At 38.9% G+C, this 230,686-nt stretch carries 184 protein-coding genes, 1 tRNA gene and 3 pseudogenes; 74 read left to right on the top strand and 114 right to left on the bottom strand.

Annotated elements, in window-relative coordinates; genetic code table 11:
• Nucleotides 1–133 precede the first annotated feature (133 nt).
• From PVV64_RS00950 to PVV64_RS00915, 8 genes are all read right to left on the bottom strand, one after another.
• A complete protein-coding gene (locus PVV64_RS00950) occupies nucleotides 134–1,141 on the bottom strand; it encodes an HlyD family secretion protein (protein WP_273759216.1) in 1,008 nt (335 codons plus the stop codon).
• Nucleotides 1,138–2,799, bottom strand: coding sequence for an MFS transporter (locus PVV64_RS00945; protein WP_273759276.1), 1,662 nt, complete (start codon nucleotides 2,797–2,799; stop codon nucleotides 1,138–1,140). Before PVV64_RS00945 ends, PVV64_RS00950 begins: the two co-directional genes overlap by 4 nt.
• A gap of 23 nt (nucleotides 2,800–2,822) precedes the next feature.
• Nucleotides 2,823–3,239: a F0F1 ATP synthase subunit epsilon gene (locus PVV64_RS00940; RefSeq protein WP_273759215.1), complete on the bottom strand. Its 417-nt coding sequence runs from the start codon at nucleotides 3,237–3,239 to the stop codon at nucleotides 2,823–2,825.
• 72 nt (nucleotides 3,240–3,311) lie between these two features.
• Nucleotides 3,312–4,922 (bottom strand): F0F1 ATP synthase subunit beta, encoded by a 1,611-nt coding sequence (atpD, locus tag PVV64_RS00935; RefSeq protein WP_273759214.1) that lies wholly within the window; start codon nucleotides 4,920–4,922, stop codon nucleotides 3,312–3,314.
• Nucleotides 4,923–4,941: 19 nt separating this feature from the next.
• The gene (locus tag PVV64_RS00930) at nucleotides 4,942–5,853 is read right to left on the bottom strand and encodes a F0F1 ATP synthase subunit gamma (protein ID WP_273759213.1); all 912 of its coding nucleotides are present in this window, start codon (nucleotides 5,851–5,853) and stop codon (nucleotides 4,942–4,944) included.
• Between the two features lie 20 nt (nucleotides 5,854–5,873).
• A complete protein-coding gene (gene atpA, locus PVV64_RS00925; protein ID WP_273759212.1) occupies nucleotides 5,874–7,409 on the bottom strand; it encodes a F0F1 ATP synthase subunit alpha in 1,536 nt (511 codons plus the stop codon).
• A complete protein-coding gene (gene atpH, locus PVV64_RS00920) occupies nucleotides 7,409–7,993 on the bottom strand; it encodes an ATP synthase F1 subunit delta (protein ID WP_273759211.1) in 585 nt (194 codons plus the stop codon). Before atpH ends, atpA begins: the two co-directional genes overlap by 1 nt.
• Before the next feature lie 756 nt (nucleotides 7,994–8,749).
• On the bottom strand, nucleotides 8,750–10,966 hold the full coding sequence (locus PVV64_RS00915) for a primosomal protein N' (protein WP_273759275.1): 2,217 nt from the start codon (nucleotides 10,964–10,966) through the stop codon (nucleotides 8,750–8,752).
• A gap of 707 nt (nucleotides 10,967–11,673) precedes the next feature.
• Between PVV64_RS00915 and fsa the strand changes: the two genes are divergently transcribed.
• Nucleotides 11,674–12,327, top strand: a complete 654-nt coding sequence (gene fsa / locus PVV64_RS00910) for a fructose-6-phosphate aldolase (RefSeq protein ID WP_273759210.1) — start codon at nucleotides 11,674–11,676, stop codon at nucleotides 12,325–12,327.
• A 517-nt stretch (nucleotides 12,328–12,844) separates the two neighbouring features.
• On the opposite strand, the gene lptE is transcribed toward fsa, so the two are convergent.
• Nucleotides 12,845–13,438 carry an LPS assembly lipoprotein LptE gene (gene lptE / locus PVV64_RS00905; protein WP_273759209.1) on the bottom strand — a complete coding sequence of 198 codons (594 nt, stop codon included), beginning with the start codon at nucleotides 13,436–13,438 and terminating at the stop codon, nucleotides 12,845–12,847.
• Entirely contained in the window at nucleotides 13,425–16,067 is a 2,643-nt protein-coding gene (gene leuS / locus PVV64_RS00900) for a leucine--tRNA ligase (RefSeq protein WP_273759208.1), read from the bottom strand. Before leuS ends, lptE begins: the two co-directional genes overlap by 14 nt.
• 162 nt (nucleotides 16,068–16,229) lie before the next feature.
• On the opposite strand from leuS, the gene PVV64_RS00895 reads away from it, so the two are divergent.
• Nucleotides 16,230–16,919, top strand: a complete 690-nt coding sequence (locus PVV64_RS00895; RefSeq protein ID WP_273759207.1) for a YggS family pyridoxal phosphate-dependent enzyme — start codon at nucleotides 16,230–16,232, stop codon at nucleotides 16,917–16,919.
• Nucleotides 16,920–17,248: 329 nt separating this feature from the next.
• On the opposite strand, the gene PVV64_RS00885 is transcribed toward PVV64_RS00895, so the two are convergent.
• Nucleotides 17,249–17,518, bottom strand: a complete 270-nt coding sequence (locus tag PVV64_RS00885) for a hypothetical protein (RefSeq protein ID WP_273759206.1) — start codon at nucleotides 17,516–17,518, stop codon at nucleotides 17,249–17,251.
• 503 nt (nucleotides 17,519–18,021) lie between these two features.
• Between PVV64_RS00885 and PVV64_RS00880 the strand changes: the two genes are divergently transcribed.
• From PVV64_RS00880 to PVV64_RS00860, 5 genes are all read left to right on the top strand, one after another.
• Nucleotides 18,022–18,336: a hypothetical protein gene (locus PVV64_RS00880; protein WP_273759204.1), complete on the top strand. Its 315-nt coding sequence runs from the start codon at nucleotides 18,022–18,024 to the stop codon at nucleotides 18,334–18,336.
• A gap of 664 nt (nucleotides 18,337–19,000) precedes the next feature.
• Nucleotides 19,001–20,959: an acetate--CoA ligase gene (gene acs, locus PVV64_RS00875; protein WP_273759202.1), complete on the top strand. Its 1,959-nt coding sequence runs from the start codon at nucleotides 19,001–19,003 to the stop codon at nucleotides 20,957–20,959.
• A 631-nt stretch (nucleotides 20,960–21,590) separates the two neighbouring features.
• Nucleotides 21,591–22,250 carry a cell division ATP-binding protein FtsE gene (ftsE, locus tag PVV64_RS00870; RefSeq protein ID WP_273759201.1) on the top strand — a complete coding sequence of 220 codons (660 nt, stop codon included), beginning with the start codon at nucleotides 21,591–21,593 and terminating at the stop codon, nucleotides 22,248–22,250.
• Nucleotides 22,243–23,196, top strand: a complete 954-nt coding sequence (locus tag PVV64_RS00865; protein WP_273759200.1) for an ABC transporter permease — start codon at nucleotides 22,243–22,245, stop codon at nucleotides 23,194–23,196. The genes ftsE and PVV64_RS00865 overlap by 8 nt, the downstream gene beginning before the upstream one ends.
• A 4-nt stretch (nucleotides 23,197–23,200) precedes the next feature.
• Nucleotides 23,201–23,869: a YdcF family protein gene (locus PVV64_RS00860; RefSeq protein ID WP_273759199.1), complete on the top strand. Its 669-nt coding sequence runs from the start codon at nucleotides 23,201–23,203 to the stop codon at nucleotides 23,867–23,869.
• A 986-nt stretch (nucleotides 23,870–24,855) separates the two neighbouring features.
• On the opposite strand, the gene PVV64_RS00855 is transcribed toward PVV64_RS00860, so the two are convergent.
• The 7 genes and pseudogenes from PVV64_RS00855 to PVV64_RS00825 all read right to left on the bottom strand — a co-directional run bounded on the left by PVV64_RS00855 (nucleotide 24,856) and on the right by PVV64_RS00825 (nucleotide 34,191).
• Entirely contained in the window at nucleotides 24,856–26,841 is a 1,986-nt protein-coding gene (locus PVV64_RS00855) for a MacB family efflux pump subunit (protein WP_273759198.1), read from the bottom strand.
• 3 nt (nucleotides 26,842–26,844) lie between these two features.
• On the bottom strand, nucleotides 26,845–28,068 hold the full coding sequence (locus PVV64_RS00850; RefSeq protein ID WP_273759197.1) for an efflux RND transporter periplasmic adaptor subunit: 1,224 nt from the start codon (nucleotides 28,066–28,068) through the stop codon (nucleotides 26,845–26,847).
• Nucleotides 28,065–29,558, bottom strand: a complete 1,494-nt coding sequence (locus PVV64_RS00845) for an efflux transporter outer membrane subunit (protein ID WP_273759196.1) — start codon at nucleotides 29,556–29,558, stop codon at nucleotides 28,065–28,067. The genes PVV64_RS00850 and PVV64_RS00845 overlap by 4 nt, the downstream gene beginning before the upstream one ends.
• A 66-nt stretch (nucleotides 29,559–29,624) precedes the next feature.
• Nucleotides 29,625–30,434, bottom strand: coding sequence for an exodeoxyribonuclease III (locus PVV64_RS00840; protein WP_273759195.1), 810 nt, complete (start codon nucleotides 30,432–30,434; stop codon nucleotides 29,625–29,627).
• Between the two features lie 29 nt (nucleotides 30,435–30,463).
• Nucleotides 30,464–31,087, bottom strand: a complete 624-nt coding sequence (locus PVV64_RS00835; RefSeq protein WP_273759194.1) for an outer-membrane lipoprotein carrier protein LolA — start codon at nucleotides 31,085–31,087, stop codon at nucleotides 30,464–30,466.
• Nucleotides 31,088–31,197: 110 nt separating this feature from the next.
• A pseudogene (locus PVV64_RS00830) lies at nucleotides 31,198–31,410 on the bottom strand (DNA translocase FtsK); the annotation flags it as partial.
• Between the two features lie 345 nt (nucleotides 31,411–31,755).
• Nucleotides 31,756–34,191 carry a DNA translocase FtsK gene (locus PVV64_RS00825; protein ID WP_273759193.1) on the bottom strand — a complete coding sequence of 812 codons (2,436 nt, stop codon included), beginning with the start codon at nucleotides 34,189–34,191 and terminating at the stop codon, nucleotides 31,756–31,758.
• Between the two features lie 473 nt (nucleotides 34,192–34,664).
• Here PVV64_RS00825 and PVV64_RS00820 point away from each other — a divergent pair, with 473 nt between their 5' ends.
• The gene (locus PVV64_RS00820; protein ID WP_273759274.1) at nucleotides 34,665–35,945 is read left to right on the top strand and encodes a ubiquinone biosynthesis hydroxylase; all 1,281 of its coding nucleotides are present in this window, start codon (nucleotides 34,665–34,667) and stop codon (nucleotides 35,943–35,945) included.
• A gap of 1,165 nt (nucleotides 35,946–37,110) precedes the next feature.
• Here the strand turns inward: PVV64_RS00820 and PVV64_RS00815 are convergent.
• Complete coding sequence (locus PVV64_RS00815) at nucleotides 37,111–37,398, bottom strand: H-NS histone family protein (RefSeq protein WP_273759192.1); 288 nt, start codon at nucleotides 37,396–37,398, stop codon at nucleotides 37,111–37,113.
• Between the two features lie 706 nt (nucleotides 37,399–38,104).
• Here PVV64_RS00815 and PVV64_RS00810 point away from each other — a divergent pair.
• The 19 genes from PVV64_RS00810 to virB11 all read left to right on the top strand — a co-directional run bounded on the left by PVV64_RS00810 (nucleotide 38,105) and on the right by virB11 (nucleotide 52,786).
• Entirely contained in the window at nucleotides 38,105–38,725 is a 621-nt protein-coding gene (locus PVV64_RS00810) for a hypothetical protein (RefSeq protein WP_273759191.1), read from the top strand.
• Nucleotides 38,726–38,852: 127 nt separating this feature from the next.
• On the top strand, nucleotides 38,853–39,152 hold the full coding sequence (korA, locus tag PVV64_RS00805) for a KorA family transcriptional regulator (protein ID WP_273759190.1): 300 nt from the start codon (nucleotides 38,853–38,855) through the stop codon (nucleotides 39,150–39,152).
• A complete protein-coding gene (gene trwL / locus PVV64_RS00800; protein WP_273759189.1) occupies nucleotides 39,115–39,432 on the top strand; it encodes a VirB2 family type IV secretion system major pilin TrwL in 318 nt (105 codons plus the stop codon). Before korA ends, trwL (PVV64_RS00800) begins: the two co-directional genes overlap by 38 nt.
• Nucleotides 39,433–39,561: 129 nt before the next feature.
• Nucleotides 39,562–39,876 carry a VirB2 family type IV secretion system major pilin TrwL gene (gene trwL / locus PVV64_RS00795; protein ID WP_273759188.1) on the top strand — a complete coding sequence of 105 codons (315 nt, stop codon included), beginning with the start codon at nucleotides 39,562–39,564 and terminating at the stop codon, nucleotides 39,874–39,876.
• Between the two features lie 103 nt (nucleotides 39,877–39,979).
• Nucleotides 39,980–40,294, top strand: a complete 315-nt coding sequence (gene trwL / locus PVV64_RS00790) for a VirB2 family type IV secretion system major pilin TrwL (RefSeq protein ID WP_273759187.1) — start codon at nucleotides 39,980–39,982, stop codon at nucleotides 40,292–40,294.
• Between the two features lie 94 nt (nucleotides 40,295–40,388).
• Nucleotides 40,389–40,694, top strand: a complete 306-nt coding sequence (trwL, locus tag PVV64_RS00785; RefSeq protein WP_273759186.1) for a VirB2 family type IV secretion system major pilin TrwL — start codon at nucleotides 40,389–40,391, stop codon at nucleotides 40,692–40,694.
• A gap of 114 nt (nucleotides 40,695–40,808) precedes the next feature.
• A complete protein-coding gene (trwL, locus tag PVV64_RS00780) occupies nucleotides 40,809–41,117 on the top strand; it encodes a VirB2 family type IV secretion system major pilin TrwL (protein ID WP_273759185.1) in 309 nt (102 codons plus the stop codon).
• A 122-nt stretch (nucleotides 41,118–41,239) separates the two neighbouring features.
• The gene (gene trwL, locus PVV64_RS00775) at nucleotides 41,240–41,548 is read left to right on the top strand and encodes a VirB2 family type IV secretion system major pilin TrwL (RefSeq protein ID WP_273759184.1); all 309 of its coding nucleotides are present in this window, start codon (nucleotides 41,240–41,242) and stop codon (nucleotides 41,546–41,548) included.
• A 110-nt stretch (nucleotides 41,549–41,658) separates the two neighbouring features.
• A complete protein-coding gene (locus PVV64_RS00770) occupies nucleotides 41,659–41,970 on the top strand; it encodes a conjugal transfer protein (RefSeq protein ID WP_273759183.1) in 312 nt (103 codons plus the stop codon).
• 12 nt (nucleotides 41,971–41,982) lie between these two features.
• Nucleotides 41,983–42,291 carry a type IV secretion system protein VirB3 gene (locus tag PVV64_RS00765; RefSeq protein ID WP_273759182.1) on the top strand — a complete coding sequence of 103 codons (309 nt, stop codon included), beginning with the start codon at nucleotides 41,983–41,985 and terminating at the stop codon, nucleotides 42,289–42,291.
• A gap of 2 nt (nucleotides 42,292–42,293) precedes the next feature.
• The gene (locus tag PVV64_RS00760) at nucleotides 42,294–44,765 is read left to right on the top strand and encodes a VirB4 family type IV secretion/conjugal transfer ATPase (RefSeq protein WP_273759181.1); all 2,472 of its coding nucleotides are present in this window, start codon (nucleotides 42,294–42,296) and stop codon (nucleotides 44,763–44,765) included.
• The gene (locus PVV64_RS00755; RefSeq protein ID WP_273759180.1) at nucleotides 44,762–45,490 is read left to right on the top strand and encodes a type IV secretion system protein; all 729 of its coding nucleotides are present in this window, start codon (nucleotides 44,762–44,764) and stop codon (nucleotides 45,488–45,490) included. The genes PVV64_RS00760 and PVV64_RS00755 overlap by 4 nt, the downstream gene beginning before the upstream one ends.
• Before the next feature lie 173 nt (nucleotides 45,491–45,663).
• Nucleotides 45,664–46,539, top strand: coding sequence for a type IV secretion system protein (locus PVV64_RS00750; protein ID WP_273759179.1), 876 nt, complete (start codon nucleotides 45,664–45,666; stop codon nucleotides 46,537–46,539).
• Nucleotides 46,540–46,973: 434 nt separating this feature from the next.
• Entirely contained in the window at nucleotides 46,974–47,819 is an 846-nt protein-coding gene (locus PVV64_RS00745; RefSeq protein ID WP_273759178.1) for a type IV secretion system protein, read from the top strand.
• A 1,097-nt stretch (nucleotides 47,820–48,916) separates the two neighbouring features.
• Nucleotides 48,917–49,060, top strand: a complete 144-nt coding sequence (locus PVV64_RS00735; protein ID WP_273759177.1) for a lipoprotein — start codon at nucleotides 48,917–48,919, stop codon at nucleotides 49,058–49,060.
• Nucleotides 49,057–49,752 (top strand): virB8 family protein, encoded by a 696-nt coding sequence (locus PVV64_RS00730; protein ID WP_273759176.1) that lies wholly within the window; start codon nucleotides 49,057–49,059, stop codon nucleotides 49,750–49,752. Before PVV64_RS00735 ends, PVV64_RS00730 begins: the two co-directional genes overlap by 4 nt.
• A 13-nt stretch (nucleotides 49,753–49,765) precedes the next feature.
• The gene (virB9, locus tag PVV64_RS00725; protein WP_273759175.1) at nucleotides 49,766–50,572 is read left to right on the top strand and encodes a P-type conjugative transfer protein VirB9; all 807 of its coding nucleotides are present in this window, start codon (nucleotides 49,766–49,768) and stop codon (nucleotides 50,570–50,572) included.
• Nucleotides 50,572–51,750, top strand: coding sequence for a type IV secretion system protein VirB10 (virB10, locus tag PVV64_RS00720; protein WP_273759174.1), 1,179 nt, complete (start codon nucleotides 50,572–50,574; stop codon nucleotides 51,748–51,750). Before virB9 ends, virB10 begins: the two co-directional genes overlap by 1 nt.
• A complete protein-coding gene (virB11, locus tag PVV64_RS00715; protein ID WP_273759173.1) occupies nucleotides 51,722–52,786 on the top strand; it encodes a P-type DNA transfer ATPase VirB11 in 1,065 nt (354 codons plus the stop codon). Before virB10 ends, virB11 begins: the two co-directional genes overlap by 29 nt.
• Nucleotides 52,787–53,610: 824 nt before the next feature.
• On the opposite strand, the gene PVV64_RS10475 is transcribed toward virB11, so the two are convergent.
• From PVV64_RS10475 to rimM, 9 genes are all read right to left on the bottom strand, one after another.
• The gene (locus tag PVV64_RS10475) at nucleotides 53,611–53,739 is read right to left on the bottom strand and encodes a hypothetical protein (protein WP_404978409.1); all 129 of its coding nucleotides are present in this window, start codon (nucleotides 53,737–53,739) and stop codon (nucleotides 53,611–53,613) included.
• 224 nt (nucleotides 53,740–53,963) lie between these two features.
• Nucleotides 53,964–54,743, bottom strand: a complete 780-nt coding sequence (locus PVV64_RS00705) for a succinate dehydrogenase iron-sulfur subunit (protein ID WP_273759172.1) — start codon at nucleotides 54,741–54,743, stop codon at nucleotides 53,964–53,966.
• Between the two features lie 14 nt (nucleotides 54,744–54,757).
• Nucleotides 54,758–56,602 (bottom strand): succinate dehydrogenase flavoprotein subunit, encoded by a 1,845-nt coding sequence (gene sdhA, locus PVV64_RS00700; RefSeq protein WP_273759171.1) that lies wholly within the window; start codon nucleotides 56,600–56,602, stop codon nucleotides 54,758–54,760.
• Nucleotides 56,603–56,607: 5 nt separating this feature from the next.
• The gene (sdhD, locus tag PVV64_RS00695; RefSeq protein WP_273759170.1) at nucleotides 56,608–56,994 is read right to left on the bottom strand and encodes a succinate dehydrogenase, hydrophobic membrane anchor protein; all 387 of its coding nucleotides are present in this window, start codon (nucleotides 56,992–56,994) and stop codon (nucleotides 56,608–56,610) included.
• 18 nt (nucleotides 56,995–57,012) lie between these two features.
• On the bottom strand, nucleotides 57,013–57,414 hold the full coding sequence (gene sdhC / locus PVV64_RS00690; RefSeq protein ID WP_273759169.1) for a succinate dehydrogenase, cytochrome b556 subunit: 402 nt from the start codon (nucleotides 57,412–57,414) through the stop codon (nucleotides 57,013–57,015).
• Between the two features lie 504 nt (nucleotides 57,415–57,918).
• Nucleotides 57,919–58,359 carry a 50S ribosomal protein L19 gene (rplS, locus tag PVV64_RS00685; RefSeq protein WP_273759167.1) on the bottom strand — a complete coding sequence of 147 codons (441 nt, stop codon included), beginning with the start codon at nucleotides 58,357–58,359 and terminating at the stop codon, nucleotides 57,919–57,921.
• 213 nt (nucleotides 58,360–58,572) lie between these two features.
• Nucleotides 58,573–59,271, bottom strand: a complete 699-nt coding sequence (gene trmD / locus PVV64_RS00680) for a tRNA (guanosine(37)-N1)-methyltransferase TrmD (protein ID WP_273759166.1) — start codon at nucleotides 59,269–59,271, stop codon at nucleotides 58,573–58,575.
• Between the two features lie 4 nt (nucleotides 59,272–59,275).
• Nucleotides 59,276–59,533, bottom strand: a complete 258-nt coding sequence (locus tag PVV64_RS00675) for a hypothetical protein (protein ID WP_273759165.1) — start codon at nucleotides 59,531–59,533, stop codon at nucleotides 59,276–59,278.
• Between the two features lie 29 nt (nucleotides 59,534–59,562).
• Nucleotides 59,563–60,093, bottom strand: a complete 531-nt coding sequence (gene rimM, locus PVV64_RS00670; RefSeq protein ID WP_273759164.1) for a ribosome maturation factor RimM — start codon at nucleotides 60,091–60,093, stop codon at nucleotides 59,563–59,565.
• Between the two features lie 142 nt (nucleotides 60,094–60,235).
• Between rimM and PVV64_RS00665 the strand changes: the two genes are divergently transcribed.
• The gene (locus PVV64_RS00665) at nucleotides 60,236–61,045 is read left to right on the top strand and encodes a SapC family protein (protein ID WP_273759163.1); all 810 of its coding nucleotides are present in this window, start codon (nucleotides 60,236–60,238) and stop codon (nucleotides 61,043–61,045) included.
• A gap of 3 nt (nucleotides 61,046–61,048) precedes the next feature.
• A complete protein-coding gene (locus PVV64_RS00660; protein ID WP_273759162.1) occupies nucleotides 61,049–62,017 on the top strand; it encodes a tyrosine recombinase XerC in 969 nt (322 codons plus the stop codon).
• Between the two features lie 177 nt (nucleotides 62,018–62,194).
• Here the strand turns inward: PVV64_RS00660 and PVV64_RS00655 are convergent, their stop codons facing one another.
• Nucleotides 62,195–62,473 (bottom strand): BolA family transcriptional regulator, encoded by a 279-nt coding sequence (locus PVV64_RS00655; RefSeq protein ID WP_273759161.1) that lies wholly within the window; start codon nucleotides 62,471–62,473, stop codon nucleotides 62,195–62,197.
• 121 nt (nucleotides 62,474–62,594) lie between these two features.
• Here PVV64_RS00655 and PVV64_RS00650 point away from each other — a divergent pair, with 121 nt between their 5' ends.
• From PVV64_RS00650 to cobT, 3 genes are all read left to right on the top strand, one after another.
• A complete protein-coding gene (locus PVV64_RS00650) occupies nucleotides 62,595–63,215 on the top strand; it encodes a J domain-containing protein (RefSeq protein ID WP_273759160.1) in 621 nt (206 codons plus the stop codon).
• A gap of 349 nt (nucleotides 63,216–63,564) precedes the next feature.
• Complete coding sequence (gene cobS / locus PVV64_RS00645) at nucleotides 63,565–64,551, top strand: cobaltochelatase subunit CobS (protein WP_273759159.1); 987 nt, start codon at nucleotides 63,565–63,567, stop codon at nucleotides 64,549–64,551.
• 14 nt (nucleotides 64,552–64,565) lie between these two features.
• Complete coding sequence (gene cobT / locus PVV64_RS00640; RefSeq protein WP_273759158.1) at nucleotides 64,566–66,464, top strand: cobaltochelatase subunit CobT; 1,899 nt, start codon at nucleotides 64,566–64,568, stop codon at nucleotides 66,462–66,464.
• A gap of 2,158 nt (nucleotides 66,465–68,622) precedes the next feature.
• On the opposite strand, the gene PVV64_RS00635 is transcribed toward cobT, so the two are convergent.
• Together PVV64_RS00635 and rpmB are read right to left on the bottom strand one after the other, a co-directional pair.
• Nucleotides 68,623–69,285, bottom strand: coding sequence for a VUT family protein (locus PVV64_RS00635; RefSeq protein WP_273759157.1), 663 nt, complete (start codon nucleotides 69,283–69,285; stop codon nucleotides 68,623–68,625).
• Nucleotides 69,286–69,413: 128 nt separating this feature from the next.
• Complete coding sequence (rpmB, locus tag PVV64_RS00630; RefSeq protein WP_273759156.1) at nucleotides 69,414–69,719, bottom strand: 50S ribosomal protein L28; 306 nt, start codon at nucleotides 69,717–69,719, stop codon at nucleotides 69,414–69,416.
• A gap of 277 nt (nucleotides 69,720–69,996) precedes the next feature.
• On the opposite strand from rpmB, the gene PVV64_RS00625 reads away from it, so the two are divergent.
• Nucleotides 69,997–70,782 carry an SURF1 family protein gene (locus tag PVV64_RS00625; RefSeq protein ID WP_273759155.1) on the top strand — a complete coding sequence of 262 codons (786 nt, stop codon included), beginning with the start codon at nucleotides 69,997–69,999 and terminating at the stop codon, nucleotides 70,780–70,782.
• A 286-nt stretch (nucleotides 70,783–71,068) separates the two neighbouring features.
• Here the strand turns inward: PVV64_RS00625 and PVV64_RS00620 are convergent, their stop codons facing one another.
• From PVV64_RS00620 to htpX, 5 genes are all read right to left on the bottom strand, one after another.
• A complete protein-coding gene (locus PVV64_RS00620) occupies nucleotides 71,069–71,221 on the bottom strand; it encodes a DUF1127 domain-containing protein (protein ID WP_273759154.1) in 153 nt (50 codons plus the stop codon).
• Between the two features lie 361 nt (nucleotides 71,222–71,582).
• The gene (gene purH, locus PVV64_RS00615) at nucleotides 71,583–73,199 is read right to left on the bottom strand and encodes a bifunctional phosphoribosylaminoimidazolecarboxamide formyltransferase/IMP cyclohydrolase (RefSeq protein WP_273759153.1); all 1,617 of its coding nucleotides are present in this window, start codon (nucleotides 73,197–73,199) and stop codon (nucleotides 71,583–71,585) included.
• 168 nt (nucleotides 73,200–73,367) lie between these two features.
• Nucleotides 73,368–75,065 (bottom strand): heparinase II/III family protein, encoded by a 1,698-nt coding sequence (locus tag PVV64_RS00610; protein ID WP_273759152.1) that lies wholly within the window; start codon nucleotides 75,063–75,065, stop codon nucleotides 73,368–73,370.
• Nucleotides 75,066–75,129: 64 nt separating this feature from the next.
• Complete coding sequence (locus PVV64_RS00605; RefSeq protein ID WP_273759151.1) at nucleotides 75,130–76,497, bottom strand: RsmB/NOP family class I SAM-dependent RNA methyltransferase; 1,368 nt, start codon at nucleotides 76,495–76,497, stop codon at nucleotides 75,130–75,132.
• Nucleotides 76,498–76,530: 33 nt separating this feature from the next.
• Nucleotides 76,531–77,568 (bottom strand): zinc metalloprotease HtpX, encoded by a 1,038-nt coding sequence (gene htpX / locus PVV64_RS00600; protein WP_273759150.1) that lies wholly within the window; start codon nucleotides 77,566–77,568, stop codon nucleotides 76,531–76,533.
• An 83-nt stretch (nucleotides 77,569–77,651) separates the two neighbouring features.
• On the opposite strand from htpX, the gene PVV64_RS00595 reads away from it, so the two are divergent.
• A complete protein-coding gene (locus PVV64_RS00595) occupies nucleotides 77,652–77,867 on the top strand; it encodes a DUF1674 domain-containing protein (protein ID WP_273759149.1) in 216 nt (71 codons plus the stop codon).
• Between the two features lie 545 nt (nucleotides 77,868–78,412).
• Here the strand turns inward: PVV64_RS00595 and rpsP are convergent.
• The 4 genes and pseudogenes from rpsP to PVV64_RS00575 form a co-directional block, all read right to left on the bottom strand.
• Nucleotides 78,413–78,775: a 30S ribosomal protein S16 gene (gene rpsP, locus PVV64_RS00590; RefSeq protein WP_273759148.1), complete on the bottom strand. Its 363-nt coding sequence runs from the start codon at nucleotides 78,773–78,775 to the stop codon at nucleotides 78,413–78,415.
• Nucleotides 78,776–78,791: 16 nt separating this feature from the next.
• Nucleotides 78,792–79,120: pseudogene (locus tag PVV64_RS00585) on the bottom strand (chorismate mutase).
• Nucleotides 79,121–79,144: 24 nt separating this feature from the next.
• Entirely contained in the window at nucleotides 79,145–80,713 is a 1,569-nt protein-coding gene (gene ffh, locus PVV64_RS00580) for a signal recognition particle protein (RefSeq protein ID WP_273759146.1), read from the bottom strand.
• A 234-nt stretch (nucleotides 80,714–80,947) separates the two neighbouring features.
• The gene (locus PVV64_RS00575; protein WP_273759145.1) at nucleotides 80,948–81,589 is read right to left on the bottom strand and encodes a carbonic anhydrase; all 642 of its coding nucleotides are present in this window, start codon (nucleotides 81,587–81,589) and stop codon (nucleotides 80,948–80,950) included.
• A 258-nt stretch (nucleotides 81,590–81,847) separates the two neighbouring features.
• Between PVV64_RS00575 and PVV64_RS00570 the strand changes: the two genes are divergently transcribed.
• On the top strand, nucleotides 81,848–86,557 hold the full coding sequence (locus PVV64_RS00570; RefSeq protein WP_273759144.1) for an NAD-glutamate dehydrogenase: 4,710 nt from the start codon (nucleotides 81,848–81,850) through the stop codon (nucleotides 86,555–86,557).
• Between the two features lie 40 nt (nucleotides 86,558–86,597).
• Here PVV64_RS00570 and PVV64_RS00565 read toward each other — a convergent pair whose 3' ends face one another.
• The 8 genes from PVV64_RS00565 to PVV64_RS00530 form a co-directional block, all read right to left on the bottom strand.
• The gene (locus PVV64_RS00565; RefSeq protein ID WP_273759143.1) at nucleotides 86,598–86,771 is read right to left on the bottom strand and encodes a hypothetical protein; all 174 of its coding nucleotides are present in this window, start codon (nucleotides 86,769–86,771) and stop codon (nucleotides 86,598–86,600) included.
• A 5-nt stretch (nucleotides 86,772–86,776) separates the two neighbouring features.
• On the bottom strand, nucleotides 86,777–86,950 hold the full coding sequence (locus PVV64_RS00560) for a hypothetical protein (RefSeq protein WP_273759142.1): 174 nt from the start codon (nucleotides 86,948–86,950) through the stop codon (nucleotides 86,777–86,779).
• A gap of 139 nt (nucleotides 86,951–87,089) precedes the next feature.
• Nucleotides 87,090–87,215: a hypothetical protein gene (locus PVV64_RS00555; RefSeq protein ID WP_273759280.1), complete on the bottom strand. Its 126-nt coding sequence runs from the start codon at nucleotides 87,213–87,215 to the stop codon at nucleotides 87,090–87,092.
• 53 nt (nucleotides 87,216–87,268) lie between these two features.
• Entirely contained in the window at nucleotides 87,269–87,394 is a 126-nt protein-coding gene (locus PVV64_RS00550; protein WP_273759280.1) for a hypothetical protein, read from the bottom strand.
• A 53-nt stretch (nucleotides 87,395–87,447) separates the two neighbouring features.
• Nucleotides 87,448–88,434, bottom strand: coding sequence for a DUF2125 domain-containing protein (locus PVV64_RS00545; RefSeq protein ID WP_273759141.1), 987 nt, complete (start codon nucleotides 88,432–88,434; stop codon nucleotides 87,448–87,450).
• Between the two features lie 211 nt (nucleotides 88,435–88,645).
• The gene (locus PVV64_RS00540) at nucleotides 88,646–89,398 is read right to left on the bottom strand and encodes a glutamine amidotransferase (RefSeq protein ID WP_273759140.1); all 753 of its coding nucleotides are present in this window, start codon (nucleotides 89,396–89,398) and stop codon (nucleotides 88,646–88,648) included.
• A 95-nt stretch (nucleotides 89,399–89,493) separates the two neighbouring features.
• Nucleotides 89,494–91,056: a heme biosynthesis protein HemY gene (locus tag PVV64_RS00535; protein ID WP_273759139.1), complete on the bottom strand. Its 1,563-nt coding sequence runs from the start codon at nucleotides 91,054–91,056 to the stop codon at nucleotides 89,494–89,496.
• 11 nt (nucleotides 91,057–91,067) lie between these two features.
• Nucleotides 91,068–92,255, bottom strand: coding sequence for a COG4223 family protein (locus PVV64_RS00530; protein ID WP_273759138.1), 1,188 nt, complete (start codon nucleotides 92,253–92,255; stop codon nucleotides 91,068–91,070).
• A gap of 384 nt (nucleotides 92,256–92,639) precedes the next feature.
• Here PVV64_RS00530 and tsaD point away from each other — a divergent pair, with 384 nt between their 5' ends.
• Both tsaD and PVV64_RS00520 read left to right on the top strand, forming a co-directional pair.
• Nucleotides 92,640–93,734 carry a tRNA (adenosine(37)-N6)-threonylcarbamoyltransferase complex transferase subunit TsaD gene (tsaD, locus tag PVV64_RS00525; protein ID WP_273759137.1) on the top strand — a complete coding sequence of 365 codons (1,095 nt, stop codon included), beginning with the start codon at nucleotides 92,640–92,642 and terminating at the stop codon, nucleotides 93,732–93,734.
• A gap of 463 nt (nucleotides 93,735–94,197) precedes the next feature.
• Nucleotides 94,198–94,614: an EVE domain-containing protein gene (locus PVV64_RS00520; RefSeq protein ID WP_273759136.1), complete on the top strand. Its 417-nt coding sequence runs from the start codon at nucleotides 94,198–94,200 to the stop codon at nucleotides 94,612–94,614.
• Nucleotides 94,615–94,788: 174 nt separating this feature from the next.
• On the opposite strand, the gene PVV64_RS00515 is transcribed toward PVV64_RS00520, so the two are convergent.
• Nucleotides 94,789–94,947: a hypothetical protein gene (locus PVV64_RS00515; RefSeq protein WP_273759135.1), complete on the bottom strand. Its 159-nt coding sequence runs from the start codon at nucleotides 94,945–94,947 to the stop codon at nucleotides 94,789–94,791.
• 266 nt (nucleotides 94,948–95,213) lie between these two features.
• Here PVV64_RS00515 and PVV64_RS00510 point away from each other — a divergent pair, with 266 nt between their 5' ends.
• A complete protein-coding gene (locus PVV64_RS00510) occupies nucleotides 95,214–95,897 on the top strand; it encodes a response regulator transcription factor (protein WP_273759134.1) in 684 nt (227 codons plus the stop codon).
• Nucleotides 95,898–96,283: 386 nt separating this feature from the next.
• Here PVV64_RS00510 and PVV64_RS00505 read toward each other — a convergent pair whose 3' ends face one another.
• The 5 genes from PVV64_RS00505 to argH form a co-directional block, all read right to left on the bottom strand.
• Complete coding sequence (locus PVV64_RS00505; protein WP_273759133.1) at nucleotides 96,284–97,048, bottom strand: class I SAM-dependent methyltransferase; 765 nt, start codon at nucleotides 97,046–97,048, stop codon at nucleotides 96,284–96,286.
• 254 nt (nucleotides 97,049–97,302) lie between these two features.
• Nucleotides 97,303–99,735, bottom strand: a complete 2,433-nt coding sequence (locus tag PVV64_RS00500) for a TIGR02302 family protein (protein WP_273759132.1) — start codon at nucleotides 99,733–99,735, stop codon at nucleotides 97,303–97,305.
• A 398-nt stretch (nucleotides 99,736–100,133) separates the two neighbouring features.
• Entirely contained in the window at nucleotides 100,134–101,408 is a 1,275-nt protein-coding gene (gene lysA / locus PVV64_RS00495) for a diaminopimelate decarboxylase (RefSeq protein ID WP_273759131.1), read from the bottom strand.
• 9 nt (nucleotides 101,409–101,417) lie between these two features.
• A complete protein-coding gene (locus tag PVV64_RS00490; protein ID WP_273719713.1) occupies nucleotides 101,418–101,597 on the bottom strand; it encodes an LPS translocon maturation chaperone LptM in 180 nt (59 codons plus the stop codon).
• A 65-nt stretch (nucleotides 101,598–101,662) separates the two neighbouring features.
• Nucleotides 101,663–103,063, bottom strand: coding sequence for an argininosuccinate lyase (gene argH / locus PVV64_RS00485; protein ID WP_273759130.1), 1,401 nt, complete (start codon nucleotides 103,061–103,063; stop codon nucleotides 101,663–101,665).
• Nucleotides 103,064–103,096: 33 nt separating this feature from the next.
• On the opposite strand from argH, the gene PVV64_RS00480 reads away from it, so the two are divergent.
• A complete protein-coding gene (locus PVV64_RS00480) occupies nucleotides 103,097–103,792 on the top strand; it encodes a TlpA disulfide reductase family protein (protein WP_273759129.1) in 696 nt (231 codons plus the stop codon).
• A gap of 1 nt (nucleotide 103,793) precedes the next feature.
• On the opposite strand, the gene PVV64_RS00475 is transcribed toward PVV64_RS00480, so the two are convergent.
• The 7 genes from PVV64_RS00475 to PVV64_RS00445 all read right to left on the bottom strand — a co-directional run bounded on the left by PVV64_RS00475 (nucleotide 103,794) and on the right by PVV64_RS00445 (nucleotide 112,244).
• Nucleotides 103,794–104,306 (bottom strand): YaiI/YqxD family protein, encoded by a 513-nt coding sequence (locus PVV64_RS00475; protein WP_273759127.1) that lies wholly within the window; start codon nucleotides 104,304–104,306, stop codon nucleotides 103,794–103,796.
• The gene (locus PVV64_RS00470; protein ID WP_273759126.1) at nucleotides 104,303–105,157 is read right to left on the bottom strand and encodes a YihY/virulence factor BrkB family protein; all 855 of its coding nucleotides are present in this window, start codon (nucleotides 105,155–105,157) and stop codon (nucleotides 104,303–104,305) included. The genes PVV64_RS00475 and PVV64_RS00470 overlap by 4 nt, the downstream gene beginning before the upstream one ends.
• 963 nt (nucleotides 105,158–106,120) lie before the next feature.
• Nucleotides 106,121–107,059: a prephenate/arogenate dehydrogenase family protein gene (locus tag PVV64_RS00465; protein ID WP_273759125.1), complete on the bottom strand. Its 939-nt coding sequence runs from the start codon at nucleotides 107,057–107,059 to the stop codon at nucleotides 106,121–106,123.
• A gap of 1,415 nt (nucleotides 107,060–108,474) precedes the next feature.
• Nucleotides 108,475–109,515 carry a DNA polymerase III subunit delta gene (gene holA, locus PVV64_RS00460; RefSeq protein WP_273759124.1) on the bottom strand — a complete coding sequence of 347 codons (1,041 nt, stop codon included), beginning with the start codon at nucleotides 109,513–109,515 and terminating at the stop codon, nucleotides 108,475–108,477.
• A 4-nt stretch (nucleotides 109,516–109,519) separates the two neighbouring features.
• Nucleotides 109,520–110,314, bottom strand: coding sequence for an ABC transporter ATP-binding protein (locus PVV64_RS00455; RefSeq protein WP_273759123.1), 795 nt, complete (start codon nucleotides 110,312–110,314; stop codon nucleotides 109,520–109,522).
• On the bottom strand, nucleotides 110,307–111,203 hold the full coding sequence (locus tag PVV64_RS00450) for an ABC transporter permease (protein WP_273759121.1): 897 nt from the start codon (nucleotides 111,201–111,203) through the stop codon (nucleotides 110,307–110,309). The genes PVV64_RS00455 and PVV64_RS00450 overlap by 8 nt, the downstream gene beginning before the upstream one ends.
• Before the next feature lie 63 nt (nucleotides 111,204–111,266).
• Nucleotides 111,267–112,244 (bottom strand): ABC transporter substrate-binding protein, encoded by a 978-nt coding sequence (locus tag PVV64_RS00445; RefSeq protein WP_273759119.1) that lies wholly within the window; start codon nucleotides 112,242–112,244, stop codon nucleotides 111,267–111,269.
• 193 nt (nucleotides 112,245–112,437) lie between these two features.
• Here PVV64_RS00445 and PVV64_RS00440 point away from each other — a divergent pair.
• Nucleotides 112,438–112,512: transfer RNA gene (locus tag PVV64_RS00440), tRNA-Gly, on the top strand.
• 1,524 nt (nucleotides 112,513–114,036) lie between these two features.
• Here the strand turns inward: PVV64_RS00440 and PVV64_RS00435 are convergent.
• Together PVV64_RS00435 and thiD are read right to left on the bottom strand one after the other, a co-directional pair.
• Nucleotides 114,037–114,612 (bottom strand): NAD(P)H-dependent oxidoreductase, encoded by a 576-nt coding sequence (locus PVV64_RS00435; RefSeq protein ID WP_273759118.1) that lies wholly within the window; start codon nucleotides 114,610–114,612, stop codon nucleotides 114,037–114,039.
• A gap of 683 nt (nucleotides 114,613–115,295) precedes the next feature.
• The gene (gene thiD, locus PVV64_RS00430) at nucleotides 115,296–116,159 is read right to left on the bottom strand and encodes a bifunctional hydroxymethylpyrimidine kinase/phosphomethylpyrimidine kinase (RefSeq protein ID WP_273759117.1); all 864 of its coding nucleotides are present in this window, start codon (nucleotides 116,157–116,159) and stop codon (nucleotides 115,296–115,298) included.
• Nucleotides 116,160–116,301: 142 nt separating this feature from the next.
• On the opposite strand from thiD, the gene PVV64_RS00425 reads away from it, so the two are divergent.
• The 3 genes from PVV64_RS00425 (at nucleotide 116,302) to PVV64_RS00415 (ending at nucleotide 119,905) form a co-directional block, all read left to right on the top strand.
• Nucleotides 116,302–117,102: a lysophospholipid acyltransferase family protein gene (locus PVV64_RS00425; protein WP_273759116.1), complete on the top strand. Its 801-nt coding sequence runs from the start codon at nucleotides 116,302–116,304 to the stop codon at nucleotides 117,100–117,102.
• A gap of 629 nt (nucleotides 117,103–117,731) precedes the next feature.
• Entirely contained in the window at nucleotides 117,732–118,838 is a 1,107-nt protein-coding gene (locus PVV64_RS00420) for a D-alanyl-D-alanine carboxypeptidase family protein (RefSeq protein WP_273759115.1), read from the top strand.
• A 5-nt stretch (nucleotides 118,839–118,843) separates the two neighbouring features.
• The gene (locus PVV64_RS00415) at nucleotides 118,844–119,905 is read left to right on the top strand and encodes a GTP-binding protein (protein ID WP_273759114.1); all 1,062 of its coding nucleotides are present in this window, start codon (nucleotides 118,844–118,846) and stop codon (nucleotides 119,903–119,905) included.
• A gap of 204 nt (nucleotides 119,906–120,109) precedes the next feature.
• Here PVV64_RS00415 and PVV64_RS00410 read toward each other — a convergent pair whose 3' ends face one another.
• From PVV64_RS00410 to PVV64_RS00390, 5 genes are all read right to left on the bottom strand, one after another.
• The gene (locus PVV64_RS00410; protein WP_273759112.1) at nucleotides 120,110–120,256 is read right to left on the bottom strand and encodes a DUF4102 domain-containing protein; all 147 of its coding nucleotides are present in this window, start codon (nucleotides 120,254–120,256) and stop codon (nucleotides 120,110–120,112) included.
• Between the two features lie 1,355 nt (nucleotides 120,257–121,611).
• Nucleotides 121,612–122,361, bottom strand: coding sequence for a murein L,D-transpeptidase family protein (locus tag PVV64_RS00405; protein WP_273759111.1), 750 nt, complete (start codon nucleotides 122,359–122,361; stop codon nucleotides 121,612–121,614).
• 38 nt (nucleotides 122,362–122,399) lie between these two features.
• Nucleotides 122,400–123,356: an acetyl-CoA carboxylase carboxyltransferase subunit alpha gene (locus PVV64_RS00400; protein WP_273759110.1), complete on the bottom strand. Its 957-nt coding sequence runs from the start codon at nucleotides 123,354–123,356 to the stop codon at nucleotides 122,400–122,402.
• A 79-nt stretch (nucleotides 123,357–123,435) separates the two neighbouring features.
• Entirely contained in the window at nucleotides 123,436–124,374 is a 939-nt protein-coding gene (locus PVV64_RS00395) for a site-specific tyrosine recombinase XerD (protein WP_273759109.1), read from the bottom strand.
• Complete coding sequence (locus PVV64_RS00390) at nucleotides 124,364–124,537, bottom strand: hypothetical protein (RefSeq protein ID WP_273719696.1); 174 nt, start codon at nucleotides 124,535–124,537, stop codon at nucleotides 124,364–124,366. Before PVV64_RS00390 ends, PVV64_RS00395 begins: the two co-directional genes overlap by 11 nt.
• A 100-nt stretch (nucleotides 124,538–124,637) precedes the next feature.
• On the opposite strand from PVV64_RS00390, the pseudogene PVV64_RS00385 reads away from it, so the two are divergent.
• The 5 genes and pseudogenes from PVV64_RS00385 (at nucleotide 124,638) to PVV64_RS00365 (ending at nucleotide 127,594) form a co-directional block, all read left to right on the top strand.
• A pseudogene (locus tag PVV64_RS00385) lies at nucleotides 124,638–125,271 on the top strand (shikimate kinase).
• Nucleotides 125,246–126,379 (top strand): 3-dehydroquinate synthase, encoded by a 1,134-nt coding sequence (gene aroB, locus PVV64_RS00380; protein WP_273759108.1) that lies wholly within the window; start codon nucleotides 125,246–125,248, stop codon nucleotides 126,377–126,379. The pseudogene PVV64_RS00385 and the gene aroB overlap by 26 nt, the downstream one beginning before the upstream one ends.
• Before the next feature lie 259 nt (nucleotides 126,380–126,638).
• A complete protein-coding gene (locus tag PVV64_RS00375; RefSeq protein WP_273759107.1) occupies nucleotides 126,639–126,779 on the top strand; it encodes a hypothetical protein in 141 nt (46 codons plus the stop codon).
• 9 nt (nucleotides 126,780–126,788) lie between these two features.
• Entirely contained in the window at nucleotides 126,789–127,184 is a 396-nt protein-coding gene (locus tag PVV64_RS00370; RefSeq protein ID WP_273759106.1) for an MliC family protein, read from the top strand.
• A gap of 17 nt (nucleotides 127,185–127,201) precedes the next feature.
• A complete protein-coding gene (locus PVV64_RS00365; RefSeq protein WP_273759105.1) occupies nucleotides 127,202–127,594 on the top strand; it encodes an MliC family protein in 393 nt (130 codons plus the stop codon).
• A gap of 21 nt (nucleotides 127,595–127,615) precedes the next feature.
• Here PVV64_RS00365 and mnhG read toward each other — a convergent pair whose 3' ends face one another.
• The 7 genes from mnhG to PVV64_RS00330 form a co-directional block, all read right to left on the bottom strand.
• Nucleotides 127,616–128,026, bottom strand: coding sequence for a monovalent cation/H(+) antiporter subunit G (gene mnhG, locus PVV64_RS00360; RefSeq protein ID WP_273759103.1), 411 nt, complete (start codon nucleotides 128,024–128,026; stop codon nucleotides 127,616–127,618).
• The gene (locus PVV64_RS00355) at nucleotides 128,023–128,304 is read right to left on the bottom strand and encodes a K+/H+ antiporter subunit F (RefSeq protein WP_273759101.1); all 282 of its coding nucleotides are present in this window, start codon (nucleotides 128,302–128,304) and stop codon (nucleotides 128,023–128,025) included. The genes mnhG and PVV64_RS00355 overlap by 4 nt, the downstream gene beginning before the upstream one ends.
• Nucleotides 128,304–128,786 (bottom strand): Na+/H+ antiporter subunit E, encoded by a 483-nt coding sequence (locus PVV64_RS00350; protein WP_273759100.1) that lies wholly within the window; start codon nucleotides 128,784–128,786, stop codon nucleotides 128,304–128,306. The genes PVV64_RS00355 and PVV64_RS00350 overlap by 1 nt, the downstream gene beginning before the upstream one ends.
• Nucleotides 128,783–130,405 (bottom strand): monovalent cation/H+ antiporter subunit D, encoded by a 1,623-nt coding sequence (locus PVV64_RS00345; RefSeq protein WP_273759273.1) that lies wholly within the window; start codon nucleotides 130,403–130,405, stop codon nucleotides 128,783–128,785. The genes PVV64_RS00350 and PVV64_RS00345 overlap by 4 nt, the downstream gene beginning before the upstream one ends.
• Nucleotides 130,405–130,746: a Na+/H+ antiporter subunit C gene (locus PVV64_RS00340; protein WP_273759099.1), complete on the bottom strand. Its 342-nt coding sequence runs from the start codon at nucleotides 130,744–130,746 to the stop codon at nucleotides 130,405–130,407. The genes PVV64_RS00345 and PVV64_RS00340 overlap by 1 nt, the downstream gene beginning before the upstream one ends.
• Nucleotides 130,746–133,667: a monovalent cation/H+ antiporter subunit A gene (locus PVV64_RS00335; protein WP_273759098.1), complete on the bottom strand. Its 2,922-nt coding sequence runs from the start codon at nucleotides 133,665–133,667 to the stop codon at nucleotides 130,746–130,748. Before PVV64_RS00335 ends, PVV64_RS00340 begins: the two co-directional genes overlap by 1 nt.
• A gap of 247 nt (nucleotides 133,668–133,914) precedes the next feature.
• A complete protein-coding gene (locus PVV64_RS00330; protein ID WP_273759097.1) occupies nucleotides 133,915–134,397 on the bottom strand; it encodes a BA14K family protein in 483 nt (160 codons plus the stop codon).
• A 168-nt stretch (nucleotides 134,398–134,565) separates the two neighbouring features.
• Here PVV64_RS00330 and PVV64_RS00325 point away from each other — a divergent pair, with 168 nt between their 5' ends.
• Both PVV64_RS00325 and PVV64_RS00320 read left to right on the top strand, forming a co-directional pair.
• Nucleotides 134,566–135,663: a carboxynorspermidine decarboxylase gene (locus PVV64_RS00325; RefSeq protein WP_273759096.1), complete on the top strand. Its 1,098-nt coding sequence runs from the start codon at nucleotides 134,566–134,568 to the stop codon at nucleotides 135,661–135,663.
• A 57-nt stretch (nucleotides 135,664–135,720) separates the two neighbouring features.
• On the top strand, nucleotides 135,721–136,959 hold the full coding sequence (locus PVV64_RS00320; RefSeq protein ID WP_273759095.1) for a saccharopine dehydrogenase family protein: 1,239 nt from the start codon (nucleotides 135,721–135,723) through the stop codon (nucleotides 136,957–136,959).
• A 401-nt stretch (nucleotides 136,960–137,360) separates the two neighbouring features.
• Here the strand turns inward: PVV64_RS00320 and lpdA are convergent, their stop codons facing one another.
• The 8 genes from lpdA to PVV64_RS00280 all read right to left on the bottom strand — a co-directional run bounded on the left by lpdA (nucleotide 137,361) and on the right by PVV64_RS00280 (nucleotide 148,501).
• Complete coding sequence (gene lpdA, locus PVV64_RS00315; RefSeq protein ID WP_273759094.1) at nucleotides 137,361–138,767, bottom strand: dihydrolipoyl dehydrogenase; 1,407 nt, start codon at nucleotides 138,765–138,767, stop codon at nucleotides 137,361–137,363.
• A gap of 32 nt (nucleotides 138,768–138,799) precedes the next feature.
• On the bottom strand, nucleotides 138,800–140,029 hold the full coding sequence (odhB, locus tag PVV64_RS00310; protein WP_273759093.1) for a 2-oxoglutarate dehydrogenase complex dihydrolipoyllysine-residue succinyltransferase: 1,230 nt from the start codon (nucleotides 140,027–140,029) through the stop codon (nucleotides 138,800–138,802).
• A 33-nt stretch (nucleotides 140,030–140,062) separates the two neighbouring features.
• Nucleotides 140,063–143,065, bottom strand: a complete 3,003-nt coding sequence (locus tag PVV64_RS00305; RefSeq protein ID WP_273759092.1) for a 2-oxoglutarate dehydrogenase E1 component — start codon at nucleotides 143,063–143,065, stop codon at nucleotides 140,063–140,065.
• A 162-nt stretch (nucleotides 143,066–143,227) separates the two neighbouring features.
• Nucleotides 143,228–144,130, bottom strand: coding sequence for a succinate--CoA ligase subunit alpha (gene sucD / locus PVV64_RS00300; RefSeq protein WP_273759091.1), 903 nt, complete (start codon nucleotides 144,128–144,130; stop codon nucleotides 143,228–143,230).
• Between the two features lie 3 nt (nucleotides 144,131–144,133).
• Nucleotides 144,134–145,330: an ADP-forming succinate--CoA ligase subunit beta gene (gene sucC / locus PVV64_RS00295; protein WP_273759090.1), complete on the bottom strand. Its 1,197-nt coding sequence runs from the start codon at nucleotides 145,328–145,330 to the stop codon at nucleotides 144,134–144,136.
• 93 nt (nucleotides 145,331–145,423) lie between these two features.
• Entirely contained in the window at nucleotides 145,424–146,386 is a 963-nt protein-coding gene (gene mdh / locus PVV64_RS00290; protein WP_273759089.1) for a malate dehydrogenase, read from the bottom strand.
• Between the two features lie 306 nt (nucleotides 146,387–146,692).
• The gene (gene zapE, locus PVV64_RS00285; RefSeq protein WP_273759088.1) at nucleotides 146,693–147,862 is read right to left on the bottom strand and encodes a cell division protein ZapE; all 1,170 of its coding nucleotides are present in this window, start codon (nucleotides 147,860–147,862) and stop codon (nucleotides 146,693–146,695) included.
• Between the two features lie 96 nt (nucleotides 147,863–147,958).
• Nucleotides 147,959–148,501 (bottom strand): AprI/Inh family metalloprotease inhibitor, encoded by a 543-nt coding sequence (locus PVV64_RS00280; RefSeq protein ID WP_273759087.1) that lies wholly within the window; start codon nucleotides 148,499–148,501, stop codon nucleotides 147,959–147,961.
• Nucleotides 148,502–148,735: 234 nt separating this feature from the next.
• On the opposite strand from PVV64_RS00280, the gene dapF reads away from it, so the two are divergent.
• From dapF to PVV64_RS00250, 6 genes are all read left to right on the top strand, one after another.
• The gene (dapF, locus tag PVV64_RS00275) at nucleotides 148,736–149,587 is read left to right on the top strand and encodes a diaminopimelate epimerase (RefSeq protein WP_273759086.1); all 852 of its coding nucleotides are present in this window, start codon (nucleotides 148,736–148,738) and stop codon (nucleotides 149,585–149,587) included.
• Nucleotides 149,587–150,870: a tRNA (N(6)-L-threonylcarbamoyladenosine(37)-C(2))-methylthiotransferase MtaB gene (mtaB, locus tag PVV64_RS00270; protein WP_273759085.1), complete on the top strand. Its 1,284-nt coding sequence runs from the start codon at nucleotides 149,587–149,589 to the stop codon at nucleotides 150,868–150,870. Before dapF ends, mtaB begins: the two co-directional genes overlap by 1 nt.
• Nucleotides 150,871–150,883: 13 nt before the next feature.
• Nucleotides 150,884–152,122 carry a signal recognition particle-docking protein FtsY gene (gene ftsY / locus PVV64_RS00265; protein ID WP_273759084.1) on the top strand — a complete coding sequence of 413 codons (1,239 nt, stop codon included), beginning with the start codon at nucleotides 150,884–150,886 and terminating at the stop codon, nucleotides 152,120–152,122.
• The gene (locus PVV64_RS00260; protein ID WP_273759083.1) at nucleotides 152,119–152,808 is read left to right on the top strand and encodes a septation protein A; all 690 of its coding nucleotides are present in this window, start codon (nucleotides 152,119–152,121) and stop codon (nucleotides 152,806–152,808) included. The genes ftsY and PVV64_RS00260 overlap by 4 nt, the downstream gene beginning before the upstream one ends.
• Nucleotides 152,809–152,876: 68 nt before the next feature.
• Nucleotides 152,877–153,638 carry a hydroxyacylglutathione hydrolase gene (gloB, locus tag PVV64_RS00255; protein ID WP_273759082.1) on the top strand — a complete coding sequence of 254 codons (762 nt, stop codon included), beginning with the start codon at nucleotides 152,877–152,879 and terminating at the stop codon, nucleotides 153,636–153,638.
• 2 nt (nucleotides 153,639–153,640) lie between these two features.
• Nucleotides 153,641–154,108: a hypothetical protein gene (locus PVV64_RS00250; protein WP_273759081.1), complete on the top strand. Its 468-nt coding sequence runs from the start codon at nucleotides 153,641–153,643 to the stop codon at nucleotides 154,106–154,108.
• A 25-nt stretch (nucleotides 154,109–154,133) separates the two neighbouring features.
• Here the strand turns inward: PVV64_RS00250 and PVV64_RS00245 are convergent, their stop codons facing one another.
• From PVV64_RS00245 to rho, 6 genes are all read right to left on the bottom strand, one after another.
• A complete protein-coding gene (locus PVV64_RS00245; protein ID WP_273759080.1) occupies nucleotides 154,134–155,039 on the bottom strand; it encodes a ParB/RepB/Spo0J family partition protein in 906 nt (301 codons plus the stop codon).
• 48 nt (nucleotides 155,040–155,087) lie between these two features.
• Nucleotides 155,088–155,885 (bottom strand): ParA family protein, encoded by a 798-nt coding sequence (locus PVV64_RS00240; RefSeq protein ID WP_273759079.1) that lies wholly within the window; start codon nucleotides 155,883–155,885, stop codon nucleotides 155,088–155,090.
• A gap of 6 nt (nucleotides 155,886–155,891) precedes the next feature.
• Nucleotides 155,892–156,539, bottom strand: coding sequence for a 16S rRNA (guanine(527)-N(7))-methyltransferase RsmG (gene rsmG / locus PVV64_RS00235; RefSeq protein WP_273759078.1), 648 nt, complete (start codon nucleotides 156,537–156,539; stop codon nucleotides 155,892–155,894).
• Nucleotides 156,539–158,407: a tRNA uridine-5-carboxymethylaminomethyl(34) synthesis enzyme MnmG gene (gene mnmG / locus PVV64_RS00230; RefSeq protein ID WP_273759077.1), complete on the bottom strand. Its 1,869-nt coding sequence runs from the start codon at nucleotides 158,405–158,407 to the stop codon at nucleotides 156,539–156,541. The genes rsmG and mnmG overlap by 1 nt, the downstream gene beginning before the upstream one ends.
• Before the next feature lie 111 nt (nucleotides 158,408–158,518).
• On the bottom strand, nucleotides 158,519–159,826 hold the full coding sequence (gene mnmE, locus PVV64_RS00225; RefSeq protein WP_273759076.1) for a tRNA uridine-5-carboxymethylaminomethyl(34) synthesis GTPase MnmE: 1,308 nt from the start codon (nucleotides 159,824–159,826) through the stop codon (nucleotides 158,519–158,521).
• Nucleotides 159,827–159,858: 32 nt separating this feature from the next.
• Entirely contained in the window at nucleotides 159,859–161,124 is a 1,266-nt protein-coding gene (gene rho, locus PVV64_RS00220; RefSeq protein ID WP_006923656.1) for a transcription termination factor Rho, read from the bottom strand.
• A 636-nt stretch (nucleotides 161,125–161,760) separates the two neighbouring features.
• Between rho and PVV64_RS00215 the strand changes: the two genes are divergently transcribed.
• The 6 genes from PVV64_RS00215 (at nucleotide 161,761) to polA (ending at nucleotide 168,602) form a co-directional block, all read left to right on the top strand.
• Entirely contained in the window at nucleotides 161,761–162,585 is an 825-nt protein-coding gene (locus PVV64_RS00215) for a pyruvate, water dikinase regulatory protein (protein WP_273759074.1), read from the top strand.
• A gap of 9 nt (nucleotides 162,586–162,594) precedes the next feature.
• Entirely contained in the window at nucleotides 162,595–163,191 is a 597-nt protein-coding gene (locus tag PVV64_RS00210; RefSeq protein WP_273759073.1) for a Maf family nucleotide pyrophosphatase, read from the top strand.
• The gene (locus PVV64_RS00205) at nucleotides 163,184–164,065 is read left to right on the top strand and encodes a shikimate dehydrogenase (protein ID WP_273759072.1); all 882 of its coding nucleotides are present in this window, start codon (nucleotides 163,184–163,186) and stop codon (nucleotides 164,063–164,065) included. Before PVV64_RS00210 ends, PVV64_RS00205 begins: the two co-directional genes overlap by 8 nt.
• Nucleotides 164,062–164,661: a dephospho-CoA kinase gene (coaE, locus tag PVV64_RS00200; protein ID WP_273759071.1), complete on the top strand. Its 600-nt coding sequence runs from the start codon at nucleotides 164,062–164,064 to the stop codon at nucleotides 164,659–164,661. Before PVV64_RS00205 ends, coaE begins: the two co-directional genes overlap by 4 nt.
• Nucleotides 164,654–165,361, top strand: a complete 708-nt coding sequence (gene dnaQ, locus PVV64_RS00195) for a DNA polymerase III subunit epsilon (RefSeq protein WP_273759069.1) — start codon at nucleotides 164,654–164,656, stop codon at nucleotides 165,359–165,361. The genes coaE and dnaQ overlap by 8 nt, the downstream gene beginning before the upstream one ends.
• Before the next feature lie 334 nt (nucleotides 165,362–165,695).
• A complete protein-coding gene (gene polA / locus PVV64_RS00190) occupies nucleotides 165,696–168,602 on the top strand; it encodes a DNA polymerase I (protein ID WP_273759068.1) in 2,907 nt (968 codons plus the stop codon).
• Here the strand turns inward: polA and PVV64_RS00185 are convergent.
• The 8 genes from PVV64_RS00185 to ihfB form a co-directional block, all read right to left on the bottom strand.
• A complete protein-coding gene (locus PVV64_RS00185) occupies nucleotides 168,599–169,477 on the bottom strand; it encodes an endonuclease/exonuclease/phosphatase family protein (RefSeq protein WP_273759067.1) in 879 nt (292 codons plus the stop codon). The two genes, polA and PVV64_RS00185, sit on opposite strands and share 4 nt — an antisense overlap.
• 108 nt (nucleotides 169,478–169,585) lie before the next feature.
• Nucleotides 169,586–170,359, bottom strand: a complete 774-nt coding sequence (locus PVV64_RS00180; RefSeq protein WP_273719657.1) for a Bax inhibitor-1/YccA family protein — start codon at nucleotides 170,357–170,359, stop codon at nucleotides 169,586–169,588.
• A 636-nt stretch (nucleotides 170,360–170,995) separates the two neighbouring features.
• Nucleotides 170,996–172,837, bottom strand: coding sequence for an MFS transporter (locus PVV64_RS00175; protein ID WP_273759066.1), 1,842 nt, complete (start codon nucleotides 172,835–172,837; stop codon nucleotides 170,996–170,998).
• Between the two features lie 529 nt (nucleotides 172,838–173,366).
• The gene (lspA, locus tag PVV64_RS00170) at nucleotides 173,367–173,870 is read right to left on the bottom strand and encodes a signal peptidase II (protein ID WP_273759065.1); all 504 of its coding nucleotides are present in this window, start codon (nucleotides 173,868–173,870) and stop codon (nucleotides 173,367–173,369) included.
• Nucleotides 173,867–174,715: an RNA methyltransferase gene (locus PVV64_RS00165; protein ID WP_273759064.1), complete on the bottom strand. Its 849-nt coding sequence runs from the start codon at nucleotides 174,713–174,715 to the stop codon at nucleotides 173,867–173,869. Before PVV64_RS00165 ends, lspA begins: the two co-directional genes overlap by 4 nt.
• A 2-nt stretch (nucleotides 174,716–174,717) precedes the next feature.
• The gene (locus tag PVV64_RS00160) at nucleotides 174,718–175,650 is read right to left on the bottom strand and encodes a class I SAM-dependent methyltransferase (protein WP_273759272.1); all 933 of its coding nucleotides are present in this window, start codon (nucleotides 175,648–175,650) and stop codon (nucleotides 174,718–174,720) included.
• A 163-nt stretch (nucleotides 175,651–175,813) separates the two neighbouring features.
• Nucleotides 175,814–176,110 carry a lipopolysaccharide assembly protein LapA domain-containing protein gene (locus PVV64_RS00155; RefSeq protein ID WP_273759063.1) on the bottom strand — a complete coding sequence of 99 codons (297 nt, stop codon included), beginning with the start codon at nucleotides 176,108–176,110 and terminating at the stop codon, nucleotides 175,814–175,816.
• An 8-nt stretch (nucleotides 176,111–176,118) separates the two neighbouring features.
• Nucleotides 176,119–176,397, bottom strand: a complete 279-nt coding sequence (gene ihfB, locus PVV64_RS00150) for an integration host factor subunit beta (RefSeq protein ID WP_208442056.1) — start codon at nucleotides 176,395–176,397, stop codon at nucleotides 176,119–176,121.
• A 191-nt stretch (nucleotides 176,398–176,588) separates the two neighbouring features.
• Between ihfB and lptC the strand changes: the two genes are divergently transcribed.
• The 6 genes from lptC (at nucleotide 176,589) to rlmN (ending at nucleotide 183,507) form a co-directional block, all read left to right on the top strand.
• Nucleotides 176,589–177,230 carry an LPS export ABC transporter periplasmic protein LptC gene (lptC, locus tag PVV64_RS00145; protein WP_273759062.1) on the top strand — a complete coding sequence of 214 codons (642 nt, stop codon included), beginning with the start codon at nucleotides 176,589–176,591 and terminating at the stop codon, nucleotides 177,228–177,230.
• Nucleotides 177,231–177,318: 88 nt separating this feature from the next.
• A complete protein-coding gene (locus PVV64_RS00140) occupies nucleotides 177,319–177,930 on the top strand; it encodes an LptA/OstA family protein (RefSeq protein WP_273759271.1) in 612 nt (203 codons plus the stop codon).
• 6 nt (nucleotides 177,931–177,936) lie between these two features.
• Nucleotides 177,937–178,731: an LPS export ABC transporter ATP-binding protein gene (lptB, locus tag PVV64_RS00135; RefSeq protein WP_273759061.1), complete on the top strand. Its 795-nt coding sequence runs from the start codon at nucleotides 177,937–177,939 to the stop codon at nucleotides 178,729–178,731.
• A 1,192-nt stretch (nucleotides 178,732–179,923) separates the two neighbouring features.
• The gene (gene ptsN / locus PVV64_RS00130) at nucleotides 179,924–180,388 is read left to right on the top strand and encodes a PTS IIA-like nitrogen regulatory protein PtsN (protein WP_273759060.1); all 465 of its coding nucleotides are present in this window, start codon (nucleotides 179,924–179,926) and stop codon (nucleotides 180,386–180,388) included.
• A gap of 1,339 nt (nucleotides 180,389–181,727) precedes the next feature.
• Nucleotides 181,728–182,237: an invasion associated locus B family protein gene (locus PVV64_RS00125; RefSeq protein ID WP_273759058.1), complete on the top strand. Its 510-nt coding sequence runs from the start codon at nucleotides 181,728–181,730 to the stop codon at nucleotides 182,235–182,237.
• Between the two features lie 40 nt (nucleotides 182,238–182,277).
• Nucleotides 182,278–183,507, top strand: a complete 1,230-nt coding sequence (rlmN, locus tag PVV64_RS00120; RefSeq protein WP_273759270.1) for a 23S rRNA (adenine(2503)-C(2))-methyltransferase RlmN — start codon at nucleotides 182,278–182,280, stop codon at nucleotides 183,505–183,507.
• A 2-nt stretch (nucleotides 183,508–183,509) separates the two neighbouring features.
• Here the strand turns inward: rlmN and PVV64_RS00115 are convergent, their stop codons facing one another.
• Complete coding sequence (locus PVV64_RS00115; protein WP_273759057.1) at nucleotides 183,510–184,148, bottom strand: LysE family translocator; 639 nt, start codon at nucleotides 184,146–184,148, stop codon at nucleotides 183,510–183,512.
• A 261-nt stretch (nucleotides 184,149–184,409) separates the two neighbouring features.
• On the opposite strand from PVV64_RS00115, the gene PVV64_RS00110 reads away from it, so the two are divergent.
• The 3 genes from PVV64_RS00110 to PVV64_RS00100 all read left to right on the top strand — a co-directional run bounded on the left by PVV64_RS00110 (nucleotide 184,410) and on the right by PVV64_RS00100 (nucleotide 189,261).
• Nucleotides 184,410–185,636: an argininosuccinate synthase gene (locus PVV64_RS00110; protein ID WP_273759056.1), complete on the top strand. Its 1,227-nt coding sequence runs from the start codon at nucleotides 184,410–184,412 to the stop codon at nucleotides 185,634–185,636.
• Between the two features lie 386 nt (nucleotides 185,637–186,022).
• Nucleotides 186,023–187,684: a lysine--tRNA ligase gene (locus tag PVV64_RS00105; protein ID WP_273759055.1), complete on the top strand. Its 1,662-nt coding sequence runs from the start codon at nucleotides 186,023–186,025 to the stop codon at nucleotides 187,682–187,684.
• The gene (locus tag PVV64_RS00100) at nucleotides 187,684–189,261 is read left to right on the top strand and encodes a peptide chain release factor 3 (protein ID WP_273759054.1); all 1,578 of its coding nucleotides are present in this window, start codon (nucleotides 187,684–187,686) and stop codon (nucleotides 189,259–189,261) included. The genes PVV64_RS00105 and PVV64_RS00100 overlap by 1 nt, the downstream gene beginning before the upstream one ends.
• 458 nt (nucleotides 189,262–189,719) lie before the next feature.
• Here PVV64_RS00100 and trxA read toward each other — a convergent pair whose 3' ends face one another.
• From trxA to gyrB, 14 genes are all read right to left on the bottom strand, one after another.
• Nucleotides 189,720–190,040 (bottom strand): thioredoxin, encoded by a 321-nt coding sequence (trxA, locus tag PVV64_RS00095; RefSeq protein ID WP_273759053.1) that lies wholly within the window; start codon nucleotides 190,038–190,040, stop codon nucleotides 189,720–189,722.
• A gap of 109 nt (nucleotides 190,041–190,149) precedes the next feature.
• Nucleotides 190,150–193,620, bottom strand: a complete 3,471-nt coding sequence (gene addA / locus PVV64_RS00090) for a double-strand break repair helicase AddA (RefSeq protein WP_273759052.1) — start codon at nucleotides 193,618–193,620, stop codon at nucleotides 190,150–190,152.
• Entirely contained in the window at nucleotides 193,617–196,739 is a 3,123-nt protein-coding gene (addB, locus tag PVV64_RS00085) for a double-strand break repair protein AddB (protein ID WP_273759051.1), read from the bottom strand. Before addB ends, addA begins: the two co-directional genes overlap by 4 nt.
• A 562-nt stretch (nucleotides 196,740–197,301) precedes the next feature.
• Nucleotides 197,302–198,795 carry a tRNA (adenosine(37)-N6)-threonylcarbamoyltransferase complex ATPase subunit type 1 TsaE gene (gene tsaE / locus PVV64_RS00080; protein WP_273759050.1) on the bottom strand — a complete coding sequence of 498 codons (1,494 nt, stop codon included), beginning with the start codon at nucleotides 198,793–198,795 and terminating at the stop codon, nucleotides 197,302–197,304.
• Nucleotides 198,796–198,843: 48 nt separating this feature from the next.
• Nucleotides 198,844–201,303 (bottom strand): PAS domain-containing sensor histidine kinase, encoded by a 2,460-nt coding sequence (locus PVV64_RS00075; RefSeq protein ID WP_273759049.1) that lies wholly within the window; start codon nucleotides 201,301–201,303, stop codon nucleotides 198,844–198,846.
• Nucleotides 201,304–201,341: 38 nt separating this feature from the next.
• Nucleotides 201,342–202,739: an adenosylhomocysteinase gene (gene ahcY / locus PVV64_RS00070; RefSeq protein ID WP_273759048.1), complete on the bottom strand. Its 1,398-nt coding sequence runs from the start codon at nucleotides 202,737–202,739 to the stop codon at nucleotides 201,342–201,344.
• A gap of 1,092 nt (nucleotides 202,740–203,831) precedes the next feature.
• Nucleotides 203,832–204,830, bottom strand: coding sequence for a complex I NDUFA9 subunit family protein (locus PVV64_RS00065; protein ID WP_273759047.1), 999 nt, complete (start codon nucleotides 204,828–204,830; stop codon nucleotides 203,832–203,834).
• Between the two features lie 43 nt (nucleotides 204,831–204,873).
• Entirely contained in the window at nucleotides 204,874–206,193 is a 1,320-nt protein-coding gene (locus tag PVV64_RS00060) for a folylpolyglutamate synthase/dihydrofolate synthase family protein (protein ID WP_273759046.1), read from the bottom strand.
• A gap of 4 nt (nucleotides 206,194–206,197) precedes the next feature.
• A complete protein-coding gene (gene accD / locus PVV64_RS00055; RefSeq protein ID WP_273759045.1) occupies nucleotides 206,198–207,118 on the bottom strand; it encodes an acetyl-CoA carboxylase, carboxyltransferase subunit beta in 921 nt (306 codons plus the stop codon).
• A gap of 565 nt (nucleotides 207,119–207,683) precedes the next feature.
• Nucleotides 207,684–208,403 carry a sulfate transporter family protein gene (locus tag PVV64_RS00050; protein WP_273759044.1) on the bottom strand — a complete coding sequence of 240 codons (720 nt, stop codon included), beginning with the start codon at nucleotides 208,401–208,403 and terminating at the stop codon, nucleotides 207,684–207,686.
• 1,751 nt (nucleotides 208,404–210,154) lie between these two features.
• Complete coding sequence (gene coaBC / locus PVV64_RS00045; protein ID WP_273759043.1) at nucleotides 210,155–211,555, bottom strand: bifunctional phosphopantothenoylcysteine decarboxylase/phosphopantothenate--cysteine ligase CoaBC; 1,401 nt, start codon at nucleotides 211,553–211,555, stop codon at nucleotides 210,155–210,157.
• A gap of 69 nt (nucleotides 211,556–211,624) precedes the next feature.
• On the bottom strand, nucleotides 211,625–213,211 hold the full coding sequence (gene ubiB, locus PVV64_RS00040) for a 2-polyprenylphenol 6-hydroxylase (protein ID WP_273759042.1): 1,587 nt from the start codon (nucleotides 213,209–213,211) through the stop codon (nucleotides 211,625–211,627).
• A gap of 2 nt (nucleotides 213,212–213,213) precedes the next feature.
• The gene (ubiE, locus tag PVV64_RS00035; protein ID WP_273759041.1) at nucleotides 213,214–213,996 is read right to left on the bottom strand and encodes a bifunctional demethylmenaquinone methyltransferase/2-methoxy-6-polyprenyl-1,4-benzoquinol methylase UbiE; all 783 of its coding nucleotides are present in this window, start codon (nucleotides 213,994–213,996) and stop codon (nucleotides 213,214–213,216) included.
• 117 nt (nucleotides 213,997–214,113) lie between these two features.
• Entirely contained in the window at nucleotides 214,114–216,546 is a 2,433-nt protein-coding gene (gene gyrB, locus PVV64_RS00030; protein ID WP_273759040.1) for a DNA topoisomerase (ATP-hydrolyzing) subunit B, read from the bottom strand.
• A gap of 1,218 nt (nucleotides 216,547–217,764) precedes the next feature.
• Here gyrB and PVV64_RS00025 point away from each other — a divergent pair.
• Nucleotides 217,765–218,649, top strand: coding sequence for a transporter substrate-binding domain-containing protein (locus PVV64_RS00025; RefSeq protein ID WP_273759039.1), 885 nt, complete (start codon nucleotides 217,765–217,767; stop codon nucleotides 218,647–218,649).
• Nucleotides 218,650–218,660: 11 nt separating this feature from the next.
• On the opposite strand, the gene PVV64_RS00020 is transcribed toward PVV64_RS00025, so the two are convergent.
• Nucleotides 218,661–220,193, bottom strand: coding sequence for a YifB family Mg chelatase-like AAA ATPase (locus PVV64_RS00020; RefSeq protein WP_273759038.1), 1,533 nt, complete (start codon nucleotides 220,191–220,193; stop codon nucleotides 218,661–218,663).
• Nucleotides 220,194–220,593: 400 nt separating this feature from the next.
• Between PVV64_RS00020 and PVV64_RS00015 the strand changes: the two genes are divergently transcribed.
• The gene (locus tag PVV64_RS00015) at nucleotides 220,594–222,555 is read left to right on the top strand and encodes an autotransporter assembly complex family protein (RefSeq protein WP_273759037.1); all 1,962 of its coding nucleotides are present in this window, start codon (nucleotides 220,594–220,596) and stop codon (nucleotides 222,553–222,555) included.
• Nucleotides 222,555–227,201, top strand: coding sequence for a translocation/assembly module TamB domain-containing protein (locus PVV64_RS00010; RefSeq protein WP_273759036.1), 4,647 nt, complete (start codon nucleotides 222,555–222,557; stop codon nucleotides 227,199–227,201). The genes PVV64_RS00015 and PVV64_RS00010 overlap by 1 nt, the downstream gene beginning before the upstream one ends.
• A gap of 1,647 nt (nucleotides 227,202–228,848) precedes the next feature.
• Here PVV64_RS00010 and PVV64_RS00005 read toward each other — a convergent pair.
• The gene (locus PVV64_RS00005) at nucleotides 228,849–230,600 is read right to left on the bottom strand and encodes an ABC transporter ATP-binding protein (protein WP_273759035.1); all 1,752 of its coding nucleotides are present in this window, start codon (nucleotides 230,598–230,600) and stop codon (nucleotides 228,849–228,851) included.
• Nucleotides 230,601–230,686: the final 86 nt, after the last annotated feature.

Raw genomic sequence — 230,686 nt, 5'->3', positions numbered from 1 at the left:
AAGATTCTCTTAGAATAGCATAACTAAAAGTTTAAAGAGATGCATGATAACAAACCAAACAAAATCCTCTAAAGTAAATGCCCACTTGCTATAAGAAAAAGGTATTAAAAGTAAACTCAAAAAACCCAAAATTTTATCCTCCAGAAGCAGCACGTTGTGAAGTATCGACATATGTGACAACAGACATACCAGGAATAAGCTTTTCCGCCCCTTCTTGTCCAGGATCTAAAGCGATACGCACTGAAATACGTTGGGCAATTTTAATGAAATTACCAATTGTCGTATCCGTTTTTAACAGAGAAAACTCTGAACCTGTCGCAGGTGCAAAACGAACCACACGCCCTGTCAATTTCTTATTATCGAGAGCATCAACAGAAAAAATAACCGGTTGTCCAACACGCATTTGAGAAAGTTGCGTTTCCTTATAATTCGCAATAATCCAAATATCATCAGAAATAACCGATACCAGTTGAGCACCAGGCAAAACATATTGCCCCACCCGCGCACCAACCAAACCAATATAGCCCGTTTTAGGAGATAGAATCTTGGTATGATTCAAATTGAGCTGAGCCAATTCAACACCAACTTTTGCACTTGCTACTTCTGACTGCAAGCTTTGGCGTTCAAGATCCAATTGTTTTTGCAATTGGCGTTTTGTTCCAAGCGCTGCCAATAATTGTGAAAGAGGACGAGAACCATCACTCGTATTACCTCCAAAGCCTAGTTTTTTGTTTTCAGGGAGAACATTGGAAAATGCTTTTGAGCGCGCCAATTCTGCTTCTGCAGCATTAACTTCTCCCTGTAAAATCTGCGCCTGCAACATAACGCTTGCAAGTTTTGCATTTTTTGAATCGAGAACAGCCTGTGCCCGTGCAAGTTGTTGGCGAAACAAGGCGTCATCAAGTTCAAAGAGCAGCATTCCCTTTTCAACACGTTGATAGTCTTGCACATAAATCCGTGCAATAGTTCCCGAAATTTGAGAACTCACCAGAGTAACATCGCCCTTAATAGAAGCATTATCGGTAATTTGAATAGTACTCACAAAAGGAGGAAGCTTCCAAGCCCATAAAATCAACAAAATACCCATAATTCCTGAGAGGAATGCAACAAGCGTTGCTCTTGAGCGTAATGCTTTTATCATTTTTTGCATCCTTCTCTACTTGCCTGAGATTGCCTTTCGAATGCACGAACAGAACATAACTGTACAAATATTTTGACAAGAAAAATAGCAAATGCAACCATAGCAATATAAAAATAAAGCCTAAAAACATCATCATAAGCCAAAATATTTGCTGTTAACTTCAATTTTTCAATCACTCCAGATGTGCTTTGCTCATCGCCCAAAATATGAGGAACAAAAGCACCATAAGAAGGAGAAAATAAGGTGTTAGCCTCTCCTACAATAACAGGATCTGTAACAACAATATTTTGTGTCAAAGACTCAAAGTTCTTATGGGCGAAAAAGAATTGCAAACTACCAAAAAAAGCCGATCCCATCAATCCACCGCTCACTTGTGTAAGCAGGAAAACAGCGATAAAACTCAAAACATAACGTGGTCCTCGCCCACCGGATATGACAAATCCCCTACAAAGCGCAGGAGGTAAAAAAAGCGCATAACTAAAACTGACCAACCCTTGACTGAACATCATATCTTGTGGACGCGTTAAGTGGTTCACATGACTATCTAAATAAGTCCCAAGCGCCAAACAACCCAAAGAGACAAGATAAAAATAATCCTCACGCCCAACCCGTAAAAAACACACACAAACCGCTCCCCCTAGTAGAGCACCCAATATAATCGCAAGATACATGGGTGCCATCTCACGATTTAATAGACCAAACAGATTAAAAAACCCCACCGCTAAAGTTGATCGTTCTAAGAGGAAAACATGAAAAACCAATAAAATAAGAACGGATTGTATCATTTCTTTACTGAAAATCCAGCGTAAATCAATCAACGGTTTTTCTCTATTTAGTTCAATAATAATGGCAATGACCAAAGAAAAAACAGCAAGCGCAAGAGCCCAACCAATCCATGGAGCTTCATACCACCAATACAATATGCCAACAGACATAATCACTGCATTGAGTCCAAGACCAAGAGCAATCAAACCATAACTGAGCCAATCTAATTTCTGAATAACCTTATTGCGCACCACAGGGGTTAGTGGCAGAGCATAAATACAACCCAAACTAATGAGAACAAGTCCCATTTCCATCGCTGAAAGGCTCGAAAAACCACCACTTTCCAGCAATCCAGGGGAAATCAAACGTGATAAGGGTGCAGCAAGAGCAGCATTCATATAATTCAAGCTAAGACCAATAGTAAATTTCTTTGCTGGTGCAAAAGCCTCCATCATATAAAGCAGCGCGAGTGAAGCCAAAGGCGCAGCAGCAATACCAGCGAAAAAGCGAATAATCAGTGCGGAACGTAAATCCGTAACAAAGAGTTGCAAAACACAAACCAAAACGAAGCCAAGAATTGATAATTCAGCAAAAGCACGCAGACCAAACTGGTAGCGAATTTTGATCAACATGATGGCAACGCTTACATTTGGCGCCATATAGGCAGCAACCAACCAAGTTGTTTCGGTCAAAGTTGCGTGGAAATCACCGGTAAGATGAACAATATTAGACTGAACAACATTTGCTCCCAAACCATAAGCCCACTGCAAAATAAAAGAAGCAAAAATATAAACGAAACATTTTGGCAAAGGACCTGCAAAAACGCGACCTGGATGTGGAAAAGGTTTTCCTCCTCTTTTAGCAGACATAACCGTACTTTTTTTTCCGCCCATGTCGCTTTTTCCCATATAATCCTTTACGCCTCGCTCACTCCAGCCCCAACAGCTGCCAGTCGATCAAAAAACTCTTCAAGCTTATGATTTGTTTCACCATTTGTCCCCTCATTTAATGTTGCTCGAACTTGCAAAATCTGCTGTTCTAGCGCCTCAAAAGAGAGATGCTCCACAGCAACAACATGCTCCACCAAAAGAGAACAACCTGAAAAGGTAATATTAGCAACGCCTCCACAAACAGCAAACAGCTTCTCTCCTGAAGAACTCAGGACACGAACACTTCCCAACACAATACTTGCCACCAGCGGTGCATGATGCGCCATCACTGTCAAAGCACCTGATGCTGAAGGAAGAACAACTGAGCTCGCCTGCTCTGAAAAGACAATCTTTTCAGGCGATACCAATTCAAACAAAAAATGCTCTTCTCTTTTGTGTTCCACAACAATCTCCACGAGGCTTGCTACAAGGACCCTTAGTCCTCTTGACACCAAGCATTCACTACAGATTTCTTCTTATGAAGAAGCCTCTGCAATGAGACGCTTTCCTTTTTCAATGGCTTCATCAATCGAACCAACCATATAAAAAGCTGCTTCTGGCAAATCATCATAATCGCCAGCACAAAGACCCTTAAAGCCTTTGATTGTTTCTTCTAAAGGCACGAGTTTTCCTGGTGAACCGGTAAAAGCTTCTGCCACATGGAAAGGTTGCGAAAGGAAACGTTCAATTTTACGCGCCCGCCCTACCAGCAATTTATCATCTTCCGAAAGCTCATCCATTCCAAGAATGGCAATAATATCCTGTAGTGCTCTATAACGTTGCAAAATGGTTTGCACTTGACAAGCAACCGTATAATGCTCTTCTCCCACAATTAAGGGATCAAGCATACGCGAGAAAGAATCAAGGGGATCCACGGCTGGATAAATTCCCTTTTCCGCAATGGAACGGGAAAGAACCGTTGTTGCATCCAAATGGGCAAAAGATGTTGCGGGTGCTGGATCTGTCAAGTCATCGGCTGGAACGTAAATAGCCTGAACAGAGGTAATAGAGCCTGTTTTTGTACTGGTAATACGCTCTTGCAAAGCCCCCATATCCGTTGCCAAAGTTGGCTGATATCCCACAGCAGAAGGGATACGCCCTAAAAGAGCAGACACTTCAGCTCCTGCTTGGGTAAAACGGAAAATATTATCCACGAAGAAAAGAACATCTTGTCCCTCATCACGGAAGCTTTCTGCAATGGTCAAGCCTGAAAGCGCCACCCGTGCACGTGCTCCTGGTGGTTCATTCATTTGCCCATAAACGAGCGCACATTTTGACCCTTCTGTTGAACCGTTATTTTCTTTTGGATTCACATTCACACGGCTTTCGATCATTTCATAATAAAGATCATTTCCCTCACGTGTACGCTCTCCCACCCCAGCAAACACCGAATAGCCACCATGCGCCTTTGCAATATTGTTGATAAGCTCCATAATAAGCACGGTTTTACCAACCCCAGCACCGCCAAACAAACCAATCTTACCACCTTTAGAATAAGGTGCTAACAAATCAACAACCTTAATACCCGTGACAAGAATTTCTGAGACGGTCGACTGTTCCACATATTCAGGAGCATCTTGGTGAATAGAGCGCATTTTTGTTGTTGCAATTGGTCCCACATTATCCACCGGCTCCCCAATCACATTCATAATACGACCAAGTGTTGCTTCTCCAACCGGCACACTGATCTGTGCTCCCGTATCAAAAACCTTTTGTCCACGAACCAGACCATCGGTGGTATCCATAGCAATGGTACGTACAGTATTTTCACCCAAATGCTGTGCGACTTCCAAAACCAAGCGATTGCCTAAATTATCAGTTTCCAATGCATTCAGAATATTGGGCAACACACCTTCAAACTGCACATCCACAACAGCGCCAATAACCTGTTTGATCTCACCAACGGCACCTTTTGCACGCCCTTCTTCTTTTACAGGGGTGTTTTTAGAAGAGCTCCGCGCGGACGGAGTAGAATCCTTCACATCCACTTGAGATTTCGAGGCGGCTTTTTTTACGCCCGAACGAGCAGCTGGCTTCTTTTTCTCAACTTTTGCTGCTTCCTTACTTGACGTCACTGCTTTTACCATCAATCCTTACCTTTTCACTTTAAAGCGCTTCAGCGCCCGCAATAATTTCGATCAATTCCGTTGTAATCTGTGCCTGACGTTGACGATTATAAGCCACCGTCAATTTATTAATCATTTCACCCGCATTGCGCGATGCATTATCCATAGCAGTCATTTTTGCGCCCATTTCACCAGCGACATTTTCCAGCAACGCCCGAAAGATTTGCACAGAAAGATTGCGTGGCACAAGAGCCTCCAAAAGAGAAGCAGCATCGGGTTCATAATCATAAACAATTGATTGTAAATCTTTGCTTTTATCTGCCTTTTCAACCATCTCTTCTGTTTCAATAGTTCCTTTAGCAGAACCCATCGGGATCAAAGGGAAAGCCGTTGGACGCTGATTAATCACGGAAACAAATTCCGAATAAAATAGCGTACAGACATCAAAAACACCCTCATTAAATAACGCAACAATCCGTTGGCTAATCATTGCCGCCTCAGTAAAACCAATTCGCTTCACAGCATGCAAATCAATATGATCAATCATCAAGGCTTTATAATCACGCGATAGAATATCTGCGCCTTTTTTTCCCACGGTCAAAATCTTAACGATTTTACCAGCAGCAAGCAGAGCTTTAATCTGCTCGCGTGCACGACGCACAATCTGCACATTAAAAGCCCCACACAGGCCACGTTCAGCAGTAAAAACCACCAAAAGATGCACATCATCCCGACCAGTCCCTCGCATAAGAGGCGGAGCATCAATACCATCCACATCAGCAGCAACACTGGTTAAAATAGCTGCCATCCGCTGTGCATAAGGGCGCGCGGACCGAGCTGCCTCTTGTGCACGATGTAACTTTGCCGCTGCAACCATCTGCATGGCTTTGGTAATCTTCTGTGTTGCCTTAACCGAGGCGATACGGTCTCTAAGATCCTTCAACGACGCCATTTAAGCATTCCATCACTTCATCACGAAAAATTCTTCGCATAAGACTTAAGAACAGTAAGTAACTTATCCTTCAGTTCATCGGTGAGCTGTTTCTGCTCAGCAATTGCCGTTAAGAGATCTTGATGATCACTACGCAAAAGTGTCAAAAGCCCTTGTTCAAATCGCGCGACATCAGACACAGCCAGAGGATCAAGATAACCATTGACTCCAGCAAAAATGACAGCGACTTGTTCTTCTGTTTTCAAAGGGGAAAATTGCGGTTGCTTTAAAAGCTCTGTCAAACGTGCACCACGATTTAAAAGACGCTGCGTTGAAGCATCCAAATCAGAACCAAATTGTGCAAAAGCAGCCATTTCACGATATTGTGCCAATTCCCCTTTAATCGAACCCGCCACTTGCTTCATCGCCTTAATTTGCGCAGCAGAGCCAACCCGCGACACAGAAAGCCCAACATTCACAGCAGGACGAATACCCTGATAAAACAAATTGGTTTCGAGGAAAATCTGCCCATCGGTAATGGAAATCACATTGGTAGGAATATAAGCAGAAACGTCATTTGCCTGTGTTTCAATGACTGGCAAAGCGGTCAAAGATCCCGAACCATTTTCTGCATTGAGTTTTGCCGCCCGCTCTAAGAGACGCGAATGAAGATAGAAAACATCACCAGGATAAGCTTCACGACCTGGTGGGCGACGAAGCAAAAGAGACATTTGGCGATAAGCCACCGCTTGTTTAGAAAGATCATCATAACCGATCAAAGCATGTTGCCCATTGTCGCGGAAATATTCACCCATCGCACATCCGGCAAGAGGCGCAATAAATTGCAATGGAGCAGGATCAGAAGCGGTTGCCGCAACGATAATGGAATATTCAAGAGCACCACGCTCTTCTAAAATTTTTACGAACTGTGCTACTGTTGAGCGCTTTTGACCAATAGCAACATAAATACAATAAACCTTATCCTGCTCGCGCCCAGAATCCTTTTCGTGGAAAGGTTTCTGATTTAAAAACGTATCGAGCAAAATCGCTGTTTTTCCTGTCTGACGATCGCCGATCACCAATTCACGCTGTCCCCGTCCAATAGGAATGAGTGCATCAATAGCTTTCAATCCGGTCGACATAGGCTCATGCACAGACTGACGCGGAATAATTCCCGGTGCCTTCACATCCACACGACGACGCTCTGTTGCTTTAATTGGTCCCTTTCCATCGATAGGATTTCCCAGTGCATCAACGACACGGCCCAAGAGAGCTGGTCCTACAGGAACATCCACAATCGTGCCTAACCGCTTAACACTATCACCTTCACGAATATCGCGATCAGAACCAAAAATCACCACCCCAACATTATCGATTTCCAGATTCAAAGCCATACCACGTACGCCATTTGAAAAAGCAACCATTTCACCTGCTTGGACATTGTCCAAACCATAGACACGGGCGATACCATCCCCCACAGAGAGAACCCAACCAATTTCTGAAACTTCAGCCTTTTGGTCAAAGTTTCTGATTTGCTCTTTTAGAATTTTTGAAATTTCAGATGGTCTAATATCCATCAGCTGACCTCTTTTTTCAATGCAAGCTTAAGCGAAGACAATTTTGTTACAAGAGACGTATCAATTTGAGACGCCCCGACACGAATAATTAATCCACCAAGAATTGTTGGATCAACACAGATGTTTAGCAAAACTTTTCCCCCGACAGTCCTTTCCAAAGCCTTGCGCAATTCTTGTTCATGACGAAAACTTATTGGGCGAGCAGAAATAATCTGCGCTGAAGTTTCTCTCCGAGAGAGAGCGACACGACGCTGAAAAGCATGTAAAATACCGGACAAGGCACTAAGGCGACGGTTTATTGTGATCATATGCAAAAAATTCCCAATGATCTGACCAGTATTCTTATCAGCAAATTTAATGCTCTCACAAACAGAATGCATCACCTTAAGCTGCTCTTTTACTGAAAAGAATGGGCTTTGTACAAAGCGTTTTAAGTCTTCATTTTGATCTAAGACAAGCAAAAAAGATGCGACTGCCTTTTCGACCTTTTCCACGGCTCCTGCTTCCTGCACGAAATCAAAAAGCGCTTGCGCATAGCGTTGATCTACCAATGGCAGCGGTATAAGAGAAAATGAATCCGACACGAAATACCGCCTCTTTTCCTTGAGCGACTCTCTGATAATTATCAGATGAAATGAAACAGACACTCTAAATTCTAAGAATGCCCTTCTTAAAACCCAGAATAAAAAACTTTTTGGTTTCTAGCATAGACACAACCGACTCGCAACACTGCAAATTAATGCTTTCTGAAAATTTCAACGAAAATATTCAAAATATTTTTAAAAAGGATTTTTTCAGAATAGGCAGATTACACTAGAGCTTACCTGTGTTTCTTTTTGACATTGTCTGAGAAATTTTTCAAGTCTCTTTTTTGCATCATAAGCGATGTGAAGCAAAAGTAGGACGCTTTTACCGCTACCGCTATCGAAAAAATGTTTTATTTCAAACTTATAAGCAAGAAATAATAACAGATATTCACCTTACAATAAGGAAAAAATGAATCTTTTTTAATCTCCCTTCTTTATCTAAAAATATCCCACCAACTCTTTTCATTTAAAACGCACTCTTAAAACAAATCCCCCTGCTAGAGCGCATTGTTTTGAGAAAATACCAGTCCATATAAGTCCAAACCCAAACCAAAAAGCAGTAACAGTCGAAAACGATAACGCCCTTAAAGAAGAGCCAGTGGAGCCTCTTTTCTCCCTATAACCAAGATTTTATCCCGTAGTGCAACTTGGCATGGCGCCCATGCATCATGTTCTACAGCTTAATACTTTTCTAGATAATACAATCAAAGAGGCAAACCAAATATCTTTACAGCCAATACCCTCTGTATTTTTCTAAAGAAAACTTTGTGGATCAATATCAATCTGAACCCGAACTAAAGAAGGCATTTTGGGTGCATTTGCAAGCATTCCACGAATAAAGCCTTGTACATCAAAACAACGCTGTCCTTGGAGCAAAAGTCGAAAACGATAACGCCCCCGAATGAGAGCCAATGGAGCCTCTGCTGGTCCCATGACTGAAATATTTTTATCCCGTGGAGCAGTTTGGCGCAATGCCCGTGCATAATGTTCAGCCATTTGACGTTTTTCTGAAGAAACAATCAAAGAAGCCAGCCGCCCATAAGGTGGAAGATGATAATGCTCACGCATAGCAATCTCATGGGTATAAAAATCCTCACTTTTTTGCGAAAGCAAAGCTTTTATCACCGGATGATCAGGCTGATACGTTTGCAAAAGACCTAGACTTTCTAGTCCCATACGCCCTGCCCTTCCAGTCACCTGAGACAAAAGCTGGAAAGTACGCTCACCCGCACGTAAATCGCCATTTGCAAGACCAAGATCGGCATCAATAACCCCAACCAGCGATAGCCCAGGAAAATGGTGCCCCTTGGCAACCAATTGTGTTCCAATAATAATGTCCAATTCGCCATTAGCAATGGCCTGCAATTCACGTCGTAATTGACCAATCCCACCCTGAAGATCGGTGGAAAGAATCAACAACCGTGCTTGAGGAAAAAGCTCTCGTGTTTCCTCAGCAATTCTTTCCACACCAGGCCCACAAGCCACGAGATGGTCTAGGGTTCCACATTCAGGACAAGCTTCTGGAAGAGGTTGATGAAACCCACAATGATGACACTTAAGCAGCCCTTGGGCGCGGTGCTCAACCAGCCAACTTGAACAATCGCGACAATGAAACCGATGTCCACAAACACGGCACAAGGTTAAAGGTGCATAACCGCGACGATTGAGAAAAAGCAGCGCCTGTTCACCTTTTTCAAGCGTTTGTTTTAAAGCTGACTCAAGAGCAAAAGAAATAAAACGCCCCCTTTGCACACCTCCTTGACGCATATCAACCACCCGCAATTTGGGAAGAGCAGCCTCTTGAAAGCGTGATGGCAAATGCACCTTTTGATAACGTCCCCACAAAACATTGACCTGACTTTCAATCGACGGTGTTGCCGAGGATAAAATCACAGGAAAATGCTCGAAAGAGCCCCGCGCTACCGCCATATCACGCGCATGATAAAAAATACGCTCTTCTTGTTTATAAGCACCATCATGCTCTTCATCCACCACAATCAAGCCAAGCCCATGAAAGGGCAGAAAAAGTGCCGAACGTGCTCCAGCCACAACTCGTATTCGCCCTTCGGCCACCTGCCGCCACACACGTTCACGACGACGCGGTGCCAAATCGGAATGCCATTCGGCAGCTCCCGCACCAAAGCGAGCATGAAAACGATCTAAGAATTGTTGTGTTAAAGCAATTTCTGGTAATAAAATGAGAACCTGCTTGCCCTGTGTGAGTGCTTGGGCAACCGCTTCAAAATAAACTTCTGTTTTTCCTGATCCGGTGACACCATCAAGAAGAAAAACTTGAAACTGAGAAGACAAAACACCATCCCGCAAAAGACGCGCTGCTTGACTCTGTGCTCCCTCTAACTGAGGGGAGCAAAAATCTGGATTGGGCGGTGCCATAAGAGCCGGTGGTGGCACCAAAACCTCTTCAAAAACCCCAAGTAATTTTAAACCTTCAACAACAGAAACAGAAGTTCCTGCCGCATGGGCAAGACCAGAACGCGTCCAAACCTCACCATCACGCGCCAACTCCAAAACCCGCAAGCGTGCTGATGTTAAACGCTCCACATCCCCCCCACAATACCGCAAACCGAGCTGTGGTGCTTGTGGTTCTAAAGCAGCAGGTACCCCCAAAACCAATCGTACCACAAGCCCAAGAGGGGTCATCGTATACCGGCTTACAAAACGCAAGAAGGCGATCATTTCCCCGCTCAACGGCGGACAATCAAAAACATGAAGCAAAGAGCGTAATTTTTTACCCGCCAAAGATGCAGAATTTTTCCCATCTCGTGTTGTCTGTTCTCCCATGTCCACCACGACACCACAAACTTGGCGTCCCATCACCGGAACACGAACAAAAGAACCAACCTCACACGCCATAGAAGGCGGAACCTCATAACTATAAGCTTGCGCAACAGGAAGAGGCACCAAAACGGAAACAATCTTTCTCACATCCCCTGTTCCATTTGACTTTATCTTTTGTCTCAAGATACAAACCTTTTATAAAAACAATGTCTCGCTGAGAGTCTCACATCCATTAGCAAATAATTCTTTGCCTAACTTATCATACGCCTCCCTCAACAACTTCCCCTTCAACAAATTCTTTGATAACAACAGCATTCATAACGAAACCATAAAAAGCACATCCTCTTAAAATGTCATATCTCCTCCCTAGCAAATAAAATGCAGGGTAAACACCAAGAGAAAAATAGTTTTCCTCTCTGTCACATATTTCGTCATCTTCTATAGCAAGATTATACGAATTCTTTTACACAACCAGTATTCCTGCCTTTCCTATTTTTGCTGTTTATCTTTGCAGTGTAGAAAATCATTACCTCATTTATTCTTTAGCCTTTATCAAAAACAGCTGTGTCACAAATTACATTTCCATGCACTCTCACTATTGGAAGACCAAAAAAACAACAGCCTCCCTCCTAAAAGATGGCTTTTTATGACTATAAGCATTTAAGGAACAATACCTTAGAGAGCTCACACCAATCCGCTCCCACATATCACCCCTCTTTTCCACAATCCATTTTACCCCTTCTCACTTTATGTCATAGCTTATCCTATAAGAATACAATCCTCCCTCTTGCTTTTGTCATAAACAATAGCGCATAACAAAAATAGGATAAAAGATCAGAAGCTTTGCGTACAAGAGTGAACAACCAAGGAGATGAGATATGAAATTTTTTGTGGATAGCGCCAATATTGAAGAAATCCGAGAGTTACAAAATTTAAACCTTGTTGATGGTGTCACCACCAATCCTTCACTCATCTTAAAATCAGGACGCAACATTTTTGACGTAACAAAAGAAATCTGTAGCCTCGTCAATGGACCTGTTTCTGCTGAAGTTGCCGCAACAGAATTTGAAGACATCATGAAAGAAGCTGCTGTTTTAGCAAAAATTGCTGACAATATTTGTATCAAGCTTCCCTTAACGTTTGATGGATTAAAAGCCTGTAGCGCTCTCACAAAACAAGGATTAAAAACCAACCTCACCCTTTGCTTTTCAGCCAATCAAGCTCTTTTAGCTGCCAAAGCAGGTGCAACATTCATTTCACCATTTATTGGTAGAATCGACGATTGCGCAAGTAATGGCAGTGAATTGCTTCATGAAATTCGCACAATTTATGACAATTACAACTTTGAAACACAAATTTTGGCTGCTTCAATCCGTACCGTTAATCATGTTAAAGAAGCCGCATTAAGCGGTGCAGATGTTGCAACTGTCCCACCAGCCATTTTAAAAGCGCTTGTGAAACATCCCCTAACCGATAAAGGGTTACAAATCTTTCTTGAAGACTGGAAAAAAACTGGACAAAATATCGCTTAATCTTTTGCAAGATCTCAAACCAACACAAAAATCTATTTCGCAATTTCATACAACACATTGATTTATAAATCATAATTATTTTTTCATGTTGAATAAAAGATCTGAATATCATAGGATTTTCTCATTGCAAATCTATTTAGATGGAAATAATAACATATTATTTGCCCATCATAAGCGAAATTGTTGTGTAGAGAAAAACACTGCAAAAAAGCATAAAAATACCTCTTTTGAACCGTCTCAAATGCCAAGGGCTTTAGCAACATTAGACGCTTGCAAAGAGCAGGATGGTATCAACTCGCAGCTCAACCACACGCCTGCCACGCATTTTCTTCTGCTTAGAGTGTTGTATATTCTTGGCATGGCGCCTCAAAAGATGCACAGCGTGCCCCCATGCACTTAAAATGCCGTTGTAATCATCAATATCCCAGCAGCCATTTTAAAGGCATTGGTAAAAATCCCCTACCGGTCAAGGATTACAGATCTTTCCTAAAAACTGGAAAAACGGAGAAAATACCACTTAATGAATTGAAAGATCTTTTGAAAGCAACAGCATAATCTCTTCAGCTAATTCTTCAGCCACGCGCTTCCTAGCATTTTCTTCTGCTTGTATTGTTGCATATTCTTGGCGCAACCGTTCAAAAGAGGCACTCATGCTTACCGTACTTTCAGCAAGGAGAACATTTTTCATATCTTGCAAAACATAAGAAACTTTTCCCACCACAGTTCCAACGGAAGGTCGCCCCTCTCTTTTTCTATCGCGATCAACTTCTATCTGTACAGATTTTCTTGTAAACATCGATGTTTTCAAGACCAATTGATAAGTGGGAGTAGAAGGTTTGCGCCCATTTCCATAAAGAAGAAACAACAAATGATTGCGAACCATCTGTCCAAAGCGATCTGACGGTTCTGCAACAACAACAGAGGCGAGTTTTTCGGAAAGACTCAAAGATTTTTGTTTTGGAGATGAATCATCATCAAAAACAGAATCCACAGAACCTATTTTTGTCGAAATCTGCGCGACTTGGCGATAAAGCGGCTCAACTTTGCACCCATACAAAAGAGTTAAGAAACCCGCTAAGCTTACAAAAATAACACTTTTAGAGAACGACATTGACAATCCTTTGTGGAACAATAATCATTTTTTTCACTGACTTTTCACCCAAATGCGCCTTTACAAAATCAAGAGCCAAAACAGCTTCTTCAATCATTTCTGGCGTAGCAGTTGCTGCCACCCTCACCTCACCACGTTTTTTGCCATTAATCTGTACCGGCAGACTATAGCAGTCCTCAATGATTAAGGTGGGATCATAAGCCGGCCAAGCAAGCTCAGACATTAAAGTTTTCTCCCCTAAAGCAGCATGGCACTCTTCTGCTAAATGAGGCATGATAGGTGCAATCATGGCAAGGAAAAAATCCACCCCTTGGCGCAAAGCAGCCTTCATTTCATCCTCAACACTTTCCACTTTATTTAATAAAGGTGCCATAATATTCAAGAGTTCATAAAGACGCGCAATAGCTCGATTAAAGGCAAATTTTTCCAAATCATCTTCCACAGCGTGGAGCGTTCGATGTGCTGTCTTTGAGAGTTGCAAAGCCGCACCCTGCTGCCCAGCCCAGGGCGCCACATTCCTTAACACTGGAGCACTTAAAGCCACATGGCGCCAAACGCGTTGTACAAAACGATGTGCGCCTTCAACCCCCGATTCTGTCCAAATGACATCCCGCTCAGGAGGGGAATCAGACAACACAAACCAGCGCACGGTATCGGCTCCATAAGATGCAATAATATCATCAGGATCAACGACATTCTTTTTTGATTTGGACATTTTTTCAATCAAACCAATCGTCACTTCACTCTGATCGGTTAATTTATAAGCACGCCGCTTTCCATCCTTTTCAACAATCGAAATCTCTTCTGGTGAAACCCAGCCCTTCTCATCCCGATAGGTTTCATGCACCACCATACCTTGCGTAAAAAGCCCTTTAAAAGGCTCATCCACGCTCACATACCCCATTAATTTCATGGCGCGCATAAAAAAACGTGCGTAGAGAAGATGGAGAATGGCATGTTCAATTCCACCAATATATTGTTGCACAGGCAACCATTCTCTTATCGCTTGGCTATCGACAGGCTCTTGTGCAAAAGGAGCAGTAAAACGTGCATAATACCAAGAAGAATCGACAAATGTATCCATGGTATCGGTTTCGCGTTTGGCAGGCTTTCCGCAAACAGGACAAGCAACAGCTTGCCACCTTTCATGGCGCACAAGAGGATTACCCGGCTGCTCAAACGTTACATCATCAGGCAACACAACGGGCAAATCGGCACGCGGCACAGGAACCACCCCGCAAGATGTACAATGGATCATAGGAATCGGACATCCCCAATAACGTTGACGTGAAATGCCCCAATCACGCAACCGAAATTGCACTGTTTTTTCCCCCTGAGGCTGCCCATACAGCATTTGCCCCTCAAGCCTTTTGGCTGCTTCTTCAAAAGCTTCTTGAGGTGTTAAACCATCCAAAAAGCTGGAATTGATCATCACCCCATCACCAATATAAGCCGTGTCCGTAATGACAAAATCTTCGCTCTCAACCCCTAAAGGCAACACCACAGGACGCACAGGAAGCTCATATTTACGCGCAAAATCCAAATCTCTCTGATCATGGGCAGGACAGCCAAAAACAGCTCCCGTTCCATAATCCATCAGCACAAAATTGGCGATATAAACAGGAATATGCACCGTTTCATCAAAGGGATGAACAGCCAAAAGCGATGTACGAAATCCTTGTTTTTCAGCAGTTTCAAGCGCAGCAGTTGTTGTTCCACCACTCCGACAATTGTCAATAAAAGCGCTCAATGCTTTGTCTTTTTGCGCGAGAGCTTGGGCAATAGGATGATCGAAAGACAATGCCAAAAAAGCAGCACCAAACAACGTATCAGGCCGTGTTGAATAACAGACCACTTCATTAAAGGACGGACAACCCTCATCGGCTTCCTCTGTTGGCTGCAAAGCCCAACGAATCAACAAACCTTGTGACTTACCGATCCAGTTTTTTTGCATAGTGCGAACTTTTTCGGGCCACTGTTCCAACTCTTCAAGCCCTGCCAATAACTCTTCACTAAAATCACTAATTTTGAAAAACCACTGCGTCAGTTCTCGCTGTTCAACTAATGCCCCCGAACGCCAGCCCCGTCCATCAACAACCTGTTCATTTGCCAAGACCGTCTGGTCAACGGGGTCCCAATTGACCTTAGCCACTTTGCGCGCCACCAAACCCTTTTGATAAAAATCAAGAAACAACATTTGTTGGCGGTGGTAATAATCCACATCACAAGTCGCAAATTCGCGCGCCCAATCTAGTGAGAGCCCTAACTGCTTTAATTGCCCACGCATCACGGCAATATTCTGATAGGTCCAAGTTTTGGGATGCACTTTATTTTGCATAGCAGCATTTTCAGCCGGCATACCAAAAGCGTCCCACCCCATAGGATGAAGCACATTAAATCCCTTTGCGCGTTTATAACGCGCGACAACATCTCCCATGGCATAATTGCGCACATGCCCCATGTGAATGCGCCCAGAAGGGTAAGGAAACATCTCTAAAACATAATATTTTTCACGGCGATCTTCCCCCACAGTCTGAAAAATTTTCTTTTCATCCCAAATTTCTTGCCACCTTTGTTCGCAGGCACGTGGATTATAGCGTTCACCTAAATTATAACGTTCAATCGTCATTTCTATGATACTCTTTATAAAATTGAACTTAAAAACTTGTTTTATGCTTGACCATGGATTAATCCCTTCGTCAACATTTTCAGACAATATTTCACGAAGTATTTTTAAAAGCTCTTACAAATAATAAGGCAATCACTCAACAAAAATAGAAAGTATACAAAGATGAGCACACACATCACCCCCCCTGATCCTTCTCTTGAAGCATGGAAAAATTTACAAAAGGATATTACTGAAACATGTAAAGAATATCATCGCTCCCCAGAAGAGGTTCAACTTCTTGCTGTTTCAAAAACTGTTCCTATAGAGAATATACGCCCTCTTTTACATGCAGGTCAAACGCTCTTTGCAGAAAACCGTGTGCAAGAAGCTGCTGAAAAATGGTCCATCTTGCGTCAACAGTTTAGAAATATTGAACTTCACCTTATCGGTCCTTTACAATCGAACAAAACAGCACAAGCTGTCAAAATTTTTGATGTTATTCAAACCGTTGATCGCGAAAAAATAGCCAAAAGCTTAGCAGAAGAAATGCAAAAACAACAAAAACATCTCCCCTGCTATGTTCAAGTCAATATTGGCTTAGAGTCGCAAAAAAGTGGTATCGCTCCCCAAGAAGTAGTCTCTTTTGTTGCCCAGTGTAAAAATCACTATGGACTTGATATTATTGGTCTCATGGCCATACCTCCTGTCGAGGAGAATCCCGGTCCCTATTTCGCCCTCTTAGCAAAACTCGCAAAACAAGCAGGAATCCCAAAGCTTTCCATGGGCATGTCTAATGACTTTAAAACAGCCCTGCAATTTGGCTCAAATATTCTGCGCATTGGCTCTGCTTTATTTGGCAAACGCCCTGTATAAAGCAATTTCCTCTCCATAAATTCATTTCCATTGAAAATCATATGCTCAAGCCAATATTGGCTTAGAGCCGCAAAAAAATGGCATTACCCCGTAAGAAGTAATCCCTTTTATTGCCCAGTGTAAAAATCACTATGAACTTGATATCATTGCTCTGATGGCCATACCTCCTATCGAGAAAAACTCTAGTCTTTCTTTCTCTCTGTGAGCAAAATGAGCAAAAAAGCCGATCCTCCAAAACTTCTCCCATGATCTGTTTTCCAACATATCCCCAACACATAGAATGTCGTCACAACAATTCTACAATTTGGCTCTGATATCGCGCATTGACTCTATTTTGCCAAACGACCTCTCTCATCACCACTCCCCAAAACAACTATAAACAACAACCCAACTAAGGCAAAATAAGAAAGGTAAAATGCACACGAAGAGAAAAGAGAGCCATAACAAAAAGAATGCGCAACGTTTCTAAGCACTTGTTTGTATGAGTAATATTCATCACGCCTGTATGACACAAAACATTCAGCACGGATATCACGGTAATTCTCGTTAAAACCACGAATTCTCTCAACTTCTCCAAGAGATGTGAACCATTGCCTCACGTAACAAGTGCGTAAAGCAGACGAGGAGAAAATTACAACATCAATCAGCGCCTACACTTTCAATACAAGCTGCTTGATTCAATAAACACCTCAAATACCCAAGAGAACACTAAAAGCCATGCTAGCGAACATGGGAGCAATCATAAATACCAGAGAGGCTTTTTGCGTACCAAAAAGGTGAGATGAGCACAGCCATCGACTAAAAACAAAAATTCACCAAGCAAACGCATAACACTAGCAACACAACTGAGTTCAAAAACAGTATAAATATATTTCCTTGTTATTCTCGTAAATCAAGAAAAAAACACCAATTTTTCATATGAAAAATTCTTGTAATTTTAAACTAATTTAAGAAAAATCAGGTCATTATTTCTTTTTATTTAAAATAAGATAAGAAATATATTATAATATTATTTCACATGTAAATAATTTATACATTATTTATAAAGTTTTTATTTTTTAAAAATTATGTTTGAAACTTCTCTAAAACGCATGATAGCAATTTGCTGTGTATCATTTTAACACTCTTTTTAATAGAGATAACTCAAGGTGGAGTAATAGGAGAAATTTTTCAAGCTTCGTTTATACGATACATGATTCAACACCTGTTTATGAAAGTGCTTGTAGCTTTAATGATTTTATATCTCAATTTTATATCTCATATGAATGCACAGAGTTTTGACTTTGCAATTGCAGGATCAGGGACCGGAGCAGCAATGGGTGCTATAACTGGTCCAGACGCACTTATGGGTGGCCTTCTGGGCGCCACGACTGGTTTCTTCAGAGGTTTTGGTGGGGTTCTTCCAAAAAGCTCGTGAGTGTTGGTTCTAATTTATAGAGAATAGCACAAAGGTATCTCTGAAGTGAATATTTTGTAAATATATTCGAAAAAACATACTAAAATTAATTATCTATATCTATGAATAACATAATTTTCAGAGATACATATTATTGTTCATATCTTATAATCAGGATTTTATTATAATGAATATTGTTCATGAAATCATAAGACTACTTTGCATTCTCATTTTATGGAACACTATATACGCTACTTTTATTAAAATATTCGGCAATTTTAGTTGGAAACTATCTATAAAACAAGATTATTGGTAGGAATTCTATTTTTATCTCTGATTTTTTGCGTAGATATTTTGGATTATATGAATATCGTAACAATACTTCTTTTCAAAACAAGAGAATAAAAATAAAAAACATTCAAAGCGATAAAGCGCCTTCATCTACCTTTTTAAAAGCTCTCCTTTTTTATGCGCTTATAAAAAGTTCTATAAGATGCTCTGCCACATTTGCGCACCTAAAAGCAGCATAAGATACTCTCTTCAATATTATCATTTCAGATTTTAAAAATTGACTATTCCAATTTTTGTCATTTAATCTAATCTGAAAATGAAAAGCTTACGGGGAAGTTTTGCCTAAAAAATACAGTGGGCTGATTTTTCCCAACAATATGAAAAGAGGGAACTAATGTCTGAAAAAATCTATCCAATACCAGAGGATATTAAAAAAACTGCTCTCATCAACGAGGAAACCTATCAACAGTGGTATCAAGAAAGCATCAATAATCCAGAAAGCTTCTGGGCAAAACATGGTCAATGTATTGAATGGTTTAAACCTTTTACAAAAGTAAAAAATACGTCTTTTCATAATGATGTATCGATTCAGTGGTACGAAGATGGCATAACAAATGTTGCCTATAATTGCATTGATCGTCACCTGAAAACCCATAGTGATAAAATTGCCCTCATTTGGGAAGGAGATAATCCTTATCATGATAAAAAAATCACCTATCACGAGCTTTATGAACATGTTTGCCGTTTTGCCAATATTTTAAAGAAGCACGGCGTCAAAAAAGGGGACAAAGTCACCATTTACTTAACTATGATTCCCGAAGCGGCCTATGCCATGCTTGCTTGCGCTCGCATTGGTGCTATTCATTCGGTGATTTTTGCTGGCTTTTCTCCTGAGGCCATAGCTGGACGCATTGTTGACTGTGAATCGACCTTCATCATCACCGCTGACCACGGCTTGCGTGGTGGCAAACGGATTCATTTAAAAGACAATGTGGACCATGCCATTGAGATTGCCGCCCAGCAAAATGTGCATGTAAACCAAGTCATGGTCATACGACGTACCTGCGGCCTAATTGATTGGGTAGAGGAACGAGATTTTTGGTACCATGAGGAAATACCCCATGCAAAAACAGACTGCCCCGTAGAACAAATGAATGCTGAGGATCCCCTTTTTATACTTTACACCTCTGGCTCTACAGGCAAACCGAAAGGTGTTTTGCATACAACAGCAGGTTATCTTGTTTATGCCGCGATGACCCATAAATATGTTTTTGATTATCATCTGGGTGAAATTTACTGGTGCACTGCTGATATTGGTTGGATTACCGGTCATTCTTACTTAGTTTATGGTCCCTTATGCAACGGTGCCACCACTTTAATGTTTGAAGGCACACCAACCTTTCCTGACAAAGGCAGATTCTGGGAAATCGTTGATAAACACCAAGTCAATACATTCTACACCGCACCAACGGCTATTCGTGCTTTAATGGGGGCTGGCAATTCATTTGTTGAACGCTCGAAAAGAACATCCTTGCGTCTGTTAGGCACCGTAGGCGAACCAATTAATCCAGAGGCATGGGAATGGTTTTATCATACGGTTGGCAACAATCACTGCCCTATTCTTGATACATGGTGGCAAACAGAAACAGGAGGGCATATGATCACCCCCCTACCCGGTGCAACACCGCTTAAAGCAGGCTCCGCCACACGTCCTTTTTTTGGAGTACAACTGCAAATCATCGACGAGCAAGGAAATATTTTGGAAGGTGAAGCAGAAGGGTATCTTTGCATTATTGACTCATGGCCAGGACAAATGCGTACCCTCTATCATGACCATGAGCGCTTTATTGAAACCTATTTTTCTACCTATAAAGGAAAATATTTTACAGGCGACGGTTGTAGACGCGATAGCGATGGCTATTACTGGATTACAGGACGGGTTGATGACATTCTCAATGTTTCCGGACACAGACTAGGAACAGCTGAAATTGAATCAGCGCTTGTTTCTCATCCTGCTGTTTCGGAAGCCGCTGTTGTTGGTTACCCTCATGCCATTAAGGGGCAAGGAATTTATAGTTTTGTCACCCTCATGGAAGGAACATCCCCAAGTGAAGAGTTGCACAACGAGCTTATAAAGCATGTCAGAAAGGAAATAGGCTCCATTGCCATATTGGATAAAGTACAATTTGCGCCCCAACTTCCCAAAACGCGATCAGGAAAAATTATGCGACGTATTTTACGTAAAATTGCTGAAAATAATTTTGATAATCTAGGAGATACTTCAACCCTTGCCGAACCACAAGTCGTTGATGATCTTATTGCCAATCGCCAAAATAAAGAAATGATCGCTTAACGCATAATATCACCGGTGGGCTTTAGCCTTTCTGCTAAAGCCCTCATGAAAGATCTCAGCTCGTACAACTATTCTCTTTGCCAACGCAAAATATTACGGATACCCTTTTTATTTAAGAGAATTGATGAATAAGCATTTCCCAAACACATCGCCATAAAACTACAAATAGAAGAGTTTATACTCATGATAAAAAAGCTGGCAATACATATACTCGCTTCAAAGCTTTTTTAAAATTGAAGAAGAATAAATTACCCTTATAAATCAAGGTATTTTGGGTAAGAAAGAAAAACAAGCAAAGATAAAAAATGCCCATAGCGAGTTTTAACACAATCTAAAGCAAGCGATACAAAACATCTTACCAACCGCCAACCAAGTAAGCTCAATACTAAATCTCAAAAAAACAGAAATAGCGGTTGTTATGTTTCTGCTAGAAACACCTTGGAATTCTTGCTAAAATCATAAATAAAGATAAAATTAAGGAGATATATAATGAATGATCTTCAGCAATATTTCTTAAAAACAGAGGAGAAATATTGGAGGGTGTAGAGTATAATCTCAAACAACAGCCTAAAACAATGGGAGTAAAAGTGCTAAGAGTCATACAATATAACAGCAGAAGTGGTAGCGAAAAGTGATTCATTTTGAAAATGTTGGCCTACGCTATGGCATGGGCCCAGAGGTTCTTCGTGATATTAGTTTTCATATTCCTGCTGGCTCATTTCAATTTCTCACTGGTGCTTCTGGAGCAGGAAAAACATCGTTAATGCGTCTGATGTTTTTGGCGCTTAAACCAACGCGTGGTCACATTGACTTATTTGGCAATGATACAGCATTACTCAAACGACAAGAGCTTCCTGCATTACGCAGACGTATTGGTGTTGTCTTTCAAGATTTTCGTCTTCTTGATCACATGACCACTTATGAAAACGTCTCTTTACCCTTACGCATTAAAGGACAAGAAGAAGCAACTTATCGCAGTGAAGTCGAAGATCTTCTCTGTTGGGTAGGTCTTGGAGATCATATTCATGTTTTACCACCCGTTCTTTCTGGCGGAGAAAAACAAAGAGTAGCCATTGCACGCGCACTCATTGATCAACCTGAAATTTTGCTTGCTGATGAACCGACAGGCAATGTTGACCCACCTTTAGCAAAACGTCTGCTACGCTTGTTTATTGAATTAAACCGTTTTGGCACAGCTGTCGTCATTGCCACCCATGATATTGCCCTGATGGAACAAGTTGCAGCACGACGTATGCTTCTCCATAATGGACGGATGACAATTCATGAATAAGTCTTTCCCTATTTTTACAAGCAGTCCCAACAACACCACGGCGATTATTCCCAATAGCAATATTTCTGGACAAGCATTGGTTGCAGTGATTGCCATTATGACATTTCTCTCAAGCCTCACCTTAATCGGCGTTGATTTAGTCCAGCGTGCAGCGAACAGTTGGAGTAATCAAATCAGTTATGAAGCAACCATTCAAATACGTCGCATTGAAAATATTGATATCGAAAAAAATCTGCAAAATGCGGTTAAATTGGCCAAAACATTTTCTGGTGTAGAAGATGCCAAAATTGTTGACCAAACAGCTACTGAAAAATTGCTTGAACCGTGGCTTGGAACGAATTTAAGCATCAATGAATTGCCCCTGCCCCGCCTTATCATCGTAACCTTGAAAGAGAATGAAGAAATTGATTTTCGTGCCATCAGTCAGGCAATCAAAACACAAATTCCAGGAGGTCAGTTTGATGATCACCGTGTTTGGGTCAGTCGTTTTGCCACCATGGCACGCACCACTATTTTCATTGGTTTTGCGATTTTAATATTGGTTTTAGGCTCACTCATACTCACAGTTATCTTTGCCACACGCAATGCATTGGCAGAGAATGCGCACATTATCAATGTGTTATATTTTCTTGGCACTGAAACGCTTTTCATTGCACGACAATTTGATTGGCATTTTTTTAAAACTGCGCTGCGTGGTGCATTATATGGTGGTATCACAAGCGCATTGCTGTTTACTGTTTTTGCCTTTTGGACAAACTATAATCTAGGGAGAGTAGAAGCCAGCCAAATAACCGCCTTGTTTGGACACCTTTCCATGAGTTCTCTTCCTTATGGAAAAATCATGGGTCTTATTCTTTTTGTTTCTTTTCTTACCATGTTGACAAACCGTATGACTATCCTGGCACAACTTAGAAAAATTGATCAATGCGAAAACGGCCTCTTTTAATATTATGATTCACGACTCCTATAATTCGAACTCACTGACGCAAGACACCTCAGAACAGTCTGTGAAAAAATGTAGCATATCCCACCCATGGCGCCGTTTATTTCGCTATTTTCCACCAACAGCATTATTGCTTTTAATCATTATTCTACTTTTCTGTATTGGTTTTATTATTTTTTCTGAAAAGACCGAGCGCCTTCAACCTCCCAATCCTTTGCTAAAAGCAGATGCCATCATTGTTCTTACAGGGGGAGAAAAACGCATAGAAACAGGACTTAATCTCTTACAAAAGGGGCGAGGTTCGCGGCTTTTGATCAGTGGCGTCAACACAAACACCAATCTAAAGAGTTTCATGCATAGCACACACATTACATCCCAACTCTTTACTTGTTGTGTTGATATTGGCCACAAAGCCACAAATACCAAAGGCAATGCAGAAGAAAGCGCTGCTTGGATTAAAAAACACCACTATAAAACGGTATACATTGTCACCCATGATTACCACATGTGGCGCTCGATGCGTGAACTTAAATATCTCATGCCGGAAGTTCATTTTATTGCCTACCCCGTTAAAAAGAGCGGTAATGAAAGCATGATACAACAGATCAATCAAATCCGTATTCTTGCCTTTCAATATCTCAAAACAATTCAAGTTTACATAAGAACCGCATTCTAAGCTTTACGCACTATTGTTTAAATTTTCTAAGCAAGCTCTTCACACCATAAACCACATTCAAGAAAGCATTTTAGATTATAAACACATTAACCTTTTCTGTTTCACAAAAGTCATCACGAATACCTACATGTCAATTTTCTTTAAGACCAATTTTTGTATAAAAATTTAAAATGAATAATTTTAAAATCATTGCTTAAAACATAATATGCATCCCCGCATAAACTTGACCTACAACCACTTTTACATGTGAGGAAAAAATCTTTTTTTAAATTTGATGTGCTAACAGAAAAGAATATGCAACAAAGTCATCCTCGTACTTTTTCTCATTCCCATGCAATCTATAAATTGTATATGAAGAATCTCTATCATTGCCCATAACATTTAAACTATTTTGTGTAAGATCTTATAACAATCTTTAAAAGATATGCACTTTCTCAAGATAATAAAATGACCTATTTCCTTTTCAATGTTTCTTTTAAAACGAACTCTCTAAAGCTAAAGCCTCTACGGAATCGTAAAAACCAATGATCAACCAAATAATGAAAATACAAACATCATCGAGATATGTATATTTTCCACAAGACACGCAAAAAAACAGAATAACGCAAAGGATTTAAAGCGCTTTATGCAAAAACTACAATGATATGTCATATACTGTTTTATAGGGCTGGTTCGATGTCTAAAATCATTAAAAAAAGAAAGTCTCTTATACAAAAGCTTCTTACCCTAAGGAAATCAGCAATAAAGATTGTTACTAAAAATGCATCCTGCACTATCTCTCTTTATCTTCTTGTATAGGAATCTCGTAACAATGACTTTGCACACTTCTTATCGCGCAATCAAAAAGCAACAGAAAAGACTGCTCCCTCATGCTCATTATTTTATTAAAGTGGAATACTCCATAGAGCCTCCACCCTTCATTCATACCATTGAATGACTTTCCCATACGAACGCGCTACAATCATATTCACAATAATTGTTAAAACTTAATCACGTGAGAGAGCAACTACAGGATCGAGTCGTGAAGCTTGTCGTGCGGGTGAAAAGCCAAAACATATCCCAATGAGAGTTGAAAAAGTAAGAGATATGAGAATTGAATCCATTGTGTAAACCAAGTGGATAGGTGCTTTAAAGAGCAAGAACAAACCACCGACAGAAAGCCCAAAGAGGATTCCCAAACCACCTCCAATGACACAAACCAAAACTGCTTCAATGAGAAATTGCTGCAAAATATCACTTTGGCGCGCACCCACTGCCATACGCACTCCAATTTCATTAATCCTCTCTGAAACAGTAACGAGCATAATATTCATCACTCCAATACCACCCACAATCAATGAGATAGCGGCAATAGAAGAGACTAAAAGCGTTAAGATATGCGTACTTTCCATGATACGCTCACGAAAGAACTCTGAATTTCTAATGAAGAAATCTTCTCCACCATGGCGCATAGAAAGGAAACGTTTTACCATCTTTTCTGCTAAATGTGAATCGACATTATCAGCAATTTTAATCGTAATTGCCCGAACCTGTGTCGTTCCAAGTAAACGTGTTTGCACGGTTGTATAAGGCAAATAAACCTGCAACGTACTTGAAATGCCTCCTACCATATGTTGCGGATCGACCACCCCAACAATACGTACAGGGACACTTCCCACATGAACGACTTTTCCAATAGGACTCTCACGACTATGAGGAAAAAGCACAGCAACTGCCTCTTTTTCGATCACCAGATCCACGGCTCTCTCATGCACACTATTCCGATCAAACAATCTCCCTTGAACAGCTTTAAGTCCTTGTGTCTGAAAATATTGCTCTCCCACCCCAGCAATAACAGCATTGGCTTTAACGGCACCAGAACGTACAATAGAGCTTGTTGAAAGTTGAGGTGTTACGCCAGCAACATAAGGCAATCGCGATAAAGCTTCTGCATCCGCTTCCACCAAACTTGTTATTTTCTCTGCCTGTGGATCAGAGAGGCTTTTTCCCGGCAAAATAGTTAATGTATTGGAACCCAGACTTTTAAAATTTTCCATAATTTTTTCCCGCGTACCATTTCCCAAAGCCACCATAGCAATAATCGCGCCAATACCGATAATTACCCCGAGCATTGTTAAAAAAGTCCGCATTCGGTGGGCATTCATTGCCAACAAAGCCATCACAAATGCCTCACGAAACCGTTCAGCAAAAGAACGAAAAACCCCCATTGTTTTTTGCTCTTTTTGATTTTGTTTTTCCTGAAGAGGTTGAGCATTTATTTTGGTTTTTGCGCCCTTTGACACATTGTCCGCAATAATTTCACCATCACTAAGTTCGATAATACGCTCTGCTCTTTCAGCTATCTGCATATCATGTGTTACAATGATAATGGTGCGCCCTTCTTGATGAAGCTCATCTAAAATACGCAACACTTCTTGACCACTCTGTTTATCTAATGCACCGGTTGGTTCATCGGCAAGAATGACCTCTGCATTATTCATCAAAGCACGAGCAATAGAGACACGTTGTTGTTGACCACCGGAGAGTTGATTGGGACGATGATTGATCCGATCTCCCATGCCTAAGCGTGTTAAAAGCTCCCCTGCACGCTTTTTTCTTAAACTTGATGCACATCCTGCATAAATAGCTGGAATTTCAACATTGCCCAGTGCCGTTAATTCATTCAGCAGATGATAGCGCTGGAAAATAAATCCAAAATGATTGCGCCGCAAAGCGGATAATTCATCAGCAGAAAGGATGGCTGTTTCTTTTCCTGAAATCCAATAACGGCCGGAACTTGGTCGATCAAGACAGCCCAAAATATTCATCAAAGTGGATTTTCCTGAACCCGAAGCGCCCACAATCGCCACCATTTCACCGCGCTTAATGGTAAGATTGATATCTTTCAAAACAGTAACAAATGTTTCACCAGCGGGAAACTCGCGCACAACATTTTCTAAAACGAGGACAGCTTTTGCTTGCTCTGCTTTCATGCTTTAGCTCTCATCTTCATTATGTTCATGAGGAATATTGGGCATTTCTCCATCGCTCGAACCTGTGATAACCACATCCCCCTCCTTAAGCCCTGAAACAATCTCTGCCATCACTTTATTATTAAGGCCGACGGTCACTTGTTTTGCCACCACTTTATCTTTCTCTTCCAAAACAGAAACCCATGCTGTACGTTCTTTTGTCTCATCCCGCAAAGCATCACTTGGAACCAACAAAACGTTCTGAGCTCGCCCTAAGATAATATGAACTTGTGCCGTCATATAGGTTCGCAAAAAATTATCAGCATTATCCACATGCACAACCCCATTATAATAGATAGCCGATGATATAAGAGCGCTCGACCCTCCCACCATACCAGGATTAATACTCACATCAGCGCGAATTTCCTCAGGAGCCGGATCCACCCTTTCTAAAACACCCTCATAACGACGTTGTGAATTTCCCAAAACTGTAAAATACAAAGGCTGTCCAGCCTGAACTTTCAAAATATCAGCTTCTGAAATTTGTGCTTTAATTGTCATTTTTGACAAATCACCTAAAATAACAATCGTTGGTGCTGACTGAACCGCATTCACATTTTGCCCTTCCTCCACAACAGTTGCTAACACTGTTCCCGCTGAAGGAGCCGTCACTCTAGTATATCCTAGATTCACCTCTGCACTGTCTACATCAATTTGTGCTTGTACAATCTGTTGGCGAAGCTGAGCAATTTGCGCCTCGCGTATTTTTACTTGTGTTGTAGCATCATCGAGATTTGCCCGTGAAGTCGCATGTGACTTGATCATTTCTTTTTGACGCTCTAAATTTTTCTGTGCAAGGGAAAGGTAAGCTTCTTGTTCCACTAAATTCGCATAATAATGCGATAATGCTGCCTTTTTTCTTTTCAGATCATTTTCCTGATCTGTAGGATCAATTTCCGCCAAAAGATCACCTTCTTTGACAACACTACCAGGAACAACACGCATAGAGACCACACGCCCTGTTGCACGTGCACCAACAGCCACCAGCCGATAAGGACGCACAAGACCAGAAGCCAAAACACTTTCCTCGATATCACCACGCTTCACCACTGCTGTCATATAAACTGGTGCTGCTGTTCCAAAAAAAACAGAACGCAACCATAATACAATGATAAGGAATAGAATGGTTAAAAAGAAAGACAGTTTTTTACGTTTTGTAATAAAATTTTTTATAAAACTTTTTTTCATTTCCCTACCTTTGTACGCGTACGTGGTACACCATCAACAACTTCTGGACGTGAGACATCAACAACACCATCCCAGCCCCCACCCAGTGCTTTCATCAACGAAATATATTGAGTAACCAAAGTAATACGGCTATCGTTAAGCGCCATTTGCGCAGAATAATAAGAGCGATTCGCATTTAACAATTCAAGAAAGCTGGTATTTCCATTTTCAAACAGGCTGCGTGAAAGTTGTAAGGAATGCCAAGAAGCCTTATTTGCAACGATCAACTTTTCTAATCGCTGATGTTCTTTGGTCAATCTTACCAACGCATTTTCCACATCTTCTAATGCTGTTAACACAGCAACCCGATATGTCACAAAAGCCTGATCACGCTGTGCACGTGCGGCTGCTACAGAGGCCATGATCTGCCCCCCATTAAACAAAGGTAAACGAAGCCCTGGTCCAAAAGACCAACCAATGGTTGAAGCCTTCCATAATTGATGAATTGTCTCTGCGGCTGTCGAAATACTACCGGTTAAAGTGAGTGATGGATAGAGATCTGCTTCACGTTGACCAATCCTTGCTGTTGCTTGTGCATATTGGCGCTCAGCCCGTCGTAAATCCGGACGCGTTAACAAAATATCCGCTGGAATTCCTGCTGGTATTGGCCATTTTGGTTGCGGAATTTTTGCATGTTTGGCATTTTTTTGTAAAAGATCTCGCAAAGCTGTGGGCACACGCCCAGTTAAGACAGAAAGGCGATGGATGCTCATGGCCAAATTCGCTTCCATCTGTGATATATCTGCTTCTGTATTGGCCACTTGTGCCTCTGCATTTGAAACATCAAGCTCTGAAGCATCACCAGCTGTTAATTTGCTCCGTATTAATTCGTATGTTTTACGCTGTGATGCAGCAATTTGCCGCACAATTAATAACTTGTGTTGCCAGCCACGGACTTGAACATAATTTGTTGCTACATCTCCCAAAAGCATCACCATGGTATCACGCATATCTTCCACAGTCGCTTCAAAGCCATAACGTGCAGCTTCAACTGCCCGCTTATGTCCACCAAAAAAATCGAGCTCCCAGCTCGCATCAAAACTATTATGATATTGGTTAAAATTTTTATTTAAAACCGTATCAGATCTGCCACTACTACGCGTTCCTGAAAAAGAATTTGTCATACTTGGCAAAAGAGATCCAACCGTTTGCTCTAAACTCGCACGCGCCTCGCGAATTCGTGCCTTGGCAACAGCAACACTATTGTTTCCAGAAATTGCCTCATTGATTAATGCATTCAAAACAGGATCATCCAAGCGCCGCCACCACCCAGCAAGCGTAGTTGTACGCCTTGAAATCTGCGCAGACTGTTGTCCCCAATTTTCTGGAACACGAAAAGATGTTTTACGGTAATTAGGACCAACCATACATCCCGATAATAGAAAAAAACACAATAAAACACTATAGAGTAATCTGTTAGAAACAACCCCTTTGAGATTTCTGATATACATCTAGTCTCCCATATTTCTTCAGAATCATTAATAATATTAATAATTTATTTACTTGTTATTTCAAAGTTACCGTGAAAAATCAAATACAGTTTGTACTGGAACATGATCTGAAGGTTGTTTCCAGCCCCGTGCTTCACGAAAAATGGAAAGATCTGCAACAAATGGAGCTAAATCTGGAGAAGACCAGATATGGTCAAGGCGCCGTCCCCGATCAGCAAGTGCCCAATCGCGTGCACGATAACTCCACCATGTGTAAAGCTTAGCGGGAACAGGAATATGCATACGCATAAGATCCACCCACCCACCTTGGTGGCATAAGGCTTGTAACCGTTCCGTTTCAATAGGTGTATGGCTTACGACCTTCAACAACTGTTGATGAGACCACACATCTTCTGGCAAAGGAGCAATATTCAAATCACCCAACAAAAGAGAAGAAAAACCATCTCCTTGATCAACGTGGATCATAGACATTTCTTCTAAAAAGTCAAGTTTATGACGGAATTTTTCATTCACCTCAGCATCAGGTACATCTCCCCCAGCGGGAACGTAAAAATTATGAATCCGTATGCTCTTGCCATAGGCTTCCACAATGACCGAAAGATAACGACAATCTTGTTTTTGACAAAAAGAACGCTTTTCAACATTTTTAAAAGGCAAACGCGAAACAATTGCCACGCCGTTGTAAGATTTTTGTCCACTCAATAGAATATACTTATATCCGGCCGCTCTAAAAGCCTCCACTGGAAATAAAGCATCCGGACATTTTGTCTCCTGTAGACATAAAATATCCGGAGAAAAGAGTTGCAAATATTGCAAAACCTGTGCAAGACGCAAACGGATAGAATTAATATTCCAAGTCGCGATACGAAAGATCATCTGTTTCAATTCCAATGAGGTACAATGCACTATTTATTTGAAGGAAGTGTGAACATCCCATCAACAAATCTCACACCCGTGCGTACATTCATGACTTGAACAGTGGTCTCCAAATTTTGTTGATCAACAATTGTCCATTGCCGTAAAGCCGCGTTTTTAGAATCAAACACCATCCTTATTTGCCCTGCCCCCATGCTTTTATCCCGCAGAACAATTGTCACTGCTCCTGGATCTTCGCGAAACGCCAACAAACGCCCCGATGATATATTAATTTTATCGTCTAACAGAAACTTCATGGGCGTTTGAGAAAGTTGTGAAAAGTTCCACGTATTCAGTGCACGATTATTAATTCCTATGAATTGACCATCTGCAATGATCTGTAAAGGTAATTTTTTATAAATAAAACGAATTTTTCCTGGACGTTCTAAATAAAACGTTCCCTGAGACATTTTTCCTTTCGGACTAAACTGAATAAAATCTCCTGTCATTGTTTTAATTGCTGCAAAATAATTCACAACATTCTGCGCTCTTGCCACCTTATTGGACGCCACTTTCTTATATGATTGCGAAAAAGCAGGAAAAGTTAAGCACAAAAAGACAATAATTCCAACAAACCTCAAGCTTCCTCTTTGTTGCAAAAAAGATGTTTTCATAAACAATGCTCCCAAGCAATACGCGTTTGTTTTATTATTAAGGAGTAAATAAATACCCTTTTCTAAAAGAAAAAGATATTGTTTTATAAAGACTATCAAAAGCTTTTATTTCAAAAATGTTCTTTTGGGACAGACACCAAAACTTCCCGTTTTCCCATATAATTCGCGGCACTAATAACGCCTTCTGTCTCCATCCGCTCAATCAATGAAGCAGCACGGTTATAGCTAACGCCCAGACGGCGTTGAAGATAAGACGTGGAAACTTTACGATCACGAAGAACAACGGCAACAGCTTGGCTATAAGGATCATCTGCACAAGAAGACGGCAACGATGCCTCCCCTCTCTTCTTGGCAATCTTCTCTATCACACTCCCCAAACATTCAAACGGCCCTTGAGTTTCTGAAGCCATAAAAACTTTCCCCTCCCCATATAATTTGCCGCACCAATGATGTCCTCTATTTCCATATGTTGAACAAATAAAGTAGCACAGATTATACCCAATTCTCAACGGAAAATGAAAGAGCAAAAAACATAATTATTGCGAACATAAATGTTCTTTTCAGTCATAAAAAACGTTTTTATAAAGGCTCACAAGCAACAGCTATTGACTCTATAAGTTAAGGAGAACGCTGAATAAATCCCTTCCCTAAAAGAAAAAGATTTTATCTTAAAAACGTTCTTCTTCAACAGGCACCAAAATTTCCCGTTTCCCCGCATGATTTGCAGCACTAATAATACCTTCTTCTTCCATTCGCTCAATCAATGAAGCCGCACGATTATAACCAATTCCTAGACGGCGTTGAATATAAGAGGTTGAAGCTTTACGATCACGAAGAACAACGGCAACAGCTTGGCTATAAGGATCATCTGCACAAGGGGAAGCCAACGATGCATCCGTCTCATTTTCTGCGGTCTCTTGGGTAATAGTCTCCAAATAATCAGGCAAAGCTTGTGCTTTAAGATGCATAACCACCTGCTCCACCTCATCATCAGCCACAAAAGGCCCATGAACACGCTGGACTCGCCCTCCACCCATCATGAACAGCATATCCCCTTGTCCTAACAATTGCTCAGCGCCCTGTTCACCAAGAATTGTTCGACTATCGATTTTTGAACTGACAGAAAAAGAAATACGTGTTGGAAAATTCGCTTTAATAGTCCCCGTAATCACATCTACCGAAGGACGCTGGGTTGCCATAATCACATGGATACCAGCAGCACGTGCCATTTGTGCCAAACGTTGAACCGCTCCTTCAATATCCTTGCCTGCAACCATCATCAAATCAGCCATTTCATCAATAATAACAACAATATAGGGCATAGGACTAAAATCAAGTGTTTCCGTTTCATAAAGAGGCTCACCAGTCTCATGATCAAATCCCACTTGAACTGTACGCGCCATTGTCTCTCCCTGACTTTTTGCCTCTTTAAGGCGTGCATTAAATCCATCAATATTACGCACACTCAGTTTAGACATTTTGCTGTAGCGTTCTTCCATTTCACGAACAGCCCATTTCAGTGCAATCACAGCTTTTTTCGGATCTGTCACCACAGGTGTTAACAAATGAGGAATGCCATCATAAACCGAAAGTTCAAGCATTTTCGGATCCACCATGATGAGGCGGCATTGTTCAGGTGTCATACGGTAAAGAAGTGATAAAATCATGGTATTAATGGCAACAGACTTTCCTGATCCCGTTGTACCTGCCACCAAAAGATGCGGCATTTTTGCTAAATCTGCGATAACCGTCTCACCCCCGATTGTCTTACCCAAAGCAAGTCCCAGTTTTGCTTTGCTCTCAACAAATTCTTGCGCTTGTAACATTTCTCGTAAATAAACCATCTCACGCTTCGCATTGGGCAATTCTATGCCAATGACATTACGTCCTGGTACCACAGCAACACGCGCTGAAATGGCACGCATTGAACGTGCAATATCATCTGCCAAACCAATAATACGGGACGACTTAATACCGGCTGCTGGTTCAAATTCATACAAAGTGACCACCGGACCAGGGCGCGCATCAATAATTTTTCCCTTAACACCAAAATCTAATAAGACCCTCTCAAGTTCCTGAGAATTGACTTTTAAGACAGCAGGAGAAAGTTTTGCATCTCGAACAGACGGTGGTGGAACCGAAAGATAATCTAAATGTGGAAGAAGAAAACCACCATTTAAAGAAGCCGTTAAAGGTTTCACAACACGGCTTTTAACAGGAGAAACAGATGCCTTCTTCTGATTTTCTTGATATTTTGTTTTTTCATCGCCAAAAATTGGTTCAATGCGATCCAAAGACTTTTCTTGTCTCTTAGAGCAACTTTTTCGAGAAAAAAGGCGAAAAAAACGCGCTTGTAAAAAATAAAAAAGATGGAAAATAGCGCCTAAAGTTGTCACAAAAAAACCATGCTGCACTCTCTCTGCACCTTGTTCTGGATCTTCTAGCTCATCGAAGAGAGGATCAACACTTTCGTTTTTATGAACATTTTTTACTTTACTTTTCTTTCTCTGGCGCCGCCATACCACATTACCCGCAAAAGCAGCCATGAAAAAACCCAAAACAAGCACCACCAACCCCAACAGTACATTCTGAACAGGAGAAAGAAAAACAGGAAAAATGGAATAAACAGCTCCTAAAGCTTTATCCCCTAAAACCCCACCCAAGCCTATAGGCAACGGCCAATATGTAAAAGAAGCAACAGGTGTTATAAGGGCAAAAGAAATTAAAAAACAAATCGTTGATAGCACCCACAAAAAAAGGCGAAAAATCAAATTATAGATATTTTTTTGCGCCAACAAAAGAAACGACCAAAATAATGGCGGCAACAACACACCAAGACCAGCCAAACCAAAAAACTGCATGACAAAATCTGAAAAAATTGCCCCAGGCCATCCCATAAAGTTTGTAATTTTATTTGTACTTGCATGCGTCAACGAAGGATCTGCTGCATTCCACGTTGCCAAAGCCAAAACGCAAAAAAGAATGAAGCCCAAAAGTCCAAGCCCAATGAAAACACCAATTTGGCGCAAAAACATTTCAATGAGCCGTGAACTGTAAGATTTTTGCGCTTCTAATGAATCATAAGGAGAAGAACTTTGATGCATCTCTCAATTTCCAAATACAAAATCTTCACATTAAAGAGTTGTAAAATTATGACCACAAAATACTAATACAGTTTTACCATCATATTCATAACAATTTCCCATTTTGTAGGACCATCAGACCTTATCCTTTAAAAGGGTGAGACTAAAACACATCATGCCCATTAAAAAGAGAGTGCTATTGCTGTTTGATTTCAGTTTTCTTTTGCATCAACTAAGTATACAAATAGAGAAATAGAAACTTAACCAGAATATTCAGGGTACAATTTGCTCAATGAAACTATGAAGTAAATTACACGGACGATTATCAGAAGGTATACACCTAAGAAAATCCTACCTATTTCATAGATCGGTGCACATCAAAAATCCTAGTTCTTTAAAGTAAAGAGGAAGTTAAAATATTGTAGAAAAGAGAATGTTAAAAAAGATATCCTTATTTAAAAACGAATAAACTGCCAACAATGGAACGAAGTGTTGTGTATTCTGATCCTAGTAAAAATATAAAACCCGATAAAAAGACCAAATCCAACAAAACGTTAAAACAATGCGATCTTCTCATTGCGGGGGGAGCGGCGGTTGGTTTAACGCTAGCAATAGCACTCAAGCAAACAGCCCCCACACTGAAAATAACTATCGTTGATGCTGCTTCCCCACAAGACATGCCCACTTCCAATATACGAACAATTGCCCTTTCAGCTGCTTCTATTCGTATGTTAAAACAATTGCAATGTTGGAAACCTATAGAACCCTATGCCCAACCCATTCATTCCATGATCATCACTGATGCATGCGTAAATGATCCTGTCAAACCGACTCTTTTAACCTTTGCAGGAGATATCGCTCCCGATGAGCCCTTTGCAGCTATGGTGGAACATAGAGAACTCACAAATGCTTTAAAAAAGCGTGTAAAAGATCTGGATATTTCTGTTATTACAAACACACGCGTTGTTGATTTTCACCAACAAGAGCAGCATACAACTGTCACCTTAAACAATGGAAAAATTTGGCAAACGAAATTGCTTATTGCAGCTGATGGAGCGCATTCCCAATTACGCACAAAAGCAGGACTGAAAAACTTTTCTCATTCCTATAAACAAACGGCAATCATCTGCACTATTGAACATGAAAAACCCCATCTCGGACAAGCCATTCAACATTTCTTACCTGCTGGACCTTTCGCGCTTCTCCCCCTCAAAGGCAACAGATCGGCCATTGTATGGAATGAAGATCATAAAACCGCACAATATTACCTCAAAGCTGATGCCCTTATTTTTGAAACAGAACTCGAGAAACGCATTGGTCATCGACTTGGAAAGCTCTCTTGGAATGGTGAACGTCAAGCTTTTCCCCTAAACCTTTCACTAACACGTCAATGCATTAAAGCTCGGTTTGCTCTGGTTGGCGATGCTGCCCACACAATTCATCCCCTAGCAGGACAAGGACTTAATTTAGGATTACGCGATAGCGCTGCACTTGCTGAAGTTCTTATTGAAACAGCACGATTGGGACTTGATATTGGCTCCCTCACTGCTTTAGAGCGCTATCAAGGCTGGAGACGTTTTGAAACCACACGTATGGCTTTAAGCAATGACTGGCTTAACAAACTTTTTTCTAATGATAATCTCTTTTTGCGAATACTACGCGATACCGGTCTTGGAATTGTCAATCAAACACCAAAGATAAAACAATATCTCATTCAAGAAGCCGCCGGTCTCTCCCCTCATGCTCCACGTTTGCTACAGGGACTCCCACTTTAAAAAATAAACAAAATCCATACCATTTCACTGTTTGCAAGCTATGAATAAGATTTCTCCCAATTGTTAAAGAGAAGCCCTTCACTTATTTTTCTATACTAAGCTTTTCAAAGAATCGATATACTGTAGTGTCACTTGGTATTTTTTCATAAAAATCTTTGAAGAATCATGCATGTAATCTTTCCCTTTGCATACTGTTCAAGCAAAAAAAGCGAGAAAATGGTTCTTTCTATCTTTTCAATACACCCTCTATTCAATGATCTACATAATGAATTTTGATAACAAATGCATTTAAATACATCACAAAATTCTCTCAAAATGCTAAAACCAATCCAATGACAAAAACCTTATCCCCTAAAACACTTGCTTATCTCAAACAGACCAACAATAAAAAGATCAAGCCCAGAGCTGCTCTCTACAGCCACACCATAAAAAAACAAACAAATCCATAACAGCATCACATGACGATCCTACAGATCAGTATTTAAAACATAAAGACATGCTTCAACATATTAGCTTACAATGAGAATTTATCATTTTGCATATTGTAAAAATCTTGAACACAGCAAATTCTCAACTCTTTTTATGAAGAATCAATCAAAGCCATGCGCTTACAGATCACAAAAAGAATCAATGTATAGATAAAACCGCTTAAGAAAGAGATGAAAGTACCTCTCATAAATTATTTTATGCAAAAATAAACATAATTTGAGCTGGCAAATAAAATGATAACACCAGCATTATTACAGTAATACATTGATTTATTGTGATAAGTTATCGTTTTTTTTCAATTTAGAATCACAACACCGTATACTGTAAAATTTTTATCACAGTCCACCTTACATTGAACCAATGAACATCACCTTTTTGCACAGCATAAAAAGCGTTTAAATGTAGATAAAAATGAGTAAAAAATACCTCTCATAAACCCTCTCAAATACAAAAGCTATAGTGCAATTGAGAGCTTCTAAACAGTATGGACGATACTGACTTAGCAGCAACACAGCTTTCCCCGTCGAACGAATGCCTGATGTTTTCTATAGTTTTACCTTACCGCTCAGCGCTTTAATACATTAACTCAGCATTTTATATATCGAATCACCCAAAAGAACACACTGCCTGAGTTCCCATCTCTTGCTTCTCATAACTTTTGCATATTGCTTAAGTATTATGTCACTTCTAACTCTTCAAGCGTACAACCACTCTCCAACCATTCCTTAATCCACTTAGGCCTACGCCCACGTCCATTCCATAACTCCCATTGATTATTGGGATTTCTATAATGGCGTTCTTTACCGACAAGATCAGCAATATCAATTCCATGTGCACTGGCAATTTCAAGAATTTTGCGTCGTGCATTTTGTTTTTCTTTTGCTTGCCGCCTTTTCAATTCTACATCGATTTGAGCACGCATTTCTTGTAGTTCATCAAAATTCATCTTTTTGAGATCATCCACCTTAATTACTCCCCTTGCAAAAAAGAATTGTGCTTTGCCATATTTTAAACACAATTATAGACAATTTTTGTCCATTTATTATCGAAATTAAAACTACGATAAATATGTCACCTTGACGGAGATGTGCTTTGGACCACGAAGAGTTGTTTAATTGTGTCGCAATTATCACGACCGTATCCTTTTTCGGTTTGATCGCTGAAATGGATAATCGGGGTATACAAAGACCATTACCTCTCCCTGACTCTCACGAACCAGCGGTCAAAAGTGAATATAAATCGCCATTTTATAAACTATGGCAATATGTGAGAAAGAACAAGCCCTCTGTGCATAATGATCGTACAGTTCATGCTTACAATAAGAAATATTCCCATACACAACGGCTTTCTGGTTTAAATCGATATTCTCTTGAAAAAATTGAAAAATCAAAAAATTATATAAAACAATCAACCCCAACGACCAAACAAAAATGGTTCTTCCTTAAGAGTAATCTCTCTTTTTGCAAACATGATTGCTATCACATTGATTGGGTACTAGAATATGTGAAAAACATCCTTAAAAAGAAGCAAATCCATATTTATAAAGGATATTCTAAGCTTAAGAATCTTGCTTCGTCTATCTATCAAAACACAGTGTGGCAACAGTCAGAAAAACCACACAGACTTGACGTTTGTATCAAGAAATCTTTTCATGATTGGATGTATTGCTTATGATTGTTCCAAATTTCATAATGGTTGCTGCTGCATACGCATCAACTCTACACGCGACAGTACCTTCAACTGTCGTTATACAAGAGTCGTGGAATAATATCTGTGCAGTAAATATGAGTGATAAATTATCATACTCCCCATCAGCACCTAAAAAAACAATAGTAACAATTAAGCAAAGTGAACATAATTTTGACGTAAATATAGGGCAAATTGATGTTGATAATAAGAAAGAGTCACAACTCTTTCCTTCTGAGATTTCTGATCGTTATAAGAATTTTCACATTGTAAGAACTGCTTTAGAGCGTTGCTGTGAACAGACAGTGCCGCAAGATAGTGCTGAACAAATTGTGCTTAGTTTTTACGGCGCTGGAAAATTCAAAAATAGCTTTGTTGATCTTGATGTGCAAAAAGATGCCTCATCTGTTGAGGTAAAGGCTTCTACGCTCGTAGATGAAGAATTAGAGGAGCCCACATGGCTTCATAGCAGAAAGGTAGAACAAAAAATTAAGATAGAGTCTCTTCCTGTCTCTTTAGAAGAAGATGCTTTTACACATAAAGAAAGTAGTGCCCATGATGCCTTTACAGTAGAAGACTCTCCATTGGAAAGGCAGCAGGACTAATGATTACTATATTTATCGTTTAGAATTACAATTTTGATAGAATGTCATGATGAAAGGTAGATAAGAAATTATTAAAGCTCTAATTAGTAAGATTGCATAAAATCTTTTCTAATTGAGGGCAGAAATAATGAAAATGATAGAACAAAATAGTGTTGATATGGCATTTAATCAAAAAGCAGCACGTGAGATTACAATTGTGATGCGTTCAGAAAGGGAGTGGTATTTTACATTTGTTGCAGATGATCCAGTAACTGGGACAGCAAATGAATATACACTTCTTACACAAAGAGGAAAATTGAGAACTTGGGCTGATCCAAAATATCTTTTTAAATTTCTTCATGAAAGAGGGGTTGCTTATGGCAGTTTTAAACTTAATCAGGACAAACAAAATGAAACAAGCAAATATTTTCCAAACAACAGTTCGTAATAAAATTATTACAACTGTCGCAGTTATAACTGTATTTTTTATAACCCATCCAGCATGTGCTCAAGCCCAAACTTTGGGTAAAGCAAAAACAGCTTTAGAAGGGCTTCAGAAAGAATTGGGTACTATTATACCTATTGCCGCTGCTATTATACTTTTGGGCTTAGCAATTGGTTACGCTGGACGTTACATCGAAAAAGATACTTTTGTGCGCTGGGCAATTGGCGTTGTAATCGCTGGTTCAGCAGTTGAACTTGTTAATATGTTATTTAAAAATCCATAATGAAATAAATTCTAAAGAGGATATAGTTCAAAGTAAATTCTATTATTCAGTTGCAGAAAAGGCGGCATAGTGTCGTTTAATATTGAAACGTAAAATAGTACTCATGAGCGAACTTTAATGAGAGGGAAAATGAAAAAATTAAATAATTTTCAATCAGAAAATAATAATCAGATCATTGTAGTTTCTGCAATTATAACTGCATTTTTTATAACTCATCCTGCTTACGCTAAACTAGATAAGGCTGCAAAAGCATTAGGTGATTTGAAAACAGATCTTATTAGTAACATTATCCCTATCGCTGCTGCAGTTATACTTCTGTGTTTAGCAATTGGTTATGCTGGACGTTACATCGGAAAAGATACTTTTGTACGCTGGGCAGTTGGCGTTGTCATTGCGGGTTCAGCGACTGAACTTGCCACTTTATTGTTTACTGGTAAATCATAAGTCCATTGAAATATAAAATGTTAAACGTTAATGCTCATTTCGTTGAAAAAAGAAGTTTTTCAGCAGTAATTTTATGCCAACTAATCTAATTAGATTTAAAAATATGAAACGATTAAACACTTTTCAGTCGCAAAAAAATAATGGAATCAACACAATTTCAGCAGCTATAACTCTGTTCTTTATGAGTAATCCTTTGCGTGCCCAACAAACTTTAGATAATGCAAGAAAAGCTTTAGACGGTTTGCAAAACGATCTTATTAAAAACATTATTCCTGTTATCGCTGCCGTTACACTTTTGTGTTTAGCAATTGGTTATGCTGGCCGTTATATCGAGAAAGATACTTTTGTACGTTGGGCAATTGGCGTAGTCATTGCTGGTTCAGCAACTCAACTTGTCGGCATGTTATTCACAAAATAGATTTTATTTGTCGGCTATAGATAAATTGGTAATGATATTAATTAATATTAAACAGTAGAAACAGTATTCATGATAACTTTAATAAGAGCAGAAGATGAAACAACTAAATAATTTCCAATCGAAAAATAATAATCGAATCATTGTAGTTTATACAGCTATAATTGTGTTTCTTATAGTTCATCCTGCATATGCACAACTAGGTAAAGCAAAAGGTGCTTTAGAGGCTCTGAAAACAGATCTTATTACTAACATTATCCCTATTGCCGCTGCCGTCATACTTTTATGTTTAGCAATTGGTTATGCAGGACGTTATATTGGAAAAGATACTTTTGTGCGCTGGGCAGTTGGTGTTGTCATCGCTGGTTCAGCAACTGAACTTGTTACAATGTTATTCGGTTAATCATAGAGTCTATAGTACGAAATCCTTTTCTTCAAGGAAAGTCTGTGTTCAGTCATAGTCTTTACTTATACTGTCAAGAGATAAACATTATTAGAGCTTTAATGAGAATAGAATATGAAACAACAAAATAATTTCCAATTAAAAAATGATAGTAAAATATTTGCAATTTTCACAACTATAGTTGTGTTTTTCATAATTCATCCTGCATACGCCCAAAATACTTTGAACAAAGCTAAAACTGCTTTAGAAGCTTTGCGAGACGATCTTATCAACAATATTATTCCTCTTGCTGCTGCCGTTATACTTTTATGTTTGGCAATTGGTTATGCTGGCCGTTATATCGAAAAGGATACTTTTGTACGTTGGGCAATAGGTGTTGTCATCGCTGGCTCTGCAACTCAACTTGTTGCGATGCTGTTTTAGTCATAATGGAGTTATTTATAACTACTATTTTAACAAAATAGATTTTACTAATTGGTTATAGGTAGACTGATAATGATATCATTTAATATAAAAATTAAAAAAAGTATTTATGAGAATAGAAAATGAAACAATTAAAAAATTTCCAATCAAAAAATAATAATCGAATTATTGCAATTTCTGCAGCTGTAATCGTATTTTTTATGGCTCATCCCGCATATGCAGAACTAAAACATGCTAAAAATGCTTTAGAAAAGCTGAAACAGGATCTTATTAAAAATATTATTCCTGTTGCTGCTGCCATCATACTTTTGTGCTTAGCAATTGGTTATGCAGGGCGTTATATCGAAAAAGATACATTTATCCGTTGGGCAATCGGCGTTGTCATCGCTGGTTCAGCAACTCAACTTGTTGCAATGTTATTTAAAGGTTAACTGAAGTTAGTCATAGAAATAATAAACACAAAGTGTTTTAAAAAAATTATTTATGCAGCAAACCAGAAAATATTTCTATAGTAAGTTCAGTCATAATGGGAATAAAAGATATGAAGCAATCAAATATTCTTCAAACAAAAACTGGCAACAAGATTAGTGCTATTGTTATAATTTTAATTATATCTTTACTAACCCAACCTGCGTGTGCTCAAACAAAAACTAAAAGCTTAGATATTCTCATGGGTATGCAGTATGGGCTCAGTATGGTTATTCCCATAATTTGTGGTGTTATTCTTTTATTTTTATTGCTTATTTATATATTTCGTATCATATCAAGAGCTACATTTCTGCGATGGACGTTCAGTGTTATTATCGCTGGAGCAGCATTCTATATTAGCCATATATTATTTCACATTCAGTAACTAGAGTAGCACATGAAACCACAACAAAATGAAGCATTTCCCTTATTTAAAGGAGCAACACGTGTTCCAACCCTTTGGGGTGTACCGATGATGCCACTCATTGTTATGGCTGTAAGTGTAGCCGTTGTTGCCATGACAATAAATATCTTTTTGTGGATAATTGCTCCACCTCTGTGGTTCGTTATGGTACAAATTACCAAAAATGATGATAAAGCATTTCGGATCTGGTGGTTGTGGATTGATACCAAACTTCGTAACCGCAACAAGAGTTTTTGGGGAGCTTCAAGTTATAGTCCCTCTGATTACCGCAAAAGGAGATAAATATGATGGCTGTTGAAAGCGGCAAACGTCTTGCATCAGAAACGCCAGTGAGTTTGTTTATACCCTATTCACATCATATTACAGATACAATTATCTCTACTAAAAATGCAGAATATTTATCGGTCTGGAAGATTGATGGGCGTTCGCATCAAAGTGCTTCACAAGAAGATATCTTTCAGTGGGCTAAAGAGCTAAACAATACTTTACGTGGTATTGCATCGGCCAATTTGTCATTTTGGACACATATCGTACGCCGACGTGTTTATGAATATCCTGATTCAACATTTGATCAAGCTTTTTGCTATCAGCTTGATGAAAAATATCGGCAAAGCTTTACTGGTTATAATCTGATGGTCAATGACCTATATCTGACTATCGTTTTCCAACCGATTGCTGATAAAATCATGTCATTCTTTTCTCAACATGAGCGTGAAACACTCGATCAAAAAAAGATGCGGCAGGAATCATGTATCAAGACTCTCAATGATATCAACAACACTCTAGGCCAATCGTTAAAGCGTTATGGTGCAGAAATTCTTGGCGTTTATGAAAAAAACGGACATGTTTATTCTTCTGCGCTTGAATTTCTTGGAATGCTTGTCAATGGCGAATACAGATCTATGCCGATCTGTTTTGATCGTTTTGCTGACTATATGTCTATCAACAGACCTTTTTTCTCGAAATGGGGTGCTCTTGGCGAATTGCGGACAAGCAGTGGAATGCGTCGATTTGGAATGCTAGAAATTAAAGAATACGACACGACAACAAAGCCAGGTCAACTAAATGTTTTGCTGGAAAGTGACTTTGAATTCATCTTGACGCAAAGTTTTTCCGTGCTCTCACGGCATGCTGCTAAGGATTATTTACAGCGTCATCAGCGTAACCTTATTGATGCTCGCGATGTAGCAACAAGTCAAATTGAACAAATTGACGAAGCGTTAAACCAACTTGTTAGCGGGCATTTTGTCATGGGTGAACATCATTGTACGTTGACCATCTATGGTGATACAGCTCAACAAGTTCGTGACTATATGGCAAAAGCAAGTGCCGCATTGCTAGATGCAGCAGTATTACCAAAACCGGTAGATTTGGCCATAGAGGCTGGTTATTGGGCGCAACTGCCTGCAAATTGGAAATGGCGACCACGTCCAGCACCAATTACATCGCTGAACTTTTTGTCATTCTCATCCTTTCACAATTTTATGTCAGGCAAACCAACAGGAAATCCATGGGGGCCAGCAGTTACAATTCTTAAAACCATCAGTAAAACGCCGCTTTATTTTAATTTTCATGCCTCTAAACTTGAAGAGGATTCGACAAATAAACGTTTGCTTGGTAATACCGCACTTATAGGACAATCTGGTTCTGGTAAAACTGTGCTTCTTGGTTTTTTATTAGCACAAGCGCAGAAATTTAAACCAACAACTGTTGTCTTTGACAAAGATCGTGGTATGGAAATTGTTATTCGGGCTATGGGTGGTCGATATCTCACATTCAAGCCTGGTAGGCGAAGTGGTTTCAATCCCTTTCAACTTCCTCCCACACAAGATAATCTGATTTTTCTAAAACAGTTTGTTAAAAAATTAGCAGAAGCTGGCGGTGAAGTTACACATCACGACGAAGAAGAAATTAACCAAGCTGTCATGTCTGTCATGAGTAGCAATATTGATAGATCTCTGCGTCGTTTGTCTTTTTTAGTGCAGTTCTTACCCAATCCACATTTAAACGATTATAATGCACATCCATCTGTTCATGCTCGCTTAATAAAATGGTGTGAAGGTGGTGATTATGGATGGTTATTTGATAATCCCAATGATGCGCTGGATCTCTCAACCCACCAAATTTACGGTTTTGATATTACCGAATTCTTAGATAGCCCAGAAACTCGTACTCCGGTCATGATGTATTTGCTTTACCGCACAGAAGGAATGATTAGCGGCCAGCGGTTTATGTATATCTTTGATGAGTTTTGGAAGCCTTTGCAAGATCCATATTTTGAAGATTTGGCAAAGAACAAACAAAAGACCATTCGTAAACAAAATGGTATTTTTGTTTACGCTACACAAGAGCCTAGCGATGCCTTAGAAAGTAATATCGCCAAGACTCTTATTCAACAGTGTGCAACTTACATTTTTCTAGCCAATCCTAAGGCAAGTTATGAGGATTATACACAAGGTTTTAAACTCACTGATGCTGAATTTGAACTAATCAAAGGACTCGGTGAATTTAGTCGCCAATTTCTTATCAAGCAAGGCGACCAATCTGCACTTGCAGAGTTAAATCTCGGTAAATTCCATGTGAAAATCGATGGAAAAACCATTGATAGAGACTTTAGTGAGGAGCTCTTGGTATTATCAGGCACGCCTGATAATGCAGAATTGGTCGAAAACATTATCGCTGAAGTAGGCGATGATCCAGCAGTATGGTTACCAATTTTTTTACAACATGTCAAAAATGACAGGAGGGAAACATGAAAAAGGTAATTATAACAATAGCCATAACAGCAATTTTAGGAACGCCAAGCTCATCAATGGCTTGGAGTTGGGGATGGGCTCCAGCACCGAACCTATTCGCTTCAAAGCCTGCCAATCAACCTGTATTAACAACAAAAAACTATACAATTGAGGATATATTAAAATTATTAGAATTACAGCTTGATACGAACAAACAGCAACTTGAACAAACAAAAAAAACGCATCAATCTATAACAGAGAATCGACAATTTGGATCTGCACAAACAAACTATACTAGTTTTTTTCTTAAAAATCCAGAATTGGTTTATAATGAAGATAATGCTTCAGATATATTCGCATTAGTCAAAAATATTCTTCAGAAAGAAAATACTTCTACTTCTGTTCGAGAATCCCGAGATGCCATCACTAAACGTATTCAATATGCAACAAGTGCTGATAAAGCCGTAAGTTTAAAGACTTTTCAAGATGCAGAAAATCGTTTTAAGAAAATCTTAGAACTTGTGGAACAAATCAATAAAACAACAGATCTGAAAAGTATTGCTGACCTGCAAGCACATATAACTGGAATGCTAGCCATGATACAAAATGAAACAGCAAAATTACAAATGGTTAACTATTCGCACAATGCAGAACAAGCATTTATCAAACAAAAAAAATACAAACGCAATATGAAAATTTTGAATCATAAAAACATACAAATGCCTAACATAAAATCTACCCGGTGAAGTTTTTTCTCACAATGTTTATTATATCATTTATTCTTTCTCACGCATCAGCAAAAAAATATGTGATGTTCAGTATTTTGAGTGATCTAAGAAGTCTGTCAAATTTAACTACATCCCAAGTGGAAAATACCTAACAACAAATAAGAGAAAAAAATTTATTAGAGAGGAATGTCATGAGCTTTCAAATGTTCAAACAGCTTTTCGATGCTATAGATACAGCAACACAAGCATATTTTACAGATATTTCCTCTAAAGCGGTCGTTACAATTACACCTTTCGTATCAGTCGGTCTTAGCATAGCTTTCATCGTATATGGATTGCTCATCATGCGTGGTGCAATAGATATGCCAGTCTCTGGATTCCTAAGCCGTTGCTTGCGGATAAGTATTATTACTTCGATAGCACTAACCGCAGGGCTTTATGAGCCAGAAATTGCAAATTTCTTAAAAGAACTACCAAATGATTTGTTAAAAGCACTCATAAAAGATCCCTTAAATAATAACCAACTCGCTCAATTACTTGATACTGCAGCCCAAAATGGCTTTGATTCTGCAGTCCGTATTTTCGAGGAAAGTGCTTTTTTAGATAGTGATGGATTGCTTTATGCTCTCTTCGGTATACTTATCTTGCTTGCTACAAGTTTCCTCGTAGCAATCGGTGGTGCATTCATCTTGCTAGCAAAAATCGCACTTGTCCTTCTGGTAGGACTCGGACCACTCTTCATCATTGCCTTACTTTGGCAACCAACCTATCAATTTTTCGAAAGATGGATAGCTCAAATTTTAAGCTATACAATTCTCATTGTACTCCTAGCTACTTTATCTAGCCTACTGATGAATATCTTTGCAAATTACATGACAGATCTGAAATTTGATGGCAATCAGAATGTAAGTTATGCGCTTGGTGGCGCTCTCATCTTATCCATTCTCTCCATTGTACTGTTGTTTAAACTATCCAACATTGCAAGATCTCTAGCAAAAGGTGTTACCTTGGGACATCTATGGAAATCTGGTGCAAGAAGCAGCATTACTTACCGTATAACCAAATGAACAGGATATTTCACCCGAGCAACCATACCTGCACTCCAGCTGAAATATTATAATTAAAATATGAAAAAAAAGTAAAGCTATAACAAATTAGGTACTTTACTTTATAATCAAAATTATAATATCAATAGTAAATAATAAATTTTTTTATTTAATTATCGCAGGAGAAGTATTTTCGTAATTTTGATTGCGAATTGTCTGCAAATCTAAAGAAACACCTAATGGATAATGCGTTCCTATTAATAAAGAAATTTCTCCCAAATTTAGTGGAGAGTATATATGAAAAAACAACAAGCTAAACCGATAAAGGCTAACAACTTAATAGTTATTACAAAGGAACGTGAAGCTTAGAAATGAATCCATCTACAAATGTGTGAAGTTAGTGTCATAATTTTCTATCTTCTGCAATCTGTAAGAATTAAAAGAAGGCATAAAATATGAAACAGCTGGTTATTGTCATAGCAATCTGTGCATTTATTCTAACACCAAACTTAGAAATAAGTGCTAGTCATCGGAGCTCCCGTTTTGGAGTCTTGTCTCCTCCAAATCAAGATCTGGACAGTCGCTCAACTTACAAAGGAGCATTGCCGCCCCCAGAGCCAACTAAGTCAAAACCACCTCAGAAAAAAGCTAGCCAACCTTCGAACAGTGTAAAGACAGAAACACATACTATCACTGATATTCTAAACGCAATGAAAGAGCAGAATGCAGATAATGAGAAACTACACGATCTCTTTACGAAGATGTTGACATCCATAACAGGCCCTCGAGATATATTTAAAAAATATGCACTAAATTCATGGCACAGTGAATGGGGTCGTTTTTTTCTGCAAAATCCAGATCACATCTATAAGACGAACTATACACAAATAGCTACAGAGATCCCACAATGGATTGAAAACATTAAGAAAGAAGAACAAATTAATACTAATATGAAGGAGTTACGCAATGCTATTTCTGTACGTTCCGAACTTTTAGGAGTGGTTGATAAAGCCATAAGCTGGCATCTCTTGCGTCAGGCAGACAGTCGTTTTGGGACAATACACGCAATAAGAACAAAAATCGATAACGCATCCGATCTGAGAGAAATGATAGAACTGCAAATATATATTAAAACTATGATTATAGAAATTCAGAATGAAATGACAAGATTACAAACGATTGCACATTTAAGCAATGCTGAGCGTACACTGAGAGAGCAGCAAAAACGGCAATATAATATAAAGATTTTTGGGCATAAAAACAAAGAAATGCCACAAATACGGAATACGAAACCCATCTAGTAACGTTTTTAAATCATTTTTATCTATACCTTCACTTTATTCTCTTGTATGGATAAGAGATATTTTGATTGTCTTTCAATGATTTGAAAAAACATATAAAATTAGTATCCACTCAAAAAAATTCCAATGAAAAAGCCACAAAACAACAATCAATTAGTCCATTTAGTTGATGAGGTGGCTTTTTTCTTTAACACTGATGTATTACTTTATGATCTCTTCGATATTTATCCTTCTTGCTACAACTTTCCTTGTAGCAGTCGGTGGTGTGTTTATCTTGCTAGCAAAAATCGCATTTGTTCTTCTGATATGACTCGGTCTCCTCTTCATTATTTCTCTACTTTGGCAATCAACCTATCGCTTTTTCCACCAATAGATAACTCAAATCTTAAACTACATAGTTTTCATTGTACTCCTAGCTACCGTATCTAGTATACTAAAGAATATCTTTATAAATTACATGAAAACTCTGAAATTTGATAGAAATCAGAATGTAAGTTATGCGTTTGATAGCGCTCTTAATCTTGTCTTTTATTATCTCCATTTTGTTCTTGATAACACTAACAATACATTGATTTATAATGATACTTTAGTGTTATTCATATTGAATTAGAATCCTGAATACCGTAAGATTCTCTCATTTCAAATCTCTCCCATATTGAAGCAATCAAAACCACTCGCTTGCATTTTACAAGGGAGATTGGCGTTTAGATAAAAACTATAGAAGAAAAGAATAAAAATGCCTGTTATGGACCACCTTAATGCCAGGGCTATCGCAACATTGGGAGCTGACAAATATAATGATAGTATCAGCTTATTATTGTCAAGCATTGCCAATCCTCTGGATAAACGTCTTACATTAAGGAATCTATGGAGATGAGATGCCATAGAAAGCATTACTTCTCATAACAGCCATATAAGAAAATAACCAGAATATTCCAATAGCACAGTAAAAATATATGCATTCTAACTGAACATTTCCATCAACAATAAAGAAATAATAAATACAATTATAGGTGATATATTTTATAATCAAAATTGAAATAATGATAAAAAAGTGTTAGAAGCAAACATTACAGTTGTAAAATAGGAGTATTAAAATGAAAAAAATCATTTTTGCAATTTTGATTGCGAATCTTCTATCCGCTTGCGGATTTGCTCCAAAGCCAAAGCAACCAAGTAATTGGAACCGTATCCCTATTAATAAAACAGTCCCTGCCGAAATTCAGCGAGGAGCCATATGAAAAAAAAAGTTAAACCAGTAAAAGCACAACAACTTAATAGCTATTATGAAGAAAGCAGAGGCTTAGAATGTGAACTCATAAACGAATTTGTGAAGTCCCGTAAAACAGCATGGCGTGTTGCAGGTGCTGTTGGCATTTTTGGATTGTTTGGCATGATATGTGGAGTCGTTGGTTTCTCCCAACCAGCTCCAACACCTTTAGTGCTGCGCGTTGATAACACAACTGGTGCAGTTGATGTCCTTTCTATAATGCGTGAGCATGAAACCAGCTATGGTGAAGTTGTGGACAGATATTGGCTCAATCAATATGTCCTTAATCGCGAAACTTATGACTACGACACCATCCAGCTTAATTATGATACGACAGCGCTTTTAAGTGCGGGAGCTGTTCAACAGGAATTTTATAAAATCTATGAGGGTGATGATGCCCGTGACAAAGTGCTTTCTAACAAGGCACGTATCACGGTTAAAGTACGCTCGATTCAGCCAAATGGGCGTGGTCAAGCAACCGTGCGTTTTACCACACAACAACATGATAGCAGCGGTGCAGTCGGGCCAAAACAACACCAGATCGCAACAATTGGTTATACCTATGTTGGTGCACCAATGAAATCATCTGATCGATTGCTTAATCCCCTTGGTTTCCAAGTAACAAGTTACCGTGCTGATCCGGAAATACTGTTGAATAATTAAGGGATTGATTATTATGAAAAAATTTGTGTTCGTTGCCCTACTGTCTTCATTTTCCTCTCTTTATACACTACCTGTACAAGCACTCAAAACCCCATCCAGTTCACAATATGATCACCGCATTCGCTATGTCATGTATAATGTAGCTGATGTAGTTCAAATTGAAACTGTTCTCGGTGTGGCAACACATATTATCCTTGAAGAAGGTGAACAGTATATCACCCATGCCTTTGGTGATTCGGATGCTTACGCCTTTGCCCATAAGGGACGACATATCTTTATTAAACCCAAAGCAGAACTTGCTAATACCAATCTCATTGTTGTAACTGACAAACGGAGCTATAAATTTCGTCTACAGTTTAGAAATGATCGTGCTGGAGCAACCTACGAATTAGCTTTCCATTATCCCGATACAAATACCAAAGAATTAGATGAGAACACTCATCGCCTTGCTATTGAACGTGGTTTTCATCAAGGCGTGAAAGGCTATAACCTCAGCTACACCATGAGTGGTAACCAAGATATTGCTCCAATAAACGCTTGGGACAATGGACGTATTACCTATTTCAAGTTTCCTGCCAACATGGACATGCCATCAATTTACGTGGTGGATGCTGAAGGCAATGAAAGCTTAATACCACGAACTGTTGTAGGCAATTCCAATGATATTATTGCCGTTCATAAGGTAAATCCTAAGTGGCTCATACGGCTTGGCAAACGTGCTTTAGCTGTTTTTAATGAAGCCTATGATCCCAATGGTATACCAAACACAACGGGAACAATATCTTCGGTGGTTCATCGTATTAATAAAGGAGGAAAGTAATGTTTGGCGACAAGAAAGGGGATGAAATCAACAAAAATGCGAAACTAGGTCATACTGAGCAAAAACATATTGAAGGTGCATATGGGAGCTCTGAATTAGGTCTAGAGCGCCGTCCAACCATTCCTGGCGCACGTGCATTATTAATGGTAGGACTCGTTGTCATAATAGCGGTGCCAATTGCTCTGACTTGGAAAGCATTAAAAATGCGCAGTAACGCAGAAGTTGAAGAAGAAAAGCCTCAACAGACGGTACAGCAAATTATACCAAGTTATACCCCTCGTATTATAGAAGAACCGAAAATTACAGAAGAAAGTGAAAAAATAACACCAGCAGAAGACTCAACATCGGAACTTCCTGCAGCCTTAACGAAACTTCTCCAAACAACGATTCCACCACATTTGATGCAAGATTCTGAAGAATTGGCGCGCAAACGCATGTTCAGTTCTGGTCTAAACAACGGTGGCAGTAGTGAAGGTTCTACAGAAAATTCAAAGAATAAAGCCTCTAACAATGATCAAAATAGCGGTGTATTATTCGATAACCTACAGCCCGTACGATTAGGCCAATCCTATGCTGCGCAACTCCATAATCGTGATCTCTTGATTACGCAGGGAACGCAGATAGATTGCACATTAGAGACGAAGATTATTACCACACAACCAGGCATGACAACATGTCATTTAACACGTGATGTCTATTCTACAAGTGGCCGCGTTGTTTTGCTCGATCGTGGTTCTAAAGTTGTTGGATTTTACCAAAGTGGCATACAGCAAGGACAAACGCGTGTTTTCGTACAATGGTCGCGTATTGAAACCCCTTCTGGTGTGATCGTCAATCTTGACTCACCTGGTACTGGTCCTCTCGGAGAAGCTGGTATAGGTGGTTGGGTCGATACACATTTTTGGCAACGATTTGGTGGCGCAATCATGGTAAGCATAATCAGTGATTTAGGAGAATGGGTAAAAAATAAAGTTTGGCGAAAAGATAAGGAAGACAAAGGGAATAAAGAACAAGCACTGCCCCAAGGTATGCAAAATGCTCAATCGGTAGTGAACGATGTTCTGCAAAACTCTATTAACATTCCACCAACACTTTATAAGAATCAAGGCGAGCGAGTGAATATTTTTGTTGCTCGAGATTTGGATTTTAGTGATGTCTACAACCTCGTTACACGTTGATAAAATACAGAAGGATCAAGCAGTTGGACAGCTTCTGCAACCGCTTGATTGTTTCTTAGAAGATCCCAAAATTACTGAATTATCGATTTGCCGCCCCTGTGAAGTGTGGACAAAAAGCTTTGAGGGTTGGCAGGTACATAACGTACCAGAATTAACGATGGCTTTTTTGCAAACGCTTATTAGAGCTCTTATCGTTTATAATGGTATGGCTCCCAGAAGCATTAATTATGTGCGCTTACCTGGTGGACAACGTGGTACAATTGTCCAAACACCCGCTGTCATTGATGGCGCACTATCCTTTGTGATTCGCAAGCATTCCCTCACGGTTAAGACGCTAGAGGAACTTGAGAAGGAAGGCGCATTTGATAATTTTAGCGATGTAAGCTTTAATAAGCCTGCAGAAAAAGAAGCAAATAGCTTGTTATCAAAGCAGGATTTTACGCGGCTAGAACCATTTGAAGTACAACTCTTAAGTCTCAAACGTGAGAGGAAAATTCTTGAATTTTTGGAACAATGTGTACTCTACAAACGCAATATCATTATTGCTGGAAAAACGGGATCGGGTAAAACAACATTTGCTCGCTCACTCATTGAAAAAGTTCCCGTAGAAGAACGTATTATCACTATTGAAGATGTTCATGAACTTTTTCTACCCAATCATCCCAATCACGTACATATGCTTTATGGTAATGGTGCAGGTCGTGTTTCAGCTGACGAGTGCTTAGATGCATGTTTGCGTCAATCACCTGACCGCATTTTTCTTGCCGAATTGCGTGGCAACGAAGCATGGGAATATCTGAACTCGTTGAATACTGGGCATCCAGGATCAATTACAACAACACACGCCAACAATGCTTTGCAAACATTTGAGCGATGTGCCACGTTGATCAAAAGATCAGAAATTGGCCGTCAACTTGATATCGAAATGATAAAGCTCGTCCTTTACACGACAGTGGATGTGATATTGTTCTTCAAAGATAGAAAACTCTCTGAAATCTTTTATGATCCAATTTTTTCTAAATCGAAGATCATTTAAGGGGACTCTTCAGTTTTATACAGACAGTAATAACCGCGGCAAATTGTCGCGGTTTTTTATACATTTTTTGAAAATGTCTATTTTTCATGCAAAAACAAAAAGAAAAATGACTCTTAATTTACATATCAGTGAAGATTCTATAAAATATTTGATACCATAAAAACAATAACTTATCGTTTAAATTCTATATTGCACTTTCTTGTCATCAATATAGCTGCCCATTAATCGAATAATGCCTTTATAGAGTCTAGCAATACGAACAACTCTGTCACTTATAAACAATGAAGCAGCAACAAATCACATGTCAATTTTCTCAGAGAGAATATATTGCCTTTCACTATCTTATTTTTACGGACAATTGGCATTGAAGTTTTCTTCGCACCATATTCTATTTTTGTAAAAAACAAATTTACCTCTGAAGATATTTGACAAGCGATTTTACTGTTTTTTTGATGCAAACTGACTCTCTCTTAGGCTTTTACTTTCACATAATTTCGCAATATTACAGATCACTTTCTAACCGCAAAAATAATTGTATATCGAAAATTCCGCTTTAAAAATCATCTAGAGAAAGATTGTGAACCCATTCAAGCAATAACAAGTCTTTTATTGCTTATTATTGACATTTAAGATGTATTTCTAAATGAGCACATCTCTTTTTTAAAAAGAAGAAGCATCCTTTTTAAAAAGTGATAAGAACTCTTTTTGATGCGCATATAAAAGGCAATAAGCTTTTATAGATTTAATCCCGTGTATCATTCTAACGTACATAAAAAGCACGATACTTTCTTGCCTTTCACACTCCGCTTATAAGTGATAAGGCTTTAAAGGCACCACTCAACCATGCGTTTTTTAATATCAGCAATCGCCTTTGCCGAATTAAGTGCCTTTGGACAAGCTTGTGCACGGTTCATAACCCTATGACAGCGATAAAGACGGAAGAAACCTCTCAAATTATCGAGACCCTCACCACACATTTCATCATGAGAGTAAGCCAATCTAAGCGATAAGCTTAGGAAAAATAGCTGTCCCAAATACCGATCACCATTCCACCAATAACGCGGACCTGAAGTCTGGCAACAGGTACTACGGAATACATTTATAAAGACTCTCTCTTTGGGACAAAAAATACAAAAATAGGAAGCCCCCTATTTTTCCCTCATGAACCGATGAACTTTTAAAGACGGCGTTCAACCATGAGTTTTTTAATCTCAGCAATTGCCTTTGCGGGATTGAGTCCCTTTGGACAAGTTTGCGCACAATTCATAATCGTATGGCACCGATAAAGGCGGAAAGGATCTTCTAAATTATCGAGACGCTCACCACACATTTCATCACGAGAATCAGCAATCCAGCGATAAGCTTGGAGCAAAACAGCTGGGCCCAAATAACGATCACCGTTCCACCAATAACTGGGACATGAAGTCTGACAACAGGCGCACAAAATACATTCATAAAGACCATCAATTTTTTGCCGGTCAGAATGACTTTGTAACCATTCTTTAGCAGGTTCCGGTGAAACGGTTTGCAACCAAGGTTCAATCATACGATGTTGTGCGTAAAAACGCTTCAAATCAGGAACTAAATCTTTCACCACCGGCATGGAAGGCAAAGGATAGACCTTTATGGGATGTTTTACATCATCCATACCTTTGGTACAAGCCAGCGTATTGGCTCCATCAATATTCATGGCACACGAACCACAAATACCCTCACGGCATGATCGGCGAAGTGTTAAAGTTGGATCAATATGATTCTTAATAAACAAAAGCCCATCCAGAATCATAGGACCACAAGCAGAACGATCTACATAATAGGTATCCAGATGTGGATTTTCCTCATCATCAGGCGACCAACGGTAAACATGAAATTCTGTGAGTTGTGTAGCACCTTCAGGTTTAGGCCACACCTTGCCTGGTTTTACTTGCGAATTTTTGGGAAGCTTAATTTGTACCATAATTCATTCTCCCCTCAGTAAACACGTTTTTTAGGTGCAATACGCTTTAAGTCGATACCACCGTCTGCTTCAGATGTTAATGGATCCACATGGACAGGTCGATAGGATAAAATCACCTTCCCATCTTTAGACAAATGAGAAAGCGTATGTTTACGCCAATTTTTATCGTCCCGTTCTGGATAATCTTCACGCGCATGAGCGCCACGGCTTTCTAAACGCGCTTCTGCAGAATAAACCGTGGTAATTGCATTAGCCATCAGATTCTCAAGCTCCAATGTTTCAACCAAATCAGAATTCCATATCAATGAACGATCCGTAACTTTAAGATCAGCCAATTCGTCCCAAATTTGGCTTATACGTCGACATCCTTGTTGCAACGAATCTTCGGTACGGAAGACAGCAGCATCTTCTTGCATAGTGCGTTGCATTTTTTCACGCAAGACAGCTGTTGGCATTGTTCCTTGAGCAAAACGCAATCGATCAAAACGCGCGATAATTTCATCAACAGCAGCCTCATTAAGAGGAGGAATTTCTGCATCTCGATCAATCACTTCACCAGCACGAATTGCAGCGGCACGACCAAATACAACCAAATCAATTAATGAATTTGATCCCAAACGATTAGCACCATGAACTGAGGCACATCCAGCCTCCCCCACCGCCATCAAACCTGGTTGGACACGATCGGGTGAATCGACAGTTGGATTCAGAACTTCTCCGTAATAATTGGTAGGAATACCCCCCATATTATAATGCACCGTTGGCAGGATAGGGATTGGTTCTTTTGTCACATCAACCCCTGCAAAAATCCGTGCTGATTCAGAAATCCCTGGTAAACGTTCATGCAAGATAGCAGGATCAATATGATTGAGGACCAAGTGGATATGATCCTTTCTTGGACCAACGCCGCGCCCTTCACGAATTTCAAGGGTTATACAGCGTGAAACCAAATCCCGCGAAGCCAAATCTTTAAAGGAAGGTGCATAGCGTTCCATAAAGCGCTCACCCTCAGAATTAATCAAATAACCTCCCTCACCGCGCGCGCCTTCTGTAATTAAGCACCCTGAACCATAAATCCCTGTAGGATGGAATTGCACAAATTCCATATCCTGAAGTGGTAATCCAGCACGAGCGATCATTCCGCCACCATCACCCGTACATGTATGAGCCGATGTTGCCGAAAAATAAGCACGCCCATAGCCACCCGTTGCCAGAACAACCATTTTTGCAGAAAAACGGTGTATTGTACCATCATCAAGGTTCCATGCCACAACCCCTGTACACACACCATCAGTCATAATGAGATCAAGTGCAAAATATTCAATAAAGAACTGCGCATTATGTTTTAAGCTTTGTCCATAAAGCGTATGCAAAATGGCATGTCCCGTGCGATCGGCCGCCGCACAAGTTCTTTGCACAGGTGGCCCTTCACCAAATTGTGTTGTATGCCCGCCAAAGGGACGTTGATAAATTTTACCGTCTTGCGTCCGTGAAAAAGGCACCCCATAATGTTCTAATTCATAGACAGCAGCAGGGGCATTGCGTACCAAATATTCCATTGCATCGGTATCACCCAACCAATCAGATCCTTTCACGGTATCATATAAATGCCATTGCCAATTATCAGGCCCCATATTAGAAAGCGAGGCGGCAATACCACCTTGTGCGGCAACCGTATGCGACCGTGTGGGAAAAACTTTTGTGATACAGGCTGTTTTTAATCCCTGCTCTGCCATCCCAAGTGTTGCCCGCAAACCAGCACCACCTGCACCAACAACCACGACATCGAATTTATGATCTACAGTGCAATAAGGGGCATTACCTGCTCTAGCACCAAGAGATGATCCTGTACTCGCCATACTGCTTAACCCCCTAACGCAATTTTCAAAAGAGCAAAAATGATGACTCCCCCCAAAACAAAACAAAACAAAATGTTTAATGCCAAAAAGAATATCCGGAAACCTTCACGGGGAATATAATCTTCAATAACCACCTGCATTCCAAGCTTCATATGATAAAGAACTGAAACAGCGAGCAGCCCCATTAAAATAGCCACGACAGGATGAGCAAGCCGTGCACGCACAGTGCTATAATCTGCTCCAACCAGTGAGAGAATAAGAACGATAAAAAAGATCAAAAGGGGTAAATTTATAAAACCTGTCAACCGCTGCAACCAAAAATGCTCTGTTCCCTCATGTGCACTTCCACGTCCACGTACTTTGGCAAGTTCCGTTCGAAAATCTTTTTTCATAGCCTTCTCCACCCCAAGCTAAACAATGCTATACCCAATAATCCAAATTGTAAGAGTAACAATAAGAGAAATAAACACTGTTGCCCAAGCAGTTAGCGTTGCCTTTTTTTTATCTAAAAGGCAAGGTTTCAGATCCCAAACAATATGACGAAGTCCGCCCACCATGTGATGAACCCCAGCAAGAGTATAAAGAAACAAGATACAAAGTCCAGGCAAAGAACTATAAATCTCATGAACTGTTTTAAATGCCTCAGCTCCACAAGCAACTGCCATTAACCAAAGGGCGAGAAAGATCATTCCAAAATAAAGAGCCATACCGGTGATACGATGTGCAATTGACATAGCCATCGTGATAGTCCAACGATAAATACTTATATGAGGAGAACGAGGGCGCTCTTTTATCCTAATTGTCTCTGCCATAAAATATCCTGACCTGGCTTTTACCACAACCTTATCATGACGAAGCAACCCATGATGAGCGATAAAGTTCGCACAAAATGACTGGGTGCATTATCATTTCCATTTATTTGGCATTTCAAGATGCCAATATTACAGGTCGGTTGTCTCAAATAACGGATTAAAGGTCACGCATAAAAAAACCGATTGTTTTACAAACATGTATCCGTAAAACAGGTTTCAATCTAATACAATTTTATCCTCACGTCAAAGGTCTAACATCATTTCACAAAATAAAACATACAATTTTTCAAGTATATTGATGCCTCTTTTTAAATACCAACAATATCTCCAAGAGGACTTGAGTTTCAGCTACAATCTTCAGAGAAATAAAACACACAAACTTTGAGAATCCTAACATTTTCAGGCATCCTCAAAGTCACTTCTTTAAATGGATACACGAATCATGCAAAATACAAATGTGTAATGTAAAGCCACTCTTGTATAAGTTCCAGCGAAAAGCCGTCTTTATTCAGCGACTTTCGTTGATGCCTCTTCACTGACATCTGTTGCTTTTGCGATTTCAGCAACCTTTTCACTTTTTTTGCGGTAATCTCTCTTTTCAGCGATACGCGCAGCTTTACCTCTCAAACCACGAAGATAATAAAGCTTTGCACGGCGTACTTTACCGCGGCGCACCAGCTCAACCCCCTCAATAAGGGGAGAATAAACCGGAAAGACCCGTTCAACGCCTTCACCATAAGAAATCTTGCGCACAGTGAAAGTTTCGTTCAACCCACCCCCTGAACGTGCAATACAAATTCCTTCATAAGCTTGAACACGAGTACGTGTACCTTCGGTCACGCGGACCATAACACGAACTGTATCCCCTGGTTTAAAAGCGGGCAGTTGGCGTCTTGCTTCAATTTTTGCACATTGTTCAGCTTCGAGCTGTGCGATAATATTCATTTCCTTTATCCTTCATGTTCTTTATCGAACAGTCAGAGCGCTCAACTCTTGCCGCAAAAAGCTTTCTCATAAAAAGAAAAGACATTCTTTAGGCTATGCATGACACAGGAGCGAATACACCATTCCTTCATTTTAATTTTGGAACTATAGAAAAACCTTATATAAAAATTCTTTCAAAAGAGAGCCATGCCATACACCACCTTACAACATGAATCAAGTTTTATGACGATTTTTCTCATAACGCGCATAAAGATCAGGACGACGTTGACGTGTTAACAGTTCTGCTTGCTGTTGGCGCCAATCAGCAATAGCTTTGTGATGCCCTGATGTTAACACTGGTGGAATAGCACGTCCTTCAAAAAGAGCAGGACGAGTATACTGAGGATGTTCCAGCAAATCATTCTCAAAACTTTCACATTTTGCAGAAGCCTCATTCCCCATCACACTAGGGAGAAGACGTATAATAGCATCCAACAGAACCAATGCCGCCGTTTCACCCCCTGAAAGGATATAATCTCCAATGGATACCTCTTCCAATCCCCGCGCCTCTATGACCCGTTCATCGACACCTTCAAAACGTCCACAAACCAATGTCACACCAGTCTCACACGCCAAAGAGCGTGCATAAGTTTGATCAAAAGGACGTCCACGTGGACTCATTAATAACCTTGGCGAATCATTGGGACAACTATCCAATGCAGCCGCTAACACATCCGCCCGCATCACCATACCAGCTCCGCCACCAGCTGGTGTATCATCCACACTATGGTGTTTATCCAAAGCAAAATCTCTAATCTGCACTGTCTCCAATGACCATATGCCTCGCGCTAAAGCTTGTCCGGCTAAAGAATAACCCAAAAACCCTGGAAACATTTCAGGATAAAGTGTTAAAATGCGCGCTTGAAACTTCATTTTTTCATTCTTTCATCTCTAGCTTGTAACCCCAAACCGTACAAAACCCACACCAACAGCTCACATCAACGCCATAATATTTATTCAAAGCAAAAGCATCCATCGACTCTGTATCCAACATTTCCCCTGCTTTAAAGCATATCTGGCTTAAGAAATAATCCAAAAATCTAGGCAGCATTTTAGGATAAAATTTCACACCCGTTTTAAGAAAGACATCTTTACATGCTTTCATTTTCCTTTTTATGTTGGTCTTCATTTTCATTTTTGAGTTCTAGGTGATTTATTCTTTTCTCACCGATCCGTTAAACCAGCAGCCACTGGATCAACAACCAATAAGCCAGCAGCAAGACAAATTTCTGGCACCGCTGCCTTACTAAAGGGAATAAGCACAGTTTTACCCGTATTCAACCGCATTTCAAGCAAATCACCAGCGCCAAAATTAAAAAAACCACTCACCTCACCCAAAGTTTGACCAGACCCATCCTGAATACGAAGCCCAATTAAATCGACTTGATAAAATTCATCCTCCGTCAAATCTTCTACCAATTGATCTCGGCGAACATAAAGGCGAATCCCTTTTAAAGCTTCAGCAGCATTGCGATCTTCAATTCCTTTAAAATGCACAATCGCATTGTTTTTTTGCATGCGAAGCGTTACAATTTCATAAAAATGCCCCATATCATCATAAAGGGTACCGTAAGTCTTTAAATATTGCGGTTTATCACTTAAGATTTTAACCAAAACATCGCCTTTTATGCCATGGGCGGAACCAATAATGGCAAGATAGACTTTATTTTTAAGCTTTTTTTGATTATACTTCATGCAAAAACATTATCTCTCACAAACGAATCTTTCACGTATAATTTTTTGTTCAATCTTGTTGCCATATGAGACAATCTTCCCCAAAGACCTTTCTTGGTAACAACAGCAAATTAATAAACAAATCAATATAAGGAGAAGTCTTATGGCAAATGTTATGCTCTTTTACAAAGATATCACCCCAATCAACAAAGTTTCTCATAAAAACCTTAAATTTGCCCCTCCAAGTGATATGTCTTTCGCTAAAGACACCCACTGGGTTCCTTTAGCAAGTAGTGAATATTTTCAAGCCGCACTAGACTATCCGATTTTATTTATGTCCGCAGAAGACGAACAAAAGAAACGGCATTATACATCTGCTGCTCTTGTTGGTCTTTCTAACGATGAAAATGATTATATAGACTCTGATAAGAGTTGGAAAACAAATACTTATGTTCCAGCTTTTGTCCGCCGCTATCCCTTTGTTCTTGCACAACTGAGCAATGAAAAAGAGCTTTCTGTTTGCTTTGATCAAAAATCAGGCATGTTTAATGAAGTTGCCGGCACGGAGCTTTTTAATTCCGATGGTTCTATTTCTCCTTTTATGGAAGAGCGCATTCGTTTTCTTGAAAGCTTTAAAATTGCTATGGAAAAAACCGCTGAGTTTATTGACGCCCTTGTGGAGATGGATCTTCTCAGTCAAAAATCCATCAATGTAAAGAACGACAAAGGTCTTTCAGCGCAATTAGAGCACTTTTGGATTGTTGATGAAGAAAAACTGAATAAACTCTCCGCAAGTCAACTTGCAAAGCTCCATAAAAATGGCTTTTTAGGATTGATCTTTGCACATCTTATGTCAACAAATAATCTTTTAAAGATACTCTCTCTCAAAGGTGAAAAACAGCTTGCCAATAGCGAAATGCAATCACAAAATGAGACGAGTGAAGAACCGACTAAGAAAGAGACCCTCAATTAAGAAATGCCCCTAAAAGATGATACGAGAAAAGATGAAACTGTCCCTCTTATTCCAGCAGATCATGCTGTTTTAAGTGCAAGAAAAAATTGGCTGGATTGCCTGCTTGAAACACGTCGCATGGCTGTAAAAACAGTAGAAGCCTATGAACGTGATACGCGACAATTTTTGTCTTTTCTCTGTCAACATTTAGGACATAAACCAACTTTCAATGATCTTGCCAATTTGCGTGTTGTTGATTTGCGCTCTTATTTGGCTTACCGGCGCACGGGCAAAATAAGTGCGCGTTCCTTGAGCCGAGGAATGGCGGGAATGCGCTCTTTTTTCAGCTACTTATCCCGTGAGGGAATTGTCAACATTCCTGCTGCGAAGCTTGTCCGCACCCCCAAACACCCAAAATCTCTACCAAAACCTTTAGCGATAAAATCAGCACTACATTTAATAAAACAAGAAAATCAACAAGAAAATGAACCATGGATTACCGCTCGAAATACTGCTGTTTTCGTCCTCCTCTATGGCTGTGGAATGCGGATATCTGAAGCTTTAAGTCTCACCCCCGAACAATTTTCTGCCCCCCAGAAAAGAAGCTTATTCGTAACAGGCAAAGGAGGCAAAACGCGCCTTGTTCCTCTCATCAATGTTGTTCACGAAGCCGTACAAAATTATCTTAAATGCTGCCCATACCCTTTAGGAGACAACCAACCAATGTTCCGAGGTGCAAGGGGTGGCCCCCTACAAGCAGCCATCATTCAACGTGCTATGCGAAACTTACGAGCACAGCTTGGTTTACCAGAAACAGCAACACCACACACATTGCGCCATTCCTTTGCCACACATCTTTTATCACGGGGAGGAGATTTACGCACGATTCAAGAACTTCTTGGCCATGTGAGTCTTTCCACCACCCAAGCCTATACCCACGTTGATACGGAGCACTTATTGGAAATTTATCAAAAGGCGCATCCACGTTCTTGACATATTTATACAAACAGAGAAAATAAAATCAATGTAATCCTAAATGTCACAGCACGAATGCAGATTGACGAATTCATTCTATCACCCTGAGATAAAATCACCCGATGGATTTCTGCGCTTTTCATATCTGAAAAAATTTTATTCCGTCCTTAAAAACTCTTGAACAAAAGTAAAATATTAAACCGATTCAACCTCAAGCGCTAAAGCATGAACACAGGTTGCAAGCTCTTTTTGTAAAACGTGATAAATCGCGCGATGGATTTCCACACGCGTCATGCCTGCGAAAGCAGAAGAGAAAATTTTCACCCGAAAATGCGTTTCCCCTTTACCATCAAAAGCATGTTCATCATGTGGATGTCCCTCATGCAGATGGCTCTCATTAATCACCTCAAGTTTTTGTGGATGAAAAGCATCCTGAAGCTTCTTCGTAATTGTTGTTTGAACTGCTGTAGACATTTTTTATTCCTTCACAAAATGCATGGTACAAAAGCATTTTTTCATTAGCAAATGAATGTGAAAATAATTTTTTCAAAAGTCAATTCTTGTCAAATCAATCGATTTTGCATAAATCAAAGATATGACAATAACATCTAAATTATTCGACTCAATTCGAATCAGCTCCAATAAAAAACAAAAAGCTGAATCAGAAACGCAACAGTGCCAATGGGAAGGGTGTGAAAAATCGGCATCCCATAAAGCACCAGCGGGTCGAAATCACGAAGGGCAATATCTCCATTTTTGCATTGAGCATGTGCGTGCTTATAACAAAAATTTTAATTATTTCTCTGGTCTTAGTGATAAAGATATTGCCAAATTCCAAAAAGATGCTCTCACAGGGCATCGCCCAACGTGGCCGACGGATTTGAGTAATGGAACATCGAAAAAAACAGCCGCCAATTATGCACAAATTCGCTCTGGTACAGCTGCCTATCAAAATCGTATGCGTGATCCCTTCGCACTCTTTACTGGGCGTCATGCAAGCAATAATGCATCGCGAAGGCTAAAACCTTTAGAAGCCAAAGCTTTTGATACCTTAGGGTTACCAGCAAACGCGACATCTGAAGATATCAAAGCAAAATACAAAGAGCTGGTAAAAAAACATCATCCAGATTCCAATGGTGGCAACCGTTCTTCAGAGGAGCGCTTTCGCGATGTTTTAAACGCCTATAATTTGCTCAAAAAATCTGGTTTATGCTAAAAAGTGCACTTCAAAGAGCTCTCTTCTGCCCTAACAATAACAAAATGCAAAAAAGGAGATCAAAAAGACCATCCTCTCTCTAATGGTGACAATCGTTCTTTGAGAAGAGCACTCTCGTGATATTTTACACGGCTATCATTTGCCTCAAAATCTGCTTTATGCTAAGGAAGATTGCACCTATCAACTCCACTCATTCATGCGAATGATTTTTGCTTTTGCAAAATATTATAAAACACGAAGGATTTCTTTCACATTCAAGACTTTTACCATAGGGCATTGCATAAGTGCTTTAAGTCTTGTATCATTTTTTAACAAACGGAAATAGCGTTCTCTCCCTTCCAGAAAAACAATGACAAAAACAAAGCTTACAGTTGAAAATGTGCCCGATACCACACTCTGCGCTCGTGATCTGTTTCACATTGATACGGATATAAAGGTTCCAGCCTTTAGCACAAAAAGCTCCCATGTTCCTGATGTAGATCCCGATTATCTTTTTGATCAGCAAACAACCTTAGCGATTTTAGCAGGTTTTGCATTTAACCGCCGTGTCATGGTTTCTGGCTATCACGGTACAGGGAAATCAACACATATTGAACAAGTTGCGGCACGTCTTAATTGGCCTTGTATCCGCATTAATCTCGATAGTCATGTAAGCCGTATCGATTTGGTGGGAAAAGATGCCATTGTTTTAAAAGATGGTTTACAAATCACTGAATTTAAAGAAGGGATTTTGCCATGGGCTTACCAAAACAATATTGCCCTTGTTTTCGATGAGTATGATGCGGGACGTCCTGATGTTATGTTTGTGATCCAGCGTGTCCTTGAAGCATCTGGACGCCTAAGCTTACTTGATCAAAGCCGTGTCATCACACCTCATCCAGCCTTTCGCCTTTTTGCCACTGCAAATACCGTTGGTCTTGGTGATACAACAGGACTTTATCATGGTACACAACAAATCAATCAAGCGCAAATGGATCGTTGGTCCATTGTAACGATCCTCAATTATTTACCCCATGATAAAGAGGTTGACATTGTTTGTTCTAAAGTCAAAACTTTTCAAACAACAGAAGGAAAAAAGACAATTTCACAAATGGTTCATGTTGCTGATATGGTACGTCAGTCTTTTATCAATGGAGATCTTTCCACCGTCATGAGCCCGCGCACTGTCATTACGTGGGCAGAAAATACGGCAATTTTTCAAAATGCTGGTTTTGCCTTTAGGCTTACTTTTCTCAATAAATGTGATGAACTCGAACGTGCTATGGTCGCAGAATTTTATCAACGCGCCTTTGGAGAAGAGCTTCCCGAATCTCTCATTCATGGTGTTTCGCCTTAAGGAATAAGTCAATCATGGCTACCAATACTGGTGACCACAAAAATCTAATAAATGACTCTTCCCACAGCAGTCTTAATGCTGAAGCTTTTAAAAAAGCACTTTCCACTTGTATCCGTGCCATTGCTGGTACGCCCAACCTTGAAGTTTCCTTTAGCCATGACCGTCCATCTTTAAGCGAAAAATACGCCCACTTACCGGAACTCCCACAACACGCGACAGATAAAGATATAACAATTAGCCGCGGACTAGGCGATTCCATGGCGCTACGCACAGCATGGCATGACAAGCACATTCACCAACAATTTTCCCCACAAGAATCGACAGCACGTGCTATCTTTGATGCTCTTGAGCAAACCCGTGTTGAAGCAATCGGCACTTTAAGTATGGAAGGAATTGCACAAAATCTTGATGGCATGCTTGCTGATAAATATCAAAGAGCCCATTATCAAAAGATTAGTAGCCAAAGTGAAGCCCCCATTCAAGAAGCAATTGCGCTTTTATTGCGCGAAAAAATCACAAAACGCGCGCCCCCTGAAGAAGCAGGACCAGTATTAGAATTATGGCGTCAAGAAATTGAACAAAAAGCCGCTACAGAACTGAATGAACTAACCCATCATATTCACGATCAACATGCCTTTGCGCGGATTGTTCGCCGAATGCTTGTGACATTAAAAATGGCAGCGCAATTTGAAGAAACATCGCGCAACTTAGACAATCAAAAATCAACAAACGCGTGTGAACCGCAAAACAAAACAGACAAAGAAAGCAAAAAACCAAAACACACTAAGAGTGAAGACCAAGCAGCCACTGAACAAGAAAGTGACGTACAAGACAAAGGAAAAACCAAAGCAACAAAGTCAAACGACAATCATAAAGATGCAAAAGAGCAAGAAAGAGGTTCTAGGCAAAAAGAATCGAGTCACTCCAAACATCTTTTGACTATTTCAGAGCAAATGGAAAGACTTGCGGACTATAAAGTTTTCACCCGTCAGTTTGATGAAGTTTTGGAAGCGACGGATTTTTGTTCTGAAAGCGAATTGGATCACTTGCGCCGTTATCTTGATAGGCAAATCAATCATCTACAAAATATTGTTGGACGCTTAGCAAATCGCCTACAACGCCGCCTTATGGCACAACAAAATCGCAATTGGACTTTTGACCTTGAGGAAGGATATCTCGATACCGCACGGCTTTCCCGTCTGATCATTGATCCTATGCAACCCCTTTCTTTCAAAATGGAAAGCAATACCCAATTTCGCGATACCGTTGTTTCACTTCTCATTGACAATTCGGGCTCCATGCGAGGACGTCCCATTACAGTTGCAGCAAGTTGTGCGGATATTTTGGCACAAACTCTTGAACGTTGCGGTGTAAAAGTTGAAATTTTAGGCTTTACCACCAAAACTTGGAAAGGAGGACAATCACGCGAACAGTGGCTTAGCCAAAACAAACCCAATCATCCTGGGCGCCTTAATGATTTATGCCACATAATCTATAAAAATGCTGATACCCCATGGCGTCGTGCACGACGCAATTTAGGTCTCATGATGCAGGAAGGATTATTGAAAGAAAATATCGACGGTGAAGCGTTGATTTGGGCCCATCAACGCCTTTTATCACGACGTGAACAACGTCGCATTCTTATGGTTATTTCCGATGGAGCTCCCGTTGATGATTCAACACTATCGGTTAATTCCAGCAATTATTTAGAAAAACATTTACGCGCGGTGATTCAAGAAATCCAAACACATTCTCCTATAGAACTCATTGCCATTGGTATTGGTCATGATGTCACACGCTATTATCAACATGCTGTAACAATTATGAACGCCGAAGAACTCGCCAACGCTATAACAAAACAATTAGAATCCCTCTTTAGCAATAAAAAACTTCATTCTCTTAAGAAACATTAACAACACACCTCGTGCTCTTTATTTGACTCTCCCTCTTCCAAGAACGCGTTGATCAAAAATAAAAATATGTGCTCAATTGCTTTGCGCCTTTTTTTCTGTACCACTGCAATAAAAAAAGAGAGGGGTAGACATACTGATATATGTGATCATGCGATGCAAAGAATGAGCAAAATGAACTCTACAGCTGCAACTCTGCAACACCACTACTGTAAACGTAAAACACCAAATGCTGATAGAAAACAGATACCAAATAATAAACAGCATGTACCCTAATCATCCAGTGAAACTATGGTAAAATACGATATTTATTATCAAAGAAGCAGCGTAAAGATGCCGTGTTTGGTGGTTGATATGTCAAACAACACATTCAGAATGGGTGAATAACTGCTCTTTCAGAGCAGTAAAAAGAATTTCTTTAAGCGATCAAAACAATGACGCGTAAAGAAAATCCAAATAAAACCACATCATCGCAACCTTGGTATAAAAACGAAATGAGTCACCTCGTAGTACCTCTCACACAGGATAAGAACCCTCGCCCAAAAATTTATTGCTAACAAAACCAAAATGACAAATGGCCAACAAGCTATGCTGAAGCCACATAAAACCTTGAGCATAAAAGAAGTATAGAAGACTGTAAAGTATAACATCAGGCTGTCAAACCGCACTACGCAATTATTAAAAAGGAAACTAGAGAATGCTGCAATGAGCTCTTAAACCAGAAAACTAAAGTCGTTAAAACCAGAAAACTTTTTTGAAAAAATTGATTTATTGATCTCCTGCCCACACCTCAAATGATAAAAATTCTTACTCGTGCTGCTCTGTAAAAAATCCAGCTGCTCTCAGTAAGTTTCACCTGTTGACCATTTGTAGATTTACTTAGCTCTACGAGCAAATCCTATCCCAAATATGCATACAATACCTTCTAAAAACATTGAATGCGTAAAGTTTCATATGCTGATATCATTGTACATCAAACAACGGTGTTTTACAGCATAATGCGATAAGGCATACCTTTAAGCAGACAAACCACTGCACACAATCAAAATCACAAGACTATGCCCCTCTCCATAAAGCTTGTCTTCTTATGAGGGTCAAATCAAGTATCACTCTTTTTTCTTTTTCATCTTTCAAGATACAAAGACTCTTGCATTTGAGAATATTCAGAAGAGATATCTTTCCCCTTTATAAAATGGATCTACACGTTAATCCTATTGATGGCATACAAAAGAGTGATTTTTATTGATTGACCTTGAACAGATTTCAAATAAAAAAATCTTATGATATTGCGATTATCAAAACAATAAATTCTTATAATTCAATATATTGTCTTTTACTTGATCATTGGTCATAATAAAAATGATCATCTTTTCTTCTTCAATTTCAGAATACGGCTTTTTCTTAGAAAGTTGTAAATTATCTTTCATTGGACAATAGCCATTTGTGAAGCATTCCTTATAATTTCCATCATCTCATGGAGATTCCGCATTGCCTCACGCTGTTATTGCCAGTTCTTGAATAGAATCGCACTCTCATGCACAACAGGATGCTACAACATACCATTATGCTGCCAATTGCACAGACCTTTTTGAAGAAACATTGCTCTAAATCTCTCAAGCCCATTTCACGAGTATCACCCATAAAAATTATAGTAGTAAAACCATTATGCACCACCAATTTTACACTAATGAAACAGCAAACGAGCATCATCATATTATTTGCCAACCCAAAATATGGTGACAATTCTTGCATTTGAGAGTTTTCAAAAAAGGTATGTTCCCTCCTTTTACGGTATTTACCCACACACAAACACGCTTATAACGCATAAGAAAGCAATTTTAATGGCTTTAAGATAAGAAACACATGATTATATTCGAATTAACAATACAAGTTAAAAACATTGATTTATGATTATAAAACAATGTGTTATCAAAAAAGAAGTCACATTTGTGAAAGTTAAATTAGCTAGAATGCATAGAGACTGAATCTTGAGAAGACTCCTGTTTCTTAAACTAAAACAGCCTTTTAAAGTCATATTGAAACATGTCTCTATTGAAAATGATTCTAGAATATTGCTCTTAAGAGAACAAAAAGTGCTGTTTTCTAACCTTCAAAACAATCAGGGAACAAAGACTATTATTTGCTTTTAACAACAGATGCTTCATCTCCTTATATGGCTATGATAAAGAGGCATTTTCACAGCGCTAAGGATTGTTCCATAAGGGATTAACATAAACAAACTCATAATAATTTTTATAAAAAAATCGCCACAAGCAAGGGAAAGCCAAACAGGAATCTCAACACCTCCCCAAAGAGTACTCTCTACAATTGAACTATCAGCATAACCAGTCATCTGATCGATAAAGGCAAAAGAGCAAGAAAAAGCAAGAGCAAAAAACACAACTGTATCTAAAGCCGAGCCCACCAATGCTGCTGCTAAAGGGGCTTGCCACCATACCTTACGCCGCAAAGGAGTAAAAACAACAATATCAAGAAGTTGCCCAAATAAAAATGCTAAACTCGAGGCAATTGCAAGCCGTGGTGTCGCCAAAATCCAAGAAACAAAAACACCAGCGAAAAAACCAGCATAAACCACACGTCGCGCAGCAACTGGACCATAAAAACGATTGGTCAAATCGTTAATCAAAAAAGCAAAGGGATAGGTAAAAGCACCATAAGTCAGCAGTTCATTTAGACCGAACCAATAAACAGGATATTGCACCAAAATATTAGAGGCAGTCACAGCAACACACATGGCAAGGATCGAAAAAGCAATATACCTTCTCTCTTGCCGTGCTAATAAAAAATCGCGTGCTAAAAACATTTCTTTAACCTGAGGTATAGAACCAATCAAATCAACAATCAAAAACTATAAAATGAGAAGACAATACCTCTATACAATGCAAAAACAACCGAGGCAAAAACAACCGAGCATGTTATAAACAAAGCTCATTACGCCGCCTGTTCAGCCTTTTGTTCAGCTTTTTTCTTAATGATTTGACGCTTTAGCAAACGCGCCCGTTGTGACAACTCTTTATCATCGGCTTTAAGCAAAAAACCATCCAAGCCACCGCGATGCTCCACAGAACGCAAAGCGCTTGCACAAACACGCAAACGGTAATTTTGCTGTAACACTTCCGAAATCAATGTCACATTGCAAAGATTTGGTAAAAAACGACGACGGGTTTTATTGTTCGCGTGGCTAACATTATTGCCATAAAGAACTGCTTTTCCTGTCAATTCGCAAGCACGAGACATAAACTTCACCTTTAAACTCTGAAAAACTCTTAAAATCCCAATACCCATACAACAGAATGGACGCAAAGAGCGCACAACACCCCCTTAAATGGAATTATTGGGAAGGTGTGCTTTTAATAGGGTGTCGATACCAAAAGGTCAAGTCTTTTGTAAAATCTTTTGCGTTTCTTATCATCTCATTTGCTCTCTTTCCCTATAAAGATACAGAAAATATTTTTTTTTAACCTTTAGCATGCTAAAAGAATAGTTACGATCTCCTCTAAAGGGAAGCATTATCATGAACAAAACAGCCTCCTCCATGACAGAGCCTCAACAAAAATCTATTCGTTTTTCTTCACTTTTGTTAGGCATATTATGCATGTGTTTTTTTCTTCTCTTTAGTGCATTAGGTGTATGGCAAATACAACGATTAAACTGGAAAACAAATCTTATCATGAGTGCCAATAAACGTGTTCATTTGCCTCCCATAAAAGCCCCGCCTCAAAATCAATGGGCCGAGACGACTTTTGAGAAAGACGAATATCGTCCTGTCATTATCACAGGAAAATTTTTAACAGATAAAAATATTCTGGTTATTGCTGTTGCTCAAAATACCACGGGCTACTGGGTTTTGACCCCTTTAAAAACAGCTGATAATAGCGTGACCTTTGTCAATCGTGGTTTTATTCCCATGGATGCTCGTCATGACTTCCAAAATTCAAAAACATCACAAACAAATGCACCACCTCATCAGGATTCTGGCACAGAGACAAAACAAACCACAATCGTAGGTTTATTGCGCATGAGTGAAAAAAATGGCTTTTTTCCGCGCAAAAATAATCCGGACAAGAATTTATGGTACACGCGTGAACTTCCTGCTATGGCAGAGAAACTTGGTTTATCCACTGTTGCACCTTATTTCATTGACGCCGGGAAGAAAACAGCCCCACAAGGAAACCTCCCCGTTGCTGGTCTCACGGTTGTGCAATTTCGAAACAATCATCTTGTCTACGCTATTACATGGTTTATCTTAGCTGCTGGTGTTCTAGGTGGCTCTCTTTTTCTGCTGAGGCAAAAAAGCTAAAAAACACATAAACAAAATACGTACACCATAAAACAGTGCTGTTAATGTTCAACAACCTTGCTTTAAAGAAGCACAAATTCCACAACAAAGTATATCCTCTTCTCTGTTGTGTTGAAAATTTTAATAAGAGTCACTTTTCACAATAGCACGAAGAAAAAACTATGGCGAACACATAAATGCTTCGCTCATACATTCTCTTTTGATAATATCACAAAGAGAGGAAAGCGCCCTATCGCCGCTTTCCTCGAAACTAAAGACTCTGCTCAAATGCTATTATAAACAAATTTTAGAGAGATTTATAAGAATGGCGCCGCGCAATTGAATCAATATCACCACGACAAATACCAAGATCATTAAGTTCGTATGTTGAAAGATGACTCAACGCATTCACTGTCCGCCGATAACGGCGCCAATTACTATAAGAACGCAAAATATTCATAATTCTTTACTCCAACCTAACGTTACCCTCTTTAGAGGGTGAATATAAAGCAAATTATAAAAAAGAGTCGTGTTATAACCTCATAACAGATATGCATTTCAAACATACGAAGATTATCTAAAACTTCTCTTGTTTTAAAAGAACCGTCATCAAAATTATGAATGGCGGAAATGTCGCACACTTAACCATCGCTAAATCATACGCATCAGAAGCCACAATCACCTCTTCATCACGGCATTAGTCCACTTAGGTGAATAACTGCTGTCACCCCTCTACCAGCAAGCTGCTCATAGCCAAATACGCCAACACAACAAACTCTTTGCAACACTGATCTTATTCGAAAGAAAAATTACCAAAACTATTAATGGCGGAAATGTCGTACGCCTGTAAAAACCATCGCTAAATCATGGGCATCAGCAGCAGCAATTACTTCTTCATCACGCATGGAGCCACCTGGTTGAATAACTGCTGTTGCACCCGCACCAGCAGCTGCCAATAAACCATCTGCAAAAGGAAAAAAGGCATCCGATGCAACAACGGACCCTTTAGCAAGAGATTGTGTTAAGCCGGCAATTCTTGCACTTTCTTCAGCTTTACGCGCAGCTATTTTTGCTGAATCAATACGACTCATTTGACCCGCGCCAATTCCAACGGTTGCACTCTTTTTTGCATAAACAATAGCATTTGATTTGACGTGTTTAGCGACCCGAAAAGCAAATTGAAGATCACGCATTTCATCTGGACTTGGTGCACGTTTTGTCACCACTTGCAATTGAAGATCATCCACCACCACATTATCACGTGACTGCACTAAAATTCCACCCGCAAGCGTTTTAGCAAGAAGCCCTCCACCACGAGGATCAGGAACACCACCTGTTATGAGCAAACGAAGATTTTTCTTGCTTGCAATAATTTCACGCGCTGCCATTGTTGCATCAGGAGCAATAATCACTTCGGTGAAAACTTTGATAATCTCCTCTGCACATTCTGCATCGAGAGTTTGATTTAACGCCACAATTCCGCCAAACGCTGAAACACTATCACACATCAGAGCTTTCAAATAAGCCTCTTTCAAACTCTGCCCTTCAGCAACACCACAAGGGTTGGCATGTTTAATAAGCGCAACAGCAGCAGTCCTTTGGGGATCAAATTCTGCCACCAATTCAAATGCTGCATCGGTATCATTCATATTGTTATAAGAGAGTGCCTTGCCTTGCAAAAGCTTGGCGGTTGCAACACCAAAACGTTTGTCACCATTACGGTAAAATGCTGCCTGTTGATGCGGATTTTCCCCATAACGCATAACCGTTTCAAGATTGCCAGAAAAACTCTGCCAAGATGGTGTTTCAATTTTTAAATCCTTTGCAAACCACGCTGCCACGGCTGCATCATAACCAGCCGTATGCGCATAAGCACGCATCGCTAGCTGCTGTCGCAGAGCTAAACTTAAACACCCATTATGCTTTTTCAATTCAGCAAGGACTACATCATAATCACCCACCGCTGTGATAACAGCTGTATAAGCATGATTTTTTGCCGCAGCACGGATCATTGCTGGTCCACCAATATCAATATTTTCAAGAATGGTTTGTCTATCAGCGCCTGACTGAACAGTCTCTTCAAAAGGATAAAGATTCACCACCAAAAGATCAATTCCACGAATGCCATGCTGCTCCATAGCACTCTTATGATGAGGATCATCTCTGACTCCTAAGAGAGCACCATGAATCAAGGGATGGAGTGTTTTGACGCGCCCATCCATGATTTCTGGAAATCCTGAGATCTCAGCAACATCTTTTACCGGTAAACCGGCAGCCATCAAAGCTTTAGCGGTTCCTCCTGTTGAAATCAATTCAACACCATAAGCGTGCAGTGCTTGTGCAAAGGCAACCACGCCGGTTTTATCAGATACAGAAAGAAGAACACGACGAACCTGATGAAGATCAGGTATGGGAAAATTTTTTGCAACAACACCCATAACAGGAATCCTAAAAGTGAAATGGTTAAAATTCAAGTAAAATAAGCTTATAAGTTCATAGCACAGACCTTTATTAAAATACACCAAAAGGATAGCATCTCTCTATTTTAACACAGAAAGAATAACTCTCCATTTTATCAGTCATTATAAAAAGGAATTACTGTGTTCTCATGAACAGCGAAGAAAACGCCAACGAACTTTTTCTTGAATTGCGGGGCGAAAATACAACACAATCTGTTGTGTCCGTTGCGGACCTGTTACTTCAGCAAAATCAATTGAATCTTCAAGGCAAATATCTACATCAGGCGATATAAAATACCATACTTGTCCACCCTCCACAGCTAAACGCACACGCTTACCATCATAATTAACTTCCACTTTTGGGTGAAGATGAAACCGAATAGCAACGCTATTTTGTTCACTTTGAATTTTCTTACCTTTCTTTGCAAGCTTCTCATTTGGCGTAAAAAAGCGGTCAAAACCTTCGATTATATCGCCATTTGTCGCTAAAATCAGACCACGCTCATGAACAAGATGAAAAGGTCGCACATAACCATCATGGCTAGCAACAAAACCAGTCTTTTCGGAATCCTCTATACGGCGCACTTTCACATCCGTTGGTCCCTCAAGCAAAAATGAAGCACCCGTTCTTTTTTTATGAAAAACACCCACACACCAATCATTAACGGTTGCTGTTGAGTGTGCAGCGGTAACGCGCCCTAAATGTCGATATTCCTCACGCCCATAAGGATTAACGCCCGTATTAATAATAAAGCGGCTTCCCTGTGAAGACATTTCAAAAGATAAACACCCCGAACCAGCGTGCTCGGCAGCAGAACGAGGTGGAAACTTTCCTGTATCAGCAAGCACTGTCGTTTGATTGGCTTGTAAACGCTGAAATCCTGAATAGCGTGCATAACTAAAAGGATGCCCTGCTGTCTCATCCAGTTCTAAAAGTGCCGATAATCGTTGCGATACAAGAGGACCCACCCCATTAAAATGCGCCAATGTTTGATCTTCATGGATAAAAAACCGCAAAGCCGGCAACATACGTTCAACAGAATCAATTAAAATACGTGGTGCGGTTTCATTGCTATGCATAAAAAGCTGACGTAGCGATAATAAATCTGCTAACAAATGGAGCAAAATGACAGGGCTACGCGAAATATGTCCACCATCAATCAAAATTTGGCATGAAAGCTCCTCAATAAGGAAGGTTTGCGCCTTTTTTTTCATGGAAGCAGAAACTGGTAAAGCCAAAGAAGCAAATGTTAAAGCAATTGCGGCTTGTAAGCGTTGATCATTTTTTTCCATACTGAAAATGATGACGCGCAAATAGCGAAATTGGAAACCAAGACTACGCAAAAAGCGCTTTTCAAACCGTTCACTTGCTCCTTGTAAAAGCATTTTCGCATGACAAATCCACGAAATCAAACGCCGTGCTACAACTGGTGCACTCCAAACAAGCCCCTTGACTTTTTTGCCCCATTGATCGAGCCAATCTTCTAAAAGTGCGCGCGCATGTGCTGTTGCCAAATCGCTCCCAGCTGCTGCCATATGTCGCAACCAATGAAAATCATGAAGAGCCTCCTCCCATTCTGGTATTGGAGGAACTAACGAAAAAGGGGAAACCGCACCAGAATGAACCACATGACCCGCAAAAGCAAAACGACCATGGTAAAATTCATGTGCCATCACCGGATCAGCTAAATGCAAATCAATGGGATAAGCTAAAATTTGATGAGGACGAAATCCCGAAAAGCGCCAACGAAACAGTGGCCCAACCCATAAACGCCGTATAAACTGCTGTGCTCCATAGACAAAATCCGACGCCTTTACCTGAGGACCTTTTAACGCAATCGCCACAATCTCATCTCCATTTGTACCGAATCGCGTACAATTTCAGCCATTTTAGTAAATGAACCGTTAATTAAGCCACTTTTCGCAAGCGTGCGGCAAAAAAACCATCCATTCCTAAAAAGATGTTGTGATCACGCCCACAGCTTTCATGACAAAAATCTGCTGGTGTTGTCCGCAAAAAACCCTTAACAGAGAGCAAATGCGCCATAACACCCATTTCCTCTGCAAGGATAGGCTCTAAAACAACGTCACTACGTGTCGATACAAGTTTTTTGATGAGATCTTCACCTTCTTCTTTTGCCAAAGAACAATTGGAGAAAACAATACGCCCCCCCTTTTTGACCAAAGCAATTGCTGCGACAAGCAAATCATATTGAAGTTCTGCCAATTTGGCGATATCATCTATTGATTTTGTCCATAAAATATCTGGATGACGACGTATTGTTCCCGTAGAAGAACAAGGCGCATCAAGAAGTACCGCATCAAAAAGCTGTTCGGAGTGAAAATCTCTCACATCCCCCTGCCAAGTAGAAACGGAAAAATGAAGGCGCTCCATATTTTCCTTTAAACGCTTTATCCGATTAGCAGAAAGTTCGATGGCTGTCACATCAGCACCTTGCAAAGCCAATTGTGCTGTTTTTCCCCCAGGACTTGCACATAGATCGGCAACCTTTTTACCCTGAATATTGCCGAGCAAGCAAGCAGGCAACGCCGCAGCAAAATCCTGAACCCACCAAGCACCCTCTCCATAACCTGCTAAATCAGCAACAGAACCATCCACACTGCTCAACCGAACAGAACCATTGGGCAAAACAACACCTCCAAGCCGTTTAGCCCATACCGTGCTATCAGATTTCACTGTCAAATCGAGAGGAGGCAGAGTACTTTGAATTGCCAAAATCTTTTCAGCTTTTTCTTTTCCATAAGTTGACACTAAAAGCTCAGAAAACCATGCTGGACTCCCCTCAATGCTGGGAGGTTGTTGGCGTAAAAATACCGCATCACGTGCAACATTGCGTAAAAGAGCATTGACCATACCTGAAAACCGGCGCATACGAGGATCAAGTTTAGCCACACGCACCGCCAAATCAATAACAGCATGATCAGGAATATCAAGATAGAGAATTTGAGCCACACTGATATGCAAAAGATGTTGCAATGCAAATGCTTGTGAGGGCAAAGGACGTGCTAAAAAACGTGATAAAGCAGCCATAATCTGCCCGCGATGACGCAACACTGCTGCTAAAATAGCGCGACACAAGGCACGATCTCGCTGTGAAAGCCCTAAATATTGTGGATGTCCATGTTCATTATCTATCAAACCAGAAAGAGAGGTCTTTTTATCAAGCACCGCGCCGAGAAGACGAACAGATACCCGCCGGACAGCTAATCCTGGAACATTTTTTTCGGACACACGCCCCGCATTTTCGTGTTTCAAAACAACACCTTTATTCCTTTAAAAGCTGAATAATCAAGGCTTTTTTGAATCTTCATAATGAAGCCAAGAAGGGCGCTTTTTAACACGCTGAAAAGAACTCTTTTCCGAATTGCCAAAAACATTGGTCCGTAGAGCAGAATCAGAATCTTTAAAGCCTCTGCCTTTTTCATGCCAATCGCCTTCCTCACTCCATCCCATATTTTCCGTTATTTCTCCCTTCATCTCTTCGGCTTGCCGATAAAGAGCAGCAATACGATTTGCCGTCGCTGGATGGGTAGAAAAAAGACTATCGGCTCCCTCACCACTCAAAGGATTGATAATAAACATATGTGCTGTTGCCGGATGATGTTCTGCCTCTTCATTGTATACCGTCTGCCCACCGCCTGCAATTTTACGCAATGCTGAAGCCAACCATAAAGGATTACCGCATATTTCAGCTCCTCGCCTATCCGCAGCATATTCACGCGTGCGACTAATAGCCATTTGCACCAACATTGCCGCAAAAGGCGCCACAAACATAGCAATGAGCCCTCCGATTGCCCCAGCACCGTGAGAACCCTCCGAAGAATGACGCTGACCGCCCGTAAAAAAAGCGAAATTGCCAAGCATTGAGATCGCTCCCGCAATTGTTGCCGTCAAGGTCATCGTTAAAGTGTCACGATGCTCAATATGGGCAAGCTCATGGGCCATCACTCCGGCAATCTCTTCTGCACTCAAAGTGTTTAACAATCCCGTACTTGCTGCAACAGCCGCATTTTGAGGATTACGTCCCGTAGCAAAAGCATTTGGCTGCGCATTATCGATAATATAAACTTTTGGCTGAGGAAGAGAAGCTCGTCTAGCTAAATCACTTACAATCTTATAATAAACGGGAGACGAATGTTGATCAACTTCACGCGCCCCATACATGCGCAAAACGATTTTATCCGAATTCCAATAAGAAAAAAAGTTTAAGCCACTTGCCATCAAAAGTGCAATGATCATACCACTGCCCCCTCCAACAAGATAACCAACTCCCATAAAAAGAGCCGTCATAAAAGCCAAAAGCATTGCAGTACGCATTATATTCATGACTCAAAAAACTCCATGATAAAATACAATCAATATTATATGATGGGGTTTTCTTTCTGCTTCTTCAATGGAATAGGTGTAAAATGGACAAAAAAGATGACAAAATAAAGACACAAAAGACAACCATCAACAAACAACAATCCCTCTCCCCTGCAGCACAACGCGCCCTCAAAGAAGCGCAAGAAAGACGTAAAAAGGAGAAAAGTGAAGAAAAACCTTTAGAAAATGGTGGGCGTGGTGGCAAAGATCCTTCACGCTATGGCGATTGGGAAATTAAGGGTCGCGCCATTGATTTTTAAAAAATCTATCTTCATTGCTTAAAAGGAGAGCGGCTTTTTGCCAACAAAAAACCGATAACAACCGCTCTCCTCTCTTGATCTCTTTCCGCATTGCAACTGACGAAAATTCGTACCCATACCAGTCCTGAAAACCATCGAACTCCTTGCGGACTCCTCATCTAGGCAGATTTCACCTGCTGACCATTCGTATGGTTCGCTTCCATAAGGTTCGACAAGCACGTCCTACCCTGAGTGGGTACGATACACTCTAAAAATACTGAATCTGTAAAGTCCTCCATGCCTTATATCACAACACCTCAAACAACGTTGTTTTACAGCATAATGAAATAAATCTTTAGAAAAAGAAGGCGTAGCAGCAAAAAAATATCACATAATGGAGATGAATAAATCAGAACCATTCCACGAATTTTACAAGATGATATTTATAAAAAAAAAACAAATATTTTTTAAAGAAAATCCGTTTTTGTCAGTCAAAAACGGATAATACGCATTTTTTTATAAAATCTTTTAAAGGCAGAGTTGCTTATTTTTAATAGCCTTACTTCTTATGCTTCTGCTTCAGCTGCCGCTGCCTCTTCAGCAGCTTGCTTTGCAGCAGCTATGCGTTCTTGTGCTTTTTTACCCGGTTCACCCTTTTGTGGATTATGACGAGTTGGGCGCCTTTTCAAGCCAGCCGCATCCAAAAAGCGTAACACGCGATCCGTTGGCTGAGCGCCTTGACCAAGCCAATATTGGATACGTTCTTCATCAAGTTTCACACGCGGTCCATCTTTCGGCAACATTGGGTCCCATGCACCAACACGTTCAATAAAACGTCCATCGCGCGGACTCCGTACATCCGCAACAACGATATGATAGTAAGGACGTTTTTTTGAACCTCCACGGGACAAACGAATTTTTAATGCCATATTTTATCTCCTATTGTCAGCTCTGGCTTTCGTTTAAATTTATTTGCGTTGTTTTTGTTCTTTGGCGATCACCTCATGGTGATGCACAACTTCTTGAATAACAAACTTTAAAAATCTTTCAGCAAAATCGGGATCAAGATGACTCTCTATAGCCAATTGCCGCAATCGTTCTGCTTGACGTTGTTCACGCAGAGGGTCGACTGCGGGCAAATCATAACGGGCTTTTAACTGTCCCACAGCATTCGTACAACGAAACCGCTCTGCCAAAATATGAATCAAAGCTGCATCAAAATTATCAATGGATGCTCGTAAATGCGCTAATTCATCCAATATTTTTTCCTGCATCATATTTCCTTCCCTCTTTGCATCTTACTTTTTCTTGGGATGCTGAGGAAATTTTCCCCTCTCGGCAACGCCACTGGAAAGACCAGGAAATGTAAGCCCATGCCCTGGAAGACCAGGCAAGACCTTCCCTCCATTACCACTTTCAATCTGTTTTTGCAGTGTTGAGAGTTGCTTTGCATCAAATCCTGATAAATCAGGGAGAGTTGCAGAATCACCACTCACAGTTCCCATACCACCAAGCCCCATCTTAGAACCAAGCCCACTCAACATTTTTCCCATCAAACCACCTTTGCCTTTACCCCCTATGGCTTTGACCATATCGGCCATTTGTCGATGCATTTTTAAAAGCTTATTAATATCAGCAGCGCTTGTACCAGAACCTTTAGCAATGCGTTGTTTACGGCTATGTTTTAACAGTTCCGGATTGGCACGCTCTAAGGGAGTCATAGAAGAAATAATAGCCAATTGACGATTAAACAAACGATCATCAAGTCCCGCAGCAGCGATCTGATCTTTGACCTTACCCAAACCTGGCAACATTCCCATAATGCCGCCCATTCCCCCAAGTTTTTTCATTTTCTGCAATTGTTCTGCCAAATCATTGAGATCAAATTTTCCAGCTTGCATTTTTTTTGCAAAAGCGGCAGCTTTCTCATGATCCATTGTTTCAGCAGCTTTTTCAACCAAAGAAACAATATCGCCCATTCCAAGAATACGGTCAGCAATACGACGCGGATGGAACTCTTCCAAAGCATCTATTTTTTCACCGATTCCAATAGCTTTAATCGGCTTTCCTGTCACAGCACGCATAGAAAGAGCCGCACCACCGCGCCCATCGCTATCCATACGCGTTAAGATAATTCCTGTAATTCCCACCCGCTCATCAAAAGAGCGCGCCAAATGAACGGCATCTTGACCGGTCAAACTATCCGCCACCAACATAATTTCATGAGGAAGGGAACAAGCTTTAATTTCAGCCAATTCAAGCATCAAAGCTTCATCAATATGGTTACGACCTGCTGTATCAAGAATCAACACATCATAACCACCCAATTTGGCTGCTTGTAGCGCACGTGTTGCAATATCGACGGGAGACTGTCCCGCAATAATAGGCAAACTTGCTAAGTTTGCTTGTTCTCCTAATTGGCGGAGTTGTTCCTGTGCTGCAGGACGGCGTGTATCTAACGACGCCATAAGAACCTTTTTATTATTTTTGTCCGTTAAACGCTTAGCAAGCTTTGCTGTTGTAGTTGTTTTTCCAGAACCTTGCAGACCAATCATCATCATCACAACAGGTGCCGGTGCATTGAGATCACTAAGAACGCCTTCACTTCCAAGCACATTCACCAATTCGTCATGGACAATTTTAACAACCATCTGTCCAGGTTTAATGGATTTAACAATTGCCGCCCCAACAGCTTTTTCCCGAACCCGATCGGTAAAAGAACGCGCAACATCAAGTGCCACATCGGCTTCTAATAAAGCGCGCCGAATTTCGCGCAACGCCGCTGCAACATCCTGATCCGACAACGCCCCACGCCCTGTCAAATGAGACAGTATGGAGCCAAGTCGTTCTTGTAAGGATTCAAACATTCTCTACCTCATTGCTGCATAACAAACCAACCAAAGCGGCATCCGAGAACGCATCGCGCCGTCGGATGTTGACCTCTGAGATCTCTTTATACCCTTCACCTTGGGGTCTCAGTCGGTGGCTCCAAGTTAATCCTGTCACTGAAAGCTCATTCTTTCAAACAATAAAACCTTAGCTTTGTCAAGATTTATCATACAATAGTTTCAAAAGACAGCAAAGGTTATACTTAAATATTGCTAAACCTCAACACGCACAAAATGACCTGTTTCCTGTTCTACACTCCACAATTCACCACTTGAAATATCAAACCACACCCCATGTAATGTTAAAAGTCCTTGATCTTTACGTGCCTTTATCCAAGGAAAAGTTTCTAAATTTTTCAAAGAATGATATATAGATAACTGTTCTAATGCGATCTGCTGTTCTGATGCGGTTAGGGATTTATTATCAAGAACTGTTTGTGCTGCTGATGCTAAAAGGCTTATCCATTGCCCAATAAAATCATTTGACGATAAAGACTTGCACTTTCCTTTAAGAGCAGTGCACACTCCCCCGCAATGGGCATGACCAAAAACGACGATATGCTTAACCTCAAGCAATTGTACGGCATATTCAATCGCGGCTGATGTTGCATGATACTGGTTATCAGGAGAAAAAGGGGGAACCAAATTTGCAACATTGCGCAATGTGAAAATTTCACCTGGCTTAGCATCAAAAATCGTTTCTGGTATTGCCCGCGAATCACAACAAGCAATGACCAAAACTTCAGGTTTCTGTCCTTCAGTTGCCAATTGCTGATAACGCGCTGTTTTATGCGAAAAATGATTTTTTATAAAGGCTTGGTAACCACTTAAAAGTCTCTCAGGTAAACACGTCATGCTCTCTTTACTTTCATTTATTTTGTATATTGTTCAGAACAAACTCTTGATACAATAACACAAAAAAATACTAAAAAAGCCATCTTATCTACGCAAGACGTTTTTTAATAACAGATTATTAATTAAAGTGACAAAACAGTTTATCCTCTCCAATAAATAACTATTCCCTGCAACAAGAAGATGCTACACTAGAGTATTATACAGATCTATTCTTATAAGAAGACAAAGAACATCAAGAGCAAAAAAAGGGAATTCATTGTGTTAAAACAACAAACATCAGAGACAAAAAGTAATCAAAATAAAATAGAACAAATCCTTTTTGCTCATACCGATAAAGAAGATATTATTTGTTACCAAAACGAAGAACTCGAAAAAGCCACAACCACAGCCATTGAGGCTTTTAATCTCCATAAGGCAGGCAAAAGCACTATCTGCTTTGAACAAAATTTGACCCGTAACAGCAAACCTATCACGGTTATCACCCTTGTTAACGATAATAAGCCCTTCCTTCTTGATTCTATTTTAAATGTCTTTAATCAACATAAAAACCACATTTATTTGATTGCACACCCCGTTCTTGATTGTGCTTCTGGGCAACGCATAAGTCTCATGCAAATCCATATTGAGTCCTTAAATAATCAACAAATACAAAAGCTTAAAGATGAACTGACCTTGGTTCTTGAACAGGTTAATGCTGCCGTGCAAGACTGGCAACCTATGCTTGAAGAAGTAAGGAAGCATATCCATGCCTATCAAACAAGTCTCCCATCATACTACACACAAGAAGGTGAAAAAGCCATTGCATTTCTCAATTGGTTAATGGATGATAATTTCATCTTTCTTGGCATGCGCACTTATAACTTTATCAAAGACCAAGAACCCACAAAATCCTTTACAGCCAGAGGTATTGAATTGGGCATTCTTACCGATGCGTCTATTCGTATTATTGGCGATGCACGTGTGGAAGAGCCTCCTCAAGAAATCCTCTCCTTTATGGAAAGTGATAACCTGTTTATTGTCACAAAAGCCAATAGTCGTTCAAAAATTCACCGTTTTGTTTGGCTTGATTATATTGGTCTTAAACTCTTTGATGAAGACAATAAACTGTGTGGAGAATTGCGCATTGTGGGGTTGTTTACCTCCTCTGCTTATACACGCTCTATTTTGCAAATCCCTTTCTTAAAAGAAAAAGCCAAAACAATTATTCAACGCCTTGGACATAACCGTGCTGACTATTCGGGAAAAGCACTTATCAGTGTTTTAGAAACCTATCCAAGAGATGAAATGTTTCGCTCCGATATTGATACACTAACGGAAAATGCCAAACTTATTATGCAACTAGATGAACGCCCGCGTTTGCGGGTGCTTGCCCACACCGATCCTTTTGGGCGCTTTGTCTCTATACTTGTCTATATACCGCGTGACCAATATAGCAGCAATGTTCGTGAAAAAGTTGGCGAATACTTTGTTGAACTTTACAAAGGTGATTTTTTTGAATCCTATCCTCTGTTTTTGGAAAGCACACTGACACGTGTCTATTACGTCATTCACCGCAAGGTCCGTGAAAATGCTCCTCTTATCGAACGCACAACCCTTGAACAACATGTGCGTTCTATCGCACACAGTTGGGAAGAATCTGTTCAAACGATAGCTTTAACCCGCAAAACAACAGAGCAACAAACACGTTTAGCCTGCCAATTTCCCAATAGCTATCGTGACCTCTTTTCTGCTGAAGATGCTATTGAAGATGCCGGCCACATTTTAAGTCTTCATGAGAAAAAACCCCTTTTTGTTACTTTTTATCATACAGACAATAAAGGAAAACGAAACATTTCTCTCCGACTTTTTCACCGCCATCAAGCACTCGCCCTTTCCAAGCGCGTACCCCTTCTTGAAAATATGGGGTTTCGAGTAATTGCTGAACAAACCCTTGAATTACCAGATGGTAACGGACATTCTGTATATCTCCATGATATGCAACTAGAAAGCGCCTTTCAACTGTGTATTGATTTCGACAAAAACGGTCAAAAGCACGCCGAAACATTTGAAGCCATTTGGGCTCAAGATGCTGATAATGATGCCTTTAATGCCTTAACCCAAACAGCTGAACTTGATTGGCGTGAAATTGTTATTTTACGCCATTATGGACGCTATCTCCAACAAGCTGGCATTCCTTATTCACAAGACCGTGTTGCTCAAACTTTAAACGCTTATCCTGACATTACCCAAGATCTTTATGCGCTCTTCCATTTGAAATTTCATCAGAGCCATACAGAAAAAGAACGCAAAGAGAACCAACAGGTTATTCAAAAGCGTATTGAAGAAAAATTACAGAACGTATCGGGTTTAGATGATGATCTTATCTTACGCCGTTATCGTAATCTTATCGATGCGAGTTTACGAACCAATGCCTTTACGCCTCTTAAAAGTGGCAGTCCACGGCGTATTTTAGCCACCAAGTTAGATCCACGCCAAATTGAAGGTTTGCCTGAACCGCGCCCTTATCGCGAAATTTTTGTTTATGGACCAGAAGTTGAAGGGGTTCATTTACGCTTTGGTCCTATTGCTCGAGGTGGAATTCGTTGGTCAGATCGTGCACTCGATTACCGCACTGAAATCCTTAGCTTAGTCAAAGCTCAACAGGTAAAAAATGCCGTTATTGTTCCCGTTGGCGCCAAAGGAGGCTTTTATCCTCACCGCCTTCCCCAAACGAATGATCGTGCTCTCATCATCGAAGCCGCGCGACAAGCTTATATTGACTTTATCACGGCTTTGCTTTCCATCACCGACAATCTGGTAAACGATAAAATAACTCCTCCTCACGACATCATCTGCCATGATGGCCATGACCCTTATTTTGTTGTCGCAGCAGACAAAGGTACAGCAACCTTTTCTGATACAGCAAACGCACTCAGCCAAGAAAGCCACTTCTGGCTCGATGATGCTTTTGCCTCAGGAGGTTCAGCAGGCTACGACCACAAAGAAATTGGGATCACCGCTAAAGGAGCATGGGAAGCAGTCAAAAGACATTTTCGAGAATCCTTTAACCATGATATTCAAACGACACCTTTCACCTGTATTGGGGTTGGTGACATGTCTGGCGATGTTTTTGGCAATGGCATGCTGCTTTCTCAACAAACAAGGCTTATTGCTGCTTTTGATCACCGCGATATCTTTATCGACCCAGATCCAAACATAGCTGAAAGCTATGCGGAACGTATGCGCCTCTTTCAACTTCCTCGTTCCAGTTGGCAAGATTACGACCAAACAAAATTATCAAAGGGCGGTGGAATTTTCTCACGTACCATGAAAACCATTACGCTTTCACCTGAGGCAGCACAAGCTATTGGTTTTGAAAAACAAACAGGAACGCCTTTTGAAATCATTTCTGCGCTTCTTAAAGCCCCTGTTGATCTTTTATGGTTTGGTGGCATTGGCACTTATATCCGCGCGACGACAGAAACCGATGCACAGGTAGGAGATCGTGCCAATGATGGACTACGCATTACCGGTGAACAAGTTCGTGCAAAAGTGATTGGTGAGGGCGCTAATCTTGGCGTTACACAACGTGGTCGCATTGAATATGTCTTAAATGGCGGGCGATGCAATACGGATGCCATTGATAACTCCGCAGGTGTTAATTGTTCAGATGTCGAGGTCAATATCAAAATTGTTCTGGCATCAGCCCTTCGTGCAAAAACCCTTACCCGCGAAGCACGCAATGAACTCTTGAAAAAAATGACTCCACAAGTTGAGCAATTAGTCTTGCGCAACAATTATTTGCAACCTCTTGCTCTTTCTTTAGCTGAAAACCAAAGCATTATGGATTTACCTCATCAAATCCGCTTTATGCATGATTTAGAAGAAAAAAAGCTTCTAGATCGTAGAGTGGAGATCCTCCCTGATGAACAAGTTTTGCGGCAAAGAATAACACAGGGGCAAGGTCTTATCCGTCCAGAACTTGCTGTTCTTTTGGCATATGCTAAATTAACCCTAAAAGAAGAGATCGCCCATAGCCCCATTATTGATGATCGTTATTTTGATAAAATCTTGTTGCACTATTTCCCAACTCAAATTCAGGAAAACTTTGCAAAAGAAATCATTAATCATCAGTTGCGTCGTAATATTATTGCAACACTGCTTGCCAATGATATTGTGAATCGTGGAGGACCTACTTTTGTAAGTCGACTACAAGATGCAACAGAACAAAAGGTTGAAAATATTATTCGCGTTTTCATCACACTGTGCGATGGTTTTGAAATACCGCTACTGTCTGATCAAATTGATAAGCTTGATAATAAAATACCTGGTGTTGTTCAAAATAAATTCTACGCAGCGATTACTTCAATGCTCTTTGAGACAACAAATTGGGGATTGTACAATATGGATCTCTCGACTCCATTAGAAGAACTTGTACAAACAATAAAGCAAGCGCGTACTGTTATTGAAACACGACTTACGCATTCGAATGATAAAGATATCAACAAAAAAACGAAAGAAAAAGCGCTCCATTATAATGAAGAAGGAGCACCAAAAGCTTTAGCAAAACAATTGGCTCTCTTGGAAGCTGCTCCCATCATTTGTGACATTTCTTTAATTGCCAAACAAAATAACAGTGATCTTATTAAAACTGCAGAGATCTATTTCTCACTTGCGCAGATCATTCGTATCAACCGTATTAATGAAGCAAGCAAAACAATTCCTGTACTTGATTATTATGATAGTATGGCCTTAAGCCAAGCGAAAGAAAATATTGCTGAAAGCTTACGGAAAATTGTTATGAAAATTCTGAAAAATTATGGAGCAAAAGACAACCCTTTTGCCACTTGGAATAAAGTAGCAGAAGATCACATTCACAATGTAACAAACCGTATTAGTGCCCTTATTGAAAATGATCTCAACATTTCTCGTTTTACTTTTGCAGCAGGATTGATTGCACAACTCCAAAACACCGGCTTTCAGACTTAACGTGGCGTAAGATGGCAAAATTTGAAAAACCTCATTTGACTCATCCATGACAAACCCGCAAAGGGATAAGAGGGGTGCCATCGGCATTTTTAGGCATAGCGCCCAAAATAAAAAATCGCACTTTGATCTCTGAAGTAGAAGTGAATGTGCGATTTAAAAAAACAGCTTTCAGACTCAAAGCGCTGTAAGATGACCAAGTTTTAAAAAACCTCATTTGACTCATCCATGACAAACTCGCAAAGGGATAAGAGGGGTGCCATCGGCATTTTTAGGCATAGTGCCCAAAATAAAAAATCGCACTTTGATCTCTGAAACAGAGGTGAATGTGCGATTTAAAAAAACAGCGCTCAGACTCAAAGCGGTGTAAGATGACCAAGTTTTAAAAAACCTCATTTGACTCATCCATGACAAACCCGCAAAGGGATAAGAGGGGTGCCATCGGCATTTTTAGGCATAGCGCCCAAAATAAAAAATCGCACTTTGATCTCTGAAGTAGAAGTGAATGTGCGATTTAAAAAAACAGCTTTCAGACTCAAAGCGCTGTAAGACGACCAAGTTTTAAAAAACCTAATTTGACCCAGCCATGATGAACCCGCAAAGGGATAAGAGGGGTGCCATCGGCATTTTTAGGCATAGCGCCCAAAATAAAAAATCGCACTTTGATCTCTGAAGTAGAAGTGAATGTGCGATTTAAAAAAACAGCTTTCAGACTCAAAGCGCTGTAAGACGACCAAGTTTTAAAAAACCTAATTTGACCCAGCCATGATGAACCCGCAAAGGGATAAGAGGGGTGCCATCGGCATTTTTAGGCATAGCGCCCAAAATAAAAAATCGCACTTTGATCTCTGAAGTAGAAGTGAATGTGCGATTTAAAAAAACAGCTTTCAGACTCAAAGCGCTGTAAGACGACCAAGTTTTAAAAAACCTAATTTGACCCAGCCATGATAAACCCGCAAAGGGATAATAGGGTAGCCATCGGCATTTTTAGGCATAGCACCCAAAACAAAAAATAAAGCTTGTAGATTGTTAGCTTGCTCAGGAAACAAGCGCTGCATAGTCGTAAGAAGCTCCATATGCTTCACCAAGACAAGATCAAATTTTGCTGTTAAATATCCTTCATCATCAAAAGAAAAAGGCCCACTGACACGTAATATACCACCTGTATGAAAAACCAATTCACCCTGCTTTAAAAGTCCACTTTTCCCATACAAGCGCTGTTTCCAACTGCCTCCTCCATTTTCAAACACATGAGGTACATCATTGAAAATCCATTTTAAATTGCCATCAATTTTAGGAACATCCCCCAAGTAAGAAGCAAAAAACATGGAAGGATCAAAATCATCAAAAGTAAGATGCCCCGATAAATGATTTTTCTCATCTTTCAAATCAAGTCGTAAAAATTCTGTCGTTATTTTTGGAGACACATTTTCTTGTTCTAAGACAGGCACAATCACATCTGACGAATCTTCTAAAAATACTTGATCACCAACATTTTCCTGTATTCCTTTTTTGTTTTTCGTCTGTGATTCCAATTTTTCTTGAACTTTCTGATCCTCAAGAGATGAAGAAATAGTAGAAATTTCAAGCCCTTCAGCCATCAGTTTAAATGTTTTACCCGTTTTCCAATAAGGTTCTGTTTCAATGATCAAATTGCGCCACTGTGATACAAGTGGAGTCTTTCCAGCAAAAACAATGAATGCAGGAGAATGAACATTAAATTCGACCCAATGGGGAGCATAAATTGGTGCACCAACCGTCAAATCCTCCGTTGATAAGGAAAGCCCGTGCAAAGGCCAAGCAAACTGAAATTGATCACAAGTAACACCAATACGTAACGGATACCCACTCTTGCTGAGATGCTCGCACACAACCGTCATATCATGGACAGAAGCCTTTTCGAGGAGATAGGCTACATAGTTCTCTATTTTACGTGAAAAAAAAACCAGAGCGAGCTATAAGTGAATATCAGCACAAAACAGCATAGCCCACAAAATAAATAGCCTAAAAAAGAACTTTTTCGTATTGATTTCAATGGAGAGAACATAGACAAAATAAAAACTTTCCTTATCCCATAATGATAAAAACTTCTTAACTCTCATGCATATATGACGGATATACAAAGATTTTGTGCAATGCATTTTCAAACCATTTGCTTAAAGCCTGATCATAGATTAAACGACCTTGCAAATGCACAGCAGCAGGTTGAGCTCCTTTTTCCGTTAATTTGTATGCCGAACGCACGACCAAGCGCCGCATCATTGCACGTGTGAATTCAGCATGAAATTGTAGACCCCATGCATTTTCTCCATAACGGAAAGCTTGTGTAGGATATGTATGACCTGTTGCCAAAAGCTCTACCTCTTTAGGTAAATCATAAATCCCTTCATCATGAAAATGATACACCATTTCCGGCCAATTCATCACTGCTTTTCCTTGTAAGGTTGCCTCCAGTGGGTACCATCCCACTTCAACGATGCCATCACTTCTTGTACAAACAGATCCACCCAGATTTCGCGCTAACATTTGTGCTCCAAGACAAATACCTAAAAAAGGTTTATTCTCTTTTAGTGATAAAGAAATCCAATCAATTTCCTCACCAATATAAGCATCCCTGTCATTCACACTCATTGGTCCCCCTAAAATGACGACACCAGCATAATGCTGCAATGTATCGGGGAGCTTCTGTCCAAAAATAGGTTGATAAATATCAAGAACAAAACCACTTTGTTGCAAAAATTTTCCCAAACGACCCGTATATGTAGACCGACGATGAATAACGACCGCGATCCTTGGTTTGCTCTTTCCTTGCTTCTTACCAACACACCTTTGACCTAAAAACATTTTTTAACCAATCACTTCTACAAACCAAGTAAAATTTCATTTTTTAAACACATAAGAACAATTTTTGCGAACGATATTCACTATAACTCTACTTTTTAAAATAAACGAAACTTTTTTCTTGATAAAGATGTCCCCTCTTCTTCTGTTTTTACCCCCGGATCATCAACATTTAAATGGGTTTGATTAAATGTTTTGACATCTTGCTCTTTTATATCTTGTTTCTCTACCTGTACATTATGCAACAAAGAATCCTCTCGCGCAGGTAATTTTTCAAGCGTCTCTTCTTCAACACGAGCTCTTTCGCCTACAATATCTTCTCTATCTTGTTTTTTAGGCATAATATTGGCAGCCTCTAATGTGAAGGGAGTCATACGGGGGGGTGCTTTCCATTCAAAACAGCCCAAACGCCCAGTTATGGGAGAAACCACTGACCAAGAGGAAAAAATAGTGCCATCACACATCCACACCGGATCACGTTCAGCACGAAGTGCTAAAGAAAGCCATTGACGCACTGCAGCCTGATTATTCCCCTGTGCTTCTTCAATATCCGCTAACAATAAATAAACACTTTCCCGCTGATGATACTGGAGCGCTTTTTGTGCCTGTTGTCTTGCCAATACTGTTTCACCAGCATCCAAAGCAGCTTTAGCAATAAGAAAAGCCGCTTCAAATGTGTCTTTATGATAAGAAGCGAGTGTCTGAGCTTTTTTTAATCGTCCAACGGCTCCTTCTTCTCTTTCAAGATAAAGCGCACTCAAATCAGGATGAGGTTCTTTCTGCCAAGCCGTTATAATCATCTTATCGGCTTTACGCGTTTCATTGAGCTTATAAAGAATATCAGCAGCAATAACTGTTATGGGAACAAAATCAGGTTCCAATTTATGTGCTTTCAAAATAGCGGTACGTGCTTGTACTGGATGTATGTCAAACAGATGAAGCGCCTGCCCACAAAGCAACAAAGCCTGTATATGTTGACGCTCGGTAGTCAAACGGATTGCACGCGGTAAAGCTTTTTGCGCGCCTTCAAAAATAGTAAGAGCTTTGTCCCATTGTCCACTTGTACTAAGCTGATCAAGCACCGTTTGATGTGCCCATAAAAGTGCTGGTGATAAAGCCAACGCCTCTTGTGCATATTGTTGTGCTGCTTCATAAGCTTTATTCTTTATGGCTTCGCGAAACAAACCGTAAAGCCCTGCTAGTTTTGTTGGAGTTTCTTTTCTCATTTCCTCATAAAGAGGAATGGCGTCGGCAGAATTATTTTGCAACGACAAAGTTTGCGCTTGTAAAAGTTTTACTAACGGCTCATCTTTACCGGCAAGATATTTGTTAACGCGAGCTTCCATTTGTTGCGCTAACACACCATCGCCTGAAAAAACTGCCAAAATCCCTTGTGAAAGAGCTTCATAACCACGCTTTTTATGGCGTTTATAGAAGTAATTGGAAACAGCATTGGGGACAGAAAAAAGGAAAGAAAAAAACCACCATACAAGCGCTAAAATTCCAAAAAACAAAATAAGCACGCTTAGTACTGTAAGTAATGAAGCAGAGAAGCGAAAATGCAAAAATGTGAGGACCACAACACCATTGTGATTAGCAACCCACCCGAACACGAGACCAAGCGCACATACAACAAAACTATAAACAAAAATACGTATCATTTGAGGCCTATTTACATCTTTGTTGCCTTAAAAGATCCTTGTTGCACAGATATCAACAATTTCTGAAGCAACTGATGAACAGCAATATGTGTTTCAAGCTGCTGCACAAAATCCAGCGAAACATCTTTTGCATTTTGAGGCAATGTTTGCCATTCGCTCAAAGCCTTTTCATAATCACCCCTTTGAATGGCAACTTCCATTCGCGCCGCAATTGCTCCCACTGTCATACCTTCAACATTTCCAATCGGACGCGAAACAATAAGACCTTTTATCCATGCTAAAATCCGTTCAAAAAAACCGGCATCTGATGCAACATTTTTTTGTGTAGCAACGATGCTATCTGCAATACGAGCAAAATCACTTGAAAGTTGAGCTGAACTTGGAAGACCTACAGCCGCTGTCTTTTGCAACAAATCCAGTCCATCAATCGAAGGCGATAATTGTTGTAACAGCTTTAATTCATCACTATAGGATCCACCACGCTCTATGGCATTTTTTAGGGAACTGATGGCAGTAAAGAGTGCCGTATTGATTTCTTTTTTCTCACTCTTTGTAGCAGCAATCTCTTCTTGCATAGTTTCTAATCGTTGCTTTAAGGCAGCAAGAGCACTTGCATTGCTTTGTCCAACGGACAAAGCCGCTTCTGTTTCTTTTGAGCCCTCCACAAAAGCTTGCACAGATTTTTCAAGATTATTTACTTTTTGCTCTAAAGCAATAAAAGCTTTTTTGTTTTCTTCTTGTGATGCTCCATCATTTTGAATTGTTTCTATATGTTGTGATGAAAAAGCAGCAAATTCTGCTTTCAATGTATTAATTTCTTGGAGCACATGCTCTAATTGCTTGTGTGTTTCCTCACCTTGACTTTTTGCACTTTCAGCAATTTGTAAAACTTTTTCTACCCCAGCATTTTTTTCTACAATAGAAGAAGGGAGTACACCTTTCCACTGCAGACCAATCAAAACCCCCGAAGCGATAAGACCACCCAAAATTCCTGAAATAAGCAAATAAAGCCAAGTCATATAAGACATGCACTGTTTCTGCTCATGCTTTTCACTTTGTTTCTCCATAGCATCCAATTCTGCTGGATTTTGTGTTCTTTGTTCTGAATGATGATCCACATTTTCATGTTCAATCACTGGCGTTTTACGGCGCGTCCCAGCATAATGTGGTTTCGTTTTTGGTTTTGAAGAATCTACCATTTTAATCACTTTTTGTGCACACTCTTCTCTCATGATAAAATAACAAAATGAAAAAAGCTTTAAAAAACGAAGAATTTCTCAAAGAGCATTGTTTATTTCAAACCATTTTTACTAAAGAGTATAACTTCACCGAAATTTTTAACACTGTATTTTTAGGAAAACCGTGAACCTTATAAAGTTTAATGAATACTATTTTGGAAACATATCATTATGTTATACTGAAAACACAGCTTCATTTTGAATTAACAAACCCATTATATTTAAAAGGAATGCATTTAAACGCATTTTTAGAGAGAAAATAATTGCATGAGAAGTTCTTTGCATCTTTTCCTGTCCGTGATACCCACAAAAGAAAAGAAACTTTAACAGAAGGTTTTGTTTAAAATGCGCCTGTTAGGAATAGAAACAAGTTGCGATGAAACTGCTGCTGCTGTTGTTGAATACAACAATGAAGGAAACAGTAGAATTCTTTCCAATATTGTTTGGAGCCAAATTGATCATCATGCACCCTATGGCGGTGTTGTCCCTGAAATTGCCGCCCGTGCCCATGTTGAAATTCTCGATAGTTTAATTCTAAAAGCACTCACAGACGCAAACACAAAATTGAAAGATATTGATGCCATTGCAGCCACCAGTGGTCCAGGTCTCATAGGAGGACTATTGGTAGGCGTTATGAGCGCAAAAGCACTCTCTCTTGCCACGGGAAAGCCTTTTATTGCTGTCAATCATTTAGAAGGTCATGCCTTGACAGCCGTGTTAACGCATAATGTCCATTTCCCTTATTTATTGCTGTTGGTCTCAGGTGGTCATACACAAACAATCCTTGTTCACGATGTAGGCAACTACCAGCGTTTAGGAACCACCATTGACGATGCCTTGGGAGAAGCTTTTGATAAAACAGCAAAACTCTTAGGCCTTCCTTATCCTGGTGGTCCAGCACTTGAAAAAGCCGCTTTATTGGGAGATAAAAATCGTATCCCTCTTCCACGACCTTTAAAAGGTGAAAAAAGATTAGATTTCTCTTTTTCAGGTCTTAAAACCGCTGTTCGGCAAGCAGCAACAGCCATGGCGCCTCTTACAGAAAGCGATGTTGCAGACATTGCCGCGAGCTTTCAAGCAGCCGTTACCGATACAGTGCATGATCGCGTTCATTTAGCTCTACAACACTTTATCCACCAATATCCTTTCTCTCATGAGAAAGGACAACGTCCTCCTGCTTTAGTTGTTGCAGGTGGTGTTGCCGCCAACCAAGCCATTCGATCAACATTGCAAGAGCTTGCACATCAACATGGTTTTGAATTTATAGCACCCCCTCTTTCCTTATGTACCGATAACGCGGCAATGATTGCTTTTGCTGGTGCCCAAAAGCTCGCTAGGGGAGAAACAAGCCCTCTTGATCTTGCCCCTCGCTCACGCTGGCCATTAGATGAAAAATCTGCTCCTTTAATCGGAATGGGACGCCGTGGAACAAAAGCCTAACAAAATGAATTTTTATGCTCTCCACAAAGTACAATATGAATGACTGTATGGAACATTTCATCCCAATTATTCTGACCTTTGCCATTTGAAACTTCTAAGACACAATTTTTCTATACAACTTTTTCAAAACAACCCAATCATAGATTATTTTGACATTTAAAAAATAACTGTACTTAGGCTTAATGATGTACTTTAAACTTAAGCTTTGATCCACACGCATATTTTTCTCCTAACCATTAAATAAAAGACAAGATAGTTTCACGCATTTTCATGAAACATGAATAAAAAGATAACGCATGATAATACAACAATTTTATTCTCTCTGAAAAATGAAGAAAAAAATTGATAATCTGTACTCTTTACTTCATTTTAAATGAAATGCTTGTACTTTGCAGTGCTATATAAGTGCATATAAAATACGTATGATATCTAAAATATTCACAATCCATGAAAAGGAGAACGCATGGCTTATTGGCTTTTTAAATCTGAACCTCATAAATGGTCATGGGACATGCAGAAGCAAAAAGGCACTGATGGTGAACAATGGGACGGTGTTCGCAATTATCAAGCTCGTAACAATATGCGTGCCATGAAATATGGCGATAAAGGCTTTTTTTATCATTCCAATAAAGGGCTAGAAATTGTAGGTATTGTAGAAGTATGTGCGGAAGCACATCCTGATTCTACGACTTCTGACCCACGCTGGGAATGTGTCGATATCCGTGCCGTTTGTGATATGCCAACCCCTGTTTCATTAAAACAAATTAAAGCAAACCCTAAACTGAAAAATATGGTATTGGTCAAAGCCAGTCGCTTATCAGTACAACCCGTAACAGAAGAGGAATGGAAAGAAGTTTGTTTTATGGGCAACCTAAAATAAAGAAATGCTCTCATCTTAACACAATAATCTCTGACCGCCGATTCATATGAGGCAAGAGATATTCCATAATCACCGTGCAAATGTAATACATCCTTCTTTAGGTACATAATTTTCTCATGCTCAATGCATAAATAGGGCATTTCCTCTTACCATTTTTCATTCTCCAATCAAAAATCAAGACAATCTTATAAAGCCCCTCCTCACGATACATTTTTTCAGCACTGTTCCATAAGAAAGACGTATCAAACGATTATCATTTGCGTCATCACTGGCATCGCACCAACCATCTTGCAAAGACAGTGAAAAGGCAAAACAGAGCGTGTAAAAAACCATAAGATTTGCCACAAAATCCACTCAAACAACGCATATGTGCTAAAGTGTTGCCCTATCTCCTTCATGCTAAAAGCAGAAATACCAGCCAGCCCCAAAGCACAACATACCTCGCGCACAATGACTGATTTTTCAGAAAACGACCAGAGAGCAAATAAAAGTTCTTTTTTTAGAGGCTTTCTTTTTCAATTTTCCTTGCATGCAATCTCATTTTTCATGAAACTACTCTCTATCAATCGGTGCATCAACATATCTTATAAGGAACAAAAATGAATCGCTATACCCTCTTAATTGTTGAAGAAGATAATGATCTGCGCCCTATTTTGGTAGAACAATTGCAAATGCATAAGGAATTTGTAGTCTTCCAAGCAAAAACAGCTCAAGCAGGAATAACAATAACCCAAGAGAGAAATGTTGATCTGGCTATTTTTGGACTTGAGCTATCTGATCTTGACGGCCGTAAAGCAGTCAAAAAATTACGCATCCAAGGATTTCGCGCTCCCATTATCATGATTACAAATCATGATACAGACTGCGATACTCTATTAGATCTTGAAACAGGCGCTAATGATTATGTAAAAAAACCTTTTCGTTTTGCAGTTTTATTAGCACGCATTCGCGCCCAATTGCGCCAATATCAGCAAAGTGACGATACAACTTTTCGCATTGGTCCTTATATTTTTAAACCTGGACAAAAACTCCTCATTGATCAACACAACAATGAAATTCGTCTTACAGAAAAAGAAGCCGCTATTCTTAAATACCTCTATCATACCAATGACCAAATCGTAAACCGTGAAACACTGTTAGAAAAAATTTGGGGTTATAATGAAAATATTGTCACCCATACCTTAGAGACCCATATCTATCGTTTACGCCAAAAAATCGAAAAAGACCCTTCCAACGCACAAATTCTTATTACCGATCCAAATGGCTATCGTTTAAACCTTTAACACCTTTTTAACATAAACTTCTTCAAACATGATTTTGATGCTCTCAATTTTTCTCTGCAATAAAATATAGTTGAGATTTAATGATAATATTTTAATTTTAAAGCTAATTTACCATTTTTAACTTAAATGGCAGCCTAAACAGGATAAGCGCTCTCACAACAAATCATCTTATGATGAATCTAAATAAAAGCTGTTTTTTTGCCCATAAAAAAAAGAATTTGTGCAAAGATAAAAGCCGTTTGAGACTAGGCTTTATGTGCACTCATAAACTGTCTCAATGCAAAAAACATCACAACATAAAAAACTGAAAATGAGCATGATCATGCTCATTTATACCTTGCAGCAGTTAAAGGCGATATACTCAATGGAATTTTACATGATAACTTTCATGGGAGCTTTTGTAAGATGGAATTTGGCATGAGATGGGAAGAACTCTCATAAGCTTGAGGCGATAATGCAGGAATAAAAACACGCCGCGATTGACGACGCTGTACAAGCAGACCTTGATAAACACGTTTCTGCGCCTGACACATCAAAAGTCCACCAAAATAAGGCAAAAGGTAGCGGGCAAATGGTTCATAAAAAAATGAAAAGAACCGTGAGATCGAACCAGAAGAAGGTGTATAATATACAATTTCTTGCATGGACTGAGAAACAAAATTTGTTTTTTCAAACAGGCGAGCAATCTGTTGTCGACTATAAGGCTCACCGTAACCAAACGGTGTGGAAGTATTGCGTGCCCAAAAACCAGAACGGTTAGGAACAATAACAATCAAACTCCCATTGGGTGCTAAAATCCGCCATATTTCATTGAGTGTTTCGAAAGAATTTTCTGTATATTCCAGTGCATGTACCAATAAAACACAATCAACCGAAGCATCAGGCAGCGGCAAATCCTCTTCAAAAACAAGTGCTGTAGCAACTTTCTCCGCACAAGGCCAAGGTTCAGCACCCTGAGACGCTGGCATAAAAGCAAAACAGTGTTGTGCACGTCTACGCAACACAGAAAGGTAAGGAAGTGCATATCCCAGCCCCATCACCCGTTTATCAGTAATATCAGGCCACCATAAATTTAATTGATCACACAATGTTGCCTGCACGCGCAGCCCCAGTGCCGAAGCATAAAAATCTCTCAGTGTGACTATATCCAACTCAACATACCGTGTAGAAAAAAACTTTAAACATTACAGGCCTTCCTCTACCCCATTTATATGAATTTCTGCCTTTTTTCCGCAATGTCAAAAGCTTTGAATGTTACATATTTTAAACCCAAATAACAAAACAACCTATAGAACATTTTATTGATTACAGTGGATAAGCGATTTCATTATACCCCTCATCTTTAAAGCTTGTGCCTCAACTTTTAATACGCCCTTTTTGCATCGATTAAAAGAGAACAAAGTGATTAATTAAAATGAAGTAATCTTTCAAGATAGTTTTTTTCTACGTCTAGGATATGCTCCTTACCCAAACGTCTGCGAATTTCTTCTAAAATCTGTCGTGCTCGCATTTGATCACTTTCTTGTGGTATCTTCATCCCTTCTTTTCCTTCTTGATCTGTTTTTGAAGAAAGTGGACGTCCTAATGGATCTTCAGCACCAGAAGCAGCATTTTGCTTATCTCCAGCCTCTTTAAGCATTTCACGCATTTTTTTCACAATATTTTGTGCACCTTGCCGCAAATCTTCTAAAGCATCTGACTGATTTTGCATAGATATTTGATTGTCTCCCTGCTCAAGAGCATTTCCAGCAGAATTCATTTTTTCTTCTGCCTTTTTGAAAGCATCATGCGATTCAAACCCTTGCGCAGAGAGCTCTTTTTCTAACATAGACAATTCAGACTGCAACTCAGCCTGACGTTTTTTTAAAGATTTCTTTTGCTGTTCTGGTATGTTTTCCCCACTTTGTCGTTTCTTTTCTAACTGGTGTGTTTCATTGAGAAGTTCTTGTTGGCGGCGCATTAAATCTCCAAGCTGATCCATTTTTTCTTTCATCCCTGCAGATTGGTCCTGATGCTTTTCACCACCTTGATTCCCTTTTTGAACGTGCAAATGATCAAGAGTTTGTTCCACTTCAGCCAACAACTGTTCAGCTGCTAAAGAGGAACCGGTTTTTGCCATTTCTTCAATGAGATTGAGCTTTTTTTCTAATGAGTCCTCTGAAAGATTAGGACGACGAAGATTATTATTAGGATGACTCTTGTCTTGAGCACGTTCAGCCAAAGCGTGAATATAGGTATCCATAGCTTGGCGTAAATCTGCCATCAGCCGTTCAATTTCTGCTGCTGGAGCACCATAACGAAGTGCATCACGCAAAGCAGCCTGTGCTTGTTTTAAATTTTTCTGCACAGATTCGAGCTGATTGCCTTCAATACCCAAAGCAATTTGCCATAAATAATCGACGATACCGCACAACTCATCTTCTGTCTCTGCCATAGAAAGCCTTGTCCATGCACTCTGTAAAACAAGAAAATGTGTGAAATTTTGCAGCCCATCTTTTGGACGCACGAGCAACGCCGAAAGCATATCGAGTACACGCTCCCGCATAGAAGTATCAAGAGCAAGTAAACGACGCAGTTCAATCACCGCACGCGCGACAGGATTCGAAAACACACGCTGTGGAAGTGTCATCACAAAAGTTTTGCTCCGCCCTTGTTGTCCCGCCCCATCTTCTGCCAGCAAAGTAATTTTGACTTCCGCACCAGCCCATGGATGTGCTGATACATCTTGTACCATTCGCATTTTACCCTTTCCACCACGTGGTAAAAGCAGTTTTATTTCAGGCGCCTTATAAAGAGAAAGAGTGCTTTTGTGCTGTTGTAAAAAAGGCTCTACTTCAACAAAAGCCTTTGTCACTCCATAATCATCATCCAGTTCATATTGTAATTCTAACGAACCAGTCAAAATTCGCCCTGGCTTTTCCAGCCAACGAATTGTTGGGAGCTGATCTTTAATCACCTGCAAATGCCACTTCTGTTGCTTATGCCGTGATGAAACCAATAAATCTATAGAATGTTCTAAGTGTGTTTCAAAATGAATGATTGGCTCATCTAAATCCACCTTTTCATTTTTCTTTGCAAACAAAACTTCTTGCCCATTTTTTTCAGAAATTGCTTTTACTGTAACACCAGCACCGTTAACAACACGGACAACGAGGTCACTGCCTTGAGGAATTGTCACCTGTGTTTTCTCATCTTTTGTTAAATAAAGAGGCGCAACACCAGTATAAGCAGGTGGTGTGACCCAAGCATCAATCCGCATCGATGTTTCATCAATGACAGGACGCAAATCAAATGCATCTGCCAAACGTCCACCCAGTGAGCCAAAAGAAAAACTAAAAGCGCACACACAAAGCAAGAGACAAACAGTTCTCAGAGCCAGAGGATCATAAGCCGCATTATTAAGAGAAATAAATCCTGTTTTTAAATTGGATAATTGTCTTGCCATACGACGTTGATGTTCACGCCAAACAATTGCATGAAAACCGTCATCATTTTCAGCACACAAATGATCTGTTTGAACACTTATGGGTTGATTTTTAAGACCATTGACTTGTTCAAGATGCCGATTAACGTCCCTCATTGTAGGAAAACGAAAACGTCGAAGAAAAAATAAACTTCCCACAGCCAAGCAAAACATAAGCCCAAGTAAGAGCACATGGGGCCAATAACTGAGAATGCTAAAAATACCCAACCAACTAAGCGAACAAAAAAGACTAAGAACGAGGAAAAACGGCAACAACTGTACCCATATCCGCTCAAATAAGAGGATAAACCACATAAAAATGCGCACACACAAAAGCTTTATGATTAAAAAACTTTTGATGTTTTCATTTTCCATAGACAAGTATTTTTCCCCTTGTACAGCGGTGAATTGAGATATTCATCTCCTCCTCGCCTTCAAAAACGAAGGTTCTTTAATCTCCACCAACCTGTAACCAGATTGTTTCCTCTCAGGTCAGTTTTACTTTCCAACCACTTATATGATTCAGCTCATAGGCTTACCAAGCAAATCTTGCCCTCAATATTCGTACAACTTTATACTTTTACACGTAGGTGATGCAAAAGAAAACTGCAATCAGAGAGAAAAGACATGATATTTTTAAGATGGATAAATGTACCTTCTCTCACTCTATTGAAAGAAAATATTTTATGGAATTCACAGTAAATCCCACAGAAAATACCTTTCAAAGAATAAACTTTTTCATCAAAATTGAGTAAAAATAAGACCAAAAGCACTTAACAACGCTCAATCCAATCTGGAATATGATCACATCCTATCAATTGCGCATAATCAAGACGTGGACGAATAACCGCATAACGTGTATCTTGGACAAGAACTTCCGGTATTAAAAGCCGGCTATTATAGGTGCTCGCCATTACAGCACCATAAGCTCCTGCTCCGGTAATCGCCAAAAGATCATCTGGTGCCAAAATTGGTACCTGACGATTTAATGCTAAATAATCTCCGGTTTCACAAACCGAACCAACAATATCTGCCCGAATGAGTGATGCATCTTTAGGTGTTTGTTTTACAGGGAGTACATTTTGCCAAGCATCATAAAGTGTTGGACGCATAAAATCATTCATTGCCGCATCAACAATAACGAAATTTCGTCCTTTGCCTTTTTTCAAATAAACAACAGACGTCACCAACACACCCGCTTCACCAACGATGCTCCGCCCTGGTTCCACGATAATCTTGATCCCTAAAGGTGCAATATGCTTTTTCACCAATGCTGCATACTCAAAAGGAGAGGGTATAGCATGCTGTTCATTCCCGTATGGTATGCCAAGCCCACCACCAATATCGATATGTGTTATCGTATAGCCATCACTCCATAATTGGCGCACAAAATCTGTAATAATAAGAAATGCTTCCTCAAAAGGTTTTAAATCACAGATCTGACTCCCAATATGCATATCGACACCGCAAACCTGCAATCCAGGAAGAGAGGCAGCTTTTTTATAGGCATCTCTTGCCAACAACAATGGAATGCCGAATTTATTCTCAGACTTTCCTGTAGTAATTTTCTTATGAGTCTTTGCATCAACATCTGGATTAATGCGTAGTGAAACCCGTGCTGTTTTTGCAAGCGCCACAGCGCGCCGCGACAATTGTTCGAGTTCCTGCTCTGATTCAACATTAAAACAATAAATATCTTGGGCAAGAGCAAAATCGATCTCTCTGACTGTTTTCCCAACACCAGAATAAACAATGTTGTGGGCAGGAATACCAACGGCAAGCGCGCGCCGTAATTCACCTTCTGAAACCACATCAGCTCCCGATCCATTTGCTGCTAACAGCTGTAGAATGGCTTGATTAGAATTGGCTTTGATTGCATACGCAATCAAACTAGGCATATCTTGAAATGCCTTTTTATAGTCCTGAAAGCGTGTAACCAATGCATGAGCCGAATAACAATAGAACGGTGTCCCCACATCCCGCGCAAGAGTCGAAATTGAAAGACCTTCAGCATACAGCATAGCTTGATGATAAGAGAAAAACTGCACATTTCCCTCCTACTTTATCAAACGATCAAGAATAAAAGGCTTATCTTCTTCATCTTTAGTAACAGATGCGCCTTGCCTAGACTTCTCCACATTGAGAGGTGGCATCTCCAATGATCCCTTACGTCCACATCCAACAACAACAATACCTCCCAAAAGGACAATTGTTAAATTCCTTAAAATAATTTTCATCTGCCCTTTGCTCTCCTATCGATCTTTCTTTTTATTGTATTTTGTTGGATTATAAATTCCATCCTTTAAGCTGTAACAAGATATTTTTTCCAATAACTAATCTGATAAAGCACTTCTGAGGGCGCGGTCCCCCCAAAACTTTTACGACTTTCAACTGATTTTTCAACCGTTAAAACATCAAAAACTGTTTCATTAATCTCTGCACATATGGTTTGAAGTTCACTCAATGATAAAGCATTAAGGCTGCACTGTTTTTTTTCTGCTAACGCTACAGCACGCCCCGTAATATGGTGTGCTTCACGAAAAGGGTGCCCTAATTCACGCACCAACCAATCGGCAAAATCTGTTGCCGTTGCATAACCCAAATCCGCTGCTTGCCTCATCGCTTCTTTATTGACTTGCAAATCCCCTATAATCCCTGTCATTGCTGCCAATGATAATTCGAGATTTAAGGCTCCATCAAACACATATTCTTTATCTTCTTGCATATCTTTTGAATAGGCAAGGGGTAATCCTTTCATGACCGTTAACAAACCGATGAGTGCACCATTTAGTCGTCCACTTTTGGCGCGCACAAGTTCGGCTGCATCAGGATTTCTTTTCTGTGGCATAATGGATGATCCGGTGGAAAAAGCATCCGATAAACGAATAAAATGAAATTGTTCACTTGACCATAGAATAATTTCTTCGGCTAAACGCGAAAGATGCATTGCACAAAGGGCACCAGCACTTAAAAATTCTAAGGCAAAATCGCGGTCCGAAACACTATCAATCGAATTGCGTGTTGGTTCTCGAAAGCCTAGTGCTTTTGCTGTCATAAAACGATCAATGGGAAAGCTTGTACCAGCCAAAGCCACAGCCCCTAAAGGCGATTCATTCATGCGTTTGATGGCATCACGCATCCGTGACAAATCTCGACCAAACATTTCAACATAAGCCATCATATAATGACCAAAGGTAACAGGCTGTGCCGATTGTAAATGTGTAAATCCAGGCATAAAGCTATCAACATGTTGTTCTGCTCGAACAAGCAATTGCTCTATTAATCCCTTTAAAGCTTGCGCTATTTTTTCTGTTGCCTCACGCACCCACAAACGAAAATCAACAGCCACTTGATCATTGCGTGAACGCGCCGTATGCAAACGCCCCGCAATAGGACCAATCAATTCGCAAAGCCGTGCTTCAATATTCATATGAATATCTTCCAGCTTTCGTGAAAAAACAAATGTACCATCCTCAATTTCTTGACGAATACACTCTAAACCATGAACAATTTTTTCATAATCTGTTTGCGAAATAATCTTTGTTTGCGCTAACATAAAAGCATGCGCAAGTGAACCTTCAATATCTTGCCGATAAAGTTTTTGATCAAAATCTATCGAGGCGTTAATTTCTTCCATAATGGCAGCAGGTCCTGCTATAAACCGGCCACCCCACATTTGGTTCTTTAGCTTTTCATCTGTCATACTCTAAAAACACCCCTACAAAGGATAAAAGTCATGATTCCTCAAACTGTTAGCAACCGAAAAAAGAACAATAAAAAGAAGCTCTTCATTGCATCCTTTTTTATTGCAGCCATCTTAGCTGGTCTCAGTTTATACGCCACAAAAGGCTCTTATAACAAGAGAGCGTCTTTTGTTGCCAACTTTATTTCAGAAGAGGAGAGCAAAAAGACACAGGAAGAAAAAATAACGGCGCTCCAAAAAGCCGCAAAAGGCTTTTTTAACAATATGCGATTTGCTGCTACACCCTTAGATATGAAGGAATTTTCTTTCAAAGATCTTCAGGGAAAAGATCACACACTCGCAGAATTTACCGGAAAACCAATATTGCTTAATCTATGGGCTATTTGGTGCGCTCCATGTCGCACAGAAATGCCTGAACTCGCAGCACTAAAACGTGAATTTGGTGGAGAAAGTTTCGATGTAATTGCTATTAATACCGATAAAACAGCTTCTCCTCAAAAAATTCAACAATTTTTACAGAATGTGAATGCTGACAATTTAATCTATTATCGTGATGAAACAATGGATATTTTTAACAATCTGCGAAAACAAGGGCTTGCTCTAGGATTACCTATCACACTTCTGATTGATAAAAATGGTCATCTCATCGCCTCATATAATGGTGCTGCTCCATGGGCCAATGACGACGCCAAAGCGCTTATAAAAGCTTTCATAAGAGAAGCACAATAACCTAATGACCGCGCCTTTTTAAACGTTGTATCGCTAAATCTAAAGCTGACAAAAAAGTAGAACGCTCTTTGCGACCAAACGGGCGAGGACCACCTGTCATATTGCCCTGTCCGCGCAAATCTTCCATCAAATTGCGCATTGCCAAAGCTTGACCAATAGAATTGACATCAAAAATACGCCCCGTGGGCGAAAGACAAACACCCCCAGCTCGCACAACCCGTGCTGCTAAAGGAATATCATTGGTAATAACGATACTTGCCTCATGCACATGTTCAACAATCCAATCATCTGCGCCATTAAATTCACTAGGTACAATCACTCTTTCAATAAGCTCTTCATCTGGAAGAGCCAAAAAGCGATTTGCCACCACAAATGTTTTGAGCTGATAACGATTCATCACACGGTACACTTCATCTTTTACAGGACAAGCATCTGCATCAATCAACAAAGTGATGGCAAGTTTGATTCGTTTATGGATCTCTTGACTTTCTTTCACACAAAAAGGTTCTTTCATTCATTTGAAGGTTGCAAATGCTTGCGATAAAATATAATTGCTGCGTTTATTTCACCTCCAAAAATAAAAATCGCACTTAATATATAAAGAAAAATTATGGCAACCATAATAGAGGCTAACCCTGCATAGGTAGAAATGTAATCAAACATTGTTAAATACTGTGCAAAAGCAATGGAAGCCATAAACCATACTAACATTGTCACTACGATTCCTGGTAAAATATCTATAAATTTCCGCCGTTCTGCTGGCAGCCACTTATGAACAATCAAAAGACTTACAAATAAAACCACTGCCGCGATTATATAACGCCATACACGAATAATACCGATATGTTCGGTAATGAAAAAAGAATGATTTTGCATCATTTTGATCATTAGAGGTGCTAAAATCAACAAAAAGCTGATTACCAAAAGACCAAAGGCTCCAAGAATGACAAAAAACAAACTTTGAAAACGGCAAAACAATAAACTACGTCGATCAACAACGCGATAAGCTTTATTCAAAGCTGCACGCAATGCCTCTATCCCGTTGGACGCAAAATAAGCCGCCCCAATGACAGAAAGCGTTAACACATCCCCGCGCTGAATAGTTGAAACACTGATAATTTCTTGAGACAAAGGCTCTGCAATGACATCTGGTAATAATTGCACAAGGGCTTTAATTTTTTGTGGCGTATATGTAAAAGCACCAAGAAAACGAGCAAGGGATGTTCCAAAAATAAAAAAAGGAAAAAATGCTAAAAGCCCCGACAGCGCGACATGACTAGCAAAAGCACTTCCATTATCACGCCAATAATGGCTGACTGCATCCCCAAGAATACGATAGCTATACCAAAAGATATTCCTTAACAAATCTCAATACTTTCTGGTAATATTCTTTCTTAATCTCTACAAGTTGCATAAAAATCTAAAAACAAATATTTCTTAATATAAAGGGCAATCATCAATACGGTCAAGCCTAGCTTATAGACAAAAAGGAAAACAACAAATCAAAACATTTTACGCATCAAAAGCCAAAAACGCTGAAAAGCAATAGAATTAACACATTGATATTACAAAAAACATGGGATAGATTGATATAAACCCACACCAAACAACCCATAAAATCGCAAACTTAGAGACACCACTCTCAATTATCTTTTTGCAATGTCAGAACACACTCAATAACAGCTGAAAAACAACATGAGTATCAATATATTACACAAACATAATCTAGAAATAACCACTATGCACAAAAAGCAAAGCATTGCATGATATGAAATTCTCCAACCACTTAAAAGAAGAACTCTAAATTCCGTAATTGCTTTGTGCATCCCTATGCTCTAGGGAACCATCTTGCCGCTATAAAATCTTTTGAGCCTCAGTCTCTATACCCAAACAATCGCTTATCTTTTCTCTATCAATATACTGATTTATAAAAATAATATATTGTTCTCATGCTGAATGAAAAAGCCAAAGACTTTAACATTCTCTCATTTTTACCTTATCCATAACAAATCAATTACAACTCTTCCCTTACGCATCTCAAAGAAGGCCAGCATATGGATAAAAGCCTTTAAGTAAAGAAATACACATACTCCTCATCATCTATTTTCATATAAAAGCTGTCGCAACATCGGGAGCTTGCAAATAAAATGACGATGCCAATTTATACCTTGCAGATATCAAGAGAGTGATGACAATGGATCTCTCCTAATATCGTTCATAAGCAGGTCTTAAGATAAAACAGGCAGCCACAAGAGAGATTTCCGTATAGCAATCTACCACTTAAAGGAATATCAATTTCCAGAAAATGAAAAAAATCGACAAAAATCCTTACTTTTGTCCACCTTCTTTAGAAACACTGTGGCGCCCAAAATCGGGGGCATCAATTTCTTGCCCTGCATCAATAATACTGCGACGCACAGCACGTGTGCGTGTAAAAAAGTTAAACAATGTCTCACCATCTCCCAAACGAATTGCCTGTTCTAAAGAAGCAAGCCCTTCACTAAAACGGCTCAACATTTCTAAAATAGCATCCTTATTGTGCAAACAAATATCACGCCACATAACAGGATCAGAAGATGCCAAACGGGTAAAATCCCGAAAACCTGAAGCAGAATAAGCAATCACTTCTGAATTGGTGACCTTTTCTAAATCACTCGCTGTTCCAACAGTATTATAAGCAATCAAATGCGGCAAATGTGAAACAATAGCCAACACAAGATCATGATGTTTAGGTTCCATTTTTTCTACACGCGCACCACAAGCTTCCCAAAACGCTGTCAATTGCGCAACAGCCGTAGCATCACTTTCAGCAAAAGGTGTTAAAATACACCAGCGATTCATAAACAAATCTGCAAAACCAGCATCAGGTCCTGAATATTCTGTTCCAGCAATGGGGTGTCCTGGAATAAAATGAACAGTTTTGGGCAATAAAGGTGCCATTTCTGCAATAACCAACGCTTTTGTAGAACCAACATCACTCACAATTGCCCCAGGTTTTAAATGATCACCAATAGTTTTTGCCACCTCAGCACTTGCTCCAACAGGAACAGAAACAAGAACAAGATCTGCCCCTTCAACCGCTTTTGCATTATCGGTTGTATAAAAATCCCCAAGTTCCAATTCACGTGCTCTTTTCAATGTTTCTTGACGACGCGTTGCTATAGAAATCTGAGCAGCGAGATTTTTCTTTTTAATCACCCTTGCTAAAGAAGAACCGATAAGACCAATACCAATGAGAGCTATTTTTTCAAACCGAATATGGAGCATCTTTCACCTTTAAAGACTCTGTGAAAACGATCACAAAGTCATAATTTATCTGCCTGTTTTTTCAAGAGTTATCTACCAAACATTTTAAAAACCACAACCCAACAAAAGAACAAATAATGAGATCACGCGGCTACCTGATAATTCCCTGCGTAATCAACTAACAAATTACTTTTATCTGGAAAATGCTCCCCAAAATAGTAAGAAAAAATGGAACATCAAGCCCTAAAATCTGTCAATTCTTGCTAATAAACAGACACCATGACACAAATAGTTTCTTTTAAATTCTTGAGCAGAATAATAACCTCTCTCCATAAAACAGCATCTTTTTATTTCAAACCGAATAGGACGCATCTTTCACCTTTAAGACTCTATGAATACAGCCTCAAAGCCACAATTTGTCTGCAAATTCCCCAAAAATGTAAACAGAACTTACTTCTTTGCATAATGGTCCAATCTCCACCCACATTTGACCATAACAATTAATAAAATTTTTCAAATATAAAAAATTATACTCAATAAATCGTGTAAAATCACTATTTTAAGAGCATTTTTCTTTTCCCTAAGCCATCAATCAAGCCAATACGGAGAAAAATCCATTCTACCAACAAAGAAATTTTGCAAGCAATAACGTAACATTCTTGTGAGCAGACAAACGCATAAATAAAATCAACATTCACCTTTCAGCAAACCTACAAAAAACCCCTTTCCACAGCTCTCTTGTTTCCATCAAACAAATTATATGAATAATAGACACAACAAATTGATCTATAATACTATTTTGTTATCTTACAACCTCAATAAACACCCCTGAAAATGATAAGATTTTTTCATCTCAAACCTGTTATTCATGAATAATCACTCAGTTGCGCATCAAAAGCAAAATGAGCATGTGAATAAAACTAAAAAAGGTGTAAAAATGCCTCTTATGAAACTTTCAAACGCCAAGAGCTATCGCAATATTGCAGGCTAACAAATACAATGATGGTGCAGGCTTGCTCTTCATAAGCGTAAAGATGGCGGCGCTCAATGGCTTTATCGTTATATCAAACGCCATCGTAAAATGGGCTTGGTGCATTGAGAGAGATTTCATAAAAACAATTGCTATGAGTATGCACCGCAATGGCGTTTTGTCTACAGTGTTTTGTTTTCCGGCGCTCTGTGCTTAGTAAAAAAACATGCCTCTATGAAAAGACATGACCGTAGGCTTGAAAAAATCGCAAAGCTGAATGAAAAAATGAGAGAGAGGTTTTTAGCTTTACACCTTAATATCTTCTTAAATGAAGCTGCTTTCCCGTTTTTAATATCCCTCTGACAAATGAAAACCCCATCAAATCTCCCTATGAAAGTCCACTATCTTTCAAAAACAAATAAGCCTTATGAGAAAAAATTGTGAGTTTTCACAAAAACTGAGCATTTTAAGCAGCCATTTGGCGCCGTGCAACAATTGTAAGCCCTAGCAAAGCTTGACGAATGATAGCTTCACTCAAAAGCGGATTTTTACGGCTTTCTAAAACAGCAGTTTGAATTCTTTCCATAGCATAAGCAATATGTTCTAACTTCCAATATCTTAAAGCTTGCTCAACGACTTTTTTCCGCTGAAAAAAAATCGGAGGCCGAGCCTGAGCAACCACAACAGAAGGAGAGTTTCTTTCCACCTCCACTTGATAACGCAATAGCTGTAATTGCTGAAAATGCCTTTGTGCTGTACTTAAAATAAAAAAAACTGTCCCATTTTGTTTTGCATGTTGGTTAAAATGTGCCTCAAAATTTCTGATATCCCCCAATAAAAGCGCATCAACTACTTCATCGAGAGAAACAGCACTCACATTACTGACAACAGCTTTCACATCCTCAAGGGTAATATGTTTCTCTGAAGCATAAAGACAAAGCTTTTCTAATTCACTGCGAGAAACAAGACGATCCCCTCCCAAACTTTCATGTAACCACTTGCGCGCATCCAAAGCAATGGTCTTTTGAAAATAACTTAAAACCTCATCCATCAAAGCATCAAGAGAGCGAGCATCATCGGCAAAACAGGGCAAAGCCATCGCTTTTGATGCCGTTTCAATAACATTGCGTAAACCCGTTCCTTTTTTTAAATCCCCTGCTTCAATAAGAATAAAACTTTTTTCTGGTGGCTCCTCAATGAGAAGCTTCAAAGCCGTAAGAAAACCTTTTTGGTTTGCACCATTAGAAATCCATATTAAACGATCACCACCAAACAGCGATAAAGTACGCGCTTCATTTCCCAAACGAGCAGGATCTTTATCAATCTCAGCAGCATCCAAACGAATCGTTGAAAATGGATCATCTATTGCGACCTGTGTAAGCTTAGCAAAACGCTGTGCAGATTCACAAACAAGACCGCGATCTGGTCCATAAATGAGAACAATAGGAAAAGCACGTGAAAGACGCGTTAGAAACTGACCAACTTCATGCGCTTTTTTCTGAGCCAAAATATCAATCCATTAACAGTGCATCATCATCAAGAGCTTCCCCACGCACTTTTTGAAACATGCCAATTAAATCATTTACACCTAAGCCCTTACGCTCTTCTTGACAGACATCCAAAATCACTTTTCCGCCATGCAACATCAATGTACGATCTCCATGATCGAGAGCCTGACGCATAGAATGCGTTACCATAATAGTTGTTAATTTTTTCTCTTCAACGATTTTTTCAGTCAGTTGCATTACAAAATCGGCCATTCCAGGATCTAATGCTGAGGTATGTTCATCAAGCAATAAAACATCCGCATGAGCTAAAGTTGCCATCACAAGACAAACGGCTTGGCGTTGTCCCCCTGACAAACTGTCCATAGGATTATGAATATATGCCTCAAGACCAATGCCTAATTGAGCAATTTCATTTCGAAAAAATTGCCGTTTTTCATGATTCAAGGCTGAACGCAAACCACGGCGATTTCCTCGAAGAGCAGCAAGAGCCAAATTTTCTTCAATTGTTAAAGAACCACAGCTTCCCATTAATGAATCTTGAAAAACACAAGCGATCTTTCCCGCTCTCTCACTGATTGATTGCCTAGAAACATTTTGCCCATTGATGACCACTTTTCCTGTAGTGGGCAGAATTGCGCCAGCTAAAACACTAAGCAAAGTTGATTTACCAGCACCATTTGACCCAATAACGGTAACAAAACTACCCTGATCAATCTTGAGATTAATATCAATGAGAGCCTGTTTTTCTAATGGAGTTTGCGGTTTAAAAGTAACACTGACATGAGAAAACTCAATCATATTTACGCCCCCCCAAATAGCGCGGTACAACAAGGGCTGAAACAACGAGCAGCGCAGTGATTAACTGAAGATCTGTCGATGTATCAATACCAATGCCGTTTGCTTCAAAAGCAAATTGCACAGCAACACGATAAAGAACAGATCCAACAATACAGCTGAAAATAATCCAAAAAATACTGCGTGTACGAAAGAGGGTTTCCCCAATAATAACCGCCGCTAAACCGAAAACAATTGTACCAGCTCCACCAGTAATATCGGTAGCAATCGCAGTTTGAATATAAAGGGAACCGCCAAGCGCAACACAAGCATTGGAAAGCCCCATACCAAAATAAATCAACGCTGAGGTATGAACGCCTTGCGCGGTAGCCATCCGTGGATTAGCACCCATTGCGCGCATAGCAAGACCTATTTCACTTTCCAAAAAGCGCCAGACCAAAAATGCCACCACCAGCAAGACAGTACCAACAAAAAGAGGACGCACAAAAATATCAGGTAAACCAAACAGATTATAAAAAGGTGTTAAAGCCGTGTCAGAAAGCGCCAAATTAATATTAGAGCCTCCCATAATCCCCATAATACGAAGATTAACCGTATAGAGTGCCGACATTGTCAAAATAGAAGCCAAAAGGTTTAAAATGCCAAAACGCAAATTGAGCAAAGCTGTTACCAAACCTGCCACCATACCCGCACAAAAAGCGCATGCCATAGCAACCCACGCATTGAAACCTAAAAGAATCAATACACCACAAACACAGGATCCAAGAAGAAATGAACCATCAACCGTTAAATCCGGAAAATCCAAGACACGAAAGGAAAGATACACCCCTATAGCAACAAAAGCATAAATAAGGCCTAATTCCATAGCGCCAGAAAACGCAAACATACTCATCCAAAGATTGACCCCATAAAAATTAATGTACTTTCATTTTGTTCAGATGACATCAATGCAAGATCACTGAAGAACCTTCGTTGCGCGTTCTATCACTGTCTGTGGAATAACAATACCAACCTTTTGTGCTGCTTTCATATCAATTCTAATATCATTATTCGCCGCTTGCACAACATCAATATCGCCAGGCTTTTCACCCTTTAGAATACGCACAGCCAATTTTCCGGCTTCAACCCCTACATCATAGAAATTGACTCCCTGTGTCATAAAAGGACCACGTCCAATAGAATTAGCATCAACGGTAAAGAGAGGCGTATTTGTTTCCTGTGTAACTTGTACTGCACCTTCTAAAACAGAAAGAACCGTATTATCAGCAGGAACAAAAATGATATCCACTTTACCAGCTAAAGCCCGTGTTGCCGCTTGAATATCAGAAGGTTTAGGCGCTGATGACGGAATGATTTCAATTCCAGCTTTATCTGCTGCATCCCTTAACGCCTTCAATGTTGCAACAGAATTGGCTTCAGATGCGTTATAAAGAAAACCAATTTTTTTTAAATTTGGCTTTACTTCTTGCAAGAGTTTAATACTCCCCTCCACATCTATGCGATCAGAAGATCCCGTGACATTGCCACCAGGTTTGGTAAGTGAAGAGACTATTTTGGTTCCAATAGGATCAGAAATTGCAGCAAAAACAATGGGAATTGTTTTTGTTGCCGCAACCATTGTTTGTGCTGAAGGTGTGGTAATTGCTACGATAACATCGGGTTTATCACCAGCAAATTTACGTGCAATTTGCGTTGCAGTAGAAATATTGCCCTGTGCTGACAAAAAGGTCAGTTCAAAATTTTCACCCTGCTTATAACCATTTTCTGCCAACGCATCCACAACACCCTTGCGAACAGCATCCGCAGCAGGATGCGCCATAATTTGTGTAACTGCAACTTTAATATGTTTAACGTGATCATCTGCTTTTGCAAAACTATTCATGATAAAAACAGCTGCAATCAAAATCCCTAATATATTGACTCTTTTCAACATTCCACTCCGCCCCTTTTTTGCTTCAATGAAAGACGAGTTAAATTATTGAAAAGTCCTACCAAAATCAATCTTTATTTTTATTTTTGAAATATTTATAAAATAAATCAAACTGACATGTTATTTTTTTGTTGCAATTCGCTAAAGCCTAAGCCATACAAGCAGCGTCTGAAGCAAAAATGTTTCGAATCGGTGAGCGGGTGTAGCTCAGGGGTAGAGCACAACCTTGCCAAGGTTGGGGTCGTGGGTTCGAATCCCATCGCCCGCTCCATTTGACTTTTGCATTGGTAGACTCATTCTTACAAATTTTAATTTTTTAAGAACTGTTATTATCCGTAAGTTTTATATGATTTCTTTACATTGTCACCGTAACTTATCGGTGAGTTTCAGTGTAGCTTATCATGAGATTTTCTATATTTTGATACTTCCTTTTGCACCAATTTGTTTTTTCATAAAGATTTTCAAAGGGCTCTCAAAGGGTATTCAAAAATCTTTCAAAGCTTTTTCTCATTTTGCTCCCAAATTCCAATTTTATAAAACCTCTTTTGATATCAAAAATTATTAAAAACAATAAGTTAAAGATAATTCCGCCTCTTTCCACTTAGTCCAAAATTTAAGTACCAAATTACAGTTCCCTTGATGAATCTTTTTCTCTCCTTTAAAAGTCGCAATTGGTGATGATCAATCCCTTTGCTGAAATCGCGTTATTTAAGGAGTTTCCTGTATAAGATATCATGACCTCTTTTAGTGTAAATTGACTGAAGATTTATCTCCAACATATCTTGCATACGCCAAATCTTATTGCCCATCACCAAACTTCAAACTCAAGCAAATACACCACTTGTTTTTTTAGCTTTATGGTAACTTCTTTGGCGACATTACGGATAACCAGCACAATATCTGCTACGACAAGAGCTTAGCTGCTCTCTTTTGTGTATCAAAAAAACGCGTATTTAAACTAAATATACTAACCACCAACGACACTTTCAGTGTATAGGTAATTTTTCTCTCTTGAGTGATTACGCCTCATTCTTTTATAATTTTTGCTACCTCATCACATGATATTATTTTTTTAGCGCTTATTATATCAATCATAAATGCTGTCCTGCACATTTTCCGCATTGACTAAGCATACGCACTTCAATTTTTCTGAATTACTCTTTCTAAATCTCGTGCAAACAAACCTCCAGCGAAGCTTTAGAAAAACCTTGATTGACTTTTCTATTACCCATTTCATAAAAAATATTGAGTCTTAAAAAAGATACAAAAATCTCTCACTTACTATCTTCAAGAATCATAGCTTTAGTTTTTACATATAGTCTTTTACAGCATCCGATAGCTTTTGGCTTATCTCCTGATGAGTAAGCCAGCACCAACCATTTTGTGTTGTTTTTCGTCCTCATTGAACGGATATGAAATCCACCTTATTTTTGCGCGCGCAATCAACAATGCTTTTACCATGAGAATTGGAACCAAAAACATGAAGAATACACGGTGGTCTAGCCAAAAGAGCCAACCGCTCAAACAATGCGCAAGAAAATGTATGGGCAGACGAATGAACCCACAATATGCAATATTGTAATCCATGCCATTGTGCCACAGCTTTTAAAAATTATTCCGTGAAGCGGCACAATAATAATCCAACGGCACACACAGAGAGTTTTTTTGTAAAACCTCAAGCTGATTTTGATGAGAAAGAAAACACGCTGCAATAATCACTTTTTGCAGCTCTAGCGACTGACACAAGGGAGCAAGCATCCCCGTACCAGCAACCACTAAATAACGATATTGCGCATCATTTTTTATTATACCCCCCACCCTTTTGGTTTAAAAATGCGCACATTTCATCAGCAAGCCGCTCACAACGTTCCCGTACCTCTTTGCTTGTAACGTTCCATGTACGCCCCTCATCATCCGATGCAAAATCTTGCTTGGATGAAGCAATTTGACATTGTAGCGGATAACCATAAAGCGTACGTACCACCGGCAATAAATGCTCACACGGTTGTGCACATTTTTTTATTGTACTACCATGAGAAACAAGCCCAACCGGTTTGTTTAAGAAGGCATCATAGGCCAAATGATCAAGAGCATTTTTCAAAACACCTGAATAAGACCCTTGATAAAGGGGGCTCGCGAGAATAACGCCATCAGCTGCCGCAATTGTTTTAACAAACTGACGTACCGCAACACTTGGATGAGCCTCAACATTATGGTGATAATCTGGATCAGCGATCGGCAAAGGCTGTTCACGCAAATCCACCCAATGAAGCGATGCTCCCCGCATCAAAAGATAATCAGCCAAGCAACTGGCTACGGTTTTTGTTAACGATGGTTGACGTACGGACCCCAAAATAATTACAATATCCACCAAAATTCTCCCCTCTGTTTTCCCCCGATAAAGCCGACTAAATGTTTATAAATGATTGTAAATAAAAAAAGTGATAGAAACACACCATCTCTAACAATGCCAAGTGTGATTGCATAACAGAGTCTAAAATCGATCAATATTAACAATATTGTTAATAAAACAAAACTTAGAAAAGCACTTGAAAGTAAAATGATAATAATAGCTCTCATCAATGCTATAATTCTAAACGAAAAGAGAGAACCACTATCTTTATCGTCACAAAGAATATAGAGTTCCCAATAATCAAGAAAATTTCTTTCACTGTTTAGCTGTTTTTAAAGTGCATTTAAACTGTTTGTTTAATTTTTAAAAAATCTTTCAAAGGGAACTAACCTTTTTACAATCTCTGTAAAAATCTTCAACGACCTTCCAAATTTTTCTCTCTCACTTTTGCTCCCAAATTCTGCCCTTTACGATTTTTCATTCTTCTCTTGATTTTTAAGGTTCAAAGTCCACTTTAACAAAATTCTCCTTTAATGCTAAAAGTATATATAAAAACAATAACTTATAAAACATTACGCTTCTTCCCATTGCGTAAAAACCGCGTATCAAATGGCACTTGTTTTGATGTGTTTTTATGGAACTACAGACAATATAACGACAAAACACAAAACAGAACAGAAAACTTTTGTTTCGCAATTATTTCATACATCCTTCCATAATTCATAGAAATGGTGAAGAGGACCTCGTCCTTTCCCTACTTGCAAAGCCGTTGAAGCAGATAAGGCTCCATGCAAATAGTCCTTTGCTTGTCTAACCGCACAAAGCAAAGGTTGTGTTGGCAATAAAGCTGCAATTGCAGCGGAAATAGTACAACCCGTACCGTGATCATGAGTAGTCATGAGCCGCATAGCTTCAAGCATAACAAGCTCCTCACCATCACAATAAAGATCTGGACTAGAAGAAGCGTGATTTTCTGTACTTTCTTTAGCAAGAGTATTCAAATGTCCACCCTTCAACAGAACAGCATTACAACCAAGTGCCAAAAGCTGTGGAGCATAGTGGTACATAGCGTCTAACGACCATTGCACCTTACATCCTAACAACAAAGCTGCCTCCGGTAAATTTGGTGTAATCAAAGTTGCCATAGGAACAAGAACATCACGCATGATTTCAATCGTATCAGGCTGTAAAAGAACATCACCACTTTTTGCGACCATAACGGGATCAAAAATAATGAAGCGCGCTTTATGATAAGCAAGACGCTCTGCAATAACCTCAGCAATCTGAGCATTTGCCACCATACCAATTTTAACAGCATCAACATGAATATCCTCAAAAACGGCATCAATTTGATCAGCAACAAAAGAAGCATCCAAGGCTTGAAAAGCACGCACACCTTGCGTATTTTGTGCAACGACAGCTGTAACCACACTCATACCATAGGTTTTCATGGCTGAAAAAACCTTTAAATCCGCGTGCATTCCAGCGCCACCAGAAGGATCAGTCCCAGCAATAGATAAAATCCGTGGAATAAAAAATTTGTTTTGGTTTTCTTGTCGTTTCATCAACCTTTTTTCCTTATGTTGTTAAAGATCGGAAAATAGGTTTCCGAAAAGAGACTTTTGAAAAAATAGAAAGAAAGATGTTTTCTCGTATAAATTACGTTATATATCCAATCTTCTTATAAATATAAAATAGGAAAGTATAGTGCTCATCCTTCGTTCTCTTCTTTTTACCTTCGCTTTTTATACTACCACTTTTTTACAAATGATTCTTTACGCGCCCGTCTATTTTTTAATGCCACGCAAAAAAGCTTGGATTGTTCCCAAAACATGGGCGCGTGTCACTCTTTTTTTGCAAAAATACATTGCTGGTACAACCTATGAAATTGAAGGTTTAGAAAATCTTCCCAAAGGAGCTTATATCATCGCTCCAAAACATCAATCTGCATGGGAAACTTTTGGTCTTGTCCCTCACTTGGATGACCCCGCTCTAATTTTAAAACGTGAACTGACATGGATTCCTCTTTTTGGCTGGTACATGGCAAAAACACAAATTATCCCCATTAACCGAACAACACCTATTAAAGCCTTAAAAACCATCATACAAAAAGCCAAAGAAAAAGCAAAACAAGGACGCCAAATTTTGATCTTTCCCGAAGGAACGCGCCGACAACCCGGTCAGGAACCAAATTACAAATCAGGAATTGTTGCTCTCTACAATGAACTCGGCCTTCAAGTTGTTCCTATTGCCCACAATGCCGGTTTATATTGGCCACGAGGCAATTTTCGTCGCTATCCTGGAACAATTCGCGTTCGCATTCTTCCCCCTATAGAAGCCGGTTTAAGCAAACGCGATTTTCTAAACCAACTCGTTCAAAAAACAGAAACAGCTTGTGATGAACTGCTTTTATTAGCAGCGAAAGATCCTAGTCCTCCACCGCTACCCGCTTGTGCTATTAAAAAGCTTGAAAAACTAAAAAATCATGATCAACATATTGATTCATAAAATATTTATTTTTTTATATGAAGTTCAAAATACCAAATACAGGCGCATTTTCTATCTGACTCACCGAGAAGGATACATCCAAAAAGTTTGTTTACAGCTTATTTTACGAGAAAGAGCAATGTGTGAACAAAAATATTGTAAGTAATAATTAACTATACCTCTAATAAACTGTCTCAATACTAGAAAAGTTGCAATATGGGAAGTTGATAAGTAGAATATCACGATCATCTGTACATTTTAAGCAGAATATAAAAATGGTGATACTTAATAACTGTAGAGGACATATTTACAAGCTGCACTAAGAGATGGGGGAAGATGAAATGAAAGATCTCTTTAAAGAAAATGCATAGATAACCAGCACAATAGCCTACTCTTCTGCGATGAAGAACACCACCAACACAAGGTGAAGCTTTGCGCATGTCCGTTATCAAAAAGGTATTGCCCGAGGGGCTTTTTCAAGCTACGAAGTTGAAAACAAAGGGGAAAAATAAAGAATGATAATATTTCTATCTCAGCAGAACAACGCATACGGTATGAACCATCTTCCCTCTCTATCATAGAATTAAAAGTTTTGTACTAAATTAAAACAATTCTACGTCCCTGATAAGAAGGTATTGGATTTAAACTTAATGCAACGACTCTTCACAAATCTTTTTTTGTCATTCCTTTTAAGCTTGACAAGCACTCTTGCTTTGTCTGAGCCCTTTATATCTGTTGATGTTACAACGGGACGTATTTTAGCACACAATCAAGCTTTTGAGCGTTGGTATCCTGCTTCCTTAACAAAATTAATGACCGCTTATGTCATTTTCCGCGCCATGAATGCAGGGGAAATTTCACCCAACAAACAGATTACCATCAGCCAATATGCAGCAAAAGCCGCACCACATCGTTCAGGCTATAAAGCTGGTTCTGTCCTCACCCTTGACACAGCCTTAACCATTACTTTGACGACTTCCACCAATGATCTAGCCATTGCCATGAGTGAAGCGATTGCCGGTTCACAAGAAGCTTTTGTACAAAAAATGAATGCTGAAGCCCAACGTTTAAAAATGTTTGGTACACATTTTGCCAATGCAAGTGGATTACCAGATCCACAAAATTACTCCACAGCACGCGATATTGCTCTTTTAGCGATTCACATTCGTCGTGAATTTCCTCAATATGCTCATTATTTTTCTATTCCTGCGATTGATTTTGGTAACAAACGAAAAGTGCAGCCCAATTCAAACAACCTCATTGGTCGTTTTAATGGCATAGATGGCATGAAAACAGGCTTCATTTGTGCCTCTGGTTTTAATCTTGTTGCCTCCGCGACCCGCAAGAAACGCACAATTATTGCTGTCATTTTAGGAGCGAACAATGTAAGTGAAAGAGAAGAAAATGCCGCACATCTCCTCGAAACAGGTTTTTTACACGAAGGAACGCCCCAATTAACACTGGCAACACTAAAACCCTATGGTACAAAGAGAACACAAGTAAGCGATATGAAACAACAAATGTGCACCCCTGAAGCCATAAAAATGCATGCGAATTCTTATGACGATCAAGGAAAGATTATTTTTTCTTCGCCTTTTATTACTGATCCTCCCCCCTTTGTACTTCCTTTACAAGTGCGACTCATTAGTGCACCACAGGAACCTACAATCACAGTAAAACCGCTAAAAAAACTTTACATTCCGCATAAAAAACCAACAAACAGCTCTATAAAGAAGGCCGCAAACTACGGTCGATGATAAGCATGAAAATAAAGCGCATTCCCCTCACGCTTATTACCGGATTTTTAGGCTCTGGCAAAACAACGTTGCTTAACAAAATGCTACGCAATCCTCTTTTGGCTGATTGTGCTGTGATTATCAATGAATTTGGTGAAGTAAGCATTGACCATCTCTTGGTTGAAAAAACGACAGAAGGAATTATTGAACTTGCCAATGGTTGCTTATGCTGCAACTTACGCAGTAATCTTATCGATACATTAACTGATTTAGTAAATCGCGTTCAAACGGGCAATCTCAAGCAACTCAATCGCATCATCATTGAAACAACAGGGATGGCTGATCCTGCGCCTATTTTACAAGCTCTTTTAAGCCATCCATTGTTAATGCAAACATTATCGATTGAAACTGTTCTTGCAACATTTGATACCTTAAACACACTTTCCATACTCAAACGCTATCCCGAAATACACAAACAGTTAGCACTTGCTGACAAAATTATTCTCACCAAAACAGACCTTAACAATCCCAAACTGCTTTCAAATACACTGCTTAAGACACTCAAAACAATAAACCCTACAGCACAAATTATCGATGTCCACTCTAATGAATTCTGTTTAAATGCATTCATAAGCGAAACATTATGGGATGAAAAAGCAGAAAATACACAACTTCAACAAGGACGCCCCCTTACTTCCCATGATCATACGCACCACTCAACCATCCAAGCTTTTTCATTAGATTGTAAAGAGCCTATAGATTATGCAACCCTTCATAGTTTTTTAGATCTCCTAAACGACTTTTATGGCGCAAAAATACTACGTATTAAAGCAATTATCGCCTTGCATGACGACCCAAACCGCCCACTTGTTTTACACGGTATACAAACATTTTTTCACCCACCAATAAGACTTTCAGAATGGCCTAAAGGAATAATACAAACACGTTTTGTCATCATTGCCGACAATGTTGAAAAAGAAGCAATAGAGAAACTCTTCAATGCCTTTTTTAACAAGCCAGCAATAGATACTGCAGACAAAACCGCTATAATGGATAATCCCCTCATTATTCCAGGCATGAAATTTTAATCTTTACTCCCATCTTTAAGGAAGAAAAATCTTTAATGAAGAATAGAGATGCCTTTCAAACAAGCTCTTTCATATTGTGCCACAACCACGACAATACTATTTGATCTCTTTCTCATAAAAGACGAAATTTTTTGCTCCTTATCAATCCATAATCAGATTGGTTTCTCTCTTTATAGAAACATGCCTCTCACGAAAAAGAGAGCGCTACAAAACGCCATTATGTTGCTCATTCCCCGCTTTTTTCAAGGAATGCTCCTCAACCCAACCAATGCCCATTTCATGACAGAATTCAGAGATGGTATAATGGTAAATCCATGTTACACCACCATCTTTATGCGCATAAAGATGCAAGTCTACACCACCATATTATTTGCCAACTCCCAATATTGCAACAGCTCTTGGCACCATGAGAGCCTTCATATAATGATCACCTTACATCACCTCTCATTGCAAATTATCCCTTAACAGAAGATTTTCTTTTAAAACTGGAGAAAATTGCAAAAGAATGTCAAAACTTACCTTCAGAGTCAGAAACAGCTGAAACCGAAAACGATCCTAAAAGATATTCTCGCTCCTTTTTAAAATGTTTTTAGCCATACACCACCCCCAACGTGCAAGCAGACAACTTTAATTGATCCAATACAACAGAACTTAAGACCAGAAAAACTTACGGTATTTGGAGTTATAAAAGCTGAAAATATTGATTTATCATGACAAATCAACGTAATATTTTTTTAGAAAAATATACCTTGAGCTTTTACGTTTTGAACTTGCTTTTATATTTTAAAGGCAACATCTAAAAATTTCTCAGCGCGAAGAGAACCCAGTGTAGAAAGTTACCTCTTTGCTTGTGTGAGAAAAGCAAATGCAGAAAAAATCGCAATGACGCTTAATGATCACACTTTTAGCAGAGGGAAAATGTTTAAAACAGAGAGCAATGTTTAAGCACTTATGAAAGATCTGTTTCTCTTACAAGTAGTGGCATATTAAGAATATCACGTCCATGTAAACAGAACATTATTGTATGGCCAATTCACGTGCTTTTTAAAAAAGCGCGTGTTTCAATGTCTCAAACCGATTCCGTAGGCGCTTCCTATAATCCTATAATGATGAGAATGATCTAAAGGTAAATCCATTGTACACCACCATCTTTATCTGCATAAAAATGCAAACTAGTATCAGTATAGTTTTTCAATCAACCTGCTATAATCATTCTTGCATTTAAGAGAGTTTATAAGGAGAATTTTATTCTCTATCTTCAAGCGTTTTATCCACACACCAGCCTCATCTGTAATCGTTGAGCAAATAATTTAGAATGATTCAACATGAAAGAAATCTGAAATAAAAGAAGTTTACAGTATGATTATCTCTCATCCAAACTGCAAGACAATGAATGATTATAAATCAATCTCTTGACCTTGAATAGATTTCTCCTGCCAATCACTTATGTCATTGACTTCACAGATTCACCGGATAAGCTTACCCAAAATATTTGGCTTGATCCATATGCTGTTTCGCTTATTTTATGCAAAAAAACAATCTCATACATAACATGGTCTTTTTCAGATGCGTGAACACACCTTCTATCACCATACTGAAAAACAATATTTTACAGCATGAGTGATACAAGGAATAAAGCATTCCAAAGAAGCAAAAAGATCTTTTTACCTCTTTGGAAAGATATCCATGTTACGAGAAGATGATACTCAGGGCGTTAGAGCACTTGAATTTTTATTAAGTCCACGATTGAAAACATAGCGTTTTTCATAAACCTCAACCGTTGGGGGAGTACGATTTTCTTCAAAAAAATCATAGCCTTCCTTCAGCATAACCCAAAATTGATAATGAGGATCAGACTTATGGCGAGCCATATTAGCATCGGTCATGCGGAAAGGAAAAGCCTGCAATTGAAATTCTCTTTGTCCACCTCTAAAAGCATCCCGTGCAAAGGCATAAATCTGTGCCATATTCTTATCACTCATGGAATAGCAACCAGCGGAAAAGCAAGAACCATGCACCATAAGATTGCTTCCTGTTCGTCCATGGGCTTGATCATAGAGGTTGGGAAATCCTATATTAAAAGAAAGATAATATTTTGAATAAGGATTCATTTGACTTGCACTAATGGTATAAAAACCCTCCGGTGTTTGTAAATCCCCTTCCTTATATTTAGGTCCAAGCTGACCAGACCACTTGCAAATACCGTAACGCGCCATCAGCACAAAAGGCCCTGAACGAGACTGCTTCCAAATTTCAGCGACATTTTCTTGCTTAAAAAACCGCATCATAATTGGCGCATAAGGATCGATATCATACAAAACCATTCTATTTTGAATTTCTTGAGGAAGAGGCTGTTCAACTTTAGCGCGAATAGACGATGGCAATCTCCCCTCACATGCCGTTAATATTCCGATTGCAAACAACACACACACAGCAAGGAATCTGTTAAATATCATCGAATAAAACTCCAATCCATCCCCTCATAAAAAATGACTTATGTTAAAGATCGACCAATCTGAAGATATTTTTCCCAACGCTCTTTTTTAAGAGCTTCACCATCTTTTCCAGCCATATCCTTTAAAGCCTCTGCAATAACTTCGCCTGTTGCATCAATCACAGTTTCCTTACCTCGATGCGCTCCTCCCAAAGGCTCCGGAATAATGCCATCAATAATTTTAAACCGATATAAATCTTGCGCCGTAATACGCATATTCATTGCAGCATCTTTTGCCCGCGTTGGATCGCGCCATAAAATAGAAGCTGCGCCTTCTGGAGAAATAACAGAATAAATCGCATGTTCTAACATATAAACTTTGTTAGCAGCAGCAATTGCGATTGCTCCCCCTGAACCACCTTCTCCAATAACGACTGAAACAACAGGCACTTTTAGGCGCAAAGTTGCCGCTGTTGATTGGGCAATTGCTTCTGCTTGACCGCGTTCTTCAGCGCTCACACCAGGATAAGCACCTGCCGTATCAACAAAAGTAAGGAGTGGCAAACCAAAGCGGTCAGCCATTTCCATAATACGTACGGCTTTGCGATAACCTTCTGGACGAGCAGAACCGAAATTATAGCGCAAACGCGTTTGCGTATCATGACCTTTCTCTTGGCCTATGTAAGCAACTGCTTCCCCTCTAAAGCGTGCGAATCCGGCTTGTATAGCTTCATCTTCAGCAAATTTTCGGTCTCCTGCCAAAGGTGTCACATCGCTTAGCAAACGCGCAGAATAATCCATAAAATGGGGACGATCCGGATGGCGAGCCACTTGTGTTTTTTGCCATGGCGATAACTTTTTATAAATATCGCGCAATGCCGTTTGAGAACGCACTTCAAGGCGTGCAATCTCATCACTCATATCAAGACTGCCTTCTTCTTGAGAAATTTGTTTTAATTCAAGAATTTTTCCATCGAGATCAGCAACTGGTTTTTCAAAATCAAGATAATTATACATTGGTACCCAACTTATTTGGTGTCACTTATACACTTATAATCCGTTTTATAAAGTGTTTTTCAAAAACATCACCTTATTCTTATTGAGCCTTCTGCTCATCAGCAAGAGGATGATGCTCATTAACGAGACGATAAAGCCCTGCTTCCAATACATGGGTATAAATCTGAGTGGTCGCAATATCAGAATGACCCAACAAATGTTGAACAGCACGCAAATCAGCACCATTTTGCAAGAGATGACTAGCAAAAGCATGGCGCAACACATGGGGAGAAAAGTGGTCACTTTTTATTCCTGCTCTTGTAGCGAGACTTTTCAACTCCCGTGCCACAACTTGTCGAGCAATATACCCTGTCTGTGAATGGGCAGGAAAAAGATAAGGGCTTTTTGCATCTTTTCCCTGATCACGCAAGTTCAACCACTGCGAAAGAACTTGGCAAGCTTTTTTTGATAACAGCACCATTCGTTCTTTTTTACCCTTACCACGAACTAAAAAACTATATCCTTTTCCCCGAACAGCCTGTACTGGAAGACTTACCAATTCACTAATACGCAGTCCTGTTGCATAAAGCATTTCAATCAACAACTGAAGACGCAATGCACGCAAATATTCTTTTGATCCCTCATCTGCTTGAACAACTTCTCTTTGCGCCAAATCAAGCAATTTCATTACCATATCTTCACTGATAATTTTTGGTAAAGAACGCCCCTGACGAGGTGCATCAATATCATGGGAAGGATCATCTTCTCTCAATCCTTCCGAATAAAGAAATTGATAAAATTGACGCAAAGTCGATAAACGACGTGCTTGTGAAGACGCTGCACAACCAAGAGTGTGCATAAGTGATAAAAGACCAATCAAATCTTCTTTTTGCGCTGAAAAAAGTGACACAGTGTGTGAAGACAACACACCCTCTGCCCATTGCAAATCATGTTGATAAGCCGCAAGTGTATGGTCACAAGCGCCTCGTTCAGCACTCATCATTTCAAGAAAACGATCTATTATGGTATCACTTTTCATTACCTTGATCCCCTTTTGAAGAAAGATTGAGTGAATCCAAAGGGACATCAACATACATATCCACAGTTACGGGTTTAACAAACACAACAAGAGCAACCATGATACTAAAAAGAATAACAAAGGAAATAAAAAGAATCATTAAAAATCTGGTCAATGTTGGCATAAGGCAATAAACTTTCTCCAGAACCATTCCATCGGTTGAATTATGCCTTACAAAGATTAACAGGAATTGACTTTAATGCAGATAAATGTCGAAATAAATTATGGAAAATAATCGACCAAAACATATCCCGATGACACAGATAAAGAGCCAGCTCTTATCATCCCTTGATAAACGCGCCCTTGTCTTTGTTGGTTTGATGGGTGCAGGCAAATCAGTCATCGGCAAACGCGTTGCCACCATGCTTCATTTGCCGTTTTATGATTCTGATCAGGAAATCGAAAAAGCTTCAAAAATGACCATCACCGAACTTTTTAAAGTTTATGGTGAATCAGAATTTCGCGCTCTTGAACAGCGTGTTATTCTCAATCTTATCAAAAAAAGTCCTCTTGTTTTAGCAACCGGTGGTGGTGCCTACATAAATCAAGACATCCGAAAAGCGATTCACCAAAAGGGTATATCTATCTGGCTCAAAGCCGACCTTGATATCCTCATGCAACGTGTTTCAAAGCGCAAAACGCGACCACTTCTCCAAACAGCAAACCCTAAAGAAACCATGCAAAAACTCATGGAACAGCGTTATCCTATTTATGCAAAAGCAAACTTAACAATTAATACGCATAAAGAAAGTCGTCTTACCGTCGCAAAAAATGTCATACGATCTGTACAGCACTACCTCGATAGAAAAAAACAACCATAGGAACAACAAGCATGCAAACCAAAACCGTTACTGTTAAGCTGGATAAACATTGTTACGATATCATCATTGGATCAAATCTCATTGCACAAGCAGCTCTGCAGATTAAACATTCTCTCCACCAAACAGATTCTCATCCAATACGTTTGGCAATTGTTACAGATACAAATGTTGCATCCCTCCATTTAGAGACATTACAGAAAGAATTAACAAAAAATAAAATTCATACCGTTCCAATTGTTGTAGAAGCAGGAGAACAATCAAAATCCTTTTCAACCCTGCAAAGCGTCATTGATAAAATTCTTGCGGCACGTTTAGAGAGAGGTGACTGCGTTATTGCTTTTGGTGGTGGTGTCATTGGCGACTTGGCAGGATTTGCCGCAAGTATTATCCGCCGCGGTATGAACTTCATTCAAATACCCACAACACTGCTTGCACAAATTGACTCCTCTGTTGGAGGAAAAACAGGTATTAATAGCCAATATGGTAAAAATCTCATTGGCACTTTTTATCAACCACGATGCGTTATTGCTGACACTTGTATCCTTGACACATTGCCGCCGCGTCACTTTCGCGCTGGTTATGCGGAAATGGTCAAATATGGTCTTATTAACCAGCCTGATTTCTTTGCATGGCTTGAAAAAAATGGACAAAAAGTTTTCTCCAATGGCTCTATGCGAACAGAGGCCATTGTCCGCTCATGCCAATTTAAAGCAGACATTGTCGCGCGTGATGAATATGAAACGGGAGAACGCGCACTCTTAAATCTTGGTCATACATTTGGACACATGCTTGAAACAGCAACCGCTTATGACTCAAACCGTTTAATCCATGGTGAAGCTGTAGCAATTGGGATGATTCTAGCGCATCAATTTTCCGCACAACTGAATTTAATAGATGCCGCACTCACACAGCGCATTGAAGCCCATTTTAAAGCTGTAGGATTGCCTACACAACTAAAAGACATTGCAGGTACACTCCCAGATGCTGAAACACTGATGTCTTTTATTGCTCAAGATAAAAAAGTTTCGCAAAACAACTTAACGTTCATCTTAACACGCGGACTTGGACAATCATTTATTGCAAAAAATGTTCCATCAAATGCAGTTTTAACCTTTTTGGAACAAAAATTAACGGAAATTCGTTAATTCATATTGAATATAATTGATTCGTTTTTATACTTCTATTAAAGAAAGAGATATGATGATGTCTGCGTAGCTCAGTAGGATAGAGCACAGGATTCCTAAAGAAATTGGGCGCCTTAAGGAGAAATCCTCAAAGTGGATCTGCTCAAATTCGGGGAAAGCTTCATGGGAAACCATATGCCAATCCCGAGCCAAGCCTCTCTATTATAAGGGGAGGAAGGTGTAGAGACTGAACGGGCAGCACCTAAAAGGCATAAGCTTTATGGTGAAGAGACAGTCCAGACCACAAACAGCTTTTAACGCTGGCGGTGAAAATCGAAGTGGTATGAATCCTGGGGTCGCAGGTTCGAATCCTGCCGTGGACACCATCATATCAATCAAATCATTCTGTCGTGCAATATAGGGAAGCATTATGAAAAAAACTCTACATATTTTAGGATTTTTGGCCGCTTCAAGTGTATCACTTTTTAGTTCAAGCAATGTCTTTGCTGGCTCTATAATCCTTGAGATACCAGATAATCCAGAGCCAACAACACAAAAAGTAACCTATCAATGTGATACAGGAATAAGTAAAGAACGGGTTGAAGCAACCTATCACAACGCTGAAAATATTTCGTTGGTTGATTTCAAATGGAAAGGTGATCGCGTTATTGCTGCTAATGTTATCGCTGCATCTGGAGTAAAATATGCGGGAGCCCAGTATATCTGGTGGGAAAAGAACAAAGAAGTAACACTCTATGATCTCGTAGACGATCCAGAACAGAATAAACCTATCCTTTGTAAAGATGAATCAACATTATTATTCTAAAGAATGAAAGGAATATTATGAACAAAACTTCTTTTACGCCACGGTTTTTTACCGCTTTAAGTCTATTATTCTGTAGTTCAATCAATGCGTTAGCAGGTTCTTTAGTCATTGAGGTCCCAGATGATCCGGCACCAACGACAGAAATTGCTACCTATCAATGCGATATGGGAAAAAATAAAGAGGCTATTGAAGCAACCTATTACACTGCTGGTAATATTGCGCTTGTTGATTTCAAATGGAAAGGAAAGCGTATTGTTGGTTCCAATGTTATTGCTGCTTCTGGAGCAAAATATGTAAGCGGACAGTATGTATGGTGGACAACAAAAGATGAAGCTTTATTTTATGATCTCATCAATGATCCAAAAGAAGAAAATCCAATTCGCTGTGTAGAAGAACAAAGCGCGCAATAAAATAGAAAAGACACTTGTATATCAAGAATCGCGCTGGTTCTCATCGCATAACATTTCTTCTGATGTAGGCGGTTGTTCTGTCATTTGATGTGATAAAAGAGCCAGCGGTTTTTCTGATGTATTTTCTGAATGGTGTCGATAAGCGGCTGCCTGTGATACCAGCATAGAAGCCACAGGTATTGTTATGAGTAAAAAAATCATTAATAATATTTCATGAAACACAAAATGGTGATCCACAAAGATAGAATAAAGAAACGATGCGATAAGAATACTTCCAGCTCCCCAACTTGTACTGAGTGAAAGCATATGCAAACGCTTATAGAAACTGGAAAGACGCAGCAATCCTATTGTTCCAATCAATGTGAGACCCGACCCCAATACTAAAAAAACTGTAACAGCAACAGCAACCACAAGTGAGATATCATCTTTCATTCAATAATTTCTCCTCGCATGAGAAATTTTGCCAAAGCAATACTTGATACAGGACCTAACAGTCCAATAATGAGAGGTGCTACAAAATAAATAGTTGTTCCTGATCGAAGATCAAAGGTCAGAAACAAAAGAATCGTTATGACATAAAGAGCATCCAATCCCACGATGCGATCCTGCGCCCGTGGACCACGAATTAATCGAAATAGTGCAAAAATCATTGCCAAACTCAAAAAAAACTGCGCCCAAAAAATCCCCCAATAAAGAATCATCATACTCATCAGAAAATCTCCAAAAGCAATTGTTCATAGCGTTGTTTAATCGACCGTTGATAATTATATCCATTTTTAAAGTCTAAAACATGAAGTAAAAGCTCACTATTTTTTCTATTATAAGCAATCCAAACGGTTCCTGGAGTAACAGAGAGAATGCATGCTAAAATCGCCAAAGCAGTACGACTTTCGAGCAAAAGAGGCACCACAATAAAATCAGACTGCTGCTTTTGAGATCTTTTTGTCAAAACAAAATAAGCCACAGAAACATTTGAAATAATAGAATCGATAAACACGCGAAAAATGAGACGAAAAACTGCACGCCAACTTTTAACGGTGATTTTTTCTGGTTCAAGAGACCGCATCATCCAACCACTAAACAAAGCAACGATAATCCCTAAAAGCAATTGGCCTAAACTAAAACCATTTAAGGTCAACCACATAAAAACGATTGCCGCACTAAAAAGAGGGAAAGAAGTAAAATAGTTCATCGATTGATGTCCCCATTCTCAAAAGAAAAATCGTCTAAAACGCTTCCAATATAGTTTTGAGGATTATATAAAGCTTTAGCTGTTTCAGACATATAATGGCTAACAGGAGCAGCTAAAATTGTTATAAGAAAGCACAAAGCCAGAAGAGTAGCAATAGGTGCAAATTCAATCACCTGCACACGCGGAACTCTCCCTTCAAGAGAAACCCAAAAAGTTCGAATACCCGCTCTTGTGAGAGCAATTAAAGTGGCAAAACCAGCGAGGGAGACAAAAATCACAAACAGCCAATCTTGGTAAGCCGGTAGGAAAACAGATAAATCTCCCTTAGTATGGTTTAAAATTGCTATAAACATCACAAATTTAGCCACGAAACCAGAAAAAGGCGGCAACCCAATAATTAAGAGGGCACAGATACAAAAACACCCCCCGAGAATCGCTAAAGTTACTGGTAAATAGGTACCAACTTCATCTTCTACCTCCTCTTCATCGTCACCATAAACTTCCATCGTAACAGTCAAAACATTCGCTGCTACATCCTGACAACGTTCAACAAGTTCCACCAAAAGAAAAAAAGCGCCAAGAGCTAAAGTTGAAGAAACAATATAAAAGAGTGCACCTGCTGTCAGTGCTGCATGGCCAATCCCAATTGCACTCAACAATGTACCAGAAGAGACAAGAACGCTATAAGCTGCCAAACGCACCAAAACTTGACTAGCCAAAATTCCAATAAAGCCAAAAGCTATGGTAGCCAACCCACCATAAAACAAAATCATGTGACCAAAATAGCTAAAATATCCACTTTCAGGACCAAACCATAACAATGTCAGACGTAAAATAATATAAATACCCACCTTGCTCAAAAGAGCAAAAGAAGCTCCAACGGGTGCTGCTGCTGCACTGTAAGTTGGTATCAACCAAAAATTAAGTGGCCACATCCCTGCTTTGAGTAAAAAAGCAATCCCCAAAAGTGCTGCTCCTATTTCAAAGAGAACAATATCCGCAGAGGCTATATGTTTTATTTTTACAGCCAAATCCGCCATATTCAAGGTACCAACGACTCCATAAATGAGTGCCGTACCAACGAGAAACAACAATGAAGCAACAAGATTAATCACCACATAATGCAATCCAGCACGCACGCGTAATTGACCAGAACCGTGCAAGGCAAGCCCATAAGAAGCGGTTAACATCACTTCAAAAAACACAAATAAATTGAACAAATCTCCTGTTAAAAAAGCACCATTTATTCCAACCATGAAAAACTGCATCAATGACTGAAAATGAGGACCAGCTTTATACCAATGCGCCCGTGCAAAAACCAATGCGCCCATCATCACCAAGCTAGACAGAACAAGCATCATAGCGCTTAAGCGATCAAGAACCAAAATAATTCCAAAAGGAGAAGGCCAATTGCCAAGCCGATAAACCCCCGCAGCTGGTGCAACTTCAAGAACATGCATAACCAATAAAATAGCGATAATAACCAACAATCCCGCAGAAAACAAACTTATGAATGACTTAAGTTTTGCACGGCGTTCATCATAAAAAAGCAGGAGAGCTCCAGTGATTAATGGTAAAACAATAGGCAAAATAAGAAGATGGCGTTGGTATTCTCCCATCATTGCACCTCACGTCCATCAACGTGATCTGAACCTGTTAATCCGCGTGAAACAAGAAGGATAACCAAAAAGAGAGCTGTCGTTGCAAAACCAATCACAATTGCTGTTAAAACTAATGCCTGCGGAAGAGGATCAACGTAATTTTCCGGATTAATCACTTTAGTAGGATCAATAATCGGCGCAGCATTGCTACGCGGTCTACTCATTGAAAACATAAAAAGATTGACTCCATAGGAGATCAAAGACAAACCAAGAATGACTTGGAAAGTTCGTGGACGTAAAATGAGCCAAATGCCTGATCCAACAAGAACACCGATAGCCAAAGAAAGAACAATTTCCATTAATTTTCCTTCTCGTTCAAAAGAGGTTTCTTACCGATTCGATAACTACGAATAGACTGGTGTGCCAGTGCAATTAAAATGAGAACCGTTGCCCCTAAGACAAGAGAAAACACACCAAGATCAAATAAAAAAGCAGATGCTATAGGAATCTTTCCAATCAGTGGTAAATGCGTATATTGGAAAAAAGAGGTTAAAAAAGGAGTGCCAAAAAACCAAGCTCCCACTCCCGTCAAGACGGATAACAATAAACCAAAGCCCATCCAGCGTAATGGTAAAACCTTCAAATGGCTTTCCACCCAACGAATATCACGAGCAAGATATTGCAAAATAAAACCTATCGCTAAAGTCACACCACCAACAAATCCACCGCCCGGAAGATCATGCCCACGCATAAATAAATAGACAGAAAAAGCGATAATAACAGAAAAGAGCCATCCCATAATAACCGCAGGAACAACAAGATAGTTCAAGACGGTATCCCCCACATCCCTATCAGGCTGCTCCATATCAAAAGCTTTCTGAACACGTTGTTGAAAAGGTGCATCAATACTTTCAGGAGCAGGACGAAAGCGTCGTAAAAGAGCAAAAACCGTGAGTGAAACAACACCTAAAACGACAACTTCCCCCATAGTATCAAAACCACGGAAATCAACCAACAACACATTCACAACATTGCGACCACCAGCACCACTGTAAGCATTCGTTAGAAAAAAATCGGCAACTGTTGAACCTTGAGGACGTGTCATCATTGCAAAAGAAAGCCACGCAACCCCAACACCTCCCATAACAGCTATAATGAAATCACGAACACGACGAAAACGCACGTAAAAACAAACAGGAGTTGGATCAGGATTATATAAACGCTTAGGCAACCACCGCAAGCCAAGCAATAATAAAACGGTTGTCACCACCTCAACAACCAATTGTGTTATTGCTAAATCGGGTGCGGAGAGCCACAAAAAGGTTGCACAAGTCATCAAACCAGCTCCACTCAACAGCATAAGCGATGCAAGACGATGAAATTTTGCTTGCCAAGCAACCAAAAGAGCACAGGATCCCCCCACCAACCAAACAACCAGGAAAGGAATATCAAGCGGAAAAAGCGGTAACGATCCCGCTGAAATAAAACCGTCGTACCAAAGTAAAAGACCAACAAATGCAAAACACAACAAAAAAATCCAATGTAATTGCATTTGCAAACGACGTGTCGACAAAACAGCCTCCAGCGCCCGTGCCCATTTCCAAGAAATAATCACCAGAACGCGTTCAAAAATGCGTGTTCCTTTCAAATGACGAAAAAAAGGAGGTCCATCATCACAAGACAAAAAATAACGATGCCCGATAACATAGAGCAATCCGCCTCCTGATAAAGCCACCAAGCTCATCATCAATGGCGTATTAAGCCCGTGCCAAACAGCCAAACTATAAGAGATTGACATGGGACCTAAAACAGAGACAACAGCATTATCCAAAATAGGTCCTATTGTTAAATTAGGAAAAATACCAACTGCCAAACAAATGAACACCAAAAGTTCCATAGGTAACCGCATAAAATGGGGTGGTTCATGTGGAGTTTTGGGTAAATGAACAGCTTTTTCCCCTAAAAAAACACCATGAATAAAACGTATAGAATAAGTCACACTAAACAGACTAGCGAGCGTTGCCACATAAGGTGCAATCCAATCGAGCCATGAATCCATATGCATTTCAACCGCTTCTGCAAAAAACATTTCTTTCGACAAAAAGCCATTTAACAAAGGAACTCCAGCCATTGCCGCACTTGCTACCAAAGCAAGAGTTGCAGTAATCGGCATAGTACGATAAAGACCTGTCAACTTACGCATATCACGTGTTCCAGTCTCATGATCAATAATACCAGCAGCCATAAATAAAGAAGCTTTAAAAGTGGCGTGATTAGCCATATGAAAGATTGCCGCAACACATGCAAGCGGACTACCAAGACTTAAAAGTGTGGTAATCAATCCAAGATGACTAATGGTTGAATAAGCAAGTAACCCTTTTAAATCTTGCTGAAACATGGAAAAATAAGCACCAAGCAGCAATGTTGAAAGACCTGAAAAGCCTACCAACCAAAACCAAGTTTCCGTTCCAGAGAGCACGGGCCATAAACGAACAAGCAAAAACAACCCTGCTTTTACCATTGTTGCCGAATGCAAATAAGCTGATACCGGTGTTGGAGCAGCCATCGCACCAGGCAACCAAAAATGGAAAGGAAACTGTGCACTTTTTGTTAATCCTCCCAATAAGATACAAATAAGGACAGGATTATAAAGCGCACTTGATCGAATCATCTCTCCAGACTGCAACACCTTATCCAAATCAAAACTACCAACAATATGGCCAACCAATAAAACGCCACTAAAAAGAGCAAAACCACCAAAACCTGTGATGGTTAAAGCCATGCGCGCTCCCTCGCGTGCACTTGCATTATGGTACCAATAACCGATCAACAAAAAAGAAAAAATACTGGTGAGTTCCCAAAAAATAACCAAAAAAACGAGATTACCAGATAAGACTATCCCTGTCATTGATCCCATAAAAGCCAGAAAAAAAGAAAAAAAGCGCGGCACAGAATCCGCCTGATCCATGTAATAACGCGCATAGACGACAACAAGAAGTCCAATTCCTGTAATGAGCAAACAAAAAAGCCACGCCAAACCATCCATACGGAAGATCAAATTAACATCCCATTCTGGAAGCCATGAAATATCTAAACGTACCACGCGATTTTCGCGCACCGATGGATAAAGTATAACTGTAAAAAAAAGACTGAAAAGTGCAACAACCCCAGCAAACCATGCTTCGTTATTTTTTGCTGTCGAACGAAATAAACTGATAACAGCACTTCCACCAAAGGGAAGCAAAACGAGCAACATCAACATTGCTTCCCGTGTTGTCATTCTTAAAACTCCATATTATCCTTTAATATTTTGTCATAGACAAAATAAAAATTTACCTTATCACCCCCCTTATCACACACTTAACGATAATAAGATTTAATAAAACTTAAAAGCAGTTAAAATTTTCAAAAAACAACTGTTACATAAAAAATAGACCACCGCACACACATTCCCTCTTTATTTTAAGAACGAGAATGAGCACGACAAGTCTTGAGAGAAATTTTTCTCTATTTAATAATTTTTACTTTTAAAAAAAGCGCGAAAGACACTGTTTACGAGGACCATGGAAAGGCTGATAACTATTATCATTTTTATTATAAGAACGATAACGCGCCTGACAAGATTCCACGTGTTGTTTAGACATCAATGGCTGTTTTTTCTCTAAAGAAGAGATTAAAAATACCCTTTTGTCCTCTAAGACAGCTTTTAATGGCACATGTTTTGTTTCTGAATGTGGTAATGCAACGAAAGCTGCTTCAGGATACCACCAATTATCTCTATACTTAACATAACCACGCCGATAATTATGATACCCCTTAAAACCATTCAGTTCTCTACGCCCTGTAAAAATCAAAGGTACAAAACTCTCTTCAACAAAGTCTGAATACACCAATTTTGCTTCAACATCGCTCTTATCTTGCACCAAATTAACAATATTGGTTGTTATAAGGAAAAAACTGCCCATAAATACAAGAGCGAAAACATAATACAATTTTTTTTTCATACACATAATGCAAATCTCAAACTACAAAAACAAAACGCAGTTACAGAAAGCCTTTCTACCGCTAGACAGAAACAGATTCTTTTTTTAAAACTGTTTTTTCTAGAGACATTCTGTTGCTCTTTGTCTAAACGTTGATCTCAAGAATAAGATCCTTCAAAAGAGAATGGATAAGCAATGATAAAAACCCCCTATTATCTTATAGATAAATCTAAGCTCATCAAAAATATGGAAGTTATCGCTCGCTTACGTAGCATGTCTGGAGCAAAAATTTTGCTTGCTTTGAAATGTTTTGCCACATGGAGTGTTTTTGATGTCATGTCTGAATTTATGGATGGGACCACATCATCATCCCTTTATGAACTGCGTTTGGGAAGAGAAAAATTTGGTAAAGAAACCCATGCTTATTCGGTTGCTTGGGCAGATCATGAAATTGATGAAGCCTGTAGCTATGCAGACAAAATTATTTTTAATTCCATCCAACAACTTCAACGTTTTTCTGATGCAACAAAAATGCTTCAACGGGGTCTCAGGTTAAATCCAGGAATCAGTGCATCCAATTTTGATCTTGCCAACCCCTCGCGCCCTTTTAGTCGTTTAGGAGAAACCGATCAAAATGCTATAAAAGAAGTTCTGCCACTCATAAATGGCCTCATGATTCACAACAATTGCGAAAATGCTGATTTCAATCTTTTCAATCAAATGCTGGGGGACATGGAAGAAAAATTTGCAGAACTTTTTGTTGCAGTTGACTGGATTAGTCTTGGCGGTGGAATTCACTTTACGGCTGAAAATTATCCTTTAGAAACTTTTGCAAAACGTTTAAAAGATTTTTCAAAAGCCTATGGTGTCACCATTTTTCTAGAACCAGGAGAAGCAGCTATAACAAAAAGCACCACACTAGAAGTAAGTGTTCTTGATACATTGTATAATGAAAAAAAACTTGCTATTGTTGATAGTTCCATTGAAGCGCATATGCTTGATCTTCTCATTTATCGTGAGAGCGCCAAATTAGAGCCAAATCAAGGACCGTACGAAATTATGATATGCGGAAAATCCTGCCTTGCTGGTGATATTTTTGGAACATTTCAGTTTCTAGAACCTCTTAAAATAGGTGACCGATTGTCTTTTCAGGATGCAGCCGGTTATACAATGGTTAAGAAAAACTGGTTTAATGGTGTGGCAATGCCTGCCATTGTGATCAAAGAATTTGATGGTACACTAACGCTTCAACGTCAATTTAATTATCATGATTATCAAACAAGTCTTTCATAAAAATAGCCATTAAAAACATTCTACAACAAACAGTATTAAAAAGGAGATAAACTTACAATGAAGAAAAATATTCTCATTATTGGTGCTGGAGGTGTTGCACAGGTTGTTGCGCATAAATGCGCTCAAAACAACGATATTTTTGGTGAAATTCATATTGCTTCACGAACCCTCAAAAAATGTGAAGCCATCATTGCTTCGATTAAAGAAAAAAATACCATGAAAGAGCAAGGCGTTCTTGAATGTCATAAACTCGATGCAATGAATAGAGAAGAAACTGTAAAACTCATTGAAAAGACTAAATGTGAAATTGTCATAAATGTAGGCTCAGCCTTCCTTAACATGTCTGTTCTTTCTGCTTGTATCCAAACCAAATGCGCTTACATTGATACTGCCATTCACGAAGATCCTCTGAAAATTTGCGAAACACCGCCTTGGTATGGCAATTATGAATGGCCTCGGCGTCAAGAATGTGAAAAAGCTGGTATCACTGCTATTCTAGGTGCTGGTTTTGATCCAGGCGTTGTAAATGCTTATGCAGCATTAGCACGTGAAAATTATTTTGATAAGATCACCGATATTGATATTATTGATATTAATGCCGGCAGCCATGGACGTTGGTTTGCCACCAACTTTGATCCAGAAATTAACTTTCGAGAATTTACAGGACAAGTATGGTCTTGGCAAAATAAAAAATGGGTTTCCCATAAAATGTTTGAAGTCAGTAATGAATGGGATCTCCCTGTCGTTGGCAAACAAAAAGCCTATATGACGGGACATGATGAAATTCATTCATTATCCAAAAATCTCGATGTAGAAAATGTCCGTTTCTGGATGGGATTTAGTGAACATTACATTACTGTCTTTACTGTTTTAAAAAATCTTGGACTTTTATCTGAACAGCCTATTAAAACGGCAGAAGGTCAAGAAGTTGTCCCCTTAAAAGTTGTAAAAGCTGTTTTACCCGATCCAGCTTCTTTAGCACCAGACTACACTGGGAAAACCTGTATTGGAGATCTTATTAAAGGTGAAAAAGATGGCAAACCAAGAGAAATGTTTATCTATAATATAGCCGATCACAAGCAGGCTTTTAATGAAACCGGTGCACAAGGCATTTCCTATACCGCTGGTGTACCAGCAGCAGTAGCAGCCCTTCTTATTGCTACTGGTGAATGGGATGTTAAAACAATGGTCAACGTAGAAGAACTACCACCACACCCCTTTCTCAAACATCTCGATCGCATGGGGCTTTCCACTTGGATAAAAGAACAACAAGAAGAGAAAAAATTGCAGTTTTAAGTTTATCTGTAGCACTATAAAAAAGTATCTTTTAACGGTGATATAAGACACTTTGATAAATATAAAATGCATCTGTTTTTTTTGCATCAAGAAAATGGAGAAATGTCTCTTTGAATGAAATATTGGAGATAAAGTTTATCCCTAAAACCTTCTCGCAATGCATTACATCAGTGCTCAACAGACGAAATTTGCTTAAGACACATCAGTCTTATTACAAATTGATGTAGTTTGGAGAGAGTGTCTTTTAGGACAAAGAAAAAATAAGTCTTTATACACCAACAAAAAATACAGAAAAACCGCCTCTTATAAGAGGCAGTTTTTTCCAAAACACACAACAATAAAACTGCCGATAAATATCTTTAGGCTTTTTCAAGAAACTTCATAGAACATTCAAAGTGCATCTAGATATGAAGTGGCTTAGCAAATGTCGCTAAAGCTGCCTCTCGTACAGCTTCTGATAAAGTAGGATGCGCGTGGCAACAACGTCCCAAATCTTCTGAAGAGCCCCCAAATTCCATTAAAACCGCAATTTCATGGATCATTTCGCCAGCACCAAACCCAAGAATATGCCCCCCTAATACCCGATCTGTCTTTTTATCAGCAAGGATTTTAACAAACCCATCACTCCTTTGCATAGCACGTGCACGACCATTAGCCATGAAAGGAAACTTACCAACATTATATTCAATACCCGCAGCTTTAAGCTCTTCTTCTGTCTTCCCTACACTAGCAATTTCCGGCTGTGTATAAACAACACTAGGAATGATATCAAAATTAACATGCCCCTTTTGACCAGCCAAAATTTCCGCTACAGCGACCCCCTCTTCCTCTGCCTTATGCGCCAACATCGGCCCTTTAACAACATCACCAATTGCATAAATACCTGGAATATTTGTCTGCCACTGTGCATCGATTTCAACAAAGCCACGCCTATCCATCTGAACACCAGCCTCGCTCAAACCAAGACCTTCCGTGTATGGAAAACGTCCCGTCGCAATGAGTACAACATCAGCCTCTAAAGTTTCAGAAGAACCACTTTTAACGGCTTCAAAACTTACCTGAGCCGTTGAAGCAGATCGTGTAATAGCTGTCACTTTTGCACCAGTCTTATACTCAATCCCCTGTTTTTCCATGATTTTTTGAAACTGCCTCGAAATTTCACCATCCATTGATCCTAAAACTTTATTAAGATATTCAATAATGGTTACCTTAGCACCTAAACGACTCCAAACAGAACCAAGCTCTGAACCAATAACACCAGCCCCCACAACAATCATACGTGTCGGTACTTTTTCAAGGGTAAGAGCTCCCGTAGAAGAGACGACGACCTTTTCATCAACTTCAACATTCATACCCGGAATGCCTGAACTCTCTGAACCCGTAGCAATCACAATATTCTTTGTTTCAATCTTTTGTATACTACCATCCCGAGCAGTAACTTCCACATGACCTGCACTTAAAATTTTGGCTGTACCAAAAAAAGTGTCAACTTTATTTTTTTTCATCAAAAAAGAGACACCACTCGTATTAGCTGTCACAACAGCTTTTTTATGTGCCATCATCTGTTCAAGATTAAGCTTTGATTTTGCAATAGAAATACCAAGTGTTTCAAAACCATGTTGCGTTTCAGCAAACACTTCTGAAGCATGTAACAATGCTTTAGAAGGAATACAGCCAACATTAAGACATGTCCCCCCTAATGTTACCCGTTTTTCAATAATTGCTGTTTTTAGCCCTAATTGCGCCGCCTTTATTGCTGCGACATAACCACCTGGACCCGCTCCAATCACAACCACATCATAAGACATCCGTTCTTCCTTTCATCTCGAAAATTGTACTTTTACAAATCAAGAACAAGGCGTTCCGGATCTTCTAAACTTTCCTTAACACGCACAAGGAAAGTCACAGCTTCTTGGCCATCTACAATACGATGATCATAAGAAAGTGCGAGATACATCATGGGGCGAATCACGATTTGTCCCTCAATAACCACTGCCCGCTCTTTAATGGCATGCATTCCCAAAATACCAGACTGCGGTGCATTCAAAATGGGCGTAGACATTAATGATCCATAAACGCCCCCATTGGTAATGGTAAAAGTTCCACCTTGCATATCAGAAACCGCTAATTTTCCATCACGAGCAAGACGCCCCAAACGACCAATTTCTTTTTCAATCTCTGCCAACGACATCTGATCTGCATTACGCAAGACAGGAACGACAAGCCCTTTCTCCGTTCCAACCGCAATTCCAGCATTGACATAGTTTTTGTAAATAATATCTGTTCCATCAATTTCTGCATTAACAGCAGGAAGTTCTTTTAATGCATGACAAACAGCTTTGGTAAAAAAGCTCATAAAACCAAGCTTAACACCATGCTTTTTTTCAAAAATATCCTTATAACGCTTACGCAAATCCATCACTGCAGACATATCAACCTCATTAAAAGTGGTTAACATTGCTGCAGTATTCTGTGCATCTTTAAGACGACGAGCAATTGTTTGACGTAATTTTGTCATACGAACCCGCTCCTCATGGATTTCCTGTACAGGAGCAGCCAAAGAGCTGGAGACAGAAGAAGAGCTAACTGTAGAAGCCATAGGGATAGGTGCTTTTGTCCCTTGTGTCATCACACCCAGCACATCTTCTTTAAGAATTTGCCCACGTTTTCCAGAACCAGAAATATCGTTTTTAGCAATATCATTTTCCGCCATCAATTTTGCTGCTGAAGGTGCGGGAGGCATTGAACTACTTGAAGAAGACTGTTTCAATTCAACGGGAGTAGCAGACCCAGATGCCTCAGAAGTCGGCAATGTTTTGGTAACACCAGCTGCTCCAGCTTCAACTATCCCTAAGAGTGCATTCACTCCAACTGTATCGCCTTCCTTTGCAATGATTTCAGATAATTTCCCTGAAACAGGTGAGGGAACCTCAACTGTTACCTTATCAGTTTCTAATTCAACCAAAGGCTCATCCATAGCAACAGCGTCACCAAGCTTTTTAAACCATTTACCAACAGTTGCCTCGGTAACCGATTCGCCCAAAGTAGGAACACGGATTTCAGTAGTCATAATATTTTTCCATACATCAGAGTAGTCATAAATTTAAGAGCCTAACGCGTCTTCAAGAAACGCAGCAAGCTGTTCAAGATGTTTCACCATCAACCCAGAGGCCGGTGCTGCACTTGCAGGACGCCCCGCATAACGTGCACGTGAATATTGCGCATTGATATGCGTCAAAACCCATTCTAAATAAGGCTCAATAAATGACCAAGCCCCCATATTTTTTGGTTCCTCTTGGCACCAAACAATTTCTGCCTGCAAAAAGCGCGATAACACATCCACCAAGGCTTTCGCAGGAAAAGGATAAAGCTGTTCAACACGAAGCAAATAAACATCATCAATGCCCCTTTTTTCACGTTCTTCATAAAGATCATAATAAACCTTGCCGGTACAAAGAACGACACGACGAATTTTATTATCTTTCTGCAATTTAATAACAGAATCTTTAAGAACTTCAGCATCATCAAGCAATAAACGATGAAAACCTGTTTCTGGTCCCATTTCACTGAGAAAAGAAACAGCTCTCTTATGGCGTAAAAGCGACTTTGGTGTCATTAAAATCAATGGCTTACGGAAATCACGTTTAATCTGTCTGCGTAAAATATGAAAATAATTTGCAGGCGTTGTACAATTTGCAACCTGCATATTATCTTCTGCACAAAGTTGCAGAAAACGCTCTAGACGTGCTGAAGAATGCTCTGGCCCTTGGCCTTCAAAACCATGAGGCAACAAACATACAAGACCAGACATACGAAGCCACTTACGCTCCGCAGACGAAATAAATTGATCAAAAATGACCTGTGCACCATTAGAAAAATCACCAAATTGTGCTTCCCAAAGTGTTAATCCTCGTGGCTCAGCAAGGGAATATCCATATTCGAAACCAAGCACCGCTTCTTCAGAAAGCATAGAATTAACAACTTCATAAAATGCCTGTCCTTTTTGTAAATTATTTAAAGGAATATAACGTGCTTCGTTTTCTTGGTCGTAAAGAACTGAATGACGTTGTGAAAAAGTTCCACGTTCAACATCCTCACCGGAAAGACGAACCGGTGCTCCTTCTAAACACAGTGAACCAAAAGCGAGAGCTTCAGCCGTTGCCCAATCAACACCCTCACCGGTTTCAAAAATTTTAGCACGATTACTCAAAAAGCGTTGAATAGTTTTATGAACCTGAAAACCTGCTGGAATTTCGACCAGTTTCTTACCAATTTCCTGTAAAGTTTTTAATTCAACACCCGTTGTTCCTCCACACTGTTGTTCATCAACACTCGTAGAAGCTTTAAGACCCGTCCAGCTCCCATCAAGCCAATCCGCTTTATTTGGCTTATAAGAAGTGCTTACTTCAAACTCAACTTCAAGTTTATCACGCCATAGTTTTTTTTGCTGTTCAATCTCTTCTAGAGAAACCACCCCTTCTGCTACTAACTGGTCTGCATAAAGTTGCAAGGTTGTTTTGTGATTACGGATAGCCTTATACATAAGCGGCTGCGTGAAGGAAGGTTCATCACCTTCATTATGCCCATAACGGCGGTAACAGAACATATCAATCACCACCGGTTTATGGAAAATTTGACGAAATTCTGTCGCCACTTTTGCAACAAAAACAACGGCCTCAGGATCATCACCATTCACATGGAAAATTGGCGCATCAATCATCTTTGCTACATCTGATGGATATGGTGAAGAACGCGAAAAGCGTGGATCAGTTGTAAAACCAATCTGATTATTAATAATCACATGAACAGAGCCAGCAACGCTATAACCCTTAAGACCTGAAAGTCCAAAAGTTTCCTGAATAACCCCCTGCCCAGCAAAGGCAGCATCACCGTGAATAAGCAGCGGCAAAACCTTTGAACGCTCATTCAATGAGAGAGCCTCAGTCTGCATACGCCCCACAAGTTGATCTTGTTTAGCACGCGCTTTTCCAACAACCACCGGATCAACAATCTCAAGATGAGAGGGATTTGCCAAAAGCGATAAATGAACTTTTTTACCATCAAATTCAAGATCAGCTGAGGTCCCCAAATGATATTTTACATCACCTGATCCTTCTACATCATCAGGCTTATAAGACCCCCCTTTAAATTCATGAAAAATGGCCCGATGCGGTTTTGCAAGCACTTGTGAAAGAACATTTAAACGACCACGATGCGCCATTCCTAAAATAATTTCCTGCACTCCCAAAGCACCACCGCGTTTAATAATTTGTTCAAGAGCAGGAATGAGTGCCTCACCACCATCAAGTCCAAAACGCTTTGTTCCTTTATATTTTGCATCTAAAAACTGTTCGAATCCTTCTGCTTCAATCAATTTGTTAAGGATGGCTTTTTTACCTTCCGCTGTAAAGGAAATGCGTTTATCTGGTCCTTCAATACGCTCTTGAAGCCATGCTTTTTGAGCAGGATCAGAAATATGCATATATTCCATACCAATCGTTGCACAATAGGTACGATTGAGAATCTCCAGCATTTGTGGAATAGTTGCATATTCCAAGCCTAAAACATTATCAATAAAAATTGGCTTCTCATAATCAGCAGGAGTAAAGCCATAAGCTTCTGGAGAAAGTTCCTTGTAATCATCAAGTTTTTCTGCCAATTGAAGGGGATCAAGCTTTGCACGAAGATGCCCCCGTGTGCGAAAAGCACGAATCATTCTAAGAGCCTGAACAGAATCACGCGTTGCTTGAATGATATCTTGTTCGCTAGAACTTACTCCCTTTGGAGCAACACCTGTTGCTGCTTTTTCCTTTAATTTATCACCAACATGTTTTTCAAGAACAGACCAATCACCATCGAGAGCAGAGACGAGTTCACCATTTGCCTTTAACGGCCAATGATCCCGTTGCCATGTTGCCCCTTCAGCGTTTTTGAGAACATCTTCTTTTTTATCATGCAGATTTTCAAAAAAAGTACGCCACTGTGAATCTACACTAGCGGGATCCTTTTCATATTCGGCATAAAGTTGATCTATGTAATCCGCATTTCCACCATACAGAAACGACGTTTGTGCAAAAAGACTATTTATCTCGTCCTGTCTTGCCATACACTTCTCCGGAACATCTATCCCGTCTCCTTATATCTTTTTTCGACTTTTAAACGCTTGCAAAACAAACGAAAATCAGAAAGTTCAAAAAAATCTTTCACCTTTTTACATCTAATGCTTTATCAGAATAAGGATATGTTTTTATTCTGATAAAGTTTTCTTTTAGCCCTTCAAAACCGACATCAAGGTTTTGCCTATCTGCGAAGGTGAAGGAGAAACCCGAATTCCAGCTGATTCCATGGCGGCAATTTTATCTTCTGCTCCACCTTTTCCACCCGAGATAACAGCACCAGCATGCCCCATTGTACGCCCTGGAGGAGCTGTACGACCAGCAATAAAACCAACCACCGGTTTTTTGCGACCCTTTCTTGCCTCATCTTGAAGAAACTGTGCTGCTTCTTCTTCAGCAGAACCGCCAATTTCACCAATCATAACAATAGACTGCGTTTCATCATCTGCTAAAAACATTTCCAACACATCAATAAATTCGGTACCCTTAACAGGATCGCCACCAATACCAATCGCCGTTGTCTGCCCAAGTCCTTCATGACTTGTTTGAAACACTGCTTCATAGGTTAGAGTTCCTGACCGTGAAACAACTCCAACAGAGCCTTTTCTAAAAATAGAACCGGGCATAATGCCGATTTTACATTCATTTGGTGTAAGAATACCAGGGCAATTAGGACCAATGAGACGCGATTTTGATTTTTCCAATCTTGCCTTTACCTTCACCATATCCATAACAGGAATACCCTCTGTGATACAGATAATCAAACGGATCTCAGCTTCAATGGCTTCTATAATAGCTGCCGCTGCCCCTGCGGGTGGAACATAAATAACGGAAGCATCAGCACCTGTTTTTTCTTTTCCTTCTGCAACACTCGCAAAAATAGGAAGGGTTTCCCCTTTTGAACCTTCCCATGTCTCACCCCCCTTTTTAGGATTAACACCACCAACCATTTGCGTGCCGTAGTAAGCAAGTGCTTGTTCTGTATGAAATGTTCCTGTTTTTCCTGTAAGGCCTTGAACCAGAACTTTTGTATCTTTATTCACAAGAATCGACATCACTTAAGCTCCCTTCACGGCTGCAACAATCTTTTGAGCAGCATCATCTAAATCATCAGCAGGAATAACATTCAAACCACTGTCATTGATAATCGCTTTACCTTGCTCAACATTCGTACCTTCAAGACGAACAACCAAAGGAACCTTTAAACCAACTTCGCGAACAGCGGCAACCACACCCTCAGCAATGACATCGCAACGCATAATACCACCAAAAATATTGACCAAAATACCTTTAACATTGGGATCAGCAGTAATAATTTTAAAAGCAGCAGTTACCTTCTCTTTTGAAGCTCCACCACCAACATCGAGGAAATTTGCTGGTTCGGCTCCATAAAGCTTAATGATATCCATTGTTGCCATAGCAAGACCGGCACCATTGACCATACAACCAATTGTACCCTCAAGAGCCACATAAGCAAGATCATGCTTTGATGCTTCAATCTCTTTGGGATCTTCTTCTGAAGTATCACGCAATTCCAGAATATCTGGATGACGAAACAGAGCATTATTATCAAAAGAAACTTTTGCATCAAGAACACGCAAATGACCATCTTTCATCACAATAAGCGGATTGATTTCAAGAAGGCTCATATCTTTTTCACAAAACACCTTATAAAGAATTGGAAACAGCTTTTCTCCATCTTCTCTTGCACACCCTTGCAATTCTAATGCATCACAAAGCCTTGCACAATCATCAGAGGTAACGCCCTGTGTAGCATCAATGGATAGAGTCAATATTTTTTCTGGTGTTTCTTCAGCGACCGTTTCAATATCCATTCCACCTTCTGTTGAAACCACGAAAGCTACTCGACCAACGCTACGATCAACCAAAAGAGAAAGATAAAGCTCCCGTTCGATATCGGCACCATCCTCAATATAAAGACGATTGACTTGTTTACCCTCTGGACCCGTCTGTTTGGTTACCAAAGTTTTACCAAGCATTTCTTGGACATTTGCAACAACTTCTTCAACAGATTTTGCCAGCCGAACACCACCCTTTGCATCAGGACCAAGTTCTTTAAACTTACCTTTACCACGACCACCTGCATGTATCTGACTTTTAACCACATAGAGAGGTCCAGGCAATTTCTTTGCCCATTTTTCAGCCTGCTCTACAGAATAAACAGCAACACCATTTGCAATTGGTGCTCCATATTCATGCAGCAGACGTTTGGCCTGATACTCATGGATATTCATGCATTTGTCCTTTTCTTTTATGAATTACTTGAATAATTTTTTAAGTCCTAATATTTCAGATACTCTATTTTAATGAACAAAATCTTGCTCAATTTATGCAAGACTAGGTACAAGAGTGGTACAAGCTTCACAAAGCTTTTTAACCGCATTCACTGAATATTCAAAAGCACTTTTTTCTTCTTTATCAAGATCAATTTCAATGACCCGCTCAACACCGCCCGCTCCAAGCACCACGGGAACACCCACATAGGTATCATTCACTCCGTATTGTCCTGAAAGATAAGCTGCAACAGGAACAACACGCTTAGTATCCTTCAAATAGGCCTCAGCCATAGAAACAGCAGAAGCTGCTGGTGCGTAAAAAGCAGAACCTGTTTTTAACAAACCAATAATTTCTGCACCACCATCACGAGTGCGTTGGATAATTTGATCAATTCTTTCTTGTGTGGTCCAACCCATCTTTACAAGATCAGGCAAAGAAATACCACCAACTGTTGAATAACGTACCAAAGGCACCATTGAATCACCGTGCCCTCCTAAAACAAACGCGCTCACATCTTTAACAGAGACCTTAAATTCCTCAGACAAGAAATAACGAAAACGTGCCGAATCAAGAACACCGGCCATACCAACTACTTTATGTACGGGAAGACCTGAAAATTTTTGCAACGCCCATACCATTGCATCAAGGGGGTTAGTGACGCAAATAACAAACGCTGAAGACGCATATTTTTTTATCCCAACACCAACCTGTTCCATGACTTTTAAGTTAATGCCTAAAAGATCATCACGGCTCATACCTGGTTTGCGTGCAACACCTGCTGTTACAATAACAACATCAGCCCCCTCAATTGCCTCATAAGCATTTGCGCCTTTTAAACTGACATCAAAACCATCAACGGGTGAAGATTCTGCTATATCAAGCGCCTTCCCCTGAGGCATACCTTCTGCAACATCAAACAAGACAACATCACCAAGCTCTTTAAGCCCAATCATATGTGCTAAAGTGCCACCGATCATACCCGAACCAATCAGAGCTATTTTTTTCCGTGCCATTTTATTTTTCCTAACTTTAGAAAATTCAACCTATACTTACCAGCACCGGTATACTAAATATTTTCTTTGCTTTTAGCCATATTTTAACAATATCTTCAAAAGAAAAAAAAGATGAAATTCACTAAACTTCTTCACTTCATAGAAGCCATAATCCTCCACGCAAACGTGCTATTAGAATACTACTATAGAATTATCGATAAAGTGAATTTTAAAAAAATACAACAGAATTATTACACTTCTTTTAAATTCAAAGAGTTATTATTTTTAAAGTTTATGCAAAGATAAAACGACAATCAGCTTTTTGCTTTAAAGAAGAAAACGTTCTGCCCAAACTTTTAAATACTCTTTGCTTTGCATCTCAAAAAGACGTGATTGTGTTCTCTGAAATTCAAATGTTTCGGACGTTTGTGCATACCCCTGATATAAATCCTCAAGTTTTGCCGCCGCAGATATATATAATCTTATATGGCGCTCATAAAGAACATCAATAAGTAAAATAAATCGTTTCGTTTCATTGCGATATGTATCATCCATCACCGGTACATTATCGACAAAAAGCGTATGATACCGTTCCCCTAATGCTAAATATTCAACTGCGGCCAAAGGCTTTGCACATAAATCTCGATAATCAAAGCGTGCACAACCTGCACCAGCACGAGGAATAGGGATAAGACGCCCTTTTATAGAAAGTTCATCAGATATTTCTTTATGTCCTTGCAGTGCTAGTGCCCAAGCTTGATTCATGTATTTATCTGCCTGCTCCCCTAATGGGGTGATATACACATGTTGTAAATTTGATTTTTCAAGCCGATAGTCCGTCTTTGCATCAAGATTAACGATGCGAACATGTGTTTTCAAAGCTTGAATAAAAGGCAAAAAAAGTTCTCGATTTAGACCGTTATAATAAAGATTATCAGGAGCAACATTTGAAGTCGCAACAAAGAAAATCCCTTTCTCAAACAAAGCAGCAACAAGGCGACTAAGCACCATAGCATCAGCGATATCCGTAACACTAAATTCATCAAAACAAAGCACTTTGGTTTCCCGTGCAAGATCTTGGGCAACAGCTAAAATAGGATTATCTTGTCTAGCTTTTGTGTTTGTTGATGCTTTACGGTAAAAATTAATACGCTCATGTATATCAGCCATGAAATCATTAAAATGGGCACGCTTTTTACGCTCCAGCGGCAAACAAGAAAAGAACAAATCCATCAGCATAGTTTTGCCTCGTCCAACTTCACCATAAATATACAGCCCCTTAAAGGGTATATCCCCTTCATTTTGATTTGAAATACGAGACAATGATTGTTTTTTTCTCTTGAAAAAACGCCAAAATGCTAGGGGGTAGGAAACATTTTTTTCTGCAATTTTTTGTAATAAATGATCAAAAAACTTTGTTAAAGCCTGTTGAGCAGGATCAAAACTGATTTCCCCCTTTAAAACCAGCTCTTTATAACGCGTTGAAACCGAAGTCATAAAACAACCTTTTTCAAACCACTTTCAATAAAAAATAGATGTTTTTTTCACAACCCGTACATCTATTTCTTATTTTTATAAATGGTCAAAAGCGCTCTATCTGCTTAAAATAACGGGATGATCATCAAGTGTGCGTCCTTCAAAACGATCAACATTAGAAGAATAAAGAGCAACAATAACGCGCCCTGAATTATTATAGAAATATAATTTTTTCCCTTTAACAGCCCACGACTTTACTTGAGAAAGAATTCCTGGACAGTGTAAGGGGCCAGCACGGTATCCTTGTCCAAATTTTGTTTGTGGCGTCGCAATTCGACAAACTTTTCCCCCCATAGAAAGATTCCACACCCCAGCAATACTTGCAGGAAACAAATCAACAGCACTACTTGGCAATTCAAGGCTAGCCATGCGTCCATCACTCTGAGAATCTCCTTTCTCATACATAGAAGCATCTGCTGCTTCAGCAGCCGATGAAGAAGAGGATACATCAGGGACCACTTCTGTTTCTATTTGTTGAAGTGGATAAAAAACTTCTAATGTGTTGTTACTCTCATTACTGTCAAAGCGCGATGTTAAACATCCCGCTAAAAATGTAACTGTTGATAGTGCAACGAAAAATGAAACCCTTGAAAATGACATATCTATACTCTTTCCCACGACAATAAAGAAGTTAACTCAAAGAAATGAGTGAACACTTATTATATTGCATTTTACAAAGATACATTAACAAATTTAAAAAAAACAGGATGAAAATTGCCTATTTTAAATGATAAATAATTCCTCCACCCGTTTTATATCTATTAAGTACTAGAAATTTATAAGATATTCAGTCATATATCTTTTGTGGGTAATCAATAAAAATAGAGAAATTTCATGAAAACACCCTTCAGCAAAATGAACGGTCTTGGAAATCAAATCATTGTTGCTGATATGCGTGACAGTACACATGCTCTGACACCACAAGCAATTCTTGCTTTATCAGCAGATCCTCAAACGAATTTTGATCAAATTATGGCACTTCACCCCGCCACAAAAAAAGAGGCTGATTTCCGCCTTGAAATATGGAATTCTGATGGCTCAATGGCTAAAGCCTGTGGTAATGGTACGCGTTGTGTCATTGCATGGCTTACAGATCATAATTTTGGTGAGAGCTTTCGATTGGAAACATCTGCTGGAATTATTGAAGGTAAACGCCAAACCAATAATCTTATTTCTGTTGACATGGGGAGCCCAAATTTCAATGCAAAAGACATGCCTGTTTCACGTGAAATAGTCGATACAAATCACGTCGACATTACTGCTGGTCCCTTAAAAGATGCGAGCCTTGTATCCATCGGCAATCTCCACGCTATTTTCTTTATTGAGAGCGATATTCAACATCTTCCATTAGAAAAATATGGACCAAAACTTGAACATGATCCTCTTTTTCCAGAACGGTGTAATATCTCCATTGCTCATGTCACGTCAAAGAAAAGCCTAAATTTACGCACATGGGAGCGGGGAGCGGGATTAACGCAAGCATGTGGAAGCGCTGCTTGTGCGAGTGCGGTGGCAGCTTATCGACGTGGACTTACAAATCGCAATATCGATGTGAATTTACCAGGGGGAATACTTAATATTTTTTACAGAGAAGATGATCATATTATTATGACCGGTCCAATTGAGTATGAATTTAGTGGTTTTTTAAACCCTTTAACAGGGAGCTATAAAAAGGATCACTTTTGATGGCGATAGAAATTGTAACATTTGGTTGTCGACTAAACAGCTACGAATCAGAAATTATACGCAAAGAAAGCACTTCTTCAGGGCTAGATCAACTCAAAGACGGTGCTATCATCTTTAACACCTGTGCTGTTACTGCAGAAGCTGTGCGACAAGCGAAACAAGCTATCCGCAAAGCGAGACGAGAAAATCCTCATGCTCGTATTATTGTCACAGGATGTGCCGCACAAACAGAAGGACAAAATTTTGCCTCAATGACAGAAGTGGATCTTGTGTTAGGGAATGAAGACAAACTCCATGCGCATTCTTATCGTCAACTTCCTGATTTTGGCATCAACCATTCCGAAAAGGTACGCATCAATGACATCATGGAAGTGCAAAAAATTGCTCCACATATGGTAAGTGGGATGGAAGAACGCACACGTGCCTTTATACAGGTGCAAAATGGATGCGATCATCGCTGTACCTTTTGCATTATCCCTTATGGGCGCGGACCATCACGTTCAGTCCCCATGGGTGCTGTCATTGAACAAATTAAACGGCTCATAGATAACGGTATTCAAGAAGTCGTTTTAACAGGTATAGATCTGACAAGCTATGGTCACGATCTGCCTGGAAAAGCCTCTTTAGGGAAACTAACTTCTGCCATTTTACATCATGTACCTGATTTGCCGCGATTACGTCTTTCTTCGATTGATTCCATTGAAGCAGATGAAGAACTTATCAACCTTTTAGCCTATGAAACAAGAATCATGCCACATTTACATTTATCTTTGCAAGCAGGCGATAATATGATTTTAAAGAGAATGAAACGGCGTCATTTACGTGAACATGCAATTCAATTTTGCCAAGAATTACGTGCCAAACGTCCCACTATGGTTTATGGCGCAGATTTAATTGCAGGTTTTCCCACCGAAACAGAAGAGATGTTCCAAAATAGCCTCTCCTTGGTCAATGATTGTCATTTAACACATCTCCATGTTTTTCCTTTTAGTCCAAGAGAAGGAACACCTGCCGCGCGAATGCCACAAATAAATCGTAAAATAATTAAGATGCGTGCACAACGTTTACGCGAAGTAGGTGAGGAGGCTTACCAAAGGCATCTTGCTCGCTTACAAAATAGCCAGCAAACAATTCTCGTTGAAAAAGATGAAATTGGACGAACAGAAGATTATACTCTGACACAAATCAAAGGTGCAAAAGCTGGAACAATTGTCCAAGCCCTTATTGTTGACCATGATGGCAATAAATTGATTGCTGTCCTTCCAAAATTAAATGCAGCTTGAGCAGGAAACCCTTATGACAAAATCTTTTATTAAAAAAATATTTTCTTTTAAAAAATCTGAAGAACGAGAAAAAAAACAAATTTCACCTTCTTATGAAGATAATAAAGCAAAAGAAAGTGAAAATACCAAAAACGAGCAATTCTCTATAGATAAAGAAAAAACAGAACAAAGAGAAAGTCAAAAGACAACATCTACAAAGTATGATGAGAAAACTCCATCTGTTGAAGACGATACTAGAAAAATTCCCCTTTCTGGAAAAGTCATTGTCACAGATACTGTTCATGAAAAGAAAGTTGAAGAATTTTCTTCTGTATCCTCCGTTGAACAGAAAAAAACACCATGGTTTGGACGCCTAAAAAAGGGATTAGCTCTTTCTTCGCAAAGATTAAGTGGATCAATTAGTGATCTCTTTGTTAAGGGAAAGCTTGATGAAGATACATTACAAGAGCTAGAAGATATTCTGATTCAATCAGATCTTGGTGTTGAAACAGCTACACGTATTACGGATAATCTTGCTTCCAGTCGTTATGAGAGGAATTTATCTCCAGATGACATCCACACCATTATGGCAGATGAAATCAAAAAAGTCTTGGAACCTGTTGCAATTCCACTAGAACTTGATCTTAATCATAAGCCTCATGTTATTTTACTGGTCGGTGTAAATGGTACTGGAAAGACAACAACTATTGGAAAAATTGCAGCAAAACTGACAGCAGGAGGTCTAAAAGTAATGCTCGCTGCTGGTGATACATTTCGCGCTGCTGCTATTGAACAGTTGTATATTTGGGGTGAACGCACAGGTTCTCCTGTTATTTCAACCAAACTAGGAGCAGATGCTGCAAGTTTAGCATTTGATGCTTATGAAAAAGCCAAAAAAGCAAACAGTGATGTCTTGATTATCGATACCGCTGGACGTCTACAAAATAAAACTGAATTGATGGATGAATTAGCAAAAATTATCCGTGTTTTGAAAAAACACACTCCAAAAGCACCCCATACAGTTCTCCAAACGCTAGATGCCACCACCGGACAAAATGCGCTCAATCAAGTGGATATTTTCCGCGATATTGCCGGTGTTAACGGTTTAGTCATGACAAAGCTTGATGGTAGTGCGCGGGGAGGAATTCTTGTTGCTATTGCAGCAAAATATAAATTACCCGTTTATTTTATCGGTATAGGAGAGAATGTCGAGGATCTTCAACCTTTTTCTGCCTCTGATTTTGCCGAAACAATCGCAGGAAGATACGCATGAAAAAAACTTCATTTAAAACCAATTCGCATAATAATCCCAACGCGAAAAATACTAATGACAATCAAGAAGCACCCTTTTCACCAACACTAAAATTTCTTTTAGAAATGGGACCATTGATTGTTTTTTTTCTAGCCAATTATAAAGGTGAATGGCTGATAAACAATATTGGGCTTTTTAAAAATTTTCATAAGCCTATTTTTCCTGCCACAGCTATTTTTATGGTAGCAATCATTATTGCATTAGGCTTATCGTGGATTCTTGCACGAAAAATTCCCATAATGCCTCTCATCTCAGGAGTATTTGTTCTCGTCTTTGGATTTTTAACTCTTTGGCTTCATAATGATACTTTTATTAAAATGAAGCCAACAATTATTAATAGCTTATTTGCTATTATTCTTTTTGGTGGTATGTTTTTCAAAAAACCATTCTTGCGTTATGCGCTCGATTCTACTTTAAAACTTGATGATTTAGGATGGCAGAAACTTACCTATCGTTGGGCATTTTTTTTCATTTTTCTTGCTCTTTTGAATGAAATAATTTGGCGTAATTTCAGTGATAATTTTTGGACAAGTTTTAAAGTCTTTGGTGTTATGCCCCTAACGGTTGTTTTCATGCTAACCCAAATGCCTCTTATACTAAAACACTCACAGGGACTTTTTCCAGAAAAGGACAAAACTGATTTTTAAACAAAATATATCCATCATGATAGATCATTTTTAGATTTGTCACCCTACACTGTTCATGGAGAAAATATATGTTGATTGAACAGTTCATTTGTCGAGAAGATAATTTTGGTGTGCTTATTCATGATGAAAATAGCGGCTATACAGCCGCTATTGACGCTCCTGAAAGTAAAGCTATCCATAATGCTTTAAAACGCCGTAATTGGACACTTCAGACTGTTTTTGTAACACATCACCATCACGACCATGTGGAAGCATTAGCAGAGTTAAAGCAAGTTTATAAAGCTCTTGTTATCGGACCAGAAGCAGAAAAAGAAAAAATTCCTTATATTGATAAAGCCCTTCAGCCTGATGAACGATTTTTCTTTGGCAGTCAGACAATTTTGGCACTTTCAACACCTGGTCACACGTTAGGAGCCTTATCCTACTACTTCCCTGAAGAAAAATTACTCTTTGCTGGAGATACACTTTTTTCCCTTGGCTGTGGGCGTCTTTTCGAGGGAACACCAGCACAAATGCTGGACTCTTTAAAGAAACTTCGTCAACTTCCTGATGAAACACTTCTTTACTGTGGCCATGAATACACCAAAACCAATGCTCTTTTTGCATTAACCCTTGATCCAGATAATCAAAAACTTCATCAAAGAGCAGAGGAAGTTTTTTTGTTGCGCAAAAAAAATGCCATGACTCTCCCTATCACTTTAGAACAAGAAAAAGCGACAAACCCCTTTCTTCGTTGGGATGATTACACAATCAGAAAAAATCTTGCCATGGAAAAAGAAACAGATGTGGAAGTTTTTGCTGAAATCAGAAAAAGAAAGGATAATTTTTAATCATGTTTAAATTTTCTTTGTGCTTTCTTATTCTTTTTTCCTTTGCATCATACGCTCAAGAAAACAAAGAAATAACAAATAAAGATTCTCTTACATCACCTCTCGTTGTAAACTATCCCTTAACAGAAGATTTTCTTTTAAAACTGGAAAAAATTGGAAAAGAATGTAAAAATTTACCTTTAGAGTCAGAAATACCCGATGCAAAAAATGATATTGTTACGCATGATGATAGTATTGAAGGATATATCGCTTATATCTCTCATAAAACAAAACTTATGAATCTTTTAAAAGAAAATAATATCACACCTAGAGATTTTGTTGTTGGTCACTTAGCACTTCAAGCAACATTAATTGTACTTACAAACGAAGAAAGCTCTTTCAGTAAAAAAAACATTATACCTTCAAGCAATATTGAATTTGCTAAAAAACATATGTATAGAATAATTAAAGTCTTACAAAATCCTTGTTAAGAATTCTTTTATTTCAAAGAATTTCTTAATTTTGCAAACGGCGACAAATATCATCTAATTGTTCTAATGAAGAGTAGTGTATTTTTAAATCACCACCTTTTTTACCATGTCGAATAATAACCTTCATTCCGATAACATCTGCAAGTAACTTTTCTAAAGATTTTGTTTCTGCATCTTTTTCCACAGAGGTTCGTTTTTTGACCTTAGGATTAGCTTGCTCATAGGCAAGTATTTCTGTTTGGCGCACAGAAAGACCTTCACGAATAATTTTTTCGGCTAAATCTTGTGGATTATCAACGGTTATAAGACAACGCGCATGACCGGCAGAAAGCTGCCCATCGGTTAAAAACTGTTGCACTTTTTCTGGTAATTTTAACAAACGCAGTGTATTAGCCACATGACTTCTGCTTTTTCCAATGACTTGTGCTAAATCTGCTTGTGTATAACCATGTTCATTCAACAAAAGTTCATATCCCATTGCTTCTTCAATGGGATTAAGATCAGCACGCTGAACATTTTCAATAATTGCCAATTCTAAAGCTGTTTTATCATCCACATCACGAACAATCACCGGCAATTGACTTAAATGAGCACGCTGTGCAGCGCGCCACCGCCGTTCACCAGCAATTAATTCAAATCGCTGAGGGTGATCACGTAAAGGTCTTACTATAACAGGTTGAACAACACCATGCTGACGAATTGATTGCGCCAAATTATCCAATTCTGATTCAGTAAAATGGCGTCGCGGATTGTGTGGATTACACGAAATGGATTCAAGAGGAACAAATCGTTCAGAAAGAGTAGAAATTGTACTAAACTCTGTTAATTTTTCAGCATTAGGTGAAAATGTAAGGCTGTTGTTTAAGCTCATATCACCAATCAATGCTGCTAATCCACGTCCCAGTCTTTTTTTTGATTGATCATCATTCATAATTTCACTCTTTGAATTTTCTTTACAAAAATTATTTTTTTTACATTTTTAAGCAGCAGCATGTGCTTGTTTTTCACGTTGAATCACCTCCGATGCTAGACGCAAATAAGCTTGGCTACCTGCACATTTGAGATCATAAAGCAATACGGGTTTACCAAAAGAAGGTGCTTCTGATACGCGCACATTTCTTGGAATAACGGTACGATAAACTTTATCTCCCATAAAAGAACGGACATCTTCAACAACTTGATTTGAAAGATTATTTCGTCCATCATACATCGTGAGGACAATACCTTGAATTTCTAGGGATGGATTAAGGACAGACCGTACTTGCTTTACTGTTTCAAGCAATTGACTTAAGCCCTCAAGTGCTAAAAATTCACATTGCATAGGAACCAAAACGGAATCTGCAGCCCCCATAGCATTGAGGGTTAAAAGATTAAGAGATGGGGGACAATCAATTAGAATATAACTAAATTTTTTCTCCATCTTAGGATCATCATAAAGAGCCTTACGTAATCGTTGAATACGATCTTTTGATGAAGAAATTTCCATTTCTACACCTAAAAGGTCGAGTGTAGAAGGTACTATATGAAGATTGGGGACTGCTGTTTTTAAAGCGGCTTTTGTCACGGAAATCCCTGAAACCAAAACATCATAAGAGGACAAAGGACGGTTATTACGATCTATTCCCAATCCTGTACTCGCATTACCTTGTGGATCAACATCCATAATAAGAACATTTTCCCCAATAGCTGCTAAAGCTGTTGCAAGATTAATTGCTGTGGTTGTTTTTCCGACCCCACCCTTTTGGTTTGCAATAGCGATAATCCGTGTTTCGCTCATTTTGCTTTACCCTCTACATGATCGAAGATGAGAAATTTCTAAAATAACAGAATTTTCATCAATTTTACTTTTATGTTTTAGCAGATCAAACTGCCAATTGGCAGAGGCTTTTTTTATTTCTGTAGAGTAATCCCGTCCTTTTTGCAAAACAGCGATTGTTTTTTGTTTTAATAAGGGAAAAATAAGTCCTAAAAGCTCATCAAGTGAAGCCAATCCCCGTGCTGTTATAATTTCTGGTGTTATTATTTTTTTGTACACATCCTCAATTCGAGAGTGATAAACTGTTGCTGGAAGATCAAGCTCAGCAATAACTGTTCGTAAAAAAGCAACTTTTTTTCCATTACTTTCAACAAGATTAATATGTCCGCCTTTTTTTTCTTTTAAAAAAATAGCAATCACGATTGCAGGAAATCCACCACCTGATCCAAGATCACACCAATGCATAAAATCACTGTATAAAGGATAGATTTGTGCCGAGTCCAAAATATGACGTGTCCATAAAAGGGGGATTGTTGCAGTAGATATTAAATTAATATGCTTATTCCACTGCATCACTAAAGTCTCAAATTGTATTAAATTTTCCATCGTTTCACGTGAAACAAAAGGAACGATATCTAAGAGTGCTTTATATTTTTGTTCTGTAGAAAGATTCATTAAGCTGTTTTAGCCTTTTCACGTCGTTGACGTTGAATATATGTAATAATAAGCGACAATGCTGCGGGTGTCATACCATCAATTTTTTGTGCATCAGCAATTGAACGTGGAGAAATTTCTTGAATTTTTGTTTTGAGCTCGTTTGAAAGACCAGAAATTGACTGAATATCAAGAGAGGAGGGAATTTCTAAACGTTCATCCCTCTGAAGAGAAGCTATATCTTGTGCTTGTTTTTCTAAATAAACGGCATATTGTGCTTCAATTTCTAAAGATTCAGCGGTTTTAGAGTCAATTGACTGTAATTGTGGCCAAAAATGTGAAAGACGCTCTAAACGCATATGAGGATAAGCAAGAAGATCATAAGCTGAACGTCTAACACCATCATGATTTATTTGTAATCCATGAGCAGAGGCTTCATTAGGTGTTAAAAAAAGCTCTTGGCATAGGGATCGTGCTTGATCAAGACGTTGTTGTTTTTTCTGATAACAGTCCCAACGTACTTTACTAACAATACCCCATTGCTGTGCTAAAGGCGTTAAACGAATATCAGCATTATCAGATCGCAAAGACAGACGAAATTCAGCCCGTGATGTAAACATTCGATAAGGTTCACAAACTCCACGTGAAACCAAATCATCGACCATCACACCAATATAAGCTGTAGAACGACTTATTATTATTTCATCTAACCCACCTACCTTACGTGCAGCATTTAATCCAGCCAAAAGCCCCTGTGCTGCTGCTTCCTCATATCCTGTTGTACCATTAATTTGTCCCGCTAAAAAGAGACCTGGTAAACAGCGTAACTCTAAGGTTTTAGTCAATTGTTGTGGATTAACAAAATCATATTCAATAGCATAACCAGATTGTAAAACTGTGACATTTTCCAATCCCTCTATACTTCTCAAAAAAGAGATTTGTACATCCTCAGGAAGAGAAGTAGAGAGTCCATTTGGATAAATAGTATCATCATTTAATCCTTCTGGTTCCAGAAAAATCTGATGTCCATCACGTTCTCCAAATTTAACAATTTTATCTTCAATAGAAGGGCAATAACGCGGACCTAATCCTTCAATATTTCCAGAATATAAAGCAGAACGATGAATATTTTCACGAATAATTTGATGTGTTTGTGCATTTGTCCGTGTTATTGCACATTCAATTTGTGGTTGTTTAATTTTTTCTGTCAAAAGAGAGAACGGAACTGGATCTTCATCAGCTTGCTGTTTTGCTAGAGATTCCCAACTAATTGTTTTTTTACTAAGGCGTGCCGGCGTTCCTGTTTTTAATCTTCCAAGTTTTATATCATAACTTTTCAAGCGTTCAGCAAGTTGAACACTTGACTGATCTCCCATACGTCCTGCAGCCCATGTTTTATCGCCAATATGAATAAGACCATTTAAAAATGTCCCCGTTGTTAAAACAACAGCACCAGAAAAAACTTTTCCTTGATTTTTTAAAACAACACCTGAAGCACTCTTATCTTTAACAATTAAATCAACCGCCTCATCTTCTATAAGAGTGAGATTATCCTGTTCTTGCAAAAGTTTTTGAATTGTTTTTTTATAGAGCTGTCTATCAGCCTGAGTACGTGGTCCCCTTACTGCTGGTCCTTTTCTTCTATTAAGAAGTCTAAATTGAATTCCAGCATCATCTGCTGCGCGTCCCATAAGACCATCCAAAGCATCTATTTCACGCACCAGATGCCCTTTTCCAAGTCCACCAATAGCAGGATTACAAGACATTGTTCCCAATGCTGATATTTTATGTGTCACAAGAGCTGTCCGTGCTCCAGCACGTGCTGAAGCACACGCCGCCTCACAGCCAGCATGACCACCACCAACAACAATAACATCATATGAATGCATTAGGACTCATTCCATAAAAATATTACTTTCAAGTTTCACGTGAAACAGAATATATAAAATACATAATCTTTAAAATCTGTCTATCAAATAATCAATGTTTCACGTGAATCATTATTTACCAATACAAAATTCTGAAAAAATAATATCAAGTAAATCCTCAACATCTATATCTCCCGTAATTTTTCCAAGAAAATCACTGGCGCGACGAAGATGTTCTGCACGTAAACTGAGATCAAGAGAAGTATAATTCACAGAAGCTTCAATTTCTTTAACAGCCTCTTTTAAGAGCTGAAGTTGTCTCTTACGTGCTGGCACAAGATTTCCAATTTCAGAAGCACGACGTGAACAAAATAATTCAAGTTCTTTAATAAAACAATCAAAATTTAAACCCGTTGATGCAGAAAACTCTATAAAAAAAATTGATTTATTTTTTTCATAAAGATCAAGCTTATTACCAACACGCCATATTTCAGCTGAAGTTTCTGGTAATTGAATTTCCTTTGGCTTTGCCATATCGTAAACCAAAATAACCAAATCAGCATCCCTGACATGTTGCTTTGCAACTTCTATTCCCAATTGCTCAATTTTATTTTCTGTTTCTCTAAAACCAGCAGTATCTGTCAAAAAAACTGGTAAACCACCAAAAACAAGCCTCATTTCTAAAGCATCACGCGTTGTTCCTGCTTCCTCTGTTACAATAGCAACAGGTTTTCCAGCCAAACGATTCATGATGCTTGATTTTCCACAATTAGGAGCACCGGCAATAACAATTTTTAATCCATCACGTAAAATACTAGCACGTTCTCCCTCACCAATATGTTTTTGAAGAGAATTACAAAGATCTTCCACATCTTTCCAAACTTTATCAGAGAGCGAATCTGGAACATCACCTTCATCAGAAAAATCAAGCTCTGCCTCAATAAAGGCACGTGCTTTAATAAGTTTATGGCGCCAATCGCGATAAAGTGCTGTTAAATGCCCACTAGCACCCATCACCGCTAAACGTCTCTGACTTTCTGTCTCTGCTTCTATTAAATCAGCAAGACCTTCTGCTTGAACAAGATCTAATTTTCCCTCCATGAAAGCACGACGAGAAAATTCGCCTGCCTCTGCAAGACGACATCCAGAAAATGTAGATAATTCGTCAAGAAAACGATTTACAACCGCTTTTCCTCCATGCAAATGGAATTCCGCACAATCTTCTCCTGTAAAACTATGAGGAGCAGGGAAAAAAACAGTCAAAGCAGCATCTAAAAAGCTACCATCACGCGCTGTGAGATTTCCATAATGCATAAATCGTGCTTTTGGTAAACAACCACAAAGCGCCTTAACAACCTCCACAACATGAGGACCAGAAAGTCGAATGACCGCAACCCCTGAAGGCAACAATCCACTCGAAACAGCAAAGATTGTATCCACAGGATGTATCCTAATCAAAAAACTTAATACTTCTATGTATTCATTGAATCAAAAAATTCACTATTGTTTTTTGTTTGTTTTAATTTATCAATTAAAAATTCAATTGCATCTGTTACATTCATAGGTGCTAAAATACGACGAAGTACAAAAATTTTATGCAAATCTTGTCGTGCCACTAAAAGCTCTTCCTTACGCGTTCCTGATTTTAGAATGTCCATAGCAGGGAAAATACGTTTATCTGCAACTTTACGATCAAGAACAATTTCCGAATTACCTGTTCCTTTAAATTCTTCGAAAATGACCTCATCCATACGACTACCAGTATCAATCAAAGCCGTTGCAATAATCGTTAAAGATCCACCTTCTTCAATATTGCGTGCTGCACCAAAAAAACGCTTAGGACGCTGTAGAGCATTTGCATCTACACCACCCGTTAAAACCTTACCAGATGAAGGAACAACCGTATTATAGGCACGCCCAAGACGTGTAATAGAATCAAGCAGGATAACGACATCACGCCCATATTCAACAAGACGTTTTGCTTTTTCAATAACCATCTCAGCTACTTGTACATGACGTATTGCTGGTTCATCAAAGGTAGAAGAAACAACTTCTCCTTTTACAGAACGTTGCATATCAGTCACTTCCTCTGGCCGTTCATCAATTAAAAGAACAATAAGATAACATTCAGGATGATTAGTGGTAATAGAATGTGCAATATTCTGAAGTAAAACCGTTTTTCCCGTCCGAGGAGGTGCTACAATCAACCCCCTCTGACCTTTTCCCAATGGAGATATCAAATCAATCACCCGTGAGGACATATCCTTCTCTGTAGGATCTTGTATTTCCATTTGAAAACGTTCGTTAGAATAAAGGGGAGTAAGATTATCAAAATGGATTTTATAACGAATTTTCTCAGGATCTTCAAAATTAATTGTATTAATTTTAAGAAGAGCAAAATAGCGCTCTCCTTCTTTTGGGCTCCGTATAGGGCCCTCAACAGTATCACCTGTTTTTAAAGAAAAAGATTGAATTTGTGCAGGTGAAAGATAAATATCATCTGGTCCTGGAAGGTAGTTAGCATCGGCAGATCGTAAAAATCCAAATCCATCTTGTAAAACTTCAACGACCCCTTCTCCTATAATTTCAACATCTTGCGATGCAAGTTTTTTTAAAATAGCAAACATTAATTCTTGTTTGCGCATCAGGGAAGCATTTTCAACTTCTAATGTTTCAGCAAAAGAAACAAGTTCAACGGGATTTTTACTTTTTAGTTCTTGTAGTTTCATTTCTTGCATGAAATATGCTCTTTAAGTGATGGAGAATTGTTTTTGAATTAATTTACGGAGAATCTCGAGAATGGAATATTCTTATTAAGGAAAAAGTATTGTACACCAATTTTTTTAATCTGCAAGCACCATTTATATGAATTACTTTTATAGAGGATGAAATAAATGTATAAAAAATTAATTATATAAATTGAAAAGTTCTAATATGAAGAATCTATAAAATATCTAAATAATATTTTAAAATAGAGTTATATAATTAAAAGCTATTTAAGAAATATTTAATTAATTAGATATAATCTCTATGTATCATAGATAAAAATAATTTAAAATTATTTTTATTTTTTTACAGAGATTTCTCTATAAAATAGATTTTTAAAGATGAGATTGTTCTTATTAGAGTCTGTGTTTAATGTGAATTATTGATTATACTTTATTTATCCTCAATTTTATCCACAAATAAAAAAAATAAAAAAACAAACATAACATTAAGTTAAAGATATTATCCCCATACTTTCCTCATAAGAGGATATAAAATATCACAACTGTTCAATTTGTGCATAAGAATGGAGAATTTTTTCTAAATTTTAGTTTTATATAAAAGACCGAGCATATATACACATTTGTTAACAAGGAGTTAATATTTTTGTGACAAAAGAAAAAAAAAGCTTTCATTTACACATGCTTTCTGATGCAACAGGAGAAACGTTAATTTCTGTGGGAAGGGCTGTTGCATCCCAATATGCCATGAGTCAAGCAACAGAACACATTTATCCTATGATTCGTAATGAATCACAGTTAAAAAAAGCTCTTGATGAGATACAACAAGAGCCTGGTATTGTTCTTTACACAATTATTGATAAAAAAATTAAGCTCCTTCTTAAGAGAAGGTGCGAGAAAATGGAACTTCCTTGTATAGACATATTACATCCTGTTTTGGATGCTTTTCAGTCTTATCTTGGAACACCAACAAATTTGCGAGCCAGTGCGCAGCATGATCTTAATGCAGATTATTTTCGTCGTATTGAGGCGTTAGATTTTACAATAGAACATGATGATGGACAATGTTCCAATGATTTATCAAATGCTGATGTAATTCTTGTTGGAATTTCAAGAACCTCTAAAACACCAACCAGCATTTATTTAGCAAATCGTGGAATAAAGACAGCAAATGTTCCTCTTATTCCAGGTATTGATTTACCAGAAGCTCTCTTAGAGGCAAAGAATGCTTTGATAATCGGTTTAATTGCTTCTGCTGAAAGAATCTCACATATTCGTCAAAATAGACATTTAGGAGATAATTTTGCCATTGAAAGTTATACTAATCGTATGAGTATCGCTGAAGAATTAACTTATGCAAAGCGCATTTGCGAACGTTTTGGTTGGCCTATTATTGATGTTACAAGGCGCTCTATTGAAGAGACAGCCGCCGCTGTATTTGAACTTTTGTCGCGATTTCGTGAAAAAAAATGAAAGAATCCCATGGCAACAGATAGTTTAATATTAGCATCTCTTAGTTCTTATCGTGCACAATTGTTAAAAAAGGCGGGTTTAAATTTTTTTATTGAAGGAGCCTCTTTTGATGAAAGAGAGGAAGAAAAAACAGCAAAAACAAAGACCCCTAAAGAACTCTGTTGTTTTCTTGCAAGTGCAAAAGCAAAAAATGTTTCTGATCGTTTTCCTAATGCTTTTGTCATTGGGTGTGATCAAGTTCTTGATTTGAGAGGTCAAGTTTTTCATAAAGTCACAAGTAGAAGGGAAGCACATCAACGTTTATGTGATTTATCAGGAAAAACCCATTCTCTTCATAGTGCAGTGGCTATATTTCACAATGGCCAAGAAATTTGGCTAGAGGCTTTTAGTGCACATATGTCAGTACGTCCTCTCTCATCAGAATTCATTGAACGCTATTTAGCACGTGTTGGAACAGATGTTTTAAACAGTGTTGGAGTTTATCAAATTGAAGGAGAAGGAATCCATCTTTTTGATAAAATTGATGGAGATTTTTTTACTATTATTGGTTTACCTTTATTACCATTGCTCATAAAACTGCGTCATTTAGGGGTAATTGATGGTTGATTATGAAATAAAATATAAAGAAAAAAATTACCCACGTGCTTTTGTTGTAGGTACTCCTATTTATCATTCAAAATCACCAAAAATCCACCATTTTTGGCTTAAACAATATAATTTACAAGGCGAATATCTGGCACAGGAAGTAAGCTCTGAAAAATTTAGAGATTTTTTCACATCTATAAGGAGAAGGGGGTTTTGTGGAGGGAATATCACTATCCCCCATAAACAAGAAGCTTTTCATTTAGCAAATTATAAAGATGATGTAGCAACAATGATTGGTGCTGTTAATACGCTTTGGTATGAAGGAGACAAACTTTGCGCCACCAATAGTGATGCCTATGGTTTTAGCGCTAATCTTGATGATTATGCTCCTGATTGGGGAGGAGAAACAGCGCTTATTTTTGGTGCAGGTGGTGCAGCACGTGCTGTTCTCTATGCCTTAAAAAAACGTGGATTTGAACGTATTTGCTTGGTTAATCGTACAAAGGAGCGCGCAGAAAATTTAGCGCAGCATTTCGGAAAACCTGTTGAAGTTCATTATTGGCAGAAGATAGATAAAATAATTTCTCAAGCTGATTTAATTGTCAACACAACCTCTGTAGGTATGACAAACTCTTATGAGAAAAAAACGGCTTCTTTTTTTTGCGATTTTCATAACATAAAAGCAACGGCATTGGTAACAGATATTGTTTATACGCCGTTGATAACACCTTTTCTACAACAAGCAAAAGCGCATGGTTTGAGGACTGTTGATGGACTTGGTATGCTTTTGCATCAGGCTGTTTTAGGGTTTGAAAGATGGTTTGGAATAAGACCAGAGGTTACAAAAGCATTACGAACAGCAATTTTACAGGATATGGGTGAAAAAGCAGAATGAAAATCATAGGGCTGACTGGGTCAATTGCTATGGGAAAATCTACCGTTGCTGATTTTTTCAAACAAGCAGGTATTCCTGTTTTTAGCGCCGATGATGCAACACACAAACTTTATAAGAGTAAACCGGTTGTATCGCTGATAGCACGTGTATTTCCGAGTGTGGTTGAGGATGGCGAAGTTAATCGCTTAAAACTTTCTGAAATTTTGATAAACGGCCATGAGAAATTACAAAGCTTAGAAAAAATAATACATCCTTTAGTGCAAAAAAAAGAAAAAGAATTCATTGAGATGGCACGCAAACAGGGAAAAAAATTAATTGTTCTTGAAATTCCACTTCTTTTTGAAACAAATAGTGAAAAACGTGTAGACAGTGTTGTTGTTGTCTCTGCACCAAGAGCAATACAAAAAGAACGTGCAATGATTCGACAAAATATGAATGAAGCAAAATTTACCTTTATTAATGCTAGGCAAATGTCTGATGAAGAAAAACGTAAACGTGCTGATTTTGTTATTAATACAGGAAAAGATTTAGAGAATACACGTGAGCAAGTTTTTTACGTGATAAAAAATTTACTAAAGAATGAAAGTCATGCGTGAAATTATTTTTGATACAGAAACAACAGGTTTAGATAAAGAGAAAGATCGCATAATCGAAATTGGTTGTGTGGAGATGGTTGATCGTTATCTTACGGGAAGCCGCTTTCATGTTTATTTGAACCCTCAAGGTGTCATTATTCCTGATGAAGTTGTAGCAATTCATGGATTGACCAATGAACGCTTAAAGAATGAAAAAAGTTTTAGTGATATTGCTGATGAATTTTTGGAATTTATCAATGGTGCTACAATGATTGCCCATAATGCAAGTTTTGATATTGGCTTTCTTAATGCAGAATTAGGAAGAGCAAATAAACCGCTTATCAGTATTGATAATATTCTTGATACATTGGCTATGGCTCGGCGTAAATTTCCTATGGGTCCTAATTCTCTTGATATTTTGTGCAAACGTTTTGGAATTGATAATAGTCATCGTGTTCTTCATGGTGCTTTACTTGATGCGGAGATTCTCGCCGATGTTTATATTGAACTCATTGGTGGCAAACAGGGAGTATTGGGTTTTGATAACAAAAAAAGGCATGATGAGGAAATAAAAAACAATAAAGACGCTCTTTATGCGATAAAAAGTCGTCCACAGCCCTTACCTTCAAGATTAAGCACACAAGAAAAAACTATGCATGCTGATTTTATCAGAAAAATGGGAGAAAAAGCTCTGTGGAATGACTTCAAAATCCCTGAATAGCTTCTCTCTTTTCCCTAAAGAAATTATCCAAAAATTTAAAAAAATCTCTAAAAACACTTCCTCTAAAAAAACGGTCGTTGTGGGGAGGGGAACACCACAACGACCTTGTCGCTACATCGTACCTCAGCTATCATAGGAGGAGCAAAATGAAAGCTATTATATCCTGTAACAGCAAAGAAAAGCTCTAGGTACCGAATATAAAGTGTAACGACTTCACACTTTATGGAAACAAAAAATGGCTTTTTAGAGGCAGCTTGATAAATTTTATCATAAGAGCAAAAAAAATGTATAAGAGTGCATTGTTTTTAGGCTGAAATGGAGAAATAAAATTGTCATGAAAGCAACAGATCATCTTTTTTTGGTTGATGGGTCGGGCTATATTTTTCGTGCTTACTATGCTTTACCGCCTTTAAAGCGCAAAAAGGATGGACTTCCTGTAGGCGCTGTAGCTGGTTTTTGTAATATGCTGTGGAAATTGCTTTGTGATGCACGCAATACCACTACGGGTGTTGTTCCAACACATTTTGCCGTTATTTTTGACTATTCATCGGATACTTTTAGAAAACAAATTTATCCACAATACAAAGCCAATCGGGAAAAACCACCAGAAGATCTTATTCCTCAATTTGCATTAATACGCCAAGCCACAAAGGCTTTTAATTTGCCTTGTATAGAAAAGGAAGGATTTGAAGCGGATGATCTCATTGCCACCTATGCAACATTGGCAACAAAGGTTGGAGCAAAAACAACCATTATTTCTTCGGATAAAGATCTTATGCAACTCGTAAATACCCATGTCTCTTTGTATGATGGAATGAAAGACAAACATATAGGTATTTCTGAAGTTATAGAAAAATGGGGTGTTACACCTGAAAAAATGATTGATTTGCAAGCTTTAATTGGAGACACAACGGACAATGTACCAGGTATTCCAGGTATTGGTCCCAAAATTGCTGCCCAATTACTAGATCAATTTGATTCTCTTGATCTTTTGTTAGAGCGTGTGACAGAAATAAAACAAACAAAACGGCGCGAAAATATTCAAGCATATAGTGAACAGGCTAAAATTTCTCGTGAGCTTGTTCGTCTTAAAACAGATGTCCCTATAGACAATGATTTAGATGATTTCATTTTGGAACCCCAAGATGGTCCACGTTTAATTGGTTTTCTTAAAGCTATGGAATTTTCAACACTCACGCGTCGTGTGGCAGAAGCAACGACATGTGTGGCATCAGCTATTGATGCGATTGATATAGATGTTGAGTGGGAAAAGCCTGAGTATGAGCGTGATTCTGATACAAAAAAGGAAGATAGTGCACTTCCCTATAATTTTTCAGAGAACTCTCCCCAGCAGTTAGCAGAAAAACGTAAAGATCAAGCATTAACTCAAAAAATGACAAGAGATGCTTATACAACGATTCTTGATGAAAAAATTTTGCAAGAATGGTTATGGCAAGCAGAAGAGCAAGGCTTTTTTGCCTTTGATACGGAAACAACATCACTTGATCCCATGCAAGCAAAGCTTGTTGGTTTTTCATTAGCATTACAACCGGAAAAAGCAGCTTATATACCTCTTGAACATGTTGAGGGAGGAGATGATCTTTTGGGAGGAGGGCGTATTGCTTTACAGATTGAAACCGAGAAGGCTTTGGCTCTTTTAAAACCGCTTTTAGAAAATGAAGCGATTTTAAAAATTGGTCAGAATATAAAGTATGATTGGTTAGTGATGAAACAATATGGTATCGTGATACGCTGTTTTGATGACACCATGCTGTTGTCTTATGCTTTAGATGCAGGAACATTAACCCATAATATGGACGATTTATCTAAGCGTTGGCTTGGACACAAACCGATTGCCTTCAAGGATTTAACATATAACGGAAAAAAGATTACTTCTTTTGCAGAGGTAGATTTGCAACAGGCAACGCTTTATGCTGCTGAGGATGCGGATGTAACGCTTCGGTTGTGGCAAGTTTTAAAACCACAACTTGTCTCTCAAGGCATGACGAAAATTTATGAACGTCTTGATAAGCCACTGATAGAAGTTCTTGCAAGAATGGAAGAACGTGGCATTCTTGTTGATAGACAGATTCTGTTGCGCCTTTCAGGAGAATTAGCGCAAGCTGCTGCTGTTCTAGAAGAGGAAATATATCAGCTGGCAGATGAGAAATTTAATATTGCTTCACCAAAGCAATTAGGTGATGTCCTTTTTGGTAAAATGGGATTACCTGGAGGAGGTAAAACCAAGGGTGGACAGTGGTCAACTTCTGCACAAACCTTAGAGGAATTAGCAGCTGAAGGTCATGTTTTACCACGTAAAATTATAGATTGGCGTCAACTTGCAAAACTAAAATCGACTTATACAGATGCTTTACCCTCTTATATTTTACCAAAAACAGGGCGGGTTCATACGAATTATTCTTTAGCAACAACATCAACGGGGCGGTTGTCATCATCAGAACCAAATTTGCAAAATATTCCAGTACGGACGACAGAGGGACGTAAAATTCGCACAGCTTTTGTTGCTCCAAAAGGTCATGTTTTGCTTTCGGCAGATTATAGTCAAATTGAATTGCGTATTCTTGCACATATTGCCGATATCAAGGCATTAAAAGAAGCCTTTGCTAAGGGGCAGGATATTCATGCTATAACAGCATCACAAATGTTTGGAGTAGCGATAGAGGGCATGCCATCAGATGTACGACGGCGTGCAAAAGCGATTAATTTTGGTATTATTTATGGCATTTCAGCTTTTGGATTGGCCAACCAATTGGGTCTTTCACGGCAGGAAGCGGGGCGTTATATTCAACTCTACTTTGAAAGGTTTCCAGGAATTAAAGACTATATGGAAACAACAAAAATCTTTGCACGTCAAAATGGTTATGTAGAAACAATTTTTGGACGTCGTATCCATTATCCAGAAATAAAAGCAGCGAATCTACAAGTTCGTTCTTTTAATGAGCGCGCTGCTATTAATGCACCGATTCAAGGGTCGGCGGCAGATATTATTCGCCGTGCCATGATTCACATGGAAGATGCTTTGCAAAAAGAGAAATTGTCAGCAAAAATGTTACTTCAAGTGCATGATGAACTGATTTTTGAGGTACCGGAAGACGAGAGTGAGAAAACCATGGCTGTTGTTAAAAAGGTTATGGAAAATGCCACAATGCCTGTTCTCTCTTTATCAGTACCCCTTGAAGTAAAAGTCATGATTGCACAAAATTGGGATGAAGCACATTAGTCTTTTTCGTTTATTTTGTTTTTAAGAATGGTCATTGCATTGGCAAGATCAAGATAAGCTTTAATAGGCAAATGATCCGAGGCAATGCGTGCAAGCGGTGAAGAATGATTTTCAATATTTGTCACTAATTGATGAGGAAAAGCAAAAATTCTATCAAGAGCGAGAAAAGGAAAGCGAGAGGGAAAACTTGGTACAGTTCCAAGTGTGCTATCAAAATAGGGAGAAAAATGCTTTAAAGAGGAACCTTTTCCTGTTCGCCATTCATTAAAATCACCAATGAGGAGTGTGGGCATGAGAGAGCGTTTTTGCAGAAGAGCAAGAAGCGTTTTTGTTTGTTGATTGCGAGAATGACGTAATAAGCCAAAATGAGCGGCAATAATACGAATAAGGCCTACGTTCATTTCTAGCTCTACAATCACAGCGCCACGTGGTTCAATCCCAGGAAGCGTGATTTGTAAGATATCACGTACATGTCCTTTTCGTACAAAAAGAGCATTACCGTGCCAGCCATGACCATCAGGTGACATGGTATTTAAGGGTACTCGAGTAAGACCTGTTTCATTTTTTAACAGTTGAAGATCAATCAAACCAACCCGTTCACCAAAACGTTTATCTACTTCTTGAAGAGCAAGAATATCAACTTGGAGTTCAGTAATAACACGTACGATACGCGTAGGATTAAAAATTTTATCAATACCGACACATTTATGAACATTATAGGATGCAACGGTAAGATCGTAATGATTGTTCTGATTGATTATATTTGCCTTATGACGCGAATGACTATGGATAGCATTTAAAAAAGAGCGAGGAAGCTTTTGCTGGATCAATGCGGAAAACTGAGAAAATCTTTGCTTGTAAGGCATTTTTGTCATTTTATGAAGGTTGGTGCATCAAAGGGAAAAATAAAAGTTTGCATTAAAAGCAAAAAACCTTGTTTCTTTTAAGAAACAAGGTTTTTAATGAGGCACTGTTTTTTACAATCAGTCACGGTTTGAGCCGAGAAACTGCAGCAAAAAGACAAACATATTGATAAAATCAAGGTAAAGACTAAGAGCTCCCATAATAATTTTACGCCCCTTTGTATCGCCTTGATCTCCTTCATAATACATCAACTTAATATTCTGTGTATCGTAAGCGGTTAGACCAGCGAAGATCAGTACACCAATCACGGAGATAGCAAATTGCAAGGCACTTGATGCAAGAAAGATATTCACAAACATGGAAAGCATCAAACCGACCAACCCTATAAAAAAGAATGATCCCATTGCTGTAAGATCGCGCTTTGTCGTATAACCATAAAGTGAAAGAGCCCCAAAAGATGCTGCAGTAATAACAAAGGTTTGTACAATACTTTCCGTTGTATAACGCAAAACAATCGAAGAGAGGGAGAATCCAACGAGAGCCGCATAACCAAAAAAGAGGCTACGGGCTGCACTTGTACTCAAAGTGTTTATTTTGAAACTAAGGAAGAATACCGCCACAAGTGGTGCAAACATAACAATATAAGAAAGTGGCGATGTGTAAAATGTTACTCCAAAGGGAGTTAAGTAAACACTGCTATTGATCTGAGCGGCTGCCTGGCTCATATCTGTTGTCATTGCTAATGATGCAACTGCATAAGCAGCAGCGGCTGTAATCAGCAAACCAATGGCCATTGTATTATAGACACCCAGCATATAACTGCGCAATCCTAGATCAATTGATGCATCGGCATGGGAAACAGACGCCGAACGTAAATTTTTGAAATCAGCCATAATATAAAGTCCTTTAGTATATGTTCCGCCAGATTTTGGAGTTTAAAAGAATCTCTGCCATTATAACAGCAATTTTGTATAAGCTATTATTTAGCATATACCAACAACTCCAGGCGCCGCTGGCGAAATTCCAGCATACCTTTCCTTATTATGGAGATTTATTTTAAAATTACAAGAGACTTCTCTTGGCAAGAAACCTTACAAATTGGTAATGAAGGAAGACATTTGATTAAGGATTTAAATCTTTTTAGTAAATTTTTACAAAGTGGAAGAAATTATTTTCGTGATGTTTTCTTAAAGAACACATACCAGAAATTTATTTTTGTATAGCTTCATTGGTAGTCAGCAAAATGCTTATAATATTTAGAGTAAGGGCAGCAGTTTTTAGAGCCAAAGGGAATTTATAAGAGCTATGAATTCATAATTTATAAGGTCTATAGAATTTTTAATATTTTTATTGTTCTTCCTCATGAATTTGCTCTTTTAAGGAAAAGAAGTTTTAGTCATGTTTGTAGATACTCTATGATTATGAGAGTTTTTAACAAATTTTGAATAAATTGATTACTTTAATTCTGCAGTTAAAACGACGATATGAAATAATTATTTTCCAATAAGTTAAGTGGTGGGCAAGACTTTTTATACCTTGTTAAAATCAACAGGCTTATAGATGACAGCTGTTATTTTAGGAAAAATTTTACGGCGTCTATGAATATCAGAAAAATTTGAAAAAAAAGATTTTTTAAAACCATAAATTTTAATAGGAACCACTATTGCTTTATCAATGATGATGGCGCTCTTTTCAGAAGTTTTCATGAAGTCTTTCGTCACAGAGATATTTTTTTCGAAAAAAACAATAACAGGCTTTTTTTGCATGAGGGTGTTTATAAAAGAGCGATTTGTAAATGGTTTAGTGAGATCAATAGGATAAGCATTGATATATTGAGCAAACGGACGCATCCACCAAAGTTTTGCAGTATGAGCGTCAATAATAATAACTGGGTTTCGCAAGTTTATGATTTCACAAAGAGCAAGAGCCAGAAAAACATTGAGAAAAGAGAGATGGTTAAAAGCAAGAATGGGGGATTTTCCAGCTTTGGAAAAATTTTTTATCCCTTTGATTTCTAAACGAAAAAATAATCGGAAAAAAATAAAAATAAAGTCGCGAAGAGAATCCGTGGGCAAATATTTTAGTGTAGCAATTGCAGTTATGAGAGAGCTGATACCAAGAATAAGAACGATCTTATCAATTGAAGCACCAAGATATTGAATAAAAGTGATAATACCTGCTCCTATAACCATAATAGCAGCGTTGAGGATGTTATTAGCAGCAATAACACGTGCGCGTTTATGAGGTTTAGCCCAAGCTTGCAGTGCAGAAAATCCAGGAACTACAAGAAAAGTACTTGAAATTGCTGCCAAGGCAAAATCAAACATAATATGCAATAATTTCGGATGAGAAAAGAAATCAATAAGCTTTTCAGCTTTTAATTTGGGATAAATATCGTTAAGAACAACACTTAAGTCTAAACAAACAAGGCCAAAGATAAAAGTTCCCATAACTGCTAATAATAAATTAATTCGTTCCGCTGAAAGCCAAGCCACCATCGCAGAACCAACAGCAGCAAAAATGGAAAACAATGTTAAAAATATGATAGTTCCATTGGGAAGGCAATTGAGAGAAGCAGTGAGTATTGGAATGATGGATAACAGTGTGGCTCCTATAAACCAAAACCACGAGATCATAAGGCTTACAATCAGTAAGCGCTTTTCTTGGATACAGTGTTTAAGAATAGATTTAGTGGCACGTATGATGTTATAATCAACAATAAAGTTCGATTGTACAGGAATGTTTTCTGGCATAAAGCAGCTTGTAACCCAAGAAAAGAGAGCAAAAGTTATTATAATGATTGCTGGAATAATTTGTGTTTGGTTTTGAAAATCGAAACTAAGGCCAGCCAACAATGTTCCTAATAAAATAGCAATAAATGTTGCTGTTTCTATCCATGCATTGGCACGTGGTAAGTGAGATTTTGCCATATGATCTGGTAATGTTGCATACTTAATGGGTCCAAAAAGTGCCGAAGCAGAACTAAAAAGGAATAAACATATCATCAGCAAACTGATAGAAGATAGAAAAAGAGAGCCCGCGGTTGCTAAAGCAATAAAGAGAGTAAAGAATTTAATCAAACGAGCTACCTTTGCCTTACTAAAGCAATCAGCTAATTGGCCTCCTGTTGCAGAAAATAGAAGATAAGGGAGTGAAAAAACGCCATTTGTTAAGCTAATGAGACTTGGTTGGTATTCTAAAGTACCACATGTGATAATGAGAAAAACTAAAGTATTTTTAACGAAATTGTCATTAAAAGCAACACAGAATTGGCTCCAAAACAGAGGTGCAAAAGCACGCGAACTCAATAGAAAAGAACGATCATCTGCGTTTAGGAAATTTTTCGAAGGAGGCGAATTTTTTTCATTCATCTTTCTTCTCCTTATCATTGAGTTCCATACTTTATAAAAGAGACAGTATATTTCCCAGCAAAAGAAGAAAAAACAATATGTTTTTTGGGTTTCAAGTCAACAAAGGAGCTGTATTTCCTATTTAGAGAAATAAGTATAAACAGGTTAGAAAAGCAAAAAAACACTATTAGAATTATTGCAGCTTTGTGCATACTATCCACGGTCCAATTTTAAATTGCCTGATGTTATCAGAATAAGTGTAAGAGCATAAAAGAATGGGAACATGATAGTTTTACATACTTTTGGCGAGAGAACAATTTTAACTGCTACCAAAGATGTTGGAAAGAGGAAAAAATGACATATCAGAATAAGCTTTGATATGTGAACCATGTAATTATATAAAGAAATTGAAAGGAAGAAGCATAAATCTAAAAGATATGAGCTTTTAGAGATGAGTAGGTTTAAAAATTTTTAATCGAAATTTATGCATAAAAACCGATAATATATTGCTTTATTCTGATTCCATTATCGAGGGGAAGAAGAAACACTTTTATTGAGAAGAAGTGCTATTGGAAGCGCTTTTGCTTTTAATCCAGATACGCAATTCGTCCATAAGGATAACAATGACACCGAGTGTGATAAAGCTATCAGCAAGGTTGAAAACAGCAAAATAAAAAATGTCATCGATATGAAAAAGGATATAATCGGTAACATGGTGAAAACGAATACGGTCAATAAGATTGCCAATTGCTCCACCAATGATGAGGGTAAGAGCGAAGCGCATTAAAGGCCTATCACATGGAGTATTTTTCCATAACCATAAGAGGAACACGATAATAGCAAGCGTAATAGCAATAAGTCCCCAGTGAGAAAAGGAAGAAAAAAACGAAAATGCAATACCAGAGTTACGCACATGATAAAGAGAAAGAAAAGGAAGAAGCGGTTGTGCTGTTCCAAGGGGTATATTGTGCATAACCCAGTATTTGACTGCTTGGTCAAGTCCTATTGTCACCACCAAACCAAGAAGAAAAAAAAGCAGTGATTTACGTATCATATTCTGGTCTCGCATGGTTCTAGTGTTAAATAAGGACGGCGAATTTCGTAAAGCATGATAGCTGTTGCTATCGCGAGATTAAGTGAGTCCGCGCGTCCACTTTGTGGAATGCGCGCAAGCTTATCACAATGATTTGCAAGAGACTCTGGTAACCCCTGTTTTTCATTTCCCATGAGAAGTATAACGGGACCGTGTTTAAAATCAATTGTACGATAATCGGTAGATCCTTTAAGATGCGTACCAACAATCGTACCTTTGAAGTGATCAGACCAGTTTAAAAAAGTAGTTTCATCGCAATGATAAAGTGGGACTGAAAAAATTGATCCCATTGTTGCACGAACGGTTTCAGGTGAAAAAGGATCTGTTGTTTCACCGATCAAAATAACACCTTTAGCGCCTACGGCATCGGCTGTACGAATAATAGTGCCAAGATTGCCAGGGTCACGCACCCGATCAAGCGCAACATACACATCCTTGACCTGTTTTTTAATCGTTTCAAGGGGGTGCCACTGTTGTTTGAAAATACCAATAACTGTTTGTGGATTATCACGCCTAGTTAGTGATTCCATCACCTTTTGTGAAGCTTTAATGACAAAGCCGCCATTGGCTACAGTGCGTGCAGCGGTATTTTCGATAGAACTATTACCAATTTGGCTTTTCGAAAAAATGAGTGTTTGTATTGACCAACCGAGATTGAGAGCATCAATGACCAATTTGAGTCCCTCTGCCATGAAAACACCTTCTCTATTACGGTTTTTTTTCTGGCTGAGTGCGCGCAGGTCTTTGATAAGAGGATTGCTAACAGAGGTGATTTCTTTAACTTTACCAGTTTTGGGTATACACATGTTCAGGCAATCCAACGGCTAAAAAGAGAAGTAGAAAGGGCGCGCCCCGCAGTTTCTTCACGTAAGATCAATTCTCCTGATTCGAGTGTACCACCAAGATTTATCAATTCATCACGCATTAAAGTATGAAGGGCATAGAAAGAAGCGCGAATGGAATAAGCGGTAAGTACTATGGCAAGAGGTTTATCCGAGAGAAGTTTACGACAATTTGTGATCATAGCAGGTAAATGATCAAACAATTGCCAAATTTCACCATGGGGGCCACGTCCATAGGCAGGAGGATCAAGAAGGATCATATCATAATTTTTTTTACGACGTATTTCGCGTTCGACAAATTTTACGGCATCATCACAAATCCAGCGAATGGGATAATCTAATAATCCTGCTCTGTCTTGATTGGCTTTTGCCCAAGCGATGGCTTTTTTAGAAGCATCTACATGTGTAACATTTGCACCCGCACGTGCACCAATCAGAGAAGCAATACCTGTATAACCAAAAAGATTAAGCAATTTGATAGGACGCGTTGCTTTAACAATTTGTTCTTCCATAAAGCGCCAATGAGCATCTTGCTCAGGAAAAACCCCTACGTGACGAAAGGAAGTAAAACGGCCTAGAAAAGATAATCCATTCCAAGCAAGTGGCCAAGTTTCACCAAGTGTTTTTTTAGGAAAATGCCAACGACCAACTCCTTCTTCATCAAGATTTCCTGTGAAAAGAGCATCGACATCAGCCCATTTCTTTTGTGATAAAGCGGGTTTCCACAACGCTTGGCCTTCTGGTCGAATAATACGGTAAACTCCATAACGCTCTAATTTTTGTCCATTCCCAGAGTCAAGAAGAGCATAATCTGCACTTGCTCCTGTTTCTAAAATAACAGGTACGTTCTCCTGCGGATATCTATCGTTATGGTAAGATTGAAAGAATTGTGCAGGCATATTCGGTATCGCGATACAAGTTTTTACAAGTTTATGTTCCAAAGCTCTTCAATTTTTCTCAAGAGTACAAAGGGCTATAGTCTATTAAAGCATGTATAGAAAAAAAGAAAAAGGGCACTTTTTATGCTGTATTGAATACAACAAAGAAAAGATTTCATGAAGATCATACGATATCTGTGATTGATTTTTTTAATTTCTCGAGCTCAGCTTTGCTTTTCTTGAGGGCTTTTTTGCATTTATGATATGCAAACCAATTGCTTAAGCTTCCCAGCAAAATGCCAAGACCGAAAAAAATAAAGAGCCATATAAAAAAAGGAGCATTGTAAGTAAAATTTTCTGAGTTTGTCTGAAAAGGATCAAGCGTTAGCGTAACCATTTGACGATTAGCTATGATAAAAGCAAGCAAAAGCCCTGTCGGAATCAGCAAAGTAATTGCAAAAAAGATACGTTTAATTGTCATGAATTTACTCATTGATTAAGTCGATCACGTAAATCCTTGCCTGTTTTGAAAAAAGGAATCCATTTTTCTTCAACAGCAACGGCTTCACCTGTTCGTGGATTACGACCATTACGTGCTGAGCGACTTTTGACAGAAAAAGCTCCAAATCCACGCAGTTCAACACGATTACCATTTGCAAGCGCTGTTGAAATTTCTTCAAAAATAGCATTCACAATATTTTCCACATCACGTTGAAAAAGATGCGGATTTTGACGTGCAATAATCTGTACAAGCTCTGATTTAACCAAAATAGCCTCACTTTCACACAGAAAAAATTTTCTATCATTGTGCATTTCATGCATGCACATTACAATATATAAACGAATGAGAATAGAATAAAACCAAGAAAAAACAAATTGCAAGAAACAAAATTTGAAAATACCTTTTAGAGAGGTTATACAGGTTGAAAAACACGGAATATTTAAGAGATTAGGAGAATATGTCCGTACACAATCATTATGAAGCCGTTTCGACACAATCACCTTTGGGGGATGTTTTTAAAAAAGCATCCCGTCATTCGCGTCGTATTATCATATTAAAGGTTTTATTACCTCTGTTAGCATTGGCAGCTGCCCTTGCTTTTTGCTGGTTTACATTTTTCTTTACGCCTACGGCTTCTGAGCCTGTGACTTTAAATAACGAAGAGGAAGAGGTAACGAAATTGACAATGCTTAATCCCAAATTAGAAGGTTACACGCGCGCTCATGAACCTTATTGGCTTAAAGCAGAAAAGGCATTTCAAGATCCTACACGTTCTGGAATAATTGGGCTGCAAAACATTACAGCTGAAACACTTATTAGTAAACAGCGACGGGTTTTTCTTGATGCACAAGGGGGATTTTACGATAATATAAAAGGTTTCTTACAATTGGATAAGCCATTCACTATTACAACAAATGACGGCATGATTGCACAATTTATGGATGCAAATATTAATTTATCTGAAGGGCAATTAAACACAGATCAACGTGTCAATATTAAGCGTGCTGGTTTGCATCTTGCAGCAAATGCTTTGCAAATTCGAGAAAAAGGGCAAAATATCTATTTTCATGGCGGTGTGCATTTAGTAATTGATAAATAATAAGGTCATATCAATAGGAATCATAAATGATTTTTATGAAAGAGGAATATGCGTATCTGTGAAGAGAAGAAGAGTGAGAAGTAATGAAATGAAGCTGAGGGGATCATACAAAAAATGGATAGGGGGATCTTTGGCTTTGAGCATGGGAATGTTAGGGACTGGAACAGTTTTGGGATATGCTGAAGTTGCCCATTTTGGCATTAATTTATCAAATGACAAAGGACCGGTAGAACTTTATGCCAATTCTTTAGAAATACGTGACAAAGAGGGGATAGCGCTTTTTAGTGGTGATGTTTCTGTGGCTCAAGGTGAACGTCTTCTGCGAACGGAAAAATTAGTTGTTTACTATGATAATAAGAAGCACAATGTTGCTGATAAAGCCCAAACAGATACAAAGACATTATCGCCTGCTTGGTTTGGTTCAACGGGTGTTAAGAAAATGGAAGCTTTAGGAAAGGTTTATATAAAAATTGCGACACAAATCGCTACGGGTGATAAAGGTGTTTTTGATGGAAAATCAAAAATAATGAGCTTGACAGGCAATAATGTTGTATTAACCGATGGTGATAATGTAGCAACAGGGTGCAAATTAACGGCAGATATGAAAAGTGGAAAGGCCTTTCTAGAAGGTTGTGAAAAGTCTAAGAAAAAGGGACGTGTTTCTATTATTTTTAAACAAAGTCAAAAGAATGGCCATTAAGGTTTCATGTTTGGAATCAAAAGAAAAAAACAGACAGATAGATCTGAACTAGCAAGTGAAGCTTTAAAAAAGCGCTTAAAAGGGACTTTAATTGCTAGTCATTTAATGAAAATTTATCGTGGCAGACAGACTGTTAAGGGTGTTTCTTTTGGCGTTCGTACTGGAGAAGCTGTCGGCATTTTAGGTCCCAATGGTGCGGGAAAAACGACGTGTTTCTATATGGTTACGGGTCTCATTAAGTCTGATGGAGGGTCCATTAAAATTGACGGATTTGATATTACCCATCTTCCGATGTATCGCCGTGCTCGTTTAGGTATTGGTTATCTTCCCCAAGAAGCCTCTATTTTTCGTGGTCTTTCGGTAGAAAATAACATTAAAGCTGTTTTGGAGATCGTCGAAAAAGATCGTCTTAAACGAAGAGAAGAGTTAAACAGTCTTTTACATGAATTCAAAATTGATCATTTACGCAAAATGCCAGCACTTTCTTTATCTGGGGGGGAACGTCGACGACTTGAAATTGCGCGCGCTTTAGCTTCTCGTCCCAATTTTATGTTACTTGATGAGCCCTTTGCGGGAATTGATCCTATCGCCATTTTTGATATTCAGCAGCTTATTCGTCATTTAACGAGACGTGGAATTGGTGTTTTGATAACGGATCATAATGTACGTGAGACATTGGGGCTTGTCGACCGTGCATATATCATTCATGCTGGACAAGTATTAGTTCACGGTTGTCCTAACGATATTATCAACAATGTTGATGTGCGCAGAATTTATTTAGGACATCAATTTTCTCTCTGATTGTATAGTTTGTATGCGCTCTCATTTATCCCTAAACAGAATAATATAATGGACATAAGCGCTGTTTTTATACATTTATGAAATCAAACATATTCATGAGAGGAATATAAAACTTCGCGTGATTCTTTAGAAAATATGCTTGGGACACATTTCTGTTCCATAATCAAAAATTTATTGCTTCATTGCAAAAACGATGACGATGTTGTTAAGAGTTTCAAATAAAGATAGTAGATAAAATTGTTTGAGGAATAAAGAAAAATAGGCATTTGTAATGGTGTTAAGCAATATTTTTTTAAGAAGATTATGTTCATATGAATCTTGCTGAAACGCACCTTAATTTGTACCAAAACTGCTTTTATAATCATAACCTTAAATGAGATTTTTCTAAAGAGTAGAAAACTTCTCATGGAGATGGAATGATTTCATTGTTTTATATGTTTAGTTTGCTTTTGATGATACCATGGAAAAGATATCACTAGATTAAGCTTATAATGAATGGTAAATGGAGCTGTAAATGAATGCGCATGTTGTTAAAAGGATAGATATTAATAATATTTTCTCTGTCGAATCAAACAACAGATCGATGATGCTGTTTGGGATATTGTGATGGTTGTGCCATGGGTTGTATGTATTATGGTTATCAAATAAGATTTATGATATTTCGTTTGCTTGCATTGCGTATTTAAAGCGGGTGTATAGCTGTGGCTATTAGACCAAATCTGTGAATCTTTTTACCGTAACCATTGAATGATTTAGAGCCTTTGAGATTGTTGTAGCTTAGCGGCGTTCAAGCTGCACGGTGTTTGTCAAAAGAGAGTGCTTTTTTCCTTAATATGTTTGTTATTTTAGAGAAGCTAATTTTTAAAAGACAGAAAAAAATCGGATGAGGAATTGTTACTCACTATTGTAATTAAAGGATAGATAAATTTATGAATAATGGCTTTTGCTAGTATTGTAGGGAAATTAATTTTAGAGACGATGTCATTTCCTTGTTTTCTCATGCTGTTAATGAGGCACCAAATGGCTATTTATTTTTGCGCACTGAGAGTGAGAGGAAATAAATTAAACCATCCTCCGTTATAAATTGAAAAGTAATATCACATGTGATGATGCAAGAAAGTGAAAGAACTTGAAAGAGCACCGTTTACAAGTTGTAGGTGAGCATTTGAGCATGTAAAAGGAACATTAAAGTATGAATTTGAGTGAGTTAATTGCACCGGAAGCGATTGTTCCGGCTCTTAAGGCGAATTCGAAGAAACAAGTTCTGCAAGTTTTGGCTGAAAAAGCTGCAGAGCTGACAGGTCTTAGTGAACATGTGATTTTTGATGTTGTTTTACAACGTGAAAAATTAGGTTCAACGGGTCTGGGTGGTGGAATTGCTATTCCTCATGGAAAATTACCGGATATTAACCGAATTATTGGTATATTCGCACGTCTTGAAAGCCCAGTCGATTTCGAAGCTCTTGATGAAGAGCCTATTGATCTTGTTTTTCTCCTTTTAGCGCCTGAGAATGCAGGTGCAGATCACTTGAAAGCTTTATCGCAAATTGCGCGTGTTTTACGTCATAGCGATGTTGTCCAAAAATTGCGCAACACTTCTGATGCCCATGGACTTTATGCTTTACTGATTCAAAATTCAGAATCGAATGCGGCTTAAAGGATGATGTGGTGTATGATGGTGGATAGTGCACCACAGAATAGGCTAGGAAATAATCCCATGTGCATTTAAAAAACGAAGAAGCGGGGATCGCGTCATGTAATTTTGAAAACGTATATCTAACATATATCTTAAGGGAATTATTTTTTAAGAATGAGAGATAGGAATAACATCTGACTTTTGTTGTTTTCCTTTACAAAGCATTTGTGATTATGTTTCCAAATACTCTTTCTTTAAGCACCGATGAGTTGAATTTTTTCATAAATCAAATCGGTTTAAGTCTTTTTTTATGATATGGGTATTTAAGTTTCTCAAAAAAGATAAAGGTTTCTGTATCCTTTGATTATGGGGAAAATTAACTGTTTAAGGATAGACTTAGACGAGATAGCAGCTACGTTAGAGGGCCAATATTAAAAAAGGACTTCATAGGGAAAAGAATATAAATTACAGATTTGAGGTTAAAAAACAGGATTTTTAATGCGTGTATAAGCTTGTTCAATGGAACTTTAATGAGGTTGTCAAAAAACGATAAGAGAGAATTTAGAAGCGGTTGTGGAAAAAAGTTTGATATTTTTTTATAAATGACATTCAAACAAGACAACGATATTTATCAAATCAATGTTTTAAAAAATTTTGTGAAGGAGAACGCAAGTTATCGGGTGCATTAAAACGATGAAGCTCATATAGATTTCAGCAATCACTTCAAAAATTGGCAAATTGATATGGTAAGGCATATAGTGCGATTAAATAATATTAAAGACAGCAAAATAACTGACGATGGTTGATACGGGGGCTCTATGCTCTTAGGGCTTTAAGATCATGATGAAAGTGGTATCTCAACGATATTGAAGACAAAGTATGGACACACTATAATTGATGACAACAGTGTGTATTTAGCAGTTTTTATAAAGGCAAAAGGTTGAATATATCAAGTTTATCAGGGAGATTCAAAAAACTGTGAAATTTGAAATATTTTTTATGGGATATGTTGCCAAGATTTTGTAGCAAATTGTTTTTTGTAAAAGAGTGCGGTTTATTTCTTAAGAAGGTGATGGTATATTTTTAAACTTCCAATTGCTTAAAGAAATAGTTTTTGCATGAGAAGCAACGTTTATTGCATAAAATCAAAATGTTATTTTTTACTCTTGCTGTTGAACAAAAAATTCATATTTTTGTAACAACTAGCAGGTCATAATTAGAAATGAAGAAACGGTTCGAATGAACCTAAAGATATTTCGCTTATTGAAAAGATTGAGACGACGACACGAAGGCATCGACGAGTTTTTGTTGAGCTTTTCCGATGAAGAGAATCTTGTTAGAGATTAAAGAAGTGAGCTAAATGAAGATGTTTAAGAAGACTGTTATTGCTGTATTTGTAATGGTTATGGTTACTCTTGGGGCAGTGTGTGCACAAACGCCAAGTCGTTTAAATCAATTTGAAGCTTGGGGAGCCTATTCTTATAAATCACCCCAAAAGACTATTTGCTATGTGTTGTCGGTACCTTTACAGTCTCTTCCAACGACAGTTAAACATGGTGATAATTTCTTTTTAGTTACCAAGCGTTCTCATTCTCCTATCTCGTTTGAACCACAATTCATGGCAGGTTACACACTGAAGGAAGGATCAAAAGTTACTGTTACCATTGGAGATAAGGATTTTGATTTTTTCACGAAAGATTCATCGGCTTGGTTAGCCTCATCAGAGCTAGAAAGGCAGCTTGTTTCTGCTATGCGTGCTGGAATGAATATGAAAGTGAAAGCAGTTTCAAAACGGGGAACTGCGACCACCTATACTTATTCCTTAAAAGGGATAACCGCAGCATTAAATGCAACTCAGAAATGCTATTAAGGCCTTTTTAATTCTAACCTATGGGATAAATTGGGAAACAATGGCTATTTCCTGTGACCTTAGACCTTTTGGCTCATGTTCAGCACGAGAAACAAATCATGTTGTCGTGAAGGAGGATTCTAAGCTCTCTTTAATTGGTTTATATCAAGATGAAATGATACAAGCTTTAAAGGAAGTTGGTGTACCAGAGCGCCAAACGCGAATGCGTGTACGTCAGCTCTGGCATTGGCTTTATGTGCGTGGTGTTTCAAATTTTGATGAGATGCGAAATATTTCTAAATCCATGCAAGAGATGCTTAATAGCCATTTTTCCATTGCACGCCCAGAAATTGTTGGAGAACAAATATCAAAAGATGGTACGCGTAAATGGCTCTTACGCTTTCCAGCGCGCGGTGCTGGGAGACCTGTGGAAATTGAAACGGTTTATATCCCTGAAGAGGGGCGTGGAACTTTGTGTCTTTCATCGCAGGTAGGGTGTACGTTAACCTGTTCTTTTTGTCATACGGGAACTCAAGTACTTGTTCGCAATCTCACAGCAGAAGAGATTTTAGCGCAATTACTCGTTGCACGTGATTGTCTGGGTGATTTTCCTGATAAGGATACACCTGATGGAGCAATTGTTCCTGTTGAAGGGCGCAAAATCACCAATATCGTTATGATGGGAATGGGAGAACCACTTTATAATTTTGAAGCAGTCAAAAAAGCTTTATTGATTGCTTCGGATGGAGAGGGACTCTCTTTATCAAAACGTCGGATTACGCTTTCAACTAGTGGAGTGGTTCCAGGCATTATCCGAACAGGAGAAGAAATTGGCGTTATGTTAGCGATTTCGCTCCATGCGGTGCACGATACACTTCGGGATATGCTTGTTCCAATCAATAAAAAATATCCACTTGCTTTGTTGATGGATGCTTGCCGTAATTATCCTGGTCTTTCCAATGCCAAACGAATTACATTTGAATATGTTATGTTAAAAGACATAAATGATAGTTTAGATGATGCTAAGCAGTTGATTCAATTACTAAAAGGGATTCCAGCGAAGATCAATTTAATTCCTTTTAATCCATGGCCTGGAAGTAATTATCAATGCTCTGATTGGGAACAAATTGAGCGTTTTGCTGATGTGGTTAATCAAGCAGGTTATGCTTCTCCTATTCGAATACCGCGCGGGCGCGATATCTTAGCGGCATGTGGTCAACTTAAATCAGCATCAGAGCGTTTACGTAAATCTGAACGTTTGCGGCTTGAAGATGCGGTAGGTAGTCAATAAACTCAATTTTCTGTTATGAGAAGATGAAGGGCAAAGCTGGTAAAAGTACCTGCAATAAGCCAGTCAAGAAAGCGAAGATAAAAAGGATTTTTCTTGAGATTTTTAAAAAGTTTATGTGCCATAAAAACAATAGAAATTGCAATGGGGAGAGAAATAACGATGTAAGAGAGCCCTAAAATAAGTAGTTTTTGCGTTGCCATAGGGTCATTCGCATTAATAAATTGCGGTAAGAAGGTTACGTTAAAGAGAATAACTTTAGGGTTTAAAAGGTTAATTCCAATACCAGCAAGATAGTTACGTTTAGAGCTCTTGTATTGAGATGAGCTCTGTTCAAGAGAAAATGTTGAGCGTTTACGTAATGCTTGAAGAGCAAACCATAAAAGATAACAAGCGCCAGCAATTTTAAGAAGAGAAAAAGCACGTGGTGAAGCGAAAATAAGAGCAGAGAGGCCAAGCGCTACACCAGTCACTTGAATGACAAAACCTGTTGCGCTTCCAAGAACACACATAATGCCGGCTTTTTTACTTTGTGTAATAGTTCGCCCTATAGAGAGCATCATGTCAGGTCCTGGAATAAGAGCTAAAATCAATGATGCCACAAAAAATTGTATTAAAATAGGCCATTCAGGAAAAAATGACATATAAACCTCTTCGTTTTCAGTAAAGGCGCTCAAGCTAATGATGCCACAAAAAATTATATTAGGATAGTTCATCAGAGAGAAGTGCTATTTAAACCTTTTTGTTGTTGTGTAAAGAGGTTTAAATAATTTACACTTCTTACAAATTACAAAAAGTGCTTCTTTACACATTCTTGTATGTTTTTGCATCTTTTAAATGTTGTTCAAAAGGAGTTTATTTGCATATTTTTTAATCTCTAAGTTAAAAGAAAACGGAATTTTAAAATGAAAAAGTGGCAAAATATGAGAAAAGTTGTTTTGGCTTATTCAGGTGGTTTGGATACGTCCATTATTCTGAAATGGTTACAAAGTGAACGAGGTGTTGAAGTTGTAACTTTTACAGCTGATTTGGGACAGGGGGAAGAGTTGGCACTTGCGCGTCGTAAAGCTGAGATGCTGGGTGTTAAAGAAATTTATATAGAAGATTTACGTGAAGAGTTTGTGCGTGATTTTGTCTTTCCAATGTTTCGAGCCAATGCCGTTTATGAAGGGACCTATCTTTTGGGAACATCAATTGCTCGTCCACTTATTTCCAAGAGGCTTATTGAAATTGCTAAGGAAACAGGAGCCGATGCTATTGCCCATGGAGCAACAGGAAAAGGCAATGATCAAGTACGCTTTGAACTTTCTGCTTATGCACTTAATCCTGATATCAAAATTATTGCTCCTTGGCGTGATTGGGATTTTAAGAGTCGAACAGATTTGATTGATTTTGCACATGCCCATCAAATTTTGATAGAGCGGGATAAACAAGGTGAAGCACCTTTTTCAGTTGATGCAAATTTATTACATTCATCATCAGAAGGAAAAATTTTGGAAGATCCAGCGATACCTGCTCCCGAATATGTACATATGCGGACTCTTTCGCCAGAAGCTGCTCCAGATCAAGCAACCATAATCACTATTGGCTTTAAAAAAGGTGATGCGGTTTCGATCAATGGGAAAAGTCTCTCTCCTGCAAATTTACTTTCTGAATTGAATGATTATGGGCGCGATAATGGTATCGGCCGATTAGATTTGGTAGAAAATCGTTTTGTTGGTATGAAATCGCGTGGCATTTATGAGACACCAGGAGGAACCATTCTTTTGGCGGCTCACCGAGCAATGGAATCGTTGACATTGGATCGTGGTGCAGCGCATTTGAAAGATGAATTAATGCCGCGTTATGCAGAACTCATTTATTATGGCTTTTGGTTTTCACCTGAACGCAAAATGTTGCAAGCAGCTATTGATTTATCTCAAGAAAATGTTGAAGGCGAAGTGACACTCAAACTTTATAAGGGTAATGTAATTGTCGAAGGACGCCAGAGCCAAAAGTCACTTTACTCTAGTCAATTGGTTACCTTTGAGGATGATGAAGGAGCTTATGACCCAAAAGACGCTGCCGGTTTTATTAAATTAAATGCCCTGCGTTTACGCACATTGGCGGCGCGTTCTCTAGAGTGTAAATAAATCTCACTACAGATATCATAAAAGGGTGTTTTTTGTATAACATGTTTAATTTTGTTATTTTTCTAATGTATTGCGTTAGAAAAGAGGTTAAAGGTTTGTTTTTCAATTCAATGCTAGAAGATTTCTTTTTGATGGTAATAAATAAACTTTAGAAGAACAACAATGAGAATACCAATAACAAAAACGAGTCCATGACATTGAATAATAATTATATTTCAGTGATATAAAAATAGAACAAAATACAACAGAAAAACAAGATTGATCTTAGTGATAGCAAGAGCCCGATAGAAAGATTTTTGACAGCTTTTCGCTTGCTATTATTGACGAATGAATTCAAGAACCATACACCGTACCATTAAAGAGTTTAATTTTTTAGGATAAAGATAATGACGCCTGATCATTGTGATACCCTTAGCCTTACGCCAGAATTAAGAGATGCAGCTGTTCAATCGAGAGCTTGGCCATTTGAAGAAGCACATAAGATTATCAAACGATATGAAAAAACAGGTTATCCAGAAAGTATAATATTTGAAACGGGCTATGGACCTTCTGGTTTGCCACATATTGGTACCTTTGGGGAGGTCGCACGTACCACCATGGTACGTCATGCTTTTCATATTCTCACAGAGAATAAAGTGAAAACAAAATTGCTTTGTTTTTCTGATGATATGGATGGTTTGCGCAAAGTTCCAGATAATGTGCCTGATCGGGAGAAGATGGAAAGCTATCTTGGTCAACCGCTTAGTCGCGTCCCAGATCCTTTTGGTGATATTTATCCTTCTTTTGGAGCAGCAAATAATGCGCGTTTGCGCACTTTTCTTGATCGTTTTGGTTTTGATTATGAATTTGCCAGTGCTACCGATTATTATAGTTCCGGTCGTTTTGATGAAACACTCTTAAAAATTCTTGCTTTTTATGACAAGGTGATGGCAATTGTTATGCCTACTTTGGGTGAAGAAAGGCGCGCTACTTATTCACTCTTTTTACCCATTTCTCCCTTTTCTGGAAAAGTATTACAGGTGCCGATGATTGCTCGCAATGTTGAGAAAGGCACGGTCACCTATATTGAGCCTGAAACAGGAGAAACCATTGAAACGGAAGTAACGGGGGGAAAAGTGAAATGTCAATGGAAGGTAGATTGGGCAATGCGCTGGACAGCGCTTGGTGTTGATTATGAAATGGCAGGCAAAGATCTTATCGATTCCACGAACCTTTCTTCTAAGATTTGCAAAGTGCTTGGTGGAAAGCCACCCGAAGGATTTAACTATGAACTTTTTTTAGATGAGAAGGGTCAGAAAATTTCCAAATCAAAAGGAAATGGTTTAACCATTGATGAGTGGTTGACATATGCTCCAACGGAGAGTCTTGGGCTTTATATGTTTGCCAAGCCCAAAACAGCAAAACGACTTTATTTTGATGTTATCCCCAAAGCTGTTGATGAATATTATGCACATCTTTCGGCTTATGGTCGCCAACAATGGAAAGAGCGGCTTAATAATCCGGTATGGCATATCCATAATGGTTGTCCTCCGCAGGTTGATTTGCCTGTACCCTTTGCTTTGCTACTCAATTTGGTAAGTGCTTCCAATGCAGAGAATAAAGAGGTTCTCTGGGGTTTTATTTCTCGTTATGCTAAAGGAGCAAATGCACAAACTTATCCAGAACTTGATCAATTGGTGCAATTTGCTCTGAAATATTTTGATGTTTTTGTTAAACCCAATAAAAAATTTCGACCAGCAGATGACAGTGAACGAGCAACATTAAGGCAAATTGATGCAAAATTAGCTAGTTTGCCTAAAACTGCTGATAGCAATACGATTCAAAATGCACTGCTTGATGTTGCACGTTTAACAGAACGCTATCAAGACCATAGCAAAAAAAGTCCTGAAGGGGGGCCTGGTGTTTCCAATGTCTTTTTTCAAATGTTGTATGAAGTCCTTTTAGGGCAAGAACGAGGACCACGGTTGGGATCATTTATTGCCTTGTACGGGATTGATGAAATGCGAGCACTGATTGCTGAATCGCTTGCACGACCTGCGGGGGAATAATGGAAAAGCGTGTGCAAGAAGTAAAACGGCGTCGTACATTTGCAATTATCGCCCATCCAGATGCGGGAAAAACAACGCTAACGGAAAAGCTGTTATTATTTGGTGGAGCTATTCAGCTTGCTGGTGAGGTAAAAGCAAAAAAAGACCGTATTCAAACCCGTTCCGATTGGATGCATATCGAACGGGACCGTGGTATTTCAGTTGTAACATCCGTGATGACATTTGAATATGCAAATCACATTTTTAATCTTCTGGACACTCCAGGACATGAGGATTTTGCCGATGATACCTATCGCACTCTCACCGCTGTTGATAGTGCTATTATGGTGCTAGATGGAGCACGCGGAATTGAACCTAGAACACTGAAATTATTTGAAGTGTGCCGAATGCGGGATATTCCTATCGTTACTTTTATCAACAAAATGGATCGTGAAGCACGTGATCCTATAGAGCTTTTAGATGAGATTGAAGAAAAACTCGCTCTTGATACTGCTCCAATAACTTGGCCAATTGGTACGGGTAAGGATTTTGTAGGAACCTTTGATCTTCATCATAATCGGTTTCGTCAAAAAGATGATGAGGTAACACAACAGATAGTCTCTAAGCTTGATGAGGTTGCAAATTTGCTTCCCCAATATCAACGTTTAAATTTTATGGAAGGCGTAGAACTTGCACGTAATGCTTGCAAAAATTTTGATCTTCAAGCTTTCCATGAAGGCCATATGACACCGGTTTATTTTGGTTCGGCTTTACGAAATTTTGGCGTTCGTGATTTGATTAATGCGCTGGTTGATTTTGGTCAAAGTCCTCGTGATCAGAGTGCAGATAAACGCAATATTGTTGCCACGGAAGCTAAAATGACGGGGTTTGTCTTTAAAATACAAGCGAATATGGATCCTAATCACCGTGATCGCATTGCATTCTTTCGGGTATGTTCAGGAACACTTGAACGTGGCATGAAGACAAAGTTAGTCCGAACAGGAAAACCGTTAACACTTTCAGCACCACAATTTTTCTTTGCGCGTTCGCGGCAAATTGCTGATCAAGCCTATGCCGGTGATATTGTCGGAATTCCTAATCATGGAACATTGCGTATTGGTGATACCTTGACGGAAGGAGAAGATATCCTCTTTAAGGGAGTGCCCAATTTTGCACCGGAAATTTTACGTCGTGTTTGTTTGGGGGATCCAATGAAAGCAAAAAAATTGAAAGAAGCTTTGCATCAAATGGCGGAAGAGGGGGTCGTGCAATTATTTATCCCTGATGATGGTTCACCTTCTCTCATTGGTGTGATTGGTGCTTTGCAGATTGATGTTCTCAAAGAACGGCTTAAAATAGAATATGGCTTGCCGGTCAATTTTGAACCAGCACGTTTTAATATATGCCGTTGGATTTCAGCAGAGAGTAAAGATGAGCTGCAAAATTTTCTGAACAATCACCGTTCTGCCATTGCCCATGACCTAGAGGGTGCTCCGGTTTTTTTAGCAGAAAACCATTTTTCATTAAATTATGAAGCAGAGCGAGCACCGAAAATAAAATTTGCTTTTTTTAAGGATTATCAAATACGCTCGGAATAAAATTCAATGCATTGATTTATAAAGATAATTAATCGTTACTCATCTTGAATAAACGCCCCCCATATCCCACGATTATCTCATTTCAAATCTCTCCCATGGAGAATCAATCAAAACCATTCGCTTGCACGTCACAGATGGGGGTGGCGTGTGGGTAAAAATGGCATCAGAAAGAAATAAAATACTTCCTATGAACCGCCTTAGGTGCCAAGGATTATAGAAAACATTGGTGGCTAAAAGAGATAATACAGATTTGCTCTTCATAAGCGTAAAGATGGCGGATTTTCAATAGACTTTATCATGATACTATTCATGGAACTATCGGGAAATGGATTTAGGCTCTTTAAGAGATATTTTTTTAACAGATAAGTTTTAAAAGAAGAAAAACTGTTCTCAAAAATCATAGAAAAAGGAGAGATATGTTCTCTCCTTTTTCTAGAAAAATCACTATATAAGAAGATTTAAAGAAGTCCTTTGATCCACTCGGAAATACGCCCTTTGGCCGCAGCACCAACCATATTTGATGCAACATTTCCACCTTTGAACATCAATAAGGTAGGAATCGAGCGTACTCCATATTGGGTAGCCAGTTCTGGATTTTCATCGATATTCACTTTGGCAATTTTGACTTGATTTTGCATTTCCATGGAAATTTCATCTAAAATCGGAGCAATCATTTTGCAAGGCCCACACCACTCTGCCCAAAAATCAACCACAACAGGGGTAGAGGAGGTCAGAACTTCACTTTCGAAATTGCTCTTATCAACTTTTATACATGTCATTGATTTGTCCTTTATATTCACTTCTATAGATTGGTACGATAACGCTTCATATCAAGTTATTACAAAGATAAATGATAATAAGCTTTGTGAAAAAGGTTTTTTTGCTTTATCATGCAATTTCATCAAGAATCACCTCGAGTTTTCTCGGAAGAAGCTTAAAAACTTTTACATCTTTACTGTAAACAAGAAGAGCTTGGATCTCTTTGTCTGGATGAATAGCTTGAAGCAATTTGTGGTAAAGAGCCATTTGCAACAAATGGTGTGGAGGGATAGCAGCTTCATTTTCAGGTGGTACTCCTGTTTTAAAATCCGCAAAAATTATGCTCTTTTCTGTGATGTAGAGACGGTCAATTTGTCCGGAAATTGCTTGTTCTTTTCCACGAATTTTGACAATACCCATTAAAGGAACTTCAGCACGCGAATGTTCAGAGAAGAGAGGGGCAAGATAGACATGATCTAAAATCTGCCAAACATGACAAAGAGCCTTTTCTCTTTGTGTCTTCTGCCAATGAGAGACCTTGCTATTGAGATAGTGTTGGGCATAATCGCGACGTTTTTGAGGGGGGCAATTGGGCAAGTGTTGCAGCAATCGGTGGACAATATTACCATATTCAATGAAAAAAGCTCTGTTAGTATTTTTTTCTCCTAAGACAGGTGAAAGATTAAGATATTTGGGATGAGAGGAAATCTCAGGATCAGCTTCAATAGAAAGGCTAGCAACAGAGGGTCTCAACGGTTTGGGTAGAACTGGTTCTGCTGGAACTTTATGAGAAAAAAAAGCAGGCAAAGATGGGAGTGTTTGGCACTCAGCACAAAGTCTTTCCTCATTTAGAGAGGGAGAAGAAGGTGTAATGCAATAATGCCAAGCCTCAATATCTTCTGCTGGACCTTCTATAGCAACGGCATGGGGTTTAAGAGCATTTTTTACCAATTGTAACCATGTCTGAGGGGAAGTTTTTTCACTACGATATCCACAAACGAACAATCGGTCTTCAGCACGTGTCATTCCTACATAGAGCAGACGCCTATATTCTTCTTCTGCGCGTTCTTTTAAGCATGACAATGCTTGTTTAGAGAGTTTTGTATCGAATTTTTCATTGGGACGCCAAATAAACGCTTGTTGATCACGACCTTGCCCATGATTTGAAGGTGTCTCAAGCAAGTGGGGTGAGTGTTGAGGATGCCAAATAGCACTCCCTGGATCAACCAGAAAGACAACAGGAGCTTCTAGTCCTTTTGCGGCATGAACCGTCATAATACGAATTTCTTCGTGATTTTGATCAAACTCGCGTTTAATTTCTGGATCATTTACAGTGAGTGTTTCCAAAAAAGCTTGCAGCCCTGGTAAACCAGTTTTTTGAATAGTGAGTGTATAATCCATAAAGGCATCAAGCACATCATTTGCTTCCACTCCTAAGCGGGCGAGGATTTTCTGTCGTCCATTATCATTGTTTAAAATATAGCTATAAAATTCAAAAACCGGTATTTTATCCACGAGAGCGCGATAGTGATTTAAATTTTCACAAGCATCTTTAAAAGATGCTTGTGATGAAGCGTGCATACAAAGGCTTTGCCAAAGGGAGTCTTGACGATGAGCAGCAAGCTGAAAAAGCTCCTCTTCGCTCAGAGCAAAAAGTGGACTTTTTAAAACACAAGCAAGAGAAAGATCATCTTTTGGTTGCAAGACAAAACGTGCCAGCGCCATTAAATCACGCACACTCATATGGTTGGTGAGTTGTAAACGGTCAGCACCCGCTACAGGAATATTGCGTTGTTTAAGGGCGCGGGAGAGAGCAGAAACAAAATGATCACGTTTGCGTACCAAGACCATAATGTCACTGGCACGCATACGGCGTCCTTTTGCTTGTAGTATTTCTCCGTTTTGTAACCAGCCGGCAATTGTTTCAGCAATTTTTTCTGCCAAACGTCTTTCAGGTGTGTTGAAATGCTCAACGCTTAAATGCCACTCATCAGGAAGTTCATTTTTTTCTTTAGAGAAAGCATCCCATACAATAACATCACCTGGGCTGTGAACACGAATGGCTTCATGCACTGTCTTTGTATTTTCTGCTGAAAGCCCTTTATAATTTTCTGGTGTTTCAAAAACAAGGTCGACGCTTTTAAGGACATCAGCTGTAGAGCGAAAAGAATAATTGAGTTGTATTTTTTCAAATTTCTGATTGATCTGCTGCACTTTTTTTTGAATTATTCGTCCATTTTCAGCAAAATTTTCTGGAGCTGCCCCTTGAAAAGAATAGATGGATTGCTTTTCATCTCCGACAGCAAAAAGAGTACGGATATTTGTACGTTGACCATGCCCTGTGAAAAATTCTTGCACCAAAAGCTGAAGAATTTGCCATTGCTCAGGGTTGGTATCTTGTGCTTCATCAAGCAAAATATGATCAAGACCATTGTCAAGTTTATAGTGCACCCATTGGCTTGCACCTTTACGCTTTAACAAGTGGAGCGTACGCTCAATGAGGTCATCAAAATCTAAGAGGCCATTAGCTTTTTTAAGATTTGCGGTGATTTTAAGATACAGAGCACAAATATGAAAAGCAGCCCTATTAAGTGAGGCAATTTTTGCACATTGATATTTTTCTAAAAGAACAGAAAGTTTGCTTTGTTTATCTGCAATCATTTGTTGAATAAAAGGCCAGATTTCATCTGCTTTTTTACAAGATAAACGTGAAAAATTGCGCGGTTCTCCTGTTGTTTTAAAGTAAATATCGGAAATAATATCGATAATATTTGTTTCATCACAAGTGTCTTTTAATTGGGAAAATTTCGCGATCATATCCTTCAGGCTCTTATTGCCATAGGTTTTGCAATGTGTAAGAGCATAAAGAGGTAAGCAGGCAGTTTGTTGAATGTTTTCTAACAATTGTTCATTTGTATCATTGGGTGCTAACTGAAAGAGCGCACGCAATTTTTCCTCACCATTTTCAGACAGAAGAGAGGTCAAAAAACCAGACAATTTATGTTGTTTTTCAGTTGATTCATACAACAATTGGTTAAAGGTGTTCTCACTGATAACGTTAAGGAGCTGTTTCAAAGAAGCCTGTGCATCTTTATGCTCCAAAAGCTGGCGACGGGATTCTTCGAGGAGTTTTTTTCGACGGATATCATCAAGTAGTTCGAAATGTCCGGCGATATTTGCTTCTAACATAAATTGATGCAAAAGAGATTCACAAAATGCGTGAATAGTTTGAATTTTTAAGCCCCCTGGAGTCTCTAAGGCACGCGCAAAGAGTTGACGTGCATAGGTCAATTTTTGCGCGTTGATGGGCTTCTTTTCAAGCTGTGATAAGGTTTGTTGTAGCTGTGTGTCGTCCAATTCATTCCAGTTGGAAAGGGTGCGAAAAATTCGCGATTGCATAACGGCAGCAGCAGCTCTTGTATAAGTAAGGCATAAAATACGTGCTGGAGGGGTACCATTTAAAAGCAACCGAATGACGCGTTCACTTAAAACGTGGGTTTTTCCAGATCCTGCATTTGCAGAAACCCATACATTTATTTTTGGATGTGTCGCTGTTGCTTGTGCATCAAGGGCTGCTTCAGGAATAGAAAAAAAAGTCATGATTGATCCGCTTTCTGAAGTCCACTTGACCATTCCCATAAGCGTGCCAGATGGTCATAGTCCCCTTCATATCGTGTTGCTATGGGGACTGCATGTGAAAGATAACCTTGTTGTGGATTCTGATAATGGTTCATTAATGCGATAAGGTGTTCCCATGCTTTTTCACCAAGATCAATGGCACTTTGGTGCTCTTTTTCTCCTTTCTTTGAAAAAATTGATTGGGGAATAATTTTACCTTTTTTGTTAAGAGCGATATAAGATAAATTGATAGGGATAAGATTTTGAAAATCTGTAAAAGCACCTTGCATAAGCAAAGCTGTTTCCAATGCCAATTGTGGAAACAATAAGTTGCGAACTTCTTTGGATGAGGGGGGAGTGCTGGTTTTAAAATCAACAATTTCAACCATTTTGTTTGGTAAGACATCAATACGATCAGCACGCCCTGAAAGGGTTACGCCTGTTGTACCTATAGGTATTTTTTGTGATACCACTTCAGCATGTCGTTCTCGAGGTCCTAAACTTTGTTCCCATTGCAGCAAAAGCGGAGCAAGATTTTCAAAATTGTTCCACCAGATTGCTTCAATATCGGCAGGCAAATTAAATTTATCAAATTCTTGACGCCCGATATTGAGGAGTACATCGAGTGCATTTGCAGCATTTGGATTTTTTACTTGTTGACAAAAAGCAGCAAGAATAGCGTGATAAAGCGTTCCACGCTCGGCAGCGCTAGGAGCATGAATGAGAGCCTTCAGCGGTTTGAGACGCAAGATTTTTTTGGCATAAATCGCATAAGGATCATAGCGCAATGTTGCAATTTCGGTGACGGAAAAATGGCGTGGACGTGTCTCAAGGGGGGGGACAGGGCAAGGACGGGTCGCACCAGCAATGTTCTCTGTATGATCAAGCATTTTCGCCCAATGAAGAAATATTTCACCACGTGCACGGATTTGTTGCCAAACTTGCTTTCCGATAACTGTTTCTAAGCGCTGGAGCCAACGTGAAGGAAGTGAAGGAGTATGGTTAACCCGTATTGCTCGGCTCATCACCACATTATTCATTCCCATAGCCCACTGAAAGTCATGGGCAGAAAGACCAATACGCTGTTCTGGTGGTTCAAGCGTTAACATCATTTTCATTGGTCTCGATAAAAAAGCATCATTGCGGGTTGTAATAGGCCATGATCCTTCATTAAGACCACCGATAACCACGGTATCAACGGTTTGCAAACGTGATTCCAAAGTGCCCCAGATGAATAAACGTGGATGTCCTCCAGGCGAAGGGGTAACAGAGCGCGTTGCGATTAGGGCTGAAAATATAGCTGGCCATTCACAAAGAGAGAATGTTAATCCTGATTGATCACTCACCAATTCACGCAAAAAAGCCAAAAGAGCTTGTCCGGCTTCATGTTGATATAGGTGCACAAGAGAATCGTTTTCATCACGCCCAAAATTTTCAAAAACTTCAACTGTTGCTACTGCGGCTTCACTGATGGTACATTCCCTCTCTTGTGTCATGAGAGAGGCTAAAGGCTCCACGGCTTTAACCAAAAGATCACAAAGCAGGCGTGCTTCTTCATAGTTTTGTTGATCAAGAACGTTGTTTTCAAAAATATGATGGGAATATCTTTCTATCCATTTTTCAAGAAATTGATCGCATTCGCAAAGATGAATACGGTCTGTATTTCCTCGAAGAACAAAGAGTTCGAAATTTTCTGCTTTTTCGCGTAAGTGGTGACGATTTTGTCTGAGTGTTGTGAGAGGGTGTTTAAGAAGGGAAAGAAAAGCAATAGGGTCATGAGATTGTAAGATATTTTCTAAAATAAGTCGTAAGAGGGTTGCAGGCAACGTTTGAGCAAGTGGCATTCCGCCTGAATCATTTGCTTCAATACCAAAACGCTGTAATTCAGCTGTGACACGGCGTGCTAGATTGCGATCATTGGTAATAAGAGCTGCGGTTTTTTGAGGCTCTTCAATGGCATTACGTAAAGCAACAGCAATAGTGAGTGCTTCTTCACGCTCATTTACAGCTTCAATGAATGACCAATTGGCACAAAGATCTTCATAATCATCGCGGACAATTTGTACCCAATGCTGCGTTGTTGAGGCTGGTCGCAGTGCTTCTGATAAGAGAGCAGAACGCCTTTTCTGTATTGCGCTTTGTTGACCAATTTCGCGCACATCAATGCGGTGACATCCCATAAGAGAGAGAAGTTTTTTTAAGTGATATTGAGGATGGCTAAAAACATTCGTTGTATGGTCGAAAACATCATCAGTTGTTTTTTCGCTATAAGTTGTGCCCAAAGCCTCCCATTGTTCTTCATCCATATAAAGATCAAGTCCAGGAAGAACAACAGCACCTTTGGGCAGAGAGGCAATAACCTTTAAAAGATGAGAGACAGCAGGAATAGAACCCGATATACCAGCCGCAATGATAGGCTTATCAGGACAAGTCCGCCGTAAAGTTTCAGTGTGTATTTTAAGAGCTTGATTGCGCCATGCAGCTGGATTACTTCGCCCTCTTTCTTGTAAGATTTGTGGCCAACTTTGTGTGACAATGGTAAGGAAATCGAGCGTTATTTGCCACCATTCGGCAACCATATCGGGAGAAATTTCTTGAAGTTTTGACCAATCTGCAGCTTCTGTTTCCATTTCATCCATCAACTGCGCTAAATCTTGAGCAAGCCAAATTGCATCAGCAGTATGAGCAGGAATCAGCACGTCTTCTGTACCAAACATGGCACGCAAATGATTTGGTAAATTTTCACGCCATGGACGAATGAGACGTGCGAGAAGCAGGAGGCGTTCACTTTCTCCAATGGGAGGCTTGAGCATGTGGATATGATTGTCATCAAAAAGAAAGCTCTCCTCATCCACATCTCCTAGAGCGCGAATGGTTGGTAAGAAGGTGGATTTAGTCTCACTTCTTTCAACAAAGGCTGTACGCAAAGCACGGGCAGCACGGCGCGTTGGTACATAAATGAGGGTATCTGCAAGGGCAGTTTGGATATCCCCATTTGCTGCAAAATTATCAATAAGAGTGTGAGAAAACAGTGCATCGACAAAATGCGGTAGAAAAGATGTTCCCGGAGAAATAGAAAAGACACGTGGTTTATAAGTCATGTGATCTCATTGGGATGCGTGGAAATATTCCATCTTATTGATTATTTGTACTGTTTCCACTTTATACAATTTTTATGGGAGGAAAAACCGAAAAGCGACATTTTTACAGGAGATTTCGCGTTTCATCCTATAAAAAATCGCAATAGATCGATATGGCTTAAATTTTTGCGCAAGAAGATAAAGAACTTTTCTCATAATTTTTGCACAAAGAATGCCTTAGGATTCAGGATCGAATCAAAACAGGCTCTATAAAGAGCAACGGTTAAATTTAAAAAACTTTTGCTTTGCAAGGATATTTGCAATTCATTGCATAGCATAAATAAGAAACTTTCCGTACTGATGATATGCTGCAATATGAAAGTATTGCTTACAGATAATATTATTTTGAAAAAATTTACCTATCACTTTGTAAGAATTTTAAAAATCAGTTTTTCAGAGAATATTTATTAATTTTCATAGAAAATTTTGAAGAAATAAAAAAGAATGTGTCATTTTATATTCTACAGTAAAAATGAATGATGGGAGGAGAAAGTATTTTTACAAAGGTTAAGAATACCTGCATCTATTCTACTTTTGAAAGGAATCCTAATTCTTGATAAAAATTTTGTAAAGGAGCAAGTAAGGGGTTTGAGAGATTGCGGACAAGATAATCTTGCACGTAAGGGAGATATTGAAGATACGATGATTTCCCATCACGTTTATGAAGGCGTATAAAAATCCCTAGAACTTTAGAAGCGCGTTGGGCACCAGCAATTGCATAAAGCTTGCGGAATTCACTTTCATCAAACGAGCGTGGTGCTTGATGGCGTGCATTGCAATAGACATCGAGAATTTTTGTCTCCAATGTTGGGGAAATAAATACACGTGCATCTTGCCCTAAAGAAACGAGGTCATAAGCTGTTGGACCTATTAAGCCATCCTGAAAATCAATCAGACCAATGCGATCGATTCCTTTTTTTTGTGCACGCCAAAGAATATTGGGCGAATGATAATCACGCATAACAAAGGTTTTTTCACCTTGAGCAAGACTATCAAGATAGGGCTTCCAATAAGCAAAAAAAGCTTTACACTGTTCTTGATCTAAAGTTTTTTGTGTTTGAAAGGGTACATACCAGTCTACAAATAAGGAGAGTTCTGCTTGGAGTGCTTGGCAATCATAGGAGGGAATTTGCAACAAAAATGTTGTAAATTGCTTCTCTGCAGACCACGACTTTTGATGAAAGGTAGCCAGTAATTCGCTACAGGCGATATAGCGTTCTTCTAAAGGAGAACCGTTTTGATCTAAAATTCCATCACATCCTAAATTTTCAAGAATCAAAAGACCTTTTTCAAAGTCTTCAACAAAGATATGGGGAGCAGAAAATCCATTCTCTAAAAGAAGCTGATTAATTCCGACAAATTGACGAATATCTTGTGCAAGCTGTGCCTTTGTTATGTAAGAGAGATCAGTGTTTTGTTCCCTTTGCATGGTTGGTGCATCCATGAGAACTTCCCTATGCTGTCCATCATCCAGAAGTTCATAGGTGCGTGCAGAGGCATCACCAGCTAGAAAATGACGATGAACTTGACCGCGCCCATGGGCTGTTAAAAATGCGCGAATTGCAAAAGAACGCTGAAGACGCTCAAGAGAATTTGGTGCAGATATGAGAGTTACATGACGCCCACAACCTTCATGTTGTAAAGTAAGTGCGAAGGTAAAGGGTCCTAAAAGATCAGCACCTTTTTCTGGCCATTCAATGAGTAAAATGCTACTTTCACGTGCTTCATAAAGCCCTAATTCATCAATTTCTTCTGCCATAGAAAGGCGGTAAAAGTCTGCATGAACAATTTCCAATTGTGGAAGTTGATAATTTTGGGCGAGAGTGAAGGTAGGGCTTGGAACATCGAGAGTTGTGTCATTGGCAAGTGTGTGGATAATTGTCCGTGCGATAGTTGATTTTCCTGCTCCAAGATCACCTTGCAGCGTCACCAGATCACCTGGTTTTAAAGCAAGGGCTAAGTCTTGCGCGAAAAGCCTAGTTGCTTCTTCATTTTCAAGAAAAAAACGAAAATTCATGAACAATTCCATGCCATGGATAAAAAATTGTAACAATAAAAGACGAGATTAAAAAACTTTATCTCCTTTGGAAATCGGAAAAAAACATTTAACTGTTGTTCCTTGTCCGGTACCAGTAAGAATTTCAACATGTCCACCATGGAGTTCGACAAAGCTTTTAACAAGGGACAGACCAAGACCCGCTCCCGCACGTCCACCATGATGTGAATGGGAAGAAAAACGTTTGAAAATGCGATCTAGGATATCTTCTGGAATATCAGACCCCTCGTTATGAACACTAAAGATAATATTATCATCTTGTTCATCGACACAAAATTCAATCGTGCTTGCTTCAGGTGCGAAATTAATGGCGTTGCTGAGAACATTAACAAAAATTTGATGCAAACGTGTTGCATCAGCAGAGATACAATTTAAAGAAGGAGAAATTTGTTGTAAAAGCGTGATATGGCGCCCATTAAGGCGTTCTTCGACACGTGTGACTGCTTGTATCATGGCATCGGCAATATTCACTGGTTGTATGTCTAGCTCCATAATACCTGCATCAAGAGTTGCAAGGTCAAGAATGTCATTAACAATATTTAAAAGGGTGCCTGATTCTGAATGGATGTGTCCAAGATATTCTTTTTGGCGTTCATTAAGAGTGCCAAAAATTTGATCGCATAAAATATCAGAAAATCCAATAATATTGGTGAGAGGTGTACGCAGTTCATAGGAAACATGTTGAACAAATTCATTACGCAAACGATCAGCACTTTCTAAGGCATCATTTTTTTCTTGAAGAGCACGTGCGACATGAACAGTATCTGTAACATTAACGAAATTAAGCATTGTTTGCCCATCGGGAAGTGGTACCAATTTGTAATCAAGGATCATGCCATTTTTAAGGTCTATACGACCTGAATATATATCGCGTTTTTCAGCAAAACCTGTAATAAATCTAGTAAATTGATCCCATTCTCTTCCCATGGTTAAAGTTGAACAATGGTTTTGCAATTGGGTAATATGGGTACCTTCTACCAATAAGTTATAGGGGAGAGACCATAATTTCGATAAAACAGGATTTGATAAACGAAGGCGTCCATCCGTGCCAAAAACCACCACACCTTCTGAAAGTTTATCAAGCGTTTCGCCTTGTATTTTAATGAGTGTATTGTAGCGTCGTTCAAGATCAATTTTTTCTGTAAGATTTTCATAAAGCCAAGTGACGCCTCCTTGTGGATGAGGGCTGGAAATAACACGCACCGTGCGCCCATCTGGAAGATTCCAAATTTGTTGATTGGCTTCCGTTTGTTGATAGGCTTTAAAAAGTTCTTCTTTCCATGTGCGCCAATCAGGATGTTCTGCAATGAGCCCTTTTTCACGCAGACGTTCAAGCAGCAATGTATGGCTTGGTTCACTTTCTAAAAAAGTACTTTCCAATGGCCATAAAATTTTAAAAGCATGATTGCAGAATTTTAACTTTTGGTTGTTATCAAAAATAGCAACAGCTGTTGAAATTTGATCAAGTGTTTCACAATGGCTTTGCAGAACACGTTTGAGCTCATTGGCAAGATTTTCATAGGAGCTGTCATCATGTGCAAAAGCTGCCATTCCTTCAGCTGTTGTAATTCGTGTAAGATGAAAACAATGCCGTTCTCCATCAATAACCGTATGAACATGCTCTTGAAAAATTGTTTCGACCTCATCGGTTTTTCGTTGTGTTGTTTCATTGAAAAGATCATCTATTTCATGACTATCTTCTCGAAAGCCGGTCATTTCTCGAAAGGCACGATTAACAAAACAAACTTTTCCTTCACAATCTCGTATCCATACCGGTTCTTGAATACGATCAAGAAGATTACGCTGCATTCTCAGTTCTATAAGGATTTTAGCGATATCTTTTTTTAAGTGCGCATTTTCGCTTTGCTGTATTGAGATGTCTTGAAAGCGTGCAATGGCGACTGTTCCAGCAATGACCCCTGTCACTTGTAACAGCGTATTATTTATCGTGGTGATAGACAATTCAAAAGGGTGAGATTCGTAACGCAATTGCGTTAATGCATGGTCAAGTTCTCGTCTTGAATTTTCTTCAAGCCAGAGCTCGAAACACTGAAAATCTTGCTGATCAATTCCTAAATTTTGTAATACAGGAATGTTACCAACCACGCGAGGTAAAGCGCTTGGGTTTTCCCAAATAAGAAGAGATTGTCCCGTTTCTTTTAAAAGCCATTCATAATATTGAAGTTTTTCAAAAAGCTCTACTTGAGTTTTCTGCAGGGGGTTTCCTGCCACTTTTTTTGCACGCGTAATAACAGCGATACACATAAAAAGTGAGGCGCAAAAAATTCCTCCACACAGTGCTAAAAGGAGCCATGGACCATCTGGAAAAGTAAATGGTAAAATCATTTCCAATGATTGAGCAACAACGCATTTGGGAAAAAAAAGGAAAAAAAGACAAAAAATACACGCGAAAGTTCGCATCATTTTTTGAGCTTTTTTTGAGGGGGCATAATCACCACAGCAAAGCACGGCGCCTTTTCCTTTTTCTTTTAACCAAAGAGAACATTTTAATAACGATAATGATCTGGTTTATAAGGTCCTTGTGGTGTGACTCCAATATAGGCCGCTTGTTCTTCTGATAAAGTGGTTAATTTTATTCCTAGCCGATCAAGATGAAGGCGGGCAACTTTTTCATCAAGATGTTTCGGTAAAATAGCCACTTCATTTTTATAGTGCCCTGAGCGGGTAAAGAGTTCAATTTGCGCTAAAACTTGGTTTGTAAACGAGGCCGACATAACAAAAGAAGGATGCCCCGTAGCATTACCAAGGTTAAGTAATCGGCCTTCAGAAAGCAAAATGATACGTTTTCCATCGGGAAAGGTAATCATATCGACTTGAGGTTTAATATTTGTCCATGGCAAATTTCTAAGAGCTGATACTTGGATTTCATTATCAAAGTGCCCAATATTTCCAAGGATGCACATATCTTTTAATTGTCGCATATGGTCTAAGCGGACAATGTCTTTATTGCCTGTCGTGGTGATGATAATATCGGCGCTAGAAGCATCATCATCTAGGTTCACGACTTCATAGCCATCCATAGCCGCTTGAAGGGCGCAGATTGGATCAATTTCTGTTACTTTAACGCGCGCTCCAGCACCTGAAAGAGAGGCTGCTGAACCTTTACCCACATCTCCATATCCACAGACAATGGCTGTTTTACCAGCTATCATAACATCTGTTGCACGCCGAATACCGTCTACGAGTGACTCTCGACATCCGTATTTATTATCAAATTTTGATTTTGTGACACTATCATTGACATTAATGGCAGGAAAAGGCAAAAGCCCTTCCTTTTGTAATTGATAAAGACGGTTTACACCTGTTGTGGTTTCTTCACTCACACCTTTGATTGCTGCGCGCTGTCGTGTGAAAAAACCTGGCGTAGTTTCCATACGCTTTTGGATTTGTTTGAAAAAGAATCCTTCTTCTTCTGTTTTAGGATGAGAGAGAATATCTTTATTTGCTTCCGCACGGCATCCCACCAAAATATAATTTGTAGCATCAGCGCCATCATCTAAAATAAGATTTGCAGGGTTACCATCTGGCCATTGGAAAATGGCATCTATATAAGTCCAATATTCTTGCAATGTTTCTCCCTTAACTGCAAAAACAGGGATACCAGTGGCTGCAATAGCGGCTGCTGCGTGATCTTGTGTAGAAAAAATATTGCTAGAACTCCACCGCACATCAGCTCCGATAGCTGTTAATGTTTCAATTAAAACAGCTGTTTGAATCGTCATATGCAATGAACCAGAAATGCGCGCTCCCCGCAAAGGTTGAAGAGAAGAAAACTCTTTACGACACGCCATTAAACCAGGCATTTCTGTCTCAGCGATATCCAGTTCTTTACGACCATAAGCAGCAAGAGCGATATCCTTGACAACATAATCTGGAGTTGCCATTCTTTATTCCTTTAAAATTATTTTTTTCCCAGACGGTAGGAGAAATTAAAAAAAAATGCAAGCCAATAGCAAGACTTCTTGATGTAAAAAAACTTTTTAAAATCCCGATAAATTTGTGCAATAGAGACGTTTTTATCTATCGAAACAATGAATGTAACGGACAAAATATAAAGGGACTCATCAATTTTATTGAAGAAGCAAAATTTATCAATATTTATTGTTTTAAAGCGGTGAGAACAGGAGAGTAAAAAAAGACTGTGACGAAATTATATGAAATTATATTATGTGAAAAACAACTAAGACATATAAATTTCATCAAGAGGCTTCTCTTTTTCTTTAAAAAGATTACAAGTGAATGAAATGACAAAAAATATACATTTATAAACAACAATATCTTATTAATTTCTGACTTCTATATTTGTTTTAAAGGAATATTTTATCTTTCTTCTCATTTTGGTGTGCAAGAATACTGCTGAAGAGTATAGTCGTACAAAATTTATAGGATACAACATTCTTATGATTATAAGGTAATAAGCAAAACGATAATGATATTTTTTATCTTTAATATTTCTCGAGTTTTCGCATGAAAACAATTCAAATGTATTGAATTCATTTTCGAACGATTTTTCTTCACATATCTAGTTTTCATGTGATACGCAAGTACAAGCTTTTTTACAATTCTGCGTGAGAGGAGAGTAAAATGAGAAAATATAAAACTCTCTGTCATATCTCTCACTCAATTCAACACCTCCATCCTTACGCTTGTGAAGTAATAAGTCGGTACTATCATTATACTTGCCAGTCCCCAATGTTATGACAGCTCTTGGCATCTCAAACGATTTATAAGAACCATTTTATTCCTTTCTTGATATTTTTTTATCCACACGCTCGTCCCACTTGTAACGTGCAAATGAATGGTTTTGATTGATACAACATGGGAGAGATTTGAAATGAGAGAAGGATATTCAAGATATTTCATTCAATATGAATAACGCTAGATTATCTGTATAAATCACTATCTCGCCATCTCGATAAAGAAATAAATAATTAAAAAAAAATCAATATGTTGATGAACTCTTGTCAGAATATGCACTAGGCTGATAAATTTTTGGAAAATTGTCCGTGTGGGCGAAATCGCCAGAGATAACTTGGTAAAAGAGCAGCCATTGCTCTGGGAGTAATGCCAGCACCTTCTAAAGTATATCCATTTTTGATAGCTTCTTGAGAAACAACATTATCCACTTGCAAGAAGCGTATCTGGTTAGTTGTCACAATTGTTGGCAAGAAAGGCAATTTACCGATTGTTCCCAAAAAGCCTCCCATCAATAGCCCTACAGAAAGAGGCATAGATAAAATGGTTTTCTTACGATGAATGATGTTTAATATATTTTCAAGGGCATTTTGGAATGTAATAATTTGTGGACCACCAAGATCATAACTTTTTCCAGAGATTACTTGTCCTTCTAAAGCACGAACGACAAATTCAGCGATGTCCTCAACATATATGGGCTGTAATTTGCTTTGTCCACCACCAAAAAGGGGCATGATTGGTAAAAAACACGACAAGTTTGCTAAAGTGTTAAAAAAACAATCCTCTGGTCCAAAGATAACGGATGGGCGCATAATAATTGCTTGAGGATGCGTGTTCTGAACGATTTGTTCACTCATAAATTTAACGCGTGCATAAAGGAATTTGGCATTTTGATTGGCTACAAGCGCAGACATGTAGATAAGTGGAATGCCAGCTTGGGTTGTTAATTCGGCGACATTTTTTGCACCATCAATTTGTGTATTTTGAAAATTTGATTGATTTGCTTGTGCTAAGCTACCAGGAAGAAAGACAGCACCGTCTGCTCCAAGCAATGCGCGTGCAACAGAAGCGCGATGCTTGATATTGGTTTTCAGCATTTGGGTTTGCCCTACTTCTCCTATTTGGAGCATATAATAAGCTTTTTGTGGACGACGAACAGCAATACGAACACGATAACCCCGCTTGGTTAAAGTTTCCACGACATGCCGCCCGACAAAACCAGACCCACCAAAAACAGTGATAAGTTTAGGATGTTGATAAAGTGCATAATCGAGTTGCATGATTTAAAAATCTATCTTTCAAAGCTCCATGAATAATCAATTTTTAACATGGTGGTGTTTTATTGTCACGTAAAATATCACCGGCAAGATAAAGGGAACCAGCAATAAGGACAATAGCATCTTGATACTCTGTCTTAATTTTCTCTAAAGCATCTTTTAAATGTGCTTGTGGAGTGGAAAAAATCCCTGCTTTTCGCGCTGATTCAGCTAAAATCGTTGGACAAATACCGGCAGTACTGTTAGTTAATGGGATTGTGTAAACTTTATCGATGAGGTTTGCTAACGGACGAAAATAACCAACAGCATCTTTGGTATTGAGCATACCAGAAATCATAATAAAAGGACGGTTTGTTTTTTTTCTCCATTTGGTCAGTTCCGCTGCAATAGCTTTTCCAGCAGCAGGATTATGGCCACCATCGATCCATAAATCTATATGAGGAGATAGCTGATCAACCAAATATCCATGCGTAAGATGTTGCATCCGTGCTGGCCAGTAAATATTTCGTAAAGCATGACTTATTGCCTGTTCTGAGAGCTGGAAACCTGCTTGATGCACGGCTTCAAGAGCAGCTCCAGCATTAGCAATTTGGTGGGTTCCAACAAGGTTAGGGAGCGGCAGATCCATAAGACCTTGATTATTTTGAAAGATCATGCGTCCATGTTCTGTATAGCTTTGATAATCTTGATCAAAGAGAGAATATGGTGCTTTGTTTTTATCAGCAAGTGTTGTTAATACAGAAAGCGTTTCATTATGATCTTGTTTACCGATAACCACTGGAACAGCAGGTTTGATAATTCCCCCTTTTTGAAAAGCGATTTGTGCAATTGTGTTGCCAAGAAAAGTCTCATGATCATAATCAATAGGCATAATAAGAGAGACAGCTGGTTTATGAATCACGTTAGTAGCATCAAAACGTCCTCCTAAACCAACTTCTAAAATCACGACATCAGCTGGATGTGTACTAAACAGCATAAAAGCAGCAGCTGTAAGAATTTCAAAAATAGTAATTGGGTTTTTACGATACACCTTTATAATTTCACGAATTGTCTCAGCCAGTTTGCTCTCTGTAATAAGTTGACCACCTCCTATTTGTCCTATACGGAAACGTTCATTCCAATTGACCAGATGAGGTGAGCTATATACATGAACGTGGTAGCCTGCACTTTCTAAAAGAGCACGACAAATTGCACAGGCCGATCCTTTACCATTTGTTCCAGCAATATGAATAACAGGAGCGAGTTTTAAATGTGGATTACCAAGATATTCTAAAAGGTAAAGAATACGTTCTAAAGAGAGATCAAACTTTTTGGGATAATTTTTCAGTAACTCATTGATCATCCTTTGTACTTGTTTTTTTTTCATGAAGTTAAGCCGCTTTTGTTGTAGAAAGCGAAGGATGAGAATCTGTTGGAGATGGATTGGAAGGGTTAACAGCTGCAGGATGTTTCATCATTAAGCGGAGAAGTCGTGCAATGGTTGTTTTCATTTCCAATCGCGATACGACCATATCAATCATGCCATGTTCTAGCAGATATTCGCTGCTCTGAAAACCTTCTGGTAAAGTCTCACGTATCGTTTGTTGAATCACACGTGGACCGGCAAAACCAATCATAGCACCAGGTTCAGCAATGTGAACATCACCAAGCATGGCATAAGAAGCAGTAACACCACCAGTCGTTGGATTGGTAAGAACCACAATATAGGGAAGTTTTGCTTCTTTGAGCATTTCAATAGCGACAGTTGTACGAGGCATTTGCATCAAGGAGAGCGTTCCTTCTTGCATCCGTGCACCACCAGAAGCGGCAAAAAGAACCAACGGACATTTTTCGGCAATGGCGGTATCAAAAGCTTTGATGATAGCTTCTCCTGAAGCCATACCAAGGGATCCACCCATAAAGGCAAAGTCTTGGACGGTAGCTATAATTGGTAAGCCTTCAATCGTACCTCGTGCACTTAAAATATTGTCATCAACTCCAAGTTTAGAACGATAATCCTTTAATCGGTCAATATAGCGTTTTTCATCACGAAACTTTAAAGGATCTGTTACAACTTTTGGATTTTCCAGAGGCGTATAAACACCATCATCAAAAAAATGCATAAGACGATTTTTAGCGCTGATACGCATATGATAACCAGAACTTGGAATGACATATTGATTCATCTCCAAATCTTTATGAAAGACCATTTCACCACTAGTGGGATCTTTTATCCATAGATTATCTGGAATTTCACGGCGTCCCAATATAGAATTAATTTTAGGGCGAACATAATTTGTAATCCAGTTCATCTGTATAGCCTTTCTTTAAATATGATACAGTAAATATGATACAGTTTTTACATGATTTCAAAGAATATAGAACTTAAGATCTCAGATTCACTTTGCCAGCTGAATAAACCAATTTCTTTAATATCTTTACCAGTATATGCATAGCTCCCACTCCACTGTCCTTTTTTCTAATATCATAGCAACTTTCTCCATTAAGAGTATTCCTTACAACAAGTCTCTCAACAGTTTTAATAACTAAGGTTATTTATTTTGCTTTGATATCAAAATCCATTCCTTGCACTGGTTGGCAAATTTTTCATTTGCTTTTGATGAAAACGCATATTCAATGAACCATTCACACCAACACTTTTAAAGCAAAGAAGCTTTATAAAATACCCACAGGACCACAATAGCCTACAAAAATAACAGGTATGATAACATTATGTTAACGAAACGCTAACACCAGAGCAAGATTTTTTTCAAGAGATTTCTTGTATGAGAGAAATAAAAGCGCTCATTTAAAAGCATATAACTATTTCTTATACTCTTTACGCATGAACTTTGTTTGGGTTTTCAGACAGTGCTATTATTTCTGCCAAATAGGTGCGGTGGTTTTTTGCGAAAGCATTTTGTGTAAGTATGTCATAAAGGCAGCTGCGAAGAGCGGTGTTGTTAAATTAAGAATGGGAATTGAAACAAAAAGTGCGATTAACAAACCCGCACCAAAAACTGTTAGGTAATGGGTGTGTAAAAAGGCATGTGCTTCTTGTTCTGAGCGAAAACGGTAGGCGGCAAATACAAAATATTCACGACCAAGCAAAAAGCCATTAATAACATAAAAGGCAATCAAATTGACACCTGGTACGAAAAACAAAATAAAAGCAATTCCATTACCAAGAAGACTCAAAAGAAGAAATTTCAAGGAGAGAATTAGAGAGCGCCCAAACGGCAGAGCATGTCCAACAGGCTCGTTTGGATAATCTTCTTTTTCAATAACTTCAGCAGCAGAATCAATGAAAAAACCACCAATCATAGCGGTGATTGGGGCAATAAAAAAAGCCATCAGCATAGCTAAACCAATATTAAAAATAATGAGCATACCCAATCCTATCCATCCTGCCCAACTAGGTAATCCAGGAAGGAAATCAGCAACCCAAGGCCAAAAATAGGATATAAAAAGTTGGCGCACACCTAACCATAGAATGGCGAGAACAACAAAAGTAATTCCCAAGGCTTTTAATATCATAATACGATATTGCGGGGTGATAAGACGCTGTAAAGCACGATAGGCAGCAGTAAAAATCATAACAACGAACGAGATAAGAAAAAAGTAAAAACAAGGGACGGATGAAAGAGTGCTTTACATATGCACTGAGTTTTATAGATCCTATAACTTTGTTGATTAAAATAAATAATCAAGGGATGGCAATGTATTATTTTATAAGTACCATAACATATTTTTCTTCAATATAGTAATATTAATATAAAGTACATTCATATGTTAAAATAAGAATATTATCTCTGTCTATTTTTAGTTTTCTTATGCATTCATTCAAGGGTAGAGATATAAAGTTAAACAAAATATTCAAATCATGATTTACGACAAAATTGAAAGGGGTTACGTCCCTCATATAAAATAGAACACCATTGTATTGCATATGCAGGTATTTGTTTTGAAAAACTGCCCAAAGCAATGCATCTTTTGGAGTAGATTTGACAAAAGCTTTTTAAGCAAAAACATCAAAAACAAGATACACGTATTATGCTAGCAAGATATACATTATATAATCTCCAACCATAATTGTAAACTGTAACAAAAATCTGATACACTCACATCAATGACGTGGACTTCGGTCACAATGAAAAAGCTTCTCTAATTCTACCGTAAAACTGTTGTTAAGGATAGTGGTATAAGGTTTGTAAAACATTACTATTAAGTTTTTTTAGATAATGTGGTGTAGGATGAGGGTAAGCTTGCCCATAGAGCCTATGAAGTGAACCATACCAATAGTCAGCAGTAGGGAGTCGCCGAGAGAAGTCGAATTATTTAAAAATCGGCACTGATAGAAATCTTTATCCTTTAGGACGAGGAGGAGGTCAAGAAAATACAGTGAATGACAAAACCAAACCATCCAATCTTCAAAAAAACACGATATTCCTCAAACTAAGCTAAAGATTTTAATTAAAGTACGACCTTATGCGGCATGATCCTTACACATGGCTTACAATCTGAAAGAGATTTGATTGGTTTTATAGGATTCGTAGTTAAAATGAAGAGCTATGAAGAGTATAATACTATGTCCATTGAGAGCTACCATTTTTACGGCTTATGAAAGTGCAAGTTGGCACCATTATTTATTTTTAGCTCCCAATATAGCGATAGTTTTTGCATTTGAGAGCATTTATAGAAAGTATTTTTTGCTTTTCTTTATAGTTTTATCCACATGCCACTTTCATTTGTGATGTGAAAATAAATGATTTTGATTGCTTCAATGTAAGAGGATTTGCAATAAAAGAATCCTATGCTACTCGGCTTTCTTGTTCAAGTTGCAAAACGCTAAATGATCATTATAAATCAATAGAGAAACCAATCTGATTACAGATCGATGTGGTTAAAAATCTTCGTCCTTATAAAGCGGCGATGAGGCAAGGGGTATAGAAAATTGCGTTAGAATTTTTCTATAAAGCGAATGAACAGTATGAGCAAGTAACAATAAAATCTACCAATGCGCGTAATTTTATAAATAGATTGGAAGACATAGGGATTTTTTTCTAAAGAGAGAAGGTCGTTCTTTCAATAAAAGTTACACGTATAAATAGTTTTAGATAATTTAGTAAATACGTTTCATTTTTATTTTGCATTGTGGTCTATTTAGAGTATTTATTTTCCAAGCTCCAAGCTCCAAGCTCCAAGCTCCAAGCTCCAAGCTCCAAGCTCCAAGCTCCAAGCTCCAAGCTCCAAGCTCCAAGCTCCAAGCTCCAAGCTCCAAGCTCCAAGCTCCAAGCTCCAAGCTCCAAGCTAAACTTTTATTGTCATTTATAAACTACGGTTTTTTCTCATTTTAGATGCGTGGGAGTATGTGATTCAAAAAAGGATACAATAACCTTTGCCAATTTTTGTGCGACTTGCTGTTTTGTCATCTGCGGCCATTCTTCAACATTTTTTTTACTTACAAGATAAACTTGATTTGTATCAGCACCCATGACACGAGTACCATCAGCTTGAAGGGAAATATCATTGGCAAGAATGAAATCAGCACCTTTTTCGATACATTTTTTTTGCGCATTTACGATAAGGTCAGAGGTTTCGGCTGCAAATCCAATCACGAGTGGGGGGCGGTTTGCAGCATGTCCAATTGTTGCTAAAATGTCAGGATTTTCTACCATATGCAAAGATGGTGGTGTTGTATGAGCGCTTTTTTTCATCTTGTGTAAAGATTGTGTTTGGCTGCGCCAATCACAAACAGCGGCGACAAAAATAGCACCATCAGCAGGCAATGCGGTTTGAACGGCTTGTAACATTTGATGTGCGGTTTCGACATGGATAGTTTTTACCTCTTGTGGAGGTGCAAGATGAACTGGTCCACAAATAAGCGTTACTTTAGCGCCCAAATGGGCGAGAGCTGTTGCGATGGCATGCCCTTGTTTGCCTGAAGAGCGATTAGCAAGATAGCGCACGGGATCAATAGGTTCATGAGTAGGACCAGAAGTAACAATGAAATGACGCCCAGAAAGCGGTTTTTTCTGCATCACTAAAAGAGTTTCTACTGCTGCTACAATGGTTAAAGGTTCACTCATGCGCCCACAACCTGTCTCATCACGCTCAGCCATTGTGCCAATTTCTGGTCCTACTATATGAACGCCATCGGCGCGTAATTTTGCGACATTGCGCATGGTTGCAGGATGTGCCCACATTGCTGGGTTCATAGCTGGTGCAATTAAGAGTGGACAGCGTGCTGCTAAAAGCACACAATCAGCCAGATCATCTCCTATGCCGTTAGCTATTTTTGCAATGCGATTAGCAGTGGCGGGCGCTAAAATAATGAGATCAGCATTACGTGCTAACCGGATATGTCCGATATCATATTCTTCTGCGCGTGAAAATAAATCGCTATACACAGTACGGCCACTGAGAGCTTCCGCTGCTAAAGGCGTAATAAACTTTTGCGCTGCTTTTGTCATGATGATGTTTAAGTGTGCGCCACGCTCCTGTAAACGGCGAATAAGATCAAGCGCTTTATAAGCTGCAATACTTCCACCAATAATGAGAAGAAGTGATTTTGATTGCAATGATTGCACTTCAAGGACGCTTGCTTGAGAGGGGGGTATAGTTAAAGCGCTGGGATTGCTTAAAAGACGGCGTGCTTCCTCTTCCATAGAGATACCATTTTTAGCGGCACGTATACGTAAAGCTTCTTTGACTTCTGGGGAAAGGTTACGAATGGTGAGACTAGCCATAAAATACCTCCAAGAGACAAAATGATTTCAATGATTTCATTATAGGTATTTTTTAGCATATTGAACAGATTAGAAAAGATGAAAAAGGTAAAAAGTGAGACAAACACAACAAAGTGCAATGATGAACAGGCTATAACGTCCATAACGGTTGGTACGGCTTTGCTCAACAGCAAGTCTTTTAAGGGTGGAAGGAGAAAGATTAAATCCTGTTTCTCTGATTTGGTTAAGGTCTTCTTCCATACGTTGAAAATTGTGTATCAATTGTGGTGTTTTACGAGCCAACGAAAGGAGTGCTTGCGCGCCTTCACTAAAGTCCTTTGCCACTCCTATAGGCCCTAAATTTTTGCTAATCCATTCTCTGACAACGGGTTCAGAAGCTTTCCACATATTAAAATGAGGATCTAGTGTGCGCGCTACACCTTCAACAACAACCATAGTTTTTTGGAGTAATAAAAGTTCAGGTCGTGTTTGCATATCAAACAATTCCGTGACTTCAAACAACAGTGTGAGCAATTTAGCCATGGAAATACTTTGCGCTGATTGCCCATGGATTGGTTCGCCAATAGCACGGTTAGCTTGAGCAAAGCTTTCAATATTGTGGTGTGAAGGGACATATCCTGCTTCAAAATGGGCACATGCCACGCGGTGGTAATCGCGGGTAATAAAGCCATAAAGGATTTCAGCAAGGAAATGCTTTTCTTTTTTTCCAAGCCGCCCTGTAATTCCTAAATCAACAGCAACAATACATCCTTGTGCATCTACAAATAAATTACCAGGATGCATATCGGCATGAAAAAAACCATCACGTAATGTATGACGAAGGAAAGATTGAATAAGCGTAACTGCGAGTGCCTGCAAATCAAACCCAGCTTTTTTGAGGGCAGAAATTTCAGATATTCTTATACCATCTATCCATTCCATTGTGAGAACATTACGCCCTGTACGCTCCCAATCAATTTTTGGAACCCGAAAACCTGTATCATGTTGAATATTTTCAGCCATTTCTGATATGGCAGCTGCTTCTAATCGCAAATCCATCTCAATACGTGTGGTTTGTGCTAAAGTGTCAACCACACAAACAGGACGCAGTCGTCGAGAAGCTGGTATATAACGTTCTTGTAAATGAGCAATGAGGTAGAATCCTCTAAGATCTCTGGCAAAGCGGGTTCTGATATTGGGACGAATAACTTTAACAGCACATTTTCTTTTCTGACCAGTTTCATCGTAATATTCAGCTGGGTGAACTTGGGCGATAGAAGCAGCAGCAATGGGGGGATAAAAATTGATAAATAAATCATTGATAGAGCGACCAAGCGAATTTTCAATTTGTGCAATAGCATCAGGGCAAGAAAATGTTTGAACGCGGTCTTGTAGTTGTGCCAAATCTTTAGCAATATCGCGTCCAACAATATCAGGTCTTGTAGCAAGAAATTGTCCAAGTTTTATGTAAGAAGGCCCAAGCTTATTGATGGCACAAGAAATATTTTCAGATCGTCGTTTCTTTTTTGTTTTACGTCGCGCTAATGCACTTGCTATACGATGACAGAATGCTGGAAATCCTTTAAGCTCATCGTGAGGCAGAGCACTCAAAACACCTTCACGTGCTAAAACCCATCCTGCGCGCATCAATTGAAAGTAAGTGGAAATCTGCACCATTTTTAAATTTTCCAACCTGAATGCAGTGCTGCGATAGCACCGGTGAGATTGCGATACGATACTCGCGAAAAACCTGCATGATTGATCATCTGGGCAAAATCATCTTGTTTAGGAAATTTACGAATAGATTCAACCAAATAACGGTAAGCATCACCATCGTTTGCAATGATTTGACCAAGCTTAGGGATGGCATGAAAAGACCACAGGTCATAAATTTTATCGAGCAGAGGCATCTCAACATTTGAAAATTCTAAACATAAGAAACGTCCCCCCGGTTTTAAAACACGAAAAGCTTCTCTAAGAGCTTTGTCAATATGAGGTACATTGCGAATTCCAAAGGCAATCGTGTAGGCATCAAAGCTTTGATCTTTAAAAGGCAAATGTTCTGCGTTGGCCTCAATAAAATCCATCAGAGGAGCAAGACCATTTTTTTGTGCACGTTTTTTACCGACATTGAGCATTGAACCATTAATATCAAGCACTGTAGCGTGGGCTTTTTGACGTGAAGCATTAAGAATGCGAAAAGCAATATCACCAGTTCCACCAGCCACATCAAGAACCTTCCAATTGACAAGAGCTGGGGGAGAAAGCCAAGCAACCATAGAGTTTTTCCACACACGGTGTAGTCCTAATGATAAGATATCATTCATCTTATCATAGTTTTCAGCGACAGAATGAAATACCCCATCAACCATGGACTGTTTTTGCGCTTCATCAACTCTGGTAAAGCCAAAAGAGTGTTCCATACCACCCTTGGCTCCGACGCGTTCTGTTTCAGCTGCCATATACATGACCTTCCTTATTTTTCTTTTATCGTAAATGAAAATAGAGGAAATGTTCAAATACGAAAAAACAGCGTATAAAACCACGACGTTTATACAGCCAGAAACAAAAGAGTACCTTTAGATATCAAGATTGGCAACGCTTAAGGCATTATCTTGAATAAAAATTCGCCGAGGTTCAACTTCATCACCCATTAAACGAGAAAAGAGTGAATCTGCATCGGTTGCATCATTGATTTTAACTTGTAACAGAGAGCGTGCATCAGGATTAAGGGTTGTTTCCCAAAGCTGCTCAGCATTCATCTCTCCCAGACCTTTATAACGTTGGAGCATAATGCCTTTTTTACCATTTGCAAAGATGCTCTCTAAGAGGCTCATAGGTCCAAAGATACGCTCTGATTTATCTTTGCGGTGTAGGAGAGGGGGAGGATTATATATCTCTATGAAATTTTTAGAAACGCGATCAATTTGGCGGGCATCGGCAGAATTAATAAGCCCCGTATCCAGAGTAATCACATCTTTAACTCCGCGTAAAACACGTTCAAAATATAAGCTTCCATCTGATGTGTATTGGCCACTCCAACCTCGTTCCATATCATCGGCAATCAAATCAAGACGATGGGCGATAGTATCGGCTGTTTTTTGCGCTTTTTCTGGTGTGACAAAGGCTTCAGGGTTAAAAGCTCCAACAATCGCTGCTTGCTCAACAATGTTGCGGTCATAACGTGTATGAAGACTATTTAAAAGTTGACGCAACACACGAGCATCCTTGGCAAGTTGATATAAATCGGCACCTGCACGAACTTCTCCCGTTGAAAGTTCTAAGGTTGCATCTTCTAAGCCCGTATCAATTAAAAACTCTTCAAATGCTGCTTCATTTTTAATATATTGGGAAGACTTACCTCGTGAGACTTTATAGAGGGGTGGCTGGGCGATATAGAGATGTCCACGTTCAATCAATTCAGGCATTTGTCTAAAAAAGAAAGTGAGCAGTAAGGTACGAATATGGGCACCATCAACGTCCGCATCTGTCATAATGATAATTTTATGATAACGCAATTTATCCGGTGAAAATTCATCTTTCCCAATGGAAGTTCCAAGAGCAGTAATAAGCGTTCCAATCATATCCGATGAGAGCATGCGGTCGAATCGTGCTCGTTCGACATTAAGGATTTTACCGCGCAGCGGCAAAATCGCCTGATTTTGACGAGAACGTCCACTTTTTGCTGATCCACCAGCTGAATCTCCCTCAACGATAAAGATTTCTGATTTTGCTGGATCACGTTCTTGGCAATCGGCAAGTTTTCCCGGTAGAGAAGTAATATCAAGAGCTCCTTTGCGTCTTGTGAGTTCACGCGCTTTACGTGCGGCTTCACGTGCTGTTGCAGCTTCTACGACCTTACCAATGAGAAGCTTCGCTTCATTAGGATGCTCTTCCAACCATGTGGAAAGACCTTCATTCACCAAATTTTCCACAATGGGACGCACTTCAGAAGAAACCAATTTGTCCTTTGTCTGTGAAGAAAATTTAGGATCGGGCACTTTGACGGAAAGAATAGCTGTAAGTCCTTCGCGACAGTCATCACCGGTTAAATTAACTTTTTCTTTTTTTGCAATACCTGAAGATTCAGCATAACCATTAATTTGACGCGTCAAAGCACTCCGAAAACCGATTAAATGCGTTCCACCATCACGTTGAGGAATATTATTTGTAAAACATAAAACTTTCTCATGGTAGGAATCATTCCACCATAGAGCGACATCAACACTCATACCTTCTTTTTCACTGGCAATATAAATAGGGGTATCTAGTAGTGCTTTTTTCGTTTGGTCAATATACTTGACAAATTCAACTAATCCACCTTCATAATGCAATTCAACGGATTGAATATCAGCATGGCGTTCATCAACGAGAAGAATATGTATGCCAGAATTTAAAAAAGCGAGTTCACGCAAACGGCGTTCCAAAGTTTCAAAATCAAATTCAACCATTGTAAAGGTTTCAGAGCTTGGTAAAAATCTGATTTCTGTTCCACTTTCTTGATCACAATCGCCAATAATTTTCAGTGGAGAATCAGCAACTCCATGGGTAAATGACATTTCATGAAGTTTACCATTACGTTTGATTTTTAATTTGAGCCAAACGGATAATGCATTCACAACAGAGACACCAACGCCGTGTAAACCTCCTGAGACTTTGTAAGAATTTTGATCAAATTTTCCACCAGCATGAAGCTGTGTCATAATAACTTCGGCGGCTGAAACACCTTCTGTTGGGTGTATATCTGTTGGAATGCCGCGTCCATTATCACGAACAGAACAAGAACCATCTGCATGGAGAGTGACATTTACAAGAGTGGCATGACCAGCTAGAGCTTCATCGATAGCGTTGTCTACGACCTCATAGACCATATGGTGCAAGCCCGAACCATCATCTGTATCACCAATATACATACCAGGACGTTTACGTACAGCATCAAGACCTTTAAGAACTTTAATAGAAGCGGCACCATAGTCATTATTAGATGTCGGTGAGGTTAGTTCATCACTCATAAGTTAATCCATTCTTGTATTAGTTTACGATATCCAAACAGCTCTAGGCTTAATATTTTGATCAGTTATTTATGGAATAACTATATCAAACATTTATCGTATATCATATTTATATTCAACATCTGTTAATACATAATTGCTAGTGTGTAAGAGAATGATTTTTACACAGGCAGTGTTGTTTCCCGTAAATCAACATCAAGGTTTCATGCAGCAGCACGTTTGCGATAGAAGCGAAGATAGATAAAAGGCTCTCTTAGCTGTTGCAACTTTTGTGTGCCAAAGGAGGGTAAGGGTATTGCCTATATCTGTTGGCATAATCTCTCAAACTGACATGTAGCCTCATTTGCGAAGAATCTAAAGACGTTGGGGATAAAAACCCGTTTCCATCCGTACCATTACCTCTTACATTCTGCTTTACAGCTTAAAAAAAATATTCCAAGCAATGTCTTTTAAAGACATAGAGGATTATGCATCGCCTCATGCTTTTTATCACGTTTCTTAAAGAGGAGCATACTCCTCACCTCAAACAAAACGCTATTGGTTGCTAATGCACACCTGCTTATTTTAAACAGACATCTCCTCAGCTATCCAAGCCCATTTTATAGTGGTCCATGAATGGTATAATAGTAAAGAGCATCGCCACCTTTATGCTTATGAAACAAAAGCCAGCAGCATTATTTTTTCGCCAGTTGCCAATGTTGTGAAAAAAATGACGCTGCTACCTTGCTCTTTTATCGACGTAAAAGATGGTGGTACTCTATGGATTTTGCGTTATCTCATCCACGGATGATGTTGTGGATAAGGGGAAGCAACGAGGCGCATTTCTTTAAAAAAAGTGCATGAATGGGCAGCACAATGATACTTTTCCCTCATGTAAAGAGCATGAGACTTCATGAAAGAAAAAAGAAAAACTCTCATGTTCTCAAAGAGATTAAAGATAAAATAAGCGATAGTACAGAAACTTTTTATTGATAAACATATTCAAAAATCGCCTTTTTGCTCAAAAGCTTTTTCAAGCATTTATTTAAGAGCTATGCGCACAAATGTTGATTATCAGCAATATATTCTGAAAAAGAGAGAAACGGTTAATTGTTTGATAGTTTTGAGAAAAGCGCAAACAATTTAATTCATGAAAGGAGCAGATATTTTTGTTCAATGCATTAGATATGATGACTGAGAAAAATTATATTTTAGCTCTGCATAATGGGGGGCGAGATTTTGGCAATAAAGAAATTTATAAATAGATTGAATGCTCTTATTGGAATTTTATTTGGACTATGGGGCTTTTTATTTTCCTCGTTTGTAGAAGCTGAAATGGCTGGCAGGCTCCCCTTTTTTTTTAATTCGCATGAACATTTTGTACAGCCTGATACAACAGATATAGTGCGTTTGCGCTTTGTAACGACTTTTGATTTTCCTCCCTTTAACTTTCTTGATCAAACAAGACATCTTGCAGGCTATAATATCGACTTATTGCGTGCTATTTGTTCAAAATTAAATCTTGAAAAAGTCTGTGAGGTAGAAGTTGTTCCTTGGGAAGAGCTCGTAGAACATGTCAAAAATGGTGGCGCAGAAGTTATTATTGCTGGTTTAAAAGAAACAATGAAAACCCATCAAGATCTCGTTTTTACAAGATCTTATTTGCGTTTTCCAGCTCGATTTGTTGCGTCTCGGTTTATTACATCTCAACTTGTAAATCTCGATGAATCAATAAACGATAAAATGATACATTTAAACAGTGGTGTTTTGTCCAAAACTGTTCATGAAAAGCTGTTTCGCAGTTATTTTCCTGAAGCCAAATGGCAAGGATTTAAAAACAGGACAGAGCTTTATAAAGCATTACAGGATCATAAAATTGATGTTATTTTTGATGATGGATTTTCTTTATCTTTGTGGCTAAATGATCCCAAATCTGCTGATTGTTGCCATTTTGTTGGAGGTCCGTATATGGCTCCACAGTTATTGGGGCAAGGAATGCAGCTTGCTGTGGCAAAAAAGAATGAAAAATTAATTGATATACTTAACTATGCTCTGAAATCTCTAGAAGATGATGGCAAGCTTACAGAACTTTATCTGCGTTATTTTCCAGTGAGTTTTTATTGATGAAATCTTTTTTAGGTAAGAACTGTTAATCTTTCAGTACCCAACCGGTAAGAAATAGCTTCTGCGAGATGATGGCGAGCAAGATGATCAGCTTCGTCAAGATCGGCAATGGTGCGTGCAACTTTGAGAATACGATGATAAGCGCGGGCAGAAAGCTGCATCTTTTCACTTACATCGCGTAGGAGTTTAGCGGCATTTTTATCAGGTATGGCAATTTGTTCGATAATTTTAGCAGGGCAATCACCGTTGGTGCGAATATGGTTAAGACCCAATGTTGTAAAACGTTTGGCTTGAATGGCGCGACATCGTGCGACGCGTTTTGCAACATCACGGCTTTTTTCTGATTGTTCTGGTTGCATAAGATCCATAGCTGTTAGAGCAGGGACATCAATTCGTAAATCAATTCTGTCGAGCAGAGGACCAGAAATACGGGACTGATAATCGATTTGACAGCGTATTCCTTTAGCACAAACATGATTTTTTTCGCCTGCCATACCGCATCGACAAGGGTTCATTGCAGCAATGAATTGAAAGCGGGCAGGATAGCTAATATGGTGATTAGCGCGGGCGATAACACATTCTCCACTCTCTAAGGGTTGACGAAGAGAGTCAAGGACTTGTGGAGAGAATTCAGGTAATTCATCAAGAAAGAGAACGCCATTATGTGCAAGAGAGACTTCTCCAGGTCGTCCTTTAATTCCACCACCGATCATTGCTGCCATGGAAGCGGAATGATGCGGAGCACGGAAGGGGCAATGCCGTGAAATAGTATTATGGATAATTTCTCCTGTGATGGAAGCAATCAAAGAAACATCTAAAAGTTCTCGGCTATCAAGGGGTGGCAGAATGGAAGGCAATCGTTGCGCTAACATAGATTTTCCAGCGCCAGGAGGACCTACAAACAAAAGATTATGCCGCCCAGCAGCGCAAACTTCTAATGCACGTTTGGCGGTTTTTTGTCCTTTAATTTCGCAAAGGTCTGGAAGTTCAGTTTGGAGAGTATATTGGCGCGGTTGAGGACGTTTTTGAATTTGCGTTCCTTTAAAATGATTAACCATAGTAAGGAGTGTTTCGGGGGCAAGAATATTCATCTCTGCATTTGCCCATGCTGCTTCAGGTCCACATTGATAGGGACAAATAAGGCCTTTATCGAGTGATAAAGCTGTCATTGCGGCTGGTAAAACACCATTGACAGCTGTAAGGGAACCATCCAATGACAATTCACCTAAAATGACATAGTCTTGGGCAACTTCGGGAGGAAGAACGCCCATAACAAGCATTAAACCCACAGCAATGGGCAAATCATAATGGGATCCCTCTTTAGGAAGATCAGCAGGGGCAAGATTAACGGTAACCCGTTTGTTTGGCATAGAAAGCCCACAAGCATGCAGAGCTGCTTGCACGCGTTCACGGCTTTCTGCGATTGCTTTATCGGCTAATCCAACGATAGCCATTCCTATTTTGCCGGAGGAAATCATAACCTGTACATCGACAGGCACTGCTTCTAGACCGCGAAAAGCAACAGTTGTAACACGCGCGATCATCAATTGTTTCTCCCCCCTAACTTGGGAGAGACAATCATATCTCCGCATAAAAATCAAGAAGTGTCTTTATAGTTTTTTGGAGAGAGAAGTCTATATACGTAAATTTTGTAGTACTCTCATGGATGGTCATTTGTATAAATTTAACCATAGTTTTATGAGATTCAATAAAACATTTATAATGAGTTAAATGAATGTGTTAGGAGAAAAGGAGCGAAGCTGTTTTGTGGCACGCCAGTAGAGAGTTTTATGAATATAAGGGAGGAAAAATGATGCATGGCAAGAAAAGAATATTTTTAATATCATTAAACGTGTGAAATATTGAGGGTAAGCATATTTACCATTCTTGTTTGATGTTATTTATAGTACAAAGTGATGTGAAGTGTTGAGGGTATCTGATTGGATGGTATATCAGACGGGAGATCTTTTTAAATCAAGAACTATGCGCAGTGTATTTATAAGCTTATGCTTTACCTGTGCTTTTCCGCAAACACTTGCAGCATTTGAGTTATTCGGCATCCCTCTTTTTGGTCAAAAGACAACCAACGCCTCTTCCTATAATGTCAGTGGTACAGAGAAATTTTATAAGGTTGATGTTATTGCTCCTTTGGGAGCGCCATCAGAAGGTGTAAAAATAGTCAAGTCTGTTTCTTCTCTGGTTGCTGATAAAGAGAAAGCATTGAGTTCTTCTGGTTTGTTAGCGAAAGCGCGTTCAGATTATCGCGCTATTCTTTCTGCTCTTTATGCTGATGGACGTTATGGCGGTATTATTAGTATTAAGATTAATGGTTTAGAAGCTGCTGATTTAAGTCCTGTAACGCAACTCCCAGCGCAATCCAAAATTGTTATTCTCGTTGATGCTGGTCCCCAATACGTTTTTAATGTTGCAGACATTAATAAAGTTGCTCCATTAGTAAAATATAAAACCAATAGAATGCCGACAATTGAAGAGTTGGGTTATAAGACTGGAACGATTGCCAAATCTGAAACCATTCTAAAAGCAGAAAGATGGGCGGTTGAAGGATGGCGTAGACAAGGTTATGCTAAGGCCAAAGTTATGAAAAGTGAAGTCGTTGCTGATCATGCAGCACGTCTTATTGATGCGCAGATTGCTGTTGATCCTGGACAAGAAGCTTATTACGGTCCTTTAAGTGTGCGTAATGTGAGTACAAAGCCCCGTGTAGATTCAGCTTATATTGCGTGGATGACAGGATTAAAGGTAGGTCAAAGATATGATTCTGCTGCATTAGCCAAAGCAAGTGAAAGACTTGCACGTCTTAATGTTTTTCGTGCTGTGAATATACGTGAGGCTGAGACCATTAGCTCTGATGGGAGTCTACCACTGACGCTTGTGGTAGAAGAACGTAAACCACGTCGTTTTGGTGCAGGTGGTAGCTATTCAACATTAGATGGAGCTGGTTTTGAAGCTTATTGGATGCATAATAATCTTTTTGGTCATGCAGAACAGCTTAAAATTGAAGCGAAAGTAAGCGGGATTGGTAGCAACAAGGAACAATCATATAATTTTAAAAATTTTGATTATCTTTTAGGCGGCACATTTATAAAGCCTGGCATATTTACTCCTGATACAGACTTTAGAACTGAACTAAAAATACAGCAAGATGTCCTAGAAAATTATACGACAAAAGCTATTAGAGGAAAGTTTGGTATAACACATATCTTTAATGGTAATCTATCGGGACAGATGGCGGTAAAAGTTTCTACTGGTTATTCACACGATATTCATTTTGGGAACCATTATTTTACAACAGTTGGATTACCTAGTGAGTTGATTTATGATAGTCGTAATAATAAGTTTAATGCGACAAAAGGTTTGTATGGTGAAGTGAATGTCGAACCTTTTTATGAAGTGCGCTTTGGCAATTTTATAGCAAAAATGACTGTAGAAGGCCGTTCTTATTGGACATTGGATGCAAAGAATCGTTTTGTTTTTGCGGCGCGAGCAAAGCTTGGTACAATTATTGGCAGTGATAGGGCACAAGTACCTTCAGATATACTCTTTTTTGCTGGTGGTGGAGGATCTGTTCGCGGTTATGCTTATCGTAATATTGGAGTCAAAACAGGCAATGATGCTATTGTTGGCGGGCGGGCACTTGTTGAGGGATCAGCAGAGTTGCGTTTTTCTTTAAATGATAAGATAGGGGTTGTCAGTTTTCTTGATGGCGGTAGTGTAGGAGAAAAGGCGCGATTTGATTTTGCTAAAAAAATAAAATGGGGAGCGGGCATTGGCGGTCGCTATATGACAGATCTTGGTCCTTTACGCGTTGATTTAGCCTTTCCTCTCAAGCGAGAGAAAGGTGATCCTCGCATTGGTTTTTATGTGGGTATAGGGCAAGCATTTTAATGAAAAAAACTATGCGTTTATCGGCTTTCTTATTTGGGCTTTCATTTCTTTTGCTGAGTGCTTTTGTTTTTGCGCGAGAAGGCGATTTGTCCTCTAGTCAAGCGCGTACCGATGATCGTTCATGGTTAGTCTCTCTCATTGAACGCGGACTTTCAGGGCCTAATCGCCAAGTTCGTTTGCATAATATACAAGGAACACTGTCTTCTCAAACGTCAATTGAAGCAATTACCGTGAGTGATAAAAAGGGTATTTGGCTGAAAATTACTAATGCTAAAATGGATTGGAACCGCTTAGCATTGTTGAGAGGGCGCATGAGTATTAATGAGCTTTCAGCGGAACAGATTACATTTTTACGCAAACCGCAGAGTAATTCTTCTCTGATTTCTTCTTTGGAAACAAGGAAATTTTCTTTACCAAAGTTGCCGCTAGCCATTTTTATCAATAGGTTTCAAGCGCAACATGTAGCATTTGAACAGGAGCTTTTTGGTTTTTCTGCTGATGTATCCTTAAAAGGAAATCTAACCTTGGCAAATGGTGAGGTTGATATTGATATAACAGCTCATCGTTTAGATGTACCGGGATCATTTTCTGTTTTCACAAAGCTATCTGATAGCAATCGTACAGCTAAGGTTGATATTTCTGTTGATGAACCGCAAAATGGCATTTTGGCGAATATTTTGCAAATTGAAAAACAGCCTGCATTAAGTCTTGCTATTACAGGTGATGGGACATTCGATGATTTGGTTGTCAAACTTTATTCAGAAGTTGATCACCATCCTGTTTTAAATGGCAATATAATTCTTGCTCGTTTTGCGGAGGGACATAGTTTTTCTACGCAACTTGTTGGCACACTTGGCTCTTTAATGCCTCCTCAATATTATAACCTTTTTGCATCTGATGTAACGCTTAAAGCAGAAGCAAGAATGACAAAAGAAGGTGTGACATACCTTGATCATATTGTACTTCAGAATCAGGCAATGAATGTTGTCGCCAATGCTGAAATAACAGCAGATGGATTTTTACGGCAGCTTTTTGTTGATGGCAAAATGGCTTTTAATAAGGAAAATGAGGCTGTATCTATACCAGCATCAGAAGTGCCAATGCATGTGGGGAATCTTGCTTTGAACATTGATTATGGTCGTGAAGGGAAACAATCTTGGCAGGGAAAGCTTGTTGTACATCATGTAAGCAATAAAAATATTCATATTCGCGATGCCATTTTTGATATGGGGGGAGTCAGTGAAAATCTTGATAATGCAACTTCGCGTCATGTTGGTATTCAAGTTAAAGGAACAGTTAGAGGGAGGGAAAAACGTAAAGATACATCAGGCAAAGATTTAGACCAAACAGTTCATGTGCATTTAGATACGGATGTTTTTTCTAAAAAACCGGTTTTGATTCATGATTTTAGTTTTACGGGGCAGGGTTTTTCTGCTTGGTTAAAAGGAAAAATGGAGCGTTTTGTTTTTAAAGGCGACCTTGGTTTAAAAACGCAAACATTCGCTCCTTTTAGTCTATTTCGTGAGCAATCACTCTCTGGTAGCGCAGATATTAAAGCCAAAGGAACAATTGGTTTAATGAGTGGCACTTTTGATCTTGAGTTATCAGGGGTGGCTGATAATATGAAAATAGGTGTGGAGCCTTTTGATCGTTTTTTCAAAGGAAATTTTACTCTTTCAGGTGGAGCTGCTTATGACACGGCGAATTTAATTTTGCGTCGTTTGGATTTGAAAAGCCAATATGCGGATATAAAAGCGGATGGATATTTTTCGAGTGAGAGAGCAAAAATGGATTTTTCTGCTCAAATATCTGATCTTGCTAAATTGGATTCGAGAGTAAAAGGTGCACTTACAATTCAAAGTACAGCTAGAGGGCACAATAACCTTATCAATTTTAACACACGCGCAAATGTTGCTGAAGCATTTTTAATGGGAAAGCAGCTACAGAACACAACATTCACAATGAAAACACTGCTAGATAATACATCGCCTGTTACTTCTGTAACGGGCTCGATAAAAGGTGAAGGCACTTTTGCTAAGAAACCGTTGTATTTATCAGCTTCTTTTAAGGATTCTCACCAGATTCGACAACTTGAAAATATCGATCTAAGAGGGGGAAGCGCAAAAATAACCGGTGATCTTTCTCAAACACAAGGTCTTGTTAAAGGTGCTTTGCATGTTGATGCTGATGATATTTCCGTGTTGTCTGCGTTGTTTTTGCAGGAAGGCAGTGGAAAAGTCACAGGAGATTTCGTTTTTGGCGAACAAAATGGCAAACAAACAGCCAATCTAAAAGCACATATTGATCGTTTAAGCTTTGCAAAGAATAAAATGAAGAAGTTGGAAGTCAAAGCCGACCTATTTGATCCTTTTGGCATGACACAATTGGAGGTGGTTATCAATGCAGAGCAAATTCAAACGCCTTTGATGATGATTAATCATTTAAATGTTCATGCTCATGGCAAAAATGGACAAACAGTTTTTACTCTTCAAGCGATGTTGCCTCATAATACCAACGCACAGCTTTCTGGTCGTATGGTTGCAGTAGAAGTTCCAGAAGATATAAAACGAGAAATACAGATTGAAACGGTGGATATAAAACAACATAATTTTCACGCGACATTGTCTAAAGCAGCTACGATTGTTTTTGATAAAAATGGCATGACGGTAAATGGATTAGGACTTGCGGTGAATGGAGGTAAAATTATCCTTGCAGGAAATGTTAAAGATACCCTTAATCTAGATCTTACAATGAATGCATTTCCTGCTGCATTAGTCAATCTATGGAAATCTGATCTTGGAGCAGATGGTAGTGTAACAGGGCAGGTTATAATTCGTGGTCGTTCGCAAAAGCCTGATGTGACCTATGATATAAAAGGGGAAGGACTGACGACGATTGCACTTCAAGATAAGAAAATAATGCCTTTTGTGCTGACTGCTACAGGTAAAACCATAGATCAGAATCTCACGTTGAATGCAAATTTAACGGGGGAAGGAGCAAAGGCACAAGCCCAAGGACACATATCTTTCAATGAAAACAAGTTGGATCTCCATGTTAACTTGCAAGATTTACCTGCAGGTTTGCTTAATAGTTTTATTGAAGGGCAAGCACTTGGAGGAGTGCTGGTAGGTAAAGTCGATATTGGCGGAACCATGAAGGATCCTTCTGCTCATTTTGAGCTTTCTAGTCAAAGCTTAACTGCTATGACTCATAAAGGACCGATGTCAATGAATATGAATGCTCGTGGTTCTTACAAAAAATCGACTTTTCATATTGAGAATATGATAGCGACAGGAGATAAGGGATTAGATCTTTCTATAAATGGACCTGTTTCTCTCAATGGTTTAGAGGCCAAATTGAATGTTAAAGGGACAATACCTCTTGCTTTTGTTGATCTTTTATTAGCAAAGCGTGGTGCGCATATAACGGGCATATCCAAGATAGATGCAACTCTTAATGGCGCATTACTGAAACCACAATTGGTAGGAAATTTTTCTATAGTTAATGGTAGTTTTTTTGATTCAAAAACAAATTTCGGTCTTAACAATGTAACAATAGAAGGCAAATTAAACGGCGATCACATTTTGATAGAGAAAGCTTCCGCTGCTTCGTCGGAGGGGGGAAAAGTTTCTGCTTCAGGTCTTATCTCTAATGATCTAAAACCAGATTTGGTATTCCATCTTGATAATGCCAATTATAATGATGGCTCTATGATTCTTGCAACATTGTCAGGAAAGATGACAATGACAGGTCATTTTCTGGATAATCTTGTTATTGGCGGTGATATTACAGTTGAAAAAGCTGAAGTTTTTGTTCCTGATCATTTTCACAATGCAAAGTTTCTTGATATTAAAAATAAGAATTTAACAAAACCGATTCAAAAAACGCTTGAACGTGCTGATGTTAAGGGCACCAACACAAATCGTGGTATCTCTCAAGAATCTTCGTCTGTTGTGTTCTCAAATATGCTTATTACGGCGCGCAATCAGTTTTTTGTGCGTGGACGAGGGTTAGATACTGAACTGGGAGGACGCATTAACATAGCAGGTCCATTGCATGATGTGCATCCAGTTGGTGAGTTTCAAATGATTCGTGGACGTTTTGATATTCTTTCACAGCGTCTTAATTTTGATCAGGGACAAGCAAGTTTTAGCGGGAGTCTTAATCCTACGGTTTATTTTGTTGCCAACAAAGATAGTAGTGATATTCGCGTCACAGTAACTGTAAGTGGAACAATTGATAATCTTGATGTTAATTTTTCTTCACAACCGAATTTACCACAGGATGAGATTTTAGCGCGTTTGATTTTTAACCGTTCTCTTAATGAACTATCACCATTTCAGATTGCCCAACTTGCGGCAGCGGCTGCTGATCTTGCCGGTGCTTCTAATACATCTTTATTGAATACTCTACGGGCTAAAATTGGTCTTGATGATCTCGATGTTGTCGTTGATGAAAAGGGAAATACTGGCTTACGTATTGGACGTTATATACACAATAACATTTATTTAGGTTTTGAAGCAGGATCAGATGGAGCAACGAAGGGAACAATTAATCTGGATATTTCACGTCATCTTAAAGCTAAAGGCGCCATAGGGAATGAAAAGAATTCGAGTGTTGGTATCTTTTATGAAAGAGATTATTAAAGACTAAAATTCTAAAATTCCAATTGCTTCAATTTTATGCATTTAACTCTTTGTATGAGAAAGACAACACACTCATTGGAAATGATATCGTTTTGCAAATTGAATAAGAACTTTAAATACTAAAAAGACTTTTTTATTTAAATATTGGCATTTAAATCAAAAAAATCGTTGGCTTACATACCACAAGCGAGGTGTGTGTGAGGATAAAGACTATTGAAGAAAGAAGGGAGCGCTTCCTATGAACACTTTCAAATGTAAGGGAGTAACATTGGGAGCAAGCCAAATAGAATGATGGTTTCAGCTTACACGTTTATACATATAAAGATGGTGATGCACAATAAACTCTACATAATATCACTCACGAGAGATAGCGTATGTGCTTAAGTACACTGAGAATAAAAATTATTATCCAGATTTTCTTAAAAACCAACAAAGAGTAAAATCACATTTTTATCATTTTTTATAACTTAAATAAGAAAATACCTTGTAGCTTTGATGGATATTTTTATAAAAGACATTGCTTTATCGAATGCGTCTTGAAAAAAGATGAAGCTATAGAAAAGGAATACGATAAAAAGAAGATTTTTATCAAATTGCACCAAGATATTTTGAAGTGCTTCATTTTTTAATCGTATTCTTTATAGAATGACATCTTTTATGAAAAAGCATAATGATATATGCTTTTCATTCATATATTCATTTTAATACTCCTCATTCCATCTACCAGCATTGCCATGAATGGGAGAAAGCAAAATCTTATTAGGCGCTACCATTTTTTGCATTTATGAAGGTACAAAACAGCACTAATATTTTATTTTCTAGTCTCAATGTTGCGATTGTTTTTTCCTTAAGTGAGTTCACGAGTAATATGTTTTCTCTTTTCTTAAATAGTTTTATCCATATGCCAATCACGTTTGTAGTGTGCACGCGAGTGATTTGAATGAATTCAACATAAAACAGATTTAAAATGAAAGAATCTTACGATATTCGGAGCTCTCATTCAAATTGCGAAACGACAAATTATTATGATAAATCAATCTCTTGATTTTGTAACAACATATGTATTTTCAAGTACTTTAAGAAGTTGAAATGTTTAAGTAAGATAGTTTTCGTTCTCAGATTTTAGAATAAAACGCAAAACTCAATCTAAGGCATTTACGACAGCAAGAAATTTTATGAGAGATTCTTCGAAGGCTTCCTTCTCAGACTCAGTTTACAGTGTTGAGCAAAATTTATAATGGACAGCATGGGAATGGATTTAGACAAAGGTGACGTGAAACATTACAGTTACACTATCCTAGTTTTTAGCAAGTTTTTCAAAATTTGCTATCAGCTGTTTTGATACATATGGGGTTCGATAACATTTGTGGATGTTACGCATCTTACTTGAAGAACGAAAAAGTTCTCATTATGAAGCTTCTATTTTGAAAAATAAAAAAGAATACTTTTAATAAAACAATAGACGAGGTGTTTAATTCTCATACGAATCCTAGACACGTATTCTCAATAAATCATATCTGTTTTGTATGGCTGTACTTGATATAATGCTTTTCCATATTATGCTTCTGTGTTGTACCAAGGAAAGACTATTTTTTCACCTTTTATCTCAAATCTGACAGAGGCGTCTAAAAGCTAAGACGTGTGCTTTTAAAATTGGATATTATGAAGTTTTTTGTAAAAACTGTTTTCCGTTGCGAGCAATTCTTCTTGGCTACCTTGTTCAATCAGTTGACCATTTTTTATGACAACAATTTTATGAGCACGAGCAATTGTTGAAAGGCGATGAGCAATGATGATAGTTGTGCGCCCTTTGGTGAGACGATGAAGTGCTTCATTAATCTGTGCTTCAGTATGTGAGTCTAACGCACTTGTTGCTTCATCAAGAATGAGAATTTCACTGTCATGAAGCATTGCTCTAGCGATAGCGAGTCGTTGTTTTTGTCCACCTGAAAGATTACAGCCATTATCGCCGATTTGTGTATCATAGCCGTTTGGCAAGTCCATAATAAAATCGTGCGCATTGGCTGTTTTTGCTGCTTTGATAATATCATCGTCACTGGCTCCTTCTTTTCCAAGCCCGATATTATATTTAACGGTTCCTTGAAAGAGAAAAGTATCCTGTCCGACATAGGACATAAGCTTTCTCAAGGAGCGAAATGTCGTATAACGGATATCTTGATTATGAATCAGTATGCGTCCCTTTGTGGGGTCATAAAGGCGCATAATAAGGTTGATAAGGGTTGATTTGCCTGAACCAGATGGTCCCACCAACGCTGTCATTTTTCTGGGTTCTATTTCTAGATTGATGTTTTTCAATACTATTTTCTTATCTGTATATGCAAAAGAAACATCTTCAAAACGAATGCTTCCTTGCGTTTTATCGAGATCTTTAGCATTTTCATGTTCCATAACCGAGATAGGATGGTCAAGTATGTCAAACATCGTACGGATACTCACCAAGCCAGCTTCAATTTTGACTCGTACATTTGCCAACCTTTTTGCAGGCTCGTAAGCAAGAAGTAAAGCAACGATAAAAGACATAAATTCACCTTGAACGCCTGTACGTTGGGTTGCAAGGTAGCCCGAAAAACAGATAATACCTGCAATGGCAATACCTGTGAGTGTTTCCATAATCGGATTTGTAATAGCTTGAAGTGTTGCAATAGTATTTGCTTGTTTTTCAACATCGCCAATGGCTTTGTTCATACGTTTTTTCATGAGATCTTCTAGTGAAAAAGCCTTGATAACACGAATACCGATAGAACTTTCTTGTACAATTTTGATAATTTCACCAAGCGAAAGGAGTTCCTTTTCGACAAGACTCCGAATACGTTTCAAAGTCATTCGAATTCCTAAAAAAGCTAGTGGTCCTACTATTAAAGTAATGGCGATTAAGGTAAAATTTTGAATACACATGACAAGCAAAAGTCCACTAACGGAAAGCAAATCACGCACAAAAGTTGTGATAATTGTATCAATGATATTACGCGCTGCTGTAGCATTGTGGGTTACACGGACAAGAAGATCAGATGAAGCATTATGATGGTAAAAAGAGACGCCTTGTTCCATAAGGCGTGCATAGATTTTACGCTGTTGTTCAGCAACGATACTGTTTCCTGCTTTACTCAAAAAGTAAGTTTGGGAAAAAGTAGCAATTCCTTTAAGAATGAAAATGAAAGCAATGATACAGGAAATCAAAACAATCATACCGAAATTCTGCGCTTCAATCATATAATTGACAACATCACGCATAATCCATGCACTGGCTGCAGTTGTGCAGGAAATAATAATCATGGAAAAAATAGCGGCACTATACCAACGCGCATGTTTACGAAAATTTTCTCGCAAAAGACGAATAATAAGATGTTTATCAAAAGCAGAAATTTGTTTTTTGACCATAAGGTGCTTCTCTATTCTAGAGTTATTTTATGCAAGATTGAAGCACTTTGATGAGAGACATCTAGCCTTTATAAAATAACGTATTC

The sequence above is a fragment of the Bartonella sp. ML70XJBT.G genome (assembly GCF_028618575.1).
In the GTDB taxonomy this organism is placed as follows: Bacteria; Pseudomonadota; Alphaproteobacteria; order Rhizobiales; family Rhizobiaceae; genus Bartonella.
This window is presented reverse-complemented; position numbering and strand designations above follow the sequence as displayed.

Coding starts and splice junctions, on each gene's coding strand:
- trwL (WP_273759188.1), top strand. CDS start 39,562: ATGAAAAAATTAAATAATTTTCAATCAGAAAATAATAATCAGATCATT.
- polA (WP_273759068.1), top strand. CDS start 165,696: ATGAAAGCAACAGATCATCTTTTTTTGGTTGATGGGTCGGGCTATATT.
- PVV64_RS00895 (WP_273759207.1), top strand. CDS start 16,230: ATGAGCACACACATCACCCCCCCTGATCCTTCTCTTGAAGCATGGAAA.
- PVV64_RS00065 (WP_273759047.1), bottom strand. CDS start 204,830: ATGCAACTCGATTATGCACTTTATCAACATCCTAAACTTATCACTGTT.
- PVV64_RS00945 (WP_273759276.1), bottom strand. CDS start 2,799: ATGGGCGGAAAAAAAAGTACGGTTATGTCTGCTAAAAGAGGAGGAAAA.
- odhB (WP_273759093.1), bottom strand. CDS start 140,029: ATGACTACTGAAATCCGTGTTCCTACTTTGGGCGAATCGGTTACCGAG.
- PVV64_RS00840 (WP_273759195.1), bottom strand. CDS start 30,434: ATGATCTTTCGTATCGCGACTTGGAATATTAATTCTATCCGTTTGCGT.
- PVV64_RS00625 (WP_273759155.1), top strand. CDS start 69,997: ATGAACAAAACAGCCTCCTCCATGACAGAGCCTCAACAAAAATCTATT.
- trwL (WP_273759189.1), top strand. CDS start 39,115: ATGAAACAAGCAAATATTTTCCAAACAACAGTTCGTAATAAAATTATT.
- gyrB (WP_273759040.1), bottom strand. CDS start 216,546: ATGAGTGATGAACTAACCTCACCGACATCTAATAATGACTATGGTGCC.
- PVV64_RS00405 (WP_273759111.1), bottom strand. CDS start 122,361: ATGATATTTAACAGATTCCTTGCTGTGTGTGTGTTGTTTGCAATCGGA.
- PVV64_RS00020 (WP_273759038.1), bottom strand. CDS start 220,193: ATGATCGCGCGTGTTACAACTGTTGCTTTTCGCGGTCTAGAAGCAGTG.
- PVV64_RS00455 (WP_273759123.1), bottom strand. CDS start 110,314: ATGATTGAGTTTTCTCATGTCAGTGTTACTTTTAAACCGCAAACTCCA.
- PVV64_RS00355 (WP_273759101.1), bottom strand. CDS start 128,304: ATGAGTATGATGATTCTTTATTGGGGGATTTTTTGGGCGCAGTTTTTT.
- dnaQ (WP_273759069.1), top strand. CDS start 164,654: ATGCGTGAAATTATTTTTGATACAGAAACAACAGGTTTAGATAAAGAG.
- PVV64_RS00860 (WP_273759199.1), top strand. CDS start 23,201: ATGATTCACGACTCCTATAATTCGAACTCACTGACGCAAGACACCTCA.
- PVV64_RS00325 (WP_273759096.1), top strand. CDS start 134,566: ATGATAAAAACCCCCTATTATCTTATAGATAAATCTAAGCTCATCAAA.
- PVV64_RS00345 (WP_273759273.1), bottom strand. CDS start 130,405: ATGGGAGAATACCAACGCCATCTTCTTATTTTGCCTATTGTTTTACCA.
- PVV64_RS00305 (WP_273759092.1), bottom strand. CDS start 143,065: ATGGCAAGACAGGACGAGATAAATAGTCTTTTTGCACAAACGTCGTTT.
- coaBC (WP_273759043.1), bottom strand. CDS start 211,555: ATGGCTAGTCTCACCATTCGTAACCTTTCCCCAGAAGTCAAAGAAGCT.
- mnmG (WP_273759077.1), bottom strand. CDS start 158,407: ATGCATTCATATGATGTTATTGTTGTTGGTGGTGGTCATGCTGGCTGT.
- dapF (WP_273759086.1), top strand. CDS start 148,736: ATGAAAACACCCTTCAGCAAAATGAACGGTCTTGGAAATCAAATCATT.
- aroB (WP_273759108.1), top strand. CDS start 125,246: ATGCAAACCAAAACCGTTACTGTTAAGCTGGATAAACATTGTTACGAT.
- PVV64_RS00545 (WP_273759141.1), bottom strand. CDS start 88,434: ATGACGGTTGTGTGCGAGCATCTCAGCAAGAGTGGGTATCCGTTACGT.
- trmD (WP_273759166.1), bottom strand. CDS start 59,271: ATGAAGTTTCAAGCGCGCATTTTAACACTTTATCCTGAAATGTTTCCA.
- cobS (WP_273759159.1), top strand. CDS start 63,565: ATGACAAAAACAAAGCTTACAGTTGAAAATGTGCCCGATACCACACTC.
- PVV64_RS00475 (WP_273759127.1), bottom strand. CDS start 104,306: ATGAAAGAACCTTTTTGTGTGAAAGAAAGTCAAGAGATCCATAAACGA.
- PVV64_RS00205 (WP_273759072.1), top strand. CDS start 163,184: ATGGTTGATTATGAAATAAAATATAAAGAAAAAAATTACCCACGTGCT.
- PVV64_RS00635 (WP_273759157.1), bottom strand. CDS start 69,285: ATGTTTTTAGCACGCGATTTTTTATTAGCACGGCAAGAGAGAAGGTAT.
- PVV64_RS00125 (WP_273759058.1), top strand. CDS start 181,728: ATGAAGATGTTTAAGAAGACTGTTATTGCTGTATTTGTAATGGTTATG.
- trwL (WP_273759185.1), top strand. CDS start 40,809: ATGAAACAACAAAATAATTTCCAATTAAAAAATGATAGTAAAATATTT.
- PVV64_RS00350 (WP_273759100.1), bottom strand. CDS start 128,786: ATGAACTATTTTACTTCTTTCCCTCTTTTTAGTGCGGCAATCGTTTTT.
- PVV64_RS00250 (WP_273759081.1), top strand. CDS start 153,641: ATGTTTAAATTTTCTTTGTGCTTTCTTATTCTTTTTTCCTTTGCATCA.
- PVV64_RS00750 (WP_273759179.1), top strand. CDS start 45,664: ATGAGCTTTCAAATGTTCAAACAGCTTTTCGATGCTATAGATACAGCA.
- PVV64_RS00005 (WP_273759035.1), bottom strand. CDS start 230,600: ATGGTCAAAAAACAAATTTCTGCTTTTGATAAACATCTTATTATTCGT.
- ubiE (WP_273759041.1), bottom strand. CDS start 213,996: ATGGCAGCTGAAACAGAACGCGTCGGAGCCAAGGGTGGTATGGAACAC.
- PVV64_RS00060 (WP_273759046.1), bottom strand. CDS start 206,193: ATGAAAAAAAAACAAGTACAAAGGATGATCAATGAGTTACTGAAAAAT.
- PVV64_RS00115 (WP_273759057.1), bottom strand. CDS start 184,148: ATGTCATTTTTTCCTGAATGGCCTATTTTAATACAATTTTTTGTGGCA.
- PVV64_RS00705 (WP_273759172.1), bottom strand. CDS start 54,743: ATGGTACAAATTAAGCTTCCCAAAAATTCGCAAGTAAAACCAGGCAAG.
- PVV64_RS00100 (WP_273759054.1), top strand. CDS start 187,684: ATGGAAAAGCGTGTGCAAGAAGTAAAACGGCGTCGTACATTTGCAATT.
- mtaB (WP_273759085.1), top strand. CDS start 149,587: ATGGCGATAGAAATTGTAACATTTGGTTGTCGACTAAACAGCTACGAA.
- htpX (WP_273759150.1), bottom strand. CDS start 77,568: ATGAATATAATGCGTACTGCAATGCTTTTGGCTTTTATGACGGCTCTT.
- tsaD (WP_273759137.1), top strand. CDS start 92,640: ATGCGCCTGTTAGGAATAGAAACAAGTTGCGATGAAACTGCTGCTGCT.
- ftsY (WP_273759084.1), top strand. CDS start 150,884: ATGACAAAATCTTTTATTAAAAAAATATTTTCTTTTAAAAAATCTGAA.
- PVV64_RS00165 (WP_273759064.1), bottom strand. CDS start 174,715: ATGTGTATACCCAAAACTGGTAAAGTTAAAGAAATCACCTCTGTTAGC.
- trwL (WP_273759187.1), top strand. CDS start 39,980: ATGAAACGATTAAACACTTTTCAGTCGCAAAAAAATAATGGAATCAAC.
- PVV64_RS00500 (WP_273759132.1), bottom strand. CDS start 99,735: ATGGAAAATGAAAACATCAAAAGTTTTTTAATCATAAAGCTTTTGTGT.
- ubiB (WP_273759042.1), bottom strand. CDS start 213,211: ATGGTGCAGATTTCCACTTACTTTCAATTGATGCGCGCAGGATGGGTT.
- virB9 (WP_273759175.1), top strand. CDS start 49,766: ATGAAAAAATTTGTGTTCGTTGCCCTACTGTCTTCATTTTCCTCTCTT.
- PVV64_RS00770 (WP_273759183.1), top strand. CDS start 41,659: ATGAAGCAATCAAATATTCTTCAAACAAAAACTGGCAACAAGATTAGT.
- PVV64_RS00400 (WP_273759110.1), bottom strand. CDS start 123,356: ATGTATAATTATCTTGATTTTGAAAAACCAGTTGCTGATCTCGATGGA.
- PVV64_RS00765 (WP_273759182.1), top strand. CDS start 41,983: ATGAAACCACAACAAAATGAAGCATTTCCCTTATTTAAAGGAGCAACA.
- PVV64_RS00335 (WP_273759098.1), bottom strand. CDS start 133,667: ATGACAACACGGGAAGCAATGTTGATGTTGCTCGTTTTGCTTCCCTTT.
- PVV64_RS00340 (WP_273759099.1), bottom strand. CDS start 130,746: ATGGAAATTGTTCTTTCTTTGGCTATCGGTGTTCTTGTTGGATCAGGC.
- PVV64_RS00730 (WP_273759176.1), top strand. CDS start 49,057: ATGAAAAAAAAAGTTAAACCAGTAAAAGCACAACAACTTAATAGCTAT.
- PVV64_RS00140 (WP_273759271.1), top strand. CDS start 177,319: ATGAAGCTGAGGGGATCATACAAAAAATGGATAGGGGGATCTTTGGCT.
- addB (WP_273759051.1), bottom strand. CDS start 196,739: ATGACTTATAAACCACGTGTCTTTTCTATTTCTCCGGGAACATCTTTT.
- PVV64_RS00390 (WP_273719696.1), bottom strand. CDS start 124,537: ATGCCAACATTGACCAGATTTTTAATGATTCTTTTTATTTCCTTTGTT.
- PVV64_RS00010 (WP_273759036.1), top strand. CDS start 222,555: ATGAAAAAAACTATGCGTTTATCGGCTTTCTTATTTGGGCTTTCATTT.
- PVV64_RS00560 (WP_273759142.1), bottom strand. CDS start 86,950: ATGAGGTTTTTTAAAACTTGGTCATCTTACACCGCTTTGAGTCTGAGC.
- trxA (WP_273759053.1), bottom strand. CDS start 190,040: ATGACATGTATAAAAGTTGATAAGAGCAATTTCGAAAGTGAAGTTCTG.
- rpsP (WP_273759148.1), bottom strand. CDS start 78,775: ATGGCATTAAAAATTCGTTTGTCCCGTGGAGGTTCAAAAAAACGTCCT.
- sdhD (WP_273759170.1), bottom strand. CDS start 56,994: ATGAAAAAAGATTTTCGAACGGAACTTGCCAAAGTACGTGGACGTGGA.
- PVV64_RS00160 (WP_273759272.1), bottom strand. CDS start 175,650: ATGCCTGCACAATTCTTTCAATCTTACCATAACGATAGATATCCGCAG.
- atpA (WP_273759212.1), bottom strand. CDS start 7,409: ATGGATATTAGACCATCTGAAATTTCAAAAATTCTAAAAGAGCAAATC.
- lptE (WP_273759209.1), bottom strand. CDS start 13,438: ATGTCGTTCTCTAAAAGTGTTATTTTTGTAAGCTTAGCGGGTTTCTTA.
- ffh (WP_273759146.1), bottom strand. CDS start 80,713: ATGTTTGAATCCTTACAAGAACGACTTGGCTCCATACTGTCTCATTTG.
- sucC (WP_273759090.1), bottom strand. CDS start 145,330: ATGAATATCCATGAGTATCAGGCCAAACGTCTGCTGCATGAATATGGA.
- PVV64_RS00520 (WP_273759136.1), top strand. CDS start 94,198: ATGGCTTATTGGCTTTTTAAATCTGAACCTCATAAATGGTCATGGGAC.
- PVV64_RS00420 (WP_273759115.1), top strand. CDS start 117,732: ATGCAACGACTCTTCACAAATCTTTTTTTGTCATTCCTTTTAAGCTTG.
- PVV64_RS00320 (WP_273759095.1), top strand. CDS start 135,721: ATGAAGAAAAATATTCTCATTATTGGTGCTGGAGGTGTTGCACAGGTT.
- PVV64_RS00375 (WP_273759107.1), top strand. CDS start 126,639: ATGGTGAAGAGACAGTCCAGACCACAAACAGCTTTTAACGCTGGCGGT.
- acs (WP_273759202.1), top strand. CDS start 19,001: ATGTCTGAAAAAATCTATCCAATACCAGAGGATATTAAAAAAACTGCT.
- PVV64_RS00950 (WP_273759216.1), bottom strand. CDS start 1,141: ATGATAAAAGCATTACGCTCAAGAGCAACGCTTGTTGCATTCCTCTCA.
- thiD (WP_273759117.1), bottom strand. CDS start 116,159: ATGAAACGACAAGAAAACCAAAACAAATTTTTTATTCCACGGATTTTA.
- lspA (WP_273759065.1), bottom strand. CDS start 173,870: ATGATACGTAAATCACTGCTTTTTTTTCTTCTTGGTTTGGTGGTGACA.
- PVV64_RS00395 (WP_273759109.1), bottom strand. CDS start 124,374: ATGAAAAGTGATACCATAATAGATCGTTTTCTTGAAATGATGAGTGCT.
- addA (WP_273759052.1), bottom strand. CDS start 193,620: ATGACTTTTTTTTCTATTCCTGAAGCAGCCCTTGATGCACAAGCAACA.
- PVV64_RS00445 (WP_273759119.1), bottom strand. CDS start 112,244: ATGTTGAAAAGAGTCAATATATTAGGGATTTTGATTGCAGCTGTTTTT.
- PVV64_RS00050 (WP_273759044.1), bottom strand. CDS start 208,403: ATGATTTTTACTGCTGCCTATCGTGCTTTACAGCGTCTTATCACCCCG.
- rlmN (WP_273759270.1), top strand. CDS start 182,278: ATGGCTATTTCCTGTGACCTTAGACCTTTTGGCTCATGTTCAGCACGA.
- PVV64_RS00515 (WP_273759135.1), bottom strand. CDS start 94,947: ATGGTTTTTTACACGCTCTGTTTTGCCTTTTCACTGTCTTTGCAAGAT.
- PVV64_RS00745 (WP_273759178.1), top strand. CDS start 46,974: ATGAAACAGCTGGTTATTGTCATAGCAATCTGTGCATTTATTCTAACA.
- PVV64_RS00490 (WP_273719713.1), bottom strand. CDS start 101,597: ATGAAAATTATTTTAAGGAATTTAACAATTGTCCTTTTGGGAGGTATT.
- PVV64_RS00735 (WP_273759177.1), top strand. CDS start 48,917: ATGAAAAAAATCATTTTTGCAATTTTGATTGCGAATCTTCTATCCGCT.
- PVV64_RS00565 (WP_273759143.1), bottom strand. CDS start 86,771: ATGAGGTTTTTTAAAACTTGGTCATCTTACAGCGCTTTGAGTCTGAAA.
- rsmG (WP_273759078.1), bottom strand. CDS start 156,539: ATGAATCTTTCTACAGAACAAAAATATAAAGCACTCTTAGATATCGTT.
- lptC (WP_273759062.1), top strand. CDS start 176,589: ATGTCCGTACACAATCATTATGAAGCCGTTTCGACACAATCACCTTTG.
- PVV64_RS00825 (WP_273759193.1), bottom strand. CDS start 34,191: ATGCATCAAAGTTCTTCTCCTTATGATTCATTAGAAGCGCAAAAATCT.
- trwL (WP_273759184.1), top strand. CDS start 41,240: ATGAAACAATTAAAAAATTTCCAATCAAAAAATAATAATCGAATTATT.
- mnhG (WP_273759103.1), bottom strand. CDS start 128,026: ATGAAAGATGATATCTCACTTGTGGTTGCTGTTGCTGTTACAGTTTTT.
- PVV64_RS00835 (WP_273759194.1), bottom strand. CDS start 31,087: ATGAAAACATCTTTTTTGCAACAAAGAGGAAGCTTGAGGTTTGTTGGA.
- PVV64_RS00330 (WP_273759097.1), bottom strand. CDS start 134,397: ATGTGTATGAAAAAAAAATTGTATTATGTTTTCGCTCTTGTATTTATG.
- PVV64_RS00655 (WP_273759161.1), bottom strand. CDS start 62,473: ATGTCTACAGCAGTTCAAACAACAATTACGAAGAAGCTTCAGGATGCT.
- PVV64_RS00210 (WP_273759073.1), top strand. CDS start 162,595: ATGGCAACAGATAGTTTAATATTAGCATCTCTTAGTTCTTATCGTGCA.
- sdhC (WP_273759169.1), bottom strand. CDS start 57,414: ATGGCAGAGACAATTAGGATAAAAGAGCGCCCTCGTTCTCCTCATATA.
- purH (WP_273759153.1), bottom strand. CDS start 73,199: ATGGGTGTTGTTGCAAAAAATTTTCCCATACCTGATCTTCATCAGGTT.
- cobT (WP_273759158.1), top strand. CDS start 64,566: ATGGCTACCAATACTGGTGACCACAAAAATCTAATAAATGACTCTTCC.
- ahcY (WP_273759048.1), bottom strand. CDS start 202,739: ATGGCAACTCCAGATTATGTTGTCAAGGATATCGCTCTTGCTGCTTAT.
- zapE (WP_273759088.1), bottom strand. CDS start 147,862: ATGACTTCGGTTTCAACGCGTTATAAAGAGCTGGTTTTAAAGGGGGAA.
- PVV64_RS00575 (WP_273759145.1), bottom strand. CDS start 81,589: ATGACGTGTTTACCTGAGAGACTTTTAAGTGGTTACCAAGCCTTTATA.
- PVV64_RS00180 (WP_273719657.1), bottom strand. CDS start 170,359: ATGGCTGATTTCAAAAATTTACGTTCGGCGTCTGTTTCCCATGCCGAT.
- PVV64_RS00660 (WP_273759162.1), top strand. CDS start 61,049: ATGCCCCTAAAAGATGATACGAGAAAAGATGAAACTGTCCCTCTTATT.
- PVV64_RS00185 (WP_273759067.1), bottom strand. CDS start 169,477: ATGACAAAAATGCCTTACAAGCAAAGATTTTCTCAGTTTTCCGCATTG.
- PVV64_RS00110 (WP_273759056.1), top strand. CDS start 184,410: ATGAAAAAGTGGCAAAATATGAGAAAAGTTGTTTTGGCTTATTCAGGT.
- korA (WP_273759190.1), top strand. CDS start 38,853: ATGAAAATGATAGAACAAAATAGTGTTGATATGGCATTTAATCAAAAA.
- fsa (WP_273759210.1), top strand. CDS start 11,674: ATGAAATTTTTTGTGGATAGCGCCAATATTGAAGAAATCCGAGAGTTA.
- PVV64_RS00760 (WP_273759181.1), top strand. CDS start 42,294: ATGATGGCTGTTGAAAGCGGCAAACGTCTTGCATCAGAAACGCCAGTG.
- sdhA (WP_273759171.1), bottom strand. CDS start 56,602: ATGGCGAGTACAGGATCATCTCTTGGTGCTAGAGCAGGTAATGCCCCT.
- PVV64_RS00245 (WP_273759080.1), bottom strand. CDS start 155,039: ATGAATGATGATCAATCAAAAAAAAGACTGGGACGTGGATTAGCAGCA.
- PVV64_RS00755 (WP_273759180.1), top strand. CDS start 44,762: ATGAAAAAGGTAATTATAACAATAGCCATAACAGCAATTTTAGGAACG.
- sucD (WP_273759091.1), bottom strand. CDS start 144,130: ATGTCGATTCTTGTGAATAAAGATACAAAAGTTCTGGTTCAAGGCCTT.
- PVV64_RS00620 (WP_273759154.1), bottom strand. CDS start 71,221: ATGAATATTTTGCGTTCTTATAGTAATTGGCGCCGTTATCGGCGGACA.
- PVV64_RS00865 (WP_273759200.1), top strand. CDS start 22,243: ATGAATAAGTCTTTCCCTATTTTTACAAGCAGTCCCAACAACACCACG.
- PVV64_RS00930 (WP_273759213.1), bottom strand. CDS start 5,853: ATGGCGTCGTTGAAGGATCTTAGAGACCGTATCGCCTCGGTTAAGGCA.
- rimM (WP_273759164.1), bottom strand. CDS start 60,093: ATGAAGTATAATCAAAAAAAGCTTAAAAATAAAGTCTATCTTGCCATT.
- PVV64_RS00595 (WP_273759149.1), top strand. CDS start 77,652: ATGGACAAAAAAGATGACAAAATAAAGACACAAAAGACAACCATCAAC.
- PVV64_RS00155 (WP_273759063.1), bottom strand. CDS start 176,110: ATGACAATTAAACGTATCTTTTTTGCAATTACTTTGCTGATTCCGACA.
- PVV64_RS00450 (WP_273759121.1), bottom strand. CDS start 111,203: ATGAGTATGTTTGCGTTTTCTGGCGCTATGGAATTAGGCCTTATTTAT.
- PVV64_RS00260 (WP_273759083.1), top strand. CDS start 152,119: ATGAAAAAAACTTCATTTAAAACCAATTCGCATAATAATCCCAACGCG.
- rho (WP_006923656.1), bottom strand. CDS start 161,124: ATGCAAGAAATGAAACTACAAGAACTAAAAAGTAAAAATCCCGTTGAA.
- PVV64_RS00540 (WP_273759140.1), bottom strand. CDS start 89,398: ATGTTTTTAGGTCAAAGGTGTGTTGGTAAGAAGCAAGGAAAGAGCAAA.
- PVV64_RS00850 (WP_273759197.1), bottom strand. CDS start 28,068: ATGAAAAAAAGTTTTATAAAAAATTTTATTACAAAACGTAAAAAACTG.
- PVV64_RS00415 (WP_273759114.1), top strand. CDS start 118,844: ATGAAAATAAAGCGCATTCCCCTCACGCTTATTACCGGATTTTTAGGC.
- PVV64_RS00105 (WP_273759055.1), top strand. CDS start 186,023: ATGACGCCTGATCATTGTGATACCCTTAGCCTTACGCCAGAATTAAGA.
- PVV64_RS00175 (WP_273759066.1), bottom strand. CDS start 172,837: ATGAATGAAAAAAATTCGCCTCCTTCGAAAAATTTCCTAAACGCAGAT.
- mdh (WP_273759089.1), bottom strand. CDS start 146,386: ATGGCACGGAAAAAAATAGCTCTGATTGGTTCGGGTATGATCGGTGGC.
- leuS (WP_273759208.1), bottom strand. CDS start 16,067: ATGACGATTGAACGTTATAATTTAGGTGAACGCTATAATCCACGTGCC.
- coaE (WP_273759071.1), top strand. CDS start 164,062: ATGAAAATCATAGGGCTGACTGGGTCAATTGCTATGGGAAAATCTACC.
- atpD (WP_273759214.1), bottom strand. CDS start 4,922: ATGGTAAAAGCAGTGACGTCAAGTAAGGAAGCAGCAAAAGTTGAGAAA.
- rpmB (WP_273759156.1), bottom strand. CDS start 69,719: ATGTCTCGTGCTTGCGAATTGACAGGAAAAGCAGTTCTTTATGGCAAT.
- PVV64_RS00810 (WP_273759191.1), top strand. CDS start 38,105: ATGATTGTTCCAAATTTCATAATGGTTGCTGCTGCATACGCATCAACT.
- PVV64_RS00530 (WP_273759138.1), bottom strand. CDS start 92,255: ATGGTAGATTCTTCAAAACCAAAAACGAAACCACATTATGCTGGGACG.
- PVV64_RS00535 (WP_273759139.1), bottom strand. CDS start 91,056: ATGATACGTATTTTTGTTTATAGTTTTGTTGTATGTGCGCTTGGTCTC.
- PVV64_RS00015 (WP_273759037.1), top strand. CDS start 220,594: ATGGTATATCAGACGGGAGATCTTTTTAAATCAAGAACTATGCGCAGT.
- PVV64_RS00845 (WP_273759196.1), bottom strand. CDS start 29,558: ATGTATATCAGAAATCTCAAAGGGGTTGTTTCTAACAGATTACTCTAT.
- PVV64_RS00370 (WP_273759106.1), top strand. CDS start 126,789: ATGAAAAAAACTCTACATATTTTAGGATTTTTGGCCGCTTCAAGTGTA.
- lpdA (WP_273759094.1), bottom strand. CDS start 138,767: ATGTCTTATGATGTGGTTGTGATTGGAGCGGGTCCAGGTGGTTATGTC.
- PVV64_RS00650 (WP_273759160.1), top strand. CDS start 62,595: ATGACAATAACATCTAAATTATTCGACTCAATTCGAATCAGCTCCAAT.
- PVV64_RS00510 (WP_273759134.1), top strand. CDS start 95,214: ATGAATCGCTATACCCTCTTAATTGTTGAAGAAGATAATGATCTGCGC.
- PVV64_RS00665 (WP_273759163.1), top strand. CDS start 60,236: ATGGCAAATGTTATGCTCTTTTACAAAGATATCACCCCAATCAACAAA.
- tsaE (WP_273759050.1), bottom strand. CDS start 198,795: ATGAATTTTCGTTTTTTTCTTGAAAATGAAGAAGCAACTAGGCTTTTC.
- rplS (WP_273759167.1), bottom strand. CDS start 58,359: ATGAATATTATCGCACAGCTCGAAGCTGAACAATGTGCAAAAATTGAA.
- PVV64_RS00280 (WP_273759087.1), bottom strand. CDS start 148,501: ATGTCATTTTCAAGGGTTTCATTTTTCGTTGCACTATCAACAGTTACA.
- PVV64_RS00365 (WP_273759105.1), top strand. CDS start 127,202: ATGAACAAAACTTCTTTTACGCCACGGTTTTTTACCGCTTTAAGTCTA.
- PVV64_RS00240 (WP_273759079.1), bottom strand. CDS start 155,885: ATGAGCGAAACACGGATTATCGCTATTGCAAACCAAAAGGGTGGGGTC.
- PVV64_RS00480 (WP_273759129.1), top strand. CDS start 103,097: ATGATTCCTCAAACTGTTAGCAACCGAAAAAAGAACAATAAAAAGAAG.
- gloB (WP_273759082.1), top strand. CDS start 152,877: ATGTTGATTGAACAGTTCATTTGTCGAGAAGATAATTTTGGTGTGCTT.
- PVV64_RS00465 (WP_273759125.1), bottom strand. CDS start 107,059: ATGCTCCATATTCGGTTTGAAAAAATAGCTCTCATTGGTATTGGTCTT.
- trwL (WP_273759186.1), top strand. CDS start 40,389: ATGAAACAACTAAATAATTTCCAATCGAAAAATAATAATCGAATCATT.
- ptsN (WP_273759060.1), top strand. CDS start 179,924: ATGAATTTGAGTGAGTTAATTGCACCGGAAGCGATTGTTCCGGCTCTT.
- lptB (WP_273759061.1), top strand. CDS start 177,937: ATGTTTGGAATCAAAAGAAAAAAACAGACAGATAGATCTGAACTAGCA.
- PVV64_RS00675 (WP_273759165.1), bottom strand. CDS start 59,533: ATGAAAATGAAGACCAACATAAAAAGGAAAATGAAAGCATGTAAAGAT.
- accD (WP_273759045.1), bottom strand. CDS start 207,118: ATGAACTGGATTACAAATTATGTTCGCCCTAAAATTAATTCTATATTG.
- PVV64_RS00855 (WP_273759198.1), bottom strand. CDS start 26,841: ATGAAAGCAGAGCAAGCAAAAGCTGTCCTCGTTTTAGAAAATGTTGTG.
- argH (WP_273759130.1), bottom strand. CDS start 103,063: ATGACAGATGAAAAGCTAAAGAACCAAATGTGGGGTGGCCGGTTTATA.
- virB10 (WP_273759174.1), top strand. CDS start 50,572: ATGTTTGGCGACAAGAAAGGGGATGAAATCAACAAAAATGCGAAACTA.